We start from the raw sequence: 230686 nt of genomic DNA, 5'->3' as shown, positions 1-230686 counted from the left end.
ACTTTCGAATTGATTCTGATTGCCTAAAAAAGAAACAGGAAGGCAATTTATTTGTGTATAGTATGTACTATTTAAATAGGAAGGAATTGAACTTTCTGATGAAACTTACTAAAGATGAAGAGTTAGAGACCGAATGGACTAACAAAAAAGGGTTAATGAAAAGATATGAACATCTGAATGTCAATACGCTGAGTCATTGGTTGATGGAGATGAGAAGAAGTAGGGATTTTAGAAAATACGTCATCAACCCGACTCCAAAATTGGTTTGGATAAATATTAATGGATTTCATGAATTTTTGAAATATAAGCAAAGAACCAATTACCGTTAAGTCGCTGTTAAAAGAAAGTTGGTGTGATAAAATAGTGACTGGAGGAGAACTATTACATGTTTTTACAATCAATATCACACCAACTTATAGGAGTGATTTGAGATGGCATCACATGTAAAATTACCAAGTGGAAATTATCAATGTATTAGCCGATATACTAATCCTTTAACTGGAAAGAGAACGAAAATTACTCTGACTTATTCTGGCAGCACTCGGAAGGCTCAAAGAAATGCTGAACGTGAATTAGAAGACAAGATTGATCGAATTTTAGAAGAATATGAATATGCCCAACCAGATAGAATATTACGTTTCTCTCAACTTGTAGAAAAATGGCTTGAGCATTGGCGAGTCGGAGTTAATGAAAGAACAGTAGAACGAGAAATTTTAGTGATTCGAAGAGTGAATGAATTAATTGATGGTGACGTTTTAGTTGAAAGTATCACGCCATTATTACTCGAAAAATTGTTAACTGATTATCAAAAAAAATACGATAGTTCATATTCTACAATGATTCATATTAAGAGTACCTTAAATAAAATTTTTCGATATGCAGTAAAACAGCGTATTTTAGTTTATTCTCCCATGTCTGTTGTCGAGTTGAATTTACCTCGAGAAAAGAAAATGGAACCCAAAATAAGAAGAAAGTTAAAATATCTCGAACCACATGAGCTAAATGCTTTCCTAACAGAGGTTAAGAAATCGGTGAATCCAGTTTATTACCATCTTACTTTGTTCTTAGTGAATACTGGACTTCGAATTGGAGAGGCAGGAGCTTTAACAGTAGATGATGTCGATTTTGAAAATCGGAGAATAACAGTCACAAAAAATCTAGTTCAAACTGGCAAAGGAAAATTTGAGTATGGCCCGCCAAAAACAGAAGAATCTGAACGGATAGTCGGATTGTCCCAGGTAGCTTTGAAAAGTTTAATTGCATCTATGGAAAAAAGCAAACAGCTAGATAAGAGATATCAAATAAAGCCTTGGAAATCATATGTCCAAACAGACTCAATATTTAGAACGTTAAACGGTGCGCCAGTTACTTCCAAATCCTACCGAACGTTTATTCATAGGATTCAAGATGATTTAAGAGAAAACTGCGAAAGTAAGTATGGGTTTAAGTGGGTTAAAAATATAACTCCTCACTCTTTTAGGTTTATTAATATTACTTACTTAAAGGATAGTGAGGGGGTTGATCCAAAATCAATCCAATCTCATGTGGGACATACAGATTTGAGAACTACAATGAACGTTTATGCTCAAACTTCAAATAAAGGTACAACACGAATTGTAAATGCTCTTGATCACTGGCTAGATAAAGACAATCCACTTGATTTTTATCCGGAGGTTTTCTGTAGCGAGTATTCAACTAGGCTCAATAAGATTTTGAGAGAAAATATAGATAAAGATGTAATCGAGTTTACTCTCGAAGATTTTAAAAGAGCTTTAGGAATTCCCCCCGAATACCAAACTAGACACTTAAAGAATAACATTATTCAGAAGATGATTAGTGATTTGAGTGAAGAATGGCAAGCATTTGATATTGAAACAATTTATGGTAAAATGCGAAAGATACTAGGTTACAAGATAACGTATGGAAACAATCTGGTGTTGAAGGGCAATCTTTAAATTGTCCCATGTTTGTCCCATGCGAAGTATTTTACCTAAAATTTTATGAGTCAAGGCCTTTAAAACCTTGATATGAAAGGAGTGGACTTAATAATATGACGATTCAATGGTTTCCAGGCCATATGGCTAAAGCAAGACGAGAAGTTTCTGAAAAACTAAAATTTGTTGACATTGTTTTTGAATTAATTGATGCTCGCTTACCCTTATCGTCACGCAATCCAATGCTAGATCAAATTGTACAACAAAAGCCACGTTTAATACTTTTGAATAAATCGGATTTGGCTGATATAAATCAAACCAATCAGTGGCTCAATTATTTTCGTGATCAGGGTCATCAAGTCCTTGCACTGACGGCCAAGGATGATAAGAGTGTAAAACAGATTGTTCCAGCTAGTAAAAAAGTATTGGCAGAGAAAATTGCCAGAGATAAAGACAGGGGAGTAAAACCAAGAGCTATTCGTGCAATGGTTTTAGGGATTCCTAATGTAGGCAAATCTACTTTACTTAATCACTTAGCCGGAAAAAAAATTGCAAGTACTGGCAATCGACCAGGGGTCACAAAAGGACAACAATGGCTTCGTTTTGGGACCCAACTAGAGCTATTGGATACGCCAGGAATCTTATGGCCTAAATTCGAGGACCCTGCTGTCGGTAAAAAATTAGCATTAACTGGTGCCATTAAAGATGATCTTTTACATTTAGATGATTTGGCTCTTTATCAGTTAGAAATTTTTTGCCGCTATTATCCAGAGCAATTAAAGGATCGTTACAAATTAACTAATGAGGACTTATTTTTGGACTTTCCAGAATTATTAATGCTAATTTCTGAGAAACGCGGTTTTAGGGATGATTATGAGCGTGCAAGTGAAATGTTGATTCTTGAGTTACGACAAGGAAAATTGGGACGCTATACCTTGGATCGTTTTGAGGAGCTAAGTGAATGATGGAAAAATTATCGATTAGTGCTGTTAAAATGGAACTAAAAAAGATTATTTCTTCGAATGATCCTCGTTTGAAAGAATTTAGACAAGATGAGCGCAAAGGTGTACAACTAGCAATAGCTCAATGGCAAAAAAAACAAGATAGACAGGCTGCTTTGGCAGAGAAATACGAGGAGATGTCTCTTTTCGAAAAAGAAAAAAAGGAAGAGGGTTTTCGTGCAATTTGTGGCATTGACGAGGTGGGGCGTGGCCCATTAGCTGGACCGGTAGTAGCTGCTGCGGTTATCTTAAATGATGAACATACTATCTTGGGATTGAATGATTCAAAGCAGCTTTCGGTGCAAAAGCGGGAAGAACTTGTTGCTGAGATTAAAAAAAATGCACGCGCAATCGGTATCGGCGAAGCCACCGCGGAAGAAATCGATCAATTGAATATTTATCAGGCTACGAAGGTTGCTATGCAACGTGCCATTGATCAGCTAGAGATTGCACCAGATTGTTTGTTAATTGATGCGATGGCTTTAGATAATGGCTTGCCGCAAGAAAAAATAATTAAAGGCGATGCTAAATCCGTATCGATCGCGGCTGCAAGTATCGTAGCGAAAGTATATCGAGATGAGTGGATGACCAACTATGGTGATAAATATCCGGCATATGGCTTTTCCAAAAATGCAGGTTATGGAACCAAAGAACATTTACAAGCCATAGAAGATCAAGGGGTCTTACCTATTCATAGAAAAACTTTTGCTCCAATTAAATATAAATAAAAAATAATATCCTTCTTTTTTATGTATCTTTTTGATAAAGGACTAGAAAGAGGGATATTTTTGAAAAACAAATTTCTTTTACACTTATCATTAACTAAAGGTCTGGGCGCTTTTGGAAAGCAACGTCTTTATCAATTTGCCAAAAGACATCAATGGTGGCAATTTGATAGTTTGGAAGTGCGGTTATTGGCACAAACAACAAAACCAAATGATTGGAATGAATGGACGAGCGATCGATTGCAGGAGATTGATTCTACCCATCAATACATTACCATCGAAGATGAAGATTATCCTGAAGTACTACGACATGTACCAACACCGCCAATAGTATTATTTTATAAAGGTAATTTACAGTTACTAAAACGAGAGATGTTGGCGATCGTCGGTGCTCGAGGCGCAACGAATTATGGTTATCATGTTTTGCAGGAACTGATGCCGGATCTAACCAAACGAGGATTTGTTATTGTTAGTGGGTTAGCAAAAGGAATTGATAGTTTTGCTCATCAGTTTGCTATTAGTAATCAAGGAAAAACGATCGGAGTGGTTGGAACCGGTTTAGATATTTGTTATCCTAAAACAAGTGGGAACTTACAAATCGAGATGAGTCAGCACCAATTAGTCTTGAGCGAATATCCCAATGGTACGCGACCAGCAAAATTCCATTTTCCGATGCGCAATAGAATTATTGCCGGTTTGAGTACAGGTGTGTTAGTAGTAGAAGCGAAAAAGAGAAGCGGATCGTTGATTACTGCGCAGCAAGCCTTGGACTATGGTAAGGACGTTTTTGTGGTTCCAGGATCAATTTTGGATGGACGTTCTAGCGGTTGTCATCAGTTGATTCAAGACGGTGCAATTTGTGTAGAAAAAACACAAGATATTTTTGATTCATACGATTTATGGAAGAAAATTCATTAGACCTGACTTGACAAACAAAATTTGAATAGCGTATTATAGGCTACGATTTGTCAGTAGTTACCGATATATAATAGTAGAAAAAATTGAGGAGGCAAAAACATTTGGCCTATAAATACCTAGTTATCGTAGAATCTCCCGCTAAAGCAAAGACCATTGAAAAATATTTGGGAAGAAATTATAAGGTGGTTGCAAGTGTTGGGCATGTTCGTGATCTACCAAAAAGTAAGATGGGAATCGATGTTGAAAACAACTATGAACCCCATTATATTTCAATTCGCGGTAAAGGCGACGTTATCAAAAGTTTGAAACAAGCAGCGAAAAAAGCGCAAAAAGTCTATCTCGCAAGTGACCCGGATAGAGAAGGGGAAGCAATCGCTTGGCACCTTGCTTATTTATTAGGGTTAGACTTAGAAGATAAAAATCGCGTGGTCTTTAATGAAATTACCAAAGATGCGGTAAAGGCGGCCTTCAAAGAACCTCGTTCTATTGATGTCTCTTTGGTTGACGCTCAACAAGCGCGCAGAGCATTGGATCGTTTGGTTGGTTATTCGATCTCGCCAATCCTTTGGAAAAAAATTAAGAAGGGATTAAGTGCTGGACGTGTTCAATCAATTGCTCTGAAAATCATCATTGATCGTGAACAGGAAATACGTGATTTTGTACCAGAAGAATACTGGAGCATTGATGGAAACTTCAAGAAAAAGGCTAAGAAATTTAAGGCTAATTTCTGGGGAGTAGACGGCAAGAAGAAAAAATTACCTAACGCAGAAACAGTGAAGGAAATCACTTCAAGAATTGACGGTAAAGACTATGAAGTAACAAAAGTTGAGAAAAAAGAACGCAAACGAAACCCTGCCTTGCCATTTACTACAAGTAACATGCAACAGGAATCCGCTCGGAAATTGAATTTTCGAACTAGAAAAACAATGATGGTAGCACAACAATTGTATGAAGGAATTGCCCTTGGAAAACAAGGGACTGTCGGTCTGATTACTTATATGCGTACAGATTCAACGAGAATTTCCGATACAGCAAAGACCGAAGCGGCAGAGTTCATTGAAAAAACATACGGAAAAGAATTCTCCCAGCATCATGCACGCAAGGTGAAAAATCCGCAAGGGTCACAAGATGCCCATGAAGCAATTCGACCAACGAGTGTTCAGCGCACACCAGATGAAATGAAACAGTATTTGGATAAAGATCAACTGAAACTTTATACGTTGATCTGGTCAAGATTCGTTGCAAGTCAAATGACTGCAGCTATCCTCGATACAATGAAAGTGACTTTGGAGCAAAATGGTGTAATCTTTATTGCTAATGGCTCAAAGATCAAATTTAAAGGGTTTATGCAAGTTTATATTGAAGGTCGCGATGATGGAAAAGAAGACAAAGAAAATGTTTTACCCGATATTGAAAAGGGTGACATTGTTCAGTCTGTTGATATCGAACCAAAACAACATTTCACTCAACCTCCTGCACGATTTAGTGAAGCTACACTGATTAAGACATTGGAAGAAAATGGTGTTGGCCGGCCGTCTACTTACGCGCCGACGTTAGATACGATCCAACGTCGTTATTATGTGAAATTAACGCAACGACGTTTCGAACCAACTGAACTTGGAGAAATCGTCAATAATTTAATTGTCGACTTCTTCCCACAAATCGTTGACGTCAATTTTACTGCTGAGATGGAAAATGATCTAGATAAAGTTGAAGATGGTAAAGAAGAATGGACTAAAGTGGTCGATCGATTCTATAAACCGTTCGCGGTAGAATTAGAAAAGGCCGAAGAGGGAATAGAAAAGATTCAAATCAAAGATGAACCTGCTGGTTTTGATTGTGATGTTTGTGGTCATCCGATGGTTATTAAATTGGGACGTTATGGGAAATTCTACGCATGTAGCAACTTTCCAGATTGTCGCAATACGAAACCGATTATTAAAGAAATTGGTGTGGAATGTCCAGTTTGTCACAAAGGACAAGTTGTTGAGCGTAAGTCGAAGAAGAATCGCTTGTTCTATGGATGTTCGAGATATCCGGATTGTGATTTTACATCTTGGGATAAGCCTGTCGGCCGAAATTGTCCAAAATGTGATGGTTATCTGGTAGAGAAAAAAGTCAAAGGTGGCAAGCAAGTTGTTTGTATCAATGGTGATTACGAAGAAACAGTACAAAAATAATTTCCATAAGTGAGGGAATCAATGGTAAAAACAGTCAATGTTGTTGGGGCAGGCCTTGCCGGAAGTGAAGCTGCGTGGCAGTTAGCAGAGGCAGGTGTTCCAGTTAATTTATACGAGATGCGACCGGTAAAAACTACCCCGGCACACCATACTGGAGATTTTGCAGAACTTGTCTGCAGTAATTCGTTACGCGGCAATGGTCTGACCAACGCAGTTGGTGTTTTGAAAGAAGAAATGCGTCGTTTGAATTCAATTGTAATAGCATCCGCAGATGAAACAGCAGTTCCAGCAGGAGGAGCTCTGGCGGTGGATCGTAATAATTTTTCGGCTCTGATTACGAAAAGAGTCAAGGAGCATCCGATGATAACTGTCATTTCTGAGGAAATGACAAAAATTCCTAAAGGGATCACAATTATTTGTACAGGTCCTTTGACTTCAGAAGCTTTAGCAGAAGAAATCTCTGCTTACAATGGTTCCCACGGTTTTTACTTTTATGACGCTGCAGCACCAATCATCGATAGTACCACTATTGATCGTGAAAAAGTATATTTGAAATCTCGTTATGACAAAGGTGAGGCCGCCTATTTGAATTGTCCAATGACCGAAGAGGAGTTCATACGTTTCTATGAAGCGTTGATTGAAGCAGAAGTTGCGCCGCAAAAAGATTTTGAGAAGGAAAAATTTTTCGAAGGTTGTATGCCAATTGAAGTCATGGCGAAACGCGGCATTAAAACAATGCTGTTTGGGCCAATGAAACCGGTCGGATTAGAAGATCCAAAGACAGGTAAAAGACCGTATGCAGTGATTCAGTTGCGTCAAGATAATGCTGCGGCTTCGATGTATAATATGGTTGGTTTTCAAACACATTTAAAATGGGGCGAACAAAAGCGTGTCTTTCAAATGATCCCTGGCTTAGAGAATGCTGAATTTTTACGTTATGGAGTAATGCATCGAAATAGTTTCATGAATTCGCCAGAACTTTTAAGACCTACTTATCAAAGTAAAAAGCGCGATGATCTATTCTTTGCTGGTCAAATGACGGGTGTTGAAGGTTATGTTGAAAGTGCGGGTAGTGGATTGGTTGCCGGTTTGAATGCAGCTAGACTTGCAAAGGATGAAGAGTTATTAGTATTCCCGCGTGAGACGGCAATCGGATCGATGTCTCACTATATTACACATGCAGAAGGCAAGCATTTTCAACCGATGAATGCGAACTTCGGGTTATTTCCTAGTTTGCCAGAACGGATTCGCGATAAAAAGATGCGTTATGAGGCATTGGCTGATCGTGCTTTGAATGCTCTAACTGAAATGAATATTTAAAAGAATTCTGTTGCCTCGGCAACGGATTTTTTTATTTTCGACAAAATAAACCGCATTCATGTCCGTTTTGTCAGCAATTGTGAAATATCTGTAAAGAATTGTTAGTATATTCGTGAAAAATCAATAAATTCTGACAATTCAATTGTATTTAAAAAGCGCTTATGCTACATTTGTGATATGTTTGTGAGGTGAGTAAAAGTTTGGAAAATGAACTGGCAATGCAAGAGTTTATGAGTTATTTAATGACTGAACGCGGCTACTCAGAAAAAACAAAAGAAGCCTATCAGCGAGACCTAAATGACTTTTGCCAATTTTTAGAAGATTCAGGTGAAGCAGCATTATTAACTGTTGATCATCTGGATGTACGGGTCTATTTAGCTTACCTAAACGATAAAAAATATAGTCGTAACACGATTAGTCGAAAAATCGCTAGCCTACGATCTTTTTATCATTATTTCTTGAAACACGAAAAAATTAAAGAGAATCCTTTTTCTTATGTTCACCTCAAGAAAAAGCAAGCACGACTACCGCGTTTTTTTTATGAAAAAGAGATTGAAGTTCTTTTTACGAGTGTCGATGGCACGACACCCCTGGATCAACGTAATCGCGCATTATTAGAAGTTCTTTACGGATCCGGATTACGGGTCAGCGAGTGCGCCAATCTAAGATTATCAGTCATTGATTTTGATAATAGTGTGATGCTGATTCATGGGAAGGGAAACAAGGATCGCTATGTCCCGCTAGGTTCTTACGCAGCGGATGCAATTCAAGAGTTTATCAGTGATGGACGTAAAGGTTTGATGGATCATTTCGGTAAAGATCATGATTATCTTTTTATTAATCATCGTGGAGAACAGATTACAGCGACCGGGATCGAATATGTACTCAATCAGATTATAAAGAAAAGCAGTTTGACTAGTGATATTCATCCTCATATGCTACGGCATACGTTTGCGACACATTTGTTGAATAACGGTGCTGATTTACGAACAGTTCAAGAATTGTTGGGACACGCTAATTTATCGACGACGCAAATCTATACCCATGTTACAAAGGAGAGTCTCCAAAAGAGTTATCGTTCGTTTCATCCAAGAGCTTAAATTGAAATGGATAACAACCTACCATTTTTCTCAGCTTTAGAAATGAAAAGGATCTGACTGCTTTGATTCAAAAATGATCGTTATAAACAAAGCGTGTAAATAATTTTTATCATAAAAATTTCTAAGTAAAATAAAAATAATACTAATATATGAGGAGAGAGTAAGATGTCTGAATCACAATTTCACTCAACTACAATTTGTGCAATTGAAAAAGATGGAAAGTTAGCAATGGCTGGTGATGGTCAAGTTACAATGGGAGAACAAGTCATTATGAAAGGAACTGCGCGAAAAGTGCGTCGAATTTATAATGGCAAGGTCGTTGTTGGATTTGCTGGGAGTGTTGCGGATGCGTTTACTTTAGAAGAAAAATTTGAAGGCAAATTGAATGAATACAATGGCAATTTGCAACGGGCGGCTGTTGAGCTGGCGCAAGAATGGCGCACTCAACAAGCAATGAAAAATTTGGAGGCCCTGCTAATTGTTATGAATGATGAAGAGATGTTGCTGGTTTCTGGCAATGGCGAGGTGATTGCACCAGATGACGGTATCTTAGCCATTGGTTCAGGTGGTAATTATGCCCTAGCCGCAGCACGGGCAATGAAAAAGTATAATTCTGATATGGATGCAAAAGAAATAGCCGAAAGTGCATTAAATATTGCTGCAGATATTTGTGTTTTTACAAACCACAATATTATTGTTGAAGAAATGTAGTTTTTAAAAGTATAGATCAAAGCAAATTTTTGTCGACCTAATATATGTCATAAGAAAGAAATCTATTAATACGAGTAAGGAGAGTCAAGATGACTGAAGTTAATAAAACACCAAAAGAAATCGTTAGTGAATTGGATCAATTTATTATTGGTCAAGATGAAGCAAAGCGTTCTGTAGCAATTGCTCTACGGAATCGTTATAGACGGATGCAGTTAGAAGAGTCGATGCAGCAAGAGGTTACCCCAAAGAATATTTTAATGATCGGACCAACAGGTGTAGGTAAAACTGAAATTGCTCGGCGTTTGGCAAGAATCGTCAAGGCACCTTTTGTCAAAGTTGAGGCAACGAAATTTACAGAGGTAGGTTATGTTGGTCGTGATGTGGAATCAATGGTTCGTGATTTAGTTGAAAATGCAATTACGATTGTTGAGAAGGAGCAATACTCAAAAGTTTATTTACAAGCTTTAAAACGGGCCAATAAGCGCTTGGTGAAAATTCTAGTTCCAGGAATTAAAAAGGAACAGAAACAAAGTAATAACCCGTACGAACAAATGATGAACATCTTTAACCAAGCACAAACTGAACCAAAAGAAGAAGTCACAGAGGATATTAAGGTTAATCGTCAAACCGTTCTTGATCAGTTAGAAAAGGGAATGCTTGATCAACGAGAAGTAACAATCGAAATAACTGAACCTAAAAAAGCTATGCCGATGAATAACGGGTTGGAACAGATGGGAATTGATTTGACTGACACGTTAGGTGCACTGACACCGGATAAAAAAGTTCATCGTACAGTAACCGTTAAGGAAGCTCAAGAACTCTTAGTAAAAGAAGAACAGGCACAATTAGTCAATGATGGCGATATTTATACTGCCGCAATTAAACTAGCCGAAAGTTCAGGTATTATTTTTATTGATGAGATCGATAAGATTGCCTCTAAGTCACAACAAAATTCAGGGGAAGTTTCTCGTGAAGGAGTTCAAAGAGATATCTTGCCTATCGTTGAAGGTTCGCAGGTTAATACTAAATATGGCGCGATTCAAACAGATCACATTCTATTTATAGCTAGTGGTGCATTTAGCTTCTCTAAACCGAGTGATTTAATTCCAGAATTACAAGGGCGTTTTCCTATTCGTGTAGAGTTAAGTGATCTTTCAGCTGAAGACTTTGTTAAAATTTTGACTGAACCAAATAATGCCTTGATTAAGCAGTATGTTGCCTTAGTTGGTACAGAGAATGTCAAAATTGTTTTTACGCAAGAAGCAATCACACGAATTGCTCAAATCGCTTTTGATGTCAATCGTGAGACTGACAATATTGGCGCTCGTCGTCTTCACACAATATTGGAAAAATTGTTAGAGGATCTTTTATTTGAAGCACCAGATATGCAAATGGGTGAGATTAAGATTACAGAAGCGTATGTGGATGAAAAATTAGCATCGATTGCTCAAAATAAAGATTTAAGTCGTTTTATTCTTTAAAAATGGAGGGGAAAAAGTGGAAACATTATTAGAAAAAACTCGTCAAATAAATAAGTTAATGCAGCAAAAAAATGCCTTTGAACCAGCTGCAGAGCTACCTTATAATAATATGGCGCGAATATTAGGGGATATCTTAGGCTCGTTGACTTATATTATTGGAGCCGAAGGGGAATTGTTGGGACTAAATGAAAAAATTGACATTAATACTGATCGAGTCCGATCTTTTCTTGTCGATCGTCAGTTTCCAGATAGTTATGTATCTGAAATGAAGGAAGTCTTTAAAACAAAGGCAAATATTCCTGTGGCTAATGATTTGACAGCATTTCCGACCGAACGTGCTGAACTTTATCCTAATGGATTAACAACGGTTATTCCGATTTTTGGATCAGGAGAACGTCTAGGTACAATTGTACTAGCTCGAACTGAAGGAGCGTTTGATGATGATGATCTTGTGTTGGCTGAATACGGTGCAACTGTTATCGGAATGGAAGTTTTATATCAGCAATTCTTAAATGTCGAGGAAAAGATTCGCAGTCAGACAGCTGTTCAAATGGCGATCAGCACACTTTCATACAGCGAATTAAAAGCAGTCAAAGCAATTTTTGATGCTTTAGAAGGCGATGAAGGTAGATTGACAGCATCAAATATCGCAGACAAGATCGGTATCACTCGCTCGGTGATCGTGAATGCTTTGCGAAAATTAGAATCGGCAGGGATTATTGAATCCCGTTCTCTTGGTATGAAGGGGACTTATTTGAAAGTATTGAATCCGTTGTTTAAAGATGAACTAGTACGTCATAAATAGGGAGTGGATTACTTATGTCAGTGATAATCAGCAATGATTTCTTACAAGCGACAATTAACGAGAAAGGTGCAGAACTTACGAGTTTACGAGCTAATGAGATTGAATATATTTGGCAAGCAGATCCTAAGTACTGGGGGCGACATGCACCATTTCTATTTCCATTTGTTGGTCGATTAAAGGATAATCAATATACGTATAAAGATAAAGTATACTCAATGGGTCAGCATGGTTTTGCTCGCGATAAAGAATTTACAGTTGTTGAACAAAAGAAAGATAAAGTAACTTTTTTGCTTGCTAGCGATGAAGAAACAAAACGTATTTACCCGTTTGATTTTATATTGACAATCAGCTATGAAATTTGGGGTGAAGGAGTTCGCATTCGATTCAATGTGGAGAATACAGGAAATGAAGAAATGATTTTTGCATTAGGCGGGCATCCGGCTTTCAATATTCCATTGACGGATGATTTGTCTTTTGATGATTATTTCATCGCTTTTTCTCCACAAAAATCACGGGTGAAGATTCCATTAGAAGGTCCATTTGCCAATCTTGATCAAAAAACAATTGGACAAACGAATACAAATATTCAATTAAGCCATGAATTATTTAAAGAAGATGCCTTGATTTATGAAACGCGTGGACTAAACGCATATACTTTAGGTAGCGAGGAATCTTCTCACAGTGTCACATTAGCCTATAACAATATCCCATACGTAGGCCTGTGGTCGCCATATCCAGTTGAGGCACCGTTTGTTTGTATTGAACCTTGGTGGGGATTCGCGGATACTGTGGATAGCAATGGACGTCTAGAGGATAAAGAAGGAATGAATCGTTTGGCTGCAAAAGAAAATTTTAAAACCGAATTTTCAATTACAGTTAGTTAGAAAGGTTGGGGCTCGGCCCCAGCCTTTTTTTGTTTTGTAAAATACGAATATTCTACAATAGAGTTATTTCAATCCTGACTTAATTAACTGAAATGATATATATATACGCAATTATTTACCAAAAAAAGAGTCACTCATTTCTTAGAAGTGTTGATAAGAAAAAAATCTGTCACTTTTTAAGGTGACAGATTTTTTAGTCAAATGGTACGTGCCAACTCCCATCGGCATGTGCAGCAAAACATAGTTCAATTTGTTCTGCGGTGTTTTTCTCCTCAGCTAATAGCGGTAATGCGCTTAGTTCAAACCAATCGATTTGAAGAGTTTCAATATTCTCTATAAATCCGCCATCAAGAAAACGACATTCGATAAAAACTTTGCAGACACTATAAGCGTAACGTGGTAGATTATGTTTATTTCGATCTTGAATAGCAATAACTTTCACAGGTTCAACGTTTAATCCAGTTTCCTCTAAGGTTTCTTTGACTGTATTTTCTTTGATTGATTGATCGAAATCGACCCACCCGCCAGGCAGAGACCAAAGGCCATCTTTTTCTTGAACTAACAAAATTTTATTATTCTTAAAAACAGCTGCTCGTGTATCCAACTTAGGCGTAGGATAGCCGCTTTCTTCAGCAAATAAATTACGCAATTTTGGTATCGGAATTGGTGATTCGATCGCAAGCATTTCTACAGCGATGGTACGGATACGTTCGAAGCGCTCTTGATCAAAAGGATCTTTTGTGTAAGCCAAACCGGCTTGAGCTAATGCTTGTAATTCGATTGCCCAATCTAGAAATTGATCATCCATTTATTTCTCCTTTTTATTTAGCCCAAAAGAAACGCGGTTTTCCGTTCCATCTTTGATTCGTTGAATGTTTTCCTTATGACGATAAATGATATAACAAGTCAAGGCCAGACAGACGATTGTCAATAACCAGTTTTGTGTAGGCAAAATTGTTGGCCAAATATAAGGCAATATAATTGATGATAAAGTAACAAAGATTGCAGAAGCGATGCTGGCTGCGCTAACCATACTAGTTATATAAAGAACGATCAGGAAAAACGCCAGTGAATAGAAAAAAAACAAAGGAGCAAAGCCTAATAACATCCCTGCACTAGTAGCTACCGCTTTTCCCCCTTTAAAACCGGCAAAAATCGGCAATGTATGGCCGATGACAGCAATCAGACCAAACCATAATGGATTAATATCTAAATGAAAAATAAGAGGCAGACAAGTTGCTAAAGTACCCTTCAATAAATCCATTGCGAAAACAACAAGACCTGCTGTTTTTCCTAACACGCGAAAGGTATTAGTAGTCCCTGAATTGCCGCTACCAAACTCACGTATGTCTTTCTTAAAAAAAAGTTTCCCAATCCAAATTCCAGAAGGAATGGAGCCTAGAAGGTAAGCTAGGACTAAAAGTATAGCGGTTTTCATACGAATCCTCATTTCTCTATTAATAAGGCTATTTTAGCAGATTTCAAAAGAGTGAACAAATTCTAATCTCGTGATATACTAATTGCTATCAATAAAAAATTTGAATTGAGCGAGGGCGAGCAAATGAGTTTTCAAAATCCTAGTCAAGAAAAAATTTTTCAATATTTAGATGAAGCAAAAGTGATTGCGGTTGTCGGTCTAAGTGATAATCCTGAAAAAACTAGTTACCAAATAGCTGACTTATTAAAAACGTACGGCTATAAATTATATGGTGTAAATCCAAAATTGGCTGGTCAAACGATCAATGAGATTCCTGTTGTAGAAAATTTATCGTTAGTACCAGAAACGATTGAAATTGTGGATATTTTTAGGCGTAGTGAATTTTTACCAGCAGTGGCAGAGGAATTTCTGAAAACAGATGCTAAAGTTTTTTGGGCACAGCTCGGTTTAAGTAGTGATAAAGCAGCCAAAATATTACAAGATCACGGACGGAACGACATTGTGATGGATCGTTGCGTGAAGATTGAATTGAACAAAAAGCATAATCGTTGAGTTGATTTTATTAAAAAAAAAGATTAAAATGCCTTTTCAGCAACAGGAGAGGCTTTTTTTTTGAGTTTTTTTAGCGTATCATACAAATGATGTACTTTTGATAAAGTTGCTTGTTTAACTTTACCCTTATGATCCTCGTTGCATCAAGCTAATAAAAAGGGGCGCATTCAATAGAGAATGCAATTAATGAAAAAATTGAATTTTCATTATCTTTGTTAAATGGCATATAGTACGAACAATAAATTTATTTTCTCAAAAAATAATTACGTTAAGCAGGAGTAAGGAGTTGTAGGATTGGCTAAAATGAACAATGAATACAATGACGCTTCAATCCAGGTATTAGAGGGATTAGAAGCGGTTAGAAAACGTCCAGGGATGTATATAGGTTCGACAGATGGTCGAGGCCTACATCATTTGGTTTATGAAATCGTCGATAATGCGGTCGATGAAGCATTATCTGGTTTCGGAAGTGAAATTGAAGTCACACTTCATCCAGACAACAGCGTCGAAGTAAGTGATAAAGGGCGCGGAATGCCAGTTGGAATGCATGCATCTGGAATCCCGACTGTCGAGGTAATCTTCACGATTCTTCATGCTGGAGGAAAATTTGGACAAGGCGGCTATAAAACTTCCGGCGGCTTGCATGGTGTCGGTGCTAGTGTAGTGAACGCGTTATCCGAGTGGTTGAATGTGACGATCGTTCGAGACGGGGTAGAATATCGCGAAGAATTTAAAGATGGTGGTAAACCACAGGGCACGTTGAAGAAAATTGGTAAGACTCGTAAACCCAACGGAACTACAGTGCATTTTTTACCTGATGCTCAAATCTTTTCAACTTTACACTTTTCATATGAAACATTATCAGAGCGTTTACGAGAATCTGCTTTCTTGTTACGTGGTGTAAAAATTACCTTAACGGATTTACGTGGAGATGAGCAGGTCCAAGAAATTTTTCACTTTGAAGAAGGTATCAAAGAATTTGTCGAATATCTAAATGAAGATAAAGATACATTGACACCTGTCGTTTATTTTTCTGGTGAACGTGATGGAATCGAAGTGGAATTTTCATATCAATACAACGATGGCTACTCAGAAAACCTTCTTTCGTTTGTTAATAATGTAAGAACAAAAGATGGCGGTACACACGAGTCTGGTATGAAGACCTCCATGACCAAAGCATTTAATGAATATGCTCGTAAGTCAGGGTTGCTAAAAGAGAAGGATAAGAATTTGGAAGGTTCAGATTTCCGTGAAGGGTTATCTGCGGTCTTATCTGTACGAATCCCAGAGAACCTTTTGCAATTTGAAGGACAGACGAAAGAAAAGTTGGGTACACCGGCAGCTCGCGGTGCCGTTGACAATGTTATCGGAGAGCAAATGGGGTTCTATCTGCAAGAAAATAGCGAGAATAGTCAAATGTTAGTTCGCAAAGCGATTAAAGCCCGCGAAGCTCGCGAAGCAGCACGTAAGGCTCGTGAAGAAAGTCGTAATGGTAAGAAACGTAAAAAGGGCGAGTCTCTACTCTCAGGGAAGTTAACACCGGCACAATCACGTAATGCTGCTAGAAACGAATTGTTTTTAGTCGAAGGAGATTCCGCCGGCGGTTCGGCAAAACAGGGACGTGATCGGAAATTCCAAGCAATTCTGCCATTACGTGGAAAAGTTATTAATACTGAAAAAGCCAAAATGCAGGATATTTTGAAAAACGAAGAAATTAACACCATGATTTATACTATTGGTGCAGGAGTAGGGCCAGAATTTTCAATTGAAGATTGCAATTACGACAAGGTTATTATTATGACCGATGCGGATACTGATGGTGCCCATATTCAGGTTTTGTTATTAACATTTTTCTATCGCTATATGAAACCGTTGATTGAAGCAGGGAAGGTCTATATTGCCTTACCGCCATTATACAAAGTTTCAAAAGGTTCAGGACGTAAACAAGTTCTTGAATATGCATGGACTGATGATGAATTGCAAGAAGTGACGGATAAAGTGGGCAAAGGTTATATGTTGCAACGCTACAAAGGTCTTGGGGAAATGAATGCGGATCAATTATGGGAAACTACGATGGATCCAGAATATCGTACACTTGTCCGTGTACGAATTGACGATGCTGCTAAAGCTGAGCGTCGCGTTACGACCTTAATGGGTGATAAAGTTGAACCACGTCGTAAATGGATTGAAAATCATGTTCAATTTACGTTAGAAGAAGATGGAAGCTTGTTAGACAATAAGGAAGAAGATTCAGCTATTTCGGTAGCTGAAAAAAATAAATTAGAGGAAACAGCTGATGAAGTAAAAACAATCAGTTTGTTCGATGAATAGGAGGTGGTCAAAGAATGGATACGAAACATTCAATTCAAGAGTTAACATTGGAAGAGGTAATGGGTGACCGGTTTGGCCGCTATTCAAAATATATTATTCAAGAACGAGCGTTGCCTGACATTCGCGATGGCTTGAAACCTGTTCAACGTCGAATTTTATATGCCATGAATAAAGACGGTAATACGTATGATAAAGGATTTCGAAAATCTGCTAAATCAGTCGGAAACATCATGGGTAATTATCATCCTCACGGCGATAGTTCAATCTATGAAGCGATGGTTCGAATGAGTCAAGACTGGAAACTACGTCAAGTATTAATTGAGATGCATGGGAATAATGGTTCGATGGATGGGGATCCACCAGCAGCAATGCGATATACCGAAGCACGGTTATCACAATTAAGCGGCGAGATGATGAAAGACATCGAAAAAGAAACCGTTGATTTTGTTTGGAACTTCGATGATACGGAAAAAGAGCCAACTGTTTTACCTGCGGCCTATCCAAATCTATTGGTCAATGGTTCTACAGGTATTTCGGCAGGGTATGCGACAGAAATCCCAACACATAATCTATCTGAAGTTATTGATGGCGCGATTTACTTGATTGATCATCCGAATGCTTCTTTAGAAAAAATCATGGAATATATCCCTGGTCCAGATTTTCCAACAGGCGGCATCTTACAAGGAAAAGCAGAAATCAAAAAAGCCTATGAAACTGGCAAAGGGAAGGTTATTCTTCGTTCGAAAACTTCGATTGAGGCTCTTAAGGGCGGCAAACAACAGATTGTCATTCATGAAATTCCCTATGAAGTGAATAAAGCTGTTCTAGTTAAAAAAATGGATGAGATACGCTTAAATAAAAAGATTGATGGGATTGCTGAAGTACGTGATGAATCAGATCGTACTGGGTTACAAGTGGTTGTTGAACTGAAGAAAGATGCTAATGCGCAAGGTATTTTAAATTATTTATTTAAGAATACCGATTTGCAAATCAACTACAACTTCAATATGGTTGCGATTGATAACATGACGCCGCAACAAGTTGGATTGAAGCATATTTTAGAGAGCTATGTTGGCCATCGTAAATCCGTAATAACCAAACGGAGTCAATATGAGCTTGCAAAAGCACAAAAACGCGAACATATTGTTGAAGGATTGGTAAAAGCTCTATCGATTCTTGATGAAGTTATTACGACGATTCGGGGCAGCAAGGATAAAAAGGATGCCAAAAACAATTTGGTCGAACGTTTTGACTTTAGTGAAGAGCAAGCAGAAGCAATTGTAACATTGCAATTGTACCGTTTGACTAATACGGATATCACACAGTTAGAGAAAGAAGCAGATGAATTAGCTGCTGAAATAAAAGAATTACGTCTAATCTTGAACAGTGAAAAAGAATTACACAAAGTCATGAAACAAGAATTAAGACAAATCAAGAAAAGCTACGGAAACGATCGTTTAACACAAATTGAAGATGAAATCAGTGAAATCAAGATTGAAACAGAAGTGTTGATCGCCCAAGAAGATGTCATCGTAACTTTGACAAAAGAAGGATATTTGAAACGCAGCAGTTTGCGCTCGTATAATGCTTCACGCCCTGATGAACATGGTATGAAGGATGGCGATTCGATTATTTTCATCAATAAGTTAAACACACTTGATCATTTACTGATTTTAACGAATCATGGGAATATGATCTATCGTCCAGTTCATGAAATCACAGAATTGAAATGGAAAGATGTCGGCGAGCATATTTCTCAAACGATTACGAATTTATCGATGACTGAAGAAATCATCGCGGCTTTCCCATATAAAGAAATTGATGCCAACAAGCTCTTCATCTTTATGAGTAAAGAGGGTATGATCAAGCAAACGCGTATGACAGAATTTTCACCTTGGCGTACGTATCGCAGCCGACCTACAACAGCGATGAAAATGAAAAGTGACACTGATCAAATCGTTTCCGTTTTCTTAACGAATGAAACACGTAATGTTGATGTATTTATCGCGTCGCATCGCGCTTTCGGGTTACGTTATCCTTTAGAAGAAGTTCCTGTAGTAGGATCTAAAGCGGCCGGTGTTAAAGCTATTAATTTAAAAGAAGGAGATTACGTGGTAGCGGGAGCATTAATCCCTTCAGAAGGGGATTCGCCTGTTTTATTACTGAGCCAACGCGGGGCAGCAAAAAGAATGCTGGCGCAAGAATTACCACAATTAGGTCGAGCCAAACGTGGTTTATTGATTTTCCGAGAATTGAAGAAGAATCCGCATCGGTTAGCCTATATGACGACTGAAACTGAAGGGAAACTTGTTTTAACGACTAGCAAGGGCGTTGAAAAAGAAATTGAAATTTCGGATGTCGCTATCAGTGATCGAATTTCCAATGGTACTTTTGCAATTGATGAGAAAAAAGATGGAGAACTTTTCTCTGTTCTACGACCACAGGAGTTGGTTGAAGATTAGCTCTTGTGTATTATAAAAATGCATAGATAAACGGCATCTGTATTAATACAGATGCCGTTTTTTATATCACAAAATCATTGAAATTGGCTATTAATAAGAAAAAAATACTAATTGCTTAACCATGATAAAACCGATGATATCAGTGGTTTGCTAACGATTTCAGAGAATTCTTATTTTCTAATTAATCTTTCACAAGGAAAGGCTTGCATAAAAGATTTTATGTGTTATACTGTGTTCGTAAAGCTGTAGCAATAAAGTTTTTTATATTCTAAGGAGGTCCTTTCGAAATGGGAACTGCAACAAATGAACTAGACAAAATGAAAAACACAGAAAAGTCTGCATGGGAAGGCTTTAAGGGTCATCTATGGAAAAATGAAATCAATACACGTGATTTCATCCAAGCGAACTATACGCCTTATGAAGGTGCTGCTGAATTTTTAGCAGAACCAACTAAAGCAACGAACGAACTTTGGGGCAAATTGCAAGAACTTCAAAAACAAGAACGTGAAAACGGCGGCGTATTAGACATGGAAGCAGATGTTGTATCTGCTGCTAATGCATACGGTGCTGGCTATATCGATGAGAATATGAAAGACAAAGAATCTATTGTTGGTATTCAAACAGACAAGCCTTTAAAGCGTGCGTTCATGCCTTATGGTGGTATTCGTATGGCTGAAGAATCACTTGAAAGCTACGGCTACACACCGAACCCTAAATTCACTGAAATTTTTAACGATTATCATAAAACACATAACCAAGCGGTATTTGATGTATACACACCGGAAATCCGTGCGGCTCGTCGGAACAAGATCATCACTGGACTTCCTGATACTTATGGACGTGGACGTATCGTTGGTGACTATCGTCGTGTAGCTTTATATGGTATCGATTACTTGATGGAACAAAAATTAAAAGATCACGCAAATTGCGGTCATGGTCAATTCACTGAGGAAGACATTCGTCTACGTGAAGAAATCAGCGATCAATATAAGGCGTTGAAACGCATCAAAGAAATGGCTGAGGCTTACGGGTTTGATATTTCTCGTCCGGCCGAAAATGCGAAGGAAGCCGTTCAATGGACGTACTTCGGCTATTTAGCAGCTATCAAAGAACAAAATGGTGCGGCAATGTCAATTGGTCGTGTTTCTACTTTCTTGGATATCTATATTCAACGTGACATCGAAAATGGTACATTGACAGAAGATCAAGCACAAGAATTGATTGACCATCTAGTAATGAAATTACGTATGGTTAAATTTGCGCGTATTCCTTCATACAACGAATTATTCTCAGGCGATCCGGTTTGGGCAACATTATCAATCGCTGGTATGGGTATGGATGGACGTACTCTAGTTACTAAAAATGATTTTCGTTTCCTACACACATTAGAAAATATGGGACCATCTCCAGAACCAAACTTAACTGTTTTGTATTCTTCTCGTTTACCAGAAGGGTTCAAAGACTATGCAGCGAAGATTTCGATTGATACTTCTTCTATTCAATACGAAAATGACGATGTAATGCGTCCAGTATGGTTAGATGATTATGCGATTTGTTGCTGTGTGTCTGCTACTCAAACAGGGAAAGAAATGCAATTCTTCGGTGCTCGTGCCAACTTGGCGAAAGCGTTGTTGTATGCAATCAACGGCGGGGTTGATGAAAAATCTAAAGTTCAAGTTGGGCCTGATTTCCGTCCAATCGATTCTGATGATGCTTTGGACTTTGATGTAGTTATGGCTAAATATGACGATATGCTGGAATGGTTGGCTGGCATGTATGTGAATACATTGAACGCCATTCATTTTATGCATGACAAATATTATTATGAAGCGGCTGAACTAGCGTTGATGGATACAGATTTGAAACGTACTTTTGCCACTGGTATTGCAGGATTCTCACATGTTGTTGATTCATTGGCTGCAATCAAATATGCAAAAGTATTCCCAATTCGCGATGAAGCTGGTATTGTAACGGACTTCAAGATTGATGGTGAGTTCCCTAAATATGGAAACGATGATGCTCGTGCAGATGATATTGCTGTATGGTTATTGAAGACATTCATGGAAAAACTAGAACACTATCATACTTACCGTAATTCAGAACCGACAACTTCAATCTTGACAATTACATCTAACGTTGTTTATGGTAAAGCAACTGGGACGTTGCCAGATGGACGTCCTGCTGGAGCACCATTATCACCAGGTGCTAACCCATCATATGGTGCTGAACAAAACGGATTATTAGCTTCACTTAATTCATTGACTAAACTACCTTACGAATATGCATTAGACGGTATTTCAAATACTCAAAGTATTAATCCAGATGCATTGGGTCATGATGAAGATGAACGTATTGAAAACTTAACGAACGTATTAGATGGTTACTTCAATCAAGGAGCACATCATTTAAACGTGAACGTTTTCGGTAAAGAAAAATTAATCGATGCAATGGAACACCCAGAAAAAGAAGAATATGCGAACTTCACTATCCGTGTTTCTGGATATGCTGTTAAATTCATCGACTTATCACGTGAACAACAGGAAGATGTAATCAGCCGTACATTCCACGCAAAAATGTAATTTACTGATTCTATCGAAGAAATAACAAATTAGGGCGGATGGACAGAGGTCTGTTCGCCTTAATTTTTAAAATATAATTGTTATATGAGTCATGATAAAAAAATTCAAAGAGGATTTTTTACATATAAAAGAGGGGGACTGTTTATGTCTACTGTGACTGAACAACCTATTGTCGGAAATGTCCATTCAATCGAAAGTTTCGGATCCGTTGACGGACCTGGAGTGCGTTTTATTGTCTTCATGCAAGGTTGTCGGATGCGTTGCCAATTTTGTCATAATCCAGATACTTGGAAAATTAATGATCCAAAAGCTAAAAAAAGAACTGCTGATGATGTATTAAAAGAAGCATTGAACTATAAAAGTTATTGGGGGAAAAAGGGTGGAATCACAGTTAGTGGTGGTGAACCTTTGCTACAAATTGATTTTCTGATTGATCTTTTTAAAAAAGCTAAAGAAATAGGCGTTAACACGACTTTAGATAGTTGCGGAAAACCCTTTACTTTCGAAGAACCATTCTTTTCAAAATTTGAAGAATTAATGCAATACACTGATTTGGTCCTGTTTGATATTAAACAAATTGATGACCAAAAACATAAAGAATTAACTGGTCAAAGTAACGATAACATCTTAGAATTGGCGAAATATCTTTCGGATATCAATAAGCCTGTTTGGATCCGCCATGTATTAGTACCTTTTAGAAGCGACTATGACGAATACTTAATTCGATTAGATAAATTTATTAAGACTTTAAAGAATGTTGACAAGGTTGAGATTCTTCCATACCATACAATGGGGAAATACAAATGGGAGGAAATGGGCTTGAAATATCCATTAGAGGGAATTGAACCACCTACGGATGACAGAATAGCAAATGCAAAAAAAATACTGCATACAGAAGAGTATAAGGGGTATTTGAAACGTTAAAATTTCAGGAAAAGAGCGACATGTTGTTGCTCTTTTCCTTTTTTTTGATATGATAAAGAAGAACTTATTTAAAGGAGCGAATCAACCATGGGAAAAGTTTTAGTTTTTGGACACAAAAATCCTGATACAGATGCGATCGGAGCAGCAATGGCCTTTGCTAACTTGCAAAAAGATCTGGGTGTGGACGCAGAAGCAGTTGCGCTTGGAACACCAAACGAAGAAACACAATTTGCATTAGATCATTTCGGTTTGAAAGCTCCAAGAGTGGTAGAAAAAATTGCCGCTGAAACCAATGATGTGATGTTGGTTGATCACAATGAATTCCAACAAAGTGTAGCAGATATCGAGGATTTAAACATTCTTTCAGTAGTCGATCATCATCGTATCGCGAACTTCCAAACCGCAAATCCGTTGTATTATCGTGCGGAGCCAGTCGGTTGTACGTCAACGATTGTGTTGAAATTATATAAAGAGAACAGTATTGCTGTTCCAGCGAAAATAGCAGGTATGATGCTATCAGCAATCGTCTCTGATACATTATTATTCAAATCACCAACATGTACTCAAGAGGATGTCGATGCAGCAAATGAACTAGCTGGAATCGCTGGTGTTGACTTAAACAGCTACGGGCTTGATTTATTAAAAGCTGGCACGAATTTAGGAGATAAATCTGAAGCAGAATTATTAGATTTAGATGCAAAATCATTCCCGATGGCAGATAAAACTGTTCGAATCGCACAGATCAACACGGTTGATTTAGATGAAGTATTTGCTCGACAAGCGGCTTTGCGGGATGCGATGCTAGCTGAAAACGTCAAGAATGGTTATGATCTATTCTTACTTCTTGTAACGAATGTTTTAAACTCTGATTCTGAACTGCTAGTTGCCGGTGAACCTAGAGAAAAGGTGACTGAGGCATTTAAAATTGAACTTAAAAATGATCGTGCATTCTTACCAGGAGTTGTATCACGTAAGAAGCAAATCGTTCCTCAATTGACTGAGGCATTTGAAAAGTAAAGCGAGTTTAGCTAAGTGGACTTTTGAAAGTCCACTTTTTTGTGGAATCTTTTAAACAGGATTATAATGCGAAGGAGTATTATTGGGATTTTCGTGACTGCGCAAATGAAAGAACGTGCATGAGAATTACTATATTATGTTCATTTGAAGAAAGGAGGCTATCATGCAAATCTATACAAATAATAAAAAAATAGAATCAGCCCTTAAGCAAAAAGAAATTCAAGAATTATTAAGCTACTTCCACGTTTTACCAGAGCCTGTTATTTTGCGAGAAATCCGAAAAAACTTTCCGCAACAAACTCATCTAGATAAAAATTTAGATATGCTAATTGATAATGGGATTATCTTGCGACAGAGCCGGCGTTATCAATTTTGCTCGGAGGTTGTTGAGGATTATCCAACAACTGATATGGTCAAGCATTTTATTCAAAGAAATACAGAAACCTATTCAACGGAACAATTATTGGTTTGGCTAGGAGAAAAGCTTTGGAGCGATAACTCAGGTGAAACACTGATAGCAGACATTCCCTTTCCCACGTGTAATCGTTTAGTAAATAAGAGCTTTCATCTAGTTACCATCAATTGTGCAGGCAAGTTGACAGAAACACTGCCTAATTATTTTGAGAATATTTCTCGTCCTAAATTATTTCCCCAATTATCCGAGCTTATCGGAGATGTTAACCCTGATTTTTTTAACAATCAAATCGGGCTTATTATTGAGCGGATAATGGCTGATAAATCACCGCGAAGAGACTCAATTTTTTTAGAAAGTTTGTTAAATAGCGGAGTAATTGAAAAACAACCGGATTGGCGAGTGCTTATTTCAGTTTATAATGAAGATGGTCTGCTAGATCTAGTACAAGAGCTAGACGCTAGAACGCAGTTCCTTTTCGCAAGGCAATTAGCAGAACAGTTATTAGGTGATCGTGAGAGTTTTACGTATTTGATAAAAAAGAAGGCATGACTGAATGCAAAGAGTAATTAAAGGAATTGTATTGATTGTTAGTTTTCTATTGGTATTTGGAGGTATTTATTATGCAAAAGTACGATACTTTAATCCAGGAACGCTGACAAAGGAAAAAAATATTCGTTATTCAAACGTTCCAACCGTATTTATTCATGGATATGAAGGAAACTCTTTTTCTTTTGGTCCGCTTTTAAGAAGATTGGAACGGGAAAATATTGCTAAGCGTGAAATGACGATTGTCGTTCAAGCGGATGGTAAATTAACTATAGAAGGAAAATTAAAAAATAATAACGATAATCCAACGATCATGGTACTTTTCGCAAAAGATGTAACAGATGAGATCACTCAAAGTAAATGGATAGATAAAGTGATGCGTTATCTCTATAAACAAAGAATCACGCGGGTCAATCTGGTTAGCCACTCTATGGGCGGTGTCTCAGCGTTACGTTACTTATTAGAATATGCTGGAGAGAAAACACCGGTAACAGAAAGATTTGTTGCAATAGCTGCTCCTTTCAATGATCTGGAGATCGCTGAGGATACAGAGGACATTTTCGCATATGAGTTAACGGAAAATGGGCCGAGTGGTGAAACACCTATCTATCAATACTTTGATCAAGCAATGAACCGATTGCCGTCAAATTTGAGAATACTTGATGTGGCTGGTGATTTGAAAGATGGAACGGAAAGTGATGGATCTGTTTCAATTCATAGTGCATTTGCTTTACGCCTGATGTTTCAAAAACATGCGAAAAGTTACCAGGAATTATTAGTTACAGGAAAAAGCGGAGGTCACTCCGCAATAACCAAAAGTGAAAAATTACAAAATGAATTAGTTCGATTTATTTGGAAAAAAGCAGCTTGAAGCTAAGGCTTCGAGCTGCTTTTTTGGCGTTTGCGCACTTTTTTAGTCCAAAAACCGCCGGAAATGTATTTCGGCTCGTAGGAAATGATGAATGCTCGCTCTTCAACCTCTTTGATTAAAGCATAGAGTGTACGTTCAGTTTTACGTGGTGAGAGAATTTCCAGAACCATACGGTCACCCGACAATCCTTCACCATATGATTGTGTAACACCATAGCCGTTTTCACGTAAAATACGAGGCAGACTGGCTTCCTTTTCAGTGTTGGACGGTAAAATTACGCTAACCATGATATAGCCCAGTGCTAACTTATCCTCAATTCTTATTCCGACGCTGATTCCAATTGCATACCCCAATGCATAAGTAAGTAGATTTAGGGGATTATCCAAACGGTTCAAAACCATTGATAGTCCAAGAATATAGATGGTAATTTCAACCATACTCATCAAGGGAGCTAAAATTCTGTAGCCCTTCATTGTAAGCATAAAACGAAGTGTATTCAAAGTGACGTAGGCAAAATTGATAAAAAAGATCATTGCCAGCATTTTTATATCTATCATAGAAGAAACCTCCTTGGCTCTATGGGTCTGTATTTCATGATGTCTTTTTTTGCTAATTTATTCATTAATCACTAGCCTAACGATTATTTTGTCAAAAGGCAAACAGAAGGAAAGAACTATAAAAGAAATTCTTTATTATTTGTCAAAAAAACAGAGAACGAAAATAATAAATGTTATTTATAGAAGAAAAATCGAATTATTTAAAAGAAATGAAATTTTTATCTTCTATTTTAAATCTTATTATAATATAATGTTAGGTAGGGGCATTTAATAATGTGAAGAGAAAAATGTGAAACGCTTGATACGTTATTTAATAAAGGTTTGTGTTATTATAATAGAACAAGCTATGTTTTTATTATTAAACTTTACACATTGAAATGTAATTTAAGGACGCTTTGCCGTTCGTCAAAAGGGTGGTTCTCATGAGAAAAAAAGAGCAAGAAGAAATGCAACAATTTGATGATGCTAAGAGAACATTTTTGTCTGGAGAAAATTTTTATGCTCAACATTTACTGGGTGCTCATCGAACAGGGAATGGCTATGTTTTCCGGGTATGGGCACCGAATGCACGCGCTGTTTTTTTGGTTGGCGACTTCAACGATTGGCAGGGACTGCCAATGGAAAAAGATGATGCGAGTGGAATTTGGCAAGTCTATACGGATATCGTTAACGAGGGGGACCTTTACAAGTTTAAAGTGCGACAAGCAAACGGTCGTGAAATTTTAAAAATTGATCCTTTTGCCGTTCGCTTTGAAAAAAGACCTGATGATGCAGCCGAGCTATACAACTTCCCTGAAAAAAAATGGAGAGATGGTCTGTGGCGCGGACGTAGCAAGCGTTCAAATGCTTTTAAACGACCGCTGAACATTTACGAAATGCATGCAAGTTCATGGAAACACCATGAAGATGGCACACCCTTTAGTTTTGCTGACTTGAAAAATGAGCTAGTACCTTATTTAGTCGAAATGAACTATACCCACGTTGAGTTTATGCCGTTGATGGAACATCCATTAGGCCGTTCGTGGGGATATCAATTGATTGGGTACTTTGCAATGAGTTCTTATTATGGGACGCCTGAAGAATTCCAAGATTTCGTCGAAGCTTGTCACTTAAATAACATCGGAGTATTCGTTGATTGGGTACCTGGACACTATTGTATCAATGATGATACGCTCCCCTATTATGACGGGACACCACAATTTGAATACGCTGATCCTGATCGGGCAAAAAATAATCGCTGGGGATCGATCAATTTTGACTTAGGAAAGCCGCAGGTTCAAAGTTTCCTGATTTCTAGTGCAATGTTCTGGATCGAAATGTTCCACATTGATGGCATTCGTGTAGATGCTGTATCCAGTATGATTTATCGAGACTACGATGATGGCCCTTGGACACCGAATCACGAAGGTGGAAATCGTAATTTTGAAGGTTACTATTTCTTGCAGAAATTAAATGCAGTAATAAAACTGGCTCATCCCAATGTTTTAATGATTGCAGAAGAGAGTTCTTCTGAGACTCCTGTAACGGGGATGATCGAAAGCGGCTCTTTGGGTTTTGATTTTAAATGGAATATGGGTTGGATGAATGATGTCCTGCGTTTTTACGAAATGGATCCCGTTCATCGAAAAGACAATTTCAATTTAATTACTTTTTCTTTTATGTACATGATGCAGGAGAATTTTATTTTACCTTTGTCTCATGATGAAGTTGTTCATGGCAAGAAGAGTCTGATGCATAAAATGTGGGGAGATCGCTATAAGCAATTTGCACAGCTGAGAAATTTATACACTTATTTTATGATGCATCCAGGGAAAAAATTACTATTCATGGGTAGTGAGTGGGGACAATTTTTGGAGTGGAAATTTGACGAAGGCCTGGAATGGAACGATCTTAATGATCCACTAAATCATTCAATGCAGCGATTTACTTCTGAACTGAATGATTTTTATAAAAATCAAACAGCTTTGTGGGAATTGGAAGATTCTTACGACACAATTGAAATAATTGATGCTGACAATACTTCTGAATCAATTCTAAGCTTTATGCGAAAAGGTAAACGGAAGAAAGATTTCTTGATTGTCATTCTAAATATGACACCGATTGAACGTAATGATTTCCATATCGGTGTTCCTTATTCTGGAACTTATAAGGAGGTTTGGAATACAGAAATGAAGGAATTTGGCGGGACATGGACAAAACACAATGTGGATTGTCAAAGTGAACCAATCAAATTTAAGGAGTACGATCAGTTGATCAAGACAACTGTTCCAGCTTTAGGTGCTATTGTTTTAAAACCAGAGTCAATCAACACACGTAAGAAATAGAGGGGAGGTCGATGAAGGAAAGTCCTTCATCAAATAAAATGAAAACAGAAATTTTAGCAATGATTTTAGCCGGCGGGAAAGGTTCGCGTCTCGGCAAACTAACACAAAAAATTGCAAAACCTGCTGTCCCTTTTGGCGGTCGCTATCGGATTATTGATTTTACACTGAGTAATTGTATCAATTCCGGAATTAACAATGTTGGTGTGGTAACGCAGTATCAACCATTGGCGTTGAATAATCATATTGGAAATGGTTCAAGTTGGGGGTTTGATGGTCTAAATTCTGGTGTAACTATTTTACAGCCATACTCAAGTAACGATGGCAGTAAATGGTTTGAAGGAACAGCTCATGCTATCTATCAAAACATGGATTACATCGATCAAATGGACCCTCAATATGTTCTGGTATTATCTGGTGATCACATATATAAAATGGATTACGAAGCAATGTTGGAGGACCATAAGGCGAACAATGCCTCATTGACTGTGGCGGTGATTGAAGTACCGATAGAAGAAGCTTCTCGCTTTGGTATTATGAATACCGATGAAAACGATCGAATCATTGAGTTTGAAGAAAAACCTGAGGAACCAAAAAGCAATCTGGCCTCAATGGGAATCTATATATTCAACTGGAGTCGTCTACGGAGCGTCCTTCTAAACAGTTACAAAAAGGATGATCAAATGTTGGACTTTGGTAAGCATGTGATTCCAGCGTACTTAGAAAGCGGCGAGAATGTCTTTGCCTATCGGTTCGACGGATATTGGAAAGATGTTGGAACGATTGATTCTTTGTGGGAAGCAAGCATGGAGTTCATTGATCCTGAACATAGTCTGAACATTCGGGATAAGAATTGGCGCATTTTAGCGAAAAATACAATTTCTCCGCCGCATTTCTTAACTGAAAATGCCGATGTGAAAAATTCGTTGATTGCTGATGGCTGCTATGTAGCTGGTCATGTAGAACACAGTATTCTGTCAGGAGATGTCCAGGTCAAAGAAGGTGCCAAAGTAGTCGACAGCGTTATTATGCCAGGGGCAACAGTTGGTAAAAATGTACAAATCAAAAATGCGATCATTGGTGAAAATGCAATCATCGGTGATGACGCCGTAGTTGATGGAACAGAAGAAATCGCCGTCGTGGGCTATTCAGAAGTGATAGGAGTGTTGACAAGTGAGAGCGAATAAAATGTGTGCCATTTTAGGCAATGTTTACGAGTGTCCAGAATTGTTACCATTAACTGAAAAAAGGCCATTGGCTACCTTACCTTTTGATTGTAAATATCGCTTGATCGATTTTAATCTGTCGAATGCAATCAATGCAAATATCAAATCTGTCTATATGGTTTTTAATCAAGGAACAACCAAGTCGGTGTTTGACCATATTGGCGGGGGACGTGAATGGCATTTAGATAGTGTCGATAGTCGCTACTTTATTCATTTTTATCAAGACTTCTTGAAAAAGAAAGCTGAGGGACGACCTTATTTTGAATCAGTGATCGACTATTTGAATAAATCAAAATCTGAGTATACAGTTTTCATGGGCAATCGCATGCTTTGCAATATTGATTTAGAAGCAGTTCTAAAAATTCATCAACAAAGCGACAGTGTTATGACAGTTGTCTACAAGAAAATGTCTAGAGAACAGATCTATCGTCAAGATGAAATCTTAGAAGTAGATGAACATGGCATAATTAAGGGACATCATAACTTCTTGGAAGATAAATCGGAAGATGAAATGCTTAACCTTGGCATGAAGATCTTTATTTGCCGCACAGATTGGTTGATCGATGCCTTGCAAGAAGGTCAAAATTTGGGCGGTCCGGTAGCATTGGTCGATTTCTTAACTTTGGCGATGAATCAGGTGAAGACTTACGCATATGAATACACAGGATTTTTAAGTAATATTTTTGATGTTAAGTCTTATTATGATGCTAATATGGCAATGTTAGATCCCAAAAAATTCACATCTCTATTGTATTCTAAGAACAAGATCTATACGAAATTGAAAAACGAAGTGGCTACTTATTACTCACCAACATCGGAAGTGAAAAATAGTCAGTTTGCGACTGGGTGTCTAGTCGACGGCAAAGCACATGGGTCACTTTTCTCTCGAAGTGTTGTCATCGAGAAAGGTGCAGAGATAGAAGAGTCAATTATCATGGCAAGTTGTACAATTCGAGAAGATGCTTTTGTTAAGCATGCAATTTTAGATAAGAATGTCGTGGTTGAACCAGGAGTTAAAATCATTGGTTCGTTGGAAAAACCAGTTGTGATTAAGAAAAATACTCATGTACTAAGCGACGTTTACGGAGGCGAATAAACGTGAAAACATTGTTTGTAGCGGCGGAATGTGCACCCTTTTTTAAAACAGGAGGATTGGGTGATGTTGCGGGTGCTTTACCCAAAGCGTTGAAAGAAAAAGGAACGGATATTAAAGTCGTGTTGCCATTGTTTACAAAAATGCCGCAACGCTATAAAGAACAATTACAAGATTTATTCTCTTACGATGTATATGTTGGCTGGCGTAAGCAGTATTGCGGCGTGAAATATCTGCGATTGGATGGAATTGATTATTATTTCCTAGACAATCTTTATTACTTCAATCGCCCGAATTTATACGGTTATTATGACGACGGGGAGCGTTTCGCCTTTTTCCAGCAGGCTGTTATCGAATTAATGGAAAAAATTGATTTTATTCCCGATGTGATGCATTTGAATGATTATCACACGTCATTCATCCCGTTTTTATTGAAGGAGAAATATCGTTGGATTCAGAAATACAATAACATTCGATCAGTGTTAACGATTCATAATATCGAATTTCAAGGACAGTACGATCGTGAAATATTGTATGATTTATTTGGTATGGGTTGTGAACGTTATGATGATGGAACGATTCAATTCAATAATTGCGTGAATTTTATGAAGGCAGGAATTCTTTATGCCGACCGTGTCACTACAGTCAGTCCATCTTATGCTGAAGAAATTAAAACACCTGAGTTTGGTGCGGGGTTAGATGTCATCTTGCGGATGGAAAGCGGAAAATTACATGGGATTCTGAATGGGATTGACTATGCTTCATTTAATCCTAAAAAAGATCCAGCAATTTTTGCAAATTACGACAAGAAACATTTGGATAAAAAGATAGAAAATAAAGTTCAATTACAAAAACTTCTAGAATTGCCCGTTCGACCGGATGTCCCTGTGATTGGGATTGTTAGCCGATTGACGTACCAAAAAGGGTTCCATTTACTATTGCAGGAAATGGAGAATTTGATGCAGTTTGATGTGCAGTTGATTTTGATTGGGACAGGTGATCCGAATTTCGAGAATCAATTTCATTATTTTGGCGGAAAATATCCGCATAAGGCTAGTATCCATATTGCGTTTGATGTAACCTTGGCACAAAAAGTTTATGCAGGTGTCGATATGTTCTTGATGCCTTCGGCTTTTGAACCGTGTGGATTATCGCAAATGATTTCGATGCGCTACGGCACTTTGCCGATTGTACATGAAATCGGCGGGTTGAAAGATACTGTCCAGTCGTATAATCCGATTACAAACGAGGGGACTGGTTTTGGATTTGGTATTTTCGAGCCGTTCTATTTAATGAATGCACTTAAACAAGCAATTGAACTATATCAAAACCATCAAGATATTTGGAAGAAAATGATGCTAGAAGCGATGTCGCGCGATTTTAGTTGGGACGAGTCTAGTCAACAATATTTAGAGCTATACAAACAAATGTAGGATTCGAAAAGCCAGAATCTAAGGCCTCAGGCTATGGATTTTGGCTTTTTTCTAGCATAATTTTATGATAGTAAGGTATTATTAAAAAAAGTGTAGGTTGGAGATGAAGAAATGGACAAGACAGAATTTAAACGGTGTTTCAGTCGCCGATTGGCCGAAAAATTTGCAATGGAGGTCTCAGATGCGTCACCAAATGAACTCTATCAAACGTTGGGTTCATTGATGACTTCAACATACTCACAAAATTGGCAGCAGACGTGGAAGGATTATCGAGAAGCTGGGCAGAAGCAAGCTTATTATTTTTCAATTGAATTTTTACCTGGAAAAATGCTGAAGAGTAACCTTTTGAATATGGGCTGGTTAGAGATGGTCTCAGAAGGACTCACTGAGTTGGGAATTAGTCTAGATGATTTAGCAGAAGTTGAACCGGATATGGCTTTAGGAAACGGCGGATTAGGAAGACTTGCCTCATGTTTTATGGATTCAATCGCTTCAACTGGATTACCAGGAAATGGTAATGGAATCCGTTATGAATATGGTTTATTTAAGCAACGTTTCGTTGATAATTATCAGGTCGAACTGCCTGATGAATGGCTGCAAAAAGGGAATCTTTGGGAAGTTCGAAAAGAAAGTAAGGCTGTGGATGTGCGTATAGGCGGAGATGTCTACTTAAGCGAGGATGGTTTCGGTAATCTTACCCCAAATTATCAAGGCGGGATGCTTTTACGCGCGGTGCCCTACGACACCGGAATGGTCGGATACCAAAATGATATCGTCAATACCATGCGTTTATGGTCGGTTGAAATTTCTCCTGAAGAAGAGGATCGTTATCGCAGCATCGGAGATCGACGTGCGGTAGAAGATTTGACTTCTGTGCTATATCCAGATGATTCAAGTGAAGCAGGCAGAAAATTACGTTTGTCACAAGAGTACTTCTTTGTTTCAGCAGGAGTACAAAGTATTTTGCGTTATTATAAGCAATTGAACAAACCCATGGATGAAATAAATCAATATATTGCCATCCACATTAATGATACACATCCTGCGATGTGCGTGGCCGAATTCATGCGTCTTTTGATCGATCAAGAAAAGATGGGCTGGGAACGGGCATGGAATCTAACTCAAGAAGTAATGAGTTATACTAACCATACGATTATGGCAGAAGCTTTAGAGAAATGGTCAATCGATATGATGAAAAGTGTTTGTCCTAGAATCTATCAAATTATCGAAGAAATCGATCGACGCTTCGTTGAGGAGATGACGGGAGTTCACGATTTTGACTTGATTCAACGAACAAGGGTTATTCAGTGCGGCCAAGTCCATATGGCCCATCTTGCGATCATTGGCTCTCATTCGACAAATGGTGTCGCAAAACTACATTCTGATCTTTTAAAATCGGTTGTTTTACATGATTTTTATTTACTTTACCCTGCACGATTCAACAATAAGACAAATGGTATTGCAATGCGTCGCTGGACACAGTTAGCTAATCCCGCTTTGAGCAATGTATTAGATGATACAATTGGAGATTCTTGGCGGAAGAATCCAAGTGACTTGCGCTTATTATTAAATTTCGAAGAAGATGATCAAGTTCTTGAAGCTTTAGCGGATGCTAAGTGGGAGAATAAAAAAAGATTAGCAACTTATATTGAAGATCATTGCGGTATCAAGGTGAATTCAAATGCGATTTTTGATGTTCAGATCAAACGTCTGCACGCCTATAAAAGGCAGTTATTAAATTTACTGCATATTATCAAATTGTATTTGGACTTGAAAGAAAATCCTGATTTACCGATTGAACCACGCGTTTTCATTTTCGGTGCGAAAGCAGCACCAAGTTATCATTATGCAAAGTCAATCATTAAAGTAATCAATGAAACGGCAAGTTTAATTAATCAAGATGACTCAATCAATAATAAATTGAAGGTTGTCTTTTTAGCAAACTACAATGTTAGTTTGGCGGAGCGGATTATTCCGGCGGCAGATGTTAGTGAACAAATATCCCTAGCATCAAAAGAGGCTTCAGGTACTTCTAATATGAAACTTATGTTAAATGGAGCCGTGACGATTGCGACATTGGACGGAGCGAATGTGGAAATTCGTGATGCGGTAGGGGATGACAATATTGCGATTTTTGGTTTGACTGAATCAGAGGTCTATCAGTACTATGAAAATAGAAGTTATTCATCAACGGATATTTTCAAAAATGATGCTGTAGTCTATAAAGTTGTAAAAACACTTGTTGATGGAACAATCCCTAACATTATTTCAGAAGGACAAGAAATCTTTGACTCATTAATTAAGTACAATGATGAATTTTTTGTACTGCGTGATTTTGGAGACTACTGTCTGGCGCAGGAGTCAATTAATCAGGCTTATCAAGACAAACGACGTTGGCGTCAAATCAGCTTAAGAAATATCGCGAATGCAGGCCGTTTCTCTTCAGATAAAACGGTCCAACGATATGCGGATGACATTTGGCAAATTGAACCGGCTTTTGCTCATGAAGATGATCGAGGTGTGACACAGCATGACACGTATTTATTTTAATCCCTGGTTAGAGCGATATAAACAGCCGTTTGGTGCTGTTCAAGAGGGAGCGATGGTAAAAATTTGGCTATCGGTTCCAGAACAAAGGAATACGAAAGTCCTTTTGATTGTTCGTAAGGAAGGCAGTTCTAGTGGTCAAAAAATATTTTCAATGGAACCGACGTCGGAAGATCGATTTCACTTTCAAACGATTATGGATCAGGGTTGGGGGCTTTACTTTTACTATTTCAAGATTATTCACGAATCAGAAGGTTATGAAACAATTCAGTACTATGGCTTTAATGGTCAAGGCGGCGAAGGACAAATTTATGGTTCTGAACGTGATGTGGTTCCGTATCAACTAACTTGTTATCAAAAATCAGAGGTTGCACCGAAATGGTATCGTGATGCAGTATTTTATCAAATTTTTCCGGATCGTTTTGCTAATGGCAATCCTGAAAGAAAAATTAATCAACCTAAAAAGAATACTTTCATTTATGCGACTGAAGAAGATGAACCATTTTATATTAAGAACCAGAAGAATGAAATCGTTCGTTGGGATTTTTTTGGCGGGAATTTTAAAGGAATTCAGGACAAAATACCCTATTTACAAGAGTTGGGAATCACAGCTCTCTATTTAAATCCTATTTTTGAGGCAAGCTCCAATCATCGCTATGATACTAATGACTATTTTAAAGTGGATAGTGTTTTAGGGACTGAAGAAGATTTTCGAAACCTTATTGGAGCCTTGCATATGGCGGGAATCGCTGTAATACTGGATGGTGTCTTTTCTCACGTTGGTAAAGACAGCCGCTATTTTAATATTAGCGGTCTCTATGGAGAAAACTCAGGTGCAGCACGTGACCCTCAAAGTGAATATCGTGATTGGTTTACTTTCAATCATTACCCTGATGACTATAAATCATGGTGGGGTGTAGCTGATTTACCAGAAGTAATAAAAGATAATCCGGCTTATCAAGAATTCATTTATGGAGATTTGGACAGCGTCTTGTCCAAATGGACTTCGATGGGCGTTGATGGTTGGCGTTTAGATGTTGCGGACGAATTGACAGATGATTTTATTGCAGGTATTCGAAAAAATCTATTGTCTTACCAAGAAAAAATCTTAATTGGTGAAGTCTGGGAAGATGCGTCAAATAAAATTGCCTATGATACACGCCGGAAATACGTTTTTGGGGATCATTTACAAGGAGTAATGAACTATCCATTGCGTGAGCAAATATTGGATCTTTTAAAACAGTCGCGATCATTACAGAATATATGTGAAGAAATGGTTCGCTACCAAGAAAATTATCCAGCTGACTTTTATTTCAATCAATTGAATAATATTGGAACTCATGATACTGAACGTATTTTGACTATGCTGAACAGCTCTGTTGAAGCGTTGGATCAAGCTTGGGGGTTAATGTTTATGATGCCAGGCATCCCATGTGTCTATTATGGGGATGAGGCAGGATTGACAGGCGGGAAAGATCCTGATAATCGCAAGTTTTTCCCATGGAACTCCATTGATCCGCGCTTGTTTAAAAATTGTCAAAAATGGATCGAACGCCGTAAAAAATATGATGTGATGAAATATGGACAGTTTTTCCCATTTTATTCACAAGCGCAGCAAATTTTTGGAATTATTCGCTATTCAGAAAATTCCTATGTAATTTATGCTATCAATTTATCTGATCAAGAGCAGAGTTTGAATGTAGGTGAACTATCAAGTCCACGGGCCTATAAGGGTGAGTATGCCGTTTTAGAGCGTATTTTAGAGGGTGAAGTAATTGGACCTAAGGGGAGTCTCTTTATGTACGACACAGAATAAGTTCTTTTTTATACGCCCCATTGTTTAGGAATTTGAAAAGCATTTTTCCAACATTTATGCTAAACTATGCTATATCAGAACAATAAGGATGATTTTATGCAAACGTACAGCAGAAAGAAGAGCCGTTTTCCTGCTTTTGATGATGAAGCAGGTGTGAAAATAGTACAGACTAACCAACGTGTCTTGTTTGATGGGCAGGATGACTTAATCACAAGTTATCGTTTAGAGGCGAAAGATATTTTTGAACGTCCGATGCCAAAAGCAAAACGAACGCGGCGTGTTAACCTAGATGAAGAACCGCGGAGGGAACTCGATCATCACAAAGCCAATCTGCCAATGTATCAGGGAGAACATAAAGAATCAAAAAAAGTAAATTTATTTGAGGAACGTAAACCAAAAGAAGTTGTTAAAACGACTTTCAATTCGCGAAATGGTCGCAGCGCAACTCCTTTTGCTCCAAAGTATGTGCCTTCTTCTATAATCCCTGATGAACCCGCTGACGCAGTGTCTCCAAGAGAATTGATGAGTCGAATGGAGAAATCAAAGCAATCGTATATTTTATTTGCTTCGGAAAATGAACAGACGCCACCAGTGATTGAAAGAAAGAAATCACGTCAGCGATTGGATCGTTCATTGCGTGGGATTATGCAAGAGGATAATTCAAAGATTGAAAGCAGTAAATACTTTCATGATTAATGCAGAAGGTGCCATATGGCAGCCTTCTGTTGTTTTAGGATGATAGGGGAGAAGGAAGTATGAATCCATTTGAAGAAAAAATTCGCCAGTTGCGGGCAGGTGAGATTGATAAATTCGAAGTGTCGCGAGATGACTTCTTTTTATTTCGTGATGTATGGACCAAGCAAGAAGATAAAAAGTTTTTCCGCGGTATCGCTGGACTAAAGGGAAATATTACTTATGTCTACGATACGACGATAGTTTAAGATATTGACTTTTTCATTTTAGCTCGCTATTATGAAAAAGATTCTGCGCGGTGGTGGTGGAATGGCAGACACGTACGCTTGAGGGGCGTATGAGCTTGGCTCGTGTGGGTTCGAATCCCATTCGCCGCATTTTGAATGTACCATTTTCTGGTATGTTCTTTTTTTTGTAAAAAAATGAAGAACGTTTAAAACTATATAGAAAACCGTATCATTTAAATTCAATTCTTTTGTGCATTTAGAACACAGAAGTTGCTTGTCTGTCAGTCATCGGATAAAATTGAGTTATTAAAATGCGAATTTGCATATTTGGAGGAATTATCAATGTTAGCAATTGGTCAAGTCTTAAAAGAGTTCAGAAAAGAACACGGCATGACACAAAAAGATCTTTCTCAAGGGATTTGTTCTCAAAGTGTTTTGAGCCGAATCGAAAATGATGAAGAGATCCCCAATATTATTGTGATTCAACAACTTTGCCATCGTTTAGGAATTACTATCGATCAATTGATGCTTGATTTTTTACCAGAAGAATTATTTCTGCGTAAATATTTCAACAAGATGTTTATGTATTTGCGAATTGGTAAATACTTAGAAATTCGAACAACGTTGGAATACTTGGATGAAAGGCAGATTACTCACTTAGATAAGGATCGGCAACTGGCTTATTTTTTTAAAGGAGTTTGCGCTTATTTTCTTGATGAGGAGCCGGAAGCGGCTTTAGATCAAATTGTTCAAGGACTTTCAATCTGTGTGTCAAAAAAATATGATGGTTATTTCGATAGTCGAATTTTACTTTTAAGTTTTGCCGGCAAAATGAGTTCGGTAATGGGCAGAGTGAGTGACGCCCAAAACTATTACAATCAAAGCTTCGACTTGTTCCAGACAATGATGGCTGATTATTCAGAGCGCAGCGAGTTGAGTAATCTTTTTGTTAACTATGGTACTTTCCTAGTTAAGCATGAGCGCTTGGATCTTGCTGAGAAAGTCGTGGATATGGGTTTGAAATGGAATCGTCAGCAATGCAGCTATTATAAATTGAGAGAGCTTTTAGAACTAAAAATTCGAATGTTGGAAGCGCGTGACGAGTTGCATTCAGTCATTAATTATCGAAAAATGCTGCGTGCTATTGAAAAGATAAAAGATTTATAGAATGGTCTACACCATTCTTGACTTCTTAATCATTCAGGAGTAACTTTAAGATACTAAGAAAAAAAGGGAGAGCTCTAAATGAAAACATTTATTTATGCTGACAAATTCTTTTTAAACTCTGGTGTTAAAGGCGCAGGTTATTTAGATGTCACTGATGGCATTTTTGGAACATATACGAAGGAAAAACCAGCAGATGCTGAGATTATCGATCAAAGTGGAAAATGGATTGCACCTGGTTTAGTTGATACTCATATCCATGGGTATAAAAATCATGATGTAATGGATAATGATGCCGATGGAATCAAAGTGATGTCTGAAGGATTATTATCATGTGGCGTGACAAGTTTCTTGCCAACGACTTTGACTTCAACTAAAGAACGTTTGAAGGATGTTGCGGAAACAATCGGCAAAATGTATCAAGAGGTTGATGGTGCGAAGATTCAAGGGATCTATTTTGAAGGTCCATTCTTCACTGAAGAACATAAAGGTGCGCAAAATCCTAGTTATTTTGGTGATCCTGATGTGGATACTTTCCATGAATGGCAAGAAGCTTCAGGTGGCTTGATCAAAAAAATAGCTCTGGCTCCTGAACGTAAAGGTGTCAAAGAATTTGTTAAAACAGTAACCGACGAAGGTGTTGTTGTTTCACTAGGACACTCTAGCGGTACATTAGAAGAAGCGCAAGAAGCAGTTGAAGCAGGGGCTAGCGTCTTTGTACATGCTTATAACGGAATGCGCGGTTTGAATCATCGTGAACCAGGGATGGTTGGCGCGTTATTAACCTTGCAGCATGTATTCTCTGAATTAATCTGTGACGGACATCATGTACATCCGCAAGCAGCTGAAGTATTGATGGAAAAGGCTGGACATGATCATGTTGCTTTGATCACTGACTGTATGATGGCGGGCGGAATGCCTGATGGCAATTACAATCTAGGCGAATTCCCAGTAGTCGTGAAAGAAGGAACGGCACGCCTTGAATCCGGCAACTTAGCTGGAAGTATTTTGAAGCTAAAAGAAGCAATTAAGAACGTTGTTGATTGGGATATCGCAACACCAGAGCAAGCAATCATGATGGCATCTTATGTACCAGCAGTGAGCTGTAAGATTGATGACAAATGCGGCATGATCGCAGAAGGACGGGCGGCTGATTTCATCGTCCTAGAACCTAGTATGGATCTGGTTGCTACTTATTTAGACGGTGTTGAACGTTATCACGCTTAATTAAACGACTGATTTTAAACTCGATCATTTTTTGATCGAGTTTTTTTGTCTTCGATGGAATTTTTATGGTAGAATTTTTGTTAAACTTTTAGACTTATAAAAAATCACTAAAAGGAGAACAATATGAAACCAATAATTGGTGTGACACCGTTATATGATGAGGAACGAAAGAGTATTTGGCTGCTGCCGGGTTACTTAGAGTTGATCGAAAAAAATGGCGGTATTCCGTTGATTTTACCTCTTACAACGAATAAGGAAGTGTTGGAATCCTTTTTGACTTCTTGCGATGGCTTTCTTTTTACTGGCGGCCAGGATATTGATCCGTCTTTTTATGGAGAAAAAAAGCGATCCGTCTGTGGGATCCCCTGTCGGGTACGTGACGAAATGGAGGGTTATCTTATGCGAGAAGTGATTGCTAAAGATAAGCCGCTATTGGCTATTTGCCGAGGTGTACAACTATTGAATGCATTGTATGGCGGTACACTCTATCAGGATTTGCCAAGTGAAAGGTCATCTTCTGTGTGTCATCAGATGATTCCCCCATATGCTAAGGTGCAGCATGAAGTGCAACTGATCGAAAATAGTCTATTGCATCGTATCTTAGATCGTACCAAACTAGGAGTGAACAGCTATCATCATCAAGCCATCAAAGAGGTAGGCAATGGGCTAGAGGTAACAGCTGTTTCAACGGATGGGGTAATCGAAGGAGTCTCTTTGAAATCAGCAAAATTTGTTTTAGGTGTTCAATGGCATCCGGAGTTCTTCGATGCATCAACAACAGAAAATAAAGCATTGATGGCAGCGTTCTTATCTGCATGTTAAACTTTTATTATCTGAAGAAACGGAAAGAGGAAGAGTGAAAAATGAAATCAAAAGATAAACAAACCGAGTCAGTCAGTAAAGAGAGTTTTCTCATGATCATTGATTTGCTAAGCGACCTTAATATTCGTTATTGGGTCGAAGGAGGATGGGGAATTGATGTGCTGATCGGAAAACAAACACGAGAACATCGGGATGTAGATATTGATTTTGATGCTACACACGAAAAAGAATTGCTTAAAAAATTGAGCGAAATAGGTTATCAGATTACGATTGATCAGCGTCCGACACGTGCAGAGTTATACCATCCTAACTATGGGAATATTGATATCCATCCATTTGTGATCAGCGAATCAGGAAGCGTGAAGCAAGCAAATCCAGAAGGTGGCTGGTTTGAGCTGGCATCTGATTGGTTTACAAAAAGCCACTATGAAGGCCGCATGATTCCCTGTGTTTCTATTGAAGGACAGAGGATATTTCATAGCGGGTATGATCTGAGAGCGATAGATCATGCGGATTTGAGCAACCTAAATGCTGCTTATCCGCAAGTCTCTGAAAATTAGAATAAGTATGATGAGAAGCGAGCACATCCTGATTAGTTGACTTAGCCTTTTCTCAGATATTCTTCGATTTCATTTGGATACAATTTTCGTATCCGGGTTTTCGTAAATTCTTGATAGCTTGGGTTACGATACAGTGCTTGATGTTTTTCAGCACTCTTTTTGCTTTTTTCCAGGTACTCTTTGAAGCTTGTGTCATCAACGAAAATTTTGTATGATTTTCGTTTGGATTCACTGATTACTTCGTAAATGCCGCATGCCTTATGATAAAGATGATCGGCAACACGTAGATAGAGTTTCGCAATCGCTAAACTTTTAAAGGGAAAATCGATTCTTCGAAGCTGTCGTTTGTCATCCTTTTGACAACAGATACAACGGCCGCACGTTCCGCAAATATACTGTTCATGGTTTTCTAAACATTCCCGTTTGCCCAGTATGGGTGTCGCATGATTGTCATTTGCATAACATTCAATACATTCTTTCATTTAAAAGCCTCCTTTTTAAACATTATCTATTCAAAAACTGCTATTTTCAAGACTTTAGTTAATGTGAAATGGAGGTTTTTTAAGTCTGACGGCATCTGTCGTTGGCTTTTTTTTGAGCTATGTTAAACTAAAAAAGAATAAAGCAGTTGTATATATAAAAGTTTAGTAATAGGGGGATACAAAATGGCTTATATTGATGTGATCGATGAGAGCAAACATTACAAAATGGGCGAAACGGTCATTAAAGCAAATGAAAAAATCAATTTTTCGATTGAAAAGGGAGAGGTTGCAGTAATACTTGGACCAAGTGGTGCAGGGAAATCCACCGTGTTAAATATTTTAGGTGGAATGGATAGCTGTGATGAAGGTAAAGTAGTGGTGGATGGCACGGATATCGCTATTTTTAGTGACAAAGAATTGACCACCTATCGCCGTAATGATGTTGGTTTTGTTTTTCAGTTTTATAATTTGGTTCCTAATCTAACTGCAAAGGAGAATGTAGAGCTGGCTTCTCAAATTGTATCGGATGCATTGGAGCCTGAAGCAGTATTGGGCTCAGTTGGTTTAGGCGAACGTATGGATAATTTCCCGGCCCAATTATCAGGCGGAGAACAACAGCGGGTCACGATTGCTCGGGCATTGGCAAAACGTCCCAAATTATTATTATGTGATGAACCAACAGGTGCTCTTGATTTTGAAACGGGGAAACAAATTTTAAAAATATTGCAGGACACTGCACGTGAAAATGGGACGACTGTCGTTATTATCACGCATAACTCGGCGATTGCACCGATGGCCGATCGGGTCATCCGAATCAATGATGCGCGTGTTCGCAGTGAAGAATTGAATGATAACCCTCAATCAATTGAAGAGATTCAATGGTAAGAGGTGAGTAAAATGAAAAGGGCGATGCGACGAAGCAATTGGCGTGAAATCTGGCAATCAAAAACACGATTCTTTTCAATTCTAAGCATCATATTTTTAGGTGTCGCTTTCTATGTTGGTTTGCGGGCCACAGGACCGGATATGTTAAAAACAGCTGCAGATTATTACCGAAAGCAACAATTAGCTGATACTCGAGTCGTTTCTTCTTGGGGATTGACAGATGAGAACATCAAGCTGATCGAAGAAGCAAAGGGTGTAAAAGCAGAGGGGCGCTATTTTCACGATATCAATCTGAGTCAGGAAAACCAGGTTTTTCGTATCTTCAGCTATGATGCAAAGCAAACACTTAATCGAGTGGTAGTCACCAAAGGCCGACTGCCAAAAAGTTCAACTGAAATTGTCTTAGATGACTTTGCTAGAGAAAAGGGCTATAAGCTAAATCAGCAGTTTGATTTTTCGGCGGATGATTCGGAGCAAGCTTTCAAACGGCAAACATTCAAAATCGTTGGATTTGTTAAAAGTCCTGAGTTCATTGAGAACATCTCTCGGGGAAATACGACAGTAGGTAAGGGTTCAATCGATTGTCTGGCTTTTGTATTGCCGGATAATTTCACTCAGCCGGTCTATTCTGAGGCTTTGATACAGTATCGAGATCTGAAGACTAGTGATGCCTATTCATCGCAGTATGAAAAACGTTTAAAACAGGATCAAAAGAACCTGAAAAATCACTTGAAAGAAACTGCCCCAAACATAATGGCAGAAAAAAAGGCAGAGCAGCAAAAGCGTCTTGATCAGGAAAAAAAGAAATTTCAACAGCAAACGCAAATCGACTTGAATGATCTTTCTCCAGAGCAACTTTCAGGACTAGCTGCGATAAATTCAGAACTCCCCATGCAACTAGAGGTTTTAGCGCGGAAACAACAGCAGATTGATTCTTTAGTAGAACCAGAGTATCATCTCTTTGCTCGTTCTGAAAATCCTGGGTATAGCGAATATGAAGACAATGCTGAACGAATTTCCTCATTGGCTTCCGTTTTTCCATGGATATTCTTTCTGATAGCGGCGCTTGTAACCATGACGACCATGACCAGAATGGTAGAGGAGAAACGGAATGAACTGGGAACATTTAAGGCATTAGGGTATCGGAACGGCGAGATTGCTCAGAAATACTTGCTTTATGCTACTTTAGCAGGCGGTGCAGGTACTCTGTTAGGACTCGTTGTGGGCTTTTATCTATTGCCGATAATTATCTTCAACGCTTATGGTCAGTTATATAATCTAGCTCAAGTGGTGACGCCATGGTATTTATCCTACGCGTTAATTGCTTTAGCCGTGGCATTAACCTGTTCTGTCGGTTCAGCCTGGCTAGTTTTACGATATGATTTGAGGGCAGCACCTGCAACATTGATGCAGCCTAAGGCACCTAAAAAGGGCAAGCGAATCTTTTTAGAACGGATGACCTTTGTTTGGCGGCGCCTTTCATTTAGCCAAAAGGTAACTTTGCGCAATTTGTTCCGCTATAAGCAACGGATGCTGATGACTGTGATCGGAATTGCCGGCTGTATGTCGATGATCATTACCGGTTTCGGATTGCGGGACTCAATTGGTGATATTGTTTCACTGCAATTTGATAAGTTGTGGCATTATCAAGGTACAACTATTTTTAAAGAGACGCCATCTGCCGATCAAGAAAAAAAATATGTTCAGCAGCTTGAAACTTTTTCGAATTATCAAGACCATTTGCCAGTCTCCTTAGAAACCTTCACTGCGCAAAAGGAAACTGTTTCTAAACAGGAAATTAGTTTGTCTGTTCCCAAGGAGAACAACAGACTGAATGAGTTTTTATCTTTCAGAAACCGCAAAACGAATAAACAATATTCGCTGACCGATGATGGTGTCATTATCAATGAAAAGCTCGCCAAGTTATTTGATTTACAAAAAGGTGATACATTAAAAATCAAATCTATTGCTGGTGAAGATTACAAAGTAAAAGTGGCGGCAATCTCCGAAAACTATGTCGGGCATTTCATTTACATGACACCGAGCTATTACGAAAAGACGTTTGACGAAAAACCAGAATTCAATACGGATCTTTTACTTTTCAGCAAAGAACCAAAACGTCAGACCGAGGATCAGATGGCTAAACAATTAATGGAGAATTCTGAAATTGCCAATGTAAGTTTTATGTCGAAATCACGAGATGCACTAAAAGATACTGTCAAAAGCCTCAACATTATTATGTGGGTATTGATCATTTCTGCGGGTCTCTTAGCGTTTATCGTGTTGTATAATCTGACCAATATTAATGTCTCAGAGCGCATACGAGAGCTATCAACGATCAAGGTCTTAGGCTTTTACGATGGAGAAGTGGTGCGTTACGTTTATCGGGAAAATATTTTACTAACCCTAATGGGGATTTTCTTCGGATTGTTCCTTGGAAAAATCGAGCATGGTTATATCTTGAAAACTGTTGAGTTGGATATGACGATGTTTTCTCCCGATATTCAACCGCTTAGTTATCTTTATGCAAGTTTGATAACGTTGTTTTTCACGCTGATTGTCGGAGTGATTATGTATTTCCGCTTGAAAAAGATTGATATGATTGAGGCATTGAAGGCAAACGAATAAGTAATTTAGTTGTATAAAAAGTGAAAGGATCATTCTCATTTTTGAGAATGATCCTTTATTTGTTTACGGACATCGTAAAGCATTCTATTCAAGTCGGCTTCTTTTTTGCGAAGTTCAACTAGATCTTCTTTGATCTGTTTCTCCTTTTCGTCTGTTTGGGGAGAAATGACCCCATTCAGTGAAATTCCAATGATGGTTCCAATAAAGGTATCTAGTACTCGATTCAGGGCGTAGAGGAAGGATTCACCTTGGGGAATACTCAAAGCAATCAAAAGCATAGTGGCGATTGCTGAAATAATACCCGAATTATTGTTGAGCCCATCAGAAAGGACAATTACTAGTACAACAAACAGAGGCAACACAAATAATTCTACAAAAAAGTCGTTATTAAAAAATGATTGAATGTAGTAGAAAATCAAAGCTAATAATCCGCCGAGAGAATTACCCAGCACTCGTGAGCGGCCAAAAGAAATGCTAGTAGTCAAGTCTTGCCGTAAGGAAAAGACTGCGGCTAGCGCAGCGATCAACGGAGAGCCGCGGTCGGTCGCGTGAAATAATAGAATGCACAGCATGACAGCTAACGCGGTTTTCATTGTTCGCATACCTAAACGAAAACGGCCAATTTGCAAATTTTCCTCCCACCTTCTTATTCTTTATATATAATAGTTTAGCGGAAGTCTGACAAAAAAACAAAAGGCATTGCCTGAGCAAAGCCTTTTATCGAAAAAATTCTATTTTTGCTGCCATTTTTTTTGCATTTGATCTAAAATATCAATCACGTCTTTAGTGAAGAAAAGGGATTTATTCGGAAGTTGTCCGTGGATCATTCGTACCATATTTTCGATCTCGTAATTCATGGCATTTCCAGCGAAACCAGATTCAATAATTTCTTTCGTTCCATCGTTGAAAAAAAGTTCTGCCTTATCAGCACGAGGGTACTCATCAATCGTCAAGTACCCATTTTCAAAAGCCACGATTCCTTTTTTTGGCATTTTTGCCTGAAACGTCAAATTAACCGTTGCAAGCTCATTTTTTTGGTTCTGTAAAATCGTCACGGATTGTTCATCGACACCTGTTGAAAATGGCACCATTGTAGATGCTACAACAGTTGGTTGTTCGGTTAGAAACCAGCGGGCAAAGGAAACGGCATAAGTTCCGATGTCTAATAGGGCACCTCCAGCTAGTTCAGGATTGAAAAACCGATTGGTTGGATCAGGATCTTTGTAACTGCCGAACGGAGCCTGAACCATTTTCAAATTCCCCATACGACCGCTATCCATTAAGGCATGTAACTCATGGTAAAGAGGCATGTTGAAAATTGTCATAGCTTCAGCTAAAATCAATTGTTTTTGTTCCGCTAGCTCAATCGCAGATTGTAGTTCTTCTGCGTTCATTGTGATAGCTTTTTCGCATAAAACATGCTTGCCTGCTTCTAAGGCATCCATGATGTGTTGATGATGTTGGCGATTTGGGACCGCAATATATATAATAGAGATATCTTCATCAGCTAGTAATTCTTCATAGCTGCCATAAGCTTTTGGCAAATTGTACGCTTTAGCAAATTTTTCAGCCTTTTCTAAAGTTCGTGAGGCACAAGCGGTTAGTTTGCTTGTTGTTTGATTGAAATTATCAGCAAAATCGTGGGCAATTCCGCCGAGACCAACGATCCCCCATTGTAAGTCTGTCATACTAATCCTCCTGAAATCGAATTTAAGTTTTGCTTTTCCAAATAGTTCATTTTTGAAAAGACAAAAGCTTTCTACAAAGTATAGCAGTAAATATTAAAATATTTCAATCGATCTGCCAAAGAGGTGTTTTTTTCTAAAAAATTCAGTAGAATAGGAGAGGAGGGATTTTTCGTGAATCAAATTTATTTAGATTTAGTAATTAGTGCAATTTTTGAACAATTTCATACAGAACAGGATTTTTACCAGGATTATTTAGGAATCAACGAGGTTCAATGGCGACAGTGGAAAACGGGACAAAATAATTTATCGCCCGAAGCAAATCAAAAAATCAAGAACCTATTCAGCGATTATGAATGGATGTTGAGTCAAAAAGTTATTCGTCAAACCTTTTTATTTCCAGAGAAACGCCAAACGGCAGTGGCTGAATATCGAGAGATGAAGACGATTGTTGCGCAAAAATGGATTGCTAGCGGATTGGCTCAAGTCGAATTGATTCCTTTCAAAAATAAAAACGAAGAAGAAAACCATGATTTCATCGATCTACGAGTCACCATTGATTATGATAATTGGGGCTATAGTGATATACTAAGCTTTCGTTTGCCTGCTCATATTCAGAACCAGATAGCCAGCGCACACAAAAAAACTGCACTGCTTGATTGGGTCAATGAGAAATTAACGGAAACATATACGTCTCTAGACGATTAACGAGAGGATTTTTAAATTGAAAAAAACAGTAGGACTACTTTCCGTCATTATCATGTTTGGAATGACCGCCTATTCGCTTTTTTATAGTGCACCTGCAGAATCGGATGCCAAAAAAGCAACTGCTACGACTTATTCGTTTGAAAAGAAAACGAGTGCCAAGAAGAAAAACGCCGTACAAAAAGCTTTACCTGATTCCAATGTTAAGGATTGGAATTTAGTATTGGTCGGTCCTAAAAATAAAATTGAAAATGAAGTTTCTGAAAGTCAGTTAACTACACTATCAGATAATAGCCATCAGGTTGATAGTCGAATCGCCAAAGATTATGAAGCATTTTCTGAAGCTGCAACGAAGGCGGGATTTCCTCTAGTAGTTGTTTCGGCTTTCCGATCCGTTGAATCTCAAAAAGAAGTTTTTGATACAAATGTGAACGGACTGATCAATGGAAATGGAATGTCTGAAGCAGATGCTACCGCAAAAACAAAGGAAACTATTACGGAGCCCGGATATAGTGAGCATCACACGGGACTTGCGGTCGATATTGTTGATCAAGACTGGTACAATACTTACTCAACACAAGTATTAGATGCTTCGTATGGTGATCAGCCTGGTGCAAAATGGATTGCCGAGAATGCACCAAAATATGGTTTTATCATTCGCTATCTAAAGGACCGTCAGGACACTACGGGCATTACCTACGAACCCTGGCATATCCGTTATGTCGGTAAAGAAAATGCTGAGTATATGACCAAACATGATCTGACATTGGAAGAGTTTTTGAAAGACCTGTCAGCTAAGTAAGGAGTTACTATGCCAAAAAAAACCTATCAAAAACGAAAGTCCAAAACTTCGATCCCGCTTATTTTTGCGGGGATCTTAGTTATTGGGTTGGCTTTCGTTTTTTCTTTACATACATTATCCGATTTTGGGGTTGAAAAAGAACAAAAAGAAGAGACACTCTCGCATCAGGGATTCATTGATCAATTAGCGCCTCATGCGAAAGAATTGCAGCAAGGTTATGGAGTGTTACCCAGTGTTATTTTAGGTCAAGCTATTTTGGAATCTAATTGGGGACAGTCACAGTTGGCAAGCCAGTACAAAAATCTTTTTGGTATTAAGGCTTCGGGAAATCAACCTAAAGTAAGTCTTGAAACGAAAGAATATGTAAATGAACAATGGATCACGATTCAAGGCGACTTTAAAGTTTACAATACTTGGGACGAATCCTTGGATGATCACACGATGCTTTTTGTAAATGGTACAAACTGGGATCCTCAACTTTATGCGGGCGTTTTAACAGCAACGGACTACAAACAAGCTGCGCAAGCACTGCAGACGGCAGGATACGCTACTGACCCAGATTATGCGAACAAAATCATTAGTGTAATTGAAACATATAACTTGGAGCAATACGATCATTCATAGTAGTATTAATGTATAGAGTGATAGAGGAGATGAGTATTAGTGACAGAAAATCACGTACCTGAAATTATGACTGAGTTGCGACAGGATATTGTTCGAGTACCTAAAGTGATCAAAAAGGCTTCGGGAATAGTCATTTTTGGGAAAAAAATTCGTTCAATTATCTTTACGACCGATATCGCGATTATACGAAATACTGATGCGGATGCAGTGATTGCTGTTTATCCATTTACACCACATCCAGCAATTACTAAAAGCATCATTGAAGCTGCTGATATTCCAGTTTTTTCTGGAGTTGCTGGGGGCCTGACTCATGGAGCTCGTTCAGCTTACATGGGAATGTTTGCCGAATCGCAGGGGAGTTTAGGCGTTGTCGTGAATGGTCCCACCCCAGTGGAAACGATTCAAGCGATTAATGATGTTGTAGATGTTCCAGTTATTGCCACAGTCACATCAAAGTATTCTAAAATTGAAGAAAAGCTGGCGGCAGGGGTTGATATTATTAATATCAGTGCTGGTAAGGATACTGTACCAGCGGTCAAACATTTTAGAAAAATGTACCCAGAACTACCTATTATTGCAACTGGTGGCCCAGATGAAGAGACCATTGAAGCAACAATTGATGCTGGTGCGAACGCTGTAACGTATACACCACCATCAAATGGCGTATTGTTCAGTAAAAAAATGGAGAAATACCGTAAAATGGAATATGATGAAGATCATCAATAAAAAAAAGCCGAAATCGTTTCTGATTTCGGCTTTTTTTAATTTAGAAGTTTAGGTTCATTTAAGTTAACTTTGGGAAACTCACCTTGAGAGAAAACGTAAAAAGGGGTGAGGAAAATCAAACGATTATTGAAATGGACGAGTTTAATCATGATACTGGCGGCAGGTTGTGTTCTCTTTTTTTATCAAAATAAGCAATCACAGGTTAGCAGCAGTCGATTTAGTGGAAATTTACAAACGGAGATCTTACTTGCGGAAGATCAAACGACTGGAACCGAATTAATCGATGTTCCTTTAGAAAATCAGAACGCGGGAACAACGCCTCTGGAAAACGGATGCGAAGTCACGGCATTATCAATGCTATTAAACTATTATGATTACGAAACAGATAAAAATGAACTGGCTGACTTGTTGAATTATGTGCCGGTCTATGAAGATGAAGCAGCAGCTATTCGTGGGAATCCCCATGAAGGGTTTGTAGGGAACATCTATACTGGTCTAGATGCGATGGGAGTAGCAGTTGAGCCCGTTGCTGAAGTTGCTAGACATATCGTTGATAGCAGTCAAACAATTGTTGCAAGCAGCAAGACTTCATTTGAAGATTTGGCTGAGATTGTAGAAGAGGGGACACCGGTTTGGGTAGTTACTACCGTAGATTTTGAACTTCCAACATCTGAAGATTTTATGACTTGGAAAACTACAAATGGGGAAGTGACTGTTTCGCCTTTGTGTCACGCAGTGGTTATTACGGGTATTGATAATCAATATGTGTATGTTAATGATCCCTTTGGTTACAAAAACAGATTAGTAGAGCGTGATAATTTTGAAATTATTTATCAAAAAATGGGTAGTCAATCGCTTTATATAATAGATGATGAGATATAAAAAGGGCACGGAAAATTTCTCATGCCCTTTTTTCTATGCAAAGATATGTTGAAATGTTGGTAGCAGTTGGTCGAAAGAGGTTAATTCAATATCTTGAACTCGCGATGTTCCCTTCGGTAATTGGCGGTTGCGATGATTTAACCAAAGTGCCTGCCAACCAGCTCGCTTTGAACCAATAACGTCGTTAGTGAAGTTATCACCAACATACAATGAATTTTCCGGATTTAATGAAAATTGCTTTTTACCCAGATCAAAAATTTCGACATCTGGTTTTTCATAGCCTGTTGCTTGGGAAATGATGATATTATCTTCATCGACCCAATTTAATAAGCCCAATTGTAGAATTTTTTTATACTGATGATCTGTGGGACCATTAGTGATAATGCTTACCGGTACTTTTTTTACTCTTAAAAAATCTAAGGTTTTTTCTACCTCTTGATGCATCGTGATGGCATCAAGTTCTTCTTCATAAAGATGTTGGAATGTCAGTGCCTCATCCTCTGTAATATAAGGATAATCTAAATCTTTCAACGACTGACTGATGCGATGAGAACGCATGTATTCCAAAGTCCACTCTTGTGTGATGACTTTGTTAAAGTTCGCGTCACTGTGAACACGAAATCGAGTATAAAGCGGAAGCATATCTTCCTCGCTCACTAAAGGAAATAATTTTTGGACTGCTTTGCGAAATGGTTCTTGTTGATCGTAGATAGTATCATCGATATCAAATACGACAGTTTCAATCAAAATCGACACGCCTTTCATTTTCAGCAAATTTTCAATTAATTACAGTAAGTATTTTAGTATAAAAAAACTAACAAAAAAAGTAAAAATCGTTGATTAGAAAAGGTTTTTGCTACTTAAAAAGACAAACCGCAGTCTATCAATTTTCAGTATCTGTGACTAAAAAAAAGATTTCTTTTTAAATTCTAATCTATTATGATTAGAATAAAGAATAAGATAGGTGGAGGGAAAAATATGCGTAGAAAAAAAAGACAAGTAACAGACTTGGAGGCAATTAAAAATTTAGTCGAGCGATCTCAAGTATTGCGAATTGCGTTGAACGGTGAAGAATATCCATATGTTGTTCCAGTAAACTTTGGATATGAATGGAATGAGGATAATCTGACTCTTTTTGTTCACGGTGCGGATGAAGGAAAAAAAATTTCAATGATCAAAAATAATCCGAAAGTTGCTGTAGAAATAGATGGTGCTCACAAATTGATTAAGGGGACAATGAATGCTTCCTCATATTCATATGCGTATCAAAGTTTAATTGGGTTTGGTCAGGCTGAAATTTTAGAAGATTTAGAGGAAAAGCGTCATGCGTTGCATGTTCTGATGGACCATGCAGCCAAAGGAGCACCTTTTGATGAAATACCTGAAGGAATGTTAAAACGAACTGGCGTTATAAAAATCAACGTAGATTCATATACTATGAAAGAAAACGTTCATCCAGACGATAAATAAAAAAGTTTCAAAACCGATTTATTTCGGTTTTGAAACTTTTTTTGAGTCACGATTCTTAATAAGATTTTTAAAACGATATAACTATTTCACTCGTCTTAAACGGTATTCCTCAAAGTAGGCAGCATTTCCGCGGCTCTGAATCATCGCAAAAATCCCCATGAGAACAGCTCCAATTGTATTGGTCAATAAATCCCCCATTGTATCCATCAAGGCCGCACGACCAACCAACAATTCTCCGGCTGAAGTAGCGTAGCGCTGCAAATTCATATCAGCTAATGTATCACAAAGAAATTCCCAGAATTCCCAGAAGACACCACAAACACCCGCAAAGGCAAAGCCAAAGAGCAAGAAGAGCCAAGGTGAAGTTTTACTAATATCTGCATCTTTCATTAAGAAGCCTAGTAAACCATAACCTAATGCAGTTAAGACCATTGGACTGACGGAATGCAAAATTTTATCCCAGAAGGAAATAATCGAGATCATATGCAGTGATGTTCCTAAGAAAACGGAAATGATCAAGAAAAACCAATAGAAATAAACGATTTTCTCAGGTAAGACAATTTTGAACACCTTTGTAATTATTTCAGGTAAGAAAATAAGTGCGATGCCCGCTAAACATTCAATTACGAAAATCACACCTTGTTTTGTTGAATATTTTCCTACGGCAAACTCGTAAATATTGTAAACGAGGCAAAGGGCTCCAAAAATCAATAAAGCTAAACGATATTTTTTATAAGTCATGGAGATCACTACCTTCTAAAAAAAGTTTAATTTGCTCCAATAGAGCATCTTCTGTGCTAACGATTGAACCGTTTAATTTGATAAGCCCAACCGTATAAAGATTTAAGTAATGAAATTGATTTTCAGCAGGCGTTTGTAGAGCTTTCAATTTTTTAAGATTATCAGCGCCTTGTTGGCGTGAATCCGTATATAAAGCAATCACAGGAATTCCTTTTGCATAAGCAACACCAATTTCCGAAGCAACGCCAGCATCAATTGTTAATCCATCAAGCAAAGCAATCATCAAATCACTTTTCAAAACTTCATCGGTATCAGCGAGTGCGATCATTTTGCTGTCAGCATAAGCCGTTTTATCGTTGATTCCAGCATTTTCTTGCGGCAAATAAACGGTCAGCTCTGTATCAATCTTTCGAATTTTTTCTACCAAATGTTGATTATAAAATAAATCACTTTGTGCAAATAAGGGTGCGGCAAAATAAATATGTTTAGAAGTAGTCACTAAAATAAGCCTCCATATCGGGAATAATTGTTTCCAAAAGTTCAATTGCTTGTTTATCTGCTTCAAGACGTTCAATACGAGCAAGATAGGCGGCACGACGATAATTCATCAGCATACAAGTCAATGTTTGTATGTCTAATGCTATGCGTTTGCCCTTTGGTTGGTCTGAGATACTCAATTCACCAGCTTGGTTCCAGCTTAATGCAAAAATACCGTTATTCCATTCGGCGATTGGATCCTCTACTACAAAATAGAATGGTTCCACAGCCTTTTCAAAAGGGAACTCCAATAGAAATTCTTTCACATCAACGATTCGAGCCATAAAAAAGGGAGCAATAGTTTCTGAAATCTCACTATCATCTAGTAAGAAGGAGAGTGGTTCATTTTTGAATATATCGCCCTTAACCCAATAAACCATTGAAAAATGGGCGCTAATAAAGTTCCATAGACCATTTCGAGCTTCTTGATTTAAATAAAACATCTCTTTTATATGAAAGACCTCGTCAGAGATCCAATAAAAAAGAACACCTGTTGGCTTCTTGTTTGCATCATAATAAATTGCCGCAATCCGTTCTTCTTCATTCTCAAAACGCCAGTATTCTTCCCAGTTCAAATCTTTCCGAATCATTGCGCCGTGGTTATTTAAGGCGAACTCATTGTAGACTTGATAAACATCTGGATCATCGACTTCTTTTCGTTCAACAATTCCAGGTAAATCGACTTGTTTAGGCAGCTGGGTGTCTTTGATTTTAAAGCTTAATTTATCAGACATAATTTCCCAGCCTTTGCGGCGATAGTAGGGAATATTATAAGGATATAAATATGAGATCCATTGTCGATCCGATCGCATTTCATTCAACGCTGTTTCAATCAATTCTTTCATCAAGCCGTGATTTGCATATTCAGGATACGTTCCAACACCAGTAACACCGCCCATTTGGAAAATTTTTCCATGAATATTTACTTCGCACGGGTAAATAGCAATTTGCGAGATCAAGTTATCCTCATGAAACCAGCCGAAAACTTTTGATTGTTCCAAGATCGGCTTCTTGGAACGGACCATTTCTCGCTTATTTTCGTATCCGCTATTTTCAATATCACTTTCAGTAACTTGAAAAACGTAACTCAACAACTCATCATATTGCGCTAAGTGTTCTTCGCCAACTTGTTTTAAGACTAGTTGCTTCCTAAAGTCATTGTCCATTCTTTCATCTCCTAATTCGTACGAAGGTAATCATTCTTGAGAAAATGCCCTTGATTATCGTCGCACATCCCATTTTACTAACCTGCTAAAGCAAGAAGTAAAACTTACAAACTGAATGTCAAATTTGATTTACAGTCTAAGTATAGCAAAACCAGAATGATATTTCTCTTATCGACTTTGGGAAATAGGGGAAAAGACTTTTTTTCTAATAGAAACGTTGGTATAATTGGCAGTGCTGATTAAAAGAAATGAGGAACTTTGATGAATATAGAAGAAATGAAGAAACGCCAGGAGATGATTCGAAATTTTTCGATCATTGCGCATATTGATCATGGAAAGTCGACTTTGGCTGACCGAATCTTAGAACAAACGAATACGGTCAGTTCTCGGGAAATGCAAGAGCAATTGCTAGATTCGATGGATCTTGAACGTGAACGCGGGATTACAATTAAGTTAAATGCTGTGGAATTGCATTATACGGCAAATGATGGCAAGACGTATATTTTTCACTTGATTGATACACCGGGACACGTCGATTTCACTTATGAAGTTTCACGCAGTCTAGCTGCCTGCGAGGGAGCGGTACTAGTTGTTGATGCCGCACAAGGAATTGAAGCCCAGACCTTGGCCAATGTCTATTTAGCTTTGGACAATGACTTAGAGATTTTACCAGTTATTAATAAAATCGATTTACCTGCTGCTGATCCTGAACGCGTTCGTAAAGAAATTGAAGATGTGATTGGCATTGATGCAGAAGAGGCTGTCCTAGCCAGTGCGAAAACAGGTATTGGTATCAGTGAAATTTTGGAACAAGTCGTTACTAATGTTCCGGCACCAACGGGTGATTTAGAGGCACCATTGAAGGCTTTGATTTTTGACTCAGTATACGATAGTTACCGAGGGGTAGTGCTGAATGTTCGAATTACTGACGGAGTTGTTCGCCCAGGAGATAAAATTGAATTAATGAGCAACGGTAAAACGTTTGATGTTACCGAAGTAGGTGTATTTTCTCCTAAAGCAGTTCAGCGTGATTATCTAATGGTGGGTGATGTCGGCTATATTACTGCTAGCATCAAGACGGTTCAAGATACGCGAGTGGGTGATACCGTCACTCTTGCCAACAATCCGGCGAAAGAAGCCTTAGCAGGCTATCGAAAGATGAATCCTATGGTATTCTGCGGATTGTATCCGATTGATACATCTCGCTACAACGATTTACGTGAAGCGTTAGAAAAATTACAATTAAATGATGCCGCACTTCAATTTGAACCAGAAACATCGCAAGCATTAGGTTTTGGTTTCCGATGTGGTTTCTTAGGGTTGCTGCACATGGATGTGGTACAAGAACGTTTAGAACGTGAATTTAATTTGGAATTGATCACGACAGCTCCATCAGTTATCTACCATGTAAATTTGACTGATGGTACTCAATTGATTGTGGATAATCCATCTGATTTTCCAGATCCATCAAAAATTCAAAGTGTCGATGAACCATACGTTAAAGCGAACATCATGGTTCCAAACGATTATGTAGGAGCTGTCATGGAACTTTCACAACGAAAACGTGGTGAGTTTATCACGATGGATTACTTAGACGATTATCGTGTAAATGTCGTATACCATATTCCTTTGTCAGAAATCGTTTTTGACTTCTTTGATAAATTGAAATCAAGCACGAAAGGGTATGCCTCGCTTGATTATGAAATGGCAGACTATCGTGAGAGCCGTCTAGTCAAAATGGATATTTTACTAAATGCTGAAAAAGTGGATGCTTTAAGCTTTATCGTTCACCGTGAATTCGCTCAGGAACGCGGTCGGGCTATCGTCGATAAATTAAAAGCCCTGATTCCTCGTCAACAATTTGAAGTGCCTATTCAAGCGACTATCGGCACAAAAATCGTTGCTCGTACGGACATCAAAGCTTTACGTAAAAACGTATTGGCCAAATGTTATGGTGGGGATGTTTCTCGTAAACGTAAATTATTGGAGAAACAAAAAGAAGGTAAAAAACGAATGAAACAAATCGGTTCAGTCGAAGTTCCTCAAGAAGCCTTCATGGCAGTGTTGAAAATGGACGAGGATGAACCTAAGAAGAAATAAGAAATGATGCATACTTTCTTGAGGCGCTGGATGGAAATATCCTTCGCCTCCTTTTTTTAAATTAACCTTTAAGTCATGAAGGATGATAAGACCGAAAAAAGTGAATCGGTTGAGCATTGTTTATGAATGTTAGTAAGTAGAAGATTAATTGTGATTTCATTTAACAATTGTATAATGCACGTGACTATTGATTTCATATACGAATCTATTTGATAGAGAAAGGGTACAACTATGCAACGAATTAAAGAATTGTTAGCAGAAAAATTTGGCTATACTCATTTTAGAAACGGGCAAGAGGAGATTATCCAAAAAGTTTTGCAAGGAGAAAATGTTTTAGGAATTATGCCAACTGGCGGAGGAAAATCGATATGTTATCAATTACCAGCATTAGTCTTAGACGGGCTGACACTGGTAGTGTCTCCTCTGATCTCCTTAATGAAGGATCAAGTAGATAGTTTGAACGAGGTGGGAATCCCGGCAGCTTTTATTAACAGTACATTGTCTACTATAGAAATGAATGAACGTGTCAGAAGAGCAGCTCGAGGTGAGATTAAGCTGCTATATGTTGCACCAGAACGATTGGAATCGGCCGATTTTCGTGAATTATTGCGATATGTACCAATCGAACTTCTAGCAATTGATGAGGCTCATTGTATTTCACAGTGGGGACATGATTTTCGTCCAAGTTATTTGAAGTTAGCAGAAACCATCCAGAATTTTAATCAACAACCTACGATCATCGCTTTGACTGCCACCGCAACACCACAAGTTGCAGAGGATATATCTACCTTGTTGCATATTTCTGAAGATAATGAGATTAAGACAGGTTTTGCACGTGAAAATTTGGCCTTTCAAGTAATAAAGGAACAAAAAGATGTGTATTTGCTGGAATATTTAAAGTTAAATCGTGGACAATCAGGAATCATCTACGCATCTACACGTAAGGAAGTTGAACGGCTATATCATCTATTGAAGCATCATGATTTTTCTGTCGGAAAGTATCATGGTGGATTGCAGGATACAGAGCGTTTAAAGAACCAAGAAGATTTTTTATTTGATCGAACTGAAGTAATGATTGCAACAAACGCTTTTGGGATGGGAATCAACAAGAGTAATGTGCGTTTTGTCATCCATGCGCAAATACCCGGAAATTTGGAGTCGTATTATCAAGAAGCCGGTCGTGCAGGAAGGGACGGCTTGCCAAGTGAGGCTGTCCTACTATATGCACCGCACGATATTCAGATTCAGCATTTTTTCATTGAGCAATCACAGTCTGAAATAACCTATCAGCAAAATGAGTACACCAAGTTACGCGAAATGAATCAGTATGCCCACACACAAATGTGTCTTCAACGCTATATTTTAAATTATTTTGGTGAGGATCAACCAGATTGCGGGAGATGCAGCAATTGTTTAGATGAGCGAGAACAAGTTGATATTACAACGGATACTCAAAAAGTCTTATCCTGTGTCAAACGGATGGGAGAGCGTTTCGGAAAAGCATTGGTTGCAAAAGTCTTAACAGGATCAAATGACCAAAAAATTAAACAATGGAACTTTGAACAATTACCAACCTATGGGTTAATGAAGGACCAGTCTCAAAAAGATGTCTCTAATCTAATTGATTACTTGACCGCTGAGCGCTACTTGGTTCCTACCGAGGGGCAATATCCTTTGTTGACTGTTTCTGAACAAGGTGTCGCAGTGCTTTTAGGCAAGCAGGAAGTTTATCGTAAACAGGCACCGGTAAAACAATTGGTGGCTGATGATGAACTTTTTGAAAAAATGCGAAGCCTTCGATCACAGCTTGCTCAGGAGAAGAATTTGCCACCGTATGTCATTTTTTCAGATAAGACTTTGACTGAACTGGCAGAAAAACAACCGCAAACCTCATTAGAGTTTTTACAAATCAAAGGGGTAGGGAAAAGCAAACTTGATAATTACGGCGATCAATTCCTAGCATTGTTGAAAAAAGACGACAAATAAAACTCGATCGATTTTCTTCATTTTGAAGAGAGTCGATCTTTTTCAGTTAGTTCAAGCAAAATACTTATTTTTTATAAGCATGATAGGTACAATGAAGCTAGTGTGAGGACTCACAGTGAGATTAGAGCTTTAATTAGTGACTTATTCTAGATAGGAGTGTTGAAGCAATGTCAAAAGTGACTGAATCTGTTCAATTAAAAAATGGTGTAACATTGAAAAATCCATTAATGTTGGCACCAATGACCACCCAACTTAGTTTTTTTAATGGAATTATCACAGAGGATGAAATCACGTACTATAAAAATCGCAGTAAGGATTTAGGTGCATTAGTTACAGGTGCAGCGAATGTTCAATTTATTGGAAAAGGATGGCCCGGAGAACTAGGTGTCTATGACGATAAATTTATTCCCGGTTTGACAAAATTAGCGCAGGCAATCAAAGGTGAAGGTGCAAAAGCCATTTTACAGATCTTTCATGGTGGGAGAATGTCTACTTTAACTGCGACGGAAGGGGAAACGCCTGTGTCAGCAAGCGCGGTTCCTGCAGAGCGACCCGATGCAGTCACGCCGCGTGCGTTAACAGGAGAAGAAGTTCTCACGGTCATTCAAGATTTCAAACGTGCAGCGATTCGGGCGATCAAAGCCGGCTTTGATGGCATTGAAATTCATGGAGCGAATACGTATTTGATCCAGCAATTTTTTTCTCCCCACTCCAATCGACGAGAAGATGAATGGGGCGGAAGCTTAGAGAAAAGGTATCACTTCATCGATGTACTGGTGGACGAAATTACCGAAGCCGTCGCAAAGTATGCCGAATCCCCATTTATCGTCGGCTATCGGTTTTCTCCAGAGGAATATGAGACGCCGGGGATTCGAATGGCAGATACCTTGTATCTTGTTGACCATTTAGCAGAAAAACCTTTAGATTATTTACATGTTTCTTTAAATGAATACGATCGGCTGTCAGTCGAAAAAGACTACCAAGAAAAAACAATATTGGCGTACATCCACCAAAAAGCTAACGGACGTGTGCCAATTGTTGGCGTAGGTGGTGTACAAACGCAAGCAGACGTTGAACATGTGTTGGAAAATGCGGAACTGTCGGCAGTTGGTCGCGCAATGGTTTATGATCCGGATTGGGCTGGGAAAGTTTTGAACAAGCAGCCTGTCCATCGATTAGAGGAGATCGATGAACAGGTCCGTAACTTGAGAGGTACGAGTCTGTGGGATTTTGTTCAGCAAGTTCGGTTAGATAAAGAGTAACTAAAAATAAAGCTTACAAAACAACCCCAAATGTTGGTTTGTTTTGTAAGCTTTTCAATTATGTTAAACGAATGATAATAAAAACCGTTGGATACTTCCAACGGCCATGAGCTAGTGTAGTGTCAAAATTGTTGGTCAAAACTTTAATAAAGCTAGCTCGTGATTATTTTACACCCGTTAAACAAATAAAAAAAGAGTTATGTAAAATGATTATCGTTTTGAACAAAAGAGAATTATAAAGCAGTCCTAGCTCCATTTATAGCAGCTATGTTAGTTTGTTTCGAATATTTGCGGTATTATCTCGTCTATTTTCAGTAATTCTTCTTCTGAGAGTATCTTACCATCTTTCCGCCAAATGTTTATTCGCCGATGCTCTTTTTCGAGGGCAAAGTTTTCTGTAACGTATTTTGCTCGCTCATTTTTTAAAAGACTCTTTATGAATAATGCACGCAGTTGGCTAAGAGTTAAGCCATTCTCTCCTTGCATTAAGAAGGGTGATTCATAGTGATAAACGCGTTGGTCATTTGAAACTGTTCCACGCATAGTTTTGCTCCTTCCTACATTTGCTTAACTCATTCTATCAATAAACAATAGATTTAAAAATGAAATTTAAACCTGAATAATTCATAGATCTAATTTTTTTGGGAAAATAACGTTTATACATCGATTTGAGTTGAATTTTCTTTTTTCAACCGGTTTGTACTTGCGAAAACAGATTTCCTTTTGTTTTTTTAACGAAGATAGGGAATCTGGAGCTGTTTTTGGGCGCACGAATCCCTTAGTGATTCCATGTCTTTTTAAAAGCTGATTGCTATTTTACACTTGCCAACTGAGTTGCTGGATTTTGTCCAGTAACTGATAAAACAAGTCTTGATAGACATGGGAGGAGCTCATCCGTAAAAGCAATCTACGGCCACTGCGGACTAATTTACCCGCGACCTTGAACAGGCGGAGCCGCAATGTGTCGACTTGGAATGTCGCTTCCTTTTCAGGTAGACATATGGTCTTCATGAAGTTGACCAGGTTGTAAGCCAACAGGCTTACCATCATCCGTGCATGATTTTCCAAGAAGCTTGAGCTATCCGTCTTGTCGAAATAGAACCCATTTTTTGCTTCCTTGATGAAGTTCTCCATGGTGCCGCGTTTATGGTAAATCTGGAAGATGGTTTTCGCGGATAGTTCCTCGTGAAAATTAGTGACCACGTACTCGTGACTGAACACCAGCTGATTCGATTCCCGAGTCGATTTGATACAGATTCGACGTTTTTGGGACCAGCTATTGGCTTGATAGAACGCGGAATAGTAGTGGACTTCCCTTTCCTCCCAGGGATGGTCGTCCCCAACCAGGACAAAGGTTTCCGCTAGTTTTTCCACGACTTTATTTGATTTCAGGCGGATGACATAGAAACTTTCGTTGGATTCACACGTATCATAGACCTCGGGCGTCGCAAAGCCGCTGTCTCCCCGGACCAAAATATCAGTGCAGGGAAGGACTTGACGGTAATGTGTGAGCATCGGTGCCAGAAAATCTTTTACACCTTTTGACGTATACACATTTCCAGAACGAAGTTCTGCTTTCAGAAAGTCTCCCGTAAGGCCATCGAAGGCTACCAACGGATGATAGCCCTGTGTGCCGTAATGGGCATTGTGCTCAGTCTTTTCTTGATTCCCGAACGTATCCGAATGTGTGGAATCTAAATCGATGATCATTTGGGTATTGTTCCGTTCCATGCGGACCTTGTCCAGCATGGCTTGGTTCAGTTCCTGGAACTGTGCAATGTTCTCCTCGCTGATCCGGTCCCAGAAGCGGGATAGCGAGGCCTGGGAGGCGATGGCTTCCTTATCCAAAACCAACCGAAAAATGGGATCTTCCTTCAAGAGATTGGCGGATGAATCTGCGGAATATCCGGCAATCAACTGGAAGAGCAGCTGTTCGAGCAGGGAGATGTTGTCATGAGTCCAATAAATACGGTCCTCATTGAAGTGGAGGAATTGCTTCGCGAACGAATAAAATCCAAGCGAATTCATGAATTCCTTCACCAAGATGAGACCGGCATCTGACGAAAGATTACCACCGGTGTTTGACACCACCATTTTAGAGTTGAATTTTACGTGTTTTTCCTGTAATGTAGCCATTGAGAGAACCCCTTTCTTGGTTTAGTTTAGACACTTTAACCATAGCAGATTGGGGTTCTTTTTGTACACCCAAAGGGTGCGGTAAAAGAAAAGAAGAACCGTGCGTTAATAAGCTTTTAATAGAGTTTCAGAAATTCTATGAATTATTCAGGTTAAAATAAGTAGGTTTAAACTGACCATATCTTAGAAAATAATCAAGAACTTGAGAATGACAACGAGTCGAACTTTGTCTGCAGTCGATAGATACTCATTTTTTATTGTGAAGAAAAGATGCTATAAAGATTAAAATTTTTAAACTAGTTTTATTTATGGAAGTAATAATGAGGCGAAATGTTCGTGTTTAGCAGCTCAACCATAGAATAAGGTTAAGCACCCGCGAACGAAGCTAGCTTTGGTAAACGATGGCTTTATTAAATAGGTATCAATTCAATAGGGTGGGATAGAATGAAAACTTAATATTTCATTCTGCAAATAACAAAATGTTCATGTTTTATTTGCATTCGCTGTACAGACATGTTATGATATTCAAGTAATACTTTGATATGTGTCTAGTTGTTTGACTTTATGTTCGATATACTTTTTCAATACACATCATTTTTTTATTACAAATAAGCACATATGATGTGTAATTGGAGGTACTATACATGAGTAATGGTACAGTTAAATGGTTTAATGCAGATAAAGGTTTCGGTTTCATCACTGGAGAAGATGGCAATGATGTTTTTGCACATTTTTCAGCTATCCAAGGTGACGGATTCAAAACTTTAGACGAAGGTCAAGCTGTGACTTTCGATGTTGAAGAAGGCCAACGTGGCTTACAAGCAACTAACATTCAAAAAGCGTAAAGCTATTGAATTAAAAGATTATTAAGAAGATCGGAAACGATCTTCTTTTTTTTATACTGAACTTTGCTGCAGTTGCGTTTAAAGGAGGATCCGTTATAATGGCGAGTACTTATGGCTTCAAATCTCCAAAATTATCAATTTTAGGTGAGCGTTTTTCGATAGGTCAAGAAGTTATGTTTGAATATCAAAAAGAGATGCATTTGGGAATGATAAAAAATAAGTTGAGTAATTCTGTAGTTGTTAAAATAGTGAAGAGTGAGACGGAGACCTTAATCGACTTTATAACGGTTATTAGATACACCGACCTAATAGAACCCCAAACAGAATTCTAATTACGGAATTTATCGTTAGAATACAACAATAACCTAGTAGCAAAGACGACTTTTTAATAGTCGTTTTTTTATTGAGAAAGTGAATATCATTTCAGAAAGATAATAATTCGTTTGATCTTGAAATTAAGTGCTTAGCGGCACTATATGATTTTCCTTTTCTTCTATAATACAAAAGACCTATTCATGATATTTATCGTGAATAGGTCTTTTGCTTCATTTTTTATGACTGATCATCTTTGATAGTCGTAATTTTGAAAATGAAAGAATGAGCAACTTCTTGGAATTTTAAAATCAGTTGTTTTTCAAAATGAATAATGCGAATGTGGATGCTTTGGAAAGAATTTCTAATTTTACTGTTTTTGTAAAATTGTATTCGAATGAAGTCCATTAATAAAACGGTAATTCCACCTGCAAAGCCGCAATTGTACAAATTAATACCAGCTGTTAGATATTGTGTATTTCGAGTAATTAAGGAAAATAGACTTCCCGAAAGAGTTCCTGTCACCAGCCCATATTTTCGCGTCATAGGAGAAAGGGTACTGGCAAAGAGGATAATAACGATATTATTAGTAGTTGCCGCATCTTGATAGAGAAATAGAGCAGTCAGAAAAACTCCTATTGCCGGAAAAAAGAAATAACGAAATTTAAAATTATACATACTAAAACCTGCAAAGGTCAGAATGGCACCAACTAAAATACCGCTTAAGGGAACCTTCAGAAAGAGCGTAAAGACAACTGCTAAATAACCATATAGTGAAAAACGAGCGATTTTCTTTAAATCTAATAGCAGATGCTTCGAATAGGTTGGATTTCTTTTATAAAATGAAAGAAAGACGAGTAACGGGACAGTGAATAAAGTTACTAAGAAAAGCAGCAAAGCGTGATGATGCTCAAAGGAGAGGGCATGAGGTACGATTTTTATCACTAAAATATTTCTTGTAGTCAAATTTCCTATAATGCCGATAAAACCAGCAGAAAATCCCATGTTGTAGAGATTCAATTCTTTAGTGTGTACTTTTAAAAATTCAAAGATTGGTAAAATCGCATAGCCGATGACTAAACCAGCAAATAATGCGACGAGCTTGTTTGAAAGAAAAAAATGATCAGGAGCACAATAAATTGTACTAACAATGGGGGAGAGACAGGTACTCAGAAGTCCCATTACCAATAGTTCTTGTTTTCCTGAATGATGGATTCGAAGATAAAGCAGACAGCCCAGAATGATTGGTGCGGAGTTCACGATATTTTTGCCAAAAAAAGAAAAACCTGAGAGCATCATGATAACTGAAACAGTCAACGAACAAAAATGATGTTTATGTTTCCGCAAAAGAAAAAGGCTGCTCAGCGTTAGCAGTCCGCTGTTCAAAAAAGCTGGACCAACGCCTGCAATGTGGACATAATCCGTAATTAAATTACTAGGTGAACTGATGATCCGCTGCATACCCGTAATTAGTTTGTGCGGGCTGGCCAGAAAAAAAGCAGCGAATGTAATGCTTAATCCATATGAAATCAAAAAAATAAAAATGATATTTGTAGAAAGTAATGCTTGTTTTGTTTTCCCCAAAGAATCACACTCCTCTAAGTGACTTGAACGACTTTTACCCCTATATTTTGGATATCATTTAAAAGTTCTTCTGAACTAAATTGATCGGTAATCAAATAATCAAATGCTGAAATGTCGGACATTTTAAATTTAGAAGTTACGCCAACTTTTCGATGGTCTGCGACTAAGACTTTGCATTTTGTGGTCCGCTTGACCATCAATGTATTGATCGTTGCTTCATTGATTGTTTTTGTAGTAACTCCATTTTCTAAATCAATCCCACTGCAGCCGACAACACATACATCGGCATTAATCCCAGACAAAGTTTGAACTGCCACATCACCAACTAATGCTTCTTTTGGGTAGCGCATTTCTCCACCCGTCAAAATATAATTATGATGGGCGTTTTGTGGAGAGTAATTAATTTTTAGATTGTTTGTAATGACCGTTAAATGGTCGAGGTGCAAATAATCAATTACTTTTAAAGCCGTTGAACTAGAGTTAATAAAGAGTGTATCGTTATTATGAATGTGTTTACTCGCTTCCTTGGCAAGGAGTTGCTTCATTCGAACAGGTCCCGAATGATCATTCTCAGGTTTATTATCATAATTAAATATGCAATAGCCAAATTTTCGAATGATATCGTTTTTTTCCTCTAGTAGATGCAAATCACGACGAATCGTACTAATAGAAACATCCAAATTATCAGCTAGCTCTAGAGTAGTCATATGTTCATTCTTTTCTAAAATATCCAAAATATCTTTATGACGTTTATCGATATTGATGATCGAATTCTTCAACTAAATCCCTCCGTTTTGATCCTTTAAAAAGTTGAAAAGATCAGGAAAACGCTTTATATGGATTTATTATACATTTTTATTAGATATTTTAATATATAAAATCTTAAAAAAATCAAAAAATCATTAAAAAGGGCTTCCATACGACTGATTTAAGAATAAGACTAAAGGACTATAGAAGATAAGATCAAATGATTGTACAATATAGGTAACAAGTTACGTATTGTAATGAGACAGGAGTGATTCTTATGACTATCGAAGATTTGACCGAAGCGTTTAAAACGGGTCGTGATAAGCAACAACGAGCGATTTTTGCCAGTTTATTTATTTTAGGCAATCGTTTACAGACCTCGTTTGACAAAGTAGACCCTCTGATCACGATGAAGCAGTTTATGGTAATGATCATGATCAAACAGGCACCAGAAAAGGTATTGGATCTAACAACCTGTGGCGAATTGTTGGGCAGCTCGAGGCAAAATGCGAAGAAGCTGGCAGCGGCATTGGAAAGCAAAGGTCTTATCAGTATTTCTCGAAACAGTGATGATCGAAGAAAAACGGATCTTTCCTTAACATTCAAAGGAGAAGAGTATTTTCAAACAGTTGCACCATTACATAACCAAGCATTACATGCAATTTTTGAAAATTATTCAGATGAAGAATTGGAGCTGTTTTTTTCTATTTTTATGAAATTATATGACGGTGCGGAAAAGCTGGAAGCAATGGAAAATAAGTTAGATAAACCAAGGAGGAAATAGAATGACAACGATCGTGATCTACGCAACGAAAAAAGGTAGTTCGGAAATTTATGCTAGAGAATTCGCAAATTCGCGGCACTATCCAATATTAGAGCAGGCTCAAGTTACTTCAAAGGAGCTAATAACGGCGAGAAATATCTATTATTTTGGCAGTGTTTACGCTGGAAAAGTTCTAGGGTTGGAGGAGTGGAAGAAAAAAATTGATGATAAGAAAGAAATGACAATAGTTTCTGTTGGTTTATCGTCAAAAAACGATCAGGAGAAACTAGCTGAGATACAAAAGGGGATTAGTGAGGATTTTCCTGAAGCAGCGACTGTTCATTTAAGAGGCCGATTAGTAAAAGAACAGATGAAACTGCCGGAGAAATTGATCGTGAAAATGATCTCCATGGCTAGTAAAAAGAAAATAGAGCAGGAGAAATTTGATATCGAAAAAGCCATCGAACAAGTTGTAGACGTGAGTTGTGTGGATTTTATCGATTTAGCTGAATTAGATAGGATTATTTAAAAAGAGAAGGGATTGAAGAATATGGGGAAACGAACGATAATTATTTTGATTGTTGTAGTAGCACTGGTGGTCTGTATAAAGCTCGGGACAGGCATTTTAACAAAGCGGACGTTGAAAAAAGTGAGGGTCAACGAGCTCGACATTTCTAAAGTAGCCGATGGCGAGTATATAGGTTTTGCACAGATCAAACCAGTCTCGGCCAGGGTACAAGTGAGTGTGGAGAAAGGTAAAATATCCGCGATTCAAATCAAAGATCATATGACTGGTTTAGGCAAGAACGGTGAGAAGATCGTGAACAGAATTATCGATAAACAAAGTTTGGAGGTGGACGCTATCAGCGGGGCGACGCAGAGCAGTATAACGATCCTGAAAGCTGTTGAAGATGCGCTAGTTTCCGGAAATTAAATTTTCTTTTCTTGTTATAGCAGTGTTGTAAATGGCTGCTTTTTTATGGGTTGTTGCATTTTTTTGGAACTCGCTGCGGACGCTTTATAATATTGCCATTTTGCTGATTTTGACTTAGTTATGGAGCCAAGGTATTGAAGCTGTCTGATGAGTACAGTTTTTATTAGCCAGTATTCTAGCTTACATCGGAATCAGTTATTTCGATAGTCAACGCTGGCAATGGCGTATGATGATTTAACAAAAAAAGGGTCTATTCCAGTCATTGGAAATAGGCCCTCTTTTTTTATGTTCGTCACTTTTTATAAATAATAGTTGAACAAATCTGGTAAATCAACTCTCACCAACTCCTCGGAGGCAAGGACCAGCTGATTTTTTGAATCATACACAGTACCTCTGTGGTGGATCACCGATAGTCCGCTTTGCACATTAAACAGCTTAGCCTGTTCCTCGGTCAATTCGCTGATGGATACTTGATTCATTCCCTTATATTTTGGTTCAACGGCAAAACGATTAAGTACCTGATACAGTGATCCGGTTAAGTCTTCCTCAAACAAGAAGGTAAAATGCATTGGGAAAAAGTTATTCTCCAGCATAATTGGTACACCGTTGATTTTACGAAGACGCTGGACTGATAGAACCGTCTCAGAATTGAAAAGATTACTAAATTCTGCGGGAACGGGAAGCTCCTGTAAGGAAAGGACATCCGAGGTCAGCTTTTTTCCTTGCTCCAAGCAAAGTTGAGTCAGGGATAAACTTTGCTGCTGCGCTTGTTGGCGATTTTTTACAAAGGTTCCTTTTCCTTGGAGACGAGTCAAATAGCCTTCCTCTACCAGTTCATCAATCGCTTTGCGAACCGTAATTCGACTTACATTGAACCGCTTTTGAAATTGCGCTTCTGAAAGCAATTTATCACCGGGAGTCAATTCCTTCTGGTGGATCTGCTGGAGAATCGTTTCTTTTATCTGTAAATAAAGAGGCTTGTTCTCATCATTAACCTTTTGAATCATCTTCACACCGCCTTTTCTTCATTATAATCAAAAAGAATTGATAGTTCAACTATAGTACAAGTTCAGCTATATGTATTGAACTTGTATTGACATTGAACCGAACATGTATTAAACTCGTATTATTGAAAGGTAATTACTTAAGGCGATTAAAAGAAAGCGAGGAAGCACGATGGAACTAAGAGAAATTATTGAAGCAATTAACGAAGAGAAGCAAAAGGTCGGAGGAATCGAGAATGTCGTTTGGTTGGCGGCGGGAGGCAGCTATGGCGGCTTTTATCCCGGACATTATTTTTTGGATCAGGAAGCGAAGAAGCTTCGGTCTAAAAATATTACCAGCAATGAATTTGTTCAGGCACCGCCTGCTTTTGTGGGAGAGAATACTGTCGCTGTGGTTTGTTCTATGCGAGGGACACCGGAAACGATTGAAGCAGCGAAGGTCGTTAAGAAACTAGGGGCGGCGACTATTGCGTTATACGTCGATGAATCGGAATTAACAGAGGTTTGTGATTTCAAATTTGTTTACGATTCTGTCGCGGTGGACAGCAGCGATTTTTCTAAAACGAATGCCGCTTATGGATTGAAAATCGCGATGCTTCTTTTGGATGTTGTTGAAGGGTATGAACATGTGTCTGTCGCGTTACAAAGCTTCGAAGGAGTTGATAGTGCCTATCGACAGGCTGTAACGGATATTCGAACCAAGGCGATCAAATGGGCACTGCAAAATCGTGAGTCGAAGTCCATTCATGTCTTGGGGAGCGGGGCGACATTTGGCGCAGCCTATATCTTCTCAATCTGCAACATCATGGAGATGCTGCAGATTGATTCACCAACAGTTAACTGCTGTGATTTCTTCCATGGGCCGTTTGAGGTAATCAATGAGGAAACCTCTGTTTTCTTGCTTGTGGGTGAGGGCGGCAGCCGTTCGAACGATGAGCGCGCGGCGCGCTTTTTACAGGAATTTGGCGGTAAAAATGTCTTTCTGTTAGACGCTCAGGATCTGGGACTGAATAAATTCGATTCCAAGGTCAGTGAGCATTTCAATCATTTGATTTTCTCTCCGATTTTGAACAATGTCTTTATGCGAGAGCTGGCCTACCAGATCAAAAAAGACTACATGACTCGCACTTATATGTGGAAAGCGCAATACAATTAGAACAGGCTTTCACCCAGTGGATAAAAAACCGCTGGGTGATTTTTTTTGCAACAAATCCGCATGCTATTATATAGAAGAAAGGAGTCTTTTTTTCGGCATTCTCTTCTTCATCTATACGTCAACACTCTTTCCGCACATTACCTTCACCACTATCCAGAGTGTTGGAAGCATTTGATAAACCCTTGTCAGAACTGGTTTTGACGGCTGTAACTAAAGTTGGCACGGTAGTTGCTTAATATAAAAGTGAGAACAGTTATAAGGAGGATAGGGAATGAACAAGATTATTTTAGCAAGCCATGGAGAGTTTTCGCAGGGATTGAAGCAGACTGTATCAATGATTATTGGCGATGAAGGAAATATTTTTGCTCTCTCGGCATTTCGTGATGAGGATGAACCAATCAAAAATCAAGTAGAACGTCTATTAGAAACGACCGGCTATGAGGATGTCTACATTTTGACCGATATTTTTGGTGGCAGCGTCAATAACGATTTGTTAACGATTCAGCAAAAGCATCCAGAGCTGCACTTATTTGCAGGAATGAATTTGCCGTTGGTGATCTCGATCGCGACGCAGACCGGAAGAATTGATTCTGATCAATTGGCAAATATCCTCGAGGACAGCCGTCGAGGAATGATTGACTGTAAACAGCTATTAGCAGAAAAAATAAATATTGGAGGGGACGATTTATGATTAAACTAGTCCGCATTGATTACCGTTTATTGCATGGACAAGTGGTTTTTTCTTGGACCAAGTCACAGGGGATCAATCGCATTATCGTGATCAATAAAGAGGCAGCCACAGATGAATTTAAGAAGATGTCGCTGAACTTAGCCAAACCCACTGGTGTGAAGCTGAATATTTTTACAGTAGACGAAGCGTTATCAAAAATGGCGAAGGTTGAAACATTAAAGGAAAATATCATGCTGATCTTTGGGAATACGAAAGAAACATTGGCGTTTTGCAAGGCGTACCCAAAGATTAAGGAAATTAATTATGGCGGAATACCTAAAACGAATGACGGTAAACAATTCGGCAGCGCCATTTTTCTAAACGAGGAGGAGCAGGGAGAAGCCAATCAGTTGAAGGAAATGGGGATAAAACAATACATGCAGCAGATACCAACCTCTAAATCAGAGGATTTAAATAAATTAATTTAAAAGGAGGGCTTTAAATGTTGGTTCAATCAATAGTTTTAGGATTGATTGGTGTATTCGTCATGCTGGACTCCCGAATTCTGGGCCGACTGAACTTCGAGCGGCCGTTGATCGTTGGGACACTCGTAGGTTTGGCATTGGGAGACTTGGAGAAAGGGCTGCTTGTCGGAGCATCGATCGAGTTGATCTCTTTGGGGGTCGTTCAGGTTGGAGCCGCCGTACCTGCAGATATGACATTAGGAGCAGTTATCGCAACAGCTTTTGCAATTTTATCCGGTTCAAATGCAGAGACGGCTTTGACAATCGCGATACCGATCGCCATTTTAGGACAGCTCTTAGGAATTTTGATGCGGACCGTTTTAGCCAGTTTAACACACCGAGCCGATTCGTTGATTGAGGAAGGGAAGTTCAAACGGGTACAGCACATTCACATTGTCTGGGGGACGATCTTGTATTCATTGATGTATTTTGTTCCTATTTTTCTAGCGATTTATTTTGGAACGGATTTGGTTAAATCGATCGTTGACGCAATTCCTGAATGGATTACTGATGGGTTGAGTCTAGCAAGTAAGCTGCTGCCAGCGTACGGGTTTGCTTTGCTGCTGCAAACAATGCTGTCTAAAAAAATGATGCCGTTTCTAGTTTTAGGTTTCTTGATCACTGCTTATTCAGGCTTAGGAATTACAGGAGTGGCATTATTTGCTGGTATCGTGGCCTTTGTCATGTATCAGATCGAAGCAAATAAATCTGGTGGAAGCGGCGGCGGATCGGCAGAAGAACCTGATGCATTGGATGATCTATAAGAGGAGGGAATAAAATGGCAAAAGAAAAAGATCAAAATGGTCGGAAGTATTGGCAATTTTTCTGGCGCTCATGGGCGATACAGGATTCTTGGAATTATGAGCGTGCGATGAATATGGGTTTCTTATACGGAATCGCTCCAACTCTAGATCGTATCTATAAAGATCCTAAAGATGAAACGTTGAAAAAAGAAGCTTATCAGCGGCATATGCTGTATTACAACTGCACACCGCAAACGAGCGCGTTTGTATTGGGCTTAGCTGCTTCAATGGAAGAACAATATTACGGGGATCAAGAAGGCTTTAATCCAGATACGATCAACTCGGTGAAAACCTCATTGATGGGACCTTTATCCGGTATCGGAGACTCCTTTTTTCAAGGAACCGTTCGAGTTTTAGCCTTTGGTTTAGGAATCAACTTAGCACAACAAGGGAGTATTTTAGGTCCAATCCTAGCGATGATCATTTCCTTCGTCCCATCGTTTCTTGTGACGTATTATGGCGGGAAATTTGGATACAATATGGGGAATAAATATTTGACTAGATTATATGAGGGCGGGTTGATGGACCGAGTGATGTACGTCTGCTCGATTATCGGTTTGATGGTTATCGGTGCAATGATCGCCAGCATGATCGGAATCACGACGCCGATCGAATTCGGTAAGACATTTGTGCTGCAGGATGTTTTAGACAATATTATGCCGCAGATGCTGCCGTTTGCATTAACAATGTTTATGTACTGGCTGCTGCAAAAGAAAGTAAATACAAGCATCATGCTCTTGATCTGTATCGTCGGCGGCTTGATTTTGAGTGCATTAGGAATATTTGTTTAACTTTGGTAGTTGAAACAGAGCTGTGATGAAAAGCAAGACATCATAGGATCGTTTCTCTAAATAAAAAAGAAAACTGAGGAGGAATTCAGAAAATGAATTCAACGATGGAAGCAAAAGACATTATCAAAGAGATTGTAGGAAAGCATGAAGTGAAACATGTTGTCTTCGTCGGCTGTGGCGCATCAAAAGCAGATTTGTATCCAGCAAAATACTTTTTAGACCAAAATGCGAAGCAATTACGCATCAGCCACTACACAGCCAACGAATTCAACTTTGCGACACCAACTTCGGTCGATGAGAACACCGTGGTGATCTCGGCTTCACTTGGAGGTGCAACTCCAGAAACAGTGGAAGCCAATGCCGTTGCCAAAGATAAAGGTGCTACAGTAATTAGTTTAACACGAATGATTGATGCACCGCTAACAAAAGATGCAGATTATGTTATTTATCATCGCTTTGCTGAAAACTATGCCGCAAAACTTGAAAAAACCGGTTATTGCTTATTATTGGCCGTAGAATTATTAAATCAAGTCGAAGGCTATGAACACTATGAAAAAATGCTGAATGGCTTTTCAAAAATCTATGATTTGGCACAAGAAAGCGCGGAATCCGCTCGAAAAGCAGCGAAACAATTCGCAGACCGCTTCAAAAATGAGAAAGTTATTTATATCATGAGCAGCGGCGCGACACATGAAGTGGCTTATTCTTCTTCTGTTTGTCTAATGATGGAAATGCAGTGGATCAACTCTGGTACTTTCCACGCGGGAGAATTTTTCCATGGTCCTTTTGAAATTGTTGATAAGGACGTACCGTTTATCCTGTTAATGAATGATGGAAAAACACGAGCCATCGATTCTCGCGCTTTGGCCTTCTTGGACCGCTTCGATGCGAAAACAGAAGTTGTTGATGCGTTGGATTATGGCTTGTCCGCTCATATTGAAAAAGAAGTTTTGGATTACTTTAATCCATTTGTAATCACTGCTGTATTCAGAGTATATGCAGAAGAACTTTCTTACGCAAGAGAACATCCGTTGACCAAACGTCGTTATATGTGGAAGCTTTCTTACTAGTCGCAAAAATACTTTGCGAAAAAACTGAGATTCTATGTCTCGGTTTTTTCGCATTATTAAAAAATCTGATCCTTCCGATAAAGGAAATGCTATACAATAGTATTGAAGGGACAACAAATCGATTAAAAGCAGGTGATGAAAATGAAAAAAGAACTGGATGAATACTTGTATGAGTTGACGATGAATCTAAATGAAGGATCCGAGGAGCGTTTTTCAGCAAATCAAATCGCTGAGTCACTGCAATTAAATCGAAGTACCATCAGCAGCTATTTGAATCAGGCATTTCGCGAAGGCGAGCTAATCAAGATCAAGAACTATCCTGTGTTATTTTTACATAAAAACGCATTGCTAGATGCGTCTATTATGATCGACAGGGCGGAGTATGATTCTATTGAAAAATTACTAGCTCCGGAAATGGGCAATGCACTTGAAGAAATCATTGGAGCCAATGGCAGTTTAAAAGAAGCGATTGATCAAATCAAAACCGCTGTTTTATACCCACATAATGGCTTGCCGATCCTGTTGATGGGTGTCAGCGGGTCGGGAAAAACCTTTTTAGCAGAAAAAATTTATGACTATGCCAAAGAACAACAGGTGATCAACAGCAAGGCGCCTTTTATCGCCTACAATTGCGCGCAATATTTTAACAATCCAGAGCTATTGTCATCGGCCCTGTTCGGACATACAAAAGGCGCTTTTACTGGTGCAGATCATGAGCATAGCGGCTTGATCGAGAAAGCGGATGGCGGAATCTTGTTTTTAGATGAGGTCCATCGGCTATCAGAAGAAGGACAAGAAAAATTATTTACCTTCATGGATACTGGAGAATTTTCTCCGATGGGGGATACGAGCATTCGGCGAAAGGCCAATGTCCGTTTGATTTTCGCCACGACTGAAAATGTCTATTCGGCTTTTTTACCGACTTTTTTAAGACGTCTGCCAGTAATCGTAACACTGCCTAAATTTCAAAATCGTCCACAGTCTGAACGGCTGCGCTTGATCGATTCATTCTTCATTGCTGAAAGTAGTATTTTAGAAAAGGAATTGCAAGTTTCTTACCCACTGATCGATTTCTTATTAAACAGTGACTTAGAAGGCAATGTCGGAAAAATAAAGAATATCATCAAATATGCCTGTGGAAATGCGTATGTCCACAAAAAAAATAGTCAGATAATCGTTGTTCGGTTGAAGGATCTGCCGCTTGAGTATAATTTGAAATTCAAAGAACAGTTCAGCAAACCCAAGAAGAAGATGCCCGATCGTACCTATCTGCCCAATACAACCCAACAAATTCATCTAGAGAGCAAAGAAACCCAGCTGCTTCGTAGTTTCTTTGATGAGATAGTAGGAGAATTCAAGAAGGTGCAGCAAAAAGAGAGTTTAGCGCAGGCATTTATTGAGGACAATGTAAACCGTGTGACTCAGATGATGGATGAGTTCATCTTCCAGGGAACCTATGAAAAGGAAGAATCGCTTTATTCGGTGCTGACCTATCACATCCGTCAGACATTGGATATGATGTATGAAAATTATGGGTTTGAGCAAGATGGTAACCGCGTCGTGTCTTTAGTCAGTTATCTTTATTTAAAAGACAACACAGATATTTTAAGCAGTCACTATGAATGGCAAGAACAAAAAAACGACATGATGGAGTTTTTAGATTCCTTTCTTGAGACGCCGTTTTGGTATGCAAAAAAATTATTGACCTATTTATCCCAGCAGCTAGACCAGCAATTATTAGAAGAAGATATTGTGTTTGTGACCTTCTATTTTTATAGTTTGCAGATTAGCGACCTGCCCAATGATGTGAAATGTATCGTATTGGCACACGGCTATTCTACCGCCAGCAGTCTGGCGAATGTAGTTAATCGAATGCTAGGTAAGAATGTTTTTCAGGCCTACGATATGCCAATCAATATTACTCTGGACAAGGTAGAGGCTCAGATCATTCGTTATATCAATGATTACCGAACAGATTCTGGACTAATTCTATTAGTAGACATGGGTTCGTTCAATCAACTAGGCGAACGTCTGACCAATCATATTAAGAGTCCCTTAGTAATCATCGATAATGTCAGTACACCGCTTGTGTTAGAGGTCGGTCAACATATCGTCAACGGCAACAGCGTGACGGAAGTCTACGAAGCGATCACAGTAGAAAATCGTATCCAAAAGCAGCTAATCATTCCAGAAATCAATAAGAAAAAAGCGATTATTACCTGCTGCTATACTGGAATGGGGAGCGCGACGCAGATCCAGGAGATTCTTCAAAAATGTTTAGGAGATTCTGCTCGAGAATTGACAATTCTTCCTTATGACTACAAAAAGCTAGCGGAAAATAAAATGTATGAAACGCCATTTCAGCTATATGATGTGCTGATGATCGTCGGAACTGAAAACCCTAAGATTAATCAGATTCCATATATTGGTTTGGATCAACTGATCAATGGCGAAGCTATTTCTGAATTTGCGGGATTGCTGCAGGAACAAGTAGCGATCGATGATGGAGCCTTCAAGAGTCAGCTGATTTTCAATTTCTCGATCAATAAAATAGTCGAAAATCTGACGATCCTTGATGCGACAAAGGTTCTGCGACTGGTTCAAAAAGCGGTGAAGGAACTGGAAAAATTGATGGGGATCGAGTTTTCTAATAATCAATTGTTCCTGCTTTACATGCATTGCTGCTCTATGATCGAACGGATCTTGCGCAAAGAAAGCGTCGATGAACAAGATGACATTGAGGAATATGTACAAAAAGAGGGGCACAATATGGAATTGATCCATCAAGCCTTTCTAGAGGTCGAGAAGGAATATACGATCGAGCTCCCGCTACTGGAACTTCGCTTGCTGAATGACATCGTAAAGGAATAGGTGAAAAATGAAAAAGGCAGTAATATTTGATATGGATGGCGTCTTGATTGATAGTGAACCATTCTATTTTGAACGGCGGATGGATTTTTTTAAAGCCAAGGGTATCCAGCCAGGCTCTGATAGGTTTGAGGATTACGTAGGAAATTCTGAAAAACAAACATGGCAAATGCTGGTGCCTGATAATGAAATTCAACGGAACCTGCTCCATAAAGAATATCTTCAGTACAAAAAACAAAATGACATCGATTTTTCTAAAGCGCTGCGGAGCACTGTGCCGCAAGTACTAAGCACCTTAGACGAAGCCGATATCATGATGGGGCTGGCCTCCTCGTCGCCTAGAAAAGAGATTGATCAGATGTTATCGGATTGCCGCTTAGCGAAGCATTTTTCCTTTACCATCAGCGGTGAAGAAGTAAGGGAAAGCAAGCCGAATCCAGAAATATATTTGATCAGTCGAGCAGCGTTGACATGTGAAGATTACTTGGCTGTAGAGGATTCTACATTAGGAATTGCCGCCGCAAAAGCAGCAGGGATATACACTGTAGCGTTGAAGCAAGAGTTCTTTATGGATCAGAAGGCTGCAGACGTTATCATCACTGATCTGAACGAGCTGCTAACATTACCGAGATTAACTAAATAATAAATCCAAAACTCTTCAATCAATATTTTTGAAGAGTTTTTTGTAATTCTTAGTTGCAAATAATTAGTATTTGTATTAGTATTACATCAATCAATAAATATGCGTTGAAGAGAAGAGTAATTGATCGTGAAACGATTAAAGAGACCCTCGGCAGGTGAAAAGAGGGATCGTAGAAAATCAATGAAGATGAACTCTGAGCCTTTAGCTTGTTCACGCAAGCTGGACGGGAAGCGACCGTTATATCGCCGGGTATGTCTGTACCGTTGAGGTATTATCTGTGAAGATAATACGAATAAGGGTGGTAACGCGAAAATATTCGTCCCTTTATTTATCAGTGATCTGGTGGATAAAGGGATGGATATTTTTTTTATTTGTCAAAATAATTTGGGAGTGTGTCTATTATGAAAAAAATCGGATTAGCAATATTAATTATAAGTTGTATTACATTTTTGGCTGCGTGTGGTTCGGGATCGGCTGAAAAAACGGATAAAATAAAAATTGGAGCATCCCCAACCCCGCATGCAGAAATTTTAGAGCACATAAAACCTGAGCTGAAAAAAAAGGGAATCGATTTGGAAATTGTTAAATTTGACGATTATGTTTTGCCGAATAAGGCGTTAGAAAATGGGGATATTGATGCAAATTACTTTTCTACTGTTCCATATTTCAATTTGCAAAAGAAAGAAAATGGGTACAAATTTTCAAATGTTGGAGCTATCCATCTTGAACCAATGGGTATCTATTCTCATAAAATAAAAAAAGTTAGCGACATACCCAATGGTGCTAAAGTCGTTGTTTCAAACGTACCTTCTGAATGGGGACGAGTGCTGAATATCTTTGTTAAAAACAATTTAATAAAAATTAAATCAGGTGTGCCCATCGATAAAGCTACCTTTGATGATATTACAGAAAATCCAAAAAATTTAGTATTTGATCATAGCGTCGATCCAACGCTGCTAACTTCGGCATACGAGAACAATGAAGGGGATCTTGTAGCAATCAACTCTAATTTCGCCTACGAAAAAGGTTTGAATCCTGTAAAAGATTCTTTAATGATCGAACAAAATGATTCGCCATATGTTAACATCGTGGCAACAAAAACAAGTAATAAGGATAACAAGGATATTAAGAAAATCGTTGAAGTACTACACGAATCAAAAGTTCAAAAATGGATTAAAGAAAAATGGGGCGGTTCAGTAGTGCCAGTTAATTAAAAAAATAAAAAGATAAGGTGGTAGCAATGGAACGAGCAATATTTGCAGGTGGTTGTTTTTGGTGTATGGTGAAACCATTTGATAGTCTACCTGGAATTGAATCAGTAATTTCTGGTTATACAGGCGGCGAAAAGGAAAATCCTACCTATTTAGAAGTAAAAAGTGGAACGACCGGACATACCGAAGCAGTTGAGATTATTTTTGATCCTGAGTTGATCTCTTATAGTGAGCTTGTAGAGATTTACTGGCAGCAAACAGATCCAACGGACGCTTTTGGACAATTCGAAGATCGTGGAAGCAGTTATCGCCCGGTTATCTATTATTTTGATGAACGACAAAAAGAAACTGCCGTAGATAGTCGAGCAGCTTTGCAAAATAGCGGACGCTTTGATCGGCCAATCGTCACTCAGATTGAATCCGCTGGAGTTTTCTATCCGGCTGAAGCGGAGCACCAAGAATATTATCAGAGAAACCCTGAAAATTATCAAAAAAATGCTGAAAAGAGAAAACAATTTATCACAGAGTTTTGGTAAGAAACTGCTGTGCAAAAGCTCTTAAATTTGTACAGGAGTTGAGAGGTCTATCTATAAGCATCCTTTATAATAGAAGAAAAGGGGATGTTCGATAATGATGACCACCAAAATTGAAGCGATATTTGACGTAGCAGTTGAACCAATCTGGGAAATTGTGACCTCGTTAAATGATGTAAAATGGCGCAGTGACCTTAGTAGAATTGAAGTACTTAAAGATCAGAAAAATTTTATTGAGTACACAAAGCAAGGAATCGCAACACGTTTTACAATCACAGAGTTTAAACCATTAATGTTTTATGCATTTTCTATGGACAATGACAGTATAAGCGGAAAATGGACAGGAGAATTTTTCTCTTTAGGAAAACATAAGACTAGGATCATTTTTAAGGAAGAGGTTACTGCAAAAAAGATATACATGAGGCCCTTTGTTAAGGGGTACTTAATCAAACAGCAGAAAACTTATATTAGAGACCTGACAAATTATCTAAGTAGACTCTGATAATTCCCAATTTTTCATAACGTGATTGAATCAGAAAGAGTAGTGTTTGTATTGATAATTATCAAAATGTGACATATGTCCTAATTGCTTTTCTATTGTTTCGCTAAACTGTGAATGTAGGAGGTGGTAAGGATGATGATCCTTATTTTATTCATTGTTTTTATTTCAGGGTTAGTGGTTTTTAAACAATGGAAGAACTATCAATCAAACTTAGCTTATTGGGAGCGAATCAATCAATATGAAGAACGGCGAAAAAAAGAAATTTTAACTATAGCTCTTAAAAATCAGCGGTTATTAAAAGGCAAATAGCCATTCGATTCCTTAATTACTAGGAGTCGGATGGCTTCTTGCATTTCTGTTTAACAATAGTAAACAGCTAAATATTTTTTTTGAAGTATTCGGCTTCAGAGGAACGCTTTTTAAGTTGATCTTTGTTAAGTATTAGAAATTTTCTCTTTTCTCGTTTTAAAACATTATCCTCGCAGAGTTTGTTTAATAATCGTAATAAATGTCGATAACTGACACCAATGGTTGCAGCTACATCGGTCAAATTATCGAAAAAATAATCCTTATATGAACCTTGTAGGATATAGGCACAAAGGCGCTGTTCACCTGAGTAAAGGGCATTGGATGTATAATTGTGAGAGCTATTAATTAGATTTTCTGATAGACCTTTGGCTAAAGTAGTCATAAAAGTAATGTTTTTGAAAATCGAATCATGATCATTTATAAAAGGGACAACGATGCATTCAAATGGAGAGAGAGTGATGACTGATGCTGTAGCGTAGCTAGTATTAGACATCAATTCTACATCACCAATCAAACCACTGGAAAGATAGTAGGCCAAAACTAAGTCTTTACCACTTGGAGCGCTGGTACAAACTTTAGCTTTACCTGAAACAACGATCATAATATATTTATATTCCGTACCTTGAGAGAAAATTGTTTCTCCAGATTTAAAACTTTTAATTTCACAAACATCTTGATGATCAAGTAACCCATACTTATCAAGTAGTTCAAGATGATAATCTTCAAATTTCTTATTCATAACTTCGCCTCGATTCCTTTTATCACAATATTCAAGTTATTCTTTTATCCCCATTCTACTATTATTTGTTCTTTTTTTGGTATGGAATAGTTCGATTAATCATAAAAAATTTGTTGTTTCCGGCATTTTTTATTGAAATAGAAGTATGCTGTAACTTTAGCAAGTTAATAATGAGAGGCTTTTATTAGTATATCTTGTTGTTTTTATCCCAATGTTATTTTTCAAATCAGCTTTTATGCAATATCGAAAGTTATTTTAAATGATTTGCATTTTCATAAAAGTCATTTGTGCAGTATGGTACAATAATAATTGTAATGTAAACGATTGCAAATAGAGGGAGGAAGATTGTATGACGAAGACAGTAATAGTAGGAACAAATCACGCGGGGATCGCAGCAGCAAACACACTTTTGGATAACTTTGATGATCAGGAGGTTGTAATGATTGATCGTAGCAACAACCTAAGTTATCTGGGTTGTGGAACAGCCTTATGGGTAGGTCGTCAAATCGATTCATACGAAGGATTATTTTATACAAATCGTGAAGATTTCGAGGCCAAAGGGGCAAGAATTTCAATGGAAACGACGGTTGAACGAGTTGATTACGACAAAAAAGAAGTTCATTGCCTATCAAAAACCGGAGAAGCCTTCATTGAAAACTATGACAAATTGATTTTGGCGACCGGATCAGTTCCCATCTCACCAAAGGTTCCTGGTCGTGATTTAGAAAACATCCATTTCTTGAAGCGTTTTCAGGATGGTCAAGCAGTTGATCAGATCCTAGGGTCCGAGAATATTGAAAATGTGGCAGTTATTGGTGCGGGCTATATTGGTGTAGAGATCGCTGAAGCAGCTAAAAGACGTGGAAAAAATGTGTTGTTGTTTGACGCTATGGAACGTTCACTGCCAAGTTATTATGACAAATGGTTTACAGATGATATGGATACTATTTTAAGTGAACATGGGATTGATCTACATTTTGGTGAATTAGCAAAGGAATACAAAGGTGATAAAAAGGTTGAATCGATCGTAACGGATAAAGGTGAATATAAAGTTGATCTAGTTATCAATGCAATTGGTTTCTTGCCAAATAATGAGTTAGGCAAGGAACATTTAGAATTATTCAAAAACGGCGCTTACTTAGTTGATCGTCACCAACAAACAAGTGACTCAAATGTTTATGCTGTTGGAGATTGTGCAACGATTTACTCAAATGCATTACAAGATACGACATATATTGCTTTAGCGACTAACGCTGTTCGGTCAGGAATAGTTGCGGGATACAATGTAGGTGGTGTTGCATTAGAATCTACTGGAGTACAGGGCTCTAACGGTATTTCAATTTTCGGTTTACACATGGTGTCAACTGGCTTATCTGTTGAAGCAGCGGCAAAAAATGGAATCGAAGTGAAATACACAGATTTTGAAGACTTACAGCGTCCTGGATTTATGAAACAAAATGCCAATGTTAAGATTCGGATTGTTTATGAAGAAAGCTCTCGCCGAGTAGTAGGAGCACAGTTATCATCAACGGAGGATATTTCTGGTGTGATCCATATGTTCTCACTAGCGATTGAAGAAAAAGTGACAATTGATAAACTGAAATTGCTGGATATCTTCTTCTTACCACATTTCAACCAGCCGTATAATTACATCACAATGGCTGCGTTAAGTGCAGAATAGTTAAATTGAATAGAAATCCCCCTAAAGAGTTGGACTTAAGTCTAACTCTTTAGGGGGATTTAATTATCCAGAATAGAGATATCTAATCAGCATCTGCTAATATATCTAAAACCTTTTGATAATTTTGATTTTGATATATTTCGTAATTCAATTTTTTATATAGCTTAACTGCGTGGTGACTCCAAGTCTGAGTATTTAGATAAAGATCTTGATTTGGGTAATATTCGTGAAGCAATTCAGTAACACGGATTGTTAATGCTTTGGCCAATCCTTTTCTCTGTTCTTCGGGGATGACACCTAACCAATGAAGACGAGGAGAATTATCTTCTGTCCACCAAGCAGTAAAGGTTGCCACTTTTTCTCCTTGTTGATTCTCAACAAAAAGCATTCGCCGCTCTAATTCTTTCTTATAAGGTGCGAATGAACGCTGAAAGTAATCAGCTGCATCCTGTTCTGTATCAAATTCTAAAACAGCCGTTTCGATTTGGCACCAATCTTTTTCATCACCTGGTTGATAAAAGATCATACGATATCCTTCCGGTAATTGGAGTTTTGGCAATGAGGGTGCATTCGACGGGCGAAACATGGTGAAGGGAATAAACGGTACTGACTTATCCAACATAACAAGACCTCCAGTCCTTTTCTCAATAAAAGCGTATCATGTAGGAATGGTAAAAGCCAGCTAGTTTTTTGTAATTATAGAAATCAGCGAAACTCTTGTTCTCCATAAAAACTTCTATTATAAAGAAAATGGAGACATTGATATTGATAGGTATTATATAATGAAAAGAGAAATTGAATTGCAGATTTATTAGTAATTGTCAAGATGTTTATTTAGAATTTCATCGACAGTGGTAATCTGCTGCAGTTTCAATTTATGAGAAAAAGTTAGGAGGTAGTTCTTTAATGGCTAAGAGGGTTTTCTTTGGTTTTTATTATGAAAATGATCTATCGAGAGCGCTAGTTGTTAAAAATAATTGGGCTTTAAAGGAGAATGAAGAGTCTGGGTTTATCAACAAGGCGGAATTTGAACGAATGAAGCGAGACGGTGATGAAGCTATTGAGCGCTGGATTGACAAACAATTAGTTGGAACTTCAGTGACTGTCGTATTAATTGGCAATGAAACATTGGATTCAACATATGTTCAATATGGAATTAAAAAAAGCTATGAACAAGGCAACGCGATCATCGCGTTGAAAATTGGTAAAGTAAAAAATTTAAGTCAACAAACATCTATCAGCCAGTCGGTAGTAAAAATCGTTGGTAAAAAGGATGATGGCGAGTTGCTATGGTTTGATGAAATCATTGATGGGGAATATGATTATATCAAGAATGATGGCTATACAAATCTCGAAAAATGGATTGAAAACGTAGATAAAGTAAAAGAAAGATAATTCCAATATCTTTCATTTATCTTTGAAATTTTTTTTGAAAGGGAGCTCGCTGAATACTTTTTAAAAAGGGGACTATGAAAGCGAATGAAAAAAAAAAGGGGAAAAATGATACGGCAATGGTTAGAGAGAAAAATAGGACGAGAATTTGAACAGAAAAGTTCAATTCTCGTCCTTTTAATTATTTTGATAATGCTAATGCCAAGGCCTTTTGAACTGCCACAATATTTTTGTCTTTTCTAAATTGAATTGTTTCTGCTGGAAGTTCTGCACTTGAAATCCAAATCTTTAGTTCTGCATCTAAGTCAAAATGTCCGCTAGTTTCTACTGAAAAACGTGAAATTGAACGATAAGGGATTGATTTGTACTCAACCTTTTTTCCAGTCATTCCTTGCTTGTCAACTAAAATTAAACGGAAGTCAGTAAAAACAATTAAGTCACGAACCAGTTTAAAGGCTAGAGAGACTGTTTCTCCAATAACTAAGACGTCTTCTAATTTTTCTTCAACTGCTTTGTTATTGTGTTGACTGGCATTGCCCATTAAGCCATCAAAAATACTCATTTAAAAACCCTCTTTCTTTGATTGATTAAAATTATTTTAGCTGATAATTAGTAGAATAGCTACTTGACCACTACTTTTCTAAGGAGAAAAATTCAAAATAATAATCATACTTTCACAAAAAAAGTTTTTGTTCTTTTTAACAGAAATACTCTTGCTAAACGAATAGCGTTTCGATATACTCGGAAGGGAAAAGAGCCCGGTTAGAAAATTGGGAGGTAGGAGGTGTTCTCATGCTTAAAAACTATCAACGGTGACTGTGAAACCAATCATTACTTAGAGTTTCTAAGCTAGTAGAACAATCGACTTTCCTCCGACCAACTTTTTTTACGACCAGTTAAAAGGGCTATTAAGTACGTAAAAAAATGGATCAAAAGAGGGAGCATACTTAAGTAGTATGTTTTTTTGTTGTGCATAAAAAAGGTCTTTGTCCCTACTGAAAACGTTTCAAGTGAACAAATAAACTTTAAAGGGAGTATTAAAATGAAAAAAATTTTTGCAGTAATCAGCTGTTTGTTGTTAACAGCGTTAGTAGTCTATTCAAAAACTGAAGAGGTTCACGCGGCCGACAAATCAAGTAAGGTTCAGCGCTTAGTAAAAAGTAAGGATATCAAGGACGAAGACTTCTTTGTAGATGCCAAATGGCTAAAAAAACAAATGAAGGATGACGATAAAACAGTTGTGATTGAGGCTTCATACGGCGAAGGAAAAGATTATAAGAAGGCTCACATCCCGGGTGCATTGCACATTGATACAATGGAGATTGAAACTGAAGAAAACAACTGGAATATCTTAAGTGCTGAAACCTGTAAAGAAGTATTCTTAAAACGCGGAGTGACTAAAACGACACCGGTAGTTGTTTACTCAAGCGATATCAATGCGGCGGCACGTGTTGCTTTTGTTGCTTATTGGCTAGGTGTTGATGAGGTTAAAATTCTAGATGGCGGCTTAAAAGCATGGGAAAAGGCTGACTATAAAGTTGAAAAAGGCAATGAAGAGGCTAAAGCTGCGACTGATTTTGGTGCAGATGTTCCCGGACGTCCTGAAAGCTTGATCTCAACTTCAGCAGACTTAGTAGCTGCAAAAGATAAAAATCCAGAGCTAGTTCTGGCAAGTATCCGTTCTTGGAAAGAGTTTACTGGTAAAACCAGTGGGTATGATTATATTGAAAATGCCGGCGAACCAGAAGGTGCAGTTTATGCAAAATCAAGTAAAACTAGCGCGGATGTCGCTCAATTGATGAATAATGATGGAACAGTGAAGGAACCGACTAAGATTTTTGCAGCTTGGAAAAAGTGGGGCATTACACCAGATAAGGAAGTAGCTTTCTATTGTGGAACTGGTTGGCGCGCAGCGACAGCATTCTTCATCACTAAACAAGAAGGCTGGAAAGATGTAAAATTATTTGATGGCGGCTGGTTTGATTGGGATAAAGCACATCAGAAGGACCCAAGTAAATATCCTGTTCAAATTGGGGATCCAAGAGATAAAGACAAAGTAGAAATCCTGAACTAATGAAAATTTTTCGTATTTTTTTACACTTCATTCAATTAGGCCTAGTCTACGTGATCTATTTAATGGATGATCTTTACAAGAACCATCTGGGCTTTATGCGAAATGTTTCTTATTATTCTCATAAAGTAGAAGCAAGTAAGTTCGGCAGCAAGTTGTTTTTGCTGCCGCTCTTGCTGGTAGTGTTCGCCATTATTTTAGTCGTGAGAAAAAGAACTGTCGAAAGTCTTATTTTGATTTTACTTGGTCTATTATTTTTGATTTGGCAAATGATCTTTTCGTTAGCCACTACACCAATTTATTACTTAGTGAGCGGTATACTATGCCTAGGGTTTCTACTACAAATGGTCATTGTTCTATTAAAAAGGGGTTAGCCGATTTGATGGATTACTCAAAAAAAACAATCGAAATGGCACAATTGATCGCAGAGACTTGTACAAGCTGCAAACGATGCATGAAGGATTGTCTCTTTTTGCAGCAATATTGTGAAGATCCGCAAAAATTATTTCAACAATTTTTGGAGGAAGGGCTTGATCCAATCGTTCCGTATTCTTGTATGTTGTGCGGTCATTGTACAGTAGTATGTCCTCTCCAGTTAAAACTGGACGAAGCATTTTTAGCGATGCGTCAAGATTTAATTAAGGATGGATTGCCATTAAAGCAACTGAAAAGTGTGGAAATGCACCAAAGGCTTTCAACGAGTAAATTTTTTTCGGCAGTGAATCGAGGGGATACAAAATGAAATACGGTTTTATGGCGGGATGTTCACTGAGCTCTAGCAGTCCGAAACAGGTCGCTCAAATGATCGACTATTTAAAAGGTAATTATCCAGATATGGCTGTTATCCAGGGTTGCTGTGGGAAACCCACTCGGATGATTGGCCAAGAACAATTGTTTCAAAAGCGTTTTGGTCAATTGACAGAGCAAGTTCAACAGGCGGAGATCGATGAATTGATCGTGGCCTGTCAAGGATGTATCAAAACGATGACGATTCAAAATCAATTTCCCACCTCATCTTTGTGGGTAAAAATGGCCGAACTGGGGTTGCCAAAAGAAGCGATAGGCAAAGGGAAAGACAGTGACGTGGTCTTTTCAATCCAGGATTCTTGTCCAACTAAAGAGGTTACCGAGATTCATCAGGCTGTTCGTTATTTACTAGATCAATTAGGCTATCAGGTAAAACACAATCGTTTGTCAGGAGAAAATACGTTGTGCTGTGGGATGGGAGGAATGTGCGGTGTTTCCAATCCTAGTTTGGCTAAAACGTTTGCGGAAAAACGTGTTGAGGATTTTAAAACAGATCATATTGTTACTTATTGTGCCAGTTGTACCTCAGCGATGATCTTGGGAGGCGGAGACGCGTGGCATTTATTGGACTTGATATTTGGTGAGGTCATACATAAAGAAGACACGACAACAGCCCATCCTTTAGACAATCCAGTTCGAGCGTGGAAGAATAGGTACCAATCAAAAAAAATCGTAACAAAAGCATAGGAGAAAATAATGAAAAAATGGTTAATCAGTTTGTTGTCAGTAGGGATGCTTTTTTCCCTATCTGCTTGCAAAACCGATGATACGAAAGAAGCGAAGACAGAAGACTCGATCAGCAGTTTTTCTGACGCTGTAAAGCAGAGCAAAGGGGAGACAGTTACCTTTTATGGATTTGGCGGAGATGAAAAAGCCAATGCTTGGGTCGATGAAGTTGTGACACCAGCAATGAAGGAAAAATATGACATTACTGTAAAGCGCGTCCCAATGGATATTGATCAAATTTTGAATAAGCTGACGACTGAAAAGGAAGCGGGAACGAAAGAAGGAGACATTGATGTTATGTGGATCAATGGTGAAAACTTCTATACTGCAAAGCAGGCGAAGCTGCTTTATGGTCCGATTACTGAAAAGGTCGAAAGCTTTGAGAAATTAATGGACGACGATGGGCATAACTCAACATATGATTTTGGTGTTAAGATCGATGGTTACGAAGTTCCTTATGGAAGTGCCCAATTAGTGTTTGCTGGAGACAAGGAAAGATTTAAAGACGGATTTCCGACGGATACACAGGCTTTGTTAGAGTATGCTAAAGCAAATCCAGGGAAAATCACCTACACTGCTCCACCTGAATTTACTGGCAGCGCCTTTGTCCGCAATGTGATCTGTGACATTGTAGGTTACGATAAAGTTGAAGAAGCAAAAGCGAACAAAGAAGACTTGTATAAGGTGATCAAACCAGGTTTGGATTACTTAAATGAAATCAAGCCTTATTTATGGCAAGAAGGAAAAACATACCCAACGACCACTGCGGAGTTGGATCAAATGTTTTCAGCGGGACAAATCGATATGAGCTATAGCTATTCTCAGATGCATGTCGCGGAAAAACGCAGCGACAATGAGTTAAAAGCAACCACGGAGTCTTTCTTATTCGATAAAGGAACGATTGCGAATCAAAGCTATTTAGCTGTTGCGAATACTTCGAAGGTCAAAGCTGGCGCATTAGTTTTGATCAATGAAATGACTAGTGAATCAGCTCAATTGAAAAAGGCAGAAGCCAAATACGGGTATAGCATTCCACCATTTGATTCCGAAAAATTATCGGATAAAACCAATCAAAAATTAACGGATCTATACAAAAATCAAGGTGTCCTTTCACTTGAAGAAATGCAGGAAAAACAAATTCCTGAGGTTCAGGCAGAAAAGATTCCGATGATCGAAGCATTATGGAAAGAGCATGTTTTACATGAATAAAAAAAAATTGTTCGCGGTCCCTTTTGTATTGATAAACAGCGTTGTGATTTTAGCAGCGCTGTTTAAAGGGCTGCAAATTAGTTTAGGCTACTATCCTTTGATTGGACTCAATCAACTTACTCTAGCAAATTATCGTCAAGTATTGAGTGATCCATTTTTCCAAAAGTCGCTAGGTTACAGCTGCTACTTAGCACTGACCGCGACTTTTTTGTCGTTGCTTTTAGGAATCGGAATTGCTTTTCTTCTATTAAAAGTAAAAAGTTCTTGGTTACATAAAATAATTAGTTTGCCGATTTCTTTGCCGCATATTATTGTAGCATTAATGATCATGCAATTGATCGGCCAGTCTGGTATCATTTCACGAGTGTGTTTTCAGCTGGGCTTAATTAAAGAAATCGGTCAATTTCCTTTATTAATCCATGATTCTGGTGGATTTGGGATCATCATGGTTTTCCTTTACAAAGAGATACCCTATGTTGCTGTAACAACCTTTGCGATTTTGCAGCAGCTGCAGTTAGGATACATAGAGGTCGCTAAAAATTTGGGAGCTTCAACGCTTCGAATCTTTTTTACTGTGATTCTGCCGATGCTCCAAAAAACACTGATCACCTTATTTATTATTTTGTTTTGCTTTACTTTTGCCTCATTTGAGGTCCCTTATTTATTAGGCAATCCGAGTAATCAGACGGTAGCTTTAACCGCCTATGATCTATTTACTCAAGCAGATTTGACTACGCGGCCCCAAGCTTTTGCTCTGAATCTCGTGATGTCAGGTATTTGCTTAGTAATAACTGTCGTCGCTCTGACGATTAGTCGGATCTTGCCGGGAGGGAGAAGAATATCATGAAATTTGCGTCAAAAAGAAACTATATTCTACTAATTATTGCAGCGCTGATGGTGCTCCTTCCATTAATTTTACTGATTTTATGGTCGGTCAGTACAGAGTGGATGTATCCGGCTATTTTTCCAAAGGCCTTAGCTGCTAAAATATATAAGCAAATGCTTGCTGAACCGAATTTTTGGCCGGCAGTAATCAATAGCTTTGTGATTGCTTTTGCGACGACGATGGTAAGCATCGTAGCGGCGTTGCCTGCAGCGAGGTATTTTGCCTTTCAGAAAAATATGTCACAACGGTTTGTGGAGGTTTTGGTATATCTGCCATTAATTTTACCTGCTATAGCAATCATTACGTCGAGTCAGGTTTTATTTTTACAATTACGTTTGACAGGAACTTTTTTGGGGATCATCTTGATTCATACTTATTTCTGTCTGCCTTATGCCATGCAAATCTTATTGGAGAGCTATCGTCAGTTAGGTGAAGGATACAGTTTGACTGCTCAAAGTTTAGGAGCTAAACCGTGGTCCGTTTTTTGGCAGATTACTTGGCCGTTGTTGCGTCCAGGAATCATTGCTTCGGCGACGATGGTATTCATCGTATCATTCAGTCAATACCTGCCGACTTTTTTTATTGGCGGAGGAAAGATCGTTACTTTGCCACTGTTATTGCTTCCTTATGCAAATAATGGTCGGTTTGGTTTGGCATCTTCCTACAGTTTGCTTTTTTTAGGATGTACGATATTAGGCGTATTTATTTTGAAAACAGTTATTGGAGGAATTCAGCGTGGGACTAAGCGTTAAAAATCTGCAGCTGCATTATGGAAAAAATAAAATATTGAAGGATCTGTCATTTGATATTGGTGAAAGAGAGATCGTTGCGCTTTTTGGCCCGTCAGGAGTGGGCAAGACCAGTCTGCTTAAAATAATCGGAGGAATTCAACCGATAGATAAGGGTACGATTACATTTACTGAGGGATTTTCTCAAGCGGGAACAATTTTGGTTTTTCAGGATTTCTGTCTCTTTCCCCATATGACTGTGGTTGAAAATATCACCTTTGGGCTGAAGGCGCGAAAGTTTTCGAAAACCGTCATCACTCAGAAAGTCAGTAAGATTCTTGAAGTGTTTGATTTGGTCGGTTTGGAAAAGCACTTCCCAGATCAGCTGTCAGGGGGACAGAAACAACGAGTGGCTTTGGCTCGCGCAATTATTTTGGAGCCCAAATTATTATTGTTGGATGAGCCATTTGCCAACTTGGATAGTCATTTAAAGGATTCAATGCGGGAGTATTTACTCCGACTTCAAAAAGAGTACAGTTTTAGTGTTATTCTGGTTACGCATGACCGCGAGGAGGCTTTTCAGTTAGCTGATCGAATGATTATTTTGCTGAATGGTGAAATCCAACAAATCGGAGGTCCTAAGGAAATTTATTTCTATCCGGCAAATCAAAAGGTCGCTGAGGCAGTTGGAGAAAGCAATTTTATTCCCGGAATCGTCGAGAACAATTGCTTCCGAATCGCTGATACTGAACTGATGATTCAGAATCCAAAAAGACTTCAAGGGGAAGTCTTACTGTTTATTCCTTATGGGGCTGAAGCCGAAATCTGCGAGACAGGATTACCGGCATTAATTGAAGGCATTGAATGGTCGCCAAACGGGCAGCGAGCCTATGTGAAAATTGTCGAGACACATTGTAAGTTGACCAATTTATCTCAAAAAATAGTAAATCAAGAACAACTTTTTTTGCAATTCAAGGAACCACTTCAGGTGATGTCTCGATGATTTCGATAATTATACCGGTATTAAATGAAGAAAAGACGATCGCTCGATTATTGCAACAGTTGAAGCAATTTGGTCATGAAATTCCATATGAGATTATTGTAGTAGATGGTGGGAGTAAGGACCAGACTGTTTCGATCGCTGAAAAATGGGCAATTGTTTATCAGTTGAAGAATGCGAATCGCGGAGCACAGCTAAACTATGGTGTCGAAAAAAGTTCAGGCGATTGTTTGTGGTTTTTGCACAGCGATAGCCGTTTAGGAGCTACAAAGAATCTTTTGGATGATATTCAAACAGTATTAGCTGACAAACGTTACAGCGCCGGCTTTTTTAAACTATCTTTTGATTCATCCGATTGTTTTTACCGCTATTTGGCAGAGACCTCAAATTTACGAGCACGTTATCTTGGATTGGTTTTTGGTGATCAGGGATTATTTACGACACGAAAATCCTATGATGAAGTTGGCGGTTTTGAATCCATCCCATTAATGGAGGATTGGCGTCTAAGCCGGAAATTACGAAAGCTAGGACGCTTCTATCAACTTCCGGTAGAGATTGTTACATCAAGTCGTCGTTTTCGGAAAGGCAAACTTCGTACCCATTTAAAAATGCACAAAATAAAATTGCTCTATTTAATGGGAATGTCGCCTGAAAAATTGGCACAACGATATTATAAATGAGAAGGAGTCATTCATGTTAGAAAAGATTCGAGAGTATTTGAAGGAACAACAGCTGGTAGAAAAATTACAGCTAAAGGAACCATTCACGATTGAATTTTTAGCACAAGGAGAATATAATCAAAATTTTCTGATTTCTGCTGGTCAAAAGAAATATGTTTTTCGCTTAAATTATGGAAGCCAGTTGAACCTAGAAAATCAGATTCGTTATGAATACCAAGCGTTGAAATGGTTAGAACGCACGAATCGAACGCCAAGAGTATTATATGTGGATGACAGTTGTCAGAAATTTTCTCAAGGGTTGCTGATCATGGAATTTTTAGCAGGTAAGCCTTTGAATTACCGAAACGACTTGAATGAAGCGGCAGTAATTTTTGGAGAAATCCATCAGCAACCGATTGACGAAGCAGCTGATACTCTCTTTGTTAAAGAAAAGGCGACCATTTTATCCGCTCGTGTCAATGAGTGTCAGCAATTGCTAGAACCAGTGTTGCACAGTGATTTCGTACCCATTTCGGCTCAAAGGCTGCTGGCAGTTGCGCTTAATCAATGCGCTAAAAATATCAAACAGCAGCAGTTCTTCGTTGAGCTTGACCAATGGCGTGTCAACAATACAGAAGTGAATTCGCATAATTTTATCATTGGGAAAAAGGGCTTCTTGATCGATTGGGAAAAACCAGTAATCAGCCATCCCGTTCAGGATATATCACAATTTTTAGCCTCAACGACAACTCTTTGGCGCAGTAACTTAGTTTTGACTCAAACAAAAAAGCAGGCATTTTTCTCCAGTTATCTTCAAACAACCGGTTTTGATTCGAAGAGTTTTTCTGAAGCGTTACGAATCTACCATCCTTACTTGATGCTGCGGGCTCTGTCTTGGTCGGCAATGGCGTATGATAGTTACAAAAGAGATACTAAAGAATTGAAAAACCAAGAAATTTTTGAAAAAGTTTCTAGTTATATGAATGAAGATTTTCTACGTCAGACACTGAAGGAGGAAGTCTTTGAATAAACACGCATATATACTATTCACACGAGTTCCTATCCCTAATAAGGTTAAGACTCGCCTGCAAAGTTCACTAAGTGGAAAAGAGGCCTGCGAAGTCCAACTGCGGATGCTAAGAGACAGCTTTATAAAATTTGAGCAATTAAGCGAGCAGGGGATTGATCTTTATCTTGCATACTCAGATGAAGGAGATCCGACGCCACTTATCTCTGCTTTGCCTGAAAGCTTTAATTCGTTTTCACAAGAAGGACAAACGATTGGAGAACGTATGGATCATGCCATAAAACATGTGTTACCTATTGGTTATGAAAAAGTCATACTGACTGGCAGCGACATCCCTAATTTAACTAATGAAATAATCCAAACAGCCTTTGAACAAATGCAGGAGATTGTACTTGGCCCCTCCTTGGATGGCGGATATTATTTAATTGGCTGCACTCGAGGGATCGATTTATCCGCGATATTTGAAACAAATATTTCATGGGGCAAAAGTGATGTATTGACAGCGACACTGAAGCGATTAACTGGTTTTGAGGTTTCTTTTGTTTCCCCTTTGCAGGATATTGATTACCCTGTCGATTTAAAAAGGATTCATAACGAGTTAGTGGAGGGAAACTACTATTTATCGGATTGGTTAGAAAAGAATCGAGGGCTATTAGAATGAGAAAGGTTATTTTAGATTGCGACAATACATTTGGCTTGGGAAATAGAGACGTAGATGACGGATTAACCTTGTTCTATTTACTCGGTTCTCCGGTAATCGATTTGCTAGGTGTTACACTGACTTATGGAAATGATACGTTAGAAAAAGTTACTCAAATGACAAAAGAGCTTCAGCGGCGATTGGATTTATCCTTCAATTATTACGGGAACCATCAAGCAGAATTTCTGGCGGAACAAGTGAATTGCTATCCAAATGAAGTGACGATTTTAGCGACAGGTGCCTTGACAAATTTAGCAGAAGCAAAAAAGCTAGATCCACTTTTTTTTGAAAAGGTTAAAGAAATAATAGTGATGGGCGGTACAACCGAACCTTTAGTGGTTAATCATCATCCGGTCACAGAATTGAATTTTTCTTGTGATCCGTTAGCAGCCGAAACGGTTTTATTGAGTCAGGCGAAAGTTGTCATCATGAATGGGCATATGACATCAGAAGCATTTTTTTCGATAACCGAACTCGAACAGTTTCTTTCTCTAGCAAAAGAAGTCATTCCACAAGAAAGAGCCGAGTGGATCCGCAGCACGTTGGAAAAATGGATCGAATGGAATGAAGAGGTTTTTAATTTTAGTGGATTTTGCAATTGGGATATGACGACGGCCGTATATTTGGAGCGGCCAGAGCTTTTCAGTAACGAGCGTTTTTATTTGGCAGAACAACAACCGACCATCGATAAAGGTCGGATTATCTTGACCGAAAAATCTATTTATTCGGTAAGAATGCCTAAAAAGCTTTTAACGGTCTCTGAGTTTAATCAACTGATCATCGATCGAATGGTTAAAGGCCTGCAATAAAGCAGTCGCGGAATTGATCAGAAAGATTATCACGATCTGAAAAATAGAAAGGAGAACGGGTGAAAAAAATAATTATATTTATTTTGTTATTACTGCTGGTAATTTTTATGGCTTATCAATTTGGGTTGGTTGGTTTTTTGACGGATATTAGCGGCCTAAGAGCCTATTTGGAAGGTCTTGGCTGGTGGGGATATGTAATCTTTATATTGCTTTCGGTGGTTGTAGCTGTTTTTCTTTTACCAGGACAATTCCTAGCAATCGTTGGCGGTCTTGCTTATGGCGGGTTTCTTGGCGGATTATTAACGATTATCGGCGCGTCTCTGGGTGCTAGTATTTCTTTTATCATTGGAAAATATGTAGCCAGAGAATATATTCTTACGCGCTTTGGCAGTGACCCAACTTTTCAAAAAATTGAAAGGGGAGTGAAGGAAAACGGCATTTCCTTTTTAGTTTTTACACGGTTAGTTCCGGTCTTTCCTTTCGCTATTCAAAGTTATGCCTATGCGATGACACCGATGAGCGTGAAAAAATTTAGTTTGATCTCCTTTTTGACTATGATGCCGGCTAGTTTTATTTACGCCTTTATGGCTTCTGAAATTGCTTCTAAGGGAGTATCAATGACGCTGTTAATAGAATTGACTATTGCTGGGATTTTGCTGGCACTTTTAGCTTATCTTCCCAAAAGGATCAGTAAAAAAATCAATCAATTGAATTCCGAATACAAAAAGGATTAATCGTTTTGAAAGATCAGAAAATATCTTCTGGTCTTTTTTTGTTGCGTGCAGGTTAACTTATTGACGCTAAAGTTAACAACAACTCCATTGTCTTCTGATATTAATCAATCTAAAATGATTATAAGGGGGATTAAACTATGGATATGAATATTGGACCTATTATCATGGAAAAACGCAAAGAAAAACAGGTAACGCAACAAGAACTGGCAAATTTTGTTGGAGTATCAAAAGCATCTGTATCTAAATGGGAGACCGGGCAGACTTATCCAGATATTACTTTGTTGCCTCTATTGGCCGCTTATTTTGATATTACCATTGATTCATTATTAACTTATGAGCCACAGTTAGACAATCATGAAATTCAACGAATTTATACTATGCTGAAGGAATCGTTGGAAACTAAATCAGCAGATGATGTCTTGGCGACCATCCGCAGTTTTGTTAGAAGGTATTATTCTTGCTATCCTTTTGTTTTACAGATGGGCATGTTTTTAGTAAATCATGCGGATATGCTGCCAGGAGAAGAGAAAATACAAACGTATAATAAAGAGGCTCAGGAGTTATTCATTCATGTTCGAACGCAAGCGAAAGATCCGGAGATGATTACTCAAGCTTTAAAGTATGAAGCCTATACATCCTTGACATTGCAAGATTTTGATCAAGTGTTGACGATTTTGGGAGATCAGGTGCCTGTATTGTTTCCAATAGAGAGTTTAATTGCAGCGGCGCAGCAGCAAAAAGGGGATGATCAAAGAGCAATCGGTACACTTCAGAGTGCGATCTACCAATATACAACCGTTTTTTTAAGTTTTTTCTCCAACTATTTACAGCTATTAATTCATGATCCTAAAAAATTCTCAGAAACTGTTTCACGAGGAAATGAATTTGCTGCTATTTTCAATTTTAAACAGTTGCATCCAGTAGCCTTAATGAATTTTCAATTATCTGCTGTTTTTGGCTATGCGCAAATGAACGATGAAGAGGGTGCATTGAGAGAGTTGAGTGCCTTTCTAACTATCATGAAACAAACTGATTTTCCCGTTGATCTCCATGGCGATGACTATTTTGATCAAGTAGAAGAGTGGTTGGAGCAATTAGAAATTGGGAATCAATTACCGAGAGATTCAAGAAAGGTCAAAGAAAGTCTCATTGATATCGTAGTAGATAACCCAACGTTCGTAAATTTCAAGAATCAAGAACAACTACAAATGATCTATATCGAATTGCGAACTGTTAGAGAAAGAGGTACGACAGAAAATGAATAATTTTGATTTTCTCAAAGAAAATATGCCAATCTTTTTACCATTGATTATTCTAGAACTCATTTTAATGCTCACAGCAGTCCGACATGTTTTAACGCATAAGAACTATCGCTTCGGAAATAGAGCGCTGTGGCTAGTAGTCGTAATTGTTATTCAAATCATTGGTCCGGTCATTTATTTTGTTTTTGGGAAGGCGGATGATTGATGACTATTTTAGAAGTAAAAAATGTGTCAAAAAAATTTGGCTCAAAAAATGTTATAGACAATTTAAATTTGACTGTCCCAACAGGATCTATATTTGGTTTTGTCGGGGAAAATGGCGCGGGTAAAACCACAACTATGAAGATGATTCTTGGTTTAGAAGAGAAAAATGGTGGAGAAATTTTGGTCAAGGGAAAACCAGTCATTTTTGGTGACAATCAAACCAATCATCTGACGGGCTATTTGCCTGATGTTCCAGAATTTTATGATTATATGTCTGGGCAAGAGTATTTAAAATTTTGCGGAGAAATTACAGGATTGACAAAAGAACAACTGGGGCACAAGATCCCTGAGATTTTATCACTTGTCGGTTTGAGTAAGGATAAAAAGAAAATCAAAGGATACTCAAGGGGAATGAAGCAACGTTTAGGGATTGCACAAGCGCTGCTAAATGACCCCGAACTATTGATTTGCGACGAACCGACATCTGCGTTGGATCCTAGTGGACGAAACGAATTTCTCAAGATGCTCTCAGCCTTAAAGGGGCGAACTACGATTTTATTTTCCACTCATATTTTGACGGATGTAGAACGAATTTGTGATTATGTCGGTGTGTTGGATCAGGGCAGATTAGTTATTAGCGGTTCATTGGATGAACTGAAACAAAAATATACCAAAGACCAAATGATGATTGAGTTTAATGAATCAACAGGACTTGCCCCCTTTACTAAAGCATTAGAAGGATTAGTGGCATCCAAAGTTATAAAGAGCTACTCTTTTGACTCACAAAAAAATACATTCATTGTAAAGTACACAGAGAATTATGAAAAAGTCGCGCCGTTGATTTTTCAATTATTTGAAACCTATCAGATCTATCCACGGATGATCAAAAAGAGCACTCCAACATTAGAATCGATTTTCTTGGAGGTGGTCCGATGAAAAATCTTTATTTTTTCACTAAAAAGGAGTTGTTTGAAGCTTGGCGAACCTCACGGGTTATGATCCTAATCATCATATTTTTGATTTTTGGTTTGATGAACCCATTATTGGCAAAGCTAACACCAGAAATAGTAAAAATGACGATTGGCGAAGCCTTAGCAAAAACAATTCCCGAACCAACCTCGTTAGATTCATGGACCCAATTTTATAAAAACCTGACACAAATGGGATTGATTGTTTTAGCGTTGATGTTCAGTGGAGTCGTCAGCAATGAGATCAGTAAAGGAACCTTGATCAATTTGGTTACGAAGGGACTTAGACGTTGGACGGTCATTGCAGGCAAGATGCTCAGCTTAGTTCTTCAATGGACGATGTGTTTGTTTCTGACTTTTTCAGTTACCTGGGTGTACACAGTCTATTATTTTCCAGATCATAAAAGTCCGCACCTTTTTCAGGCGGTTCTTCCTATGTGGATCTTTGGAATACTCTTGCTGGGATTAGTGATCTTTTCCTCGACGATTGCCCGAAATAATTATGAGGGACTACTCTTAACTGGCGGAGTGATTATTTTATTTGTGTTGGCAAATTTGTATGACAAGGCGAAGTACTACAATCCGATTTCATTAGTGACGCAGAACATGCGTTTTCTGCAAAAAGGATCGGTGCTTCAAGACTATTTCCCGGCAATCATTATCAGTACAGTTCTTTTTATACTTTTCATAGTTTTGAGCATACTCGTTTTTAATCGAAAAAAATTGTAATTCAACGAAGACCTAGCACACAGTGCAGGTCTTTTCTTATCTTCTTAATTCGAAATAGGCAGATAGCCAAATGTTGTATATAATTAACTAATAGAGAGTGAAAACGTACACATGTGGACTTGTAAGGAGAAGAGGGATGTAATATGAGAGTGCTTGTAATCGACGATGATGTCGAAATTTGTTCTTTGTTGAAAAAAGTGATCGAGGAAAATCAGTGGGAGTGCGAGCTTGCTTACAACGGCCTTGAGGGAATAGAAAAACTTCAGTCAACACCGTTTGACTTAGTTTTGTTAGATTTAAATCTGCCCTATCAAAGCGGAGATTCAGTTTTGATCAAGCTGAGAGCATTCTCAGACATCCCAGTAATCGTTATTTCTGCAAAAGGACTGGTGACAACCAAAATTGATCTTTTAAAAATCGGTGCAGATGATTATGTCACAAAACCATTTGATATTGACGAAGTAATTGCCCGAAGCGAAGCTGTAATGCGCAGAAACGCTCATTTGACTAAAAATAGTTCAAATGAACTATGGCATAAAAATCTGCGTTTAAATTTGGATGAAAAGAGAGTTTTTATTGAAGAAAACGAGGTTCAACTAACCGGTACCGAGTTTAAAATTCTAGAATTACTGATCAAACATCCTAATAAGGTTTTTTCGAAGCAAAATATATTTGAAAGTGTATGGAAGGATGCTTACTATGATGACGGACATACGATCAACGTTCACGTGAGTTCTTTACGCGGAAAACTTTCGCAAATTAATTCAGAGGTAAATTATATCGAAACCGTATGGGGAATCGGATATCGTTTAGTAAAATCGAAATCTTGATAGATTCTTGATCTTTTCAATGGGGGTCTTGATACCTTCTTTTTAAACTTAAACGAGTGGCGGATCACTATAAAAAGGATGTGTTAAGAATGCGCGAAGTTGTTTTAAAGACTGTGAACCTGTCAAAAAACTTTAAAGATGTACAAGTTCTTAAGGATATTTCTATCGAACTGGAACGCGGAAAAATCTATGGGTTTATTGGCTTGAATGGAGCTGGAAAAACCACACTTATGAGAATTTTGATGGGACTTGTGAAGAGCGATTCGGGACAAATCTCATTATTTAATGAATCAAAGGAACAATTATTGAGTGGAAAACGTAAGCGAATCGGCAGCATGATTGAGACTCCTGCCTATTATCCAGGTATGAATGCTCGTGAAAATCTTGATATGGCTCGTTTTTCTCATGGATTGCCTAATAAAGGTTTAGTCGAAGAACTGCTTAAAATGGTTGGATTAGAGAATGACTGCAAGAAGAAAGTCAGAGATTTTTCTTTAGGAATGAAGCAGCGTTTGGGAATTGCTCAAGCCTTGCTATGCGAACCAGACATGTTGATTTTAGATGAACCTAATAATGGCTTAGATCCGTTCGGTGTTGTCGAAGTTAGAGAACTGCTGCTAAAAATGAATCGTGAGAAAAATGTAACGATGCTGATCAGCAGTCATACCTTACAAGAATTATATCAATTAGTCACTGACTACATCATTATTCATGAAGGGGTAATTATTGAAAGCATCAGCAAGAAAGAGTTGCAGGAGAAGTGTCAGCGGCACATTTACTTAAGGGTTAAATCTCCTTTTTTGGCGACGGCTACAATTGAGAAGTATTTAGATACAACGAATTATCAAGTGCTCCCTGATCAATCCATTAAACTGTATGATTATCTCGATGATTTAAACCGGGTGATCACGTGTTTAGTACAGCATGATATTGAGATACTCGCGGTGGCTATTGCTGAAGAAACCCTAGAAGATTATTTCGTCCAAAGTATAAGGGGGATGGGAAATGATTAATCTGATAAAAATCGAATGGCATCGTTTGGTCAAACTTCGTATTTTGCCCGTGCTCTTGTTATTGGCAGTCTATTTCTCTTACATTATTTTGGATAAATTATTCGGTAACAGTATCGACGCTGTAAAATTTTTATCAAGCGGGCAAGCTACATTTGCCAATAGTTTTTCAACGAACACGACGATTTTTGGACCAGTCATTTTAGCCGGTTATTTCCTTGGATCAGATTTTACTCAACGAACGCTGCAGCAGCAAGTGGCCAATGGACATACTCGAAAAACACTCGTTTTGGCTAAAGTTATTGTATTCAGTTTTATCTCATTGGTACTTATGATGATCACTCCAATTGTGACAACAGGGATAGTCACTTTGATAAAGGGCTGGGGAACAGATTTTACCATTGAGACGGTTTCATATATATTAAGAGTTTGCTTTTTGACTAGTTTATTGTCCATTTCGGCTGTCAGTGTCTATCTTTCAATTTCATTCGTCTGTAAAGACATTTTTAAGACAGTTCTCTTTTCAGCATTGTTCACTATTCTATTTATTGAACTAGGTGGAATACTAGTAAAAGACGGTACATTTTTTTGGGATTTTTACAATTTCTTTCCATTAAATCAAGTATCAGCGGCTTCTCAAGTGCATTTACCTATGAAGGATCTAGTTAAAATGCTCTTTTCATCAATCGTTACATGGGTGACAATGATAGGATTAACAATAATTATTTTTGAGAAACAAGACCTTAACTAACGCACAGAAAGGGCAAAGCTTATGAAACTTCTCGTGACTGCACTAGTTATAATTATCCTAATACTGGCCTTTCTGATTTTTTTATTGCGGCGAGAAATTTTGAAAATAAATGATCGCTTAAAACGACTAGATTTTGAAAGCAATCAGCTGTTGGAGGTTAACCTATTTGATCGTTCGGTCAATACGCTGACTGAAACATTAAACGAACAAATTATAGAGCAACGCGCCTATAGAATCGCTGTGATGAATCGTGAACAGGAACTCAAAGAGACGATCTCAAATATTTCCCATGATTTAAGAACGCCGTTAACAGCGATTATCGGCTATCTCCAACTGTTGGAGCGAGAGGAACTGTCAAAAGATCAAGCAGAGTCTATTAAAATTTTGTTAGAAAAGTCTTTGACGATGAAAAACCTGACCCAAGCCTTTTTCGAACTATCTTATTTTGATTCTCAACTAACCGAAACCGAGTTGGTCAGAATCAATTTGAGCAATCTGTTGATTGATGAACTTTTGAAAGAAAGTGTTAATTTTGATTCTTCTACAATTGAACCACAGTTAAAAATTCAGGAAGACTGTTTTGTTCTCACAGATAAAAAATTATTGACGCGCGTTTTGCAAAACTTGATTGTGAACGTTTTGCAGCATGGACAAGAGAAAGTAATTGTCGAATTAACACAAAAGGAAAAGACTGTTTTGAAGATCTCTAACAAATATAAAGCAGGTACTAAAATTGATACGCAAAGAATTTTTCAACGGTATTATGTGGCAGATAATAATGAAACAAATAGAAACAATGGTCTGGGGTTAGCCATTGTTGAGTTATTATGCCATAGACTTGGTATAAAAAATAAAGCAGTCGTTGACCCAGAGTATTTTACTATTTGTCTAGAAGTCCCTTCTACTAAATAAACTGAATCGTCAATTGCAAGAGCTATTTTTGGTTCTTTTTTTATGCTCTTCTTGATACTTTCTTGACAATCCCTTGATCATTGACTGATACGTTTTTTCTAGAATTGGATGTAGATAAACAATAATCGTACTAGGAGGGTTTATTATGATAAAAAAGATCAGGAAAGTCATACTAATCATTTTATCTAGCTTCATTGTTTTGGCCTCGTTAATACTTGCTTATATCATATGGATTCAACCAATTGATAGTAGAACAGCGGATCATTCAATTGGGATTGCTCGCAAAACGGAGGCAGAATCCAAAGAAACTATCAAAGTAAAAAAAATGCCCAAGCCTAACAGCAATTATTCCAGTTCCCCTCAAAGTAATCTTCGTTCGAAAGATTTATCTCAATTGAATTTGACTAGTGAATTCAATGCTATCAAACGGGTTGTTTATGATACATCAACTAAATGGCCGCGACGACTGCCAAAAGGTTTTGATCCTGATAAATCGATGGAATTAGGAAAAAATCCGGGTTTGCATGTACAAGAGCTGCACAAAAAAGGGATTACAGGAAAAGGAGTTTCGGTCGGAATTATTGATCAAACCTTATATACCGAACACTCGGAATACAAGAAACGCTTAAAACATTACGAAGAAATCCATGCTTTATCAAAAGTTCCCGAAATGCATGGGGCAGGAGTAGCCTCATTAGCGGTCGGAGAAAATATTGGCGTAGCACCAGAATCAAATCTTTACTTCATTGCCTCATCATTTGCGGATAATCTATTAATTATGCTGAAAATGAAAGGACATGACTCGAAAGGAGATACATACACTAATGGAATTACTTATAAATATTACGCCCAATCTATTGAACGATTTCTTGAAATCAACAAGACGTTACCAGAAAAAGAAAAAATTCGAGCCATTTCAATATCTCGCGGATTCAATAAAAAGGACAACGATTACGATCTATTTAAAAAGGCTTTAGATAAAGCGAATGATCAAGGCATTTTAGTAGTAACGGCCACTTTAGAACAGGATTATGGAATAGGCATTGCCGGTCTAGGCAAGGAGATGATGTCAGATCCTGATGATCGGGCCTCTTATTCAGTTGGTTCTTGGCTGAAGGAGAATGCTGAGGACTATCAAAATTGCCTGTTTTTACCAATGGATTGTCGAACTTATGCGGGGATTACTGGAGAAAAGTCCTATGTGAACGATACAAGCGGAGGATTGAGTTGGGTAGTGCCATATTTAGCAGGGTTGTATGCTTTGGCATATCAAGTGAATAAATCAATAACGCCAGAAACTTTCATAGAGAAGGCGATTGAAACCTCAGATTCTCAAGTAGTCGAAAATGAAGGGAAGCCTTTTACGATCAAATATTTAATCAATCCAATTCGATTAATTGAAGAAATTCAAAGTGATACCTAGAGTGTCTTTTCTTTCATTGAGAAGTTATATCATTTTTTGATATAGCTTTTTTGGTTCAATGAATTTTTATTACGATCTTTTTTTCTAGAGCAGATGCTTCATTCTTACAATCAATTCCAGACAAAATAAAAACACCGATAAAGTATCGATGTCCTGAAACGTTAGATAAATAGATAAACAACAGAATAGATATAATAGGCTAATAATAATAAGGCTACAATGCAAGAAATTTTTGATAAAAAGCCGCCACGTGCAGGTTTTGATGCGCGGCGTGTCTGTCTGCGAGTCATTTCTACTTGCTCAGTTTGTTCAATACTGATTTTTTCAGTTTTTGAAGAGCGTAGAAGGACGACAGCTAGTAAATCAATAAATAGTAATCCTTGCAAAATGATGCTAACGATAAGAGTAATTTGATCTCCTCTAACCATTCTAAATAAAAACAGAATAATCATTAGAAGATCAAATAGTAGTGTCAGTAAAAGCGCCATAACAAAGCTCCTTTGAATAGGTTAGAATAAACAAGCTTTATTATAGCATACAACTAATAAAAAAAATTACGAATTATTTGTGAAGGATGCTGATAAAGGCATTATCCTTTGCGGTTCCAAAAGGAATAGACCAGTCAATAGAGCATGAAGGTGATGAGCGAAATCAACATCAACAATGCCAATGTCCAAGCACCTTCAACAGGTTGATAGTGGTGATAATTCATAAGTAAGTAGATGCATAAGAAAGTTGGGATCAAAGAGAAGTATAAATGAATCAGAATACGATCTTTTTTAAATAGAGAAAAATAGATAAAGGTCATCAAAAAAAAGATCAGATAAATAATTGCTGAAACTGCATCGCCAATATCCATAAAAACCCCTCCCCTGTATGCTATTATATCAGATTGAAAGACTTCAATAAATAACAGCAACATAAGAATTGAGTTATTTTGTTAATGAAAAAATGTCTTTCTTAAATTTAACAAGATGTACGTAGAAATAAATATGCTTTTATGATTGATTTTTTCTTTCTTTAATTTAATAAAATCAGAAAGAATTGAGAAACGCTTGTTACTCAAGGGTTTTTACTATTCAAATCAAAATAAAAAAATTTTACTTTATGATTAATTTTTGTTACTTTATATAGAGAGAGGTAGTGCAAAAACTATTAATTGTAATCGTTAGTTAATGGTTGGCAGAGGGGGATGACATGGATTATAAAAAACTATTGTGTAGTGTGATGTTGTTGGGGAGCTTGAGTACTTCAACATTGGTTGTCTATGGAGAAACGACAACGGATTCTACTAGCACACAGGAGAGCTCAGCAGTAAGAGAATCATCTAGTTCTTCAGATGATTTGGCAAAAAAACAAGAAAGCATGACACAAGAAACATCTGATTTGGCTGATAGCAAAGCAGAAACAACAGTTTCTAGTGATCAAACGGATGTAAATGATGAAACTGAAGCCGTGGACGAAGTGGAATATGATGCACAGGGAAATCTGCAATTTCATCATCCAATACCATTTGAAGAGTTTACAATCGAGCCGCCTGCATTTAGAGCCGCACGATCGGCGGTGAGTACACAACAAGCATTCATTAATCAAGTCGCTCCATCAGCAAAGACATTAGCGAGTGCCAATGATTTATATGCCTCCGTAATGATTGCGCAGGCAATCGTTGAAAGCGGTTGGGGCGGAAGTACTCTTTCAAAAGCACCAAACTATAACCTATTTGGAATTAAGGGCGATTATAACGGACAGTCAGTTACGATGAAAACACAAGAGTTCATTGATGGAAAGTACGTAACAGTTAATGCCAAGTTCAGAAAATATCCATCTTACAAAGAATCATTAGGCGACAATGTAACGGTTCTGAAGAAAACTTCTTTCTCTTCAGGTAATTATTATTATTCTGGTGCATGGAAAAGTAACACAAAATCATACAAAGACGCAACAGCGTACCTAACTGGAAGGTATGCGACAGCACCAAACTATGGAGCTACATTGAATAGCGTTATTGAGACATATAAGCTAACACAATATGATAGTTCAACACCAGCACCAGTCCAAACAAATGCGATGTATCGTCTGTATAATCCGAACAGTGGGGAACATTTTTACACAGCGAATACTGCTGAACGGGATAAAATTAAAAAAGCTGGCTGGCATTATGAAGGAATTGGTTGGCAAGCACCTAAAACGGGCACACCTGTTTATCGTCTCTATAACCCAAATGCGGGTGATCATCATTACACGCAAAATGCGAATGAAAAAAATCATTTAGTAAAAGTTGGTTGGCGTTATGAAGGAGTTAGTTGGTACTCAGGAGGAAGCAAACCGCTTTATCGCTTGTATAATCCAAATGCAAAAGCAGGAGCACATCACTACACATTACTTCAAAGTGAAAGAAATAACCTAATCAATAAGGGCTGGCGCAATGAAGGCATTGGCTGGTATGGGCAATAACAAAAAAGACCTCGATGAAATAAAATTTTCATCGAGGTCCTTTTTAGTCTACATCAGAAATTTCAGAAATAACGAAAAAGCTATGGAGACTATCTGATGGGTATTCATATTTTTTTCCTATCTCGCATAGAATCTGCTGGTTTGATTCCAAAACTAGTTCGTTCCCATCATACAAAGTGTCCGTTGGAAGGTCGATTTCGAAAGCTTTTTTGTTGTCTAATACCAAAGGTTTTTCAAAGAAATATCCAGCGATCTTTTTCATGAGAATTATGTAAAGGGCCACGATAAAATGTAGGAAAAGGGCCATCGAAAATGTAGGTTAGATTTAAAATCTGATATTCTTTTTCATGAAACCATTCAAGGAGAGTGACTCATGCGAAAAGATGTCTTAGAAGGAGTCTTACGACACATTATGAACGATATTCAACCTAACTATGCAGCCATGGCCAAGCAATATAATTGTGATTACCGAACAGTCAAGCGTTACTATGAAGCTGGAACTAAAGGGGAAGTAGAACAGATCAAAAAGAGACAATCTTCTGCTCCTCTTTTATTAAGCGGTTTTGAAGAAATTATTAAAGATAAAATGGAGTTAAGCTGTTCCGCTTCTTCAATTTATTATTTTATTAAGAAAAAAGGATATCAAGGTGGCTATACCACCGTCAAACGATATTGTCGGAACTATCGAGAAAAGCGTGTAAAAAAGGCAACCATTCGAATTGAAACGACGCCAGGTCTTTCTGCTCAAGTCGATTGGAAAGAAAATATTAAGATGGTGAGTAAACATGGTGAAGTCTTTTACTTCAATCTTTTTCTATATATTCTAGGCTATTCTCGCATGAAATACTTAGAGGTAACCTTTGATCGAACCCAAGCGAATGTCTTCAATTGTTTGGTCAATGCGTTTGAGTACTGCGGGAATGGTGTTCCTCAAGAAATTTGGTTTGACAATATGAAAACAGTTGTTGATAGAAGTAAAAGCCAATTTGGTCAAACCGTTTTTAACGAAAAATTTCGTCAATTTGCTAAAGATGCTGGATTCAATCCGATTGCTTGTCGCCCTTTTCGTCCACAAACCAAAGGCAAAGTTGAAGCTTTAGCTCGTACTGTTAACCGCTTAATGGTCTTTAACTACGAGTTTGAAAATGAGCAGGAGCTAAAACGAATCGTCTATGAGTTTATGAATGACTTAAATAATGAACGTTCTCAAGCAGTGAATAATCATCCCTCTAAGCTTCTTATAGATGAACAATCGGTGTTGCGTCCTTTCAATCGTTTAGAATTAGTCAGATATGTTTCTAGAACCCAACACGTAATTAGAAAAGTTTCCATTGAATCCATGGTCCAATATCAAAACTCAAAGTATTCTGTTCCCGTGAAATATATTGGTAAAGAGGTAACTTTAGATGTCCGTAAGGACAGTCTATTCATTTGGTATGGCCATCAATGTATTCGCTCGCACCCATTAAGCAAAAAAACCTTAAATTATCAACGTGATGACTCTCTTGAGATTCTTCGATCTGATGTCTTCAAATACTTAGAAGACGAAGAGTTGGAGCGCTTTGTAGAAGAAAATTTAGATGCTTACGATGAATTATAAGGAGGCTCATATGTCAAATTACCATCAGTTATTAAATCAATTATCAGATTTAAATCTTACCTGTATCAAAGAAATTTTACCTGCCCATTTAGATGAAGTAGCTAAAAATGAACAATCTCTAGTTGATTCTTTATTTGAATTAACACATCAAGAAATTAGCTATCGTAGAAAGGAGACCCAAAGAAAAATTTTAAAACGGGCAATGTTTCCCTATCATAAACGCCTTCATGATTTTAACTTTGATTTTCAACCCAAAATCAAAAAAAGTGAAATTCAAGATTTAGTGACATTACGCTTTTTAGACACGTATGACAACCTTTTATTCATTGGAAATAGCGGTGTTGGAAAAACTCATTTAGCCGTTTCAATTGGTTTAGAGTGTATTGATAGAGGGCAGAGCTGTTTATTTATCACTAGTACAGAACTGGTTAATCGACTTATCCGGGCACATAAACGTGGGACAAGTGATACCATGCTCAAAAAATATGCGAGCTATTCTGTATTAATTATTGATGAAGTCGGGTATCTCCCCTTCTCAAAAGAAGGATCTAACTTACTGTTTCAACTAATTAATATGCGATACGAAAGAAAATCAACGATTATTACAACGAATATTCCTCTGTCTCAATGGTCCGAAATTTTTGGTAATAAGAAATTGACTAATGCTTTATTGGACCGATTGGTCCATCATTCTAAAATTATTCAAATTACAGGACCTTCCTATCGAATGAAAAGTTATAGTGAAACGAAAGGAAAAGAAACGAAACGATAAAGAGAAAACTACCTACAATTTCAATGGCCCAAAACCAACATTTTATTATGGCCCTTGACAAGAATTACTCCTTTTTCTATTATTTTGTTATATATTACATCAATGGTGCAAGTAAAACCAGAAATAAGCTCTATAACAGGTGTGATTTAAAGCAGCCGTAAGAGTGCGATTCCTAACACGCCTGTCAAGACAATTTTCATCAGATCTTTAGTGCGAATACCAACGATTAGAGCAGGAATACATGCCAGAACTTCTGGAATACGCAGTGTTGGAAAATGCCCTGTTTGAAAATTCAGTAAGCTTTGCATCAGCAAGGCAGTCAAAATCGTCATTGGAAGATAGCTTAAGAATTTTTCTAAAACAGGTGGCAATGTGATTGCTTTGGTAAGGACAAAGGGTAATACTCGTGGAATCCATGTCACTAAGGCGCAGCCAAAAAGTGTTAATAAGTAGTAATAGTTACTCATCTTTCATCAGCCCCCCCGTAAAGCATCCAAGTAAGGTTGCTAAAATGACAGAAAATTCGGCTGAAACGAAACGCATTAAAAGAAAAAGACTGACAGTCGTCACAGCTAAAATGATCAGTGTTTTATGCTTTTGTCTTTTCAGCGGTAATTGTACTTGAAAGAGAAATAAACCAAGGAACATTGCCGTCAAAGCAAAATCGAATCCGAATACTGTAGGATCGGGAATAAAGTTTCCAAGTAATGCACCGATAACAGTTGCAAGGATCCAGACAAGATAAGCAGTTATATTCAATCCATGTACCCAATTGCTAGTAACCTTTTTCTCTTGCGCAAGAGTAGCCATCAACACACCATAGGATTCATCTGTTAGTAGTGTTCCGATAGCAATACCGTTTAGCAGGGAGTCTTCTTTGAAATAATGAGCAACAGAAAGACTCATCAGTAAATGTCGTAAGTTGACCAAGAAGACAGTAAAAACGATTGATAAAATCGGCGCGCTTAATAGTAGCAAACCGCATAAAATGAATTGGGCACTGCCCGCATAGACAAGAGTCGACATTAAAAATATTTGCCAAATAGCAAGATGGGCGGATTTCCCCACGATTCCCATCGCGATACCGATGCCTAAATAACCCATAATTGTAGGGAGACAGGCCTTAACGCCATCTGAAAAACTAGATGTCTGTGTTATACGATTATCCATCCATACACCCTCTCATTTTGTTTTAATTATATTAGACCAAAACTAATAAAAAAACAAGAGGAGAAAGAATATAAAAAGGAGCAACAAGTCCAACGATAAGGATTTATCAGTCGGCGGGGAAATTGCTGCTCAATTTATTTTACCATAAAAATATTAGCAAAAAGACTAAGTTAGTTATTTTTTTTAGGGAAGTAACTAAAAAATATTCGTTATGAAGAGAGCAGGCTTTAGTTTTCTAGAAAGAAGTAGTTGATGTATAATGTAGATAAGGGAGGCGTTTCTAATGAAAGAAAGCTATAAAAAAATACTTGTTGCGGTGGATGGCTCGCCAGCCTCAACTGACGCATTTAATGAAGCTCTAAGTGTAGCTGAACGCAATGATGCAAAGCTTTTTATTTTGACTGTAGTCGATTACAAATTTTCGATTGGTGATCCGGCATTTATTAACGACTCACTAAAATTCCATCTTAATAATGCTGAAATTGAATTGGAACAATTAGTCGCAAATTCAAATGTAACACAATTCGACTATGAGACAAAAATTGATTCAGGAAATCCTAAACGCAAAATTATCGATTACGCACTAGAGAATCAAGTTGATCTCATTATGCTCGGGGCGACGGGAAGAGGCGCAGTGGAACAAGCGTTAGTTGGTTCGACAACAGCATATGTAGTAAACCACGCTCATTGCAATGTTATGGTGGTCAAATCTTAAAATGATTCATTTAAACCAAAAAAGGTTTTTGCTTTCTAGAAAGCAAAAACCTTTTTTATTGGGATAGCAGGGCTCGAACCTGCACTCTTCTGATTCAGAGTCAGACGCCTTACCAGTTTGGCCATATCCCAATTAAGAACAGAGAAAAGTATAACGCTAGCTTCACTATTCTTCAAATATAATGTCTCGCTTATTTTTTTCCAGCCTTTTTTAAGGCGGACAGAACTAAATTGCCATCAGCAAAACCAAGGTTGATATTGATGGTTTCAGAGTCGAAAACCAAGGATAATCGAATCCCGTTTAGCTTCTTTTTGCCACTGATTTCTTTACATTGATAGAGATTATACTTATATGCCTTTTGCTTGCTTAGCGCATAGAGAATGTTCCCAGAAATTCCATAAGCGGTAAGACCTTCTTGCTTTTTTACGCTTTCGTATTTGTGAAAACCTATAAAAGAAAAAGTAAAAGTAGTCTTGGGAAAGCTTTGCAAAAAGCTGTTGAACAAGAGAATCCCTTTTTCTTCATTGGTATTATAATTAATACCGTACTTTTTAGTAAATTGATAAAGTTCACTTGCTGTGTTCATAATAACCTCACTCTTTTTAATATATCCAGTATAAATGTTTCTTATAATAGAAACAATTCTTTACTGATTAAAGCGGCGTGTATTAATAAATTCTGAAACAGCCATAGTGATCAATAAAAACCCAAATATTTGAAAAAGAATCATTAAACTGCTAAAAGGATTAAATAATAGGAAAAAGCCGGCAATGATCATTAAAGCACTGTAGACAACTTGCCCGGTAACTGGAAAACCATTTCTTCGTGCAGACCAGCTCTGCAAAAATTGTCCAATGGCGAAAATCAGAATAATAAATCCTAAAAACATCGGTAAAATACTGATGATTCCTTTTGAAAAACCCAGTACAACAAAAGCAAAAATAATTCGCATGATGCCGCTAGTCGTCTCAAACCCGACATTTCCCGTATATTTCTTTGCTCTTAATCCACGAACGACCTGCAAAATACCAAAAATTAATAAATAGAAGAAAATGATGTACACAATTCCTTTAAAGACACTTCTTGGTGAAAACAGAATAGCGATTCCAAGGATCAGGTAACAAGCACTTCTCAAATATCCATACCGTTTGATTGAATCAAAAAAATTTGCCATAAAATATCACTCCTCTAAAGTAATTTTACCCGATTTGGCTTTTTTTTGCGACTGAAGTGAAAAATTCGATTGTAAACCATTCCATACTTAGGTATAATGCGAATAACATTGATCCAAAAGCTAGACGAACAAATGAATGTCGATACTGGAGGGCTTACTGTATGAATGAAGAAGAAATTGAACTAGGAAGAAGTTATCGTTGCCATCCAATTGGTTTCGAAGAATCTGTGGAAGGTGAAGTAATCTCAAAGATGACGAATTGTGCAGTCGTCCGCATCAACCAATGCGAAGAGATTGACCAAGAGCAACGGGATGACAAATCTAACATGGTCGTGGTAAAATATTCTAATTTCATTCCAAGTTAGAAGGCGGTTTTTTTGAATATATTTACATTGTTATTGGGAATTTTTACGGTTATTCTGTACATCTTTTTACTGATGGCACGTAAAGACATAGTTATTCCAGTCTTTAGGCGACGCAAACAATATCCGTTTTATCTTTTTTTAGCGCTGTTGATTTTGTGGATTGGCTTTAGTAGTTGGCAGGATTTGAATGGCCGTATACAGACAATTTTAGCTGCTTTAGTGATGGTAAGTTTTTTGTTAGATAAAAAGGGCTTCACTGAGGATAGTTTAATTCTTTTTAGTTTAGATAACCGTGGTATTCCACTGAAGGAAATAGAGCGGGTAGTATTGTTTCAAGAAGAAAGCGGATTAATAAAGCTTAATTATTTTCGTCGAGAACGTCGAGGACCGATTTTAACCTTCGACTATTCACTAACGGAATTTGTCGTTTTTCTTTCGACGCACCTTAATGAAGGCAGTACTTTAGAAATTCTGACTAAAGATGATCAAGACAAAGATGGGAAATAGGATGACGTTTTCGTCATCCTATTTTTGACTCATTAATTTGTTTGTACATAAAAAAGCAATGCTGAATTGAATCAGCATTGCTTGCGGATAATTTAAGCTATTAACGGAAAACGCGGAAACGTTCGTCATCTGCTAAGAATTCTTTTTCGTTTGCTTCGCCTTCTTTAGAACCAAAGACCAATTGAGAACGTAATTGCCAGTTAGCAGGAATGTTCCATTCTTTTGCCACGGCATCGTCAATAATTGGATTATAATGCTGCAGGTTCGCACCAAGACCAGCCGCTGTTAAAGCAGTCCAAGCATTCGCTGTTGCGATCCCGTTTGATTGCTCAGCCCAATCTGGGAAGTTATCAGCGTATAAAGTGAATTGTTCTTGCAAGTTTTTCACTGTATCGGTTTCTTTAAAGAACATTACAGTTCCTAAAGCATTTCTAAACCCAGCAACTTTTGCTTGTGTATTAGGAAAGACTTCTGCAGGCGTGACTGGTTTCAATGCTTCTTCAACAATATCCCATAATTTTTCATGAGCTTCGCCAAAAAGGATAACTGCACGTGGAGATTGTGCATTAAAAGCAGTTGGACTATTCTTAACTGCATCTTTGATTAATTCAGTGATTTCTTCTTCAGATAATTTTACGTCGTGTCCTAAAGCGTAAAAAGAGCGACGATCTTTTAGTGTTTCTAAAAATTGAGACATAATAATTCCACCTTTTCTTGTTTTGTTCTTGTTTACAAAATACACTTTAACATCTTACAAAAAGTAAGAAAAGAAATATGCTCGCGTAAAAGTAATTTTTTTCAAAAGGACGATAATTAACTTTCATAGCCAACTGAAGAATATGATAAACTAGGTTTATGAACGCGAATAATGGAGGTTCACTGATGAATATAAAAGAAGTAGGAAAATCAATTCTTTATTTTTTAGTTTTGGCAGCGATTCTAATCGGCTTGCGTCATTTTGTTTTTACGCCAGTGGTTGTTAAAGGGGATTCAATGGATCCCACATTAATTGATGGTGAACGTGTGATTGCATTGAAAAACACTAAGGTCAAGCGTTTTGATATCGTTACTTTTCCAGCGCCGGACGATCCTGGGAAAAACTATATCAAGCGAGTGATTGGCTTACCAGGAGATACTGTCGAATATAAGAATGATGAGCTTTATATCAATGGAAATAAATATGAAGAGGCCTATTTGGATGAATTTAAAGGGAAATTAACCGATGATCAACCATTGACTTATGATTTCAACTTGAGTGAACTATTTGGTTCGGAAAAGGTTCCGGAAGGCGAGCTCTTCGTTTTAGGGGATAATCGTCGGATATCTAAAGACAGCCGAATTATCGGTATGATCAAAGAGAAAGATATCATGGCAGATGTGAAATTTGTTTTCTGGCCAATAAATCGGTTTGGAACAGTGGACTAGCGTTTAGCTAGTCTTTTTTTTATGGTTTAATCATCGACTTCAATCATGCGCCGTTTTAATCGAACTGTTATAATAAACGAGAAACATATTTTGAAGAAATGAGGGGAAACGATGCCATTACAATTTTTGTTAGGTGCTGGACAGAATGACGCGACAAAACGAATGATTGAGACTGCGCAAGCTTGGCTGAAGCAGAATTCGAAGAAGCGCGTGTTTTTCTTAGTCCCCAATTATAATAAATTTGAGCAAGAGATTAATCTCTTGTCAGCCATGAAAACTGCGGGCAAAACAACTGAATTTAGTACAATTCGAACTCAAGTTTTTAGTTTTCAGCGATTAGCATGGTATTTTTTACAAAAAGATGGGCAAATTCCTGGGAATATTTTATCTGAGGCCGGAAATGCAATGATTTTACGTAAAATTTTGCATGAAAAACGGGAAGAATTGACAATTTTCCGTGGCGAGGTAAATAAAACAGGTTTTATTCAACAATTGGTCGGTTTTTATCAGGAGATGCAAATTGGAAACGTGACGGTTGATGACTTGGTAGAGAATGGTAATGATCAAGATCAAGTGCTAAAACTGCAAGACTTGCGAATGGTATTTGCGGCGTATGAAGAAGCGCTATTAGCCTATCAGGTTGCAAACGAAGATCCTTTGTTGCTATTGCAGGATTATTTGAGTCGAAAAGACCTGTCCAATGATCTTTTCATTGTCAGTGGTTTTACCCGCTTCAACGCGCGAGAATTAAGCGTTTTGAATACTTTAATGACTTCTGGTGAACTTTTAGTTTCTTTGGAGTTGGACCGACCTTATCCAAGTGAAGAACCCAATCCATTGGATCTTTTTGCAGACTCAGGAAAAACTTACTATCAATTGAAGTGTAGTGCTGACAGTCAACAGATTGCAGTACGACCGGATCAATTTTCTCGTGCAAATGAATCAATTTTTAATCAGGTCGGTGATTTTTGGTCAAAACAAAAAGCCTTTAATTTAGCTCAATCTGATCAGATTCAACTTATGAGATACGGAACTGTGGCTGAAGAAATCCGTAAGGTTGGCGAAGAAATTCGGCACTTAGTTAGAGATGAAGGGTATCGGTACAAGGATATTCAAATTTTGATGCGCAATCCGTTAGTTTACAATAGTACACTTCCTGATGTATTTCAAAAATTGGAAATTCCCTTTTACTTAGATGAAACGCAAGAGATGGCGGCACACCCCTTGATTGAGTTTTTACAGGCGTTATTTTTGGTTGATAAATATAACTACCGGATTAATGATATCTTTCGAATGCTTCGAACAGAATTATTTGCGCCCTTTGAATGGGAAAATGACACCTGGTTCCTAGAGCAGCAGAAATACCGAGAAAAGATTGATCAAACGGAAAACGTTTGTCTGGCCTATAATTTTCGAGGTAGTTTTTGGACGCGGGATACTGATTGGGAATTTGTCGATTACGATTTTGAAAAAGATGTATTTAATGACGCGAAACAATTAGAATCAACGGCAAATGAAGTTCGTCATTCTGTTCAGCAAATCCTACCACTATTTTTTAAGCAAATAAAAAAGGCGAAAAATGGTCTTGAAGGGGCCTCTCTTTTTTACCATTTCATGGAGAACAGTGGGGTGAAGCGTCAATTATTATTTTGGCGGGATCAGGAAGTTGCAAAAGGAAATTTAGACAAAGCCCGTAACCACGAACAAACGTGGCAGGCTTTACTCGATCTCTTAGATGAATATGTCTTGATTTATGGAACAGAAACTTTTGATTGGGATACCTTTCAGGAGATCTTTTTAGCCGGATTGATGAATTTAACCTATGGCAAAATTCCGACAGCGATCGATCAAGTGCGAGTGAACGATTTAGAATTGGCTCGCGTAGATCAAATGAAGGTTACCTTTGCAATTGGATTGAATAATAATGACTTTCCCGCCCGTTTTGATGATAAAGGATTATTATCAGCGGAAGAACGCACCCTTTTTAATCAAAATTTGCCGGAAGGAAAATTCTTGCCTGAAAGCAATAGTTCCAAGGTGAATCGCGAACCATTTCTAGCTTATTCCGTCTTTCTTTCTGCCAAAGAAAAACTTTATCTGAGTGTTGCGACCACCGTAGAAGGGGAAAAGAAATTAGAAATTTCTTCTTTTCTAAGACAATTGAGTCAAGGGTTAAATCTACCAATCAGAGATAATGAACCTTTAAGACTTTCAAGTGATCCCGAGGACCATCTTGGCACAACGCGGACACTATTATCAGACCTGATTGCTTTAAACCGTTTGGCACAGGATGAAAATCGGGCAATTTTACCAGCATGGCGAGAACTGCAAAAGTTTGTTCAAAATGGTTCTCTTGCCCCATTAGCACAGCGCGTTTTCAAGAGTCTGCAGGATCTTAATGTCCCGCGTGAATTGTTGCCAGAAACAGCAGAACGCTTGTACGGAAAAAATCTTTACGTATCTGTTTCGCGAATTGAAAACTTTTATAATTGTCAGTATAAATATTTTGCTAATTTTGGACTTGGCTTAAAAGAAAGGACTATCTATGGATTGACTCCAGCTGCAGCCGGTGATTTCTATCATGAAGCGTTGGATTATTTCTTTAGACTGTTAAATGAGCAAGGATTAAGATTGGCGGAGTTGAATGAAACTGAGCGGAACCAACTAGCTGATCAAGTATTGAAAGAAATTTTCGGTGAACTGAAATTTGCGATCTTATCTAGTTCAGCACGAATGAACTACATTCGCTATCAATTATCGCGAACAATTCAAAAAGTTAGCTGGGGTTTGGTACAGCAGGGGATGAGAACAAAATTCGAGCCACAGCAAACAGAAGTTATTTTTGGTTCGATTGGTGGACAAAAAGGGATTCCCGGAATCAACTTGCCTTTGTCAAACGGTGGTGAGGTCGCAATCCGAGGGAAAATCGATCGCCTGGATCAATTGCAAAGCGCTGAAAGTGATTGGTTAAGTGTGATTGATTATAAATCGAGTCCTCATACGTTTAATGTGGCAGATGCCTATTATGGTATTGCATTACAATTAATTACTTATTTAGATGTCGCTGTAACGGATTATAATCAAGTCAGTGACAAAGAGATTAGACCAGCAGGGGCCTATTATCTTCATGTTCATAATCCCGTACTGAAACAACCAAAGGATATTGAAAAAGATATGTTAAAGGCCTATCAATATGATGGTTTGTTCACAAAAGAACCAGAGCTTTATGATCAATTAGATCAAAGTCTACAGGAAAAAGAAAATTCTTTATTGTTTCCAATTAAAAAAGATAAAAATGGTCAGACGACAATAGTGACCCAATCCAAAGATAAGTTTTATGATTTATCTGAGATTGATTTATTGCGTAAATACAATCGCGAAAAAATACAAGAAGCGGGTAATCAAATAGTTTCTGGAGAAATTAAACTAAATCCGACCTATAAAGATAATCAAAGAATCGCTTGTCAATATTGTCCGTTTAGAAGTGTCTGCAAATTTGATGCGATGCTGAAAGAGAATAACTATCATCGCTTAGAAAAACTTTCTAAAGAAGAAGTCTTGAAACGAATGGAGGAAGAACTGCATGACAACTAATTTTTCTATCCCTCCAAAGGCGCCGAATGAAATGTACACTGACTCTCAGTGGCAGGCAATTTATGATCAAGGAACGAATCTTCTGGTTTCTGCCTCTGCTGGTTCAGGAAAAACGGCGGTACTGGTTCGACGAGTGATTGAGAAAATCAAACGCCAGCAATTGTCGGTTGAGCAACTATTAGTCGTGACTTTTACCGAAGCGGCAGCGAGTGAAATGAAAGAACGAATTCAAACGGCTTTACAAGAAGCCATTAATGTAGAAACAGATCAAGAAATGAAAAATCACTTTACGCGTCAGTTGACTATGTTGCCAATGGCTAATATTTCTACGCTGCATTCGTTTTGTTCAAAAGTGATTCAACGCTTTTTCTATTTGATCGATTTAGATCCTAGTTATCGCATGCTGACGGATGAAACAGAGACCATTTTATTAAAAGAAGATGTATGGGATGAATTGCGAGAGACATTCTATGAGGAAAATCAAGAAATCTTTTATCGACTTACTGAGAATTTTTCGAATGATCGCAGTGATAGTGGTTTGGAGGATTTGATTCTTGCAATGTACGAATTTGCTCGTGCTAATCCCAATCCATTTCACTGGTTGGATGGACTAGTTGAGAATTATCGGATGAATAACCTAGCCGATTCTGATTTATTTCACGACTTGATTCGTCCTGAAATTCTAAAAACGTTACAAGAGATAAATCAGACGTATCAATGGATGATCTCAGCCAGCCAAGGAATTGAAGAATTGCAGAAAATTACTGAGCTGGCTCAAAATGAACAGGGATTAATACAACAAATTAAACAAACCATAATGGAAAATAAGCTAGATGATGTTTTTACTATGTTCGAGAATATCAAATTTTCAACATATCCTTCACCACGAAAAAAAGAAGTCAAAGAACTTTATGGGGATGTGATTATCGAATGTAAAAACTATCGAGATCAGGCAAAGCAAGAGTTAACAAAAATAAGAGAAATGTATTTTAATGTTTCGCCAGAAGAACAAGTTGAGCGATTACAAGAAGCATTACCGATTGTTGAAGAGCTAGTTCGTGTCGAAAAACGGTTTATTGAAGAATACTCTGCAAAAAAACGAGAAAAAGGAATGTTGGACTTTAACGACCTAGAACATTTTACTTTACAGATTTTGCAGACCGAAGTTGACAGCATTAAGCCCGCTGAAAATTATTATCGCAATCGTTTTTCTGAAATAATGGTTGACGAATACCAAGATATCAATCAATTACAGGAAACAATTTTGCGCCAACTAAGTAGTGAAGAACCTGGTAATCTTTTCATGGTGGGGGATGTTAAGCAATCTATTTATGGATTCCGTCTGGCAGATCCAACGTTGTTTATCAAAAAATACCATGATTTTGCTGACGAAGATGGTGGACGACGGATCATTTTAGCGGAAAATTTCCGATCTCGAAAAGAAGTCTTGGATTTTACTAATTTAGTCTTTACGCAATTAATGGACCAAACTGTCGGGCAAATCGAATACGATCGGCAAGCTGAACTAGTCAATGGTTTCACAGCATTTCCTGAGACAGAAGCATTTGCACCAGAATTACTGATTTATCAAAAGAACGGTGAGGTTCCTGAATGGATTGAAGACAAATCAATGGGCGAAATATTTACAACCGCAACGAAAATACGCCAATTGATTGATCAGGGATTCGAAGTTTACGATAAAAAAGAAAAAGCAATGCGTTCTTTAAAATATGAGGACATTGTTTTGCTAACCCCAACTAGAAGTCACAACTTGACCATCTTAGAAGTGTTTAAGCAATTAGGGATACCGCTGGCAATCAATGATACACAAAACTATTTCCAATCAACTGAGTTAAGAGTCATGATTTCCTTAATGCAGATTATTGATAATCCTTACCAAGATATTCCACTTGCAGCGGTTTTACGTTCGCCGATTGTCGGACTGCAAGAAGAAGAATTGGCACAAATTCGTTTAGCTTTGCCGCAAAAGGAGTACTATCAAGCTGTAAAAAGTTATAGCCGATCCAATGATGATGGAATCGCAGAAAGATTGACGGCTTTCATGACACAATTAAATGATTGGCGAGAGTTTGCACGACGAGAATCCTTAGCAAATTTATTAGTGAGAATTTATAACGAAACTGCTTACTTGGATTATGTTTTAGGAATGCCAGCTGGTCAGCAACGGCATGCTAACTTGCTTGCTCTCATTGAGCGAGCAAAAGATTATGAACGGAGCAGTTTCCGAGGACTATATCAATTTGTTCGTTTTATTGAAAAAATGCAAGAAAAAGATAAAGACCTAGGGGAACCGCCGACAGAAGAAGTTAATGATGCTGTGCGAGTGATGACGATTCATGGAAGTAAAGGATTAGAATTTCCGGTAGTCTTTTTAATGGACATGAGTAAGAGCTTCAACGTGCAGGATACTCGTAGAAACTATGTGTTTGATGAGCAATTAGGTCTAGGTGTAAGATTATTGACTCAGGATACTCGAATCAGAAAAGACACGATATTGTTCCAAACAGTTAAACAGAAAAATCTCAACAAACTGCTTTCCGAGGAAATGCGAAAATTATATGTTGCTCTGACTCGCGCAGAACAAAAACTATTTTTGGTTGGTTCCTATGATGACGAAGTGGCGGCATACAAAACTTGGAGTAAAGGGGCTTTGAATGAGCATCTAGTTTTAGATGCGGGTTTGCGAAATGGTCAAAATGATAGTTTCTTTGATTGGGTAGGCAGAACATTGTTCAGACATCCAGTGATGGATCAGTATCAAACAGAATATCCTGTCAATCAGCCGGCAGTTTTGAAGCGGCATCCAGCAACATTCAAATTAGACTTTATTGATCCGCAAAAAATTGCCGAAATTGTGCAAGCTTATCTTCCAGAGATTAAAACATTGGAGATTCCGCAGGGTACTATTAATATTCAATCACTGAAGGATCAGTTGCTATTCAAATATCCTTATCCTGAAGCGACAAAAACAACAAGTTATCAATCAGTATCCGAATTGAAGCGTTTGTATGACGATCCAGATAACCGGGAAACACTAGAGCTTACTTCGACGCAAAATCAATACCGCTTCACAGAAAGTGATTTAGGGACTCCAAAATTTTTAACTGCGAAAAAAGAATTGTCAGCTGCTGAAATTGGGACTGCGACTCACTTAGTAATGCAGTTATTACCGCTGCAGGAAAATATTCAGCAAGAAATAGTTGAAACACTAATTGCTGATTTAGTTTCACGACAGACTTTGACTCCAGAGATTGCAGAAAAAATATCGATCGAAGGTATTATGCAGTTTCTTGATTCTGAGATTGGTCGCTTCCTAATTCAAAATGTTGATCACTTACACCGTGAAGAGCCTTTTGCGATGTTGCTGCCGGCGGATCAATTATTTAGTGAGTATCAGAACCAAGATGAGATTTTGATTCACGGGATCATTGATGGATATCTGGAATTTGATGATAAGATTTTCTTGTATGATTTGAAAACCGATCGTTATACGATTGAAAGAGAGCAACTACTGATTAATCGTTATCGTGGTCAATTAAATTTATACAAAGATGCGCTTGAAAAAGCGAAGCAAAAACCAGTTGAGGCCGCCTACTTAATATTCTTACAAGGAAATCAAGTGATTGATTTGTTAAAAACTCCTTAGGTATAGGCAAGATGTACTTATAAAAGGTAAGTGATATGCTATACTCTCTCTATCGAGGTGAGAATTATGGAACAAGTAGAAGTAATGGACTTTTCGCTCTGTCCAAAATTTGAGAAAGGATTTCAAATTTTAGGCAAAAAATGGAACGGTTTAATTATTGATGTATTGTTAGAAGGCGGACCTCAAAGATTTGTCGATATTGCTGCGATGATTCCAGATGTCAGCGATCGAGTTTTAACGGAGCGGCTAAAAGAATTAGAAGCAGAAGGTATTGTTGGTCGTGTGATTGCTTGCGGCAGCCAAAAACGGATGGATTATTGTCTGACGAATAAAGGCGAAGCTTTGAAAAATGTGATGAACGAGATCCACCAGTGGGGCGATACTTGGATCACAGATGCAGAATGTAGTTGATAATTTTTTTGATTTCTTGTAGTATTGGGATAGTCAATTGAATAGTTCAAAAAGCGTTGATAGAAAAGAGTAATCTTTTTAGATCTTAAAGGGAATGTCTGTCGTTGACTGGAAACAGACTAAGATAGGAAAAGATGAAGTTCACTTCTGGAGCTTGTCGAAAGACCGGCAAAGCCGTTAAAAAAGCGAGAGCGCCAATTTGATTGGCGAATTAGGATGGTAACGCGAGACCTCGTTCCTTTATGGAACGAGGTCTTTTTGTCGTTTTTTATTGTTTCAAGCAGGGTAGAAAAATGACAAGCGTACGAGAAAATTATTCACTACTTTTGAGCTGGTTGTGAATTTTAAGTCACATTTACATAGAGTTAGTGAAATCCTATGTAAATTGAAAGCATCCTAAGAACAAAAAATTCGATAGATCTTCCATTAGAAGTTTCTATCTTTTTAAAGCAATAGGGAAAGGAAGAAAACAATGAGTTTACAAGAGCAACTAGAAGAATTAAAAAGTCAGACGTTAGCAAAAATCGACGCAGCGGATGAATTGTCTACCGTTGAAACGATACGTGTAGAAACTTTGGGAAAAAAAGGACCAATCACAGAAGTATTACGCGGGATGCGCGATCTTTCAGCCGAAGAGCGTCCGAAAGTAGGTGCGTTTGCTAACGAGATTCGCGATCTTTTGACGAAGGCGGTCGAGGAACGCAAGGCAGCGCTAGCGGAATTAGCTCTGGAAAAACAACTAGCAGCGGAGTCTTTAGACGTAACATTACCCGGTAAAAAAGTCTCACACGGTACACGTCACGTGTTGACCCAAATTATGGAAGAAATCGAAGATACCTTTGTAGGTATGGGTTATCAAATTGTAGAAGGAACCGAAATTGAATCGGATCATTATAATTTTGAACGGATGAATTTGCCTAAAGATCATCCTGCTCGTGATATGCAAGATACCTTTTATATTTCTGATGATGTATTATTACGCACACATACATCGCCCGTTCAAGCCCGTACTATGGAGAAACACGATTTCTCAAAAGGTGCACTAAGAATGATCTCACCAGGGAAAGTATTCCGCCGTGATACAGACGATGCGACTCACAGTCATCAATTCCACCAAATCGAAGGATTAGTCGTGGATAAGGGAATTACGATGGGAGATTTGAAAGGAACCTTAGAGGTATTGCTGAAGGAACTTTTCGGAGCAGATCGTAAAATTCGTTTACGCCCAAGTTATTTCCCGTTTACTGAACCATCAGTAGAAGTTGATGTCAGTTGTTTTAAGTGTGGCGGCAAAGGCTGTAATGTCTGCAAACACACTGGCTGGATTGAAATACTTGGCGCCGGCATGGTTCATCCTGATGTACTAGAAATGTCAGGGATTGATCCAAAAGAATATTCTGGCTTTGCTTTTGGCTTAGGTCCAGATCGGATCGCCATGTTACGATATGGCGTTAATGATATTCGGAATTTCTATTTAAACGATGTTCGTTTCTTGGAACAATTCAAGGGGGAGTAAGAAGCAATGTTAGTTTCATATAAATGGTTAAATGAATATGTCGATGTAAAAGATGTCGCACCGAAAGACTTAGCGGATCGTCTTTCATTGACAGGGATCGAAGTTGAAGGGTTGGAATCACCAGAAGACGGTTTAAAAAAAATCGTTGTCGGTGATGTAAAAGAATGTATTCCACATCCTGACTCCGACCATCTGTCGATTTGTCAGGTAGACGTCGGTGAAGAAGAATTGTCTCAGATTGTTTGCGGAGCACCGAATATTAAAGCGGGCGTTAAGGTAATTGTTGCATTGCCTGGTTCTCGGATAGCCGGCAATGTAAAAATTAAAAAAGGTAAAATGCGTGGTCAAGTTTCGAACGGAATGATTTGTTCATTGCAAGAGCTTGGATACAGCGACTCAGTGATTCCAAAAGAATATTCTGAAGGAATTTACTATTTGCCAGAGGATGCCGTTGCAGGCGAACCTGTTTTTCAATATTTGGAAATGGATGATACGATCATTGATCTATCGATCACACCTAACCGAGCTGATGCATTAAGCATTCGCGGTGTTGCTCATGAAGTAGCAGCGATCTATAATAAAAAGGTTAATTTTCCGGCTGTTGAATTGAAAGAAGCAGATGAAAAAGCCAGTGACAAAATTACTGTATCTGTGACTGATGAAAATGATGCGCCGCATTATGAAATTCGAATCATCGAAAACGTTAAAATCGGACCAAGCCCACAATGGCTGCAAAATCGTTTAATGAACGAAGGTATTCGTCCAATCAGCAATGTAGTGGATGTAACGAACTACATTTTACTATTGTTTGGACAACCACTGCATGCGTTTGACTATGACAAATTAGGCAGCAAAGAAATCATGGTTCGTCGAGCTAAAGAAAACGAACCATTCACAACTTTAGATAGCGTTGAACGAACATTAAATCCTGAAAATATCGTGATCACGAATGGCGATATTCCTGTTGCACTAGCTGGTATTATGGGTGGATTGGATTCAGAAATTTCTGATGAAACGACAACAGTTGCTTTGGAAATGGCGATGTTTGATCATACATTGGTTCGTCGCACTTCGCAAAGCTACAACTTGCGAAGCGAAGCATCTATGCGTTTTGAAAAAGGTATAAATCAAGGGGATATCAGTTTAGCTGGTGAAGTGGCCGCTGCGATGATCGCGGAACTAGCTGATGGTAAAGTTTTACAAGGTGCGGTCAAAGGTAGCGAAGTACAACCTAAAAATATTGAAGTAAGTACGACTCTTGAAAATGTCAATCGTTTCTTAGGAACGGACTTATCACAAGAACAAATCAACGATATCTTCAAAGCACTTGGGTTTGCTTCAGAGGTCAGGGACGGTGTAACTACAGCTAGTGTACCGCCACGTCGTTGGGACATTACGATTGAAGCTGATTTGATGGAAGAAATCGCACGAATTTATGGCTACAATAACCTGCCTTCAACGTTACCGGAGGGGCAAACAGTTGCTGGATTTTTAACTGAAGCTCAAAAGGCGACAAGAAAAGTACGGAATCTTTTAGAGGGTGCCGGTTTATCAGAAGCTATTAGTTACGCACTAACAACAGAAGCGAAAGCACAACAATTTCTATTAAATGAAAGCAAGGTGACACGCGTCGCATGGCCGATGAGTGAGGATCGCTCAACGATGCGATTGAATCTAATCAGCGGTCTGTTAGAAGATTTATCTTATAACGTCGCCCGTAAAAATAATGATGTAGCGTTCTATGAAATTGGCCACGTCTTTTATCAAAACAATGATCCTAAAAAGGATTTGCCAATTGAACAGAATCATTTAGCAATCGCTGTGACAGGAAATGTTGTCGACAAATCTTGGGCAGGAAAAGCCAAAGCATGCGATTACTATACGATCAAAGGAATGGTCGAAGAGTTGATCGAAGGGTTAGGATTGACGGAGTCAATTTCTTATCAAGCGCTGCAAATGCCTGAAATGCATCCAGGACAAACGGCTGGTATTTATCTTGGAGAGGAACGAATCGGGTTTGTTGGTCAAGTACATCCGAAAATGGCAGGAAATTACGAATTGAAATCAGCTTATGTTGCTGAATTGAACTTAGAGGCATTAATTGGATCAGAAAAGGCACCGTTAGTATTTGAGGCTGTTTCAAAATATCCTGCGGTTAGTCGCGATATCGCCATGTTGGTAAACGAATCTAGTACTAATTCGGATATTACTGAGATAATTTCCGCAGCTGCTGGAAAATTCTTGACTAAGTTGCAAGTTTTTGATGTATACCAAGGCGCAAACATCGAGACGGGCAAGAAATCGATGGCCTACACTTTAACTTTTGTAAATCCTGAAGCGACTTTGACTGATGAAGAGATCAATCGTATTATGGATAAAGTTACTAAGAAGTTAGAAGAAAAATTAGAAGCGGTTATCCGCTAAATTATAAATGCCCCTCAAAAGATTTCTTTTGAGGGGCATTTTAATGCTTGGATTATTTAACTTGCTTGAACGTCACTTGTTGTAATAACATCGACACCAGTATCCAGAAGGTTTTTGATGGCAATGTCACCGATTTTTACCGGTGCCTTCAATTGAACGTTATTTATTTCCTTCATTGCCTCCAATACAGCAGCTTTTGGAATACCATCAGATGTTTTAACGGAACAGAGATGTTCATTGCCGGCATTAACGATAACCGTAGATGTCACGACTCGTACAGGGTTAGTAGCCTCCGCTTTGCCATATTTCACACCTTTGTTGCAGCTATGACCGCTCACTTGAAAATCATTATTCTCATCGACCGTTAAATGACAACCTTTTGGGCACATGATGCAGATAAATTTTTTCATGATTTTGCTACCTCCTCGACACAAATTTCCAACTCTCCATTCGTGACTTTATCCAAAACCTTTTTTGAGAGCTTCATTTTTTCCATTTCTCCAGGGACGATGTAGCTTTTTTTTTGTTTCGCTAAAACTTCTCCTTTGGATTTGATCAGTATCTGACTGTCATCAAAGACCTTATTGACCCGGAAAAAAAGCTCAGTTCGGCGATCGATATTATCAGCACGAATTTTTTGGGGAACAACATACGTAACGTGATCACCATTTTTGATAGTGAGATATTGGGTAGATTCTTTTTCTTGTTCTAAAATATAGGTGGCGGCCGAAGTACCGGCTTTTATGCTTTCAGCAGTTACAAAGTCTACTAAATCATGAACGTGGACAACGTTGCCGCAAGCAAAAATCCCCGGAACGGATGTCTCCATATTTTCATAAACAAATGGGCCGTTAGTTTTTGAATCCAAATCAAGATGAGCATCACGACTTAATTCGTTTTCCGGAATCAATCCAACGGATAACAAAATCGTATCACAATCAAACGTTTGCTCTGTACCAGAAATTGGCTGCCGTTTCTCATCAACTTTTGAAACAACAACTTGTTCCACTCGGTTTTTTCCGCGAATTTCGGTGATTGTATGAGATAAAAGAAGAGGGATGGCATAATCATCCAAACATTGAACAATATTTCGAGTTAGTCCGCCGGAATAGGGCATAACCTCGATGCACGCCAGAACATCAGCACCTTCAAGGGTCATTCTGCGGGCCATTATCAAACCAATATCACCTGATCCTAGAATTATTACCTTTTTCCCAACTATATAACCTTCCATGTTAACATATCTTTGCGCAGTACCAGCAGTAAAGACCCCGGCTGGGCGGCTGCCAGCAATACCAATAGCTCCGCGAGTCCTTTCACGACACCCCATAGCAAATACTAATGCCTTGGCTGTTAGTATCTGGTAACCTTGTTCTTTATTAACAATGTGTACTTCTTTATTTTCAGTTACCTCTAAGACCATCGTATCAAGTAAAACCTCAATATTCGCCTCCTGTACCATATTGATAAATCGAGCCGCATATTCAGGTCCAGTCAATTCTTCTTTAAAATAGTGCAGACCAAAACCGTTGTGAATACATTGATTCAAAATTCCGCCAAGTTTTTGATCACGTTCAATGATCAGAATATCTGTGATGCCTTTTTCATGCGCCGCTACAGCCGCTGCTAAGCCAGCCGGACCGCCACCAATTACGATTAATTCATGCATATCAACGACCTCCTTTTGTCGTGCCGACTAAAATACTACTGCCTGCACGATCTTGCAAAATATCTAATGGAGATTTATGCAGCTCCTCCGCCAAGATTTCGACGACTCTTGGCCCACAAAAACCTCCCTGACATCGTCCCATTCCGGCGTTACACCTGCGTTTGATCCCATCAACAGAAACGGGTGGAACAGGGGAGTGAGCCGCCGCTCGAATTTCTCCTTCAGTAATCGTTTCACAACGGCAAATAACTCTGCCATAGTTTTTATCGCTAGAAATCACTTCATTTTTTTCGTCAATACTAAGCTCATCAAAGACGATTTTATCCCGGGAATCAACATAGTTATTTTTTAATGAAAATTTTCTGTTAACTGACTTTTCCAACATTTCAATGCCATACAAGGCGATCGCTGGGGCAGAGGTGAGCCCAGGTGATTTTATCCCCGCTAGATCGATAAATCCAGGAGCTGCCTCCTGCAGGACGAAATCGCCAGTGCTGTTATTAGCTCGAACACCAGAGAAATTTCGAATTGATTGGCGTAAATTGAGCTCTGGGAGAGACTTTTTCGCCAGATCTGCAACGGCTTTTAAGCCCAGCGCAGTATTTCCGGTATCTTTACCGCTGTCTAGTTCATCTCGTAAAACTGCTTCTGAATTAGGTCCTACGACTAAATTTCCGTGGACAGTCGGACTGATTAAAACGCCTTTTCCAACACTCGAAGGACACTGGAAGATGACATGATTCACAACGTCTCCCTCTGATTTATCTAAAAGGTAGTATTCGCCGCGTTTGGGCGTAATTTCAAAATTGGGCTCGGCAATCAGGTTGTGAATATCGTCCGAATGAACCCCGGCGGCATTGAAGATATATTTTGTCTGATGGGTGGTTTGATTTGTCGTGACTAGATAACCATTTTCTGTCTTCTGAATTTTATTCACCCGATTATTTAGAGCAATTTCCACATCATTTCTCACGGCAGTTTCTGCTAAAGCAAGGCAAAATTCCCATGGATTTACGATTGCTGCTGTTGGAGCATGCAGGGCACCTAGACTTTTCTTCGAAAGATTAGGCTCCATTTGATGAAGCGCATTTTGATCTAATAACGCTAAATCTTTTACACCATTTTTCACACCACGCTCATAAAGAACTTGAATTAAGTCAAGCTCTTCAGATGAAAAAGCAACGACAAGGGAACCAATCTGATCATAGTGAACGGACAGTTTTTGACAAAGTTCTTTTGCACGTTCTGCGCCTTCAACGTTGAGTTTGGCCATCAGACTGCCAGGTTCAGGGTCAAACCCTGCGTGTAAGATGGCACTGTTCGCCCTAGTAGCACCGAGACTAACGTCATTTTCAGCCTCTACGACTAGGGTCTTTAGTTGATATTTGCTTAGTTCATAGGCAGTAGCGGAACCAACAATTCCGCAACCGATTACAATTACATCATACATGAACAATTCCTCCCGTTTTTCTAAATGCTGACTCCCTTAGTGTTTGCAATTGAACGCAGCAAAAAAAGAGTACAGTTAACAGACGCCAATGTTTGTTGACGTTTGTCGCTATACTCTTTTTATCTCTAGCCGATATTTAATTACCTGTATTATAACACCTTTATGAAAGTGCAACAATCTCTAAATTGACCAAATCGAACTTTCTGTCGTTGACACAGCAAGACTCCCAGCACCTAAAGCGCCCATGATGTCTTCTTTGTCACGGATCAGACCGCCGACGATCAGTGGTCTTTTAGAATGATGGACCAGTTCTTTGATAATTTTTGGCGAGACGCTAGGAAGAACCTCGACTAAATCAGCCTCTGTATATTTTAGTTGGCGGTTGACATTTTCTAAAGCGGAAGAATCCAAAAGAAAGAAACGTTGGATTGCTAGCAAGCCATGTTTTTTTGCATGGCGAATAATTGCTGGCTTGGTGGAAATGATTCCGTCAAAAGTAGTAGATTGTTTAATAAAATCAACGGCCATTTCATCTGACGATAACCCCTTAACCAAATCGATATGCAAAATTGCTGCTTTGTTACTTGATCTGATTTTTTTAGATAGCTCTGCAAGTTCCATCAGATGTGATTGGAGCACAAAGATGACTTCACTTTCCGATTTTATGGCGGCATCGAGCTCTGCTTCGTTTTTTGACGCAGCGATTACCGGAGAGAGTTCCAATTTCTTATATAGTTCATGAGTATTCATTCATCATTACTCCTTATGCGTTTTCATGTTCATTCTAACATGTTAAAAATGGAAGATGAAGAACTGTCTCTAACAATTGAGTATAAAAACAAAATAATAATAAAAAGAACCTAAGTATACGAAATTTTTGTCGCATCTCGTATGCTTAGGGTCTTTTTTGATATTCTAATAGGAACGTTCTAGTAGTTGCGTAGCCACTTTTTTGAGAATCTCCTTACTTTTTCCTTCAGGTAATTCTTGTATTTCAGTCAAAGCCTTCTGCGTTAAATTCTCTGCAAACTTCAGTGCACCAGCAATTCCCCCAAATTTATCAACATAGAGTGCTAATTGAATTAATTCTTGCTGAGATAAAGTTTCAGGTTTTTCTAGGTAAGGTCGAATAATTACTGGTTGCTCATCGCGTGCAATCAGTAAAGGCAGAGTGAAAATTCCTTGTTGTACATCAGTTAGGATTGGCTTTTGTTCATTTCCCAGTTCTAAAGAGAAATTCAAAATATCATCATATACTTGAAAAGCTAATCCGATGGCAGAACCGATTCGTTTTGCCCGGGATTGCAATTTCTCATCTGCTCCACCAAAATAGGCTCCTTCATGACAACTGAGTCGAATCAATTCCGCTGTTTTACCATTAATGTTTCGCAGATAGTCCTTGATTGTCTGATCAGGATTAAAGGTACCGGCCATTTGAGTTAGTTCACCTTGTAAGACTTTTTTCATTGACTGTGCATTTTTTAATAGGAAAGGGGTTTGGCTCATGCATTCTGCTAATAGTTCAAAATAGCTAGTATACATAAAATCTCCTGTGTAAACCGCGACGTCTTTACCAAAACGAGATTGGATTGAGGGCATACCACGTCTGGTAGGAGAATCGTCAATGATATCATCATGAACCAATGTAGCCGAATGCAGCAATTCAAGAGAAGCTGCGATTTTTACCAGTTGTTCTTGATCTTTTTTATTCCCAAAATCAGCAAAAAGAAAAAAGAGTGCCGGACGAATCATTTTTCCTCCTGTGGAAGAAAATTTTGTGATGGCCTCTTCAATCGATTTATTATTAATAACAAGTCTTTGTGAGATCAATTTCTTAACTTGAATTAGATTTTCTTGAATTTTTGGGTATTCATTCCAATAGTCTAACATAGGTGCTCCTTCTAACAATGTTTTCAATCTTATTCTATCCTATGACTATCAGAAAAACTACCAGAATGCTCGAATGATGAAATGGAGAAGTTTACACAGAAAAGGCAAGCAGATCTTTTGAACAAAAGGATTAAAAATAGCATAATGAATACGAAAAAGAAAATTGAGAAAGTTGGGTGAGATGAATTTAACCGTTTTCTTGGAGCTCGTGGAATTTAAAGCGAAAACCGCGAGTGTCCTGCCTTTTTTTATTGGGATTTGTTTTAGCCTGTATAATTTTCACAAACTTCATTTAGGTTTAGTCCTGTTGTACTTTATCGCGATGTTCATTTTCAATATGGCGGTAGATATTTTAGACAATTACAACGACTACCACCATGCGACGGAAATTCACGACTATCGAGAGAAAACCAATATCATTGGACGAGAGAACTTGGATTTGAAACTAGTTTTTCAAATGATGATGGGAATGATCATTGTTTCGGCATTGATCGGAATCGGTTTGTCTTTCGTAGTCGGGTGGCCTTTTTTATTGATGGGGTTATTTTGCTATGGTGTGGGAATTTTTTATTCATCTGGTCCAAAGCCATTATCTAGTCTTCCGTTGGGAGAAGTTTTTTCAGGATTAACAATGGGGTTTATGATTACATGTTTGTGTGTGTATTTGAATACGTATGAAGTTTTCCAATGGAGCTTTACTAATATAAGTGAAATTTTTTTGATCTCATTACCGAATACGTTATGGATCGCAAACTTGATGCTGGCGAACAATATTTGTGACTTAGAAGAAGACGAAAAGAATAATCGCTTTACATTGGTACATTATTTAGGAAAGCAGCGAGCAATTCGCTTATTTGTAGGGATGAACCTTGTCGCTTTCTTGGCAATCTTACTTTCGGTAGTCATCGGAATCGCTCCATGGTCAATGCTGGGGACGATTTTTGCGGTACCGTATATCTACAAACAAATTCAGATGTTTCTTACCAAACAAGTTAAACGAGAAACGTTTATTTGTGCGGTAAGAATCTTAGCAGTAGGGGCTGCCGCACAAGTGATCAGTTTTGCATTGGTGTTTCTATTTTAACGGATATCCGTTTCGTATTTTTGTAAAACACCAGTATTTATTTAGCAATATAATTGACGAGTTTTAATTTTTGATTTAAAAAAATCAATTATATAGTTACAAACTAGGAGGAATATAAAATGAAAGAAATCGTAATTTTAGGCGCAGGTTACGCAGGTTTGCGGGCTCTGCATGTATTACAAAAATCAGGGGCAGATATTCATATTACTTTAGTGGATCGTAATGATTATCACTATGAGTCTACTAGTTTGCACGAGGTTGCTGCTGGAACACAACCAGATGAAAAAATTTGTTATGACATTAAGGATGTCGTAAATCCGAAGAAAACTACGTTTATCAAGGATACGGTAGATAAGATTGATGCCGACCAAAAGGAAGTTTATTTGGAAAATCAAACACTTAAGTATGATTATTTGATCGTAGCATTAGGGTTTCAGTCAGAGTCATTTGGTATACCGGGTGTAAAAGAAAACTCATTAGAGATGGTAGATGTGAAGACGGCCGACCAAGTGCACAAACACATTATTGAACAAATGAAGCAATATAAAGAAACTAAGAATGAGGAATATTTGCGTATCGTTGTCTGCGGCGCTGGTTTTACAGGAATCGAGCTTGTAGGCGCGCTTGTTGAAGGAAGTAAGTCATTCGCAAATATCGCCGGCGTAAAACCTGAAGATATCCAAATTTATTGTGTTGAGGCTGTAGACAAAATTTTACCGATGTTCAGCGATAAACTCGGTCAATATTGTATCAAGTATTTGAACAAATGGGATGTCAAATTATTAACGGGCAAGCCAATTAAAAAAGTAGAACCAGGAGCAGTCATTTATCAAAATTCAAAAGATGATGAAAATGATTTAGTCGCACTCAAAGCAAAAACGATTGTTTGGACTACAGGTGTTAGTGGGAGCCAAGTGATCGGCGATTCTGGTTTTGAAGAACGTCGCGGACGCGTAATGGTGAAACCTAACTTGACTGACCCAAATCACGATGATGTTTACTTGTTAGGAGATGTTTCTGCAGTAATGGACCCTTCTAGCAATCGACCTTATCCAACAACCGCACAAATTGCATTGAAGATGGGATCTTATGCCGGTAAGGATATCTTGGATCAAATCAAGGGACAACCAAGCAAGGTATTTTCATTCAAGTCGCTTGGATCAGTTGCCTCAATCGGTAATACTCACGCGTTTGGTTTAGTAGGTAAAACAGAGGTAACGGCTTATCCAGCTTCATTTATCAAAAAAGCCATTATGGACCGCTCATTATTCGAAACGGGTGGGGTCAAAGAAGTGATGTCGAAAGGTCGCTTTGACTTCTACCATTAAGTCGAAACAGTCAAAAATTGACAATAAAGAAAAGCACTCGAAATTACTCGAGTGCTTTTTTGTTAATTAAAATAATTGATTCCCATTGATTGTTTTACTTCCGCCAAAGTCTCAGCGGCAGCAGCTTGAGCATTTTCGCTGCCTTCTTTCAACATTTGCATAATTGCCTCTGGATTCTTTGCATATTCCTCACGGCGAGCACGAATCGGTCCAAATGTTGCTTCCAATACTTCGATCAAATAACGCTTAATTTTTACATCCCCGAGTCCGCCATGGCGATAATGTTCCTTTAACTCAGCGATCTTTTCTTTATCTGTACCAAAAACATCTAGGTAAGTGAAAACCATATTTCCTTCAACTTGACCTGGATCTTCCACGTGAATGTGATTTGGATCAGTATACATGCTCATGACTTTCTTCGCCAAAACATCAGCAGAATCGGCTAGATAAATTCCGTTACCTAGTGATTTACTCATTTTTCCGTTGCCATCAATTCCAGGCAGACGGCCTTGTCCTTTTTCAGGAAAAACGCCTTTTGGCTCTACAAGTACTTCACCATAAGTATGGTTAAAACTTTGCACGATTTCTTGTGTTTGCTCCAGCATGGGTTTTTGATCTTCTCCCACAGGGACAAGATTTGCTTTGAATGCTGTAATGTCTGAGGCTTGAGAGACAGGGTAGATAAAGAACCCAGCAGGGACACTTTCACCAAATTTTTTCTGTTCAATTTCAGACTTCACTGTTGGGTTGCGACGAACGCGCCCCACACTAACTAGATTCAAATAGTACATGGTTAACTCAGCCAGTTCAGGAATCTGTGATTGGATAAAGAGAGTAGAACGTTTTGGATCCAAGCCAACAGCTAGGTAATCCAAAGCAACTTGTAGAACATTTGATGAAACCTTTTCCGGATTTTTTGCATTATCAGTCAGCGCCTGCATATCGGCAATCATAATAAACAATTTATTTTCAGGATCTTCCTGCATCAGAACGCGATTTTTCAAAGAGCCAACATAGTGCCCTAAATGTAACTGTCCAGTTGGACGATCACCAGTCAAAATGATATTTTTCATTAACTCACCTTTTCGTAAAAATTCTTTCAATAGTCTCTTCAAATACTACCTTTTTTTTTCAAACCTGACAACTCTTATCACCATTTTTATCGAATGAACAAACAACTTTGATGTTAAAAAATATCACATGCAAATAGAAGTTGTTGAAATATTTTTTTCTAACCATGAGTTTTTTTCTTTACAAAGTAAAAAAACTTAGCTTATAATTAGACTCACATTGGAAAAATTAGAAAACTCTAAGGGAAAATGAGGTGGTTAAACATGTCAATGATTGAATTCAAGCATGTGGAAAAATACTATGGGAAGTTTCATGCTTTGAAAAATATTAACTTGACCTTTGAAAAAGGCGAAGTCGTTGTGGTGATCGGACCATCTGGGTCAGGGAAAAGCACGATGCTACGCTGTATCAACGGACTTGAAGACATTTCTTCTGGCGAACTACTTGTAAATGAGAAGAATTTACATAGTAAAGAAGTTAAGCTAAAAGATATTCGAAAAAATATTGGAATGGTCTTTCAGCATTTTAATCTTTATCCAAACAAGACAGCGTTAGAAAATATCACGTTAGCTCCAATCAAGGTCTTAAAGCAGTCTTCGCAAGAAGCGACAAAGACAGCAGAGAAATTATTAGACCGAGTGGACATGTTGGACAAGAAGGATTCTCATCCTTCGATGTTATCTGGTGGACAGCAACAACGGATTGCCATCGCCCGTGGCTTAGCGATGAATCCTGAATTGCTGCTTTTTGATGAGCCCACGTCTGCACTTGATCCCGAAATGATTGGCGATGTTTTAAATGTCATGAAAAAAATTGCTCGTGATGGAATGTCGATGATTGTAGTAACACACGAGATGGGGTTTGCTAAAGAAGTTGCAGATCGAATCATCTTTATGGCGGATGGTGAGGTATTAGAAGATACACGAGATATTAAAGGGTTCTTTGAAAAGCCGCAAGATGAACGAGCACAACAATTTGTCAGCAAAGTAATCAATCATTAGGAGGCGGCTTATGTCAAAGATAAAAAAATTAGTCTCCTTTCTGTTCATTCCGCTGATGATCATGGTGGTCCTTTCAGGATGTAAAGGAGAAAGTGTTGCAAATGAAAATATTGCGAAACGAATCGAAAAAGAACCTACTATTACTTGGGGTGTGAAGTACGATACACGTTTATTTGGCATGATGGATATCAAAACCCGCAAGGTTGAAGGCTTTGATATAGATATTGCAAAAGCAATTACGAAAGAGATTCTTGGTAAAGATGGAAAAGCAGATTTCGTCGAAGTGACTTCAAAGACGCGTATTCCGCTGCTAAAAAACGGGAATATTGATGCAATTATTGCGACGATGACGATTACTGAAGATCGGAAAAAACAAGTCGATTTTTCTGATATCTATTTTGATGCAGGGCAGTCTTTATTAGTTAAGAAGGGAAGTCATATCAAGGATATCAAAGATTTGACTTCTGAAGATACAGTCCTGGCTGTTAAGGGATCGACCTCGACCATTAATATTCGTAAACATGCTCCTGACGCAAAAATTCTTGAACTGGAGAATTACGCGGAAGCATTCACGGCTTTGCAATCTGGTCAAGGTCAAGCAATGACGACCGATAATGCAATCCTCTTGGGAATGGCTTCGGAAAATGATGAGTATGAGTTAACTGGCGGTACCTTCACAAATGAGCCCTACGGAATTGCTATCAACAAAGGACAAGAAGACTTCTTGAAAGAAGTAAATACTGCGCTACATAAAATGCATGATAATGGAACCTATAATAAAATTTTTGAAAAATGGTTCCCTAAAGATGCAGATGGTCGAGCGAAGAAAGGGGCGCAGTTCTAATGGCACAATTATTTCAAACCTATTCGGCTGATTTTGTTAACGGCTTTAAGTTTACAATCTATGCAAGTTTATTAGCGTTAATTTTCAGTTTAATCATTGGAACATTAATGGCAATTTTACAATTGTCTCATAATCGAATTATTCGCAGCCTATCAAAGGCATACGTTGCCTTCTTTCGAAATATTCCGTTACTAATTATAGTAATGTTCTTTTATGTTATCGCACCAATGTATTTTTACAGCTTTGATGGTTTTCAAGCAGGAACTATAGGCTTAACAATTTATACTTCGGCGTTTATCGCAGAGACTGTTCGCTCAGGAATTCAAACAGTACCAAAAGGACAAATGGAAGCAGGGCTTTCTTCTGGTTTTTCTTATGCAGAGACACTGCGTTTCATTGTATTGCCCCAAGCCTTCAAAATTGTTGTGCCACCATTGGGTAATCAATTTATCAACTTGATTAAAAATTCTTCGATCTTAGCGATGGTTGCGGGTTTAGACCTGATGTATCAAGGTGATTTGATTGCTAGTAATACATTTAATACATTTGATACGTATATTATTGTCGGCTTGTTCTATTTGATTTTAACGCTGCCTTTGTCTTATCTGATGAATTATTTAGATAAACATTGGTCAAAGGCCTAGAAAGAAAGGAGTAAAATGAATATGAGTGATGCTTTTTCATGGATCAATTTGCGATTCCTTTTAGACGGGCTATGGGTGACGGTTCAAGTTTCGATCGTCTCGATTGTTTTCAGTATGATACTAGGAGGGATTGCGGGGACTGTTCGGTATAGTAATATTCCGATCCTTTCACGAATTGTTAGCATTATCGTGGATATCATCCGTAACCTACCATTATTATTGATCATTTTTTTCACCTATTTTGCCTTGCCGCAAATCGGCATCAAGTTAAATATCTTTTGGGCAGCGGTCGCTGCATTAACGATATTTGAATCAGCGATGTTGTCAGAAATTTTTCGTGCTGGGTTGAATGCTGTGCCAAAGGGACAAACAGAGGCGGGGATGTCTTCAGGTCTGACTTATGTCCAGACATTGATATTGATCGTTATGCCTCAAGCGTTTAAATCTATGTTACCGGCAATTTTGAGCCAATTAATCTCTTTGATTAAGGATACATCTTTGGCGGTAATCATCTCTTTGCCGGAGTTGACTCATAACGCCAAAATAATTTACGGACAAAATACTAATTATGTCATTCCAATGTTTATTGCAATGACTGCGATGTATTTTGTGGTGTGCTATTTACTTTCGCTTCTTTCAAGCTTTTTAGAGAATAGTAAATATAATTATTAAAAAAAGCGAAGTCTTGATCAAAATGATCAGACTTCGCTTTTTTAATATTTTTACTGTAATGACTCAAATTTATTACTAAGAAAGTTCAATACAAAAACTATTAATCGTTTTTTTCTTTTTCTGTTTTGTGCTCAGTTTCTTTCATGGCCGGATCTTCGTAGATAGCGCCTGCCTGCGTTTTACCAAGCTTTTCCAGCAAACCAGGTTCAGAGTCCTCTTTATGTTCTTTCTTCTGTTTCTCCGTTTCCTTTTCAGTTGCCTTGACTGCAGGGTCTTGATTACGATCGCCAGCAGAAACTTTTCCCAAGTTTTCGGTTAGCTCTTTTTTATCCATTTTATCCACCTCTCTCATAAATAGTGTAGCATTCATTGTTATTCATTCAAAAGAAAACGCTTTTCATTATACAGGGTTCTAGGGCTTGAAATATTTCTTCAAAAAGTGGAAAATAGGGTGATACTTGGAACTAGATAGGGTGAGCGTTTTGTCAAATGAAAGACCAATTGGATTTATTGACTCTGGCGTAGGTGGTTTAACTGTGGTTAAAGAAGCAATGCGCCAGCTACCAAATGAAGAAATTTTATATCTTGGAGATACGGCGCGCTGTCCGTATGGGCCTCGACCTGCTGAGCAAGTCATTGAGTTTACGTGGCAAATGACTCGTTTTTTATTGGAGAAAAATATCAAAATGCTTGTGATTGCTTGCAATACAGCAACCGCAGTGGCTTTAGAAGAGATTAAGAAGAACGTTGATATTCCTGTTATTGGTGTTATCCAACCAGGATCACGTGCTGCATTAAAAGCAAGTAAAAATAGTCGTGTAGGTATCATCGGAACACTAGGAACTGTTAAAAGTGGATCTTATAAACATGAGCTGCAAGAAAAAGCACCAGAAACGTATGTTGCTAGTCTGGCCTGCCCAAAATTTGTGCCAATCGTTGAAAGTAATCAGTTTAATAGTTCTGTAGCCAAAAAGATTGTTTCACAATCTCTGGCACCCTTAAAAAAGGAAAAATTAGATACGTTAATTTTGGGATGTACCCATTATCCATTATTGCGTCCGATTATCCAGAATGTGATTGGGCAAAACGTAACTTTGATTGACTCGGGAGCAGAAACAGTCAATGATGTCAGTACTTTGTTGGATTATTTCGATTTAAATAATTTTGAACAATCCGAAACTAAAGCAAGAACTTTCTATACTACAGGTTCACCTAAAATGTTTAAAGATATCGCTGGTGAATGGTTGAATATTATAGATTTAAATGTTAAGCATATTAATTTAGGAGGAAGATAGTTTGCGACATGATGGAAGAGCGGTTCAACAATTAAGGCCGATTAAAATTGAGACGAATGTTTTTAAGCATCCTGAAGGGTCAGTCATTATCTCTTTTGGGGATACGAAGGTAATATGTTCAGCGACTTTAGAAGAATCAGTGCCACCATTTTTGCGTAACAGCGGAACAGGTTGGGTGACTGCTGAATACAGCATGTTGCCCAGAGCGACGAATACACGTAATCGCCGTGAAAGCGCCAAAGGAAAGCTAACTGGACGAACGATGGAAATTCAACGTTTGATTGGGCGTTCATTACGCGCTGTGATTGATTTAGAGAAGCTTGGTGAGCGTAGTATCATCGTTGACTGTGACGTAATTCAAGCCGATGGAGGAACTAGAACTGCTAGTATTACCGGAGGATTTGTTGCATTGCGTTTAGCGATCAATAAACTATTAGCAAATGGCGAACTAAAGAAAGACCCCATCAAGGAACATTTAGCAGCAATAAGTGTTGGTGTTTTACCAGAAGGTACTGTCGTGACTGATCTAGACTATCAAGAAGATTCTTCAGCCGCCGTCGACATGAACCTTGTGATGACTGAGTCTGGCCGATTTGTCGAGATCCAGGGAACGGGCGAGGAAGCGACATTTGATGATGATGAACTAAATGCTTTGATCTTGCACGGAAAAGCAGGGATCCAAGATTTGATTGCGTATCAAAAAGAAGCTCTTCTTACTGAAATTGCGACAGAAGAGAAAACGATCGTGATTGCAACTCGCAATCCAGGCAAAGCAAAGGAATTCGCAGCACTATTTGCAAAAGAGGGTTATCAAACCAAAACGCTATTAGATTATCCTAACTTGCCTGATGTTGAAGAAACTGGAACAACTTTTGAAGAAAATGCACGTTTGAAGGCAGAAACAATTGCACAGATCTTACAACAACCAGTTTTAGCTGATGACTCTGGCTTAGTTGTTGATGCCTTGAATGGCATGCCGGGAATTTTTTCTGCTCGTTTTGCTGGAGAAAGAAAAAGTGATGCAGCTAATAATGCGAAATTATTACATGAATTAACAGATGTTCCTGATGAAAAAAGGACAGCGCATTTCCATTGCACATTAGTTTTTGCTGCTCCCCAAAAAGAAAGTCTAGTAGTAGAAGCCGATTGGGATGGCCGAATCGGTCGAATTCCACAAGGGGATAACGGTTTTGGTTATGATCCATTATTCATTGTTCCAGAATATCGAAAAACTTCTGCTGAATTAACGAGCGAAGAAAAAAATCAAATAAGTCATCGCGGGATGGCTGTAAAGAAACTAGAAAAAGTCTGGAAGAGCTGGTTGGAGGAGAATAAATGAAATATTTAGTTGTCAGCGATAATCATGGTGATCGCAATATTTTAGTGGAAATCGTTAACCGTTACGTCGGAATGGTGGATCATATGTTTCACTGTGGGGACTCAGAATTGAAAGCCAATGACGAATTATGGGAGCATTTTACAGTCGTAACGGGAAACTGTGACTATGATCCTGGCTACAAAAAGGAGCAGGTTGTTTCGATTGGCAATGATGTCATTTATATGACCCATGGGCATTTATCAAACGTTCGATTTGGATTGACGATGCTCTCGTTACAGGCGCAGGAAGCCGGTGCGAATATTGCATTATTTGGGCACATTCATCAAGCGGTTGCTGAACTTGATAAAAATATTCTGTTCGTGAACCCCGGAAGTATTTCCCAACCTCGTGGTCCTGTTCAAATTCCTAGCTATGCGATTATTGACAGTGAAGCAAAGAATTATCATGTAGAATACTATAATCGAGCACACCAATCAATCGAAGAATTAGCGGCCGATTTTGAACGTTAGTTCCTAATTTTTATTAAATATTTGGGTAAACAGCGCTTTCTTTTTGCCTGTAAGGTAAAATAAGATGAAGCTATTAGAACGGAGGCGTCATATGATTAGTCCCGCGATTGAAAAATTAATGAAGGAACATGAAGAAGCCATGGTGATTCCAGCGGAAAATGTTGCTAACGTGATGAAGGAACATCCTTTGGAACATGCATTATTACTTTTATCGCAAGCTGGTTACTCAACCATTCCAGTATTAGATAAAGAGGATCATTTTGTCGGGTTATTAAGCTTAAATGATATTGTAAAAAAAATGTTGGGTATCAATGGTATTGATACATCCAATTTAGAAGAATTGACGGTTGCTGATGTTATGAAAACGGATGTGTCAGTAATGCGTCCAGATGCTGAACTGGAAGATGTACTGCATTTATTGGTAGATGCTTCTTTCTTGCCTGTTTTGGACGAAGAGGGGATATTCTGCGGAATAGTGACTCGTAGAGAGATTTTAAAAGCAGTGAATTACACCTTTCATGTGTTTGATCGTAAAAACGCAGAGACTAAGGTTATTTTTCACGCGAATTCACCAAGTTGATAACAAGAGATCCTGAAAAGGGTCTCTTTTTTTGACCATTTTTAGCAAGAATTGTAAATTAATAGCTTAAATAAATCGTATCTGATAACTACCGCGATTGTGGATGAGATAATTCGCTAAAGAATACAAATAAATTGATTTTAAAATAGAACCATGCTATTTTTTTGTAAGTGTTTAAACAGTAACTGTTACGGTTAAGCTCGATTCATTAATAAAGGAGGATCAGAATGGCAAAGAAATCCAAAGTCATTAAAATGCAAAAACAACAAGCATTGATCGAACAATATAAAGAACAACGATTAGCGTTAAAAGCTGCAGGAGACTATGAAGGATTAGCGAAATTACCGCGAGACTCAAATCCCAATCGGTTAAAGCATAGAGATCTTATTGATGGTCGCCCCAGAGGGTACATGCGGAAGTTTGGCATGTCTCGAATCAAGTTTCGTGAATTGGCTCATAAGGGTCAAATTCCTGGTGTAAAAAAAGCCAGTTGGTAAAAAAGAAATAAACTGTTAGAATCCGAAAGCTTTCCTTTTCCAACTTTGTTAAACTGAAGGTATTCAACAACGTGGAAGGGAGCGATAGCATGAAAACAGCATTATTCGTATTATTAGATCAATATGCGGATTGGGAAGGTGCCTATTTGTTAAGTTTGCTCAATCAACGAGATGATTGGCAAATAAAGACTGCTTCGAATGGACCGAAGGTGGAATCAATTGGTGGACTACAGACGATGATCGATGTAGATTTTTCTGAAATCGATCGAAATTTTGATTTATTAGTATTGATTGGCGGGAACTCCTGGAATATTCAGAATCAAGAGCTGCATGCTTTAATAGAGAGTCAATTAATCAACAGCCTACCAGTAGCTTCTATTTGTGGTGCCGTAGATTACATGGCTCAGCAGGGGCTGCTCGAGGGCTACAGGCATACGGGCAACGCTCGATTACTATGGCAGGATTTTCCAAACTATCAAACTCCAGAAAATTTTTATGAGAGACAAGCAGTTAGTGATCGAAATCTTGTAACGGCTAATGGGACTGCTGCATTAGATTTTACCGAATTTACTTTGCAATTGATCGGAGACAGTCTTATCACGGCAAAGAAGGAAGTCGATTTGTATCGATTAGGATATTACGGCTATCGCGAAAAATATGGCAATCCTTTTGCTTAATAAAAAAAGTTCAATCCATGAACATTTTCATGGGTTGAACTTTTTATTTTCCAATTGAAATCGGATTGTTTGGAATAGTAAAACCGTTCTGATTTAGAACTTTTACATAAGTTGTTAAAAACTCTTCTTGAAGTTTGTATTGTTTTCCATTTGTCACATACATAATCGTCCGAATAGCATAGTTGCTATTGCCTAAATCAACCATCCCGAAAAGTGTTGGTCCATCAAATATTTCATCTTTGAAGTCTTCCGCTAGTTTTTGATTCGCTTGGTCAACTAAATGACTAATTTTTTCATATCCTTCATCTGGTTGAATTCGAACGTCTACTTTGACCTGCATGTGAGCCCGAGAAAGGTTGCTGATGGTTGTAATATTTCGGTTAGGAATAAAATGAACGGTTCCATCGGCTGATTTCATTTGAAGCATCCGAATACCGACAGAAGTCACGGTTCCTTCAATCTGTAAGTTAGTCAATCGAATATAGTCGCCTACATCGATTTGCTGCTCCATTATGATGAAGAATCCAGTGATAATGTCATTAGTGAAACCCTGTGCGCCCAAACCAATCGCGATACCAGCAATTCCAGCACCGGCTAAAAGAGAACCGACAGGAATTCCGAGTGTATCTAGTATGGAATAGAGGAAAAAGAAAAACAATGTATACGAAAAAATGTTCTTTGATAACGCGTGAATTGTTTCGATTCTGGTAGCATTATCAGTCATTTTTTTCTTTTGTCGCTCGAAAGACTGATCAATCAGAAAACTCCCGATCTTTCGAATCAAGTAAAATAAAATTAGCACTGCTAAAATCGTAATTCCTTTTTGAACTAGGATAGAAAATACGCGATCCCAATCAATCGATTGCCAATATTTCTGCCAAGCGGATAGTTGTTCGGTCGCCTGGTCTACCACATTGGTACCGCTGGAATCAACAGTTTGTGTAGTAAATAAAAACATAAGCCACTCCTATAGATTAATAACAATAGTCTAACAATCTTTCGCTTTTCTGTCGACTGAAGAAAAGGGAACCTAATTTTCTTTTAACTGAAAAAAATCATGACAACAGTGGAAGAAAGTGATAGACTATCATTTAAATAAGAAGGGGATGATAGAATGGTGAATATAAAATGGGAAGAGTTAGGCTTTGATTATATGAAAACACCTTTCCGCTATATTTCTCATTGGAAAAATGGTCAATGGGATGAGGGCGTATTAACTGAGGATAATACGATCACCATTAATGAAGGCTCAACTTGTCTCCATTACGGTCAAGAATGTTTTGAAGGATTAAAGGCATATCGTAGAAAAGACGGAAAAATCAATTTATTTCGTCCAGACGAAAACTCTAAACGTTTAAACAAAAGTGCTGAGCGATTACAAATGCCGGCAATTCCTGAAGATAAATTTATTGATGCTGTTAAGCAGGTAGTACAAGCTAATGAAGAATATGTTCCACCATATGGTACTGGAGCTACTTTGTATTTACGACCATATCTTATTGGTGTAGGCCCTAATATCGGGATCATACCTGCACCAGAATATCTATTTGGTGTATTTTGTATGCCGGTGGGACCTTATTTTAAAGGTGGATTGACGCCAAGCAATTTTATCGTTTCTGAGTATGATCGTGCGGCACCATTTGGTACAGGAGCGGCTAAGGTCGGCGGCAATTACGCGGCGAGCTTATTACCAGGTCAAATTGCCCATGATCGCAATTTCTCTGATTGTATTTACCTTGACCCAGCAACACACACGAAAATTGAAGAAGTTGGTTCAGCGAACTTCTTTGGAATTACTCATGATAACCAATTTATCACTCCGAAATCACCGTCGATTTTGCCGAGCATCACGAAGTACTCGCTGCTTTATTTAGCAAAGGAGCGTTTTGGTATGGAGGCTGTCGAAGGAGATGTTCGTTTAGATGAGTTAGACAAATTTGCAGAAGCAGGTGCATGCGGGACGGCCGCGATTATTGCACCGATTGCGGGCATACAAAATAACGATGATTTTCACGTGTTTTATAGCGAAACAGAAACCGGTCCAATGACGAAAAAGTTGTATGAAGAACTTGTCGGCATTCAAATTGGGGATGTTGAAGCACCAGAAGGATGGATCTTCGAAGTATAATGACTATTTTCTAAAGGCTGAAGATAGGTAGTAGTTTCTTAAGATTCGCTGTTTTGAAATAATGACCAAGTCTTATACACATTTGAGAAATGTAAATTTTTAAAAGCTAAAAAGCCACTCTTAATGAGTGGCTTTTTTTGTAGTATTTGTATTTGAGCTTTTTTATATAGTGAAGAATCAAATAAATGATAGTCATTTTATAAAAAAAACGCGTCCTTTTAATGACGCGTTTCGAAACCTATTAACTTAAGTGTACCCCTTTATCGACATAGATAATATCTCCGATAATTCCTGTTGCTAACGGACTTAGTAAGAAAGCACAAGAGTTTCCAACTTCATCAATTGTTACAGCAACTTTATCTGGTGTACGTTCTTCGGATAGGCTTAACAAGGATTGATAATCCTTTACCCCTGTTACGGCTAGGGTTTTGATTGCACCGGCAGAAATTGCATTCACTCGAATGTTTTTAGGAGCTAATTCTGTCGCTAAGTAGCGAACTTCTGCTTCTAAAGCGGCCTTTGCAATTCCCATCATATTGTAGTTAGGGATCGAGCGTTCAGACCCCATATAAGTCATTGTTACGATACTTCCTCCGTCAGTCATTAGTGGAGCAGCGTATTTTGAAACTGCTAATAATGAATAGGCACTGATATCTTGAGCCAGTTGGAAGCCATCTCGAGTGATTTCGGTAACATTGCCAGACAATTCCTCTTTGTTGGCAAAGGCGATTGAATGAACCAATCCATCAATTGAGCCGTATTCTTCTTTAATTGAATCGAAAGCGGCCGCAATCTTTTCGTCACTCGCAACATCAAGTTCAAACATATTTGCTTCTTCGCCAACTAACTTGACTAGATTTTTTTTCATACGTTCATTTTGGTAAGTATAAATGATTTCCGCACCTTGCTCGACAATTGCTTTCGCACATCCCCAAGCGATGCTTTTTTTATTGGCTACGCCAGTCACGATTATTTTCTTTCCAGATAAAATAGACATTAAATGACACACTCCTAAATAATATAAAAAATAATATGCTCTCATTATGTTGGAAAAAGCTTTGATTGTCAAACTATTTTTTTTAATATTTCAATACGTCTTGATTAAACCATTAGAATATGATAGTTTGATAATCAAATAAAATATTCATAGAGGTGTAAAATGGAAAAAATTATGAATGTCGAAGAAATCATGGCTGCGATTCCGAATCGCTTTCCCATTTATTATTTAGATGCAGTCACAGAGTTTGAGGATGAAAAACATATCACAGCAATGAAAAATTTAACGATGAACGAAGATTTTTTTCAAGGCTATTTTCCAGGTGAACCAATCATGCCCGGTACGTTGATCGTAGAAGCACTTGCTCAAGCCGGTTCATTATTGATTTTAAAATCAGCTGCGTTTGAAGGAAAGACTGCCTATATTGGTGGTATAAACCATGCAAAATTTTTAGAATTTGTACGTCCGGGAGATACCTTGTTCTTGAATTTTGATATTCAGAAAGTTAAGGGGCCTGTTGGAACAGCAAAAGCATGGGCAACAGTGGAAGAGAAGGTAGTAACTGAATGTGAATTCACCTTCATCGTAGGAGATAAGGATCAAAAAAAATAATTTACAAAAAAACCAAAATCCCAATAACTGAGATTTTGGTTTTTTATCTGGCTATTTTTTTGGTTCTTGCAATACTTTTACTTCAGTAACTTTAACTGGTTCAACGGGAGTTGATTTCTCACCAGAGCCGCCGTCTTTGACCTCACCACTGGCAATTTTATCAACGACATCCATGCCTTCAGTAACTTGTCCGAAGACTGTGTACTCGCCATCAAGCTGAGGGGCGCCACCATTTTTGTATTGTTCAATCATTTTTTTAGGGTAATATTGAACTGCTAATCCATCGCTTACATCGTCTTTGTTCGTCACGATGAAGAACTGACTACCGTTACTGCTGCGTGATTCCGAGCGAGCCATTGAAAGGGCGCCACGGATATTGTAAAGCTGCTTAGAGTCTTCGGTTTTGAAACCTTTTTTCCAGATACTTTCGCCGCCGGTACCATCTCCCTTAGGATCGCCGCCTTGAATCATGAAATCTTTGATAACACGATGGAAGGGAGTGTCTTTATAGTAGCCGTCTTTAGCATGTTTGACAAAATTTTCTACCGCTTTTGGAGCTTGTTTAGGAAAGAGCTTAATTTTGACATTGCCTTCAGTCGTGACTAGTTCTACTAAATATTCGTCGTCAGTGACCTTGTCATTTAGCTGAGGCAAACTCAGTTTATTTAAATCTACACTAGATTCTGTTGTTTTTGCGGAACTTTCTTTTGTATCTTTAGTGGAATTATTGCTGCCGCAAGCTGCGAATAATCCGATCGACAGCAATAAGCTTGCGCCGACTATCAATTTTTTGAGTTGCATAAAATTCTCCTTTTAAAATTATTATCAATCTTATGATAACAAACTTTTAGGGGAGTTCCTATGAAAAAACCATGATTTTTGTTTCAAAAAAATTATTAAAAATGCAATAAAAAAGGAGATCGAAATGATCTCCTTCAAAAATTATAGATTCTTATAAGTTAGCAAATTTTTCTAACAAACGAATCATTTGGCAAGTAAAGCCGTATTCATTGTCATACCAAGCAACTGTTTTAACTAATTGGTAATCGCCAGCTGAAGTGACTTCAGTTTGAGTTGGGTCAAAGATTGATCCTTGAGTTGTACCAATTACGTCGCCAGAAACGATTTCGCGATCGTCATAACCGAATGATGGATTATCAACGGTATGTTTCTTGATTGCTTCATTTACTTGGTCAGCAGTTACATTCTTTTTAAGAATTGAAACCAATTCAGTTAATGAGCCATCAACAACAGGAACACGTTGCGCATGACCTTGCAATTTACCATTCAATTCTGGGATTACTAAGCCGATAGCTTTAGCAGCACCAGTTGAATGTGGGATAGTATTGTCAGCAGCAGAACGTGCAGCACGTAAGTTGCCGCCTTTAACGGGTCCGTCTAACAACATTTGGGTCGAAGTATAGGCATGAACAGTTGTCATTGTACCTACTTCAATACCGAATTCTTCATTTAAGAAGTATGCCATAGGAGCTAAACAGTTTGTTGTACATGAACCGGCAGAGATAATTTTATCATTTGAATCTAAAGTATCATCATTTACGTTATAAACAATAGTTTTCATTTGTCCAGCAGGAGCTGAGATAACGACACGTTTTACACCAGCATCTAAGTGAGCTTGTGCTTTTTCTTCTGATGTATAGAAACCAGTACATTCAAGCACGATGTCAACACCGTTTTCTTTCGCCCAAGGAATTTTACTAGCATCTGGTTCAGCATATACACGTGTTTTTTCGCCGTCAACAACGATTGAATCTTCTGTCGCAGTAACTGTTCCAGGGTATGTGCCATGTGTTGAATCAAATTGTAATAATTGTGCCAACATTGTAGGACTTGTCAAATCGTTGATTGCTACTACTTCGATGTCGTCAGATACTTCTTTGATCCGACGGAAAGCCAAACGACCGATACGTCCAAATCCATTAATACCTACTTTTACTGTCATAACCAAAAGTTCCTCCTTTTTTATATCAAGCAAAGCTTGATGCCTTACATTTCCAATTGTGCAACGCATCATTTTTTTTGTCAAAAGATATTACCTGAGAGTGATTATCTGAGGTAAATGACTAAAAAAGAGTTAATACGGCAAATTTTTTTTAAGCTTCTATCAATAAGAATGGACTTTTTCGGCTAATCTAGCTACAATATACGAGACTTTGTTTAGTGTGGAGATTCAGCAGTCAAAAGAATAAAGAGATAAGGAGGACACCCAGATGTCCATGTTTTTAGATCAAGTAACAATCGATGTCAAAGCCGGTAAAGGCGGCGACGGGATGGTTGCATTTCGTCGTGAAAAGTATGTGCCAGACGGTGGACCGGCCGGAGGTGACGGCGGTCGCGGCGGCGATGTCATTTTAGTTGTTGATGAAGGATTACGTACGTTGATGGATTTCCGTTATAATCGTCATTTTAGAGCCACTCCAGGTGAGAATGGGATGAGTAAAGGGATGCACGGACGTGGAGCTGAGGATACCTATGTCAGCGTGCCGCCCGGAACTACAGTTCGGGATTCAGAGACTGGTGCTTTAATTGGTGATTTAATCGAAAATGGCCAAGAACTAGTTGTTGCCCATGGTGGTCGCGGAGGTCGCGGAAATACGCGCTTTGCTTCACCTAGAAATCCTGCGCCTGAATTAGCCGAAAACGGCGAGCCTGGTCAAGAGCGCAATATCGAATTAGAATTGAAGGTTTTAGCGGATGTTGGCTTAGTTGGCTTTCCATCTGTCGGAAAGTCAACGATCCTTTCAGTGATTTCATCGGCTCGACCTAAAATTGGTGCCTATCATTTTACGACCTTAGTTCCTAACCTAGGAGTGGTGACGACAAGTGATGGTCGTAGTTTTGCAGCAGCCGATTTACCCGGCCTGATCGAAGGTGCATCACAAGGCGTTGGCTTAGGTACACAGTTTTTACGTCATATCGAACGCACACGAGTGATTCTTCACGTGATTGATATGAGCGGAATGGAAGGCCGTGAGCCTTACGAAGATTATTTAGCAATTAACAACGAGTTGAGCACACATAATCTGCGTTTGCTGGAGCGTCCACAAATTATTGTTGCCAATAAGATGGACATGCCCAATGCAGAAGAAAATTTGAAGAAATTTAAAAAGGCTTTGAAAAAAGATAAGGATGATGAGTTTGTAGATGATATTCCAATTTTTGCAATCTCAGCCATCACGAAACAGGGTCTGGATAATTTGCTGAATGCGACGGCAGACTTGTTGGAAGTAACACCGGAATTCCTATTATATGATGAAGAAGTTGAGGAAGACACCGTAAACTATGGTTTCCAATCAAGTGAACCAGAATTTACAATCACTCGTGAACCTGATGCTACTTGGGTGTTGAACGGCGAGAAATTAGAGAAACTCTTTAAGATGACAAATTTTGACCATGATGAAACAGTTATGCGATTTGCACGTCAACTACGAGCTATGGGCATTGATGAAGCTTTACGTGCCCGCGGAGCGAAAGATGGAGATCTTGTTCGCATTGATAAATTCGAATTTGAATTCGTCGACTAAGTTAAGAAGAAAAACTATATTTAATCAATAAAAGTACTGTAATTCATTTTGCAGTACTTTTTTGTGTTAAAAAAGCTAAATGAAAGTGTTTCTAATTATCAACAATCAGAGGTTTTATTCAAAAGAGAAGCAAAAGATACGTTCAATTATTAATTTATTTTTAAGAGAAAAATTTGACTGAAGAATTTTGAGTAAATTAAAGAACAAGGAGAAAGATTATCGAGACCGAAATGGTGTTATTTTTGTTATTATTGGCCGCTATTTTCTGATTGAATTAAATAGCAAATAATATCGATTATTCTTTTTGTTTGAAAAAAGTTGGATTGTAAGTTAAGCAAAAAAAGAATTCAATTTGTTAAGCAAAAAAACTGTTTTTTCAATGTTGGTAACGTTTTGTTTGAAAGAAAAGAATTTATTTTGTTAATAGAAGGATTTAAGGAGACACGAACGCTATATTTTCTAATTTTTCGTGAATGGATGAAAAAAGTGTTATTTAAACATGATAATTGAATTATTTTATCTGAGAAAAGTTTTTTTAACCCAAAATTTTTATTAATAATTCTAATTGTGATTATGGAATTATAAGCTTTTTGGTGGCGCTAGAGCCATTGCCAGTGTAAACTTACATTGTAACAAGTAATAATTATATTGTTAATTAATAAAACTTTCCGAGTCAACTTGTTGGGAACTTATTTTTAATAATAAAAAAAGGGGAATAATGTGATGCAAGTATTAATTTTAACGCACAATATTTTAGTTGAGAGACCTTTAGTTGAGAAGCTGCAACGCTTAAACATTGAAGTTTTAAGCTCAGCGAAATTACTAACCATGCTTCAGGCTAAGCAAGTACCATTAGAAGTAATGAGCTTTTTTGATGTTTTAATTGTTAGTGAAACTATTTCTGACCAAGAGTTAACTATCATTCTTGAAGAGGTCGGTGATAAATTCACTATCATCCGAGAAACTGATCGGATGCCACAAAAAGAAGAACGATCTGATTGGGAAACACAAGGAATTGATGAATGGCTGCTTGAAGACGAAACACTTAGCGGGTTAAGAGAGAAGCTTGCTGAGAAAACGTTAAAAGAATCGGTTTATTCAATTGGTTTCGGTATAAAAACACAGCAAGAAGAAAGTGAGCATGAAAAACGTCCGATTCCTCTTTGGAACTTAACACGTTCAGAACGCGAGATGTTAAGTACCTTAATTTCAACAAAAGAGGCACCAATTAGTCGAAATGATTTGGCCATCAAAATTTGGGGTGACAGTGATTCTGCCAGTCATATGACACGCTTATCAACCATTATCAAGCACCTTAGAAACAAATTGAAAATTGATGGTGTTGAGTATGATGTCATTCGCACAAATTGGGGCGAAGGTTATCAATTGTCTAAAGTCTTTTTCGATCATTACATTGTTGATGATCGCATTATGGATGAAATAAAAACTGGGAATTAATTCCCAGTTTTTTATTTAGAATCATTTAGTTGACATAACTATTTTATGTTGTATAAACTCGTTCTATTTTCAAAATAATTCATTTATTGCTAAACTATAATTAAAAGTACGAAGGAGCGAAAGCAAATGGAAAAACGTGTGATAATTATGAATTTCGATGTAGAGTCAAAAGCCTACGAGGCCTTTTCAAAAGCAAAACGATTGCATATGAACAAGGCATTCAAAGGAGAACAAATGGCTGTTGTGCATCATTCCGATGACGGTGAACACAAGTTTGAGATTGAGGATTTCTTAGACTTCACTGGTAGCAATAAGAGTTCTACGGGTGGTTTGATAGGCATGATGGTCGGCATCCTTGGTGGACCGGTCGGCATTTTGCTAGGATGGTTTACTGGTGGAATGATTGGGGCAACACAAGATGCGAAAGAAGTTCGTGATGCGACAGGCGTCTTTGAGTTTTTAGTTGATAAAATCGGCGAAGGCGATACTGCTCTATTATTAATTGCAGAAGAGGAAGATAACCGTCCTTTGAATCAATTAATTATGATGGATTTAGGCGGAGAAATTACACGCCTTGATTACGAAGATGTTGAAGCGGATGTAAAGAAGACACAAGAGATGGCAAAAGCTTCCAAAGAAAAGGATTCTTCGGATACTGATTCAGAAAAATAATTATACCTGAGATAATATTTTTTTTATTTAGATTGCGCAAAGTAAGACTTTCTTCTAAAATAATAATAATTCGATAGAAAGTCAGGAGAATTATGGAATTAGAATTTTTAGGAACGGGTGCAGGTGTACCCGCAAAGCATCGGAATGTTAGCGGTCTTGCGTTGAAATTGTTAGATGAACGTAATGCAATCTGGCTATTTGATTGCGGAGAAGGAACTCAGATGCAGATTTTACGTACGAATATAAGACCACGTAAAATTGAGAAGATCTTTATTTCTCATCTGCATGGAGATCATATTTTTGGCTTACCAGGTTTATTGAGCAGTCGTTCATTTCAAGGTGGAGAAGAACCAATTGAGATTTATGGACCTGCTGGTTTGGAAAACTATGTTCGAACATCTTTGCAGGTAACGAAGACTCATTTAGCTTACCCTTTACATTTTATCGAGCTAAGTGAAGGCATTATCTTTAAAGACAAGGATTTCACCGTTGAATGTATGCTTTTAGATCACGGAATTGATAGTTATGGATTTCGTATCCAAGAATCAGACCATGATGGCATGCTTCAAGTAGAGAAATTAGCAGACTTAGGAATTCCTGCCGGACCGATTTATGGGAAATTGAAGCAAGGACAAAAAGTTACGTTAGCTGATGGTCGTATAATAGATGGTGCGGACTTTGTCGGGGAAAGTAAAAAAGGGCGGATCGTAACGATTTTTGGTGATACACGATTTACTGATAGGTCTAGTCAATTTGCTAAAAATAGTGATGTTATCGTTCATGAGAGTACCTTTAATAAGAACGAAGCAAAACTTGCGCAGGCTTATTTCCATTCTACAACGCATCAAGCAGCGACAATTGCTAAAGAAGCACATGCAAAAAAATTGATGCTGACTCACATTTCTGCGAGATACCTTGCTAAAGAGGCGAAGGAATTGGAAGAAGAGGCGCAAGATATTTTTCCCAATACACAAATAGCAAAAGATTTTGATAGTATTGATGTTCCGTTCTCATAAGAATGATTAACGGTATAAGAATTTTAAGAATATATTTTCCTGATAGAAAGAGGGGAATTCGATGGATTTAACAGATAAAGTGGTCGTAGTGACTGGCGGTTCTGCTGGTTTAGGAGAGCAAATTTGCTATGAGGCAGCCAAACGTGGGGCAATTGTTGTTACCTGTGCTCGCCGGATCAATTTAATTGGTCAAGTAAAAGAACATTGTAGTGATTTAAGCGGTAAAGAAGCTTATGCATTTCAACTAGATATTTCAGATCCAGATAGCGTTGAGTCAGTGATTGAAAAAATTGCTGATGAGGTCGGTGAAGTAGATGTGTTAGTCAATAATGCCGGTTTTGGACTGTTTGATAGTTTTGTAGATTTTGATTTGAACGTCGCTAAAAACATGTTTGAAGTAAATGTGTTGGGAATGATGTATTTCACACAAAAAATTGCAATCTCAATGGTAAAAAACAAGTCTGGGCATATTTTTAATGTTGCTTCTATGGCTGGAAAAATGGCGACACCAAAATCTACCGTTTATTCTGCTACAAAATTTGCGGTACTTGGTTTTTCAAATGCGCTGCGTTTAGAATTGCGGACAGAAAATGTATATGTAACAACTATTAATCCGGGACCAATTGCAACAGAGTTCTTTGACAAAGCCGATCCAAGCGGAAGTTATTTAGATAATTTAGGTGGAGTTGTCTTAGATCCGCATAAGTTGGCAAGAACAATCGTTAATAAAATGGGCAGACCGACTCGCGAGATTAATCGACCAATCATTATGGAGGGGGCCAGTCGGTTTTATGGACTGTTTCCTCACATTGGAGATTTTCTAGCAGGTGGTCTATTTAACAGGAAGTAGGAAGACGAAATGAAAAAACAATGGAAGGTTTTTTTGGGATTCCTCTTAGTTTTGCTGATCGTGATATTTGCCCTCTCTAACAGCCAGGAGGTTCCAGTAAATTTTTTGATCAAGAAAATTTATCTATCACTGGTACTGGTTATTATTGGTTCGGCCTTGATAGGAGCGTTAGTAGTTTTATTAACTTCTGGAGCAACACTTTTCCAGCAGCGTAAAGAAATTAAGCAGTTGAAGGAAACTATTCAAAGTTTTGAAACGAACAACGAGCAAAAGTTAGCAGAAGAAAAGGCCACCTTTCAACGAGAGCAAGAAAATGAAATTGCTGTGTTGAAGGCCAATTATGAAAGCCTGTTAAAAGAAAAGGATTTAGCTTTAGCTGAGTTGGAAAGTACAGAGCCAAGAAAAAAAGAAAATCAACCAATTGATTATTATGACTAATCAAGAAGACTTTAGTTGAAAAACTAAGGTCTTCTTCTCTTTCGTGTCTCATTATTTTTTGCTATACTAATACGGTTGGGAAGTGATAAAGTGAAAAAATCAAACTTCGATTGGCAGTTCAGGGAAGCGACACCAGTTGATTCAACGTTTAAAACTGAAATGTTAAATCAAGGATATAGCGAAGCCTTTCTTAAACTTTTATGGAATCGAAATATACATACATCAGAAGAATTTTCGCAGTTAATGAAAGCTGATATTGATGATTTACATGATCCATTTTTGATGCATGACATGGATAAGGCTGTAGAACGAATTCAAGCCGCTATCATGGATGGGCAGCCGATTTTAATTTATGGTGATTATGATGCAGATGGAATTACAAGTACATCTATTATGTTAGAAACTTTAGAAATGATTGGCGCAGATGTTCATTATGTTTTACCCAATCGTTTTATTCATGGATATGGTCCAAATAAGGAACTTTTTGCAGAAAAAATCACTGAGGGAATTCAATTAATTATTACAGTGGATAATGGTGTTGCGGGAAATGAAGCGATTGATTTCGCCAATTCTCAAGGAGTGGATGTGATTGTCACTGATCACCATGAGATGCCGCCAGTTTTACCAGATGCCTATTGTATCGTTCATCCTCGCCATCCGGAGGGTCATTATCCTTTTGGAGAGTTGGCTGGCGCCGGCGTGGCTTTCAAATTAGCTACGGCGTTATTAGAAGAAGTTCCACTAGAAATGTTAGATCTAGTAACGATCGGTACTGTTGCGGATCTAGTTTCCATGACTGGAGAAAATCGTAATCTTGTTAAATTAGGCTTACAGGCAATCAAACAAACGCAACGACTAGGCTTACTAGAATTGTTAAAAGTCAGCAGCGTTGAGCTGCAAAAAGTTGACGAGACAAGTATCGGTTTCAGTTTAGGCCCAAGGTTAAACGCGATTGGACGTCTAGGTGATCCAAATCCGGCCGTTGAATTGATGACAACTTTCGATGAAACTATTGCTCATAATTTAGCGGAAAAGCTGAATCAGATCAATGATGAACGAAAAAAAATTGTACAAGATACGACGACTGAAGCCTCCTCTTTAGTCAATCCAGCAGACGCAGTTCATCTGATTGCGGCGGAAGGGTGGAATCCCGGTGTCTTAGGGATCGTGGCTGGGAATATTTTAAAGCAAACTGGAAAACCAACTATCATTTTATCTATTGATGAAAATGGCGTTGCCAAAGGATCGGGTAGAAGTATTGAGGCATTGGATCTATTCAGTATGCTAAACACAATGCGATCGGAGTTTACACACTTCGGAGGACATGCAGCTGCTGTCGGACTAACCATGCCAGCTGAGAATATTGCTAACTTACGGCAAATGATGAACGATTATATTTCGGCAGAGCAGATTGATCTGACAAAAGGGTCCGGATTGTTGATTGATGAGGCACTGTCATTATCAGTAATTAACTTAAAATTTGTCGAAGAATTGAAAAAGCTCGCTCCGTTTGGAACAGATAATCCGGCTCCTCATTTTTTAGTAGATGGTGGAGTCAGCTTCTTCAAGCGTATCGGTAGTGATCAGCAGCATGTCAAATTCTCATTGAAAAATGATGAGGGGAAATTGGATGCAATCGGCTTTGGCTTTGGAGCAGAAGGAGAAGAGATTCAGCAACCGGATACTCAGTTTGTTGGAGATTTAGAAATCAACGAATGGAATGGCCAGAAAAAGGTTCAATTACGTTTAATTGATTTTGCTTCGGATGGAATGCAGGTGATCGATCGTCGGGCAAAATATACTTGGAATCAAAAAATCGAAAGTGGAAATGTGTTGTATTTAGCTTTTGAAGAAAAAAGTCAAAATCTATTTGCTAAGGAATTAGAGCAGCCAATTACTTTATATAATGAGGCTATCTCTTGGTCCGACTTTGACCAGTTAGTTGTCCTTGATTGCCCGGATCAAAAAGAACTGCTAAAGAATATTTCTATCTCGGGAAGGTTTGAACGAATCTATTTGTACCTATATAGTCCAGATGAAGCATATTTAAATGGTCTACCTAGTCGCGATCAATTTACCAAACTGTATCAATTTTTCCAAAAACAGCCACGAGTAGATATTCGGTTTAAACTAAAAAATGTTTCAAATTACTTAAGAATTCCAGAAAAATTATTAGTATTCATGATTCACGTGTTTTCTGAGCTGAAATTTGTTACAATAAACGACGGCGTTTTACAAATGGTCGAGTCTCCCGAGACACGGGCTTTTGAAGAGAGTAAGATTTATCAAAAACGCATGGCTCGAATTGATAGCGAAGAGTTTTTATTAATGAATGATATTGAAACTATTAGAAATTGGCTGAAAGGCTAGGAGGAACAACCAACATGAACTTGAAAGACTACATTGCTAGTATTCCAGATTATCCAAAGGAAGGGATCGTCTTTCGCGATATTTCGCCACTGATGGCTGATGGTGATGCATATCGTGAAGCGACAAAGCAAATTGTAAATTACGCAAAAGAAAAACAAATAGATATGGTCGTTGGACCAGAGGCTCGGGGCTTCATCGTAGGATGTCCAGTGGCATTTGAATTAGGGCTAGGTTTTGCACCTGTTCGTAAACCAGGTAAATTACCTCGTGAAGTAATTGAAGTCGAATACGAAAAAGAGTATGGAACAGATACATTAACAATTCATAGCGATGCTATTAATCCTGGTCAACGTGTACTGATTACCGATGATTTATTAGCTACCGGTGGAACGATCAAAGCGACGATCGAACTTGTTGAACAACTCGGCGGTATTGTTGTGGGGTGTGCGTTCTTGATCGAATTGGAAGAGTTGCACGGCCGTGACAAAATCCAAGGATATGATATTTTAACTTTAATGGATTATTAATCAGTGAGCTGGAGAAAAATCTCCAGCTTTTTTCTATGCACAAAAAAACTGCTAGAATGATATCTAGCAGTTCAGAGTAGTATTTTTAAGCAGACTTGTGATAATGATGATCATAAGTCACGTAATAGAAATCTTCGGCTGGTTCTTTATAGTAATGTTCTTCTTCAATATCTTCTTCGTATTCATGTTCAGCGTAATGCTGAGCATATTTACGTTCATCCCATAACATGAACCAAACAAGGAACAACCCAGAAAAAATGACGATCGTGGCTAGGGATCCCAACTTGCCAATCAATAAACCAAGCAACAAAACTGCGATAATTAAACCAAATCTTCTTACTGCTTTCATCAATAATCACTCCTAATAAATACGCGAACGTGTGTTTGTATACCCATTATACGAATGTTTGTTCGTTTTGTAAAGAAAAAAATAATCGGAAGTGAATTCCGATTAATAAATATGGTTACGGTACAATCCGACAACTTTCCCAAGAATGGATACATTATCAAATATCAAAGGTGCTAACTCATCATTTTCTGGCTGAAGACGGATATGATCGGCTTCACGATAGAATCTTTTACAAGTAGCCTCGTTTTCATCAGTCATCGCGATCACGATTTCGCCATTCGTAGCTGATGATTGTTTTCTAACAATGACGTGATCCCCATCATAAATGCCTGCGTTAATCATACTTTCTCCGCGAATCGTCAGCATAAACAGACTGCCTTCTTCACTGGAAAGATCCGGAGGAACCGGGAAAAAGTCTGAAGCCTCTTCGACTGCTAAAATCGGCTCACCAGCAGTAACGACTCCTAACATAGGAATAACTTGCGGAGTTGCTCCAATTTTTTCTAAACCAGTAATGGTCAATTCAATAGCTCTCGGCTTTGTTGGATCACGTAAAATCCAACCTTTTTTCTCTAATCTGGATAAATGGCCATGAACTGTGGAAGTAGATGAAAGATTCACAGCTTCTCCGATTTCTCTGACAGTGGGTGGGTAACCTTTATTTTCAACGCGTTCATGAATGAAACGTAAAACTTCTAATTGTTTTGTTTCCGTTCTTTTTGCCAATGCCCGCACCTTCTTTCGTTTTTTTTAGTGTAGCATAATCATTCAAACAAATCAAACAAGCGTTCGTATTTGTTTGTACTTTCAACTTACTAATTTTTATGTATAATTAGAAAGGGAAAAGAGGTGCTCAAGATGATTAACGATGAAACAATTGCACGAATCAACGAGTTGGCTAAAAAAAAGAAAACTGTTGGCTTAACAGACGCTGAAGCGCACGAGCAGAAAGTTTTGCGGGAAGAATATATCTCTTCATTCCGCAGCGGAATGCGTCATCATATCGAAGGGATGAAAGTCGTTGATCCTGAAGGCAATGATGTCACTCCAGAAAAATTGAAAAAAATCCAAAAGAAAAAAGGATTACATAATAGAAAGTAAATCTTTTGATGGTAAGTGATTGAAATGTCAAAATAAATCGGTTACAATGAATCTGTAATTAAAGTATTTATGACCAAAAAGGAGGAACTATTTTGTTCGACAAAATCGATCAACTAGGTGTAAACACAATCAGAACGTTAAGTATTGAGGCAATTCAAAAAGCAAACTCAGGTCATCCAGGTCTACCAATGGGTGCAGCTCCAATGGCATATGCTCTATGGACAAAGCATTTGAATATCAATCCAGCGACTTCATTAAACTGGCCAAACCGTGACCGTTTTATTCTATCTGCAGGACATGGTTCAGCAATGCTTTACAGCTTGTTGCATCTTGCAGGTTATCAAGTAACTATTGACGATTTAAAAAACTTCCGTCAATGGGAAAGTAAAACTCCAGGTCATCCCGAGTATCATCACACAGATGGTGTGGAAGCTACTTCAGGTCCTTTAGGTCAAGGTATTTCAACTTCAGTTGGGATGGCAATGGCTGAGGCGCATTTAGCAGCAACTTATAACCGGGACAGCTTTAACGTTATGGATCATTACACATATGCATTATGTGGCGATGGTGATTTAATGGAAGGTGTTTCTGGCGAAGCTAGTTCAATGGCTGGTCATATGAAATTGGGTAAATTAATCGTATTATACGATTCAAATGATATTTCATTAGACGGACCAACATCAAAAGCTTTCACTGAAAATGTTGGTGCTCGTTACGAGGCCTATGGCTGGCAACATATTTTGGTTAAAGATGGGAACGACTTAGAAGCGATCTCTAAGGCAATCGATGAGGCAAAAGCTGAGACAGATAAACCATCATTGATTGAAATTAAAACAGTTATTGGTTTCGGTTCACCCAAAGAAGGGACATCAGCAGTTCATGGGGCACCTCTAGGACAAGATGGAATTGATGTTGCTAAAACTGTATATGGTTGGGAATATCCTGACTTCACTGTTCCAGAAGAAGTTGCAAAACGTTTCAAAGAAGAAATTAATGATAAAGGTGCTAAAACAGAAACTGAATGGGATGCAATGTTTAAAAACTACGAAAATGCTCATCCTGATTTAGCTAAGCAATTTAAAATGGCCTTTGCTGGCGAGTTACCAGAAAATTGGGAAGAAGCATTACCTGTTTATGAAGATGGAACTGCACAAGCAAGCCGTGTATCAAGTAAAGATGCTATCCAGGAAATTGCTAAAGTTGTTCCAAACATCTGGGGCGGATCAGCCGATTTATCTGGCTCAAACAACACAACAATTGCTGACGAAGCAGAATTCCAACCTGGTTCTTATGAAGGACGTAACATTTGGTTCGGTGTTCGCGAGTTCGCAATGGCAAGTGCGATGAATGGGATTCATCTACATGGCGGTACACGCGTTTACGGTGGAACATTCTTTGTATTCACTGATTACTTGCGTCCTGCTGTTCGGATGTCTGCGATTCAAGGATTGCCAGTTGTCTATGTGTTAACACATGATTCTGTAGCTGTTGGGGAAGATGGACCAACTCATGAACCAATTGAACAATTGGCCAGCGTTCGCTGCATGCCGAATGTTCAAGTCATTCGGCCAGCCGATGGCAATGAAACTTCTGCTGCATGGATTCAAGCACTTGAAACAACAAACAAACCAACAATTTTAGTGTTAAGTCGTCAAAACTTACCAGTTTTACCAAACAGTAAAAACATGGCTAAAGATGGTGTTGCTAAGGGCGGATACGTAATTTCTAAAGCTGAATCTGATACACCAGAAGGTATTTTGATTGCGACTGGTTCTGAAGTGAACTTGGCTGTTCAAGCTCAAAAAGAATTGAAAGCCCAAGGTAAAGATGTTTCTGTAGTTTCGCTTCCAAGCTTCGATCTGTTTGAAGCTCAAGACGAAGCTTACAAAGAATCTGTTTTACCAAAAGCAGTGGCAAAACGTGTAGCAATCGAAGCTGCTTCACCATTCGGTTGGGAACGTTACATTGGATCAGAAGGCACGATGATCGGAATTGATCACTTCGGTGCATCAGCACCTGGCGATTATGTCTTAGAACAATTTGGTTTTACTGTTGAAAATGTAGTCAATAAATTTAACGAATTATAATCTTTATAAAGTTGAGAAGGGAGACCTTCTCAACTTTTTTTGTTACGGAGTTTACATAGAAGAATCAAGCAAATAGAGTATCAGGAAAATCAAACAGGTCACACAAAACGGTGATAAATACACTTCTAGCCTTCGTAATTGGCATAAACTTAGTCGATATAATTCAACAAATGAAGTATACATAACATGGAACTGTGAAACTAATTCTTAATCGCGCTTACAAATTATCGCTAAGAGAAATAAAAATGATTATCTGTGAGCAAATCAATTTGGACAGAATTTAAATTCTGTTATACTATCCTTGTGCAAAAGATTGCAAACAAAAAGACGTTTAAACGAAAGAGGGACAACCATGAAAGTAGTAGTAGTAGGATGTACACATGCCGGTACCGCAGCCGTTAAAAATATTTTAACAAACCACCCAGATGCAGAAGTAACAGTCTTTGAACGGAATGACAACGTTTCTTTCTTATCTTGTGGAATCGCTTTATATGTAGGAGGAGTCGTAAAAGATCCAGCAGGATTGTTTTATTCTAATCCTGAGGAACTAGCTTCTCTAGGTGCAAAAGTTAACATGGAACACGACGTTACAAACATTGATACAGAAGCCAAAGAAGTCACTGCAAAAGATCTAAAAACGAATGAAGAAAAAGTTGTTTCTTACGATAAATTAGTAGTGACAACAGGTTCTTGGCCGATTATTCCGCCAATTAAAGGAATCGAATCAAAAAATGTTTTATTATGCAAAAACTATAACCAAGCAAATGTAATTATTGAACAAGCGAAAGATGCGAAAAAAATCGTTGTTGTCGGTGGCGGCTACATCGGAATTGAATTGGTAGAAGCTTTTGCTGAAACAGGCAAACAAGTTACATTGATCGATGGGTTATCAAGAATTTTAAACAAATACTTAGACGAACCATTCACAAATCTATTAGAAAAAGAACTGGTAGATCACGGTGTTACGTTAGCATTAGGTGAAAATGTTAATGAATTTGTTGCTGATGAATCTGGAACTGTAACCAAAGTTGTCACTGCCAGTCAGGAATTTGATGCTGACATGTTAATTTTATGTGTTGGTTTCCGTCCAAACACAGATTTATTGAAGGGCAAAGTTGATATGCTGCCAAGCGGTGCTATCAAAGTGAATGATTACATGCAATCAAGTGATCCTGACATTTTCTCGGCAGGCGATTCTACAGTTGTTCATTACAACCCAACCGGTAAAGATCAATACATTCCATTAGCTACGAATGCTGTCCGTCAAGGAATGCTAGTTGGGCAAAACTTAGTTGAACAAAAAGTAAAATATCGAGGAACACAAGGAACATCAGGTCTTTACTTATTTGGCTGGACGATCGGATCAACTGGTTTGACAAAAGAAAGTGCAGCTCTGAATGACTTAGATGTAAATGTAACAGTGATTGAGGATAACTATCGTCCTGAATTCATGCCAACGACAGAAAAAGTTCTAATGGAAATCGTTTCAGAAAAAGGAACGAATAAAATTTTGGGTGCACAATTCTTATCAAAATACGATATCACTCAATCAGCGAACACTTTGTCGGTAGCCATTCAAAACGAAATGACTTTAGAAGATTTGGCATTGCAAGATTTCTTCTTCCAACCACACTTTGATCGTCCTTGGAATTACTTGAATATCTTGGCTCAAGCAGCATTAGCAGAAGCAGAATAAAGTTAAAACAGGAGGGATGACCTCCTGTTTTTTTGTTGCTTAATAACTATTTCGTAGTATTGGACTTCCTGTTTTTTTAGTGTAAACTAAAATGGGAACGGAGGATTTTGAATGATTTCACTAAAAGATTATCTAGCAGGCGGCGAGACCACGATCTCGAATCTGTTATTACAAAACTATACAAAACTTGGCTTGAACACAAATGAATTTATGTTGTGGCTTCAGCTTTATGCAGCTCATCAAGCAGGGGAGGATTTTCCAGATCTGACTTTGATTGCTAGAAATATGGGTAGCACGACGGAGAAAACATACGATTTACTGAACAATCTTGTTGAGAAGGATTTCGTTGCACTAGAAACGGCATTGGACGAACAGGGCAGACAGAGCGATCGCTACGATTTGCTTCCGGCATTTGAAAAATTGGCGATGTTAAAGGAGCAAGAGCGTTTTGAGGTAGAGGAAAAAAATGATTTAGCTGCGCAGAAAAAAATGCTGCGTTCATTGGAACAAGAATTCGGACGTCCATTATCACCGATTGAATATCAAAAAATCGGTTATTGGCTTAATGAGGATCATTACGCTCCCGCACTTATCGAATTAGCCTTGCAAGAGGCGGTCTTGAATCAAGCATATAACTTCAAATACATTGAGACGGTTCTGCAAAGTTGGGAAAAGAAGAATATCCGATCAAAGGCCCAAGTAGAAGAGGAACAGCGTCGTCGGAAACAAATTTTATTACAAAAAGAAGAGCAAAATCAATCTGAAGAACTTCCGAAGGTTTCTTTATATAACTGGTTAGAGAGGAAAGATTCCGATGCTTAATAAAGAAATGACGATGGAGGCCCTCAATCGAATGTATCAAATGTTTCCTGATGCTGTTGGCGAGTTGCATTCTGAATCTCCTTTTCAACTATTAATTGCAGTCATTTTGAGTGCACAAGCCACGGATGTATCGGTTAATAAAGCGACACCAGCACTTTTTGCAGTTTATCCGACACCAGAGGCAATGGCTCAAGCTCCGATGGAAGATCTTATCGCGAAAATCAAAACAATCGGTCTGTATCGTAATAAGGCTAAGAATATCAAAGCGTGTGCACAAATGCTGTTAGAAAATTATGGCGGGAGTGTTCCGACAACTCGAGAAGAGCTGATTAAACTGCCTGGTGTCGGACGTAAGACAGCAAATGTAGTACTTGGAGATGCTTTTGGGGTTCCCGCAATTGCGGTAGATACTCATGTTGAGCGCGTAACGAAACGTTTGCGAATCTGTAAATTAAGCGCATCAGTGACCGAGGTAGAGGCCACATTGATGCGAAAAATACCGAAAGAATTATGGGTCAAGAGTCATCATACGCTAATTTTCTTTGGTCGCTATCACTGTACAGCACGGGCGCCAAAGTGTGATATTTGCCCTTTGCTGGATATGTGCCAAGATGGAAAAGACAGATTAAAAGCCGCTCGAAAATAATTCGAGCGGCCTTTTTTCTAATTGTCTGATTTTGGTGCTTCATTTCGTTGCGCCGGCGTTTGATTAGGTGGATCTGCACTAGCCGACGGTTGAGAAGGCTGGGGCTCAGCAGATGATGAAGGCGTCGGAGTTGGTGCCGGTGCAGAACTAACCGGAGCCTCACTGCTGCTAGCCGGAGGTGCAATAGTTGACGATTCCGACACGCTTGATGCAGATTCAACACTGCTGGTTGAACTAGTCGTATTATTAAAATAGTTGTTGTTGTAATAAGAACTTTGAACTGAATAGCTAGGTTGGGCTGGAACAGAAGAAGCACCCTTAACATAAAGCTCATTTCCAATTCTAAGAACATCACTCGGCATTACCCAATCCTCGTTTGAGACATTTTCGGATGCATAACTCATCATTTCACGATAAACGTCCTGTGCAATATATTCAGATTGAGAAGTGATGGGAGTCATCCGATTGTCATACCCCGCCCAAATGGATAATGAGTAATGTGGTGTAAAACCAGTGAACATCACGTCAGGAGAAATCGAGCCATAATGCGGAATCTTTGCCAATTCATCATCCGTATAGTTAGACGTTCCCGTTTTACCGGCTTGGAAGAGATTTGGAATTTGTGCTTTGTATCCAGTTCCTTTAGAGATTACGTCCTTCAATACATCCGTAACCATATAAGCGGTATAAGGTTCCATCGCTTTTTTACCTTCATTCGAGAAGCTTTGTTCAGAGCCGTCTTGGTATTTGATCTTATTGATATACAGTGGTTCATTATAGGTTCCGCCGTTAGCGAAAGCGGCATAGGCAACGGCCATTTTCTCAGTAGAAATGCCGTACTTAGTTCCATCCTGAGTTTCAGTGTTGCTTGAAATTGCATTTGCTTGCTGAATATCTTTATATTGGATACCCAATTTTTTCAAAAATTTCGTTACATTTTCAGGACCGACTTCATTGAAGAGTTTTACCGCAGGGACATTTCGTGAATCGTATAAAGCTTGACGCAAGGAAATGTTTCCTTGATAGCTGTTGTCCCAGTTTTTAACTTCTGTTTTCGTACCTTGGTAGTTATAAGGGCGATCCTCGATTCGATCTCCAGTAGATTTTTGTAAATACTCAAAAGCCGGACCGTAATCAGTGATCGGTTTAACCGTTGAACCAAAGTCGCGATTTGTATTCACTGCTCGGTTCATTCCTAAGTAAACATCATCAGCAATATTTCGTCCGCCTATTTGAGCGGTGACTTTCCCGGTTTTGCTATCTACTAATGTCGCAGCAATCTGTAATTCTTCATCAGGATACTGTACATACTCATCCCCGTTAACAATCGCATACAAACGATTTTGTGCTTCTGTATCTAAGTTCGTATAGATATCTAAACCGTCAGTATAGACATTTTTCCCAGTTTTTGCCTCGACTTGAGTAATCACTTCTTTGACATAGTTGTCGGCAACTTTTCTTTCTTGGTTGTCTGATTCTAACGGCAGCAAACCCTGATCAACGGGTTCTTTTGTCGCTTTGTCGTACTCATCTTGAGAAATTTTCTTATTGTTCAGCATCGTGTAAAGTACAGTATCTCGACGATCTTTAGCTGCTTCCGGATGTTTGTATGGATCATACGAGTTAGGCGCCTGCGGCATTCCAGCAAGCAGAGCAGTTTGTGCGATCGACAGATGCTGCAACTCCTTGCCAAAATAAGTCTCGGCAGCTGTTTCCATTCCGTAAAGCCCGTTGGCCATATAAACCTTGTTGATGTAGTAGGTCAAAATCTCTTGCTTTGAATGTTTCTTTTCTAACTGAATAGCCAACCAAGCCTCTTGTGCTTTTCGCCGCAAGGTTTGATCAGAAGCCTTTGTTGAGAAGAAGGAAAGCTTAACGAGCTGTTGCGTCAAGGTACTTCCGCCTTGCAGTCCGCCTTTGTTCGTTATATTGTGCACCACTGAACCCATTATTCGAACAGGATCCACGCCATTATGTTTGAAAAAGCGTCGGTCTTCGACTGAGACAATTGCATCATCCAGTTCCTGTGGAATTTTGGTGGCACTAACTTTCTCACGCTTTTCTGCGCCTAGATCTTCAAAGATATTTCCATTGCTGTCATAAAGTTTTGAAGAAACTGTAGCATCTAATTTCTTCTCACTTAAGGCTGGTGCATCTTTTACATAGAAGAAAAAGATACCAATACCAGTAAGTAACGCTACACAGAGCAAACTGACGATTCCAATCGCTATTTTTAACCCAATGTGACGACTTTTCTTCGTTTTTGATTTAGGTTTCTTTCCTTGAGTAGTTCGCATTGATTTTTGCGAACGTGAGGGATTAGCCATTTGATAAACTCCTTTTTTCAAGATATTGTTCCACCGCTTTCAAGTAAGGGATTCTTGGGGCAATCTGCGGTGTGATCTCGATACCAACTGTTTCAATTAATGTGAGCGGTATTGATTTTTTGCCGTTTTCTTGTCTGCTCCAATAGTTTACCAGTTCTTCTGCAGAAAGAAAAAAGCAACGGTTTAAGCTTGAAAACCAAAGTAAAACAAAACAAATCGCATCTTGATTCAAGCATTGCTGCATGTGCGTAATTTGATGCTGATGGAAATTTTTAAGTGGGAAAGAGGTTTTGTTTTTTGTTTCCTTCGCTTCAAAATCCAAATAGTATCCACGATAAACGCCATTATAATCTGTGGTAGAAGGCTGTCTAAAATAAGCTTCCTTAATAACAGCTGCACTACGTTTGGGGTAGTCGACTTTAACAATTTGAAGCGGCGTTGGCTTTTTATGGACAACTGCCTTATCATGAGTTAAGTAGTATTCGTTGCTTTGATTGATTGCTTCTTCAAAGCGCATACCGCGATTAGCAAACGTCGTTTCTTTTTTTAATGCACGATCTCGAGGATTCTTTTGTGAAAATGATTGACCATTAGGGTAGTGAAAGGTCATTTTTTCATCACACTCCTGTTTGCTATTATAGCAAATTTTTCGAAAGATATTTTATTTTTAACTGAAAGTAAGGAAAATGCAATGAATGACATAATACAGCGGCTTTACGTAACAGGATATCAAAGCTATGAATTAGGAATTTTTAGTGAGCAGGACCCTAAGGTGAAAGTAATTAAGAATGTTTTAAAAAGGGAGCTTGTAGCTCTGATCGAAAATGGATTAGAGTGGGTGATGATTAGTGGAAGTCTTGGAACAGAGATTTGGACGGGACAGATAATCAATGAACTCAAAGAAAGCTATCCCGAAGTTAAATTAGCAATTATTTTTCCTTTTGAAGGATTCGGAAGTAACTGGAAAGAACACAATCAATTACTTTTAAGCGAGCTCGTACAAACAGCGGATTTCGTGGATGCAGTCAGTCATCAGCCGTATCAAAATCCCGGACAATTTAAAAATCATGTAAATTTCTTGTTACAGCATACCGATGCAGCTCTAGTAGTATATGATACTGAGTATCCTGGTAAAAGTAAGTTTTTCTTAGGAGACGTTGAAAAATATCTAGAGCAAAATCCCTATGAATTGCTTACAATCACTATGGATGATTTAGAAAATTCCTCGGACTTCGGGGATAGTGTTTGATTTCCTTTAATATATCAGCTAGAATATATAGGAAAGTAAATTAAGATTAGAGCTAATGAGGTGGAAAAATGGCGAATGTAATCTATACTCCGAACGATATTTTGGAGCAAGAATTTAAAACAAAGATGCGCGGTTACGATCCAATCGAAGTCGACGAATTTTTGGACAATGTAATCAAAGATTATGAAGCTTATAACAAAGAATTATTGACACTAAGAGAAGAAAACGATCGCTTGAAAGCAAAAGTTGAACAACTATCAAAAGCTCAGCCAGCTCCTTCACGTGTAAAAGAAGCGGCACCTAAGAGTTCAGCTGTTACGAACTTTGACATTTTGAAACGTTTATCAAATCTTGAGAGAGAAGTGTTCGGTAAAAAACTTGATCAACAAGCATCAAGTCAAGCGACAACTTCTGATTTTGGTCAAAATTATACACAAGACGAAAGTGATATTGAAAAAACTCGTCAATTTTAAATTTGAATGATGCAATTTTTTGGTAATCGCGGTCTGCATTACGCAGGCTGAGGAAAGTCCATGCTCGCACAGACTGAGATGTCTGTAGTGTTCGTGCTTAGCGAAACCATAAGCTAAGGTACTCTTAATTGGGTAACGGCAGAAAAAAGGGCTAAGGAGTAATCTATGCCTGAGTATTCTTGAAAGTGCCACAGTGACGAAGCATTTTGAGAAATCAAAATGGTGGAACGCGGTAAACCCCTCGAGCGAGCAACCCAAACGATGGTAGGGGCGCTTTTTCTAAGGAAATGAACGATGAAAGAGACGGCATTTATGTCGGAGATAGATGATTACCACGACGGACAAACTCCCCTGAGTTGTTCGGCGTACAAAACATGGCTTACAGAAAATTGCAGCAATTCAGGGTGTGCCTTCCAACTTTGTGTTGTGAAGGTTTTTTTTCAGTCCGTTTTTTTCAACATTAAAAAAACGAGCTGAATTCAGACAAATAGAAAAAATTGATTATGCTGTTTAGCGCAAGGATTTGAGAGATAAGAATCGAGGAGATTCTTATCCTTTTGAAAATCTCTACTATGGAATCTGAGCAATAGACAAATGTCATTATTAAGATAACGAAACCCAAAAGGAGCTATCATGGAAAAACAATATAATTTAATTGCTACTGCCGCAGCAGGTATCGAAGCGTTAGTAGGCAAGGAACTGAGAGATTTAGGAATTGATTGCCAAGTTGAAAACGGACGTGCACGTTTTAAAGGCGATCTTGAAACGATCGCTACTGCGAATTTATGGTTAAGAACGGCTGATCGCGTAAAAATAATTGTCGGCGAGTTTGACGCTTTTACATTTGATGAATTATTTGAAAAAGTCAAAGCGATTCCATGGGAAGATTTCTTGCCAATGGATGCTGAATTCCCAGTTGCTGGTCGTTCAATCAAATCAAAACTGTACAGTGTACCCGATTGCCAATCAATTACAAAAAAGGCTATCGTTGAACGATTGCGTGAAGTCTACCATCGTCCTGCTCGGGTTCCATTGCCTGAAACAGGTGCGCTGTTCCAATTGGAAGTTGCGTTGTTAAAAGACCATGTTGTTCTGACTTTGGATACGACTGGCCCAAGTTTATTCAAACGGGGGTATCGATTAGAAAAGGGTGGCGCGCCCTTAAAAGAAAATATGGCGGCAGCATTGGTAATGCTGACCAATTGGAGGAAAGACCGTCCATTTTATGATCCTGTCTGTGGTTCAGGTACTTTATGTATTGAGGCGGCCTTGATTGGTCATAACATCGCTCCAGGATTCAATCGTGAATTTGCTTGTGAGGCATGGGATTGGTTCGACCCAGCTGTTTTAGACAAAGTTCGTGCTGCAGCAGATGAGGCGGCAGATTATGATATTGAATTGGATATCGCGGGTTCTGATATTAATGGCCGAATGATTGAGATTGCGCAAGCTAATGCTGAGGAAATTGGATTAGGTGGTTCGATTGACTTTAAGCAACGAGCGGTCAAAGATTTCAAAACTGAAAAAGATTATGGTGTGATCGTAGCCAATCCTCCTTATGGAGAACGTTTAGGTGAGGAAGAACAAGTTCGTGCATTGTACCGCGAGATGGGCGATGTTTTCCGTCCGTTGAAGACTTGGAGTAAATATATCTTGACGAGTGATCTAGCCTTCGAGGAGTTTTATGGCGCTAAGGCTACTAAGAAAAGAAAATTGTATAACGGTGCAATAAGAACTGACCTGTTCCAATACTGGGGTGAACGTCCGCCAAGAATGCCGAGAAACGATGCAAAATAATTTAGCGGCGATCCGCGGGTATGCAAAGGAAAAACTTGGCAGCGATCGCAGCGGCCATGATTTCTACCATGTTGAACGGGTAGCAAAAATTGCTGGAAAATTAGCTGAAGAAGAAGGCATTCAAGATATATTGTTAATCGAAGCCGCAAGTTATCTGCATGACGTGATAGATGACAAAGTCTTCGCAAATGTTGAAAGCGAAAAAGAAGCTCTTAAAAAGTTTTTAAAAGGACTTAGTTTTTCCGATGAAAGTATAAATGAAATTTTTGACATCATCGAAAATATTTCGTTTTCTAAAGAACTAGAATTGGGAAAGGCGGAGTTAACTTTAGCGGGACAAATTGTTCAAGATGCTGATCGTATAGATGCGCTGGGTGCGATCGGTATTCTTCGAACCGCTTATTATGGAGGTCACACACAAAGTCCTTTATATGACCCCAATCTTTTACCGCAAGAGTTTAAAACTAAGCAGGAGTATCGACAGAAAAGTACCGTGATCAATCATTTTTATGAAAAATTGTTTAAATTGCCGGCGACGATGAACACAGAAGCAGGTAAGGCCGAGGCACAAAAAAGAATGGTATTTATGGAAGAGTTTTTAAAAAGATTTTATGAAGAGTGGAATTTATAATAAAATTGGAGCTTAAATAATCATAAAAAACTAAAAAAATCCCTTAGACAAGACATATTATTTCCAGTGAACTTATTTTTCTCCTATAATGTTCCTTGGTTAGGAGGAACTCTAAATGCTGCATCGTGAAATTTTGAGTCCCGAAGAAGTTTTGGGAAAAATGCCCAACTTGTCTGAGGGATTATTTGCTATTCGTTGCCAACTTACAAATAAGACCTATCAAATTATTTTATATAAATATCAAGAGGATTATTTCCTAGTAGAAAATCCGGCACTGATCAGTGTCTTGCTTGAAAAAGATCGAAGTTTTTTTGGTACATCAGAACAATTATTGAATGCGATTGAAATGTCTTTTGAGGATAACCATTATCAACCCACAACAAAAGAATGGGTCAATTTGGATTTAAACACCCTGAGCCTATTAGACAATGTGGAAATCAAATTCTTTGATTTGGAAGAATAGCAGGGTGTCCTGTTATTCTTTTTTTCTAAACTGACGAAAAAGATAATAGAAGTTAATGACAGATAAGACGGCCCCTAGAATTAACGGCACCACTAAGCGACCTTGACTGTAACCAAAGTTTTTTTGGAAACTCTCGGCCGAAGTAATTGCTATGACTGTTTGACTATAGTTATACACTTGATAACTAAAAGTTGTTAAGAAAACTGCAATTAGTGTTAAGACGAAACGACGATAGTCCGTGCTTCTTAATTTTTTTACAAAATAGAAAATCATGTAGATAACCATTAAAGCGGCGGGAACGCCAAAAGCAAAAAGCGGGTTAAGCATTTATTTTTACCTCCTTAAGAAATGTTCATTATTACGATGGATACGCATCTATTCTACCATAATACAGAAAAAGCCTTGCTGATTTGAAACAGGATCGGTAAAAAAAGTCTTAAAAACGAGGGAGTTTTATGAACAGTTATATTTTTCCAATCAAAGCGGCGGTACTCACTTTTCCTTTTTTGGCAATGGTAATTGCTGCCCCATTTCTAATTTATTATTATCGTAAATACGGACAGTTAGGAAAACTGAGAAGTGTTATTTTGTATTCTTTTGTTTTCTACTTATTATGTGCGTATTACTTAGTGATTCTGCCTTTGCCTAGTATCAGCAGTGTGGCTCAAATGACCGGGCCGCGTTACGAATTGCATTTGTTTCAATCATGGCATAATTTTATGAATCAGACTGTTCTACAATTGAACAATCCAAGCACGTATCTAGCAGCAATGAAGCAAAGCGTCTTTCTGGAACCGGTGTTTAATATTTTCTTGCTTTTTCCATTCGGTGTTTATTGCCGCTATTACTTCAAGTTTTCTCTTGGAAAGACAATCTTAGCAAGTTTCTGTTTATCTCTATTTTTTGAACTGACACAATTAAGTGGATTGTATTTTATTTATCCGCGGCCTTATCGTTTATTTGATGTAAATGATCTATTGCATAATACGATAGGCGGTCTTTTAGGTTTTGCTTGTGCACCGTTGTTTACCTTCTTTTTGCCAACTCGAAGTGAATTGGATTCTGAATCATTGGTTAAGGGTCAAACGGTTTCGCTGCTGCGTCGTTTTTTGGCGATGATGATTGACTGGTTTGTTATTGGCATTCTTAGTACATTATTAAGTTTTCTTTCAAGTTTTCTGCCGACGGCTGTTTACGATCTATTTAATTATTCTTTCGTAGGTTTTACACTTGAGGTTATCCTTTATTTTATGATCTTCATGTATCTATGGAATGGTCAAACTGTCGGAAAAAAAATAGTGCGGATACAAGTTGTAGAAAAGAATCGCGAACATATTCGTTTGTGGAGTCTCGTTAAACGATATAGTGCATTTTATTTGCTGATGTATGGGTTACTGCAAATTTTCCAATACACAATGAATCACTTGACCACTACAAATCATACTGTTTTTATCGCATATGTCACATTTGGTTTGATAAGTTTAGGAATTTTACTTTTATTTCTATTCAACTTATTGTATGCTCTCATAAGACGAAAACACCGCCTATTCCATGATAAAGCAAGTCACACGTTTACAATCAGCACACTTAAGAAAGAGGTATAACATGCGAACGTTTGAATCATTCAATTTCCAACCGTTTATCCTTGAAGCCATCAAGGATAAAGGTTTTACTGAACCAACAGCGGTTCAAGAAAAGCTGATCCCATTAATCAAAAAAGGGAAAAATGTCGTTGGTCAATCACAAACTGGGTCAGGAAAGACTCATACATTTTTACTACCATTAATGAATAATATCGATGCTGCAAAGGATGCAGTTCAAGTTGTAATCACAGCACCTAGTCGCGAGTTAGCTAGTCAAATTTATCAAGCAGCGGTTCAGATCGCTCAATTTTCACCCATCGAGATGCGAGTGACTAACTTTGTCGGCGGAACCGACAAACAGCGTCAGGTAGATAAATTGACGACTCATCAGCCCCATGTTGTCATTGGAACACCTGGACGAATTTTAGATATGATGAATGAACAGGCCTTAAAAGTTCATACGGCAGAATACTTTGTCGTTGATGAGGCGGACATGACTTTGGATATGGGCTTTTTAACAGAAGTCGATCAAATTGCCGGTCGTTTGCCAAAACATTTGCAAATGCTAGTGTTCTCAGCAACGATTCCAGAGAAATTACGTCCATTCCTATTAAAATATATGGAAAATCCAGTCATTGAAGAGATCAAATCGCATGCGGTGATCTCCGATACCATCGAGAACTGGTTGATTTCTACTAAAGGGCAAGACAAAAATCGTTTGCTCTATCAGTTACTAACGATCGGTCATCCTTATTTAGCAATCGTTTTTGCGAACACGAAGCAACATGTTGATGAAATCAGCGATTATTTGAAGAAACAAGGATTGAAGGTAGCGAAAATTCACGGTGGTATTTCTCCTCGTGAACGGAAACGTGTAATGCGCCAAGTCCAAAACTTGGATTATCAATATGTTGTGGCGACTGACTTAGCGGCTCGCGGGATTGATATCGAAGGAGTTTCCCACGTTATCAATGCGGAGATTCCACAGGATTTAGATTTCTTCATCCATCGTGTCGGAAGAACCGGTCGAAACGGGTTACCTGGAACAGCGATTACATTGTATAGTCCAAGTGATGAAAATGATGTTTCATTGATTGAAAATATGGGCGTGACCTTCCAGCCTAAAGAAATCAAAAATGATGAGATCGTGGATACGTATGATCGAAACCGCCGGAAAAAACGGGAAAAATCAAAGGATGAATTAGATCCAACCTTGATTGGACTTGTTAAAAAATCGAAGAAAAAAATCAAACCAGGTTATAAAAAGAAAATTGACCGAGCAATTGCCGATTCAAATAAACAAAAACGACGTCAAACGCGACGTCAAGAAGAACGCGGTGCTCGCAAGAACAAGAAACGCTCCAACTCTTAACAGCTAATAAAAGCACTTGCAGCCATCATTACTGATTGGCCGCAAGTGCTTTTTGCATTTTTACACAAGGAATTCCATCCTCGATAAAGACATCAGAAATCACATGATACCCTAAGTTTTCGTAAAATTGCTGCGCAGTGGTTTCTGCAGAAAGAATGGATCGCTTGCATTTTTCACTGATCGCCCGTTGTTCAATCGAAGTTAAGAGCTTTGCCCCTAAACCTTGTTGGCGATAATCAGGCAATACGCATAAACGGTCAGGATTAAGCGTTTGTTTGTCTAATTTTTGATAACGAATCGTTGCGATCGGTAGTTCATTATCAAAGAGCACATAATAGTGCCGATCAGCTGTGTCAAGGGCATCAAATTCATCCTCTGGTGAGATTTCTTGTTCTAAAATGAAAATTTGATAGCGTAAATAAAAGGCTGCAGCTCGTAGTTCTGGCGAAGCTCCAAAATATTCCTTCATCTTTTTCCTCATTTCTTGATGATAATGGTATAATTCTAGCATACGATTGTTGGAGGAGGCAGAAAGATTTATGAACTTATTAGATCAATTGGACTGGTCCTATTGGAAACGATTGAATCCAAGAGAAAAACGCACGTTGTTAAGCCAGCTTTTGCTTCATTTTGTAAATCCGTTAATGAAGATTTCGGATATTGAGTTAAAAGATTTTGATTTATTTGGTATTAAGTGCCAGACATTTCAATTAATGATAGACGAAGAGGAGTTTGTGTTCATTCCTGGCAACAAAGATGCCATTTTGGGCTGGAATTTGGGGACCAAAGGCTTGTCTTTATTAGAAACAGCACCTAGCGCACAGGAAATTACGATTCCGCAGGAGCTGCGGGGGCAATACAACTTTTTTGATGTAGATTCATTAGGGGAACTGATCAATGATAAAACGACCAGCTTACGGAAAGTTCAAATTCCACCTATGTTTGTCCAACGCCATGCTTTACCGGCAGGGACGAATTATTTAGGGGTCTATGATTCGGTGACGGGAAGCTTTTCGGGTGAGGCCGATCAATTTTCATCATATGAAGAAGAAATAAAAGAGGTACTATCGCCTAATCTTACACCTGAGGAAAGTATGACTTGGTCATTTCCTAAAAATGTGTTGAAGGAAGACCGCTGGTACATTGAAATGATTCCTCATTCGGATAGTTATTATGTCTTTAGTCATGAAAAGCATACTTATACCAGTTTGCGAAAAGCGATTCGCAAAAAGAATTTCGACTTATTGACAGAGGACCAATGGGAATATGTGAATGGTGCCGGCAGTCGACGCTTGTTCCGCTGGGGCAATGATTTGAACGTGATGGATCCTTATCGCGGGAAAAATGTCAGAAAAATGATGGAACAGGCCAATATGTTTGGTTTATTTTTCGAAACTTCGATGGAACGTTTTGAAATTACTGAAGATCCTGGCGTACTAAAATTGACGAACAGGAAAAACAATGTCGGTATTCCGATCGTTGATTTTCTTCCGTTAGCTAGTTATTACAGCAACAGCACGTCAATGCTTCATGAAGAAGTGCTGTCGCCGAGTGACTATTTGTATCGTAAAGCGATTTTAATCAAGATCTAGTTTGACTTTTGACAAACTTTTTTCTATACTCTTAAAAGGATATGGTTTATTCTTCACGCATCTACAGAAAGTGCACGGTTGCTGAAAGCTGCACGTTGCGGATAATAAATTGCTCCCGACATTTTTGGTTGAAAAATCAACGCTGCTCAGCGTTAACGAGCTGAAGAGGTAATGATCAAACTATCATTGCAATCAAGGTGGTACCGCGAGTTTTCGTCCTTGACTGCAGTGGTAGTTTTTATTTTTTTTAAGAAAAGGGGAATATAGATGAAAAAATTATCAAGCGCTGAAGTGCGCCAAATGTTTTTAGATTTCTTTAAAACCAAACAACACATGATCGAACCGAGTGCATCGTTAGTACCGGTCAATGATCCAACTTTGCTGTGGATCAACTCAGGTGTTGCAACGATGAAAAAATACTTTGACGGCAGTGTTGTCCCAGAAAATCCGCGGATTGCTAATGCTCAAAAATCCATTCGTACCAATGATATTGAAAACGTAGGTAAGACAGCTCGTCACCATACGATGTTTGAGATGCTGGGCAACTTTTCGATCGGTGATTATTTTAAAGTAGAAGCGATCGAATGGGCCTGGGAGTTCTTAACGTCACCAGACTGGATTGGTTTCGATCCAGATAAGCTATACGTGACGGTTTATCCAGAAGATAAAGAAGCAAAACGTATCTGGTTGGAAGAAGTTAAGATTCCAGCAGATCACGTAGTTGAAATTGAAGACAATTTTTGGGATCTTGGCGCCGGTCCAAGCGGTCCTGACTCAGAAATTTTCTATGATCGCGGCGAATCGTTTAATGATTTAGCCGAAGACGATCCGGAAAATTATCCTGGAGGGGAAAATGAACGTTATCTTGAAATCTGGAATCTGGTATTCTCAGAATTCAACCATACGCCGCAGGGAACTTACGAACCATTGCCGCATCAAAACATTGATACCGGGATGGGACTTGAACGGATGGTTTCAATTATCCAAGATGCTCCGACTAACTTTGAGACCGACTTGTTCTTACCAATCATTGGTAAAGTGGAAGAATTGAGCGGGAAAAAATATGGTACTGACAATCAATTAGATATTTCTTTCAAAGTTATTTCTGACCATATTCGTTCTTTGGCTTTCGCGATCGGTGATGGTGCTCTTCCTTCAAACGAAGGTCGTGGTTATGTTTTACGTCGTCTATTGCGTCGTGCCGTTATGCATGGGAAAAAGCTGGGGATTGACCAAGCGTTCTTATATAAACTAGTTCCAGTTGTTGGCGAAATTATGGTGAGCTATTATCCAGAAGTCAAACAGCAAGAAGCGTTTATCGAAAAAGTTGTTCGTACGGAAGAAGAACGTTTCCACGAAACGATTAATGATGGCCTAACGATGCTCAACGATGTGTTGGCTGAATTGAAGGCGAATAATGAAACGACATTAGATGGTAAAATGATCTTCAAGCTTTACGATACCTTCGGCTTTCCAGTGGAACTTACCGAAGAAGTTGCAGAGGATGAAGGTTTGAAAGTCGACCATGCTGGCTTCGATGTAGAAATGCAGGCACAAAAAGAGCGTGCTCGTGCTGCACGAACAACAGAAAAATCAATGGGTGTTCAAACAGCCTTATTAGGCGACATCAAAGTCACAAGCAAATTTGTCGGTTATGACCATTTAGAAAGCGAAAGTGAATTACTAGTCATTTTACAAGACAATGCACTGGTTTCATCAGTGAGTGAGGGTGAAGCACAAGTAATCTTTGCTGAAACACCGTTCTACGCTGAAATGGGGGGACAAATCGCCGATAAAGGGATTATTGTTGATCAAGACGGCAAAATTATCGCCAATGTGATAGATGTCCAAAAAGCGCCAAATGGGCAAGCATTGCATACGGTAGAAATTCTTGCACCATTAAGCGAAGGTTCAACTTATTTCTTACAAGTCAATGCAGCTTATCGCAATAAAATTATCAAAAACCATACCGCGACGCATGTACTTCATAAAGCATTAAAAGAGGTTTTAGGAGATCACGCGAACCAAGCGGGTTCATTAGTGACAGATAAGCATTTACGTTTTGACTTTACGCATTTTGGTCAAGTGACTGCCGCAGAACTAAAAGAAATGGAAAAAATCGTCAACCAAAAAATTTGGGAAGCTATTCCAGTGGTTACGATCGAAACGGATATCGACACAGCAAAAAACATGGGTGCAATGGCGCTATTTGGTGAAAAATATGGTCACGACGTACGAGTGGTAAATATCGGCGATTGGTCGATTGAACTATGCGGCGGGACACATGTTGCTAATACAGAAGATATTGGTGTATTCAAGATCGTTTCAGAATCAGGAATCGGTGCCGGCGTTCGTCGGATCGAAGCGCTGACCGGCAAAGAAGCTTATCAAGCGTTCCGCGAAGAAGAAGAACAATTGCTTCAAGTTGCACAGATCGTCAAATCACCACAAATCAAAGAAGTTGTCAGCAAGACAGAGCAGTTGCAGCAGCAATTACGTGAGTTACAGAAAGAAAACGAACAATTAGCAACAAAATTGGCAAACCAGCAAGCTGGGGATGTCTTCAAAGATGTGAAAGAAATCAACGGTACGACTGTGATCACAGCCCAAGTCAATGTGAAGGACATGAATCAGCTGCGTCAATTAGCTGATCAATGGAAACAAAAAGCCTTATCAGACGTTCTTGTTCTTGGAACTGTTCAAGGCGAGAAAGTCAATCTTCTAGCAGCTATGAGCCCTGCTGCGAATGAGAAGGACTTAAAAGCTGGCGATTTAATCAAAGCAATCGCTCCAAAAGTAGGCGGCGGCGGTGGCGGTCGACCTGATATGGCGCAAGCCGGCGGAAAAAATCCAGCGGGATTATCAGCTGCACTAACAGAAGTTGAAAACTGGTTGGCATAGGAAATAGTTTTATGAGGCAGGACAAACATAGCGTCCTGCCTTTTTTGAATGAGAAAAATTCCATTATCGACGACGTGTTTCTTTTAAAGCTAAGCTTCTTTCGGTATAATTTGAATGAGAGATTTATTTTTTTGAAAAGAGGGGACCACTTGGGAATTATTGAGCAAATTATTTTTCTTATTTTTATTGTCAATGCCGTCGGCGCGATCATTACTGTTTTTCGCAAACCGCGGAATATTACGACGATCTGGGCTTGGCTTCTGACCTTGATCTTTTTACCAGTCATCGGCTTTCTTATTTACGCTTTTTGCGGTCGTGGAATCGATGGGGAAACGATGTATCGTTTTGAACAGGAAGATGAAACGCGTGTAAAAGAAATTAATGGGATAATCCAAGAAGACAATCGTCATGTGGATTATAACGAACCGGATCAACTGTATCCGGCCGCAACGGCTTTAGTAAAGTATTTTAAAAATTTAGATGAGTCGCCATTAGCGATTCGAAATGAACTGGAATTCTTTTTAGACGGAACAGAAAAATTTGAACGTCTATTTGTGGATCTGCGGGAAGCACAAAGTACGATTCATGTTGAATATTATGCCTTCTTTAATGATCGAATCGGCAATCGTTTTATGCGTATCTTAGAGGAGAAGGCCGCTCAAGGCGTAGAAGTACGAATGATCTATGATCCGTGGGGGTCGCCCAAAACAAATAAGAAGTTTTTTGAAACGCTGATCAAGAATGGCGGGAAAGTCACACCTTTCATCACATCAAAAAATATTTTGGCCAAAACACGTTTGAATTATCACTTGCATCGCAAGATCGTTGTAGTGGATGGTCAAATTGGTTGGACAGGCGGTTTTAATGTTGGAGATCAATACCTGGGAGAATCTGAACGATTCGGCAGATGGCGGGATACGCATGGCAGGATTGAAGGGACTGCAAGCTTCACCTTACAGGAGATCTTTATTCGTGATTGGAATGCTTCTGTAGCAGATAAAACGGAACGTATGAGTTATCTGCCGGAGTATTTTGTTTTGCCGCAGAAGCAAATCGACAAAGGGGTACCGATGCAGATTGTTGCTGATGGCCCTGACTCAAGCGAACAGATAATTAAGGACGGCTTTGTTCGCTTGATTTTAGCCGCGGAAAAGAGCGTTTGGATTCAAAGTCCGTATCTTGTTCCAGACGAGACGATGATTTCAGCAATCTTAATTGCCGTGCGCTCTGGGATCGATGTCCGAATTATGATTCCAAATATGCCGGATCATCCGTTCATTTATCGTGCGACGCAGTACTACGCGAATTATTTGCATCAGCGCGGTGTTAAAATTTACCATTATGCAGATGGGTTTCTTCATTCTAAGACCATCGTGGTAGATGACGAATTAGCGACGTTTGGTTCTACTAATCAGGATATCAGAAGCTATGAGCTGAATTTTGAAGTCAGCAGTTTTATCTATGATCCAGAGGTAGCGCGGTTATTCCGTAAAATATTTGAAGACGATATGAAGGAATGTATCTTATTAACTGATGAAATGATTGCCAATCAATCTCATTGGTTAAATTTCAAACAGCGTTTTTCTCGCTTGTTATCACCAGTTTTATAATTTTTTTCGCAATCCTTGGCGGGCTAGATTGTCCGCCCCTTTATTTTTGCCCTCGGGGATCCATTGCAGGACAAGTAATGGGAATTGCGGAGCCAATTCATTAAACTCTGATAAATATGGCTGGAAGAGCTTGTTTTTTGTTTGTCCTTGGTCTAAAATTTTTATTGCAGTTTTACTATCAGAATAGAGCAAAATCGTTTGATCATTCAACTGATGCTCAATTAAATAAGTTAGCGCATAGAGAATTACGGCCAATTCGGCTTGATGATTGTCGGTTTCGGGCAATGATATCGCAAGTTGTTTTTGCTTTTCAGCAATAATTAGAATGCCTCCGCCACTTTTTTCTGCATTCGTGGCAGCATCGGTATATACTTTTAACATAATGATCATCCTTTTTTAGAGTAGAGTAGGAGTAAATGCATGGAAAAAAAACGCTATTTTTGGCAACCAGAGCTTTCGATTAGCATAATTTATTGGTCGCTGACCTTTATTATTCTTTTTTATGGTCTAATTTTGACCTTGGAAAAAACCCATCCTTATTTAAGAGGGAACATTTTTATTGGGATCTTCCTTTTATTTTCGCTGGTCGGGCTTCATCGCTATTTATTTCTTGAAGAATCTGGGATAAGAATCCGGTATGCCAGACTTTGGCGGCGCGAGACGATCCTTCGAGAGCATATCGATTATTTGGCTCTTTGTAAAGACGGGATTATTATCCAGCGCAAGGGACTTAGCGGCGCGAATTTCCATCTTGCCATGCGGAAAAAACGAAAAGAAGCTTTTATCAAAGATTTCGCCGCATTTTATCCTGAAATTGAAATTAAAAAAACAAACGAAAAGATCAGTCGTGACTGATCTTTTCGTTTATTTCTTTTTCACATGAGCCGCCTGCATACCGCGTGCGCCTTCGACAATTACAAATTCTACTTCGTCACCAGAATCCAAAGTTTTGAACCCGTCTTCCTCAATAGCGGTAAAGTGAACAAATACCTCTTGATTCTCTTCATAGTCAATAAAACCATAGCCTTTTTTTTCATCGAACCATTTAACAATGCCACTATTCATCACGCAACACCCCTTTGCAATTGCTGTTTTTATTATACGTGATGGAAACAAAAATTGCGAATCAATAAGATTGCCGATTCTAGGTGCTGTTTTTCTCAGAAAAATTCGTTATAATAAAAATGAACGAATAAAAAAGTGTGTTTTTCTGAATAACGTTCGGGAAAGGGAGTTTTTATGAAGACTGACATTGAAATATCTCAAGCAACGACTCTAGCACCAATTACAGAAGTTGCAGAAAAAATTAATTTATCTTTTGATGATTTAGAATTGCATGGTAAATATAAAGCAAAAATTGAATTTGATGCTTTAGAAAAAATGAAAAAAAATCCTGAAGGAAAACTGATCCTAGTGACCTCGATCAATCCAACTCCAGCAGGTGAAGGTAAATCAACTGTTACAATCGGTTTAGGAGATGCCCTAAATAAAATTGGTAAGAAAACAGTGATTGCTTTGCGCGAACCTTCTTTAGGACCAGTAATGGGAATCAAAGGTGGAGCAACCGGCGGCGGTTATGCGCAAGTATTGCCAATGGAAGACATCAATCTTCATTTCACTGGTGACATGCACGCGATTACGACGGCTAACAATGCGCTATCTGCATTATTAGACAATCATATTCATCAAGGCAACGATTTAAATATCGACGCGCGGCGAGTAATCTGGAAACGAGTGGTAGATCTAAATGATCGCGAATTGCGTCATATCACTGTGGGACTTGGCGGACCAATCAACGGTGTTCCGCGGGAAGATGGATTCGACATAACCGTAGCCAGTGAAATCATGGCGATCCTATGCTTGGCGACAGGTCTGAAAGATTTGAAGCGTCGACTATCCAACATTGTTGTGGCTTACACATTTGATCGTGAACCAGTAACGGTTGGAGATTTAAGAGTTGAGGGTGCTTTGGCGCTGGTACTTAAGGATGCGATAAAACCAAATCTTGTTCAAACAATTTATCAAACACCAGCCTTTGTGCATGGCGGACCATTCGCGAATATCGCACACGGCTGCAACAGTATCTTAGCAACAAGAGCCGCATTGCATTGTGGTGATTACGCCGTTACGGAAGCTGGCTTCGGCGCGGATCTTGGCGGAGAAAAATTTTTGGATATCAAAGTACCAAGTTTAGGCAAAGCACCTGATGCTGTGGTGATCGTCGCGACCATTCGGGCACTGAAAATGCATGGCGGCGTTGCGAAAACAGATTTAAGCGCTGAAAACCTTGAGGCGTTGAAGGAAGGCTTTAGCAATCTTGCTAAGCATATTCGCAACATGCGTAAATATGGCTTGCCTGTCGTGGTTGCTATTAATGAGTTTATTAGTGATACGGAAAAAGAAATCTCCTTATTAAAAAGTCTTTGCGAACAGGAAGATGTGAAGGTTGAGCTTGCCAGTGTTTGGGAAAAGGGGCCAGATGGCGGTATTAACTTAGCTAAAACAGTGGTTGACGTGATCGCAAATGAGGAAAACAATTTCCATTCGATCTTTAGCAGAGATCAGGATGACTTGAACGAAAAAGTCGAAACGATCGTTCGCGAGATTTACGGTGGAAATGAAGTTATCTATAGTAAGAAGGCGCAGCAGCAATTAGCCAGCTTTAAAAAATATGGCTGGGATCGCCTGCCGGTCTGTATGGCAAAAACGCAATATTCCTTATCTGATGATCCAAGTAAATTGGGTGCTCCGATTGACTTCGATGTGACGATTCGTGAATTTGTTCCAAAAATCGGTGCGGGCTTTGTGGTCGCTTTGACCGGTGATGTGATGACCATGCCTGGTTTGCCGAAAAAACCAGCAGCATTAAACATGGATGTTGATGAAGAAGGCAATGCAATCGGTCTATTCTAAACACATAATAGAAGATTAGAAAACGCAGAGATGAGTCGTCTCTGCGTTTTTTTGCATACTAAAAAGAATAAATGCATATTATTTCGAAAAAAGCCTGAATAAATTTATAAAAAACCATTGACTTGTATAAATACTAAACGTATAATCATCACAAATAGCAGGTTTCTAATCGTATTATTATACAATTCTTAGACAGTTCGAAAATGAAAGAATATACGAATGAAAACCAAAATTATTTTCCTCAAAGATGAGAAGGGAGTGGATCATATGAAAGTATCGATTATCGGAGTGACAGGTTATAGCGGGATCGAGTTGGTTCGTCTTTTATTGCAACATCCAAAAGTGGACATTGTTTCAATTCATAGCCATTCTCAGATTGGTAAAGATATCGATGAATATCTGCCGCATTTAAAACAATTACTCGATCTGCCGTTGGAGCCGATTGATTCGACAAAAATAATGGAGCGAGCTGAGCTGGTATTTTTCGCAACACCGTCAGGTATCTCAAAGGAAATCGCGACAGCCTTTGTCGAAGCAGATTTCCCAATCATCGACTTATCTGGTGACTTTCGTTTAAAGGCCGATGGGCAGTATGAAAAGTGGTATAAAAATTCAAGTGCTCCTTTTGATTTTCTGCAAAATGCGCATTATGGTCTAGCGGACTTTTATCCTGAACCATCATCAAAATTAATCGCTAACCCCGGTTGTTACGCGACAGGCAGCTTATTATCACTGGCTCCTTTAGTAACACAGAAATTAATCGAGACAGAATCGATTATCGTTGATGCAAAATCGGGATTATCCGGTGCCGGAAAGAACTTATCCGAATCGAGTCATTTCGTTAATAGCAATGAAAATATGACCCTCTATAAAATGAATAGTCACCAACATATTCCAGAAATTATGCAGCAATTGCAACGATGGGATAAAAAAATCCCGGCGATCCAGTTTTCTACTTCTTTGATTCCAGTGACACGAGGAATCTTTATTACTACATATGCTAGAAGTAAAGAAAAGATGACGCAAAGCCAATTATGGGATATTTACCGAGAGTTTTATCAAGAAAAACCGTTTGTTCGGGTACAAAATCAAAATTGTTATCCCAACTTGCGACAAGTCATCGGATCAAACTTTTGTGATATCGGCGTTGCCTACAATGAGGTCACTAACATGATCACGGTAGTCACCGTATTGGATAATTTAGTGAAGGGTGCTGCCGGGCAGGCCGTTCATAATCTAAATCATCTAGCAGGCTGGCCAGAAACGACCGGTTTAAAGCTTGTCCCAATTTATCCTTAAAAAATTTCGGAGTGTGAAGAATATGCAAATTATAGACGGAACAATCGCCAGTCCTAAAGGTTTTTATGCAACTGGCTTACATGCAGGCTTAAAAAAAGAAAAGAAAGATTTAGGTGTGATCTATTCAGCGATCCCAGCTAATGCGGCCGCGGTTTACACCACGAATCAAGTCAAAGCGGCCCCGATTTTCGTTACTAAAGAAGCAATGGCTGATCAAAAAGTCCAATCGGTAGTGGTCAACTCAGGTATCGCAAATGCCTGTACAGGAGATCTTGGATTGGAAAACGCGAAGGAGATGCAGTCCTTAGCAGCGTCTCAATTAAACGTCGCAAAAGAAAATGTCGCAGTTGCCTCAACAGGAGTGATTGGAAAACAATTGCCGATGGAGATTATTGAGTCTGGAATTAGTAAAATTGATTTGCAGCAGCAACAACCATATGCGTTTCACGAAGCCATTTTGACAACTGATACCAGCACAAAAGAAATCGTTGTAACCGAGGAAATCAATGGTCAAATGGTGACAATGGCTGGTGTCGCAAAGGGGTCTGGCATGATCCATCCTAATATGGCGACGATGCTGGCCTTTATTACAACCGATGCGCAAATCTCAAAAGATTTGTTGCAAGAAATGCTGGCTGACAAAACGGAGACGACCTTTAATCAAATCACGGTTGATGGCGACACATCAACGAATGATATGGTTTTAGTTCTTGCCAATGGTTTGGCAGAAAATCCAATCATTGAAAAAAATTCTGAAGCGCATGAAAAATTTATCGCGATGTTCCAGCTGGTCAGTGAAACGTTGGCCAAAATGATCGCCAAAGATGGCGAGGGTGCCACAAAACTGATTGAAGTACAAGTGGTGGGTGCACTTAGTGATACCGAGGCCCGTTTGGTCGCAAAAAAGGTCGTGGGCTCGAGTCTAGTGAAGACGGCTATGTTCGGTGAAGACCCAAACTGGGGCCGAATCATTTGCGCAGTTGGCTATGCGGGATCACAGACTGATCCGGAAAAAATCGATATGTGGATCGGCGATCAGCAATTATTGAAACACAGTCAACCGCAAGAATTTGACGAACTAGTTATGAAAGAAACACTGGAAAAAGAAAAAATTTGTATCACGGTGGATCTGAATATCGGCGAACAAAGCGGGAAAGCTTGGGGCTGTGATCTGACTTATAAATATATCGAAGTAAATGCTTTGTATCACACATAAAATATCTTAATAGAAAAAATGACTGACTGATCTGAAATAAGGAGCGAATGACCATGAGTAAAATTGTCGTAAAAATTGGCGGTGTAGCCAGTGATAATCTAACAAAGAAATTTTTCCAACAAATCGAACAGTGGCAAGCATGCGGCCATGAAATCATTATTGTCCATGGCGGCGGCTACTATATCACTGAAATGATGGAACGTTTAAATATTCCGGTAATGATAAAAGACGGGCTGCGGGTGACGACTGAGCAGGCGCTGAAGGTCACTCAAATGGTGCTGATCGGTCAAGTTCAACCGACGATCACGACGCTCTTCCAGCAGCACGGGTTTGGGACGATCGGTCTCAATGCCTCTTGCGATAATTTGATCCAAGGAAAATTGATCGATCAGAAAAAGTTGGGTTACGTTGGTGAAATCACTGACGTTCATCCTGCGGCGATTGAAAGTGTTCTGCATAAAAACTACATTCCGATCATCGCTCCTTTAGGAATGACGAATACAGGACAATGGTTGAATGTGAATGCCGATGATACTGCCTGTAAAATCGCAGAGGCGGTTGATGCGGATGCCTTGTATTTATTAACCGATGTTCCCGGTGTGAAGCAATCAGGCGAATGGCTTGAAAAGGTTTCAATCACTGAAGTGGAACAATTGAAAAAAGAAAAAGTCATCACCGGAGGCATGATTCCCAAATTAGAAAGTGCGATGGACGCTTTAGAAAACGGCGTTTCAGAAGTTCATATTACCAACTGCATTGAGAAATCTGGTACCGTGATAGTTAAAGAGGGGGTCTTTGCATGAGTCAACTTTTTCCCAACTATGCACGAGACACGATTGATTTAGTCGATGGTTCAGGCAGCTATGTTTACGATCAAAACGGGACAAGCTATTTGGATTTTATGAGCGGGATCGCTGTGAGTAATCTAGGTCATAATCATCCTAAAGTGATGCAGGCTCTCTCTGAGCAAGCCGACAAAATTTGGCACAGCTCGAATTTATATTCCAGTCATTTACAAGAACAGGTTGCTGAAAAATTGACGATGGGAAAAGAGTATTTAGCTTTTTTCTGTAATAGCGGGACCGAAGCCAATGAAGCGGCGATCAAACTAGCTAGAAAAGCAACTGGCCGTTCGAAAATCTTAAGTTTTGAACAGTCTTTCCATGGCCGAACCTATGGTGCCTTGAGTGCGACTGGTCAACCCGCCTTGCAAGCCGGCTTTTTTCCGATTGTCGAAGGCTTCGAATATTTGCCTTACAATCAGCTTGAGCCGCTGAAGGAGCAATTAGATGAAACTTTGGCAGCGGTCATGTTGGAAGTGATTCAGGGGGAAGGCGGTATTATTCCCGCAGAGAAAGAATGGCTTCAGGATGTCGCAAAATTATGTAAAGAGAATAATAGTTTATTGATTATTGATGAGATTCAAACCGGAATGGGAAGAACAGGAACCTTTTTCGCCTTTGAAACTTATCAGATCGAACCAGATATCATCACAATCGCCAAAGCTTTGGCTAACGGGATACCCGTTGGTGCAATGTTAGGAAAAAAAGAATTAGCCGAAGCTTTTGGCCCTGGTTCTCACGGAACGACTTTTGGTGGAAACAATCTAGCAATGAAGGTTGCGGATACTGTGGTAGCAGAGATCAATCAGCCCGATTTTATGGCAGAAGTAACGGCTAAAGGCAATTACTTGATCGAAGAACTGACCAAGCTTATCGCAGTTTCAGACAAAGTTCTTGATGTCCGTGGAAAAGGCCTGATGGTTGGTGTAGAACTGGACTCAGCAGAAACGCTGCAGCAAACGATCCAAGATTTGAAGGCGCAAAAATTATTGGCAATCAAAGCTGGAAAAAAAGTACTTAGATTACTGCCGCCGTTGACGATCAGTCAAGAAGAATTGGCAAATGGTGTCGAAATCATTCAGTTGGTACTGAAATAACAGCTATTTCCGCGTTTGAATAGAAACTGAAACGAATTTTTACTAGTATTATCCGAAAAACTCCTAAATATCAGTCATTTTAGTGGGAATGTCCTCAGAAATTTTATGATTTCTGAGGATTTTTTACATTTCAAAAGTGATGTTAAGTACAAAATAGCGACATTTTTCATTATTTGAAAACGCCGGAAGCCTTGGTAAATCAGATATTCTATTTTGAGAATCATTATGTTTAAATAATAATTAAATTTTAGGAGTGCAAAGGCCGTAGGAATAGGTGTACATTGTCCTTGTAAATAACTCGATCGAGGAAAAGATGCATTTTTGAATAAAATCAACTATTGAAGGAAAGGAGGATTGCTCATGAAGCAAGAAATACTGTTGAATAGACGGCAATTATTTTCATTAACCCGCAAAACTTTAGAAAAGCGAATCAGAAAGAACTATTATCAAACGGGTAATGAACAGGACACAATCGAATTTTTGATAGCGCTTCAAGTTCGTGAAGAGTTGGGTGAAGAAGATTTTTCTTTTGTATTAGAGGATTTAATTCGACAAATCTTTTTACAAAGCAAACCGACTCGGATTTTGCGTCGCTACTATGTTTTCTTCAAAGAATACTTTGTTCAGAAAGAATGGCGCATCTTATCCATCAGATTATTCCCAATCAAAACATTTATCGCTGAAAAAGCGAAGCAACTATATACGCAATTCATCAAAACACCTTTGAAAGGATTAGTCGGATCATGACGGATCGTTCAGGGAGAATAGACGGAGAAGGAGGGAAGAATAAATGCGAAGATTAGCCGCTACTTTTGAAAATAGTAATGGAAAGCGCCGCCGTTTGAGCGTGAAAGAGGCGAATCCTAATAAAACACCAGCTGAAATCAAAGCCTCATTAGAAAAATTGACGTTGTTAAATATTTTTGAAGAAGAGGGCGTCGTTCTGTTCAAAAAAGTGATCACGGCGAAATTTGTCGAAAAAACCGAAACGATAATTATTGATAAGAATGAGAAAAGACCACTGGCTAAGCCTGCCGTGAAGGATGCGCTGACAGAAAGTTCCGTACAAAGTGTGACCGCTGTACAAGAAAGACCGCAAGCAGCTTGCGCAGAACAAGGACCAGAGTCTATCCAAATTCCGGAAGATCTATGCATTTCGGAAGAAAAGCTGGCTTCGGATATTCTTGTCCAAACCGTCGAATTGCCTGAGGGAATCAATCCGCATAAGTTGACTGAGAGCCAAGCGCTGGCTCTTATCACGGCCTGTATGCCTCAAAATGCCTCATTGAAGGATATTCGAATCGAGGATCAGACGAATCCCGCTAAAATTATCTTGACGGAGCAACTCGCATTTGAACCGATCTTGGCTACGCAATCCCCACCGGTCGAACCGAAGAAAAAAAGCGCGCGTTTGATTGATCGGATTAAAAAACGAAACAATTGATGATGGTTTGTCTTATCGAAAATCCAACGTTGGTATAAGATAAACGGGCTAAATATAAAAGTATTTAAAAGTGAATAACGACAAATAGCCCCCTGAATCAGTGGGCTATTTGTCGTGAGCAGGGTTTGATCAGCAGAATAATCAGGTTATCGAATTGGATTGGTTAAAAATAGTTTGACTCGTTTTTCTTTTTTTCCTAAACCTCAGACTTTCCATCGCGCTTTTTTTCACTTATACTGGAGCTATCGGATTTTAGCAGGACACGGTGTAAAAGAATCTAAACATTAGGAGCGGCTGAATGGGAGAACGGGCGGATATTTTTTTAAGCACATTTAATCGGATCGAAAAGGAATTAAAACGTCAATTAGGCAATCCTGCAAACATGAGCTTCAGCGAAGCGGTTCGTCGGTTATCGAAACGGCGGGATAACTGGATCGGCGGAAGTGAAAATGATTTGCTGCAATTGGCACAATTACGCAATGCAATTGTACACGATCAAGTGGCGGATGATTTTGTGATCGCTGAGCCAAATGAATGGGCTGTTGAACGAATCCAGCAGATTGAAACGAGCCTGCTGCGTCCAGAAAAAGTTTTGCCGCGTTTCGGCAAGAAGGTGACCGGGTTTGAACGCGATCTGCCTTTAGTAGAGATCATGAAGATCATTACTGAAAAACGCTTTTCTCAGTTCCCAGTTTATGACTCAGGAAAGTTTATGGGACTGATCACCTTGCGTACGATTGGATTCTATTTTGCTCAGGAAAGTTTAACAGGTTCTGTGAGTCTCAAAGGCCGGGTGGCGGAAGATTTATTGATGGCTAATGGGAAACGAGTGAATTTCAAATTTGTTTCGGGCGACACCAAAGTTTCTGAGGTGGAGAAGATGTTCCAAACAGAAGGTGTCCTAGAGGCGATCTTGATTACAAAGGATGGAAACTCGGACGGTAATCTATTAGGGATTATTCGGCCACGAGATATTTATACACAAGAAGGGAAGCAGTAAGCTTGTTAGTTATTTACTTATTATTAAGCGCGGGAATCATTGCGCTGGATCAGTGGTTCAAATGGTGGATCGTCAGCCAGTATAATTTTGGCGATAGTCAGACAATCATTCCCAATGTTTTATCATTGACACATATCCGCAATACCGGCGGTGCCTTCAGCTTATTCGAAGGCCAGCAGATCTTCTTCCTTGTGATCACTGTCGTGGCGGTCGCAGCGGTGCTGTATTATTTGATCAAACATTTACATGAAAGCAAGTGGTTGACGGTTGGTTTGAGCTTCTTTTTAGCGGGAGCCATCGGCAATTTTATTGATCGTTTCCGGTTGGGATATGTCGTTGATATGTTCCGATTGGATTTTATCAACTTTCCGATTTTTAATATCGCGGATATGGCTTTAGTTGCGGGAGTAGTCATGATATTTATTTATATTCTATTAGATGAGAGAGACAAGAAAAATGGATAATCAAATTGAAGTTATTATTAAAGAGGAAAAAGGGCGGATCGATAAGGTTTTAAATGATCGTCTAACGGAGTATTCTCGTTCACAGATTCAGCAATGGATCAAAAATCAACACGTTTCGATCGATGGGAAACCTATCAGAGCGAATTATAAGGTTAGTGCTGGCGATCAAATTTTGATCGAAATCCCGGAACCAGAGGAATTAGATTTAGTACCTGAAAATTTAAATCTGGAAATTGTTTACGAAGATGACGATGTCGTGATCGTCAATAAACCCCAAGGTATGGTGGTGCATCCATCGGCTGGGCATCCGCAAGGGACCTTGGTCAATGGTTTGCTATATCAAATCAAAACTCTTTCAACGATCAATGACGTGGTTCGACCTGGGATCGTGCATCGAATTGATAAGGATACCTCAGGTTTGCTGATGGTGGCGAAAAATGACCGTGCTCATGAGGCATTGGCAAAGCAGTTAAAAGATAAAACTTCGCTGCGGAAATATGTTGCCTTAGTTCATGGCGAGATTCCTCACGAAAAAGGCCGGATCGAAGCCCCAATCGGCCGCTCAAAGGTGAATCGCAAGATGCAGGACGTGATCGAAGACGGGAAACCGGCTGTAACACACTTTGAAGTGTTGAAGCGCTATGAAGGGTATACGTTGATCGAATTGCAGCTGGAAACTGGCCGTACTCATCAAATCAGAGTTCACATGAAGTACATCGGTTATCCTGTCGCAGGCGATCCTTTGTATGGACCTAAGAAGACCTTGAAAGGCAACGGTCAATTTCTGCACGCAAAATTATTGGGCTTTGAACATCCGACAACAGGCGAGATGATGGTCTTTGAAGCACCGCTGCCAGAGCTTTTCAAAAAAACTTTGAAACAGTTAAAAGAAAAAGATTGATTTCTGAATTAAGGAATAGTATAGTGTTTTTAGTAAGAAATAAATAACTTAATAGTGATCCTTTAAGAGTAGTCCCGTGAGGCTAAGAAGGAAGTCGATAGTTGTTTGGACTAGGTGCGCCTAGGTGAACGCTGTCATTTTGACGAAGTCGATAACATTCCTCCTACCTAACTACGGGTAGGAGTTTTTTTATGGTCAAAAACAAGGAGGAGACAGGATGTTAAAAAAAGAGGTAGTAGATGAAGTAACAATGAAACGAGCGTTGACTCGAATCACCTACGAGATCATCGAGCGGAATAAAGGGGTTCAGGATATTGTCTTGATCGGGATCAAAACCCGCGGGATCTTTATCGCTCAACGAATCGCGGAACGCTTGAAACAATTAGAACATATCAATGTGCCTGTAGGAGAATTAGATATTACCTTGTATCGCGACGATGTGAAGGTACAGGAAGCTGAGCCGGAATTGCATTCTTCAGATATTCCTTTCTCAATCGAAGGCAAAGAAGTGATTTTAGTCGACGATGTCTTGTTCACCGGCAGAACGATTCGTGCAGCACTGGATGCTGTGATCGACTTAGGTCGTCCAAATCGAATTTCATTAGCAGTTTTAGTCGACCGCGGCCATCGTGAATTACCGATCCGCGCGGATTATGTTGGGAAAAACATTCCAACCGCGTTAACCGAAGAAATCATCGTTGAAATGGAAGAAAACGATGGACAAGATCGCATCATGATCCAAAAAGAAGACTAAAAAATAATGTATAGACACTAGAAAGAGGACATTCTCCATGCAAGAGTTTCACAATGACGACGTTGTTTTAGATATTCACGACCGCCCAAGTGCAGGACACTGGGTCGGATTAAGTATTCAACATTTATTCACGATGTTCGGCGCGACGGTCTTAGTACCGATCTTAGTCGGAATCAACCCAAGTATCGCACTAGTCAGCTCAGGATTAGGAACAATCGTTTACCTGACTGTAACTAAAGGAAAAATTCCTGCCTACTTAGGCAGCAGCTTCGCCTTTATCGCAGCGATGAAATTATTGATGAAGAGTGACGGCTATCCAGCAGTCGCGCAAGGCGCTTTGACCTGCGGATTGGTTTACTTGATCGTTTCCTTCATTATCCGCAAAATCGGCTCTGCTTGGCTGGATAAAATTTTACCGCCGATCGTTGTTGGACCAGTCGTAATGGTCATCGGCTTAGGCTTAGCCAGCAACGCCGCACAAAACGCGATGTATAACAACGGAGTTTACAGCTTCAAATACGTAATGGTTGCTTTGATCACATTGGGACTAACGATTTTCTTCAACATGTTCTTCACCGGCTTCCTAGGACTGATTCCGATCCTTTTAGGAATCGTCGGCGGCTATGTCACAGCAATGCTCTTCGGCATCATCGACTATCAACCGATCATCGATGCAAAATGGTTGGCGATGCCTGCTTTCAGTGTGCCTTTCGTCAGCTATCAGCCGAAACTTTATGTCAACGCGATAACGACCATGGCGCCGATCGCTTTTGTCACAATGACTGAACACATCGGACACTTGATGGTATTGAATAAATTGACGAAACGAAATTTCTTCGATGATCCTGGCTTGGATCGCACCTTGATGGGCGACGGCCTAGCGCAAATCGTCGCAGGCTTCGTCGGCGGACCTCCCGTAACAAGTTACGGTGAAAATATCGGGGTTCTGGCAATCACACGTGTTCATAGTGTATTCGTCATCGGCGGTGCAGCAGTCTTCGCAGTCTTGCTGGGTTTTGTCGGCAAGCTTAGCGCACTAATCTTAAGCATTCCTGGTCCAGTCATCTCAGGGATCAGCTTCATCCTCTTCGGAGTTATTGCCGCAAGCGGGTTGAAGATCTTGATCGAAAACAAGATCGACTTTGACCGTAAAAAGAACTTATTAATCGCTTCAACCATTCTGGTCATCGGTATCGGCGGCTTGGTTTTTGAAGCAGGAACCTTCACTTTATCTGCCATGGCTTTGGCGACCGTCTTGGGAATCCTTTTGAATCTCATCTTGCCGGAGCAAGCGCGCAGCGAAAATTAGACTAACACAACACTAATGGGTTAGTCGGATGGAATCGACGCAGGAACATTCTATTAAATAGAAACGAGGAGGAAATTTCATGATCATTCAGTCTGAGGAAATTAGTCTGAAGCATTTATTGACGGTCGAAGCGTTGACCGATCAAGAGGTGATGGGACTGATTCGACGAGCGCAGCAATTCAAACAAGGTGCGCGCTGGACACCGCATAAGGACCAATACTTTGTCTCCAATCTTTTCTTTGAAAATAGTACCCGAACCCATAAAAGTTTTGAAGTTGCTGAGAAAAAACTCGGACTAGATGTGATTGATTTTGACGCCAAAACCAGTTCCGTTCAAAAAGGCGAGACCTTGTATGACACCGTCTTGACTATGTCGGCATTAGGCGTTGATGTGGCGGTCATTCGCCACGGCGATGAGAATTATTATGACGAATTGATCCAAAGCAAGACGATCCAATGTTCGATCGTTAACGGCGGCGACGGCAGCGGTCAGCATCCAACCCAATGTTTGCTGGACTTGATGACGATTTATCAAGAGTTTGGTCGTTTTGCCGGCTTGAAGGTTGCGATTGCTGGGGACATTACCCACTCACGCGTAGCGAAATCCAACATGCAGATGTTGAAACGTCTAGGCGCGGAAGTATTTTTCTCCGGACCAGAAGAATGGTACGACGAAAGCTTTGATGTCTATGGCTCTTACCGTCCGCTGGATGAACTCGTACCGGAGGTTGATGTCATGATGCTTTTACGTGTCCAGCATGAACGCCATGACGGACAGGAAAGCTTTTCAAAGGAAGAATACCACGAAAGATACGGCTTAACGATCGAACGCGGCCAACAGTTGAAAGACCGTGCGATCATTATGCATCCGGCACCAGTCAATCGCGATGTGGAAATCGCCGACAGCTTAGTTGAAGGCTTGCAATCACGGATCGTTCCGCAAATGACGAACGGCGTGTACATTCGAATGGCAATTTTAGAAGCAGTACTTAGAGGAAAATCGTAAAGGGGCAGATAAAATGAAAACATTGATTAAAAATGGAAAGATCGTAACAAAAGACAATCAAACAATTACGTGTGACCTTTGGCTAGAAGACGGCATTATCGCCGGCATGGGAAAAGATTTTTCGGACATTACGTTTGATCAGGCGTACGACGCAAACAATCAGTTAATCACACCAGGCTTAGTTGATGTTCATGTTCATTTACGAGAACCAGGCTTTACTTATAAAGAAACCATCAAGGACGGTTCGAAAGCAGCGGCTCGCGGCGGCTATACAACAGTCTGCGCGATGCCTAACCTAGATCCAGTCCCTGACACTGTCGAAAAGTTCAATGCGATAAAAGACATTATTGAAAAAGACGCGGTAGTCAAAGTATTACAATACGCGCCGATCACTGAAGAATTGCGCAGCGAGATTTTGACGGACCAAAAAGGCCTAAAAGCCGCTGGGGCCTTCGCCTTCACTAATGACGGAGTCGGGGTACAAACAGCCGGTACGATGTACTTAGCAATGAAGGAAGCAGCCGAAAACAATATGGCTTTAGTCGCTCATACGGAAGATGAATCCTTATTATTCGGCGGTGTCATGCATAAAGGCGAAGTTAGTGAAAAGCTGGATTTGCCAGGAATCTTGAGCGCTACGGAATCCTCACAGATCGCTAGAGATTTGATCTTAGCAGAAGAGACGGGTGTTCACTATCATGTGTGCCACGTGTCAACGAAGGAAAGTGTCCGGGTAATCCGCGACGCGAAGAAAGCCGGCGTGCATGTCACTGCTGAAGTATCACCGCATCACTTGATCCTGATCGATGAAAATATTCCAGAGGATCATGGCTACTGGAAGATGAACCCGCCATTACGCGGTGTAGGCGATCGCGAAGCATTGATCGAAGGCCTGCTTGACGGCACGATCGACTGTATCGCAACCGATCATGCTCCCCATGGTTTTGAAGAAAAGAACCAAAGCTTCTTGAAATCACCATTCGGAATCGTCGGCAGCGAAACAGCGTTCCAATTGATTTATACGCACTTTGTTGAAACAGGACAATTTACATTAGAACAAGTGATTGATTGGATGGCTGTCAAACCAGCGGAGATCTTCGGCTTAACCGCGGGTACATTAAATATCGGCCAACCGGCGGATATCGCGGTATTCGATCTGAATCACGAAGAAAAAATCGATGACAAAAAATTCGCATCACTAGGGGTGAACACACCTTTCACTGGGTGGCCAGTCAAAGGTGCGACACTGATGACCTTCGTGGATGGTCAGTTGGTATACAACAAGGAGGACTAAGACGTTGAAAAGACTTTTAATTTTAGAAGATGGCACAGTATTTGAAGGTGAAGGATTCGGCGCAGAGGCAAATGTCGTCGGCGAAGTCGTCTTCACCACCAGCATGACCGGATATCAAGAAACAATTACCGACCAAAGTTTCAATGGCCAAATCATTACCTTCACTTATCCGATGGTAGGAAATTACGGCGTAAACCGCGATGACTATGAATCGATCGCACCCACTTGCAAAGGTGTGATTGTTAAAGAACACGCACGCTTGGCCAGCAATTGGCGCAACCAAATGACCCTAGACGAATTTCTGAAACGCAAGGGCATTCCGGGAATTTCTGGAATCGATACACGCGCATTAACCAAAAAATTACGCAGTGTTGGAACCATGAAAGGCAGCATCGTTGATCCAGCCGATCAATTGGAGCACTCGTTTGATCAACTAAAAGCAACAGTCTTGCCAACGAACCAAGTCGCACAAGTTTCGACGGTCACTCCTTATCCGAGTCCGGGTGTCGGCCGCAACGTTGTCGTGATCGACTTCGGCTTGAAGCACAGCATCTTACGCGAATTGTCGCGCCGTGAATGCAATTTGACCGTGATGCCTTACAACACGGATGCCCAAACGATCCTAGACCTTTGTCCCGACGGTGTGATGCTGACCAACGGCCCCGGCGATCCAAAAGATGTGCCGGAAGCAATTGAAATGATCAAGCAAATTCAAGGGAAAGTACCGATTTTCGGTATCTGCCTTGGACATCAGCTGTTCGCATTAGCGAATGGTGCCGATACGTACAAAATGAAATTTGGACACCGCGGATTGAATCATCCAGTGCGGGAAATCGCGACTGGACGGATTGACTTTACTTCACAAAATCACGGCTTCGCGGTCGATGAAAAAACAATCGATCCTGAAAAATTGATGATCACACACGTAGAAGTCAATGACGAAACAGTCGAAGGCGTCCGTCATCGGAACTATCCGGCATTCAGCGTACAGTATCACCCAGACGCTGCGCCTGGACCGCACGACGGGGTTCATTTATTCGACGAGTTTATGGAAATGATGGATGCATGGAAGGAGCAAGCATAAATGCCAAAACGTACAGATATTAAAAAGATCATGGTCATCGGTTCTGGACCGATCGTGATTGGACAAGCCGCGGAATTTGATTACGCCGGCACGCAAGCTTGCTTAGCGTTAAAAGAAGAGGGCTATGAAGTCGTCTTGGTCAATTCAAACCCAGCGACGATCATGACGGACCGTGAAATCGCGGATACAGTCTACATTGAACCAATCACACTGGAATTTGTTTCCCGCATTTTACGCAAAGAGCTGCCTGATGCAATCTTACCGACACTTGGCGGTCAAACAGGCTTGAACATGGCGATGGAATTAGCGGACTCAGGGATTTTAGATGAGTTGAAAATCGAATTGCTTGGAACAAAATTATCAGCGATCGATCAAGCGGAAGACCGTGACTTGTTCAAACAATTGATGGAGGAGCTGGATCAGCCGATTCCCGAATCAGAAATCGTCAATACGGTTGAAGAAGCGGTAGCCTTTGCCAACACGATCGGTTATCCGATCATCGTACGCCCGGCCTTTACTTTAGGCGGAACCGGCGGCGGAATGTGTGACAATGAAGAAGACCTTCGTACAATCGCAGAAAATGGTTTGAAACTTTCACCAGCGACACAATGCTTGATTGAAAAGTCAATTGCCGGCTTCAAGGAAATCGAATACGAAGTGATGCGCGATTCAGCAGACAACGCGATCGTCGTGTGTAACATGGAGAACTTTGATCCAGTCGGAATCCATACCGGCGACTCGATCGTTTTTGCCCCAAGCCAAACCTTATCGGATTATGAATATCAAATGCTGCGGGATGCATCTCTATCGATTATCCGCGCGTTAAAAATCGAAGGCGGCTGTAACGTTCAGTTGGCCCTTGATCCTCACAGCTTTGACTACTACGTGATCGAAGTGAACCCGCGGGTTTCTCGTTCGTCCGCATTAGCAAGTAAAGCAACGGGATATCCAATCGCTAAGCTTGCCGCAAAAATCGCGGTTGGTCTGACATTGGATGAAATGAAAAATCCAGTCACCGAAACGACGTATGCGGAGTTTGAACCAGCTTTAGACTATGTAGTTGCGAAAATCCCGCGCTGGCCATTCGATAAGTTCGAAAGCGGCGAACGCGTTCTCGGGACACAAATGAAAGCGACTGGCGAAGTTATGGCGATCGGTCGAAATATCGAAGAATCCTTGCTAAAAGCCGTTCGTTCATTAGAAATCGGGACTTACCACGCAGAATTACCTGAATTAAGTGAAGTCACGGATGAAGAATTAACCGAAAAAATGGTTAAGGCTCAAGACGATCGATTATTCTACTTAACAGAAGCGATCCGCCGCGGGTATTCAATCCAAGAAATCAACGAACTGACAAAAGTCGATCTCTTCTTCTTGGATAAACTGCTGCACATCGTTGAATTAGAAACAGAATTAGCGCAGAACAAAAAGGATACTACTTTATTAAAGCAAGCCAAACAAAACGGCTTTGCCGATGTCAAAATTGCCCAGCTTTGGGGCATGTCGGCGAATGAAGTTCGGGAATTCCGGACGGCAGAAAAAATCGTGCCAGTTTATAAAATGGTCGATACCTGCGCCGCAGAGTTCGAATCACAAACCCCCTACTTCTACAGCACCTACGAGTTCGAAAACGAAAGCGTTCGTTCTGATAAGGAATCTGTCCTAGTTTTAGGTTCAGGTCCGATCCGGATCGGGCAAGGGGTCGAGTTCGATTACGCGACGGTTCACTCAGTTAAGGCGATCCAAGCGGCCGGCTATGAGGCAATTATCATGAACAGCAATCCAGAGACTGTTTCGACTGACTTCTCCGTTTCGGATAAATTATACTTCGAACCATTGACACTGGAAGACGTAATGAACGTGGTTGAACTAGAACAACCAACCGGCGTTATCGTCCAATTCGGTGGGCAAACAGCCATCAACTTGGCTGAACCATTGGTGAAAAACGGCGTCAAGATTCTTGGAACAACGATTGAAGACTTAGACCGGGCAGAAGACCGCGACCAATTCGAGCAAGTTCTGCAAAGCTTGGATATTCCGCAGCCGCCGGGTGATACAGCAACCAGTGCGAAAGAAGCAGTGAAAATCGCTGACAGAATCGGTTACCCAGTCTTGGTTCGCCCAAGTTATGTGTTAGGTGGACGGGCAATGGAAATCGTTGAGAATCAAGCAGATTTAGAAGACTACATGGCTAACGCTGTGAAAGCTTCTCCAGAACATCCCGTTCTAGTCGATCGCTACTTGATCGGTAAAGAATGTGAAGTAGACGCGATCTGTGACGGCGAAACGGTCTTGATTCCAGGAATCATGGAACATATCGAACGCGCAGGGGTTCACTCTGGCGACTCGATGGCGGTTTATCCGCCGCAGACTTTCTCTGATGAATTGAAGGCTACGATTGAAGAGTATACGCGTCGTTTAGCCTTAGGCATGAATTGTATCGGCATGATGAACATCCAGTTTGTCATCCACAACGATGAAGTCTTCGTGATCGAAGTCAATCCGCGCGCAAGTCGGACAGTGCCATTCTTGAGTAAAATCACGAATATCCCGATGGCGCAAATTGCTACAAAAGCGATCTTAGGCCAAAGCTTGAAAGAACTAGGCTACCAAGACGGATTATATCCTGAAAGTGACATGGTTCATGTAAAAGCACCTGTCTTCAGCTTCACGAAGCTGCAAAAGGTCGATACCTACTTAGGGCCTGAAATGAAATCAACCGGTGAAGTAATGGGAACCGATCGTAATTTAGCGAAGGCTCTTTACAAAGCTTTTGCGGCATCCGGCCTTCATTTACCAGATTTCGGCGCAGTCTTGTTCACAGTCGCTGATGAAACGAAGGATGAAGCATTAGACCTTGCGAAACGCTTCAAAGATGTTGGCTACAGTCTGATCGCAACCGCGGGCACCGCCAAATTCCTTGAGGAAAATGGTCTGAATGCCAAGACCGTCGCGAAAATTTCCGAGTCAGATGACAACAATGTGATTGACCTGATTCGCAGCGGCGAAGCACAAGTCGTCATCAACACGATGGACAAAAATCGTCAAAACTCATCAGAAGACGGCTTTATCATTCGCCGAGAAGCAGTGGAACATGGAGTATCCTTGTTCACTTCGCTAGACACTGCTGATGCAATCTTACGAGTCATGGAATCACGCGCATTTTCAATCCAAGAAATATAATTTTTGCAGAGTGGAGCGTGCTTCACTCTGTCGATCTATAGGGAGGCCGTTATGAAGCAGGAAATGATGACGATCGTTCGTCAACAAGAGTTAGCACCGAGAATCTATGAGCTGGTTTTAACGGGAGAATTAGTCAATGAAATGACCATGCCAGGACAGTTCTTGCATATCCGTGTACCAAGAAGTGATTTATTATTGCGCCGCCCCATCAGTATCAATCAATATGATCGAGCAGAGGAAACCTGTACTATCATTTATCGTGTCGAAGGCGACGGAACCAGCTATTTTGCTGAAATGTCTGCCGGCGAACAATTAGATGTTATGGGTCCGCTAGGTCACGGCTTTGAAATCGATCAGCTGAATGCTGGAGATACAGCCTTTATCGTCGGCGGTGGTATCGGCGTGCCGCCTTTGTATCAGCTATCTAAAGAGTTGAAGGTCAAAGGGGTCAAAGTGGTTCATTTTCTTGGGTTCGGAACGCAAGAGGTGGTCTATTACGCAGACGAGTTTCAGGCATTGGGCGAAACCCGTTTTTCAACGGATGACGGCACCTTCGGCATTCAAGGAAATGTCGGCAATTTATTGCTGGCTGAAAAAAGACAGCCAAACGCTGTTTTTGCTTGCGGCAATAATGGCCTCTTGAAAACAGTGGAGCAGCTTTATTCCACCGTTGATAACGTTCAGCTATCATTAGAATCTCGCATGGCTTGCGGAATGGGTGCTTGTTACGCCTGTGTCTGCCATGTACCTGAGGATGAAAACAAAAGTGTCAAAGTATGTGAAGACGGGCCCGTTTTCCAAGCAGGGGAGGTCATCTTTTAATGAGTATCGCAGTCAAATTACCTGGTTTAGACTTAAAAAATCCGATCATGCCGGCAAGCGGCTGTTTCGGATTCGGCAAAGAATACGCAGATTACTATGATTTGAATCAACTAGGTGCCATCATGATCAAAGCAACGACACCAAAGGAACGCTTCGGGAATGCGACACCGCGTGTGGCGGAAACGCCCAGCGGCATGCTGAACGCGATCGGTCTGCAAAATCCCGGCATGGAAGTCGTGCTGCAGGATATTCTACCGAGCCTAGAAAAGTATCAAGAGCTTCCGATCATTGCTAACGTAGCAGGCGCATGCGAAGAGGATTATGTCGAGGTTTGCGCGAAAATCGACGATGCACCGAATGTCAAAGCGATCGAATTGAACATTTCTTGTCCCAACGTAAAACACGGCGGAATCGCCTTCGGAACCGATCCAGAGGTCGCTTATCGTTTAACCAAAGCGGTCAAGGAAGTCGCAAATGTTCCAGTCTACGTTAAACTGAGCCCTAATGTTACAGATATCGTTCCGATTGCTAAAGCGATTGAAAAAGGTGGAGCGGACGGCTTCACGATGATCAACACTTTACTGGGAATGCGTATCGATTTAAAAACGCGGCAACCGATTTTGGCCAACCGCACAGGCGGCTTATCCGGACCAGCCATTAAACCAGTGGCGATCCGCTTGATCAATCAAGTAGCCGCAGTCAGCGAATTGCCGATCATCGGTATGGGCGGCGTCCAAACGGTGGATGATGTTCTAGAAATGTTTATGGCAGGCGCCAGTGCTGTTGCTGTCGGAACAGCGAACTTCACTGATCCTTACATCTGTCCGAAATTAATCGAAGAGCTGCCGATCCGGATGGCGGAATTGGGGATTGAATCATTGGAACAGCTGCGTCAAGAAGTTAGGGGGATGTTCTAATGGAAAAAAGACCAATCGTCGCTTTTGATTTTGCTTCAAAGCAGGAAATCGAAACCTTTTTAACTCATTTTCCAATCACGGAGAAATTATTCGTGAAGATCGGCATGGAGCTTTTTTACCAAGAAGGACCAGCAATCGTTAATTTTTTACGCACTCAAGGTCACGATATTTTCCTTGACCTGAAACTGCATGACATTCCAAATACTGTCCAAAAAGCGATGCGCGGCATTGCGAAAATGGGCGTCAAGATCACCAATGTCCATGCCGCGGGCGGCGTGGAAATGATGCAGGCGGCTAAACAGGGATTAAGTGACGGGACAGCAGAAGATCAAACGATCCCTGAACTGATCGCTGTAACACAATTAACCTCCACAAGTGAAGAACAGATGCATGACGACCAGCTGATCAAAGTCAGCTTGCAGGAAAGTGTGCTGCACTACGCCAAATGCGCGGAAAAAGCCGGATTAGAGGGCGTAGTCTGTTCGGCTCATGAAGTCGAAAAAATTCACGAAGCAACAAATGAAGATTTCATCTGTTTAACACCAGGGATTCGTCCGCAAGGTGCCAGTGTCGGTGACCAAAAACGCGTCATGACACCAGCCAAAGCGCGGGAAATCGGTTCGAATTACATTGTTGTCGGCCGACCAATCACACAAGCAGAAAACCCGTATCAAAGCTATTTACAAATCAAAAAAGAATGGAACGGTGAAGCATAAATGATCGCAGAACAAATCGCCAAAGACTTATTATCAATCGAAGCAGTTTCTTTGAGTCCTGATGAGCCTTTCACTTGGGCCAGCGGATTAAAATCACCCATCTATTGCGACAATCGCGTGACCATGAGCTATCCTGAAGTTCGCCGCGCAATCGCGCAAGGCTTGGCGGAAAAAATCAAAGAAGCCTTTCCAAATGTCGAAGTAATCGCCGGAACGGCAACAGCAGGAATTCCTCATGCGGCTTGGGTAGCAGAAATTTTAGACTTGCCGATGGTTTACATTCGCAGTAAAGCAAAAGATCACGGTCGTGGAAACCAAATTGAAGGCCGCATCAAAGAAGGCCAAAAGATGGTCGTAATTGAAGACTTGATCTCAACCGGCGGCAGTGTATTAGAAGCGGCCGAAGCGGCAAAAAGAGAGGGTGCGGATGTCTTAGGCGTCGCAGCGATCTTCACTTATGAATTAGCCAAAGGTAAAAATAATTTCGAAGCGGCCAACATGCCGTTAGTTACGTTGACCAATTATTCGACTTTGATCGAAAGTGCCTTAAAAGAGAACTATATCAATCATGAACAGCTTGAGCTATTGAAAAAATGGCGTAAGGACCCTGAAAACTGGTTGAATTAAACACAAAAAAGCATCTGCGGATGCTTTTTTTGTTTACGATGATTTCATGAGCTAAACAACTTCAATCCTCAAAAAGGGTGCAATGTTTATTAGAAGCCGAAAAAGAGGTTTAATGGTATATTATTTTCAGTAGATTTTTTCGACGCTAGTTTCGCTAGTTGCTTTAGCGGGCAAAGTCGAGGATAAATAATCACATTTATTGCGTTAATTTGAAATTATCCGACTTTTTGATTGATCCTATACAAACCAAAAATTATGGATTAGAATCAGAACAATGTTAAAGAATGATAGTTGAAAAAGCGTGATTTGTGCATCAAATTTATTTTTCAGACAGAAAAATAGATATATTATTATGAATAAGAGGCTTTCAAATGTATGAGAAATTTTTAAACAACACTCGGTTACGAAGATTTACGGTTCTAGCAGTAGTTATCTTTGTCCTATTTTTAGTCAGAGAGTTTATGACCTCGATTTTACTGACCTTCATCTTTACCTTGATTTCAGTTAAAATCGTCAAATTTGTCCAACGCTATATTAAAGCTCCGACCTTTCTATTAGCGACACTCCTGTATTTAATTGAGTTATGGCTGCTCTATTTGCTAATCTCTAGGTATTCGACGATATTGATTGATCAGGTGACATCCACTTATAATTCGATCGTCCATTTTTACCAGCATAAGGATTTCGATTCTGATTTCATCACTAACACGATTTCCAATTATTTCAAAAATCATAATTGGCAGGATAAGGTGGAGAGCGGTGCCGGAATTATTTTGGAACAATTGCAAAATGTTGGTCGATTAGCTGTCGCCTTCATTGTTTCCTTCATTTTGAGTTTCTTCTTTATGGTGGAAAAGGAAAAGACAGTCTTGTTCTCAAAGAACTTTTTGAGTAGCGAGTATTCTTGGTTTTTCCAAGATTTATACTACTTTGCTAAAGTTTTCGTGGATACCTTCGGCGTGGTGGTAGAGGTGCAATTATTGATTGCGATCGTCAATACCGTGATTACCACCGTTGGCTTAGGGCTGATCGGCTTTACGCAATTGCCGACATTAGCGATCATGATTTTCATTTTGAGCTTGATTCCAGTGGCTGGGGTAATTTTCTCCTGTATCCCGCTGACATTGATCGCCTATTCAACGGGAGGCATTCAGACGGTCGTTTACGTATTAATCTTGATCGTGGTCGTTCATTGTATTGAGGCCTATATCTTGAATCCAAAGTTTATGTCGAGCCGTACAAAATTACCGATCTTTTATACCTTCGTCATTCTATTAGTCAGTGAAAAATTCTTGGGTGTTTGGGGCTTGATCGTCGGTATTCCGATTTTCAATTTCTTCCTGGAAATATTAGGCGTTAAGATTAGTACGAAGAAAACACAGAAAAAAGGAACCGCCTAACTGGCGGTTCCTTTTTTTGTTTCAAAGCGAGATACTATCCACGTAATTTTTCCACCAGAGATTCCTCGGGGGTCACGAACAAAGTTTTTTGATTTTCATAAATCACAAAACCCGGTTTTGCTCCATTTGGTTTATGGACATGTTTGACCGCGACATAATCCACCGGGACCTGCGCAGATTGGCGGAATTTTGAAAAATAGGCGGCCAGTTCGGCGGCTTCTAGCAAAGTTTCCTCACTAGGGTCATTGCTTTTTACAATTACGTGAGAACCTGGGATATTTTTGGCATGAAGCCAGATATCGGTTTTTCGTGCTTGTTTCAAAGTTAATTGATCATTTTGCAGGTTGTTTTTCCCGACCAAGATTTCTGTGCCATCACTAGCTACGAAGCGTTCAGGTTTAGAAGGGGTCTGCTTCCGATTTTTCTTGCTGCGTTTCCGTTTCAAGTAGCCGCTGGCAACAAGCTCTTCTTTGATAACCTCGATGTCCATTGGACCGGCGATCTCTAACTGCGCCAAGACCGATTCAAGATAGGCAATCTCATCTTTGGCTTCAGCGATCTGATTGTAAATCAATTTGACTGCATTTTTTAACTTCTGATACTTTTGGAAATATTTCTGAGCATTTTGATTTGGCGTTAATGCCGGATTCAATTTAATCACGATTGGCGCATTTTCTTCATAATAATTTTGCAATTCAACACTTTCTGCCCCTCGCGGAACCTGTGTCATGAAAGTCGTCAGTAATTCACCGTCGCGGCGGAATTCCTCTGCATTTTCAGAATCATGCAAGGTTTTTTCACGTTTTGCCAGCTTGGTCTGATTGCGTTTAATCTCATTATCGACTTTGCGAATCAAGTCATTGCCGAGTTGTTTCACTCGATCCTTTTCCGCTTTTTCACCATAGTAAGCGTCAAGTAACGTACTTAAACTATCATAAGCTGTTGTATTCTCCAGCGTTTCAAAAGCAAGCGGGGCAAAGAATTCTTTGTCATTTTTCGTTCCCACGGTTGGAGTAAGGTCATCTTGGACACTTTGCCAAAATTCCGCCCAGACAGCCATTTTTTCATTTGGCCGTTGGGTAAGACGAAAGACTAGTTCCTCAGCGGTATCACGCCCCAACCCTTGGAAATTCTGCTGCAGGTAACGGCCATCGAGGATTTCCGCAGTTGAAAGAATCTTAAATACCTGTTCCTTAGGAGCGTGAAAAGGATTCAGCTGTTCTTGTTTTGGCGGTTCGATGTACTCGCTGCCGGGCAGGATAGAGCGGTACGTATTTTGGGAATGACCAATATGCTTGATTGCATCTAAAATTTTACCAGTTTCTTTGTTCAATAGGACAATTGTCGAGTGGCGCCCCATCAATTCCACGATTAAGACAATATTTTGCAGATCGCCCAATTCATCGCGTTTGCTGAAAGTAAAGTGAACGACCCGGTCATTTTCCACTTGATGAATATCCTCTAAAATCGCACCCTCTAAATGCTTACGCAGCATCATGACGAAGTTCGGCGGATTTTCCGGATTAGTATAAGCAATTTCTGTTAATTGGATTCGTGCGTAGCTAGGATGCGCCGAAAGGAGCAGGCGGCGATTTTTTCCTTGCGCGCGGATGACCAAAACGACTTCATTTTCATAGGGCTGGTGAATCTTGGATATTCTGCCGGTGACGAGCTGATCTTTCAATTCTCGGACCATCGCATGGGTAAAAACTCCATCAAAGGACATTTTTCTCCCTCATTTCTATTCATAATATATCTATTATAAACAAAAAAGCCCCAGTGACCAAGCAAGTCACTGGAGATCCTTAACTTTGTTTAGACGCTTAATGATTCGTGGTAGCTGTGAAGCTCGTCCAAAAGCTGTAAAAGCAGCTGTTCCGCTTCATTTGGCAAGCGATCGTAGCCGCCTTGATACGTTTTGCGCGATTGAACAAACGCAAGACGTGTTTCTAAACGAGTCATCAAATGGATCAAGTAATGATGACTATTAAAATCCGGCTCGTGCTTCTTAACTGGCAGATAACTGATTTTTTTCAGCGGACCAAAAGGCTTGAACTTTGCTGACCCGTCGATGATTTTCTCAATACTGCTTAGGGTTTCTTCGGGGGTAACCTTACGTCCCTTGAAATCACCTGTATTCAAAATAAAGCAAGCAGTCTTCTGTTTTTGGAACAGTTCTTTGAAATCTTGATAATCTTCCTGTAAAGGATAACAGCGGAACGGATTTGCGAAAGGTTCGATCACCAATTGATCGGCGACTTCGCCAACTACATTTTCAGCGGTTGAACGTTTCGTCGCGAGCGTCGCACCAAAAACTGCGGCAAGGGAAGGGTCTTCAATCTTGATCAATGGCGGTAGGCTGTCATCTTTCATGATCCAGAACAGACCGTCGACCTTTTCCGCAATATGATCCACACGATTCGGCGTAGCATAGCGGCTCTTGATGCTGCGTCCATTCCCATTACGAACATCTTCTGTGACTAAAACTTTTTTATTTTGTTCATCCAAAGTAACTCCGACGTTTTGAGCCGTGACAATGTATTTGATCTGTTCGCTAGTCATCGGGTAATCCTGTGTCTTATCAAAATAGGCCGGCTCTAAAGCAGTCGTCGACCCTTTTTCCTTCGAAATAACAAATGCGTCATCATGAAGAACATGAACTTCACCTTTATTTTTAGGTTTCGCCAGCGTAATCGTTGATTTGCCTGAGCCTGATAAGCCAAAGGCGGCCATTGTATATTTTTTATCTTCTAACAGGTATTGCTTCATCCCGCCATGGCAGGCAAGGAAGCCGTTACGATGAGCAGTTGCCCATGCCAACGTCAAAGTCGCTTTTTTCAATTCGCCGAAATAGCGCAATCCTAAAATACCGGCACAATTATGCAGCGGATCAATCACGACCACGCCATCCGGGAAGTCAGGATGCTCCCAATCTGGGTCAGCAAAAATGAAAATGTCGCCTGTATGAATTTCATCTGATTGCTGATAGAAAAGATGCTTGGCATCGCCAATCTGAAAGTTTAGTAAATAGGAGTAGAGGTTAGGACTGTAGTCGGCCGGCAACATCAAATGCGATTTAACCGTGAATTCTTCATCCAAACCCACGATAACTTCACCGGAGTAAAACTTTTTAGACCGGGCATTGAAAACTGCTTCTCTTAAAAGCTCACTATAAAAAGCACTGTCGATTCCTTGTTGACCGATAATGCGTCGAGCGGCAGCTGTTCGTCCAACGATTTTTCCATCATTCGTCACTAAGACTTTGGCATCTGTAGGAAGCTGCAATCTACTCGTATAGGCAACATCAAGATCCGTCGTGATCGTTCCTGGACTCGCCTTAGCCAACGCGTAAGCATCCGTAAGATGGCGAATCCGCGAGACATTATTTCCATAGAACGCCGTCTCGATCACACTGCGAATACTGGAAAGAAGCCGATTACTCTTTGTTATCTCATTACGTGAAAAATGTTCAATACTGCTCATCATAAAACCTCCTTAAAATGAATTATCATTATTATAATATCATTAAAATAAAACGCTAACAATCCAATATAAAACACGATGCGCTTCCTGAATATATAAAAAAAGTGAAATCCATCCTTGCTGGTAGCGCTTTTAAGAAAAAAATAATATAATGATAAGAAGGGAGGCGTTATTATGGAACGATATTTAGCAACTGCTAAAGAAAAAATACTTAATTTTTGGCGGAATTTTATTATAGTAGTATCGGAAAATGAACGCCGCACCTTAGCAATTTTGGCTGGGCTAGTCATTTTTGCGATTATTTTTTCTACCTCAGCTGCTTTTGCTCAAAAGACAATTCGGCAAGACCAACTAGATGAGTTAGTTTTTGATTCACTAAAATCGGACCACTTAATCCCTTTGGAGTATCAAACGGTCGATCAGAAAATAAAGGATACAAAGGCGATTTCGATTATGTTCAGCCAACCAGACGGGACTTCTTTTAGAAATGTAATGACCGTCTTAGATGATCCCAATCAACAAACGATGCTTAATCGCAAGTTTTATTATTATCCAATTGTCTATGATAGCGAGACGATTGCCCAAAAATATAAACTTGATCCCCGACAGGTGACCTTCATCTTCTTCCATAATGGAAAAGAGAAGAATCGTTTTGTAGTTGAGAGTTTAGCGGATTTGAATAATGAATTTATTCCTGAATTGAATCGTTTACCGATGTGGGACCTTAAAAAGTAAAAATGAGAGTACGAATAAAATAAATGAGTTTTTTTTAATAAAAAGAGTTGACAGTCGATTTTTTTTCGGCTAAACTAACCTCAACCTTAAAAAAGAAAAAGGAGTGACATTCATGAGACACGCAAACTTATCTAATCAATTGAATAGCTGGCAAAACTGGCGTAGATAAGTTGTATTTATGAATTCACTCATAGATACAACGTTTAGGCAACTTCTAAATTTTGTATCTATGCTGGATATTTTTTGATGCTTATTCCCGCATAGAGACTATATCTATGCGGTTTTTGTTTTTTCTAAGACAACTACCGTTAAATTTGGGGTAGTTGTCTTTTTTTGCCAGTTTTTCTAATCGTGCTACAGCTAGTAAACTACTAGTGAGTTAGCAGCCTTCAAGACCAGTACCATCAAAAAAACAAAAACCGGAGGAATTAATCATGAAAAATAAAGGAATTATTGGATCAATCATCGCGTTAGCAGTTGTACTAATCGGGGTATTCGCTTATCAAATGGGTTCGCGTCAAACAGACGCTACAGCAGATAAGGAAGAAATGAAGACTGTCGGTATCTTGCAATTCATCAGTCACCCATCGTTAGATCAAATCAAAGACGGTGTGATCAAAGGATTAAAAGATGAGGGCTATGAAGACGGCAAGAATATCAAAATTGAATTTTTAAACGGTCAAGGTGATCAAAGTAAATTGAACAGCATGAGCCAACAACTGTTAGAAAAAAACTCGGATGTCTTAATTGGTGTTGCAACTCCCGCAGCCAAAGCATTGGCCAACGCGACTAGCGACAAGCCGATCATCATGTCAGCGATCAGCGATCCGATCGGAGCGGGTCTAGTCAAAGATTTGAAGCATCCCGGTGGAAATATCACAGGTGTAAATAATTTAACGCCGGTTGATCAGCAATTAGATATGGCGAAAGAAATGTTCCCTGATGCAAAAACCGTTGGAATGATCTACTCATCTTCAGAAGAAAACTCTAAATCACAAATTGACCGGGCCGAAAAACGTGCGACCAAAGAGGGCTTGACTGTAAAGAAATATGCGATCAGTTCAAGTAATGATATCGCTCAGATCACACAGCAAGCTTGTCAAGAAACAGACTACTTATACATCCCGCAAGACAACACGATCGCCAGTGCCTTCCAAACAATGATCAGTGAGTCAGACAAAGCGAAGAAGCCTGTGTTTGTTTCGGTGGACAACATGGTGAAAGAAGGCGGAATCGCAACTGTGGGACAAAATCAATTTGAGCTAGGTGTTGAATCTGGAAAAATGGCTGCTAATGTATTAAGCGGTAAATCAAAACCAGCAGACACACCAGTCAATGTAATCGATTATGGCGATATGATTATCAATGAAGAAAAAGCCAAAGAATTAGGAATTACGATTCCAGATAAAATCAAAGAAAAAGCAGAAGTAGTTAAAGGGGAGTAGACAAATGGTAATTTCAGCGATAGGACAAGGATTTTTATGGGGTATTTTAGGATTAGGTATTTTCATGACGTACCGGATCCTAAATTTCCCGGATATGACAACAGAGGGTTCATTTCCGTTAGGCGGAGCAGTCTGTGTAACGGCGATCACTAACGGCGTATCCCCGTTTCTCGCGACACTTTTAGGAATCGTCGCAGGTATGTGTGCCGGGTTTATTACGGGCATGCTTTACACTAAAGGAAAAATCCCGGTCATCTTAGCTGGAATTTTAGTCATGTCAGGATTGAACTCGGTGATGCTTTTCATTATGCAGACACCGAATCTTTCCTTGTTGAAGCAGCCAAAGATTCAAGATTTCTTTACGAACCTAAATCTGCCGGATCATTTTGATATCGTATTGTTAGGCTTGATCGCAATCGTGATCATCGTGGTCTTGCTGCTGTTTTTCTTTTTTACAGATTTTGGTCAAGCATATATCGCTACTGGCGATAATGAAAATATGGCGCGTTCGATCGGTATCAACACAGATCGCATGAAAGTGATCGGTTTGACTTTATCAAATGGTGTGATTGCTCTATCAGGCGCGTTGATTGCACAAAATGACGGCTATGCGGATATCGGTAAAGGGGTCGGTGTAATCGTTATCGGTCTAGCTTCGATCATCATCGGTGAGGTCCTGTATGGTGAAGTCACTTTTGTTGAAAGACTTGTCGCAATCGTTTTAGGTAGTATCATTTATCAATTATTGATTTTAATCATCATCAAAGTTGGATTAGATACAACTTATTTGAAGATTTTCTCTTCAATCATTTTGGCATTGTGCTTGATGATTCCAAGATTGAAAGAAGCCTTGAATTTGAAAACTGGATTGGAAAAGGAGGAGTGATCGTATGAACGCATTAGAGGTAAGAAACGCGAGCAAGACCATCAGCAACGGCGTCAATGATAAGCGCAGAATCCTGAACAATGTCGATTTGACGATCGCTCCCGGAGAGTTCGTCACTGTCCTTGGCGGAAACGGCGCAGGGAAAAGCACTCTGTTTAATAGTATTTCCGGCAACCTGCAATTAGACAGCGGAACCGTCTCAGTAATGGGAAAAAATTTAACTAAACTTTCTGAAGAACAGCGTGCGACATCGATCTCTCGTGTGTTTCAGGATCCGAAAATGGGGACGGCACCACGATTGACGGTAGCAGAAAATTTAGGATTAGCAGAAAAACGCGGACTAAAACGGCGATTGCGTCAACGGCAATTAAACCAAAAGAAAGAAATGTATCGTGAATTGTGCAAACTGATCGGCAACGGTCTGGAGAACCACCTCGATACACCAACAGGATTTCTTTCCGGCGGACAAAGACAAGCTTTAAGTTTGCTGATGGCGACAATTACGAAACCCGACTTATTACTATTAGATGAACACACAGCTGCACTCGATCCGAAAACAGCGAAGCAATTAATGACGCTGACTGATCAGCGAATCAAAGAAGAAAATCTGACCTGTTTGATGGTCACCCATAAAATGGAAGACGCTCTGCATTACGGCGATCGCGTGATCGTTATGGAAAAAGGGGAAATCATCAAAGACATCCGAGGGGAAGAGAAGGAACGGATGACGTTAGCAGATTTATTCCTGCTATTTGAAGAGAGCGAGACAGTAGCTGAAGTAATGTAAAAAAAACTTTTTTACAGAAAATTAAAGTAATGGGTTGACTTATCAGAAAAACAAATCTATACTAAGTTCAATCTTAAATCAGTTTGGAGCGGTTTTTATGAATAAGAATAAGAGTACGCACACACAACTGAATAATTATTACTTTAGCTATTTTAGATAGGTTTGTGTTCATGATTCATGGATGCAGACTACAACAAGTTTGTATCTATGATGGCTAAGGATATTAAGTTCGACTTAATGCCACATAGATGAAAATCTATAGTGGCTTTTTCTTTAGTATTTTTTGGGAGACTAGGCTCATTGTAGATTTTCTACAGTGGGCCTTTTTTGTGGCTTCCACGTCGGGCTTCAGCACGATTAGTGGAAGCATACGCGAAAAGAGAATAAATTTATTTTTCCGGTTTTTGGAAAATAAGTTCATTGGTTCCGAAATAGCTGGTTTTAAGTAGCTGATTGAAGGTTGACTAGTGTTATGGAAGGATGCGAGTTACTTTTTCTGCTTTAGCAGATTAGAGGAATCGTATACGATTGGTAAAATTTTTCATGTCAGAAAAAATTATTTAGGAATAGGAGTGAGGAAAGATGGAAAATGAAATTTCAGGAAGAACGCGTTTAGCTGGCTTGTTTGCACTGCCGGCAAGGCACAGCTTTTCACCAATGATGCACACAACAGCGTTCCAGGCAACGGGGGTTGATGCGGTCTATTTAAGCTTTGACGTTCAGCCGGAAAGACTTGGCGAAAGTATTCAAGCCATTCGCGATCTTGAAATGTTGGGAATCAATTTATCGATGCCTCACAAGATGGAAGCCGTCAAATATGTTGATGAACTCAGTCAGGCAGCTCGCTTGATCGGGGCAATCAATACCATCGTGAACCAAGATGGTAAGTTAATCGGGCATATCACAGATGGCATCGGCTGTATGGAAAGTTTGAAGCAAAACGGAATTGAGATCATCGGCAAGAGAATGACGATTCTTGGCGCTGGTGGTGCCGCCACCGCGATTATCACACAAGCGGCGATCGACGGCGTAGAAGCCATTGATGTTTTTAACATCAAAGATGACTTTTATCAAAAAATCGAACCGAAACTGGCCATGATTGCTGAAGAAACCAACTGTCAAATTCAACTGCACGATTTAACAGATGAAAAACAATTGGCCGACTCTTTAGCAGCAAGCAGTCTATTGATCAATGCCACCAATATTGGAATGGCGCCAAAGACAGATCAAATGCCTTTGCCAAATGAAGGACTGCTAAGAAAAGACTTGCCAGTTTTCGATGTGATCTATCATCCAGGTGAAACCAAATTGTTAAAAGCCGCGAAAGCAACCGGAGCAAAAGCAGTTAATGGTTTAGACATGCTGCTTTATCAAGGAGCTGCGGCATTCAACTTATGGACAGGCAAGGAAATGCCCGTCGAACAAATCCAACCATTATTGGAAAAAGAAATTAAAAAATAAAAAGTGAAGGAAGTTTTTACTATGATCTTAATTATAAAAAAAGGTATTCAGGAATCAGAATTATCACCCATCTTATCTCGCATTAAAGAAGAGGGTTTAGGTGTACAAATCAATCACGGAAAAGATCGTTTAGTTTTAGGTCTGCTAGGAGATCCAAAGATTATTCAAAATGTGCCGTTTCAAGCATACAGTGTTGTTGAACGAGCAGTAGCGATTTCAAACACCTACAAATTAACGTCAAGAGAATTCCATCCACAAGATACGGTTGTTGATGTTGATGGCGTAAAAATTGGTGATGGCAGCTTTGTAACAATGGCTGGTCCTTGTTCAGTCGAAGGCGAAGAGCAAATTATGGAAACAGCACGCATGGCAAAAGCCGGCGGAGCAAAAATCTTACGCGGCGGAGCATACAAACCTCGTACTTCTCCATACGCTTTCCAAGGGTTAGGTGAAGAAGGCTTGAAGATCATGCGCAAAGCCGCTGATGCTCATGGCCTAAAGGTAATCACAGAAGTTATGGATGAAGCTCATATCGATGTTGTCTGCGAATACGCTGATATCATTCAAATCGGTGCACGAAACATGCAAAACTTTCGCTTATTAGAAGCAGTTGGTAAGACAGGTAAACCAATCGGCTTGAAACGCGGAATCTCAGGTACGATCCAAGAATGGTTGAATGCCGCTGAATACATCGCTGTTCAAGGCAATTCGAAAATCATTTTCATTGAACGCGGGATTCGTACTTACGAAACAGCGACACGGAATACCTTCGATTTAAGTGCCGTGCCATTAATCAAAAAATTGAGCCATTTCCCAATCATCGTTGACCCAAGTCACGGTACAGGCGTTTGGGACCTAGTTGCCCCAATGGCTCGCGCAGGTGTTGCTAGTGGAGCGGACGGTATGATCGTCGAGATCCATCCTGATCCATTGCACGCATGGTCTGATGGTGAACAATCATTGAATGAGAAAAACTACCTTACAATGATGAGTGAAGTTGAGATCATGGTTGAAGCGATGCAAAAGGTTAAAGCACTGACAAAAGAAGCTTCACTTATCTAAGTAGGGGGAACGTTTCATGGAAATTGTTTTACCAGAAAAAACGTATGAGATCATTGTAAAACGTCATGCCTTAGATTCTGTGGGCGAATGGATCGCCTCACTTTGGCAAAATAAAAAAATCGCGATTATCAGCGATGAACATGTTTTTCCGATTTACGGGAAAAAAATCAAGCAGCAATTAGCCGACTACGAGGTATGCCATTATACAGTACCCGCAGGTGAAAGCAGCAAATCATTGAAAATGGCGAATAACCTTTACGATTTTCTAGCCGATCAGCAATTTACTCGCAGTGACGCTGTCATCGCTTTGGGCGGAGGTGTTGTTGGCGACTTGGCCAGCTTCGTTGCTTCTACTTATATGCGAGGTATCGCGTTTGTTCAGATACCGACCTCATTACTAGCTCAAGTCGATTCTAGTATTGGCGGAAAGACAGCAGTGAATTCAAGTATGGCTAAAAATATGATTGGTACTTTCGCTCAACCTGATGGTGTATTGATCGATCCAGAGACATTAAATACGCTGCCCGAACTTCGAGTTCGTGAAGGCATCGCGGAAATCATCAAATGTGGGGCAATCAGTGATGCTTCACTGTGGCAAGACCTTGAGAAACTAACAGGAATCCAAGATCTTTTAGACCATAGTGAAGCGATCATTCTCAAAGCTCTGCAAGTGAAGAAAACAGTTGTAGAAGAAGATGAGTTCGATAATGGGTCACGTTTATTGTTGAACTTTGGTCATACGATCGGCCACGCGATCGAAAACACTGCCGGCTATGGAAAAATCAGCCATGGTGAAGCAGTTGCGATCGGAATGGTGAAGATATCCCAGACGGCGGAGGAAAAGAACCTTTCACCAGCTGGAATCACCAACAAGATCATGGCGATGAATCAAAAATATCAATTGCCAATCGAGTATCAGCCTTGGAACGCTGAAGAGTTTTATTCCGCCATCACCCATGATAAAAAGGCGCGGGGAAACAGTTTAAACATTATTTTACTAGAAGACATCGGTAAAGCTTATATTCAAAAAATCAAACTAACAGAAATCAAAGACTTTTTATAAGTAGAAGGGAAGTAGTTTATGCGTTACTTAACAGCTGGAGAATCTCATGGACCAGAATTAACTACGATCATTGAAGGTGTTCCAGCAGGGCTAACACTTTCCGTTGAAGCAATCAATCACGAATTATCTCGCAGACAAGGCGGGTACGGCCGCGGTGGACGAATGAAGATCGAAAAGGATCAAGTCCGGATCACCTCTGGCATCCGTCATGGCAAAACTTTAGGTTCTCCAATCACGATGATTGTAGAAAACCGCGATTGGAAAAATTGGCAGAAGGTCATGTCAGTCGAAGCCGTAGCAGAAAAAGATGAAAAATTACGCCGCGTTTCAAAGCCGCGTCCCGGTCATGCTGATTTAGTCGGCGGAATGAAATACCATCATAGCGATTTACGCAATGTTCTAGAGCGTTCTTCTGCTCGCGAAACCACAATGCGGGTAGCAGTGGGTGCCATCGCCAAACAAATTTTGGCGGCCGTCGATATCGAAATCGCCAGTCATGTGGCAATCCTTGGCGGGATTGAGGCGACTGTGCCAGAGGAACTGAGTGTCAAAGAGATTCAGATAAAGGCAACCGTATCAGAAGTCAATATGGTAGACGAAACAGTCGAAGAGTCAGTCAAAGAATTGATCGATCAAACTAAAAAAGCAGGGGATACAATTGGCGGCGTTGTAGAAGTCCGAACAGACAATGTACCGGCAGGATTAGGCAGCTACGTTCAATGGGATCGCAAGCTGGACGGAAAAATTGCACAAATCATGATGAGCATCAATGCTTTTAAGGGTGTCGAATTCGGTATCGGATTTGAAGCAGCCAGACAACCAGGCTCGAAGGTTATGGATGAAATCGTTTGGGATGAAGGGTACAGCCGTACTAGTAACCATCTTGGTGGTTTCGAAGGCGGAATGACCAACGGCGAACAAATTATCGTGCGGGGTGTTATGAAGCCGATCCCTACTTTATACAAACCACTAATGAGTGTCGATATTGATACAAAAGAACCTTACAAAGCGAGTGTTGAACGCTCAGACAGCACAGCGGTACCAGCCGCTTCAGTCGTAGCAGAACATGTCGTTGCTACAGTATTGGCAGAAGAAATTTTAGAAAAATTCTCATCCGATACGATCGATGAATTGCAACAAGCGGTAGCAGAATACCGAGAAGCTATCAAAAACTTTTAAGAGAGAGGGTACGTCTATGAGAAAGAAAGTGTTCGTCTTAGGACTTGGTTTAATTGGCGCTTCACTTTGCCGGGCTATTAAAAATCCAACAATCGAGCTTTTTGGTTGGGATTATTCGGAAGAAACCCGCGAAATTGCAAGTGAAGTTGGACTAGTTGATCAAATTGCTTCTATTGAAAGAGCACCTGAGATGGACGTGATTATTTTAGCCGTACCCGTTCTATCCACATTGCATTATTTGCACGAGCTGGCGCGTTTGCCGCTGAAAGAATCGGTAATCGTCACTGACACAGGCAGCACAAAGAATGAAGTAATGAAATTAGCAAAGACATTGCCATTTACCTTTATCGGCGGTCACCCGATGGCAGGATCGCACAAATCTGGTGTCAAAGCAGGTAATCCAAATCTTTTTGAAGAAGCTTACTACATTTTGACACCGCCAGAAGGAACCGATGCGGAACCTCTAATTGAACTGTTAGAGCCGACGAGAGCAAAATTCGTGGTGATCGAACCTGAATCTCATGATGAAATCGTAGGTGTTTTGAGTCATTTGCCTCACATCGTGGCTTCAGGTTTGGTAAGAATGAGTGACAAGTTGGCAGAGGAGCATCCGCGAGCGAGCCAATTGGCCGCCGGCGGGTTCCGTGATATTACTCGGATTGCTTCATCAGACCCGCAAATGTGGACGGATATTTTATTAACCAATCGGACTATCCTGCTAGAGTTGATTACAGGTTGGCAGGAAGAAATGTCCAAGGTTCGTGAAAGCCTAGTGCAGGAAGACCAACCTGCCATCTATGATTTTTTCAGTCAGGCAAAGCACTCTCGCGATCACTTACCTGCAAAAGATCATGGAGTTATTCCAGCATTCTATGATCTTTACGTCGACATACCAGATATCGCAGGTGCGATCGCCAAGGTTATGACGATCTTGAGTGACGCTGATATCTCAATTATCAATTTGAAAATCCAAGAAACGCGGGAAGATATTTTCGGTGTTTTCGAACTTTCATTCAAAAATCAGGCAGACTTGGAAAAAGGGCAACTGCTAATTGAAGCAGCAGATTTTCGTTGTCGCAGAAGGAGTTGAACAAATGGAACTATTGAAAACAAAAACAGGGCTAAAGGGTGCATTGACCGTACCAGCAGATAAATCAATTTCTCATCGCAGCATTATGTTTGGTGCGATCAGTCATGGAAGAACAACTATTCACAATTTTTTAAGAGCTGAGGATTGTTTAAGCAGTGTTGCTGTTTTTAAGGCCTTAGGAGTAAAGATTGAAGATGATGGGGAAGATATAATTGTTGAAGGTGCAGGATTCAATAATCTGAAGGCGCCCAAAGATATCTTAGATGCCGGAAATTCCGGAACAACAATGCGTTTGGTTTTAGGAATATTGGCAGGGCAGCCTTTCGATTCAAAAATTGCCGGAGATGCTTCATTGAACCGCCGTCCAATGGAAAGAGTCATGGGACCCTTACGAACGATGGGAGGAAACCTTCAAGGCAAAGACGGAAGCGAGTTTCCGCCAATCGAAGTTACAGGAACCAGCTTATCAGCTATCTCTTATGAAATGCCGATCGCCAGCGCCCAAGTAAAATCTGCGATTCTTTTTGCAGCATTACAAGCTGAAGGTTTGACCACTATTATTGAAAAAGAAAAATCACGCAATCATACAGAAGAAATGATCAAGCAATTCGGCGGAGAGATTTCAGTTGATGACAAAACAATCACTGTATCGGGGGGACAAAAGCTGGTTGGCCAAGAAGTGACCGTGCCAGGAGATATTTCCTCTGCAGCCTTTTATCTAGTTGCAGCCAGCTTATTGCCAGAAAGTGATCTCCATTTGAAGCATGTCGGTGTAAATCCAACACGTACTGGTATTTTAGATGTTTTGCAGGACATGGGAGCAGATATTCAACAAGTCGGATTTGACCAGCAGAACCAAGCGGCTGACTTATTGATTAAGAATGCGCCATTAAAGGCAAGCGAGATTGGCGGAGAGATCATTCCACGCTTGATTGATGAACTGCCAGTTATTGCTTTGGCAGCAACACAAGCAGAAGGAACAACAATCATTCGTGATGCACAAGAATTAAAGGTGAAAGAAACAAATCGGATCGATGCAACAGCAAAAGAACTAAACAAGCTGGGTGCGAACATCGAAACCACCGATGACGGGATGATTATTCATGGTCCAACACCTTTGCATGGCGGTGCCGTCGACAGTCATGGCGATCATCGTATCGGAATGATGCTGCAGGTTGCCGCTCTATTGACAGAAGAAGCAGTGGAGTTAAGTCATCCTGAAGCGATTAATATTTCTTACCCAGATTTTTTCACTGACTTGAGTTCATTAATCTAGAATAATAACTGGCCTGAAAATGAGTACCTTAAATGAAGAAGGAGAATGTCTAATGGAATCAATCGTCTTAATTGGCTTTATGGGAGCCGGAAAAACAACGATCAGTAAAGAACTTGCCGCTACACTGAATACTCGTGTGGTGGATATGGATGATGTCTTGGTTGAGCGCATTGGTCAGCCGATCAGCGATTATTTTGAAGAACATGGAGAACCGTCTTTTAGAGAGCATGAGACCAACCTCTTAAAAGAAGCGCTAAATGAGGAATCAGTTATCGCGACTGGCGGAGGCGTGATCTTACAAAAAGAAAACCAAAAAGTTTTATCTGATAAATTGGTTGTTTATTTAAAGGCTGACGCGAATATCTTGGTTCAACGTATTCGTGAAGATAAAGTAAATGTTCGTCCTTTAGCGATTAAAAATGACGATGGGGATTTGAAGAGATTGTTCTTTTCGAGAGAAAAACTTTATGAAAAGTTAGCTAAAATCACCGTAGATACCTCAGAAAAATTGCCTGAAGAGATCGTTAATGAAATCATTCAACAGGTCGCGTCCTAATGGAAGTTGGCTATTTAGGACCTAGAGGATCGTTTACTTATAGCGCGGCAGCAAATTTCTTTTCAGAGGAAGAGCTGCTTCCATATGACTCTTTGACGGCTTTGCTTGAAGAACAAAGAAAAGGTACTTTGGATTATTGTGTCGTCCCAATCGAAAATACTATTGAGGGCTCGGTATTACCTACCTTGGATTTGATCTTTCAAACATTACCGACGATTCAAGCGGAAATCGTGTTGCCAATTCAGCAGCAATTGATGGTTCATCCTACCCATGCTGATTCATGGGAGGAGACAGCATTGATCTGCAGCCATCCGCAAGCTCTGGCACAATCCCAAGTATTCATTATGAATCATTTTCCAACTGTTGATATTGAACAAACAGGATCTACTGCACAAGGGGCACAAAAGGTTGCTGACAACCCAGCTATGAAATACGCGGCGATTGGATCTAGAGATGCCGCAACACAATTTGGTTTAAGTATTGTACAAGAAAACATTCAATCCATTGGTGAAAATGAAACCCGCTTCTGGGTGTTAGGCGCTAAACCACTGAAAGGCGATTTACCTCAAGGGCAGAACAAAGCGACTCTGCTATTTGATCTAGCGGCAGATCATCCGGGGGCACTGTATCAATGTTTGGCAATTTTTGCAGCAGAAAAAATCAACTTAACCAAAATTGAGTCGCGCACACAAAAAACCAAATTAGGGGAATATTTCTTTATCATTGATTTAGAAACACCTGAGGATGGGAAACTTCAGAAGGTGCTGCATCAACTAGAAAAACAAAATTTTTCTGTCACATTAATTGGTGATTACCCAACTTATATTCCAAAAGTTAGAAAATCTTAGTAGTTAAGGTTTTCTAATTTTTTTTGGTAAAAATAAGACAAAGGGCAGATGATTTGCTATTTTATTAATAATAGTAATGAAATGAAGAGGTGCACTATGAGCCGAATGGATAAATATAAAAAGATCCACGAGGAGAGTCAGAAGGACGAGAAAAAACCTTTGGGCTTTCGACGTGAGATGAAAAAAGACCCAAAAGCCGCATCAGAAAAAGCCCGGTATGAAGACCCCGTTTATGAGCAACCGAAAGAACCTTTTCGTGAACCAGAAGAGGAATTTTACTATGAAGATCATTATCAAGAACCAAAGAAAAAGCAATTTGGGTTTAAACTGCCAAGCATAAAAAATCCATTTAAACGAAAACCAAAAAACCCGTATGAACCAAAGCCAAAGAAAAAGCGACGCTGGCGCAGAACTTTAGTCATGATTCTGATCGCGATTTTAGGCTACTCTGTGATTTCTTTTGGGATTGGTAATTTTGCCGCAAAGCATGATTCTTCCATGCCAAAGATCGAGACGCAGGAATTCAATGGCGTGAAATCAGAAAACGGCAAACGAAATATTTTACTCTTAGGCAGCGACACGCGAGACAATATTAGCGGTCGGTCGGATTCAATGATGGTTTTGCAAGTCGACGGTTTTGGAAAACCTAAGCTTGTCTCCTTTATGCGGGACATGTATGTCAACATTCCCGGAGTCGGACAGAATAAGCTGAATGCGGCTTATGCCTATGGTGGGGCTGACCTTGTTCGCCAAACATTAAAAGAAAATTTTGGCATTGATTGCCGCTATTACGCGATGGTGGATTTCCAAACCTTTGAAAAAGGAGTGGATGCCTTATTTCCTCGCGGAGTTCAAATTGACGCGGAAAAGGATATGAGTTCCTATATTGATGCACCGATCAGTAAAGGTCCGCAGCGGATGAATGGTCATACCTTATTGAACTACGCCCGCTTTCGAATGGACGAAGAAGGGGATTTTGGACGTGTGCGCAGACAACAGCAAGTTATGCAATCCGTCTTTGGACAGCTGATCAATCCTCTAGTATTATTGCGCGGTCCTTATGCCGCCGGTAAAATTTGGGGATATCTCTCAACGGATATGCCGAATACGTATGTGGTATCACATCTCCTCAATTTTGCCAAAGCTGTCGGAGGGATCGATCGTTTAACATTGCCGGTTGATGGCTCATGGTCCTACATTGATACGGATAATGCCGGTAGTGCGCTTGCCGTTGATACGAACCAAAATGCGCAGTCTGCTCAAGGCTTTTTAGGGAAGTAACGGGATTTTGATTCCCATGATTCTTTGAGTATGCTATATTATAATTATTGTAAATTTTGATTGAAACGAGGAAGCGAATATGAAATTAGCGATCGTGACAGATAGTACCGCCTATCTGAATGAACGCATGCGCAATCATAAAGATCTATTTATTATCCCAATCCCTGTCATTATTGACGATCAACCGTTTGAAGAAGGCGTGGATATTGGTTATGAAGAGTTCTATCAAAAGTTAAAAAGCAGCAAAGATTTCCCCAAGACTTCTCAACCAGTTCTTGGAGAAGTTTATGAGTTGTACCGTTCGATTAAAGAGCAAGGCTATGACACTGTTATCAGTATCCATTTGTCTGAAGGTATTTCAGGCTTTGTTCGCACACTGACTGCAATTAAGGATGATATCGATGGCTTGCAGATCGTTCCTTATGATTCAAAGATCACGAGTGTTCCGATGGGCTATATGGTAGAGAAAGCTTTGGAAATGAGCGATCAAGAGCGTTCATTGGAGGAAGTATTAACCGCAATTGATACTATTCGCGATACCACGAATGCGTATATAATCGTTGACGATTTAGATAATCTGGTTCGTGGCGGTCGTCTGACTAATAGTGCTGCGATTATTGGTGGCTTACTAAAAATCAAACCGATTTTAACTTTTGAAGATGGCAAAATTGTTTTAGCAGAAAAGATCCGTTCTCTAAAAAAAGCCCTGCAGCGTACAGAAGAGATTATCGAGGAACGCCGTCAAGAGAATCAAGAAGACTTAAGGATTTTTGTCATTCACGGTAATAACCCTGAACTAGCTCAGCAAGAATATGAGAAATTAAGTCAAAAATATCCCAATGCAACGATTGATATCGGCACATTTGGTCCCGTTATCGGTACGCATTTAGGCGACAAAGCCATTGCTCTTGGTGTCGCAAAATAAACAAAAACTCACTAACGACTTATTGAGGACGTTTAGTGAGTTTTTTGTTTGCATAAATTGCCTGAATTGCGTATTCTGACTTCATTAGTAGTTTAGTAATTTACTAAATTAGTGAATGCTGTATAATTGGATAATTAGACTTAAAATAAGCCGATTTTTTGACGGCTTTATTTGAAATTAGGAGGAATTAGAATGAAGATCCCAACAAATTTAAAACATAAACCGGTCTTTTTAGTAGAAGATTACGATAAAGTTGATGGACATCATGCTTGGGAAAGTGATGCCAAAGGTCTGACTTTAGGATTAGCTCAATGGAACGATCGCGGACGTGTCGACATTTCAGGGAAGGTTTGGCGTCATACAGGTGAAAAATGGTCACGCCAATCAGAAGAATTACCGATAACACGTATTTTGGATTTAGCGATTTTAGTCGCACAATCCAGTATTTACTTGCAAGATGCCTATCGCTATGAAAAATTTTACGATCCTGAAAATCCTAAAGTTGAAATAATTGGACTGCAGGGAGGCAGGATGGAGGTCCAAGTAGATACGGAAAATCCTAAGATCGATGAAGATATCGTTTTATTTAATGATACGATGAATAAAGACGGCGACTTGATCGCACAACGGTACCGCACATTAAAACGTCTATTAGACGAACTAGGCTATTAAAAATTTCGATTGCGAGGTGAGTTACATGGATAAGACTTTTGTCCTAACAGAGGAACGAAAGTTTACCAAGTTAGAAGAACAAATGATTTGGCAAAAACCGTCCAGTCATAAAACGAGTCAGGAAGAAATAAGAATCGCAGCGGAGATCAAAAATAATTGGCTTGATCCTGAAATGAAGATTATGAATATTTTGCTGGAGGGAGATGCCGGATCAGGAAAGACACAACTTGCTCGAGCACTTTCGGCTGATTTACAGCTGCCGTATACAAAAGTGACTTGTTTTGCGGATATGGATAAGACAGATGTTTTTGGCGCGCTACTGCCTGTTGTTTCGAGTGATGATAACGAAGATCAAGAATTACTGGAGGCTATTTATCAAACGGACTCTTTACAGGACGTTTTGTCAGTGATCGAAACCCATTTTCAAATTGATGCCAATCAGGCAAAAGAACGATTAAGCAAGCTGATCGAACGATTGGATAGCGATGAAAAAGCTGCCAGTGTGGACTATAAATTTTATCCCTCAGAAATCGTTCGCGCGATGCAAAAAGGCTATTTGCTTGAAATTCAAGAACCAACAGTGATTCGCGATGCTTCTGTCCTAGTTGCTTTAAACTCCGCGTTGGAACCAAACGGCTTATTGAATATTCCTACTGGGATCATTCGGAGACATCCGGATTGTATTGTTGTCATTACGACTAATCGTAATTATCAGGGAAACCGTCCGTTAAACGAATCCTTGCGTGACCGCGTACAGCATGCCGAAAAAATGGACTTGCCTTCGATTGAGGTTATGATCGAACGTGCGATCGCTAAGACTAATTTTACGGATCGAGAGTATCTAGAGATCATGGCGGAAATTATTCGCTTACTAGATGAAACAGCCAAAGCTAACGCAATCAAAGGAGTCGCTGGCATGCGCTCGTATTTTTTCTGGGTCAACAGTTTGAAACAAGGCCAAGATCCTTTAGAAAGTATCTTTCCAAAAGTACTCTATAAATTGACCACCGACGAAACAGAATTAAAAATATTACAAGATGCCTTGGAACAAAGTAAGTTATTAACCGCACTGCAACAAGTAAAGAATCAACAAAAGTTGCGGCAAGGAAGAAGAATCAGTCAGGACGAAGCAGATCTGCGGAATATTACGGAAGAGTCCGAAGAAGCCACTCTGAAAAGTGAAGCGCAAGATGCTGGTTCCTCAACAGCACCAGAAACGATCGAGACAGAAGAAGCTACACCTGAGAAAACAAAACAACCAGAAGCGGCAAGTATCTCTGATGAGGCGGAACGAAGTGATGCCGATGCTCAAAGTCAATCAGCGTCAGTTGATGAAGAAGATAAGATTGGTTCGGCGATGTCGCTTGATGAACTTACTGAGATAGATAAGACTAAACGAAAAGAGCTCAACCGTGAAATTCGTGAGAGTTTGAAAGAAACGATCCACGCGAAAGAAGGAACGATTCTTCATCGTCCAACGATCAATGAAGCCGCGATCAAAAACGGCCAGGAATTGACCAAAATGGTTTCGCCGGAAGTAGAAAGCTTAAGTCGTGTAATCAATGATCTATTGAACAAAGAAGTCAGCAATGACTATGCTGGCGGCAAGTATTACGGCTCACGATTCAATCCAAGTCATGTCGCATACGGCGATTTGCGGAATTTCGACAAGAAAAATCCGCCAAATGAACAACCTTCATTGGCTCTAGCCGTGCGCGTCGATGAATCAGGATCGATGCTGCGTGATGATCGAATTCAAAATGCCAAGTTAGCAGCAGTTGCGTTAAGTTTATTTGCCGAAAAGACCAATATTCCATTGATGCTGTATGGCGATTCGGCCGATCTTAGTCAGCGGGAAAAAACGTCGATTTACTCCTACAAAGAGTTCGATGATGGTTATGACTTTATGGCAGCAAAGATTGCGACCATGAAACCTCGACAGAATAATCGTGACGGTGTGCCACTACGACTATTGGCAGAAAAGCTTAGTCAACAGGCTGCCGATACTAAAGTTTTACTCTCTATTAGTGACGGCCAACCGAAAGCTTTGCCTGATTATTCGGGTGAAAAAGCCAGACAAGATATCCAAGCGGTTTTAGCTGACTATGAACGGAAGGGAATTCTGTTTATTGCTTGTGCTATCGGCGAAGATAAAGAACAGCTCCGGACACTATATGGCGAAAATAATTTTGTTGATATTTCAGATATTTCGACATTGTCGCAACAACTCCTGCAATTGATTGCACGTTTTGTCTAAAAAAATCCCTGCGAATCTTTCTTCGCAGGGATTTTTAGCTTTTTAAAATTTTTAGTACGTTGCGCGAGGACCGCCAATATATTTTGGACGACTGCGTAAAGCAGTTACATGGGCACCGCCTAATTCCTTAATTGAAGGACGTACTGGCACTTGCACATATTTAACATGCATGCCGATAGAAGTATCACCAATATCAATTCCGGCTTGAGCAACGATGTGCTCGACCTCTACAGGATCGCTGAACTGTTCAAACGCAGCAACAGAGCATGAACCGCCCGCATGTAATGCTGGTTTGACTGAAACAATCTCCCAATCTTTTTTCTCGGCAAGCTCTCGCTCGACAACTACGGCACGATTAATGTGTTCGCATCCTTGAACCGCCAAATAGATTTTCTTAGGATCAAGAATAGATTTCAAAGTCTCGATCACCCATTGGCCAACTTCTTGGCTAGAGTTTTTTCCAATTGTTCCGCCAACGATTTCACTCGTGGTACAGCCTAATACAAAAACATCGCCAGCCTTAAGATTTGCCGCATCCAAGACATCGTTGACGATTGTTGTTAGTTGTTGTTGTAACTTTTCTTTTTCCATTTTAAATAACTTCTTTCTGTGAACTATTTATATTGAGGATGGCGTAGCACTCTTTGTAACGCTTGAAAAAGAGGGACCGTCACCGCGATACCGAAAATATTTTGAACACTATTGCCCGGCAATGAAGCCAAGCCCGCTGGCCAGCCAAATAAAAGCGCAGTTGCTAAGGCATAACCAGTGATCATAAATAGACTTGCGAATAGGAAGCCTAATGTAAGACCTTTTTTGTTGGGAAACTTATTATAAAGATAACCCAAAATGAAGCCTTGGATACCATGAATGAGGATTGAAAAAATCGCCCATTCGGGATAGCCAGATATCAAATCAATCAATCCGCCGCTTAAAGCCCCAACCATAAGCCCGCCGGTTGGACCGAAAAGCAGCGCAGAGGCATAGATTCCAACCTCGCAAAGTGTGACAAATCCTTTGGTGGCAGGAATTGGAATAATGAAAAGAATGGACAGCGTCACAGTCAACGCAACCATCATCGCAAGTTTTGTCATTTCTCTTGTTTTCATACCAAAACCCCCGCATTCACACTGTCACCGAACCAGACATTTCCTTCGCCATTTTTTAACCGAACACCATTTTTGATTCCCTGATAAACAAACTCTTTACTCTCACTGATTGCTGTTACTAATTCCTTGCCTAAAACCAAATTGGCGGTAATTGCTGACGCCAACGTACAACCAGCACCATTAATAGTCACTTCAGTTAATTTGGGTTTAGAAAAGAATTCAAACTGATCGCCATCATAGAATAAATCAGAAGCCAGTTCACCGGAAAGACGTTCGCCGCCTTTGATTACCACAGAAGAGGCACCCAAAGCTATAATTTTCTGAGCCGCCTGTTCCATTTCAGCTAAATTGGTAATTCTCTGTTGGCTGAGTATTTCAGCCTCTTTCAAATTTGGTGTGACAATCGTAACGAAGGGAAATAATTCGATTAATTTGTTGCGGTAGGCCTGACCATATACTTGATCAGTTTCCTTAAATGCCATTACTGGATCTAGTACAATCGGACCCTCAAAATCTTGAATAAAGCTCTTCACGATATCAAGGGAATCCAATTGATGGACCAAACCGATCTTTATTCCGGCCAAGTCTAAATTTTCACTGACGGTGGTCAGTTGCTCTCGAAAAAGTGTTGATGATAAATCGTTTATCTCAAATTGGTTATTTTTGACCACTGCGATACAAGTAATCGCGGTAAGGCCAAATAAATGATAATTCTCAAAAGTTTTTAAATCTGATTGCAATCCGCCGCCGGCTAAAGTGTCCGAACCAGCGATTGTCAGAACTGTTTGTGTCATAAAAAAGCTCCTCATAAGTTCATTCGTTTATTTGTATCGAATTAATCAATACAGGATGATCAATCTGCTCACTAGTGAGTAAAAGATCAGAATGACTTCGTTAATGATTCTTATTATAAAGTTGTCTAAAAAAAAATAAACAGCCAATTGGTTGTTTTTTATCTCATCCAATTATGAGTGGAAATAGTTGTCTCTAATCAGAAAATAAGTTAGCATATTTGATGAGGAAAGGGGTCATTTGTATGAAAATATTTATTGCTGGTGCGACTGGACGGGTCGGCGAAGAATTAATTAAAGATCTTGTTAAGAAAGGTCATTATGTTTATGCGGGAGCAAGACGCGAAGGAGAGATTGAGTCAAACGACTCAGTTCAACCAACTCATCTAGACTTGCATGGAAGTGTTGACGCTATTGCAGATACTTTGTCCGATGCAGAAGCTGTTTACTTTGTTGCTGGATCACGCGGAAAGGATTTATTGCAAACGGATCTATACGGTGCGGTGAAACTAATGCAGGCTGCAGAACAAAAGGGAATTAAGCGGTACATTCACTTAAGTTCACTATTTGCTTTGCAACCAGAAAAATGGAGTGAAGCACTGACAGATTACAACATATCGAAATTCTTTTCTGATAGCTGGCTGATTGATAAAACAAACTTGGATTATACAATTTTACAACCAGGCAACCTAAAAGAGACACCAGGGAGCGGGAAAATAACCACAGGAATTGAGAAAAAATCAGAAAACTCGATTGAAAATGTGGCTGCCGTTTTGGCAGAATTGCTTGAACAAGACAATACGATAAAAAAAGTGATTTTGATGGGGGACGGAGACGTACCAATCGAAGAGGCAGTGAAAAAAATATAAAGAAAATGGTCCACTCAGCAAGAACCCTTGTCTGAGTGGATTTCTCTTTTCGAAATTCAGACGAGACGAAAAATATTAAATAATTTCTTAGTCTTTCTGTCTACTTAATGATAAAATAGAGGTTGCTGAAATGTGAATTCCGTGATTAAGGAGAGACCTTATGAATCTTCAAAACATTCATGATCTTAGAATCGAAGAGGGGGTCCAGATGATCCGAAAAAGGAAAATTGCGAAATATTATATGAAAGAGCAAGGCTTTGATAAGAGAGAAGCTTATGAAGCAGCTAAAAAGACGCAGCCAGAATTCGCAGAGGCGCGTCATCTTTATCTTGCCTTATTTTATGAAGCCAAGCCCGTCTTTGCAGACCGAAATGAAAAAGAAAAAGCATTGAGAGTTTATCAAGTTTTCAGCACCATTGCTTTACTCTGCTTCGTTATTTGGTTATTTAGTAATGGCTACCTCAATAAATCCAGCGTGACAGATAATTTTCTTTTGATTGCTTTAGTGATCAATTTGGCTATTACTAGTTATTTTGACGAGAAAGTAACTGAACGAATCCATGATAGAAAAACCAAGGAGTTATTGCGCTACGAGCCGGAATCTTTAGAAAAATTAGCACACGTTGAACAAATTAAACGAAATATTTTTCGTGCGGAACACCGAGGGTTGAAACTTGTTGAAGAAAATAAAGAAGAAGCAGAAAAAAATCCAGAACCTCCAACAAAAATAATCACAATGGAAAAAATAAAAGCACTACGTGACAAAATAAAAAAATAGCCGACTGCGTAAAACAGATACGTGATTGGCTATTTTTTTGTATTTCTTGAGTCTAGTTGCTTTTTATGAAACGGTTTGCAATAATTTGTTTTATGAGTGACGAAGGAGGAATAGTATTATGATCAAAACAATCATTTTTGATATGGATGGCGTTATCGTTGACACTGAGTTTCAGGATTTCAAAATTCAACAGGACTTCATAAAAAAGGAAAATCCAGCCATTGATCTAGCAAAAGCGAACTTCGACGTATTAATTGGACAATCCTATCGTATGCTTTACACGACATTAAAAGATTTTACCGCTAGCAATGAACCAATCGAGAAAATAAAAGAACGGTTTGAACGATTTAATGCTGTCGCGTATCAGTCAATCGATTATCAGCAGCTTTTTCGTACAGATATTCTTTCGATTTTAAAGTGGGCTAAGAAGAATAGCATATTACTGGCAGTGGCTTCTTCTTCAACGCACGAGCATATCATCGAAGTTTTAACTTCTTGCGATATAAAAGAATATTTTGATGTGATTTACAGCGGAGAGTTTGTCGAAGAAAGCAAACCAAATCCAGCGATTTATCAAAATACCTTGAATCTGCTAGGTGTTGATCCGGAATACGCAATCGCCATCGAAGATTCTTTTTATGGCATTTCCGCAGCAAAGGCCGCAGGTATTACTACTATTGCTTACGAAGAAACACGCGCAGCCATAGATCAAAGCGCCGCGGATTATTTAGCGAAAGACATGGTAGAAATTTATAGCATTATCCGTAAATTGAAACAATCAAATTAAGGGTGGCGCAGCTTGATGACTGAAGATGCATTTATTTTTCAAAAAATTGCAATCAATGATTTTCCATTTCTAAAATCGATCCTGCAGGATGAAGAATTAATGCTGTTGGGTTGGGGGAAAACATATACGGATGCTGAGGTAATGGAATGGATCGAAAAAATCTCGCAACAATACACTGAGTATGGCTATAGTTACTTCATAGTGAAAAGCTCAATAGTTGATAAGCCGATTGGTATCGCAGGAATTCTCAGGACAACGATTGATTCACAACCATTTGATGAAATTGCCTATATTTTAAAGAAGGAATATCAGGGAAGAGGGTATGCAACAAAAATTGCTCGCGAACTCATTGGCTTAGCTTTTGCAGAATATCATTTATCGCAAGTAGTTGGACAAGTCGCAATAGAAAATAGTTTTTCAAAAAAGGTCCTTGAAAAAAAAGGAATGAGCTATGCTTTTAATTACCAACGGGAACAGAATGATGGGAAGAAGAAATACTTAGTTTATCAATTGTCCAACGATTGCGGATAATTTAAGCTGAACACAACTTGCCTTTACCAAACAAATAGCAAATAATAATAGAAAAGGAGGATGAGTATGAAACAAAGTATCGTTCATATTGCTTTAGTTGTAAACGATTACGATGAAGCAATCGATTTTTATACCAAAAAACTAAATTTTGATTTAATAGAGGATACTTATCAAGCCGAGCAAGACAAAAGATGGGTAGTTGTATCACCACAAGGTTCAAATGGCACGACAATTCTTTTGGCCAAAGCCTCAAAACCAATTCAAAAAGACTTTATCGGAAATCAAGCGGGAGGGCGTGTCTTTTTATTTCTCGGAACAGATGATTTTTATCGAGATTACAATGAAATGCTCTCAAAAGAGATTGAGTTTGTTAGAGATCCTAAAGTAGCTGATTATGGAACTGTCGCTGTTTTTAAGGATCTATATGGAAATTTATGGGATTTAGTCCAGTTTAATGACGATCACGCAATGAACAGCCGTGTATTTTAAAAGCTCTAATATCAAAAAAGCTGAGAAATCTCTTGAAATGAAGGTTTCTCAGCTTTTTAAAATTTAAAAAAAATGCGGAAGTAGAAGACAGATCATGAAATAATTTTAAAAGCTTTTACAGCGCTTACATAGATGAGAAAATTTTAATAGTCCTGACATCAATACTTTAATCATATCAGTAAATAAGCAATGCAATCTTTAAAATAAACATCAGACTTTGAATTGATTAAACTTAATCGAGCGTTAGCAAAATGATAAGTTTTTAAAAGAAATGAAATTATTTCAGCTAAAAATTTTACAAAGTTTCTAAGTACAAAAAATAAATCTTTGGTTAGCAAAGCATTTAAATTAGTAAATCAAAAAACGAACGCCAATAAAAACGAACATAAAATTCTTTTTTCAAAAAAACTCACAAATCAATAGAATATAATCGCATGGTTAAAATGGATAAATAGTTAAAATAATTAATATGTGGATCAATGAATCCCAATATCTGTATACTAAAAACTACTATTTAGCTCCTGGATAGCAAAATAAAGCGCAACAAACCTCCACAAACTTATATTGATGCTCGTTATTTAATATGATACGATGTGCCTGCATACGGTAGGTAATACGATTTGATTATGAACACAGATATGATAGCCTTGTATCGGCTGAGCTGACTTGTCTTAAGTTAGCTCCTAGTTGGAAGCGGATCTCATATCTGTGAAGGTTCATTGTCAAATCATTCGTTGCCGTAGTAATTAATAGAGCAAGGGAGCTAGTTTGATACATGGTATATAAGCATTTAACCGCTGAAGAGCGCGGGAAAATTGAAGCCTATCTTGACGAAGGATTACGACCAGCTGAAATAGCACGTAGATTAGATCGCCATCGTTCAACAATCACTCGGGAGATTCAACGGGGGACTGAAGCTAGAAAAGCCAACAGTATCGCACGGTTGCCTTATCAAGCTTCAAGTGCACAAAATATTGCTAAATTGCGGAAAAAGAACTGTGGAGTTACTAAAAAAGCCACGATTCACAATATAAAAACTATTTTAAAATATCTGAATCTAAAATATTCTCCAGAACAAATTGCACATTCCGTTAAAAGCGTAAAGGTATGTACATCCACGATCTATAACTGGATTTACTCAAAAACCATTGATTTCAAC

Annotated in this window: 226 protein-coding genes, 2 tRNA genes, 1 other RNA gene and 2 other annotated features (1 of these 231 running past the window's edge); of the genes, 179 read left to right on the top strand and 50 right to left on the bottom strand. The window is 39.2% G+C overall.

Going from position 1 to position 230686, the window contains the following annotated elements; genetic code table 11:
- The 12 genes from I585_RS23960 to I585_RS02000 all read left to right on the top strand — a co-directional run.
- Positions 1 to 329: the 3' portion of a hypothetical protein gene (locus tag I585_RS23960; RefSeq protein WP_010739374.1), read on the top strand. It extends 34 nt beyond the left edge of the window; the window shows 329 of its 363 coding nt (coding positions 35-363); the start codon falls outside the window, past its left edge; it ends in the stop codon at positions 327 to 329.
- Between the two features lie 102 nt (positions 330 to 431).
- Positions 432 to 1955: a tyrosine-type recombinase/integrase gene (locus I585_RS02050; RefSeq protein WP_010739373.1), complete on the top strand. Its 1524-nt coding sequence runs from the start codon at positions 432 to 434 to the stop codon at positions 1953 to 1955.
- Between the two features lie 95 nt (positions 1956 to 2050).
- A complete protein-coding gene (ylqF, locus tag I585_RS02045; protein ID WP_010739372.1) occupies positions 2051 to 2899 on the top strand; it encodes a ribosome biogenesis GTPase YlqF in 849 nt (282 codons plus the stop codon).
- Positions 2899 to 3663 carry a ribonuclease HII gene (locus I585_RS02040; protein WP_081631756.1) on the top strand — a complete coding sequence of 255 codons (765 nt, stop codon included), beginning with the start codon at positions 2899 to 2901 and terminating at the stop codon, positions 3661 to 3663. The genes ylqF and I585_RS02040 overlap by 1 nt, the downstream gene beginning before the upstream one ends.
- A 60-nt stretch (positions 3664 to 3723) precedes the next feature.
- Entirely contained in the window at positions 3724 to 4578 is an 855-nt protein-coding gene (dprA, locus tag I585_RS02035; RefSeq protein ID WP_010739370.1) for a DNA-processing protein DprA, read from the top strand.
- 101 nt (positions 4579 to 4679) lie between these two features.
- Positions 4680 to 6758 (top strand): type I DNA topoisomerase, encoded by a 2079-nt coding sequence (gene topA / locus I585_RS02030; RefSeq protein WP_010739369.1) that lies wholly within the window; start codon positions 4680 to 4682, stop codon positions 6756 to 6758.
- A 21-nt stretch (positions 6759 to 6779) separates the two neighbouring features.
- Positions 6780 to 8078 carry an FADH(2)-oxidizing methylenetetrahydrofolate--tRNA-(uracil(54)-C(5))-methyltransferase TrmFO gene (gene trmFO / locus I585_RS02025; protein ID WP_010739368.1) on the top strand — a complete coding sequence of 433 codons (1299 nt, stop codon included), beginning with the start codon at positions 6780 to 6782 and terminating at the stop codon, positions 8076 to 8078.
- Positions 8079 to 8296: 218 nt separating this feature from the next.
- Positions 8297 to 9178 (top strand): tyrosine recombinase XerC, encoded by an 882-nt coding sequence (gene xerC, locus I585_RS02020; protein WP_010739367.1) that lies wholly within the window; start codon positions 8297 to 8299, stop codon positions 9176 to 9178.
- A 165-nt stretch (positions 9179 to 9343) separates the two neighbouring features.
- A complete protein-coding gene (gene hslV, locus I585_RS02015) occupies positions 9344 to 9889 on the top strand; it encodes an ATP-dependent protease subunit HslV (RefSeq protein WP_010739366.1) in 546 nt (181 codons plus the stop codon).
- An 89-nt stretch (positions 9890 to 9978) separates the two neighbouring features.
- On the top strand, positions 9979 to 11370 hold the full coding sequence (gene hslU, locus I585_RS02010; RefSeq protein ID WP_010739365.1) for an ATP-dependent protease ATPase subunit HslU: 1392 nt from the start codon (positions 9979 to 9981) through the stop codon (positions 11368 to 11370).
- 16 nt (positions 11371 to 11386) lie between these two features.
- Positions 11387 to 12175, top strand: a complete 789-nt coding sequence (gene codY, locus I585_RS02005) for a GTP-sensing pleiotropic transcriptional regulator CodY (protein WP_010739364.1) — start codon at positions 11387 to 11389, stop codon at positions 12173 to 12175.
- Positions 12176 to 12189: 14 nt separating this feature from the next.
- The gene (locus I585_RS02000; RefSeq protein ID WP_010739363.1) at positions 12190 to 13059 is read left to right on the top strand and encodes an aldose 1-epimerase family protein; all 870 of its coding nucleotides are present in this window, start codon (positions 12190 to 12192) and stop codon (positions 13057 to 13059) included.
- A gap of 193 nt (positions 13060 to 13252) precedes the next feature.
- Here I585_RS02000 and I585_RS01995 read toward each other — a convergent pair whose 3' ends face one another.
- Both I585_RS01995 and plsY read right to left on the bottom strand, forming a co-directional pair.
- Positions 13253 to 13867, bottom strand: a complete 615-nt coding sequence (locus tag I585_RS01995; protein WP_010739362.1) for an NUDIX hydrolase N-terminal domain-containing protein — start codon at positions 13865 to 13867, stop codon at positions 13253 to 13255.
- A complete protein-coding gene (gene plsY / locus I585_RS01990; RefSeq protein WP_010739361.1) occupies positions 13868 to 14497 on the bottom strand; it encodes a glycerol-3-phosphate 1-O-acyltransferase PlsY in 630 nt (209 codons plus the stop codon). It lies immediately after the preceding gene.
- Between the two features lie 123 nt (positions 14498 to 14620).
- Here plsY and I585_RS01985 point away from each other — a divergent pair, with 123 nt between their 5' ends.
- The 8 genes from I585_RS01985 to I585_RS01950 all read left to right on the top strand — a co-directional run bounded on the left by I585_RS01985 (position 14621) and on the right by I585_RS01950 (position 26194).
- Positions 14621 to 15049: a CoA-binding protein gene (locus I585_RS01985; protein ID WP_010739360.1), complete on the top strand. Its 429-nt coding sequence runs from the start codon at positions 14621 to 14623 to the stop codon at positions 15047 to 15049.
- 303 nt (positions 15050 to 15352) lie between these two features.
- On the top strand, positions 15353 to 17380 hold the full coding sequence (parE, locus tag I585_RS01980; RefSeq protein ID WP_010739359.1) for a DNA topoisomerase IV subunit B: 2028 nt from the start codon (positions 15353 to 15355) through the stop codon (positions 17378 to 17380).
- Between the two features lie 14 nt (positions 17381 to 17394).
- Positions 17395 to 19842 (top strand): DNA topoisomerase IV subunit A, encoded by a 2448-nt coding sequence (parC, locus tag I585_RS01975; RefSeq protein WP_010739358.1) that lies wholly within the window; start codon positions 17395 to 17397, stop codon positions 19840 to 19842.
- 287 nt (positions 19843 to 20129) lie between these two features.
- Positions 20130 to 22421, top strand: a complete 2292-nt coding sequence (gene pflB, locus I585_RS01970) for a formate C-acetyltransferase (RefSeq protein WP_010739357.1) — start codon at positions 20130 to 20132, stop codon at positions 22419 to 22421.
- Between the two features lie 144 nt (positions 22422 to 22565).
- Complete coding sequence (gene pflA / locus I585_RS01965) at positions 22566 to 23345, top strand: pyruvate formate-lyase-activating protein (protein WP_010739356.1); 780 nt, start codon at positions 22566 to 22568, stop codon at positions 23343 to 23345.
- Positions 23346 to 23432: 87 nt separating this feature from the next.
- Positions 23433 to 24362 carry a manganese-dependent inorganic pyrophosphatase gene (locus I585_RS01960; RefSeq protein ID WP_010739355.1) on the top strand — a complete coding sequence of 310 codons (930 nt, stop codon included), beginning with the start codon at positions 23433 to 23435 and terminating at the stop codon, positions 24360 to 24362.
- A gap of 163 nt (positions 24363 to 24525) precedes the next feature.
- A complete protein-coding gene (locus tag I585_RS01955; RefSeq protein ID WP_010739354.1) occupies positions 24526 to 25326 on the top strand; it encodes a DUF1803 domain-containing protein in 801 nt (266 codons plus the stop codon).
- A 4-nt stretch (positions 25327 to 25330) separates the two neighbouring features.
- A complete protein-coding gene (locus tag I585_RS01950) occupies positions 25331 to 26194 on the top strand; it encodes an alpha/beta hydrolase (protein ID WP_010739353.1) in 864 nt (287 codons plus the stop codon).
- Between the two features lie 2 nt (positions 26195 to 26196).
- On the opposite strand, the gene I585_RS01945 is transcribed toward I585_RS01950, so the two are convergent.
- A complete protein-coding gene (locus I585_RS01945) occupies positions 26197 to 26751 on the bottom strand; it encodes a DUF2179 domain-containing protein (RefSeq protein ID WP_010739352.1) in 555 nt (184 codons plus the stop codon).
- A 422-nt stretch (positions 26752 to 27173) separates the two neighbouring features.
- Here I585_RS01945 and glgB point away from each other — a divergent pair, with 422 nt between their 5' ends.
- From glgB to I585_RS01880, 13 genes are all read left to right on the top strand, one after another.
- Positions 27174 to 29075, top strand: a complete 1902-nt coding sequence (glgB, locus tag I585_RS01940) for a 1,4-alpha-glucan branching protein GlgB (protein ID WP_010739351.1) — start codon at positions 27174 to 27176, stop codon at positions 29073 to 29075.
- A gap of 38 nt (positions 29076 to 29113) precedes the next feature.
- Positions 29114 to 30259, top strand: a complete 1146-nt coding sequence (locus I585_RS01935; protein ID WP_034708589.1) for a glucose-1-phosphate adenylyltransferase — start codon at positions 29114 to 29116, stop codon at positions 30257 to 30259.
- On the top strand, positions 30246 to 31394 hold the full coding sequence (gene glgD, locus I585_RS01930) for a glucose-1-phosphate adenylyltransferase subunit GlgD (protein WP_010739349.1): 1149 nt from the start codon (positions 30246 to 30248) through the stop codon (positions 31392 to 31394). The genes I585_RS01935 and glgD overlap by 14 nt, the downstream gene beginning before the upstream one ends.
- Positions 31395 to 31396: 2 nt before the next feature.
- Positions 31397 to 32824, top strand: coding sequence for a glycogen synthase GlgA (gene glgA / locus I585_RS01925; protein ID WP_010739348.1), 1428 nt, complete (start codon positions 31397 to 31399; stop codon positions 32822 to 32824).
- A 111-nt stretch (positions 32825 to 32935) separates the two neighbouring features.
- The gene (locus I585_RS01920) at positions 32936 to 35374 is read left to right on the top strand and encodes a glycogen/starch/alpha-glucan phosphorylase (protein WP_010739347.1); all 2439 of its coding nucleotides are present in this window, start codon (positions 32936 to 32938) and stop codon (positions 35372 to 35374) included.
- Complete coding sequence (locus I585_RS01915; protein ID WP_010739346.1) at positions 35355 to 37187, top strand: glycoside hydrolase family 13 protein; 1833 nt, start codon at positions 35355 to 35357, stop codon at positions 37185 to 37187. Before I585_RS01920 ends, I585_RS01915 begins: the two co-directional genes overlap by 20 nt.
- Before the next feature lie 96 nt (positions 37188 to 37283).
- Positions 37284 to 37883: a hypothetical protein gene (locus I585_RS01910; protein ID WP_010739345.1), complete on the top strand. Its 600-nt coding sequence runs from the start codon at positions 37284 to 37286 to the stop codon at positions 37881 to 37883.
- 59 nt (positions 37884 to 37942) lie between these two features.
- Positions 37943 to 38128, top strand: coding sequence for a hypothetical protein (locus I585_RS01905; protein WP_010739344.1), 186 nt, complete (start codon positions 37943 to 37945; stop codon positions 38126 to 38128).
- Between the two features lie 47 nt (positions 38129 to 38175).
- Positions 38176 to 38257, top strand: a tRNA-Leu gene (locus I585_RS01900).
- A gap of 192 nt (positions 38258 to 38449) precedes the next feature.
- A complete protein-coding gene (locus I585_RS01895; protein ID WP_010739343.1) occupies positions 38450 to 39274 on the top strand; it encodes a helix-turn-helix domain-containing protein in 825 nt (274 codons plus the stop codon).
- Positions 39275 to 39352: 78 nt separating this feature from the next.
- The gene (gene nagA / locus I585_RS01890; RefSeq protein WP_010739342.1) at positions 39353 to 40498 is read left to right on the top strand and encodes an N-acetylglucosamine-6-phosphate deacetylase; all 1146 of its coding nucleotides are present in this window, start codon (positions 39353 to 39355) and stop codon (positions 40496 to 40498) included.
- 123 nt (positions 40499 to 40621) lie between these two features.
- Positions 40622 to 41320, top strand: coding sequence for a gamma-glutamyl-gamma-aminobutyrate hydrolase family protein (locus I585_RS01885; RefSeq protein WP_010739341.1), 699 nt, complete (start codon positions 40622 to 40624; stop codon positions 41318 to 41320).
- 41 nt (positions 41321 to 41361) lie between these two features.
- Positions 41362 to 41880 carry a nucleotidyltransferase domain-containing protein gene (locus I585_RS01880; protein ID WP_010739340.1) on the top strand — a complete coding sequence of 173 codons (519 nt, stop codon included), beginning with the start codon at positions 41362 to 41364 and terminating at the stop codon, positions 41878 to 41880.
- A gap of 41 nt (positions 41881 to 41921) precedes the next feature.
- Here I585_RS01880 and I585_RS01875 read toward each other — a convergent pair whose 3' ends face one another.
- The gene (locus I585_RS01875; RefSeq protein ID WP_010739339.1) at positions 41922 to 42362 is read right to left on the bottom strand and encodes a hypothetical protein; all 441 of its coding nucleotides are present in this window, start codon (positions 42360 to 42362) and stop codon (positions 41922 to 41924) included.
- A 183-nt stretch (positions 42363 to 42545) separates the two neighbouring features.
- Between I585_RS01875 and I585_RS01870 the strand changes: the two genes are divergently transcribed.
- Positions 42546 to 43247, top strand: coding sequence for an ABC transporter ATP-binding protein (locus I585_RS01870; protein WP_010739338.1), 702 nt, complete (start codon positions 42546 to 42548; stop codon positions 43245 to 43247).
- Positions 43248 to 43259: 12 nt separating this feature from the next.
- Complete coding sequence (locus I585_RS01865) at positions 43260 to 45875, top strand: FtsX-like permease family protein (RefSeq protein WP_010739337.1); 2616 nt, start codon at positions 43260 to 43262, stop codon at positions 45873 to 45875.
- A 35-nt stretch (positions 45876 to 45910) separates the two neighbouring features.
- On the opposite strand, the gene I585_RS01860 is transcribed toward I585_RS01865, so the two are convergent.
- Both I585_RS01860 and I585_RS01855 read right to left on the bottom strand, forming a co-directional pair.
- A complete protein-coding gene (locus I585_RS01860; RefSeq protein ID WP_010739336.1) occupies positions 45911 to 46504 on the bottom strand; it encodes an FUSC family protein in 594 nt (197 codons plus the stop codon).
- A 102-nt stretch (positions 46505 to 46606) separates the two neighbouring features.
- Entirely contained in the window at positions 46607 to 47563 is a 957-nt protein-coding gene (locus I585_RS01855; RefSeq protein WP_010739335.1) for a Gfo/Idh/MocA family protein, read from the bottom strand.
- A gap of 171 nt (positions 47564 to 47734) precedes the next feature.
- On the opposite strand from I585_RS01855, the gene I585_RS01850 reads away from it, so the two are divergent.
- The 5 genes from I585_RS01850 (at position 47735) to I585_RS01830 (ending at position 51299) form a co-directional block, all read left to right on the top strand.
- A complete protein-coding gene (locus tag I585_RS01850) occupies positions 47735 to 48268 on the top strand; it encodes a hypothetical protein (protein ID WP_010739334.1) in 534 nt (177 codons plus the stop codon).
- A gap of 16 nt (positions 48269 to 48284) precedes the next feature.
- Positions 48285 to 49067 carry a M15 family metallopeptidase gene (locus tag I585_RS01845; protein ID WP_010739333.1) on the top strand — a complete coding sequence of 261 codons (783 nt, stop codon included), beginning with the start codon at positions 48285 to 48287 and terminating at the stop codon, positions 49065 to 49067.
- Positions 49068 to 49076: 9 nt separating this feature from the next.
- Positions 49077 to 49691: a glycoside hydrolase family 73 protein gene (locus I585_RS01840; RefSeq protein ID WP_010739332.1), complete on the top strand. Its 615-nt coding sequence runs from the start codon at positions 49077 to 49079 to the stop codon at positions 49689 to 49691.
- Between the two features lie 66 nt (positions 49692 to 49757).
- Complete coding sequence (locus I585_RS01835) at positions 49758 to 50417, top strand: beta/alpha barrel domain-containing protein (protein WP_172463182.1); 660 nt, start codon at positions 49758 to 49760, stop codon at positions 50415 to 50417.
- A gap of 147 nt (positions 50418 to 50564) precedes the next feature.
- The gene (locus I585_RS01830; protein ID WP_010739330.1) at positions 50565 to 51299 is read left to right on the top strand and encodes a C39 family peptidase; all 735 of its coding nucleotides are present in this window, start codon (positions 50565 to 50567) and stop codon (positions 51297 to 51299) included.
- A 33-nt stretch (positions 51300 to 51332) separates the two neighbouring features.
- On the opposite strand, the gene I585_RS01825 is transcribed toward I585_RS01830, so the two are convergent.
- Positions 51333 to 52064 carry an HAD family hydrolase gene (locus tag I585_RS01825; RefSeq protein WP_010739329.1) on the bottom strand — a complete coding sequence of 244 codons (732 nt, stop codon included), beginning with the start codon at positions 52062 to 52064 and terminating at the stop codon, positions 51333 to 51335.
- A gap of 213 nt (positions 52065 to 52277) precedes the next feature.
- Between I585_RS01825 and I585_RS01820 the strand changes: the two genes are divergently transcribed.
- Positions 52278 to 52769, top strand: a complete 492-nt coding sequence (locus I585_RS01820) for a pyridoxamine 5'-phosphate oxidase family protein (RefSeq protein ID WP_010739328.1) — start codon at positions 52278 to 52280, stop codon at positions 52767 to 52769.
- Positions 52770 to 52850: 81 nt separating this feature from the next.
- Here I585_RS01820 and I585_RS01815 read toward each other — a convergent pair whose 3' ends face one another.
- From I585_RS01815 to I585_RS01805, 3 genes are read right to left on the bottom strand one after another with little or no spacing between them, the layout of a single operon-like run.
- Positions 52851 to 53510: a DUF2238 domain-containing protein gene (locus tag I585_RS01815; RefSeq protein ID WP_010739327.1), complete on the bottom strand. Its 660-nt coding sequence runs from the start codon at positions 53508 to 53510 to the stop codon at positions 52851 to 52853.
- Positions 53500 to 54009 carry a nucleoside 2-deoxyribosyltransferase gene (locus tag I585_RS01810; RefSeq protein WP_010739326.1) on the bottom strand — a complete coding sequence of 170 codons (510 nt, stop codon included), beginning with the start codon at positions 54007 to 54009 and terminating at the stop codon, positions 53500 to 53502. The genes I585_RS01815 and I585_RS01810 overlap by 11 nt, the downstream gene beginning before the upstream one ends.
- Positions 53996 to 55213: a GNAT family N-acetyltransferase gene (locus I585_RS01805; RefSeq protein ID WP_010739325.1), complete on the bottom strand. Its 1218-nt coding sequence runs from the start codon at positions 55211 to 55213 to the stop codon at positions 53996 to 53998. Before I585_RS01805 ends, I585_RS01810 begins: the two co-directional genes overlap by 14 nt.
- Before the next feature lie 261 nt (positions 55214 to 55474).
- On the opposite strand from I585_RS01805, the gene lepA reads away from it, so the two are divergent.
- The 3 genes from lepA (at position 55475) to I585_RS01790 (ending at position 60561) form a co-directional block, all read left to right on the top strand.
- On the top strand, positions 55475 to 57313 hold the full coding sequence (gene lepA, locus I585_RS01800) for a translation elongation factor 4 (protein WP_010739324.1): 1839 nt from the start codon (positions 55475 to 55477) through the stop codon (positions 57311 to 57313).
- Between the two features lie 231 nt (positions 57314 to 57544).
- Entirely contained in the window at positions 57545 to 59299 is a 1755-nt protein-coding gene (gene recQ / locus I585_RS01795; RefSeq protein WP_010739323.1) for a DNA helicase RecQ, read from the top strand.
- 167 nt (positions 59300 to 59466) lie between these two features.
- Positions 59467 to 60561 carry an NADH-dependent flavin oxidoreductase gene (locus tag I585_RS01790; protein WP_010739322.1) on the top strand — a complete coding sequence of 365 codons (1095 nt, stop codon included), beginning with the start codon at positions 59467 to 59469 and terminating at the stop codon, positions 60559 to 60561.
- Between the two features lie 270 nt (positions 60562 to 60831).
- Here I585_RS01790 and I585_RS01785 read toward each other — a convergent pair whose 3' ends face one another.
- Together I585_RS01785 and I585_RS01780 are read right to left on the bottom strand one after the other, a co-directional pair.
- Positions 60832 to 61104, bottom strand: a complete 273-nt coding sequence (locus I585_RS01785) for a hypothetical protein (RefSeq protein WP_010739321.1) — start codon at positions 61102 to 61104, stop codon at positions 60832 to 60834.
- A 273-nt stretch (positions 61105 to 61377) separates the two neighbouring features.
- The gene (locus tag I585_RS01780; RefSeq protein WP_010739320.1) at positions 61378 to 62697 is read right to left on the bottom strand and encodes an IS1380 family transposase; all 1320 of its coding nucleotides are present in this window, start codon (positions 62695 to 62697) and stop codon (positions 61378 to 61380) included.
- A 644-nt stretch (positions 62698 to 63341) separates the two neighbouring features.
- On the opposite strand from I585_RS01780, the gene I585_RS01775 reads away from it, so the two are divergent.
- Together I585_RS01775 and I585_RS01770 are read left to right on the top strand one after the other, a co-directional pair.
- Positions 63342 to 63542 carry a cold-shock protein gene (locus tag I585_RS01775; protein WP_010739319.1) on the top strand — a complete coding sequence of 67 codons (201 nt, stop codon included), beginning with the start codon at positions 63342 to 63344 and terminating at the stop codon, positions 63540 to 63542.
- Positions 63543 to 63640: 98 nt separating this feature from the next.
- On the top strand, positions 63641 to 63874 hold the full coding sequence (locus tag I585_RS01770) for a hypothetical protein (RefSeq protein WP_010739318.1): 234 nt from the start codon (positions 63641 to 63643) through the stop codon (positions 63872 to 63874).
- A 220-nt stretch (positions 63875 to 64094) separates the two neighbouring features.
- Here the strand turns inward: I585_RS01770 and I585_RS01765 are convergent, their stop codons facing one another.
- A complete protein-coding gene (locus I585_RS01765; RefSeq protein WP_010739317.1) occupies positions 64095 to 65438 on the bottom strand; it encodes a DUF1576 domain-containing protein in 1344 nt (447 codons plus the stop codon).
- Between the two features lie 14 nt (positions 65439 to 65452).
- On the bottom strand, positions 65453 to 66217 hold the full coding sequence (locus I585_RS01760) for a DeoR/GlpR family DNA-binding transcription regulator (RefSeq protein ID WP_010739316.1): 765 nt from the start codon (positions 66215 to 66217) through the stop codon (positions 65453 to 65455).
- A 245-nt stretch (positions 66218 to 66462) separates the two neighbouring features.
- Between I585_RS01760 and I585_RS01755 the strand changes: the two genes are divergently transcribed.
- The 3 genes from I585_RS01755 to I585_RS01745 are packed head-to-tail and all read left to right on the top strand — an operon-like array spanning position 66463 to position 67882.
- Positions 66463 to 66969 carry a MarR family winged helix-turn-helix transcriptional regulator gene (locus tag I585_RS01755; protein WP_010739315.1) on the top strand — a complete coding sequence of 169 codons (507 nt, stop codon included), beginning with the start codon at positions 66463 to 66465 and terminating at the stop codon, positions 66967 to 66969.
- A gap of 1 nt (position 66970) precedes the next feature.
- The gene (locus I585_RS01750) at positions 66971 to 67477 is read left to right on the top strand and encodes a flavodoxin domain-containing protein (protein WP_010739314.1); all 507 of its coding nucleotides are present in this window, start codon (positions 66971 to 66973) and stop codon (positions 67475 to 67477) included.
- A gap of 21 nt (positions 67478 to 67498) precedes the next feature.
- A complete protein-coding gene (locus I585_RS01745; protein WP_010739313.1) occupies positions 67499 to 67882 on the top strand; it encodes an FMN-binding protein in 384 nt (127 codons plus the stop codon).
- Positions 67883 to 68181: 299 nt separating this feature from the next.
- On the opposite strand, the gene I585_RS01740 is transcribed toward I585_RS01745, so the two are convergent.
- Positions 68182 to 68889, bottom strand: a complete 708-nt coding sequence (locus I585_RS01740; protein WP_010739312.1) for a GntR family transcriptional regulator — start codon at positions 68887 to 68889, stop codon at positions 68182 to 68184.
- 169 nt (positions 68890 to 69058) lie between these two features.
- On the opposite strand from I585_RS01740, the gene I585_RS01735 reads away from it, so the two are divergent.
- The 12 genes from I585_RS01735 to I585_RS23165 all read left to right on the top strand — a co-directional run bounded on the left by I585_RS01735 (position 69059) and on the right by I585_RS23165 (position 79966).
- Positions 69059 to 70042 carry a hypothetical protein gene (locus I585_RS01735; RefSeq protein ID WP_010739311.1) on the top strand — a complete coding sequence of 328 codons (984 nt, stop codon included), beginning with the start codon at positions 69059 to 69061 and terminating at the stop codon, positions 70040 to 70042.
- 271 nt (positions 70043 to 70313) lie between these two features.
- On the top strand, positions 70314 to 70733 hold the full coding sequence (locus I585_RS01730; RefSeq protein ID WP_010739310.1) for a PTS sugar transporter subunit IIA: 420 nt from the start codon (positions 70314 to 70316) through the stop codon (positions 70731 to 70733).
- A complete protein-coding gene (locus I585_RS01725) occupies positions 70730 to 71200 on the top strand; it encodes a PTS sugar transporter subunit IIB (RefSeq protein ID WP_010739309.1) in 471 nt (156 codons plus the stop codon). The genes I585_RS01730 and I585_RS01725 overlap by 4 nt, the downstream gene beginning before the upstream one ends.
- Positions 71201 to 71214: 14 nt before the next feature.
- Complete coding sequence (locus tag I585_RS01720; RefSeq protein ID WP_010739308.1) at positions 71215 to 72000, top strand: PTS mannose/fructose/sorbose/N-acetylgalactosamine transporter subunit IIC; 786 nt, start codon at positions 71215 to 71217, stop codon at positions 71998 to 72000.
- A gap of 14 nt (positions 72001 to 72014) precedes the next feature.
- Positions 72015 to 72830 (top strand): PTS system mannose/fructose/sorbose family transporter subunit IID, encoded by an 816-nt coding sequence (locus tag I585_RS01715; RefSeq protein WP_010739307.1) that lies wholly within the window; start codon positions 72015 to 72017, stop codon positions 72828 to 72830.
- A gap of 92 nt (positions 72831 to 72922) precedes the next feature.
- Complete coding sequence (locus I585_RS01710; protein WP_010739306.1) at positions 72923 to 73900, top strand: SIS domain-containing protein; 978 nt, start codon at positions 72923 to 72925, stop codon at positions 73898 to 73900.
- A gap of 141 nt (positions 73901 to 74041) precedes the next feature.
- The gene (locus I585_RS01700) at positions 74042 to 76771 is read left to right on the top strand and encodes a sigma 54-interacting transcriptional regulator (protein ID WP_010739305.1); all 2730 of its coding nucleotides are present in this window, start codon (positions 74042 to 74044) and stop codon (positions 76769 to 76771) included.
- 7 nt (positions 76772 to 76778) lie between these two features.
- Positions 76779 to 77411: an HAD family hydrolase gene (locus I585_RS01695; RefSeq protein WP_010739304.1), complete on the top strand. Its 633-nt coding sequence runs from the start codon at positions 76779 to 76781 to the stop codon at positions 77409 to 77411.
- Positions 77412 to 77506: 95 nt separating this feature from the next.
- Positions 77507 to 77738: a binding site (T-box leader), on the top strand.
- A gap of 74 nt (positions 77739 to 77812) precedes the next feature.
- Entirely contained in the window at positions 77813 to 78625 is an 813-nt protein-coding gene (locus I585_RS01690) for a MetQ/NlpA family ABC transporter substrate-binding protein (RefSeq protein ID WP_010739303.1), read from the top strand.
- Between the two features lie 26 nt (positions 78626 to 78651).
- Entirely contained in the window at positions 78652 to 79158 is a 507-nt protein-coding gene (gene msrA, locus I585_RS01685; protein WP_010739302.1) for a peptide-methionine (S)-S-oxide reductase MsrA, read from the top strand.
- A 94-nt stretch (positions 79159 to 79252) separates the two neighbouring features.
- Positions 79253 to 79657 carry a hypothetical protein gene (locus I585_RS01680; protein WP_010739301.1) on the top strand — a complete coding sequence of 135 codons (405 nt, stop codon included), beginning with the start codon at positions 79253 to 79255 and terminating at the stop codon, positions 79655 to 79657.
- A 132-nt stretch (positions 79658 to 79789) separates the two neighbouring features.
- The gene (locus tag I585_RS23165) at positions 79790 to 79966 is read left to right on the top strand and encodes a hypothetical protein (protein WP_010739300.1); all 177 of its coding nucleotides are present in this window, start codon (positions 79790 to 79792) and stop codon (positions 79964 to 79966) included.
- A 67-nt stretch (positions 79967 to 80033) separates the two neighbouring features.
- Here the strand turns inward: I585_RS23165 and I585_RS01675 are convergent, their stop codons facing one another.
- Entirely contained in the window at positions 80034 to 80705 is a 672-nt protein-coding gene (locus I585_RS01675; protein WP_010739299.1) for a Crp/Fnr family transcriptional regulator, read from the bottom strand.
- A gap of 349 nt (positions 80706 to 81054) precedes the next feature.
- Here I585_RS01675 and nox point away from each other — a divergent pair, with 349 nt between their 5' ends.
- Entirely contained in the window at positions 81055 to 82386 is a 1332-nt protein-coding gene (nox, locus tag I585_RS01670; protein ID WP_010739298.1) for a H2O-forming NADH oxidase, read from the top strand.
- Positions 82387 to 82468: 82 nt separating this feature from the next.
- On the opposite strand, the gene I585_RS01665 is transcribed toward nox, so the two are convergent.
- Positions 82469 to 83008, bottom strand: a complete 540-nt coding sequence (locus I585_RS01665; protein WP_010739297.1) for a GNAT family N-acetyltransferase — start codon at positions 83006 to 83008, stop codon at positions 82469 to 82471.
- Between the two features lie 284 nt (positions 83009 to 83292).
- Between I585_RS01665 and I585_RS01660 the strand changes: the two genes are divergently transcribed.
- Entirely contained in the window at positions 83293 to 83781 is a 489-nt protein-coding gene (locus tag I585_RS01660; RefSeq protein ID WP_010739296.1) for a TIR domain-containing protein, read from the top strand.
- A gap of 178 nt (positions 83782 to 83959) precedes the next feature.
- Here I585_RS01660 and I585_RS01655 read toward each other — a convergent pair whose 3' ends face one another.
- On the bottom strand, positions 83960 to 84340 hold the full coding sequence (locus I585_RS01655) for a PH domain-containing protein (RefSeq protein ID WP_010739295.1): 381 nt from the start codon (positions 84338 to 84340) through the stop codon (positions 83960 to 83962).
- A gap of 480 nt (positions 84341 to 84820) precedes the next feature.
- Between I585_RS01655 and I585_RS01650 the strand changes: the two genes are divergently transcribed.
- The 22 genes from I585_RS01650 to I585_RS22580 all read left to right on the top strand — a co-directional run bounded on the left by I585_RS01650 (position 84821) and on the right by I585_RS22580 (position 103223).
- Positions 84821 to 85852, top strand: coding sequence for a sulfurtransferase (locus tag I585_RS01650; RefSeq protein WP_010739294.1), 1032 nt, complete (start codon positions 84821 to 84823; stop codon positions 85850 to 85852).
- Positions 85852 to 86223 carry a hypothetical protein gene (locus I585_RS01645; RefSeq protein WP_010739293.1) on the top strand — a complete coding sequence of 124 codons (372 nt, stop codon included), beginning with the start codon at positions 85852 to 85854 and terminating at the stop codon, positions 86221 to 86223. The genes I585_RS01650 and I585_RS01645 overlap by 1 nt, the downstream gene beginning before the upstream one ends.
- A gap of 8 nt (positions 86224 to 86231) precedes the next feature.
- Complete coding sequence (locus I585_RS01640) at positions 86232 to 86591, top strand: 4Fe-4S dicluster domain-containing protein (RefSeq protein ID WP_034708253.1); 360 nt, start codon at positions 86232 to 86234, stop codon at positions 86589 to 86591.
- Positions 86588 to 87343, top strand: coding sequence for a heterodisulfide reductase-related iron-sulfur binding cluster (locus I585_RS01635; RefSeq protein WP_010739291.1), 756 nt, complete (start codon positions 86588 to 86590; stop codon positions 87341 to 87343). Before I585_RS01640 ends, I585_RS01635 begins: the two co-directional genes overlap by 4 nt.
- A gap of 9 nt (positions 87344 to 87352) precedes the next feature.
- A complete protein-coding gene (locus tag I585_RS01630) occupies positions 87353 to 88591 on the top strand; it encodes an ABC transporter substrate-binding protein (RefSeq protein ID WP_010739290.1) in 1239 nt (412 codons plus the stop codon).
- On the top strand, positions 88584 to 89438 hold the full coding sequence (locus I585_RS01625) for an ABC transporter permease (RefSeq protein ID WP_010739289.1): 855 nt from the start codon (positions 88584 to 88586) through the stop codon (positions 89436 to 89438). The genes I585_RS01630 and I585_RS01625 overlap by 8 nt, the downstream gene beginning before the upstream one ends.
- Positions 89435 to 90229 carry an ABC transporter permease gene (locus tag I585_RS01620; protein ID WP_010739288.1) on the top strand — a complete coding sequence of 265 codons (795 nt, stop codon included), beginning with the start codon at positions 89435 to 89437 and terminating at the stop codon, positions 90227 to 90229. The genes I585_RS01625 and I585_RS01620 overlap by 4 nt, the downstream gene beginning before the upstream one ends.
- Positions 90213 to 91208 (top strand): ABC transporter ATP-binding protein, encoded by a 996-nt coding sequence (locus I585_RS01615; RefSeq protein ID WP_010739287.1) that lies wholly within the window; start codon positions 90213 to 90215, stop codon positions 91206 to 91208. The genes I585_RS01620 and I585_RS01615 overlap by 17 nt, the downstream gene beginning before the upstream one ends.
- Positions 91205 to 91885, top strand: coding sequence for a TIGR04283 family arsenosugar biosynthesis glycosyltransferase (locus I585_RS01610; RefSeq protein WP_010739286.1), 681 nt, complete (start codon positions 91205 to 91207; stop codon positions 91883 to 91885). Before I585_RS01615 ends, I585_RS01610 begins: the two co-directional genes overlap by 4 nt.
- Before the next feature lie 13 nt (positions 91886 to 91898).
- Positions 91899 to 92894 carry an aminoglycoside phosphotransferase family protein gene (locus I585_RS01605; protein WP_010739285.1) on the top strand — a complete coding sequence of 332 codons (996 nt, stop codon included), beginning with the start codon at positions 91899 to 91901 and terminating at the stop codon, positions 92892 to 92894.
- Entirely contained in the window at positions 92887 to 93552 is a 666-nt protein-coding gene (locus I585_RS01600) for a TIGR04282 family arsenosugar biosynthesis glycosyltransferase (protein ID WP_010739284.1), read from the top strand. The genes I585_RS01605 and I585_RS01600 overlap by 8 nt, the downstream gene beginning before the upstream one ends.
- On the top strand, positions 93549 to 94400 hold the full coding sequence (locus I585_RS01595; RefSeq protein WP_010739283.1) for a nucleoside hydrolase: 852 nt from the start codon (positions 93549 to 93551) through the stop codon (positions 94398 to 94400). The genes I585_RS01600 and I585_RS01595 overlap by 4 nt, the downstream gene beginning before the upstream one ends.
- Positions 94401 to 94459: 59 nt before the next feature.
- On the top strand, positions 94460 to 95134 hold the full coding sequence (locus I585_RS01590; protein WP_010739282.1) for a TVP38/TMEM64 family protein: 675 nt from the start codon (positions 94460 to 94462) through the stop codon (positions 95132 to 95134).
- Between the two features lie 137 nt (positions 95135 to 95271).
- Entirely contained in the window at positions 95272 to 96399 is a 1128-nt protein-coding gene (locus tag I585_RS01585) for a helix-turn-helix domain-containing protein (RefSeq protein ID WP_010739281.1), read from the top strand.
- Entirely contained in the window at positions 96392 to 96601 is a 210-nt protein-coding gene (locus tag I585_RS01580) for a PLDc N-terminal domain-containing protein (RefSeq protein ID WP_010739280.1), read from the top strand. The genes I585_RS01585 and I585_RS01580 overlap by 8 nt, the downstream gene beginning before the upstream one ends.
- Entirely contained in the window at positions 96601 to 97536 is a 936-nt protein-coding gene (locus I585_RS01575) for an ABC transporter ATP-binding protein (RefSeq protein ID WP_010739279.1), read from the top strand. Before I585_RS01580 ends, I585_RS01575 begins: the two co-directional genes overlap by 1 nt.
- A complete protein-coding gene (locus I585_RS01570) occupies positions 97533 to 98297 on the top strand; it encodes an ABC transporter permease (RefSeq protein WP_010739278.1) in 765 nt (254 codons plus the stop codon). Before I585_RS01575 ends, I585_RS01570 begins: the two co-directional genes overlap by 4 nt.
- Before the next feature lie 143 nt (positions 98298 to 98440).
- On the top strand, positions 98441 to 99127 hold the full coding sequence (locus tag I585_RS01565; RefSeq protein ID WP_010739277.1) for a response regulator transcription factor: 687 nt from the start codon (positions 98441 to 98443) through the stop codon (positions 99125 to 99127).
- A gap of 89 nt (positions 99128 to 99216) precedes the next feature.
- On the top strand, positions 99217 to 100140 hold the full coding sequence (locus tag I585_RS01560; RefSeq protein WP_010739276.1) for an ATP-binding cassette domain-containing protein: 924 nt from the start codon (positions 99217 to 99219) through the stop codon (positions 100138 to 100140).
- Positions 100133 to 100888, top strand: coding sequence for an ABC transporter permease (locus I585_RS01555; protein WP_010739275.1), 756 nt, complete (start codon positions 100133 to 100135; stop codon positions 100886 to 100888). The genes I585_RS01560 and I585_RS01555 overlap by 8 nt, the downstream gene beginning before the upstream one ends.
- Positions 100889 to 100987: 99 nt before the next feature.
- The gene (locus I585_RS01550) at positions 100988 to 101800 is read left to right on the top strand and encodes a sensor histidine kinase (protein WP_167545837.1); all 813 of its coding nucleotides are present in this window, start codon (positions 100988 to 100990) and stop codon (positions 101798 to 101800) included.
- Between the two features lie 145 nt (positions 101801 to 101945).
- On the top strand, positions 101946 to 103223 hold the full coding sequence (locus tag I585_RS22580; protein WP_010739273.1) for a S8 family serine peptidase: 1278 nt from the start codon (positions 101946 to 101948) through the stop codon (positions 103221 to 103223).
- Between the two features lie 161 nt (positions 103224 to 103384).
- On the opposite strand, the gene I585_RS01540 is transcribed toward I585_RS22580, so the two are convergent.
- Together I585_RS01540 and I585_RS01535 are read right to left on the bottom strand one after the other, a co-directional pair.
- Complete coding sequence (locus I585_RS01540) at positions 103385 to 103711, bottom strand: hypothetical protein (RefSeq protein ID WP_010739272.1); 327 nt, start codon at positions 103709 to 103711, stop codon at positions 103385 to 103387.
- Positions 103712 to 103845: 134 nt separating this feature from the next.
- A complete protein-coding gene (locus tag I585_RS01535) occupies positions 103846 to 104082 on the bottom strand; it encodes a hypothetical protein (RefSeq protein ID WP_010739271.1) in 237 nt (78 codons plus the stop codon).
- A 338-nt stretch (positions 104083 to 104420) separates the two neighbouring features.
- Between I585_RS01535 and I585_RS01530 the strand changes: the two genes are divergently transcribed.
- The 3 genes from I585_RS01530 to istB all read left to right on the top strand — a co-directional run bounded on the left by I585_RS01530 (position 104421) and on the right by istB (position 108049).
- Positions 104421 to 105677: a glycoside hydrolase family 73 protein gene (locus I585_RS01530; protein WP_010739270.1), complete on the top strand. Its 1257-nt coding sequence runs from the start codon at positions 104421 to 104423 to the stop codon at positions 105675 to 105677.
- A 373-nt stretch (positions 105678 to 106050) separates the two neighbouring features.
- Positions 106051 to 107277 carry an IS21 family transposase gene (gene istA / locus I585_RS01520; protein ID WP_010741239.1) on the top strand — a complete coding sequence of 409 codons (1227 nt, stop codon included), beginning with the start codon at positions 106051 to 106053 and terminating at the stop codon, positions 107275 to 107277.
- Between the two features lie 10 nt (positions 107278 to 107287).
- Positions 107288 to 108049: an IS21-like element helper ATPase IstB gene (istB, locus tag I585_RS01515; protein WP_003129321.1), complete on the top strand. Its 762-nt coding sequence runs from the start codon at positions 107288 to 107290 to the stop codon at positions 108047 to 108049.
- Between the two features lie 146 nt (positions 108050 to 108195).
- On the opposite strand, the gene I585_RS01510 is transcribed toward istB, so the two are convergent.
- Both I585_RS01510 and I585_RS01505 read right to left on the bottom strand, forming a co-directional pair.
- On the bottom strand, positions 108196 to 108516 hold the full coding sequence (locus tag I585_RS01510) for an AzlD domain-containing protein (RefSeq protein ID WP_010739267.1): 321 nt from the start codon (positions 108514 to 108516) through the stop codon (positions 108196 to 108198).
- The gene (locus I585_RS01505; RefSeq protein WP_010739266.1) at positions 108509 to 109219 is read right to left on the bottom strand and encodes an AzlC family ABC transporter permease; all 711 of its coding nucleotides are present in this window, start codon (positions 109217 to 109219) and stop codon (positions 108509 to 108511) included. The genes I585_RS01510 and I585_RS01505 overlap by 8 nt, the downstream gene beginning before the upstream one ends.
- A gap of 283 nt (positions 109220 to 109502) precedes the next feature.
- On the opposite strand from I585_RS01505, the gene I585_RS01500 reads away from it, so the two are divergent.
- Entirely contained in the window at positions 109503 to 109934 is a 432-nt protein-coding gene (locus I585_RS01500; RefSeq protein ID WP_010739265.1) for a universal stress protein, read from the top strand.
- Between the two features lie 58 nt (positions 109935 to 109992).
- Here I585_RS01500 and I585_RS01495 read toward each other — a convergent pair.
- The 3 genes from I585_RS01495 to I585_RS01485 all read right to left on the bottom strand — a co-directional run bounded on the left by I585_RS01495 (position 109993) and on the right by I585_RS01485 (position 111108).
- A tRNA-Gln gene (locus I585_RS01495) sits at positions 109993 to 110065 on the bottom strand.
- Between the two features lie 59 nt (positions 110066 to 110124).
- The gene (locus tag I585_RS01490; protein WP_010739264.1) at positions 110125 to 110520 is read right to left on the bottom strand and encodes a hypothetical protein; all 396 of its coding nucleotides are present in this window, start codon (positions 110518 to 110520) and stop codon (positions 110125 to 110127) included.
- A 60-nt stretch (positions 110521 to 110580) separates the two neighbouring features.
- The gene (locus tag I585_RS01485) at positions 110581 to 111108 is read right to left on the bottom strand and encodes an HdeD family acid-resistance protein (protein WP_010739263.1); all 528 of its coding nucleotides are present in this window, start codon (positions 111106 to 111108) and stop codon (positions 110581 to 110583) included.
- Between the two features lie 161 nt (positions 111109 to 111269).
- On the opposite strand from I585_RS01485, the gene I585_RS01480 reads away from it, so the two are divergent.
- Together I585_RS01480 and I585_RS01475 are read left to right on the top strand one after the other, a co-directional pair.
- Positions 111270 to 111473: a hypothetical protein gene (locus tag I585_RS01480; RefSeq protein ID WP_010739262.1), complete on the top strand. Its 204-nt coding sequence runs from the start codon at positions 111270 to 111272 to the stop codon at positions 111471 to 111473.
- A gap of 12 nt (positions 111474 to 111485) precedes the next feature.
- Positions 111486 to 111980, top strand: a complete 495-nt coding sequence (locus tag I585_RS01475; protein ID WP_010739261.1) for a hypothetical protein — start codon at positions 111486 to 111488, stop codon at positions 111978 to 111980.
- 100 nt (positions 111981 to 112080) lie between these two features.
- Here the strand turns inward: I585_RS01475 and I585_RS01470 are convergent, their stop codons facing one another.
- The gene (locus I585_RS01470) at positions 112081 to 112677 is read right to left on the bottom strand and encodes a nitroreductase family protein (RefSeq protein WP_010739260.1); all 597 of its coding nucleotides are present in this window, start codon (positions 112675 to 112677) and stop codon (positions 112081 to 112083) included.
- A gap of 185 nt (positions 112678 to 112862) precedes the next feature.
- Between I585_RS01470 and lepB the strand changes: the two genes are divergently transcribed.
- The 6 genes from lepB (at position 112863) to pheT (ending at position 125017) form a co-directional block, all read left to right on the top strand.
- A complete protein-coding gene (gene lepB / locus I585_RS01465; RefSeq protein WP_010739259.1) occupies positions 112863 to 113405 on the top strand; it encodes a signal peptidase I in 543 nt (180 codons plus the stop codon).
- A 111-nt stretch (positions 113406 to 113516) separates the two neighbouring features.
- Positions 113517 to 116999, top strand: coding sequence for a PD-(D/E)XK nuclease family protein (locus I585_RS01460; RefSeq protein ID WP_010739258.1), 3483 nt, complete (start codon positions 113517 to 113519; stop codon positions 116997 to 116999).
- Complete coding sequence (gene addA, locus I585_RS01455) at positions 116989 to 120666, top strand: helicase-exonuclease AddAB subunit AddA (protein WP_010739257.1); 3678 nt, start codon at positions 116989 to 116991, stop codon at positions 120664 to 120666. Before I585_RS01460 ends, addA begins: the two co-directional genes overlap by 11 nt.
- 66 nt (positions 120667 to 120732) lie before the next feature.
- Complete coding sequence (locus I585_RS01450; protein WP_010739256.1) at positions 120733 to 121077, top strand: winged helix-turn-helix transcriptional regulator; 345 nt, start codon at positions 120733 to 120735, stop codon at positions 121075 to 121077.
- Between the two features lie 47 nt (positions 121078 to 121124).
- Positions 121125 to 121320, top strand: a binding site (T-box leader).
- Between the two features lie 229 nt (positions 121321 to 121549).
- Entirely contained in the window at positions 121550 to 122593 is a 1044-nt protein-coding gene (gene pheS / locus I585_RS01445; protein WP_010739255.1) for a phenylalanine--tRNA ligase subunit alpha, read from the top strand.
- A gap of 6 nt (positions 122594 to 122599) precedes the next feature.
- The gene (pheT, locus tag I585_RS01440) at positions 122600 to 125017 is read left to right on the top strand and encodes a phenylalanine--tRNA ligase subunit beta (protein ID WP_010739254.1); all 2418 of its coding nucleotides are present in this window, start codon (positions 122600 to 122602) and stop codon (positions 125015 to 125017) included.
- A 56-nt stretch (positions 125018 to 125073) separates the two neighbouring features.
- Here pheT and I585_RS01435 read toward each other — a convergent pair whose 3' ends face one another.
- The 5 genes from I585_RS01435 to I585_RS01415 form a co-directional block, all read right to left on the bottom strand.
- Positions 125074 to 125427 carry a DUF1667 domain-containing protein gene (locus tag I585_RS01435; RefSeq protein ID WP_010739253.1) on the bottom strand — a complete coding sequence of 118 codons (354 nt, stop codon included), beginning with the start codon at positions 125425 to 125427 and terminating at the stop codon, positions 125074 to 125076.
- Entirely contained in the window at positions 125424 to 126686 is a 1263-nt protein-coding gene (locus tag I585_RS01430) for an NAD(P)/FAD-dependent oxidoreductase (RefSeq protein ID WP_010739252.1), read from the bottom strand. The genes I585_RS01435 and I585_RS01430 overlap by 4 nt, the downstream gene beginning before the upstream one ends.
- Position 126687: 1 nt before the next feature.
- Positions 126688 to 128136, bottom strand: a complete 1449-nt coding sequence (locus I585_RS01425; RefSeq protein ID WP_010739251.1) for an NAD(P)/FAD-dependent oxidoreductase — start codon at positions 128134 to 128136, stop codon at positions 126688 to 126690.
- A gap of 180 nt (positions 128137 to 128316) precedes the next feature.
- A complete protein-coding gene (locus tag I585_RS01420; protein ID WP_010739250.1) occupies positions 128317 to 128886 on the bottom strand; it encodes a glycerol-3-phosphate responsive antiterminator in 570 nt (189 codons plus the stop codon).
- A 165-nt stretch (positions 128887 to 129051) separates the two neighbouring features.
- Positions 129052 to 130026, bottom strand: coding sequence for a polyprenyl synthetase family protein (locus I585_RS01415; RefSeq protein ID WP_010739249.1), 975 nt, complete (start codon positions 130024 to 130026; stop codon positions 129052 to 129054).
- A 181-nt stretch (positions 130027 to 130207) separates the two neighbouring features.
- Between I585_RS01415 and I585_RS01410 the strand changes: the two genes are divergently transcribed.
- The gene (locus tag I585_RS01410) at positions 130208 to 131110 is read left to right on the top strand and encodes a prenyltransferase (protein ID WP_010739248.1); all 903 of its coding nucleotides are present in this window, start codon (positions 130208 to 130210) and stop codon (positions 131108 to 131110) included.
- A gap of 119 nt (positions 131111 to 131229) precedes the next feature.
- Entirely contained in the window at positions 131230 to 132438 is a 1209-nt protein-coding gene (locus I585_RS01405; RefSeq protein ID WP_010739247.1) for an NAD(P)/FAD-dependent oxidoreductase, read from the top strand.
- Positions 132439 to 132500: 62 nt separating this feature from the next.
- Here the strand turns inward: I585_RS01405 and trpS are convergent, their stop codons facing one another.
- Positions 132501 to 133511 carry a tryptophan--tRNA ligase gene (trpS, locus tag I585_RS01400; RefSeq protein WP_010739246.1) on the bottom strand — a complete coding sequence of 337 codons (1011 nt, stop codon included), beginning with the start codon at positions 133509 to 133511 and terminating at the stop codon, positions 132501 to 132503.
- 261 nt (positions 133512 to 133772) lie between these two features.
- On the opposite strand from trpS, the gene I585_RS01395 reads away from it, so the two are divergent.
- Genes I585_RS01395 through I585_RS01380 form a run of 4 tightly spaced genes read left to right on the top strand, consistent with a single transcriptional unit; the run spans position 133773 to position 136670 of the window.
- The gene (locus I585_RS01395) at positions 133773 to 134510 is read left to right on the top strand and encodes an amino acid ABC transporter ATP-binding protein (RefSeq protein WP_010739245.1); all 738 of its coding nucleotides are present in this window, start codon (positions 133773 to 133775) and stop codon (positions 134508 to 134510) included.
- Between the two features lie 10 nt (positions 134511 to 134520).
- Positions 134521 to 135354, top strand: coding sequence for a transporter substrate-binding domain-containing protein (locus I585_RS01390; RefSeq protein WP_010739244.1), 834 nt, complete (start codon positions 134521 to 134523; stop codon positions 135352 to 135354).
- Entirely contained in the window at positions 135354 to 135998 is a 645-nt protein-coding gene (locus I585_RS01385; protein WP_010739243.1) for an amino acid ABC transporter permease, read from the top strand. Before I585_RS01390 ends, I585_RS01385 begins: the two co-directional genes overlap by 1 nt.
- Before the next feature lie 15 nt (positions 135999 to 136013).
- A complete protein-coding gene (locus tag I585_RS01380; protein ID WP_034708249.1) occupies positions 136014 to 136670 on the top strand; it encodes an amino acid ABC transporter permease in 657 nt (218 codons plus the stop codon).
- 100 nt (positions 136671 to 136770) lie between these two features.
- Here I585_RS01380 and I585_RS01375 read toward each other — a convergent pair whose 3' ends face one another.
- A complete protein-coding gene (locus I585_RS01375; RefSeq protein WP_010739241.1) occupies positions 136771 to 137004 on the bottom strand; it encodes a hypothetical protein in 234 nt (77 codons plus the stop codon).
- A 148-nt stretch (positions 137005 to 137152) separates the two neighbouring features.
- On the opposite strand from I585_RS01375, the gene racE reads away from it, so the two are divergent.
- From racE to I585_RS01345, 6 genes are all read left to right on the top strand, one after another.
- Positions 137153 to 137965, top strand: a complete 813-nt coding sequence (racE, locus tag I585_RS01370) for a glutamate racemase (protein WP_034708248.1) — start codon at positions 137153 to 137155, stop codon at positions 137963 to 137965.
- A gap of 1 nt (position 137966) precedes the next feature.
- Positions 137967 to 139304, top strand: coding sequence for a ribonuclease PH (gene rph / locus I585_RS01365; protein WP_010739239.1), 1338 nt, complete (start codon positions 137967 to 137969; stop codon positions 139302 to 139304).
- Complete coding sequence (locus tag I585_RS01360; protein ID WP_010739238.1) at positions 139301 to 139813, top strand: metallophosphoesterase; 513 nt, start codon at positions 139301 to 139303, stop codon at positions 139811 to 139813. Before rph ends, I585_RS01360 begins: the two co-directional genes overlap by 4 nt.
- Positions 139814 to 139904: 91 nt before the next feature.
- Positions 139905 to 140393: a cyclic-di-AMP-binding protein CbpB gene (gene cbpB / locus I585_RS01355; protein WP_010739237.1), complete on the top strand. Its 489-nt coding sequence runs from the start codon at positions 139905 to 139907 to the stop codon at positions 140391 to 140393.
- 227 nt (positions 140394 to 140620) lie between these two features.
- On the top strand, positions 140621 to 140890 hold the full coding sequence (rpsN, locus tag I585_RS01350) for a 30S ribosomal protein S14 (RefSeq protein WP_010739236.1): 270 nt from the start codon (positions 140621 to 140623) through the stop codon (positions 140888 to 140890).
- 89 nt (positions 140891 to 140979) lie between these two features.
- Positions 140980 to 141567 (top strand): DJ-1/PfpI family protein, encoded by a 588-nt coding sequence (locus I585_RS01345; RefSeq protein ID WP_010739235.1) that lies wholly within the window; start codon positions 140980 to 140982, stop codon positions 141565 to 141567.
- 43 nt (positions 141568 to 141610) lie between these two features.
- Here the strand turns inward: I585_RS01345 and I585_RS01340 are convergent, their stop codons facing one another.
- Complete coding sequence (locus tag I585_RS01340) at positions 141611 to 142525, bottom strand: mechanosensitive ion channel family protein (protein WP_010739234.1); 915 nt, start codon at positions 142523 to 142525, stop codon at positions 141611 to 141613.
- A gap of 156 nt (positions 142526 to 142681) precedes the next feature.
- Between I585_RS01340 and I585_RS01335 the strand changes: the two genes are divergently transcribed.
- Positions 142682 to 143695, top strand: coding sequence for a branched-chain amino acid aminotransferase (locus I585_RS01335; RefSeq protein ID WP_010739233.1), 1014 nt, complete (start codon positions 142682 to 142684; stop codon positions 143693 to 143695).
- Between the two features lie 241 nt (positions 143696 to 143936).
- Here the strand turns inward: I585_RS01335 and fabI are convergent, their stop codons facing one another.
- Positions 143937 to 144692 (bottom strand): enoyl-ACP reductase FabI, encoded by a 756-nt coding sequence (fabI, locus tag I585_RS01330; RefSeq protein ID WP_010739232.1) that lies wholly within the window; start codon positions 144690 to 144692, stop codon positions 143937 to 143939.
- A 162-nt stretch (positions 144693 to 144854) separates the two neighbouring features.
- Here fabI and fabZ point away from each other — a divergent pair, with 162 nt between their 5' ends.
- Entirely contained in the window at positions 144855 to 145304 is a 450-nt protein-coding gene (gene fabZ / locus I585_RS01325; protein ID WP_010739231.1) for a 3-hydroxyacyl-ACP dehydratase FabZ, read from the top strand.
- A gap of 51 nt (positions 145305 to 145355) precedes the next feature.
- On the opposite strand, the gene I585_RS01320 is transcribed toward fabZ, so the two are convergent.
- A complete protein-coding gene (locus tag I585_RS01320; protein WP_010739230.1) occupies positions 145356 to 146105 on the bottom strand; it encodes a peptidylprolyl isomerase in 750 nt (249 codons plus the stop codon).
- A gap of 151 nt (positions 146106 to 146256) precedes the next feature.
- Positions 146257 to 147267 carry a type I glyceraldehyde-3-phosphate dehydrogenase gene (gene gap, locus I585_RS01315; protein ID WP_010739229.1) on the bottom strand — a complete coding sequence of 337 codons (1011 nt, stop codon included), beginning with the start codon at positions 147265 to 147267 and terminating at the stop codon, positions 146257 to 146259.
- A gap of 268 nt (positions 147268 to 147535) precedes the next feature.
- Between gap and obgE the strand changes: the two genes are divergently transcribed.
- The 8 genes from obgE (at position 147536) to I585_RS01275 (ending at position 156180) form a co-directional block, all read left to right on the top strand.
- Positions 147536 to 148849 (top strand): GTPase ObgE, encoded by a 1314-nt coding sequence (obgE, locus tag I585_RS01310; RefSeq protein ID WP_010739228.1) that lies wholly within the window; start codon positions 147536 to 147538, stop codon positions 148847 to 148849.
- A 723-nt stretch (positions 148850 to 149572) separates the two neighbouring features.
- Positions 149573 to 150307, top strand: coding sequence for a winged helix-turn-helix domain-containing protein (locus tag I585_RS01305; protein WP_010739227.1), 735 nt, complete (start codon positions 149573 to 149575; stop codon positions 150305 to 150307).
- Positions 150308 to 150433: 126 nt separating this feature from the next.
- Positions 150434 to 150979 carry a DUF456 domain-containing protein gene (locus I585_RS01300; RefSeq protein WP_010739226.1) on the top strand — a complete coding sequence of 182 codons (546 nt, stop codon included), beginning with the start codon at positions 150434 to 150436 and terminating at the stop codon, positions 150977 to 150979.
- 92 nt (positions 150980 to 151071) lie between these two features.
- A complete protein-coding gene (rnz, locus tag I585_RS01295; protein ID WP_010739225.1) occupies positions 151072 to 151995 on the top strand; it encodes a ribonuclease Z in 924 nt (307 codons plus the stop codon).
- Between the two features lie 61 nt (positions 151996 to 152056).
- Positions 152057 to 152845 carry an SDR family NAD(P)-dependent oxidoreductase gene (locus tag I585_RS01290; RefSeq protein WP_010739224.1) on the top strand — a complete coding sequence of 263 codons (789 nt, stop codon included), beginning with the start codon at positions 152057 to 152059 and terminating at the stop codon, positions 152843 to 152845.
- Between the two features lie 9 nt (positions 152846 to 152854).
- Positions 152855 to 153283: a LapA family protein gene (locus I585_RS01285; protein WP_010739223.1), complete on the top strand. Its 429-nt coding sequence runs from the start codon at positions 152855 to 152857 to the stop codon at positions 153281 to 153283.
- Positions 153284 to 153373: 90 nt separating this feature from the next.
- Positions 153374 to 155653: a single-stranded-DNA-specific exonuclease RecJ gene (recJ, locus tag I585_RS01280; protein ID WP_010739222.1), complete on the top strand. Its 2280-nt coding sequence runs from the start codon at positions 153374 to 153376 to the stop codon at positions 155651 to 155653.
- 14 nt (positions 155654 to 155667) lie between these two features.
- Entirely contained in the window at positions 155668 to 156180 is a 513-nt protein-coding gene (locus I585_RS01275; protein WP_010739221.1) for an adenine phosphoribosyltransferase, read from the top strand.
- Positions 156181 to 156265: 85 nt separating this feature from the next.
- Here I585_RS01275 and I585_RS01270 read toward each other — a convergent pair whose 3' ends face one another.
- Together I585_RS01270 and lexA are read right to left on the bottom strand one after the other, a co-directional pair.
- Complete coding sequence (locus tag I585_RS01270) at positions 156266 to 156529, bottom strand: hypothetical protein (protein WP_010739220.1); 264 nt, start codon at positions 156527 to 156529, stop codon at positions 156266 to 156268.
- Between the two features lie 102 nt (positions 156530 to 156631).
- Complete coding sequence (gene lexA / locus I585_RS01265; RefSeq protein ID WP_010739219.1) at positions 156632 to 157255, bottom strand: transcriptional repressor LexA; 624 nt, start codon at positions 157253 to 157255, stop codon at positions 156632 to 156634.
- 132 nt (positions 157256 to 157387) lie between these two features.
- Here lexA and I585_RS01260 point away from each other — a divergent pair, with 132 nt between their 5' ends.
- From I585_RS01260 to nth, 5 genes are all read left to right on the top strand, one after another.
- The gene (locus tag I585_RS01260) at positions 157388 to 157630 is read left to right on the top strand and encodes a DUF896 family protein (RefSeq protein ID WP_010739218.1); all 243 of its coding nucleotides are present in this window, start codon (positions 157388 to 157390) and stop codon (positions 157628 to 157630) included.
- Between the two features lie 92 nt (positions 157631 to 157722).
- Complete coding sequence (tkt, locus tag I585_RS01255) at positions 157723 to 159717, top strand: transketolase (RefSeq protein ID WP_010739217.1); 1995 nt, start codon at positions 157723 to 157725, stop codon at positions 159715 to 159717.
- A 352-nt stretch (positions 159718 to 160069) separates the two neighbouring features.
- Positions 160070 to 161413 carry an FAD-dependent oxidoreductase gene (locus I585_RS01250; protein WP_010739216.1) on the top strand — a complete coding sequence of 448 codons (1344 nt, stop codon included), beginning with the start codon at positions 160070 to 160072 and terminating at the stop codon, positions 161411 to 161413.
- 111 nt (positions 161414 to 161524) lie between these two features.
- Positions 161525 to 162235, top strand: a complete 711-nt coding sequence (locus tag I585_RS01245; RefSeq protein ID WP_010739215.1) for a DnaD domain protein — start codon at positions 161525 to 161527, stop codon at positions 162233 to 162235.
- Complete coding sequence (gene nth / locus I585_RS01240) at positions 162228 to 162881, top strand: endonuclease III (RefSeq protein WP_010739214.1); 654 nt, start codon at positions 162228 to 162230, stop codon at positions 162879 to 162881. The genes I585_RS01245 and nth overlap by 8 nt, the downstream gene beginning before the upstream one ends.
- Before the next feature lie 17 nt (positions 162882 to 162898).
- On the opposite strand, the gene I585_RS01235 is transcribed toward nth, so the two are convergent.
- Positions 162899 to 165208 carry a PBP1A family penicillin-binding protein gene (locus tag I585_RS01235; protein ID WP_010739213.1) on the bottom strand — a complete coding sequence of 770 codons (2310 nt, stop codon included), beginning with the start codon at positions 165206 to 165208 and terminating at the stop codon, positions 162899 to 162901.
- Positions 165201 to 165818: a Holliday junction resolvase RecU gene (recU, locus tag I585_RS01230; RefSeq protein WP_010739212.1), complete on the bottom strand. Its 618-nt coding sequence runs from the start codon at positions 165816 to 165818 to the stop codon at positions 165201 to 165203. The genes I585_RS01235 and recU overlap by 8 nt, the downstream gene beginning before the upstream one ends.
- A gap of 81 nt (positions 165819 to 165899) precedes the next feature.
- Here recU and I585_RS01225 point away from each other — a divergent pair, with 81 nt between their 5' ends.
- From I585_RS01225 to I585_RS01205, 6 genes are all read left to right on the top strand, one after another.
- On the top strand, positions 165900 to 166457 hold the full coding sequence (locus I585_RS01225; protein ID WP_010739211.1) for an SLOG family protein: 558 nt from the start codon (positions 165900 to 165902) through the stop codon (positions 166455 to 166457).
- A gap of 68 nt (positions 166458 to 166525) precedes the next feature.
- Positions 166526 to 166930, top strand: a complete 405-nt coding sequence (gpsB, locus tag I585_RS01220; protein WP_010739210.1) for a cell division regulator GpsB — start codon at positions 166526 to 166528, stop codon at positions 166928 to 166930.
- Positions 166931 to 166944: 14 nt separating this feature from the next.
- Positions 166945 to 167317, top strand: an RNA gene (rnpB, locus tag I585_RS22795) — RNase P RNA component class B.
- 246 nt (positions 167318 to 167563) lie between these two features.
- Positions 167564 to 168727: a THUMP domain-containing class I SAM-dependent RNA methyltransferase gene (locus tag I585_RS01215; protein ID WP_010739209.1), complete on the top strand. Its 1164-nt coding sequence runs from the start codon at positions 167564 to 167566 to the stop codon at positions 168725 to 168727.
- Positions 168717 to 169358 carry an HD domain-containing protein gene (locus I585_RS01210; protein ID WP_010739208.1) on the top strand — a complete coding sequence of 214 codons (642 nt, stop codon included), beginning with the start codon at positions 168717 to 168719 and terminating at the stop codon, positions 169356 to 169358. Before I585_RS01215 ends, I585_RS01210 begins: the two co-directional genes overlap by 11 nt.
- Before the next feature lie 115 nt (positions 169359 to 169473).
- The gene (locus I585_RS01205) at positions 169474 to 169821 is read left to right on the top strand and encodes a hypothetical protein (RefSeq protein WP_010739207.1); all 348 of its coding nucleotides are present in this window, start codon (positions 169474 to 169476) and stop codon (positions 169819 to 169821) included.
- A 12-nt stretch (positions 169822 to 169833) separates the two neighbouring features.
- Here I585_RS01205 and I585_RS01200 read toward each other — a convergent pair whose 3' ends face one another.
- Positions 169834 to 170148 carry a hypothetical protein gene (locus tag I585_RS01200; RefSeq protein WP_010739206.1) on the bottom strand — a complete coding sequence of 105 codons (315 nt, stop codon included), beginning with the start codon at positions 170146 to 170148 and terminating at the stop codon, positions 169834 to 169836.
- Positions 170149 to 170276: 128 nt separating this feature from the next.
- Between I585_RS01200 and I585_RS01195 the strand changes: the two genes are divergently transcribed.
- Entirely contained in the window at positions 170277 to 171425 is a 1149-nt protein-coding gene (locus I585_RS01195; RefSeq protein ID WP_010739205.1) for a VanZ family protein, read from the top strand.
- Position 171426: 1 nt separating this feature from the next.
- The gene (locus I585_RS01190; protein WP_010739204.1) at positions 171427 to 172776 is read left to right on the top strand and encodes a DEAD/DEAH box helicase; all 1350 of its coding nucleotides are present in this window, start codon (positions 171427 to 171429) and stop codon (positions 172774 to 172776) included.
- A 28-nt stretch (positions 172777 to 172804) separates the two neighbouring features.
- Here the strand turns inward: I585_RS01190 and I585_RS01185 are convergent, their stop codons facing one another.
- Positions 172805 to 173245: a GNAT family N-acetyltransferase gene (locus I585_RS01185; RefSeq protein WP_010739203.1), complete on the bottom strand. Its 441-nt coding sequence runs from the start codon at positions 173243 to 173245 to the stop codon at positions 172805 to 172807.
- 70 nt (positions 173246 to 173315) lie between these two features.
- Here I585_RS01185 and I585_RS01180 point away from each other — a divergent pair, with 70 nt between their 5' ends.
- The 3 genes from I585_RS01180 to cls all read left to right on the top strand — a co-directional run bounded on the left by I585_RS01180 (position 173316) and on the right by cls (position 178879).
- Positions 173316 to 174368: a DUF7278 family profilin-like fold-containing protein gene (locus I585_RS01180; protein ID WP_010739202.1), complete on the top strand. Its 1053-nt coding sequence runs from the start codon at positions 173316 to 173318 to the stop codon at positions 174366 to 174368.
- A 267-nt stretch (positions 174369 to 174635) separates the two neighbouring features.
- The gene (alaS, locus tag I585_RS01175; protein ID WP_010739201.1) at positions 174636 to 177269 is read left to right on the top strand and encodes an alanine--tRNA ligase; all 2634 of its coding nucleotides are present in this window, start codon (positions 174636 to 174638) and stop codon (positions 177267 to 177269) included.
- 149 nt (positions 177270 to 177418) lie between these two features.
- Positions 177419 to 178879 carry a cardiolipin synthase gene (gene cls, locus I585_RS01170; protein WP_034708245.1) on the top strand — a complete coding sequence of 487 codons (1461 nt, stop codon included), beginning with the start codon at positions 177419 to 177421 and terminating at the stop codon, positions 178877 to 178879.
- On the opposite strand, the gene I585_RS01165 is transcribed toward cls, so the two are convergent.
- Positions 178874 to 179260: a ribonuclease HI family protein gene (locus I585_RS01165; RefSeq protein WP_010739199.1), complete on the bottom strand. Its 387-nt coding sequence runs from the start codon at positions 179258 to 179260 to the stop codon at positions 178874 to 178876. The genes cls and I585_RS01165 overlap by 6 nt on opposite strands.
- A gap of 39 nt (positions 179261 to 179299) precedes the next feature.
- Between I585_RS01165 and I585_RS01160 the strand changes: the two genes are divergently transcribed.
- Complete coding sequence (locus I585_RS01160) at positions 179300 to 179734, top strand: EbsA family protein (RefSeq protein WP_010739198.1); 435 nt, start codon at positions 179300 to 179302, stop codon at positions 179732 to 179734.
- A 9-nt stretch (positions 179735 to 179743) separates the two neighbouring features.
- On the opposite strand, the gene I585_RS01155 is transcribed toward I585_RS01160, so the two are convergent.
- A complete protein-coding gene (locus I585_RS01155) occupies positions 179744 to 179944 on the bottom strand; it encodes a cold shock domain-containing protein (RefSeq protein ID WP_010739197.1) in 201 nt (66 codons plus the stop codon).
- 174 nt (positions 179945 to 180118) lie between these two features.
- Between I585_RS01155 and I585_RS01150 the strand changes: the two genes are divergently transcribed.
- The 21 genes from I585_RS01150 (at position 180119) to I585_RS01050 (ending at position 203167) form a co-directional block, all read left to right on the top strand.
- Positions 180119 to 181792, top strand: coding sequence for a formate--tetrahydrofolate ligase (locus tag I585_RS01150; RefSeq protein ID WP_010739196.1), 1674 nt, complete (start codon positions 180119 to 180121; stop codon positions 181790 to 181792).
- Between the two features lie 267 nt (positions 181793 to 182059).
- Positions 182060 to 183091: an N-acetyl-gamma-glutamyl-phosphate reductase gene (gene argC, locus I585_RS01145; protein ID WP_010739195.1), complete on the top strand. Its 1032-nt coding sequence runs from the start codon at positions 182060 to 182062 to the stop codon at positions 183089 to 183091.
- 22 nt (positions 183092 to 183113) lie between these two features.
- Complete coding sequence (gene argJ / locus I585_RS01140; protein WP_010739194.1) at positions 183114 to 184307, top strand: bifunctional ornithine acetyltransferase/N-acetylglutamate synthase; 1194 nt, start codon at positions 183114 to 183116, stop codon at positions 184305 to 184307.
- Positions 184308 to 184360: 53 nt separating this feature from the next.
- Positions 184361 to 185110 carry an acetylglutamate kinase gene (gene argB / locus I585_RS01135; protein ID WP_010739193.1) on the top strand — a complete coding sequence of 250 codons (750 nt, stop codon included), beginning with the start codon at positions 184361 to 184363 and terminating at the stop codon, positions 185108 to 185110.
- Positions 185107 to 186246 (top strand): acetylornithine transaminase, encoded by a 1140-nt coding sequence (locus I585_RS01130; RefSeq protein WP_010739192.1) that lies wholly within the window; start codon positions 185107 to 185109, stop codon positions 186244 to 186246. Before argB ends, I585_RS01130 begins: the two co-directional genes overlap by 4 nt.
- Positions 186247 to 186606: 360 nt before the next feature.
- The gene (locus I585_RS01125) at positions 186607 to 186993 is read left to right on the top strand and encodes a hypothetical protein (protein WP_010739191.1); all 387 of its coding nucleotides are present in this window, start codon (positions 186607 to 186609) and stop codon (positions 186991 to 186993) included.
- 43 nt (positions 186994 to 187036) lie between these two features.
- On the top strand, positions 187037 to 187690 hold the full coding sequence (locus I585_RS01120; protein WP_010739190.1) for a DUF2922 domain-containing protein: 654 nt from the start codon (positions 187037 to 187039) through the stop codon (positions 187688 to 187690).
- 298 nt (positions 187691 to 187988) lie between these two features.
- Positions 187989 to 188690, top strand: coding sequence for a CBS domain-containing protein (locus I585_RS01115; RefSeq protein ID WP_010739189.1), 702 nt, complete (start codon positions 187989 to 187991; stop codon positions 188688 to 188690).
- 2 nt (positions 188691 to 188692) lie between these two features.
- The gene (gene lspA, locus I585_RS01110; protein ID WP_010739188.1) at positions 188693 to 189154 is read left to right on the top strand and encodes a signal peptidase II; all 462 of its coding nucleotides are present in this window, start codon (positions 188693 to 188695) and stop codon (positions 189152 to 189154) included.
- Complete coding sequence (locus tag I585_RS01105; RefSeq protein WP_010739187.1) at positions 189147 to 190055, top strand: RluA family pseudouridine synthase; 909 nt, start codon at positions 189147 to 189149, stop codon at positions 190053 to 190055. The genes lspA and I585_RS01105 overlap by 8 nt, the downstream gene beginning before the upstream one ends.
- Before the next feature lie 217 nt (positions 190056 to 190272).
- The gene (pyrR, locus tag I585_RS01100; RefSeq protein ID WP_010739186.1) at positions 190273 to 190809 is read left to right on the top strand and encodes a bifunctional pyr operon transcriptional regulator/uracil phosphoribosyltransferase PyrR; all 537 of its coding nucleotides are present in this window, start codon (positions 190273 to 190275) and stop codon (positions 190807 to 190809) included.
- 37 nt (positions 190810 to 190846) lie between these two features.
- Positions 190847 to 192118, top strand: a complete 1272-nt coding sequence (locus I585_RS01095) for a solute carrier family 23 protein (RefSeq protein ID WP_010739185.1) — start codon at positions 190847 to 190849, stop codon at positions 192116 to 192118.
- A 79-nt stretch (positions 192119 to 192197) separates the two neighbouring features.
- Positions 192198 to 193124: an aspartate carbamoyltransferase catalytic subunit gene (locus I585_RS01090; RefSeq protein ID WP_010739184.1), complete on the top strand. Its 927-nt coding sequence runs from the start codon at positions 192198 to 192200 to the stop codon at positions 193122 to 193124.
- Positions 193125 to 193137: 13 nt separating this feature from the next.
- Positions 193138 to 194418: a dihydroorotase gene (locus I585_RS01085; protein WP_010739183.1), complete on the top strand. Its 1281-nt coding sequence runs from the start codon at positions 193138 to 193140 to the stop codon at positions 194416 to 194418.
- Positions 194419 to 194422: 4 nt separating this feature from the next.
- A complete protein-coding gene (locus I585_RS23070) occupies positions 194423 to 195502 on the top strand; it encodes a carbamoyl phosphate synthase small subunit (protein WP_010739182.1) in 1080 nt (359 codons plus the stop codon).
- Positions 195503 to 198685, top strand: coding sequence for a carbamoyl-phosphate synthase large subunit (carB, locus tag I585_RS01075; RefSeq protein WP_010739181.1), 3183 nt, complete (start codon positions 195503 to 195505; stop codon positions 198683 to 198685).
- Positions 198686 to 198718: 33 nt separating this feature from the next.
- Positions 198719 to 199507, top strand: a complete 789-nt coding sequence (locus tag I585_RS01070) for a dihydroorotate dehydrogenase electron transfer subunit (RefSeq protein ID WP_371198562.1) — start codon at positions 198719 to 198721, stop codon at positions 199505 to 199507.
- Complete coding sequence (locus I585_RS01065) at positions 199507 to 200424, top strand: dihydroorotate dehydrogenase (RefSeq protein ID WP_010739179.1); 918 nt, start codon at positions 199507 to 199509, stop codon at positions 200422 to 200424. The genes I585_RS01070 and I585_RS01065 overlap by 1 nt, the downstream gene beginning before the upstream one ends.
- Positions 200424 to 201140: an orotidine-5'-phosphate decarboxylase gene (gene pyrF / locus I585_RS01060; protein WP_010739178.1), complete on the top strand. Its 717-nt coding sequence runs from the start codon at positions 200424 to 200426 to the stop codon at positions 201138 to 201140. The genes I585_RS01065 and pyrF overlap by 1 nt, the downstream gene beginning before the upstream one ends.
- On the top strand, positions 201141 to 201767 hold the full coding sequence (gene pyrE, locus I585_RS01055; protein WP_010739177.1) for an orotate phosphoribosyltransferase: 627 nt from the start codon (positions 201141 to 201143) through the stop codon (positions 201765 to 201767).
- Between the two features lie 371 nt (positions 201768 to 202138).
- Entirely contained in the window at positions 202139 to 203167 is a 1029-nt protein-coding gene (locus tag I585_RS01050; RefSeq protein WP_010739176.1) for an AI-2E family transporter, read from the top strand.
- 34 nt (positions 203168 to 203201) lie between these two features.
- Here the strand turns inward: I585_RS01050 and efbA are convergent, their stop codons facing one another.
- Both efbA and I585_RS01040 read right to left on the bottom strand, forming a co-directional pair.
- On the bottom strand, positions 203202 to 204893 hold the full coding sequence (efbA, locus tag I585_RS01045; RefSeq protein ID WP_010739175.1) for a fibronectin-binding protein EfbA: 1692 nt from the start codon (positions 204891 to 204893) through the stop codon (positions 203202 to 203204).
- An 89-nt stretch (positions 204894 to 204982) separates the two neighbouring features.
- Entirely contained in the window at positions 204983 to 206650 is a 1668-nt protein-coding gene (locus I585_RS01040) for a phosphoenolpyruvate carboxykinase (ATP) (RefSeq protein WP_010739174.1), read from the bottom strand.
- 174 nt (positions 206651 to 206824) lie between these two features.
- Here I585_RS01040 and I585_RS01035 point away from each other — a divergent pair, with 174 nt between their 5' ends.
- The 16 genes from I585_RS01035 (at position 206825) to I585_RS00960 (ending at position 224173) form a co-directional block, all read left to right on the top strand.
- A complete protein-coding gene (locus I585_RS01035; protein ID WP_010739173.1) occupies positions 206825 to 207385 on the top strand; it encodes a hypothetical protein in 561 nt (186 codons plus the stop codon).
- Between the two features lie 434 nt (positions 207386 to 207819).
- A complete protein-coding gene (gene trpX / locus I585_RS01030) occupies positions 207820 to 208830 on the top strand; it encodes a tryptophan ABC transporter substrate-binding protein (RefSeq protein WP_010739172.1) in 1011 nt (336 codons plus the stop codon).
- A gap of 4 nt (positions 208831 to 208834) precedes the next feature.
- The gene (locus I585_RS01025; protein WP_010739171.1) at positions 208835 to 209716 is read left to right on the top strand and encodes an ABC transporter permease; all 882 of its coding nucleotides are present in this window, start codon (positions 208835 to 208837) and stop codon (positions 209714 to 209716) included.
- Between the two features lie 4 nt (positions 209717 to 209720).
- A complete protein-coding gene (locus I585_RS01020; protein ID WP_010739170.1) occupies positions 209721 to 210503 on the top strand; it encodes an ABC transporter ATP-binding protein in 783 nt (260 codons plus the stop codon).
- A gap of 582 nt (positions 210504 to 211085) precedes the next feature.
- A complete protein-coding gene (aroE, locus tag I585_RS01015) occupies positions 211086 to 211964 on the top strand; it encodes a shikimate dehydrogenase (protein ID WP_010739169.1) in 879 nt (292 codons plus the stop codon).
- Positions 211965 to 211985: 21 nt separating this feature from the next.
- Positions 211986 to 213026: a 3-deoxy-7-phosphoheptulonate synthase gene (aroF, locus tag I585_RS01010; RefSeq protein ID WP_010739168.1), complete on the top strand. Its 1041-nt coding sequence runs from the start codon at positions 211986 to 211988 to the stop codon at positions 213024 to 213026.
- 16 nt (positions 213027 to 213042) lie between these two features.
- On the top strand, positions 213043 to 214089 hold the full coding sequence (aroB, locus tag I585_RS01005; protein ID WP_010739167.1) for a 3-dehydroquinate synthase: 1047 nt from the start codon (positions 213043 to 213045) through the stop codon (positions 214087 to 214089).
- Between the two features lie 18 nt (positions 214090 to 214107).
- Positions 214108 to 215268, top strand: a complete 1161-nt coding sequence (gene aroC, locus I585_RS01000) for a chorismate synthase (protein WP_010739166.1) — start codon at positions 214108 to 214110, stop codon at positions 215266 to 215268.
- A gap of 16 nt (positions 215269 to 215284) precedes the next feature.
- On the top strand, positions 215285 to 216358 hold the full coding sequence (locus I585_RS00995) for a prephenate dehydrogenase (protein WP_010739165.1): 1074 nt from the start codon (positions 215285 to 215287) through the stop codon (positions 216356 to 216358).
- A gap of 4 nt (positions 216359 to 216362) precedes the next feature.
- Entirely contained in the window at positions 216363 to 217634 is a 1272-nt protein-coding gene (gene aroA / locus I585_RS00990) for a 3-phosphoshikimate 1-carboxyvinyltransferase (protein WP_010739164.1), read from the top strand.
- A 52-nt stretch (positions 217635 to 217686) separates the two neighbouring features.
- Complete coding sequence (locus tag I585_RS00985) at positions 217687 to 218190, top strand: shikimate kinase (RefSeq protein WP_010739163.1); 504 nt, start codon at positions 217687 to 217689, stop codon at positions 218188 to 218190.
- Complete coding sequence (pheA, locus tag I585_RS00980) at positions 218190 to 219038, top strand: prephenate dehydratase (RefSeq protein ID WP_010739162.1); 849 nt, start codon at positions 218190 to 218192, stop codon at positions 219036 to 219038. The genes I585_RS00985 and pheA overlap by 1 nt, the downstream gene beginning before the upstream one ends.
- A 96-nt stretch (positions 219039 to 219134) precedes the next feature.
- Positions 219135 to 220319, top strand: coding sequence for an LCP family protein (locus I585_RS00975; protein ID WP_010739161.1), 1185 nt, complete (start codon positions 219135 to 219137; stop codon positions 220317 to 220319).
- A 79-nt stretch (positions 220320 to 220398) separates the two neighbouring features.
- Entirely contained in the window at positions 220399 to 221244 is an 846-nt protein-coding gene (locus tag I585_RS00970) for a DegV family protein (RefSeq protein ID WP_010739160.1), read from the top strand.
- A gap of 192 nt (positions 221245 to 221436) precedes the next feature.
- The gene (locus I585_RS00965) at positions 221437 to 221916 is read left to right on the top strand and encodes a DUF6530 family protein (protein WP_010739159.1); all 480 of its coding nucleotides are present in this window, start codon (positions 221437 to 221439) and stop codon (positions 221914 to 221916) included.
- A gap of 25 nt (positions 221917 to 221941) precedes the next feature.
- Positions 221942 to 224173 (top strand): AAA family ATPase, encoded by a 2232-nt coding sequence (locus tag I585_RS00960; protein ID WP_010739158.1) that lies wholly within the window; start codon positions 221942 to 221944, stop codon positions 224171 to 224173.
- A 51-nt stretch (positions 224174 to 224224) separates the two neighbouring features.
- Here I585_RS00960 and I585_RS00955 read toward each other — a convergent pair whose 3' ends face one another.
- From I585_RS00955 to I585_RS00945, 3 genes are read right to left on the bottom strand one after another with little or no spacing between them, the layout of a single operon-like run.
- Positions 224225 to 224764: a TIGR01440 family protein gene (locus I585_RS00955; RefSeq protein ID WP_010739157.1), complete on the bottom strand. Its 540-nt coding sequence runs from the start codon at positions 224762 to 224764 to the stop codon at positions 224225 to 224227.
- 23 nt (positions 224765 to 224787) lie between these two features.
- Positions 224788 to 225282, bottom strand: a complete 495-nt coding sequence (locus I585_RS00950) for an ECF transporter S component (protein WP_010739156.1) — start codon at positions 225280 to 225282, stop codon at positions 224788 to 224790.
- On the bottom strand, positions 225279 to 226076 hold the full coding sequence (locus tag I585_RS00945; protein ID WP_010739155.1) for a bifunctional hydroxymethylpyrimidine kinase/phosphomethylpyrimidine kinase: 798 nt from the start codon (positions 226074 to 226076) through the stop codon (positions 225279 to 225281). The genes I585_RS00950 and I585_RS00945 overlap by 4 nt, the downstream gene beginning before the upstream one ends.
- Positions 226077 to 226318: 242 nt before the next feature.
- Between I585_RS00945 and I585_RS00940 the strand changes: the two genes are divergently transcribed.
- From I585_RS00940 to I585_RS23590, 6 genes are all read left to right on the top strand, one after another.
- Positions 226319 to 226942, top strand: coding sequence for an NAD(P)H-binding protein (locus I585_RS00940; protein ID WP_010739154.1), 624 nt, complete (start codon positions 226319 to 226321; stop codon positions 226940 to 226942).
- A gap of 160 nt (positions 226943 to 227102) precedes the next feature.
- Entirely contained in the window at positions 227103 to 227720 is a 618-nt protein-coding gene (locus I585_RS00935) for a hypothetical protein (protein ID WP_010739153.1), read from the top strand.
- Positions 227721 to 227838: 118 nt separating this feature from the next.
- Positions 227839 to 228507, top strand: a complete 669-nt coding sequence (locus tag I585_RS00930; protein WP_010739152.1) for an HAD family hydrolase — start codon at positions 227839 to 227841, stop codon at positions 228505 to 228507.
- 15 nt (positions 228508 to 228522) lie between these two features.
- Positions 228523 to 229038 (top strand): GNAT family N-acetyltransferase, encoded by a 516-nt coding sequence (locus tag I585_RS00925; RefSeq protein WP_010739151.1) that lies wholly within the window; start codon positions 228523 to 228525, stop codon positions 229036 to 229038.
- 66 nt (positions 229039 to 229104) lie between these two features.
- The gene (locus I585_RS00920; protein WP_010739150.1) at positions 229105 to 229527 is read left to right on the top strand and encodes a VOC family protein; all 423 of its coding nucleotides are present in this window, start codon (positions 229105 to 229107) and stop codon (positions 229525 to 229527) included.
- Positions 229528 to 230302: 775 nt separating this feature from the next.
- Positions 230303 to 230686: helix-turn-helix domain-containing protein (locus tag I585_RS23590; RefSeq protein WP_016249931.1), on the top strand; the 384-nt coding region annotated here is incomplete at its 3' end.

The sequence above is a fragment of the Enterococcus malodoratus ATCC 43197 genome, from assembly GCF_000407185.1.
Lineage (GTDB): Bacteria > Bacillota > Bacilli > Lactobacillales > Enterococcaceae > Enterococcus_A > Enterococcus_A malodoratus.
This window is presented reverse-complemented; position numbering and strand designations above follow the sequence as displayed.

What these genes read in the sequence shown, in the direction of transcription:
- I585_RS02050 (WP_010739373.1), top strand. Translation starts at nt 432, where the DNA reads ATGGCATCACATGTAAAATTACCAAGTGGAAATTATCAATGTATTAGC.
- ylqF (WP_010739372.1), top strand. Translation starts at nt 2,051, where the DNA reads ATGACGATTCAATGGTTTCCAGGCCATATGGCTAAAGCAAGACGAGAA.
- I585_RS02040 (WP_081631756.1), top strand. Translation starts at nt 2,899, where the DNA reads ATGGAAAAATTATCGATTAGTGCTGTTAAAATGGAACTAAAAAAGATT.
- trmFO (WP_010739368.1), top strand. Translation starts at nt 6,780, where the DNA reads ATGGTAAAAACAGTCAATGTTGTTGGGGCAGGCCTTGCCGGAAGTGAA.
- xerC (WP_010739367.1), top strand. Translation starts at nt 8,297, where the DNA reads ATGCAAGAGTTTATGAGTTATTTAATGACTGAACGCGGCTACTCAGAA.
- hslV (WP_010739366.1), top strand. Translation starts at nt 9,344, where the DNA reads ATGTCTGAATCACAATTTCACTCAACTACAATTTGTGCAATTGAAAAA.
- hslU (WP_010739365.1), top strand. Translation starts at nt 9,979, where the DNA reads ATGACTGAAGTTAATAAAACACCAAAAGAAATCGTTAGTGAATTGGAT.
- I585_RS02000 (WP_010739363.1), top strand. Translation starts at nt 12,190, where the DNA reads ATGTCAGTGATAATCAGCAATGATTTCTTACAAGCGACAATTAACGAG.
- I585_RS01995 (WP_010739362.1), bottom strand. Translation starts at nt 13,867, where the DNA reads ATGGATGATCAATTTCTAGATTGGGCAATCGAATTACAAGCATTAGCT.
- plsY (WP_010739361.1), bottom strand. Translation starts at nt 14,497, where the DNA reads ATGAAAACCGCTATACTTTTAGTCCTAGCTTACCTTCTAGGCTCCATT.
- I585_RS01985 (WP_010739360.1), top strand. Translation starts at nt 14,621, where the DNA reads ATGAGTTTTCAAAATCCTAGTCAAGAAAAAATTTTTCAATATTTAGAT.
- parE (WP_010739359.1), top strand. Translation starts at nt 15,353, where the DNA reads ATGAACAATGAATACAATGACGCTTCAATCCAGGTATTAGAGGGATTA.
- parC (WP_010739358.1), top strand. Translation starts at nt 17,395, where the DNA reads ATGGATACGAAACATTCAATTCAAGAGTTAACATTGGAAGAGGTAATG.
- pflB (WP_010739357.1), top strand. Translation starts at nt 20,130, where the DNA reads ATGGGAACTGCAACAAATGAACTAGACAAAATGAAAAACACAGAAAAG.
- pflA (WP_010739356.1), top strand. Translation starts at nt 22,566, where the DNA reads ATGTCTACTGTGACTGAACAACCTATTGTCGGAAATGTCCATTCAATC.
- I585_RS01960 (WP_010739355.1), top strand. Translation starts at nt 23,433, where the DNA reads ATGGGAAAAGTTTTAGTTTTTGGACACAAAAATCCTGATACAGATGCG.
- I585_RS01955 (WP_010739354.1), top strand. Translation starts at nt 24,526, where the DNA reads ATGCAAATCTATACAAATAATAAAAAAATAGAATCAGCCCTTAAGCAA.
- I585_RS01950 (WP_010739353.1), top strand. Translation starts at nt 25,331, where the DNA reads ATGCAAAGAGTAATTAAAGGAATTGTATTGATTGTTAGTTTTCTATTG.
- I585_RS01945 (WP_010739352.1), bottom strand. Translation starts at nt 26,751, where the DNA reads ATGATAGATATAAAAATGCTGGCAATGATCTTTTTTATCAATTTTGCC.
- glgB (WP_010739351.1), top strand. Translation starts at nt 27,174, where the DNA reads ATGAGAAAAAAAGAGCAAGAAGAAATGCAACAATTTGATGATGCTAAG.
- I585_RS01935 (WP_034708589.1), top strand. Translation starts at nt 29,114, where the DNA reads ATGAAAACAGAAATTTTAGCAATGATTTTAGCCGGCGGGAAAGGTTCG.
- I585_RS01920 (WP_010739347.1), top strand. Translation starts at nt 32,936, where the DNA reads ATGGACAAGACAGAATTTAAACGGTGTTTCAGTCGCCGATTGGCCGAA.
- I585_RS01915 (WP_010739346.1), top strand. Translation starts at nt 35,355, where the DNA reads ATGACACGTATTTATTTTAATCCCTGGTTAGAGCGATATAAACAGCCG.
- I585_RS01910 (WP_010739345.1), top strand. Translation starts at nt 37,284, where the DNA reads ATGCAAACGTACAGCAGAAAGAAGAGCCGTTTTCCTGCTTTTGATGAT.
- I585_RS01905 (WP_010739344.1), top strand. Translation starts at nt 37,943, where the DNA reads ATGAATCCATTTGAAGAAAAAATTCGCCAGTTGCGGGCAGGTGAGATT.
- I585_RS01895 (WP_010739343.1), top strand. Translation starts at nt 38,450, where the DNA reads ATGTTAGCAATTGGTCAAGTCTTAAAAGAGTTCAGAAAAGAACACGGC.
- nagA (WP_010739342.1), top strand. Translation starts at nt 39,353, where the DNA reads ATGAAAACATTTATTTATGCTGACAAATTCTTTTTAAACTCTGGTGTT.
- I585_RS01885 (WP_010739341.1), top strand. Translation starts at nt 40,622, where the DNA reads ATGAAACCAATAATTGGTGTGACACCGTTATATGATGAGGAACGAAAG.
- I585_RS01880 (WP_010739340.1), top strand. Translation starts at nt 41,362, where the DNA reads ATGAAATCAAAAGATAAACAAACCGAGTCAGTCAGTAAAGAGAGTTTT.
- I585_RS01875 (WP_010739339.1), bottom strand. Translation starts at nt 42,362, where the DNA reads ATGAAAGAATGTATTGAATGTTATGCAAATGACAATCATGCGACACCC.
- I585_RS01870 (WP_010739338.1), top strand. Translation starts at nt 42,546, where the DNA reads ATGGCTTATATTGATGTGATCGATGAGAGCAAACATTACAAAATGGGC.
- I585_RS01865 (WP_010739337.1), top strand. Translation starts at nt 43,260, where the DNA reads ATGAAAAGGGCGATGCGACGAAGCAATTGGCGTGAAATCTGGCAATCA.
- I585_RS01855 (WP_010739335.1), bottom strand. Translation starts at nt 47,563, where the DNA reads ATGACAGACTTACAATGGGGGATCGTTGGTCTCGGCGGAATTGCCCAC.
- I585_RS01840 (WP_010739332.1), top strand. Translation starts at nt 49,077, where the DNA reads ATGCCAAAAAAAACCTATCAAAAACGAAAGTCCAAAACTTCGATCCCG.
- I585_RS01835 (WP_172463182.1), top strand. Translation starts at nt 49,758, where the DNA reads ATGACTGAGTTGCGACAGGATATTGTTCGAGTACCTAAAGTGATCAAA.
- I585_RS01830 (WP_010739330.1), top strand. Translation starts at nt 50,565, where the DNA reads ATGATACTGGCGGCAGGTTGTGTTCTCTTTTTTTATCAAAATAAGCAA.
- I585_RS01825 (WP_010739329.1), bottom strand. Translation starts at nt 52,064, where the DNA reads ATGAAAGGCGTGTCGATTTTGATTGAAACTGTCGTATTTGATATCGAT.
- I585_RS01820 (WP_010739328.1), top strand. Translation starts at nt 52,278, where the DNA reads ATGCGTAGAAAAAAAAGACAAGTAACAGACTTGGAGGCAATTAAAAAT.
- I585_RS01815 (WP_010739327.1), bottom strand. Translation starts at nt 53,510, where the DNA reads ATGACTTATAAAAAATATCGTTTAGCTTTATTGATTTTTGGAGCCCTT.
- I585_RS01805 (WP_010739325.1), bottom strand. Translation starts at nt 55,213, where the DNA reads ATGGACAATGACTTTAGGAAGCAACTAGTCTTAAAACAAGTTGGCGAA.
- lepA (WP_010739324.1), top strand. Translation starts at nt 55,475, where the DNA reads ATGAATATAGAAGAAATGAAGAAACGCCAGGAGATGATTCGAAATTTT.
- recQ (WP_010739323.1), top strand. Translation starts at nt 57,545, where the DNA reads ATGCAACGAATTAAAGAATTGTTAGCAGAAAAATTTGGCTATACTCAT.
- I585_RS01790 (WP_010739322.1), top strand. Translation starts at nt 59,467, where the DNA reads ATGTCAAAAGTGACTGAATCTGTTCAATTAAAAAATGGTGTAACATTG.
- I585_RS01785 (WP_010739321.1), bottom strand. Translation starts at nt 61,104, where the DNA reads ATGCGTGGAACAGTTTCAAATGACCAACGCGTTTATCACTATGAATCA.
- I585_RS01780 (WP_010739320.1), bottom strand. Translation starts at nt 62,697, where the DNA reads ATGGCTACATTACAGGAAAAACACGTAAAATTCAACTCTAAAATGGTG.
- I585_RS01775 (WP_010739319.1), top strand. Translation starts at nt 63,342, where the DNA reads ATGAGTAATGGTACAGTTAAATGGTTTAATGCAGATAAAGGTTTCGGT.
- I585_RS01770 (WP_010739318.1), top strand. Translation starts at nt 63,641, where the DNA reads ATGGCGAGTACTTATGGCTTCAAATCTCCAAAATTATCAATTTTAGGT.
- I585_RS01755 (WP_010739315.1), top strand. Translation starts at nt 66,463, where the DNA reads ATGACTATCGAAGATTTGACCGAAGCGTTTAAAACGGGTCGTGATAAG.
- I585_RS01750 (WP_010739314.1), top strand. Translation starts at nt 66,971, where the DNA reads ATGACAACGATCGTGATCTACGCAACGAAAAAAGGTAGTTCGGAAATT.
- I585_RS01745 (WP_010739313.1), top strand. Translation starts at nt 67,499, where the DNA reads ATGGGGAAACGAACGATAATTATTTTGATTGTTGTAGTAGCACTGGTG.
- I585_RS01740 (WP_010739312.1), bottom strand. Translation starts at nt 68,889, where the DNA reads ATGATTCAAAAGGTTAATGATGAGAACAAGCCTCTTTATTTACAGATA.
- I585_RS01735 (WP_010739311.1), top strand. Translation starts at nt 69,059, where the DNA reads ATGGAACTAAGAGAAATTATTGAAGCAATTAACGAAGAGAAGCAAAAG.
- I585_RS01730 (WP_010739310.1), top strand. Translation starts at nt 70,314, where the DNA reads ATGAACAAGATTATTTTAGCAAGCCATGGAGAGTTTTCGCAGGGATTG.
- I585_RS01725 (WP_010739309.1), top strand. Translation starts at nt 70,730, where the DNA reads ATGATTAAACTAGTCCGCATTGATTACCGTTTATTGCATGGACAAGTG.
- I585_RS01720 (WP_010739308.1), top strand. Translation starts at nt 71,215, where the DNA reads ATGTTGGTTCAATCAATAGTTTTAGGATTGATTGGTGTATTCGTCATG.
- I585_RS01715 (WP_010739307.1), top strand. Translation starts at nt 72,015, where the DNA reads ATGGCAAAAGAAAAAGATCAAAATGGTCGGAAGTATTGGCAATTTTTC.
- I585_RS01710 (WP_010739306.1), top strand. Translation starts at nt 72,923, where the DNA reads ATGAATTCAACGATGGAAGCAAAAGACATTATCAAAGAGATTGTAGGA.
- I585_RS01700 (WP_010739305.1), top strand. Translation starts at nt 74,042, where the DNA reads ATGAAAAAAGAACTGGATGAATACTTGTATGAGTTGACGATGAATCTA.
- I585_RS01695 (WP_010739304.1), top strand. Translation starts at nt 76,779, where the DNA reads ATGAAAAAGGCAGTAATATTTGATATGGATGGCGTCTTGATTGATAGT.
- I585_RS01690 (WP_010739303.1), top strand. Translation starts at nt 77,813, where the DNA reads ATGAAAAAAATCGGATTAGCAATATTAATTATAAGTTGTATTACATTT.
- msrA (WP_010739302.1), top strand. Translation starts at nt 78,652, where the DNA reads ATGGAACGAGCAATATTTGCAGGTGGTTGTTTTTGGTGTATGGTGAAA.
- I585_RS01680 (WP_010739301.1), top strand. Translation starts at nt 79,253, where the DNA reads ATGATGACCACCAAAATTGAAGCGATATTTGACGTAGCAGTTGAACCA.
- I585_RS23165 (WP_010739300.1), top strand. Translation starts at nt 79,790, where the DNA reads ATGATGATCCTTATTTTATTCATTGTTTTTATTTCAGGGTTAGTGGTT.
- I585_RS01675 (WP_010739299.1), bottom strand. Translation starts at nt 80,705, where the DNA reads ATGAATAAGAAATTTGAAGATTATCATCTTGAACTACTTGATAAGTAT.
- nox (WP_010739298.1), top strand. Translation starts at nt 81,055, where the DNA reads ATGACGAAGACAGTAATAGTAGGAACAAATCACGCGGGGATCGCAGCA.
- I585_RS01665 (WP_010739297.1), bottom strand. Translation starts at nt 83,008, where the DNA reads ATGTTGGATAAGTCAGTACCGTTTATTCCCTTCACCATGTTTCGCCCG.
- I585_RS01660 (WP_010739296.1), top strand. Translation starts at nt 83,293, where the DNA reads ATGGCTAAGAGGGTTTTCTTTGGTTTTTATTATGAAAATGATCTATCG.
- I585_RS01655 (WP_010739295.1), bottom strand. Translation starts at nt 84,340, where the DNA reads ATGAGTATTTTTGATGGCTTAATGGGCAATGCCAGTCAACACAATAAC.
- I585_RS01650 (WP_010739294.1), top strand. Translation starts at nt 84,821, where the DNA reads ATGAAAAAAATTTTTGCAGTAATCAGCTGTTTGTTGTTAACAGCGTTA.
- I585_RS01645 (WP_010739293.1), top strand. Translation starts at nt 85,852, where the DNA reads ATGAAAATTTTTCGTATTTTTTTACACTTCATTCAATTAGGCCTAGTC.
- I585_RS01640 (WP_034708253.1), top strand. Translation starts at nt 86,232, where the DNA reads ATGGATTACTCAAAAAAAACAATCGAAATGGCACAATTGATCGCAGAG.
- I585_RS01635 (WP_010739291.1), top strand. Translation starts at nt 86,588, where the DNA reads ATGAAATACGGTTTTATGGCGGGATGTTCACTGAGCTCTAGCAGTCCG.
- I585_RS01630 (WP_010739290.1), top strand. Translation starts at nt 87,353, where the DNA reads ATGAAAAAATGGTTAATCAGTTTGTTGTCAGTAGGGATGCTTTTTTCC.
- I585_RS01625 (WP_010739289.1), top strand. Translation starts at nt 88,584, where the DNA reads ATGAATAAAAAAAAATTGTTCGCGGTCCCTTTTGTATTGATAAACAGC.
- I585_RS01620 (WP_010739288.1), top strand. Translation starts at nt 89,435, where the DNA reads ATGAAATTTGCGTCAAAAAGAAACTATATTCTACTAATTATTGCAGCG.
- I585_RS01610 (WP_010739286.1), top strand. Translation starts at nt 91,205, where the DNA reads ATGATTTCGATAATTATACCGGTATTAAATGAAGAAAAGACGATCGCT.
- I585_RS01605 (WP_010739285.1), top strand. Translation starts at nt 91,899, where the DNA reads ATGTTAGAAAAGATTCGAGAGTATTTGAAGGAACAACAGCTGGTAGAA.
- I585_RS01595 (WP_010739283.1), top strand. Translation starts at nt 93,549, where the DNA reads ATGAGAAAGGTTATTTTAGATTGCGACAATACATTTGGCTTGGGAAAT.
- I585_RS01585 (WP_010739281.1), top strand. Translation starts at nt 95,272, where the DNA reads ATGGATATGAATATTGGACCTATTATCATGGAAAAACGCAAAGAAAAA.
- I585_RS01580 (WP_010739280.1), top strand. Translation starts at nt 96,392, where the DNA reads ATGAATAATTTTGATTTTCTCAAAGAAAATATGCCAATCTTTTTACCA.
- I585_RS01575 (WP_010739279.1), top strand. Translation starts at nt 96,601, where the DNA reads ATGACTATTTTAGAAGTAAAAAATGTGTCAAAAAAATTTGGCTCAAAA.
- I585_RS01570 (WP_010739278.1), top strand. Translation starts at nt 97,533, where the DNA reads ATGAAAAATCTTTATTTTTTCACTAAAAAGGAGTTGTTTGAAGCTTGG.
- I585_RS01565 (WP_010739277.1), top strand. Translation starts at nt 98,441, where the DNA reads ATGAGAGTGCTTGTAATCGACGATGATGTCGAAATTTGTTCTTTGTTG.
- I585_RS01560 (WP_010739276.1), top strand. Translation starts at nt 99,217, where the DNA reads ATGCGCGAAGTTGTTTTAAAGACTGTGAACCTGTCAAAAAACTTTAAA.
- I585_RS01555 (WP_010739275.1), top strand. Translation starts at nt 100,133, where the DNA reads ATGATTAATCTGATAAAAATCGAATGGCATCGTTTGGTCAAACTTCGT.
- I585_RS22580 (WP_010739273.1), top strand. Translation starts at nt 101,946, where the DNA reads ATGATAAAAAAGATCAGGAAAGTCATACTAATCATTTTATCTAGCTTC.
- I585_RS01540 (WP_010739272.1), bottom strand. Translation starts at nt 103,711, where the DNA reads ATGGCGCTTTTACTGACACTACTATTTGATCTTCTAATGATTATTCTG.
- I585_RS01535 (WP_010739271.1), bottom strand. Translation starts at nt 104,082, where the DNA reads ATGGATATTGGCGATGCAGTTTCAGCAATTATTTATCTGATCTTTTTT.
- I585_RS01530 (WP_010739270.1), top strand. Translation starts at nt 104,421, where the DNA reads ATGGATTATAAAAAACTATTGTGTAGTGTGATGTTGTTGGGGAGCTTG.
- istA (WP_010741239.1), top strand. Translation starts at nt 106,051, where the DNA reads ATGCGAAAAGATGTCTTAGAAGGAGTCTTACGACACATTATGAACGAT.
- istB (WP_003129321.1), top strand. Translation starts at nt 107,288, where the DNA reads ATGTCAAATTACCATCAGTTATTAAATCAATTATCAGATTTAAATCTT.
- I585_RS01510 (WP_010739267.1), bottom strand. Translation starts at nt 108,516, where the DNA reads ATGAGTAACTATTACTACTTATTAACACTTTTTGGCTGCGCCTTAGTG.
- I585_RS01505 (WP_010739266.1), bottom strand. Translation starts at nt 109,219, where the DNA reads ATGGATAATCGTATAACACAGACATCTAGTTTTTCAGATGGCGTTAAG.
- I585_RS01500 (WP_010739265.1), top strand. Translation starts at nt 109,503, where the DNA reads ATGAAAGAAAGCTATAAAAAAATACTTGTTGCGGTGGATGGCTCGCCA.
- I585_RS01490 (WP_010739264.1), bottom strand. Translation starts at nt 110,520, where the DNA reads ATGAACACAGCAAGTGAACTTTATCAATTTACTAAAAAGTACGGTATT.
- I585_RS01485 (WP_010739263.1), bottom strand. Translation starts at nt 111,108, where the DNA reads ATGGCAAATTTTTTTGATTCAATCAAACGGTATGGATATTTGAGAAGT.
- I585_RS01480 (WP_010739262.1), top strand. Translation starts at nt 111,270, where the DNA reads ATGAATGAAGAAGAAATTGAACTAGGAAGAAGTTATCGTTGCCATCCA.
- I585_RS01470 (WP_010739260.1), bottom strand. Translation starts at nt 112,677, where the DNA reads ATGTCTCAATTTTTAGAAACACTAAAAGATCGTCGCTCTTTTTACGCT.
- lepB (WP_010739259.1), top strand. Translation starts at nt 112,863, where the DNA reads ATGAATATAAAAGAAGTAGGAAAATCAATTCTTTATTTTTTAGTTTTG.
- I585_RS01460 (WP_010739258.1), top strand. Translation starts at nt 113,517, where the DNA reads ATGCCATTACAATTTTTGTTAGGTGCTGGACAGAATGACGCGACAAAA.
- addA (WP_010739257.1), top strand. Translation starts at nt 116,989, where the DNA reads ATGACAACTAATTTTTCTATCCCTCCAAAGGCGCCGAATGAAATGTAC.
- I585_RS01450 (WP_010739256.1), top strand. Translation starts at nt 120,733, where the DNA reads ATGGAACAAGTAGAAGTAATGGACTTTTCGCTCTGTCCAAAATTTGAG.
- pheS (WP_010739255.1), top strand. Translation starts at nt 121,550, where the DNA reads ATGAGTTTACAAGAGCAACTAGAAGAATTAAAAAGTCAGACGTTAGCA.
- pheT (WP_010739254.1), top strand. Translation starts at nt 122,600, where the DNA reads ATGTTAGTTTCATATAAATGGTTAAATGAATATGTCGATGTAAAAGAT.
- I585_RS01435 (WP_010739253.1), bottom strand. Translation starts at nt 125,427, where the DNA reads ATGAAAAAATTTATCTGCATCATGTGCCCAAAAGGTTGTCATTTAACG.
- I585_RS01430 (WP_010739252.1), bottom strand. Translation starts at nt 126,686, where the DNA reads ATGCATGAATTAATCGTAATTGGTGGCGGTCCGGCTGGCTTAGCAGCG.
- I585_RS01425 (WP_010739251.1), bottom strand. Translation starts at nt 128,136, where the DNA reads ATGTATGATGTAATTGTAATCGGTTGCGGAATTGTTGGTTCCGCTACT.
- I585_RS01420 (WP_010739250.1), bottom strand. Translation starts at nt 128,886, where the DNA reads ATGAATACTCATGAACTATATAAGAAATTGGAACTCTCTCCGGTAATC.
- I585_RS01415 (WP_010739249.1), bottom strand. Translation starts at nt 130,026, where the DNA reads ATGTTAGACTATTGGAATGAATACCCAAAAATTCAAGAAAATCTAATT.
- I585_RS01410 (WP_010739248.1), top strand. Translation starts at nt 130,208, where the DNA reads ATGAATTTAACCGTTTTCTTGGAGCTCGTGGAATTTAAAGCGAAAACC.
- I585_RS01405 (WP_010739247.1), top strand. Translation starts at nt 131,230, where the DNA reads ATGAAAGAAATCGTAATTTTAGGCGCAGGTTACGCAGGTTTGCGGGCT.
- trpS (WP_010739246.1), bottom strand. Translation starts at nt 133,511, where the DNA reads ATGAAAAATATCATTTTGACTGGTGATCGTCCAACTGGACAGTTACAT.
- I585_RS01395 (WP_010739245.1), top strand. Translation starts at nt 133,773, where the DNA reads ATGTCAATGATTGAATTCAAGCATGTGGAAAAATACTATGGGAAGTTT.
- I585_RS01390 (WP_010739244.1), top strand. Translation starts at nt 134,521, where the DNA reads ATGTCAAAGATAAAAAAATTAGTCTCCTTTCTGTTCATTCCGCTGATG.
- I585_RS01385 (WP_010739243.1), top strand. Translation starts at nt 135,354, where the DNA reads ATGGCACAATTATTTCAAACCTATTCGGCTGATTTTGTTAACGGCTTT.
- I585_RS01380 (WP_034708249.1), top strand. Translation starts at nt 136,014, where the DNA reads ATGAATATGAGTGATGCTTTTTCATGGATCAATTTGCGATTCCTTTTA.
- I585_RS01375 (WP_010739241.1), bottom strand. Translation starts at nt 137,004, where the DNA reads ATGGATAAAAAAGAGCTAACCGAAAACTTGGGAAAAGTTTCTGCTGGC.
- I585_RS01360 (WP_010739238.1), top strand. Translation starts at nt 139,301, where the DNA reads ATGAAATATTTAGTTGTCAGCGATAATCATGGTGATCGCAATATTTTA.
- cbpB (WP_010739237.1), top strand. Translation starts at nt 139,905, where the DNA reads ATGATTAGTCCCGCGATTGAAAAATTAATGAAGGAACATGAAGAAGCC.
- rpsN (WP_010739236.1), top strand. Translation starts at nt 140,621, where the DNA reads ATGGCAAAGAAATCCAAAGTCATTAAAATGCAAAAACAACAAGCATTG.
- I585_RS01345 (WP_010739235.1), top strand. Translation starts at nt 140,980, where the DNA reads ATGAAAACAGCATTATTCGTATTATTAGATCAATATGCGGATTGGGAA.
- I585_RS01340 (WP_010739234.1), bottom strand. Translation starts at nt 142,525, where the DNA reads ATGTTTTTATTTACTACACAAACTGTTGATTCCAGCGGTACCAATGTG.
- I585_RS01335 (WP_010739233.1), top strand. Translation starts at nt 142,682, where the DNA reads ATGGTGAATATAAAATGGGAAGAGTTAGGCTTTGATTATATGAAAACA.
- fabI (WP_010739232.1), bottom strand. Translation starts at nt 144,692, where the DNA reads ATGTCTATTTTATCTGGAAAGAAAATAATCGTGACTGGCGTAGCCAAT.
- fabZ (WP_010739231.1), top strand. Translation starts at nt 144,855, where the DNA reads ATGGAAAAAATTATGAATGTCGAAGAAATCATGGCTGCGATTCCGAAT.
- I585_RS01320 (WP_010739230.1), bottom strand. Translation starts at nt 146,105, where the DNA reads ATGCAACTCAAAAAATTGATAGTCGGCGCAAGCTTATTGCTGTCGATC.
- gap (WP_010739229.1), bottom strand. Translation starts at nt 147,267, where the DNA reads ATGACAGTAAAAGTAGGTATTAATGGATTTGGACGTATCGGTCGTTTG.
- obgE (WP_010739228.1), top strand. Translation starts at nt 147,536, where the DNA reads ATGTCCATGTTTTTAGATCAAGTAACAATCGATGTCAAAGCCGGTAAA.
- I585_RS01305 (WP_010739227.1), top strand. Translation starts at nt 149,573, where the DNA reads ATGCAAGTATTAATTTTAACGCACAATATTTTAGTTGAGAGACCTTTA.
- I585_RS01300 (WP_010739226.1), top strand. Translation starts at nt 150,434, where the DNA reads ATGGAAAAACGTGTGATAATTATGAATTTCGATGTAGAGTCAAAAGCC.
- rnz (WP_010739225.1), top strand. Translation starts at nt 151,072, where the DNA reads ATGGAATTAGAATTTTTAGGAACGGGTGCAGGTGTACCCGCAAAGCAT.
- I585_RS01290 (WP_010739224.1), top strand. Translation starts at nt 152,057, where the DNA reads ATGGATTTAACAGATAAAGTGGTCGTAGTGACTGGCGGTTCTGCTGGT.
- I585_RS01285 (WP_010739223.1), top strand. Translation starts at nt 152,855, where the DNA reads ATGAAAAAACAATGGAAGGTTTTTTTGGGATTCCTCTTAGTTTTGCTG.
- I585_RS01275 (WP_010739221.1), top strand. Translation starts at nt 155,668, where the DNA reads ATGAACTTGAAAGACTACATTGCTAGTATTCCAGATTATCCAAAGGAA.
- I585_RS01270 (WP_010739220.1), bottom strand. Translation starts at nt 156,529, where the DNA reads ATGAAAGCAGTAAGAAGATTTGGTTTAATTATCGCAGTTTTGTTGCTT.
- I585_RS01260 (WP_010739218.1), top strand. Translation starts at nt 157,388, where the DNA reads ATGATTAACGATGAAACAATTGCACGAATCAACGAGTTGGCTAAAAAA.
- I585_RS01250 (WP_010739216.1), top strand. Translation starts at nt 160,070, where the DNA reads ATGAAAGTAGTAGTAGTAGGATGTACACATGCCGGTACCGCAGCCGTT.
- I585_RS01245 (WP_010739215.1), top strand. Translation starts at nt 161,525, where the DNA reads ATGATTTCACTAAAAGATTATCTAGCAGGCGGCGAGACCACGATCTCG.
- nth (WP_010739214.1), top strand. Translation starts at nt 162,228, where the DNA reads ATGCTTAATAAAGAAATGACGATGGAGGCCCTCAATCGAATGTATCAA.
- I585_RS01235 (WP_010739213.1), bottom strand. Translation starts at nt 165,208, where the DNA reads ATGGCTAATCCCTCACGTTCGCAAAAATCAATGCGAACTACTCAAGGA.
- recU (WP_010739212.1), bottom strand. Translation starts at nt 165,818, where the DNA reads ATGACCTTTCACTACCCTAATGGTCAATCATTTTCACAAAAGAATCCT.
- I585_RS01225 (WP_010739211.1), top strand. Translation starts at nt 165,900, where the DNA reads ATGAATGACATAATACAGCGGCTTTACGTAACAGGATATCAAAGCTAT.
- gpsB (WP_010739210.1), top strand. Translation starts at nt 166,526, where the DNA reads ATGGCGAATGTAATCTATACTCCGAACGATATTTTGGAGCAAGAATTT.
- I585_RS01215 (WP_010739209.1), top strand. Translation starts at nt 167,564, where the DNA reads ATGGAAAAACAATATAATTTAATTGCTACTGCCGCAGCAGGTATCGAA.
- I585_RS01210 (WP_010739208.1), top strand. Translation starts at nt 168,717, where the DNA reads ATGCAAAATAATTTAGCGGCGATCCGCGGGTATGCAAAGGAAAAACTT.
- I585_RS01205 (WP_010739207.1), top strand. Translation starts at nt 169,474, where the DNA reads ATGCTGCATCGTGAAATTTTGAGTCCCGAAGAAGTTTTGGGAAAAATG.
- I585_RS01200 (WP_010739206.1), bottom strand. Translation starts at nt 170,148, where the DNA reads ATGCTTAACCCGCTTTTTGCTTTTGGCGTTCCCGCCGCTTTAATGGTT.
- I585_RS01195 (WP_010739205.1), top strand. Translation starts at nt 170,277, where the DNA reads ATGAACAGTTATATTTTTCCAATCAAAGCGGCGGTACTCACTTTTCCT.
- I585_RS01190 (WP_010739204.1), top strand. Translation starts at nt 171,427, where the DNA reads ATGCGAACGTTTGAATCATTCAATTTCCAACCGTTTATCCTTGAAGCC.
- I585_RS01185 (WP_010739203.1), bottom strand. Translation starts at nt 173,245, where the DNA reads ATGAAGGAATATTTTGGAGCTTCGCCAGAACTACGAGCTGCAGCCTTT.
- I585_RS01180 (WP_010739202.1), top strand. Translation starts at nt 173,316, where the DNA reads ATGAACTTATTAGATCAATTGGACTGGTCCTATTGGAAACGATTGAAT.
- alaS (WP_010739201.1), top strand. Translation starts at nt 174,636, where the DNA reads ATGAAAAAATTATCAAGCGCTGAAGTGCGCCAAATGTTTTTAGATTTC.
- I585_RS01165 (WP_010739199.1), bottom strand. Translation starts at nt 179,260, where the DNA reads ATGTTAAAAGTATATACCGATGCTGCCACGAATGCAGAAAAAAGTGGC.
- I585_RS01160 (WP_010739198.1), top strand. Translation starts at nt 179,300, where the DNA reads ATGGAAAAAAAACGCTATTTTTGGCAACCAGAGCTTTCGATTAGCATA.
- I585_RS01155 (WP_010739197.1), bottom strand. Translation starts at nt 179,944, where the DNA reads ATGAATAGTGGCATTGTTAAATGGTTCGATGAAAAAAAAGGCTATGGT.
- I585_RS01150 (WP_010739196.1), top strand. Translation starts at nt 180,119, where the DNA reads ATGAAGACTGACATTGAAATATCTCAAGCAACGACTCTAGCACCAATT.
- argC (WP_010739195.1), top strand. Translation starts at nt 182,060, where the DNA reads ATGAAAGTATCGATTATCGGAGTGACAGGTTATAGCGGGATCGAGTTG.
- argJ (WP_010739194.1), top strand. Translation starts at nt 183,114, where the DNA reads ATGCAAATTATAGACGGAACAATCGCCAGTCCTAAAGGTTTTTATGCA.
- argB (WP_010739193.1), top strand. Translation starts at nt 184,361, where the DNA reads ATGAGTAAAATTGTCGTAAAAATTGGCGGTGTAGCCAGTGATAATCTA.
- I585_RS01130 (WP_010739192.1), top strand. Translation starts at nt 185,107, where the DNA reads ATGAGTCAACTTTTTCCCAACTATGCACGAGACACGATTGATTTAGTC.
- I585_RS01125 (WP_010739191.1), top strand. Translation starts at nt 186,607, where the DNA reads ATGAAGCAAGAAATACTGTTGAATAGACGGCAATTATTTTCATTAACC.
- I585_RS01120 (WP_010739190.1), top strand. Translation starts at nt 187,037, where the DNA reads ATGCGAAGATTAGCCGCTACTTTTGAAAATAGTAATGGAAAGCGCCGC.
- I585_RS01115 (WP_010739189.1), top strand. Translation starts at nt 187,989, where the DNA reads ATGGGAGAACGGGCGGATATTTTTTTAAGCACATTTAATCGGATCGAA.
- I585_RS01105 (WP_010739187.1), top strand. Translation starts at nt 189,147, where the DNA reads ATGGATAATCAAATTGAAGTTATTATTAAAGAGGAAAAAGGGCGGATC.
- pyrR (WP_010739186.1), top strand. Translation starts at nt 190,273, where the DNA reads ATGTTAAAAAAAGAGGTAGTAGATGAAGTAACAATGAAACGAGCGTTG.
- I585_RS01095 (WP_010739185.1), top strand. Translation starts at nt 190,847, where the DNA reads ATGCAAGAGTTTCACAATGACGACGTTGTTTTAGATATTCACGACCGC.
- I585_RS01090 (WP_010739184.1), top strand. Translation starts at nt 192,198, where the DNA reads ATGATCATTCAGTCTGAGGAAATTAGTCTGAAGCATTTATTGACGGTC.
- I585_RS01085 (WP_010739183.1), top strand. Translation starts at nt 193,138, where the DNA reads ATGAAAACATTGATTAAAAATGGAAAGATCGTAACAAAAGACAATCAA.
- carB (WP_010739181.1), top strand. Translation starts at nt 195,503, where the DNA reads ATGCCAAAACGTACAGATATTAAAAAGATCATGGTCATCGGTTCTGGA.
- I585_RS01065 (WP_010739179.1), top strand. Translation starts at nt 199,507, where the DNA reads ATGAGTATCGCAGTCAAATTACCTGGTTTAGACTTAAAAAATCCGATC.
- pyrF (WP_010739178.1), top strand. Translation starts at nt 200,424, where the DNA reads ATGGAAAAAAGACCAATCGTCGCTTTTGATTTTGCTTCAAAGCAGGAA.
- pyrE (WP_010739177.1), top strand. Translation starts at nt 201,141, where the DNA reads ATGATCGCAGAACAAATCGCCAAAGACTTATTATCAATCGAAGCAGTT.
- I585_RS01050 (WP_010739176.1), top strand. Translation starts at nt 202,139, where the DNA reads ATGTATGAGAAATTTTTAAACAACACTCGGTTACGAAGATTTACGGTT.
- efbA (WP_010739175.1), bottom strand. Translation starts at nt 204,893, where the DNA reads ATGTCCTTTGATGGAGTTTTTACCCATGCGATGGTCCGAGAATTGAAA.
- I585_RS01040 (WP_010739174.1), bottom strand. Translation starts at nt 206,650, where the DNA reads ATGAGCAGTATTGAACATTTTTCACGTAATGAGATAACAAAGAGTAAT.
- I585_RS01035 (WP_010739173.1), top strand. Translation starts at nt 206,825, where the DNA reads ATGGAACGATATTTAGCAACTGCTAAAGAAAAAATACTTAATTTTTGG.
- trpX (WP_010739172.1), top strand. Translation starts at nt 207,820, where the DNA reads ATGAAAAATAAAGGAATTATTGGATCAATCATCGCGTTAGCAGTTGTA.
- I585_RS01025 (WP_010739171.1), top strand. Translation starts at nt 208,835, where the DNA reads ATGGTAATTTCAGCGATAGGACAAGGATTTTTATGGGGTATTTTAGGA.
- I585_RS01020 (WP_010739170.1), top strand. Translation starts at nt 209,721, where the DNA reads ATGAACGCATTAGAGGTAAGAAACGCGAGCAAGACCATCAGCAACGGC.
- aroE (WP_010739169.1), top strand. Translation starts at nt 211,086, where the DNA reads ATGGAAAATGAAATTTCAGGAAGAACGCGTTTAGCTGGCTTGTTTGCA.
- aroF (WP_010739168.1), top strand. Translation starts at nt 211,986, where the DNA reads ATGATCTTAATTATAAAAAAAGGTATTCAGGAATCAGAATTATCACCC.
- aroB (WP_010739167.1), top strand. Translation starts at nt 213,043, where the DNA reads ATGGAAATTGTTTTACCAGAAAAAACGTATGAGATCATTGTAAAACGT.
- aroC (WP_010739166.1), top strand. Translation starts at nt 214,108, where the DNA reads ATGCGTTACTTAACAGCTGGAGAATCTCATGGACCAGAATTAACTACG.
- I585_RS00995 (WP_010739165.1), top strand. Translation starts at nt 215,285, where the DNA reads ATGAGAAAGAAAGTGTTCGTCTTAGGACTTGGTTTAATTGGCGCTTCA.
- aroA (WP_010739164.1), top strand. Translation starts at nt 216,363, where the DNA reads ATGGAACTATTGAAAACAAAAACAGGGCTAAAGGGTGCATTGACCGTA.
- I585_RS00985 (WP_010739163.1), top strand. Translation starts at nt 217,687, where the DNA reads ATGGAATCAATCGTCTTAATTGGCTTTATGGGAGCCGGAAAAACAACG.
- pheA (WP_010739162.1), top strand. Translation starts at nt 218,190, where the DNA reads ATGGAAGTTGGCTATTTAGGACCTAGAGGATCGTTTACTTATAGCGCG.
- I585_RS00975 (WP_010739161.1), top strand. Translation starts at nt 219,135, where the DNA reads ATGAGCCGAATGGATAAATATAAAAAGATCCACGAGGAGAGTCAGAAG.
- I585_RS00970 (WP_010739160.1), top strand. Translation starts at nt 220,399, where the DNA reads ATGAAATTAGCGATCGTGACAGATAGTACCGCCTATCTGAATGAACGC.
- I585_RS00965 (WP_010739159.1), top strand. Translation starts at nt 221,437, where the DNA reads ATGAAGATCCCAACAAATTTAAAACATAAACCGGTCTTTTTAGTAGAA.
- I585_RS00960 (WP_010739158.1), top strand. Translation starts at nt 221,942, where the DNA reads ATGGATAAGACTTTTGTCCTAACAGAGGAACGAAAGTTTACCAAGTTA.
- I585_RS00955 (WP_010739157.1), bottom strand. Translation starts at nt 224,764, where the DNA reads ATGGAAAAAGAAAAGTTACAACAACAACTAACAACAATCGTCAACGAT.
- I585_RS00950 (WP_010739156.1), bottom strand. Translation starts at nt 225,282, where the DNA reads ATGAAAACAAGAGAAATGACAAAACTTGCGATGATGGTTGCGTTGACT.
- I585_RS00945 (WP_010739155.1), bottom strand. Translation starts at nt 226,076, where the DNA reads ATGACACAAACAGTTCTGACAATCGCTGGTTCGGACACTTTAGCCGGC.
- I585_RS00940 (WP_010739154.1), top strand. Translation starts at nt 226,319, where the DNA reads ATGAAAATATTTATTGCTGGTGCGACTGGACGGGTCGGCGAAGAATTA.
- I585_RS00935 (WP_010739153.1), top strand. Translation starts at nt 227,103, where the DNA reads ATGAATCTTCAAAACATTCATGATCTTAGAATCGAAGAGGGGGTCCAG.
- I585_RS00930 (WP_010739152.1), top strand. Translation starts at nt 227,839, where the DNA reads ATGATCAAAACAATCATTTTTGATATGGATGGCGTTATCGTTGACACT.
- I585_RS00925 (WP_010739151.1), top strand. Translation starts at nt 228,523, where the DNA reads ATGACTGAAGATGCATTTATTTTTCAAAAAATTGCAATCAATGATTTT.
- I585_RS00920 (WP_010739150.1), top strand. Translation starts at nt 229,105, where the DNA reads ATGAAACAAAGTATCGTTCATATTGCTTTAGTTGTAAACGATTACGAT.